At 57.8% G+C, this 230,686-nt stretch carries 194 protein-coding genes, 2 tRNA genes, 1 pseudogene and 2 riboswitches (1 of these 199 cut by a window edge); of the genes and pseudogenes, 82 read left to right on the top strand and 115 right to left on the bottom strand.

Translation table 11 applies throughout. The features are described 5' to 3' along the window. Together ACQZ51_RS06270 and ACQZ51_RS06265 are read left to right on the top strand one after the other, a co-directional pair. On the top strand, nucleotides 1–785 hold the 3' portion of the coding sequence (locus tag ACQZ51_RS06270; RefSeq protein WP_042617799.1) for a lytic murein transglycosylase. Its footprint begins 439 nt before the window's first position; only the last 785 of its 1,224 coding nucleotides appear in the window; its start codon lies off the left edge, out of view; the stop codon is at nucleotides 783–785. 73 nt (nucleotides 786–858) lie between these two features. Beyond that, nucleotides 859–2,100, top strand: a complete 1,242-nt coding sequence (locus ACQZ51_RS06265; RefSeq protein ID WP_448776054.1) for an SGNH/GDSL hydrolase family protein — start codon at nucleotides 859–861, stop codon at nucleotides 2,098–2,100. A gap of 108 nt (nucleotides 2,101–2,208) precedes the next feature. Here the strand turns inward: ACQZ51_RS06265 and ACQZ51_RS06260 are convergent, their stop codons facing one another. Beyond that, nucleotides 2,209–2,601, bottom strand: a complete 393-nt coding sequence (locus tag ACQZ51_RS06260) for a hypothetical protein (protein WP_448776053.1) — start codon at nucleotides 2,599–2,601, stop codon at nucleotides 2,209–2,211. A gap of 296 nt (nucleotides 2,602–2,897) precedes the next feature. On the opposite strand from ACQZ51_RS06260, the gene ACQZ51_RS06255 reads away from it, so the two are divergent. Continuing rightward, nucleotides 2,898–3,464, top strand: a complete 567-nt coding sequence (locus tag ACQZ51_RS06255; protein ID WP_448776051.1) for an AAA family ATPase — start codon at nucleotides 2,898–2,900, stop codon at nucleotides 3,462–3,464. An 89-nt stretch (nucleotides 3,465–3,553) separates the two neighbouring features. Here ACQZ51_RS06255 and ACQZ51_RS06250 read toward each other — a convergent pair whose 3' ends face one another. From ACQZ51_RS06250 to gltB, 4 genes are all read right to left on the bottom strand, one after another. After that, the gene (locus ACQZ51_RS06250; protein WP_448776049.1) at nucleotides 3,554–3,949 is read right to left on the bottom strand and encodes a hypothetical protein; all 396 of its coding nucleotides are present in this window, start codon (nucleotides 3,947–3,949) and stop codon (nucleotides 3,554–3,556) included. 185 nt (nucleotides 3,950–4,134) lie between these two features. Beyond that, nucleotides 4,135–5,592, bottom strand: coding sequence for a glutamate synthase subunit beta (locus tag ACQZ51_RS06245; protein ID WP_448776047.1), 1,458 nt, complete (start codon nucleotides 5,590–5,592; stop codon nucleotides 4,135–4,137). A gap of 47 nt (nucleotides 5,593–5,639) precedes the next feature. Further along, on the bottom strand, nucleotides 5,640–5,765 hold the full coding sequence (locus ACQZ51_RS06240; protein ID WP_269082234.1) for a hypothetical protein: 126 nt from the start codon (nucleotides 5,763–5,765) through the stop codon (nucleotides 5,640–5,642). Nucleotides 5,766–5,773: 8 nt separating this feature from the next. Further along, nucleotides 5,774–10,513, bottom strand: a complete 4,740-nt coding sequence (gltB, locus tag ACQZ51_RS06235) for a glutamate synthase large subunit (RefSeq protein ID WP_448776046.1) — start codon at nucleotides 10,511–10,513, stop codon at nucleotides 5,774–5,776. 363 nt (nucleotides 10,514–10,876) lie between these two features. On the opposite strand from gltB, the gene ACQZ51_RS06230 reads away from it, so the two are divergent. Beyond that, complete coding sequence (locus ACQZ51_RS06230; RefSeq protein WP_448776044.1) at nucleotides 10,877–11,932, top strand: threonine aldolase family protein; 1,056 nt, start codon at nucleotides 10,877–10,879, stop codon at nucleotides 11,930–11,932. Here the strand turns inward: ACQZ51_RS06230 and ACQZ51_RS06225 are convergent. After that, nucleotides 11,929–12,789: a LysR substrate-binding domain-containing protein gene (locus ACQZ51_RS06225; protein WP_448776042.1), complete on the bottom strand. Its 861-nt coding sequence runs from the start codon at nucleotides 12,787–12,789 to the stop codon at nucleotides 11,929–11,931. The genes ACQZ51_RS06230 and ACQZ51_RS06225 overlap by 4 nt on opposite strands. 106 nt (nucleotides 12,790–12,895) lie before the next feature. Here ACQZ51_RS06225 and ACQZ51_RS06220 point away from each other — a divergent pair, with 106 nt between their 5' ends. Further along, nucleotides 12,896–13,921: a bile acid:sodium symporter family protein gene (locus tag ACQZ51_RS06220; RefSeq protein WP_448776041.1), complete on the top strand. Its 1,026-nt coding sequence runs from the start codon at nucleotides 12,896–12,898 to the stop codon at nucleotides 13,919–13,921. 31 nt (nucleotides 13,922–13,952) lie between these two features. Here the strand turns inward: ACQZ51_RS06220 and ACQZ51_RS06215 are convergent, their stop codons facing one another. After that, nucleotides 13,953–14,435, bottom strand: coding sequence for an Hsp20 family protein (locus ACQZ51_RS06215; RefSeq protein ID WP_042617579.1), 483 nt, complete (start codon nucleotides 14,433–14,435; stop codon nucleotides 13,953–13,955). 405 nt (nucleotides 14,436–14,840) lie between these two features. Between ACQZ51_RS06215 and ACQZ51_RS06210 the strand changes: the two genes are divergently transcribed. Continuing rightward, complete coding sequence (locus tag ACQZ51_RS06210) at nucleotides 14,841–15,782, top strand: alpha/beta fold hydrolase (RefSeq protein ID WP_448776038.1); 942 nt, start codon at nucleotides 14,841–14,843, stop codon at nucleotides 15,780–15,782. A gap of 30 nt (nucleotides 15,783–15,812) precedes the next feature. Here ACQZ51_RS06210 and ACQZ51_RS06205 read toward each other — a convergent pair whose 3' ends face one another. The 5 genes from ACQZ51_RS06205 to ACQZ51_RS06185 all read right to left on the bottom strand — a co-directional run bounded on the left by ACQZ51_RS06205 (nucleotide 15,813) and on the right by ACQZ51_RS06185 (nucleotide 19,792). After that, nucleotides 15,813–17,711: a potassium transporter Kup gene (locus ACQZ51_RS06205; protein ID WP_448776036.1), complete on the bottom strand. Its 1,899-nt coding sequence runs from the start codon at nucleotides 17,709–17,711 to the stop codon at nucleotides 15,813–15,815. 264 nt (nucleotides 17,712–17,975) lie between these two features. Next, nucleotides 17,976–18,167 carry a CsbD family protein gene (locus tag ACQZ51_RS06200; RefSeq protein WP_448776035.1) on the bottom strand — a complete coding sequence of 64 codons (192 nt, stop codon included), beginning with the start codon at nucleotides 18,165–18,167 and terminating at the stop codon, nucleotides 17,976–17,978. 107 nt (nucleotides 18,168–18,274) lie between these two features. After that, on the bottom strand, nucleotides 18,275–18,529 hold the full coding sequence (locus ACQZ51_RS06195; RefSeq protein WP_042617583.1) for a DUF2312 domain-containing protein: 255 nt from the start codon (nucleotides 18,527–18,529) through the stop codon (nucleotides 18,275–18,277). 156 nt (nucleotides 18,530–18,685) lie between these two features. Next, the gene (locus tag ACQZ51_RS06190) at nucleotides 18,686–18,991 is read right to left on the bottom strand and encodes a DUF1244 domain-containing protein (RefSeq protein WP_448776033.1); all 306 of its coding nucleotides are present in this window, start codon (nucleotides 18,989–18,991) and stop codon (nucleotides 18,686–18,688) included. Between the two features lie 12 nt (nucleotides 18,992–19,003). Continuing rightward, on the bottom strand, nucleotides 19,004–19,792 hold the full coding sequence (locus tag ACQZ51_RS06185) for an N-formylglutamate amidohydrolase (RefSeq protein ID WP_448776602.1): 789 nt from the start codon (nucleotides 19,790–19,792) through the stop codon (nucleotides 19,004–19,006). Between the two features lie 194 nt (nucleotides 19,793–19,986). On the opposite strand from ACQZ51_RS06185, the gene ACQZ51_RS06180 reads away from it, so the two are divergent. After that, nucleotides 19,987–20,469 carry a DUF1036 domain-containing protein gene (locus tag ACQZ51_RS06180; protein WP_042617585.1) on the top strand — a complete coding sequence of 161 codons (483 nt, stop codon included), beginning with the start codon at nucleotides 19,987–19,989 and terminating at the stop codon, nucleotides 20,467–20,469. Further along, on the top strand, nucleotides 20,469–21,908 hold the full coding sequence (gene pyk / locus ACQZ51_RS06175) for a pyruvate kinase (RefSeq protein ID WP_042617586.1): 1,440 nt from the start codon (nucleotides 20,469–20,471) through the stop codon (nucleotides 21,906–21,908). Before ACQZ51_RS06180 ends, pyk begins: the two co-directional genes overlap by 1 nt. A 73-nt stretch (nucleotides 21,909–21,981) precedes the next feature. On the opposite strand, the gene ACQZ51_RS06170 is transcribed toward pyk, so the two are convergent. The 3 genes from ACQZ51_RS06170 to ACQZ51_RS06160 all read right to left on the bottom strand — a co-directional run bounded on the left by ACQZ51_RS06170 (nucleotide 21,982) and on the right by ACQZ51_RS06160 (nucleotide 28,464). Then, nucleotides 21,982–24,189, bottom strand: a complete 2,208-nt coding sequence (locus ACQZ51_RS06170) for an ice nucleation-like protein (protein WP_448776032.1) — start codon at nucleotides 24,187–24,189, stop codon at nucleotides 21,982–21,984. 609 nt (nucleotides 24,190–24,798) lie between these two features. Next, complete coding sequence (locus ACQZ51_RS06165) at nucleotides 24,799–26,589, bottom strand: DUF882 domain-containing protein (protein WP_448776600.1); 1,791 nt, start codon at nucleotides 26,587–26,589, stop codon at nucleotides 24,799–24,801. A 315-nt stretch (nucleotides 26,590–26,904) separates the two neighbouring features. After that, a complete protein-coding gene (locus ACQZ51_RS06160) occupies nucleotides 26,905–28,464 on the bottom strand; it encodes a sigma-54-dependent transcriptional regulator (protein ID WP_448776030.1) in 1,560 nt (519 codons plus the stop codon). A 168-nt stretch (nucleotides 28,465–28,632) separates the two neighbouring features. Here ACQZ51_RS06160 and ACQZ51_RS06155 point away from each other — a divergent pair, with 168 nt between their 5' ends. Both ACQZ51_RS06155 and ACQZ51_RS06150 read left to right on the top strand, forming a co-directional pair. After that, a complete protein-coding gene (locus ACQZ51_RS06155) occupies nucleotides 28,633–30,477 on the top strand; it encodes a M3 family oligoendopeptidase (RefSeq protein WP_448776028.1) in 1,845 nt (614 codons plus the stop codon). Between the two features lie 87 nt (nucleotides 30,478–30,564). Continuing rightward, nucleotides 30,565–31,200, top strand: coding sequence for an aminotransferase class IV family protein (locus tag ACQZ51_RS06150; RefSeq protein WP_448776026.1), 636 nt, complete (start codon nucleotides 30,565–30,567; stop codon nucleotides 31,198–31,200). On the opposite strand, the gene ACQZ51_RS06145 is transcribed toward ACQZ51_RS06150, so the two are convergent. Then, nucleotides 31,197–32,099 carry a diguanylate cyclase gene (locus ACQZ51_RS06145; RefSeq protein WP_448776598.1) on the bottom strand — a complete coding sequence of 301 codons (903 nt, stop codon included), beginning with the start codon at nucleotides 32,097–32,099 and terminating at the stop codon, nucleotides 31,197–31,199. The two genes, ACQZ51_RS06150 and ACQZ51_RS06145, sit on opposite strands and share 4 nt — an antisense overlap. A 256-nt stretch (nucleotides 32,100–32,355) precedes the next feature. Between ACQZ51_RS06145 and ACQZ51_RS06140 the strand changes: the two genes are divergently transcribed. The 6 genes from ACQZ51_RS06140 to ACQZ51_RS06115 all read left to right on the top strand — a co-directional run bounded on the left by ACQZ51_RS06140 (nucleotide 32,356) and on the right by ACQZ51_RS06115 (nucleotide 39,362). Continuing rightward, a complete protein-coding gene (locus ACQZ51_RS06140) occupies nucleotides 32,356–33,804 on the top strand; it encodes a homospermidine synthase (protein ID WP_448776024.1) in 1,449 nt (482 codons plus the stop codon). Between the two features lie 168 nt (nucleotides 33,805–33,972). Next, complete coding sequence (gene omp10 / locus ACQZ51_RS06135; protein ID WP_042617592.1) at nucleotides 33,973–34,344, top strand: outer membrane lipoprotein Omp10; 372 nt, start codon at nucleotides 33,973–33,975, stop codon at nucleotides 34,342–34,344. Between the two features lie 202 nt (nucleotides 34,345–34,546). Next, nucleotides 34,547–36,484, top strand: coding sequence for a 5'-nucleotidase C-terminal domain-containing protein (locus ACQZ51_RS06130; RefSeq protein ID WP_448776022.1), 1,938 nt, complete (start codon nucleotides 34,547–34,549; stop codon nucleotides 36,482–36,484). A 196-nt stretch (nucleotides 36,485–36,680) separates the two neighbouring features. Then, on the top strand, nucleotides 36,681–37,730 hold the full coding sequence (hemH, locus tag ACQZ51_RS06125; RefSeq protein ID WP_448776596.1) for a ferrochelatase: 1,050 nt from the start codon (nucleotides 36,681–36,683) through the stop codon (nucleotides 37,728–37,730). A 101-nt stretch (nucleotides 37,731–37,831) separates the two neighbouring features. Further along, nucleotides 37,832–38,896 carry an SPFH domain-containing protein gene (locus ACQZ51_RS06120; protein WP_448776020.1) on the top strand — a complete coding sequence of 355 codons (1,065 nt, stop codon included), beginning with the start codon at nucleotides 37,832–37,834 and terminating at the stop codon, nucleotides 38,894–38,896. A gap of 1 nt (nucleotide 38,897) precedes the next feature. After that, complete coding sequence (locus tag ACQZ51_RS06115) at nucleotides 38,898–39,362, top strand: NfeD family protein (RefSeq protein ID WP_448776018.1); 465 nt, start codon at nucleotides 38,898–38,900, stop codon at nucleotides 39,360–39,362. A 900-nt stretch (nucleotides 39,363–40,262) separates the two neighbouring features. Here the strand turns inward: ACQZ51_RS06115 and ACQZ51_RS06110 are convergent. The 3 genes from ACQZ51_RS06110 to cpdR all read right to left on the bottom strand — a co-directional run bounded on the left by ACQZ51_RS06110 (nucleotide 40,263) and on the right by cpdR (nucleotide 41,190). After that, nucleotides 40,263–40,502: a hypothetical protein gene (locus ACQZ51_RS06110; protein WP_042617596.1), complete on the bottom strand. Its 240-nt coding sequence runs from the start codon at nucleotides 40,500–40,502 to the stop codon at nucleotides 40,263–40,265. 169 nt (nucleotides 40,503–40,671) lie between these two features. Next, nucleotides 40,672–40,746: transfer RNA gene (locus ACQZ51_RS06105), tRNA-Val, on the bottom strand. Nucleotides 40,747–40,827: 81 nt separating this feature from the next. Next, nucleotides 40,828–41,190 (bottom strand): cell cycle two-component system response regulator CpdR, encoded by a 363-nt coding sequence (gene cpdR / locus ACQZ51_RS06100; protein ID WP_027675545.1) that lies wholly within the window; start codon nucleotides 41,188–41,190, stop codon nucleotides 40,828–40,830. A gap of 182 nt (nucleotides 41,191–41,372) precedes the next feature. On the opposite strand from cpdR, the gene ACQZ51_RS06095 reads away from it, so the two are divergent. From ACQZ51_RS06095 to ACQZ51_RS06080, 4 genes are all read left to right on the top strand, one after another. Further along, the gene (locus tag ACQZ51_RS06095; RefSeq protein WP_042617597.1) at nucleotides 41,373–42,257 is read left to right on the top strand and encodes an N-formylglutamate amidohydrolase; all 885 of its coding nucleotides are present in this window, start codon (nucleotides 41,373–41,375) and stop codon (nucleotides 42,255–42,257) included. Nucleotides 42,258–42,575: 318 nt separating this feature from the next. Continuing rightward, nucleotides 42,576–43,352, top strand: coding sequence for a histidinol-phosphatase (gene hisN / locus ACQZ51_RS06090; RefSeq protein WP_448776594.1), 777 nt, complete (start codon nucleotides 42,576–42,578; stop codon nucleotides 43,350–43,352). A gap of 212 nt (nucleotides 43,353–43,564) precedes the next feature. Further along, nucleotides 43,565–43,753 (top strand): hypothetical protein, encoded by a 189-nt coding sequence (locus ACQZ51_RS06085; protein ID WP_448776016.1) that lies wholly within the window; start codon nucleotides 43,565–43,567, stop codon nucleotides 43,751–43,753. A 205-nt stretch (nucleotides 43,754–43,958) separates the two neighbouring features. Next, on the top strand, nucleotides 43,959–45,953 hold the full coding sequence (locus ACQZ51_RS06080; RefSeq protein ID WP_448776015.1) for a PhoX family protein: 1,995 nt from the start codon (nucleotides 43,959–43,961) through the stop codon (nucleotides 45,951–45,953). A 116-nt stretch (nucleotides 45,954–46,069) separates the two neighbouring features. On the opposite strand, the gene ACQZ51_RS06075 is transcribed toward ACQZ51_RS06080, so the two are convergent. Then, nucleotides 46,070–47,830: an ABC transporter ATP-binding protein/permease gene (locus ACQZ51_RS06075; RefSeq protein WP_448776013.1), complete on the bottom strand. Its 1,761-nt coding sequence runs from the start codon at nucleotides 47,828–47,830 to the stop codon at nucleotides 46,070–46,072. A gap of 313 nt (nucleotides 47,831–48,143) precedes the next feature. On the opposite strand from ACQZ51_RS06075, the gene ACQZ51_RS06070 reads away from it, so the two are divergent. From ACQZ51_RS06070 to ACQZ51_RS06020, 11 genes are all read left to right on the top strand, one after another. Then, nucleotides 48,144–51,473: a transglutaminase family protein gene (locus tag ACQZ51_RS06070; RefSeq protein ID WP_448776011.1), complete on the top strand. Its 3,330-nt coding sequence runs from the start codon at nucleotides 48,144–48,146 to the stop codon at nucleotides 51,471–51,473. A 1-nt stretch (nucleotide 51,474) separates the two neighbouring features. Further along, nucleotides 51,475–53,883 carry a circularly permuted type 2 ATP-grasp protein gene (locus tag ACQZ51_RS06065; protein WP_448776010.1) on the top strand — a complete coding sequence of 803 codons (2,409 nt, stop codon included), beginning with the start codon at nucleotides 51,475–51,477 and terminating at the stop codon, nucleotides 53,881–53,883. A gap of 3 nt (nucleotides 53,884–53,886) precedes the next feature. Continuing rightward, a complete protein-coding gene (locus tag ACQZ51_RS06060; RefSeq protein ID WP_448776008.1) occupies nucleotides 53,887–54,768 on the top strand; it encodes a transglutaminase family protein in 882 nt (293 codons plus the stop codon). Nucleotides 54,769–54,950: 182 nt separating this feature from the next. Next, nucleotides 54,951–56,240, top strand: a complete 1,290-nt coding sequence (locus ACQZ51_RS06055) for a vWA domain-containing protein (RefSeq protein ID WP_448776006.1) — start codon at nucleotides 54,951–54,953, stop codon at nucleotides 56,238–56,240. Nucleotides 56,241–56,465: 225 nt separating this feature from the next. Next, nucleotides 56,466–58,928 carry a glycogen/starch/alpha-glucan phosphorylase gene (locus ACQZ51_RS06050; protein ID WP_448776004.1) on the top strand — a complete coding sequence of 821 codons (2,463 nt, stop codon included), beginning with the start codon at nucleotides 56,466–56,468 and terminating at the stop codon, nucleotides 58,926–58,928. Then, complete coding sequence (gene glgB, locus ACQZ51_RS06045) at nucleotides 58,928–61,135, top strand: 1,4-alpha-glucan branching protein GlgB (RefSeq protein WP_448776003.1); 2,208 nt, start codon at nucleotides 58,928–58,930, stop codon at nucleotides 61,133–61,135. Before ACQZ51_RS06050 ends, glgB begins: the two co-directional genes overlap by 1 nt. Nucleotides 61,136–61,204: 69 nt before the next feature. Beyond that, the gene (gene glgC / locus ACQZ51_RS06040) at nucleotides 61,205–62,467 is read left to right on the top strand and encodes a glucose-1-phosphate adenylyltransferase (protein WP_448776001.1); all 1,263 of its coding nucleotides are present in this window, start codon (nucleotides 61,205–61,207) and stop codon (nucleotides 62,465–62,467) included. A gap of 5 nt (nucleotides 62,468–62,472) precedes the next feature. Beyond that, nucleotides 62,473–63,912, top strand: a complete 1,440-nt coding sequence (gene glgA / locus ACQZ51_RS06035; protein ID WP_448775999.1) for a glycogen synthase GlgA — start codon at nucleotides 62,473–62,475, stop codon at nucleotides 63,910–63,912. Continuing rightward, the gene (locus ACQZ51_RS06030) at nucleotides 63,913–65,544 is read left to right on the top strand and encodes an alpha-D-glucose phosphate-specific phosphoglucomutase (RefSeq protein ID WP_243255089.1); all 1,632 of its coding nucleotides are present in this window, start codon (nucleotides 63,913–63,915) and stop codon (nucleotides 65,542–65,544) included. A gap of 243 nt (nucleotides 65,545–65,787) precedes the next feature. After that, nucleotides 65,788–67,737, top strand: coding sequence for a glycogen debranching protein GlgX (gene glgX / locus ACQZ51_RS06025; protein WP_448775998.1), 1,950 nt, complete (start codon nucleotides 65,788–65,790; stop codon nucleotides 67,735–67,737). 92 nt (nucleotides 67,738–67,829) lie between these two features. Further along, nucleotides 67,830–68,318 carry a MaoC family dehydratase gene (locus ACQZ51_RS06020; RefSeq protein ID WP_448775996.1) on the top strand — a complete coding sequence of 163 codons (489 nt, stop codon included), beginning with the start codon at nucleotides 67,830–67,832 and terminating at the stop codon, nucleotides 68,316–68,318. Nucleotides 68,319–68,327: 9 nt separating this feature from the next. On the opposite strand, the gene ACQZ51_RS06015 is transcribed toward ACQZ51_RS06020, so the two are convergent. Next, nucleotides 68,328–70,421: a methyl-accepting chemotaxis protein gene (locus ACQZ51_RS06015; RefSeq protein ID WP_448775994.1), complete on the bottom strand. Its 2,094-nt coding sequence runs from the start codon at nucleotides 70,419–70,421 to the stop codon at nucleotides 68,328–68,330. A 491-nt stretch (nucleotides 70,422–70,912) separates the two neighbouring features. Here ACQZ51_RS06015 and ACQZ51_RS06010 point away from each other — a divergent pair, with 491 nt between their 5' ends. Then, nucleotides 70,913–72,283 (top strand): APC family permease, encoded by a 1,371-nt coding sequence (locus tag ACQZ51_RS06010; protein WP_448775993.1) that lies wholly within the window; start codon nucleotides 70,913–70,915, stop codon nucleotides 72,281–72,283. A 117-nt stretch (nucleotides 72,284–72,400) separates the two neighbouring features. Here ACQZ51_RS06010 and ACQZ51_RS06005 read toward each other — a convergent pair whose 3' ends face one another. From ACQZ51_RS06005 to ACQZ51_RS05985, 5 genes are read right to left on the bottom strand one after another with little or no spacing between them, the layout of a single operon-like run. Further along, nucleotides 72,401–72,952, bottom strand: a complete 552-nt coding sequence (locus ACQZ51_RS06005; RefSeq protein ID WP_448775991.1) for a sarcosine oxidase subunit gamma — start codon at nucleotides 72,950–72,952, stop codon at nucleotides 72,401–72,403. Next, nucleotides 72,945–75,902 (bottom strand): sarcosine oxidase subunit alpha, encoded by a 2,958-nt coding sequence (locus ACQZ51_RS06000; protein ID WP_448775989.1) that lies wholly within the window; start codon nucleotides 75,900–75,902, stop codon nucleotides 72,945–72,947. Before ACQZ51_RS06000 ends, ACQZ51_RS06005 begins: the two co-directional genes overlap by 8 nt. After that, nucleotides 75,899–76,213, bottom strand: coding sequence for a sarcosine oxidase subunit delta (locus ACQZ51_RS05995; protein WP_448775988.1), 315 nt, complete (start codon nucleotides 76,211–76,213; stop codon nucleotides 75,899–75,901). Before ACQZ51_RS05995 ends, ACQZ51_RS06000 begins: the two co-directional genes overlap by 4 nt. Before the next feature lie 9 nt (nucleotides 76,214–76,222). Further along, nucleotides 76,223–76,627, bottom strand: a complete 405-nt coding sequence (locus tag ACQZ51_RS05990) for a hypothetical protein (protein ID WP_448775986.1) — start codon at nucleotides 76,625–76,627, stop codon at nucleotides 76,223–76,225. Further along, entirely contained in the window at nucleotides 76,627–77,880 is a 1,254-nt protein-coding gene (locus ACQZ51_RS05985) for a sarcosine oxidase subunit beta family protein (protein WP_448775984.1), read from the bottom strand. Before ACQZ51_RS05985 ends, ACQZ51_RS05990 begins: the two co-directional genes overlap by 1 nt. A gap of 304 nt (nucleotides 77,881–78,184) precedes the next feature. Between ACQZ51_RS05985 and rpsU the strand changes: the two genes are divergently transcribed. Together rpsU and ACQZ51_RS05975 are read left to right on the top strand one after the other, a co-directional pair. Then, the gene (gene rpsU / locus ACQZ51_RS05980) at nucleotides 78,185–78,421 is read left to right on the top strand and encodes a 30S ribosomal protein S21 (RefSeq protein WP_042617620.1); all 237 of its coding nucleotides are present in this window, start codon (nucleotides 78,185–78,187) and stop codon (nucleotides 78,419–78,421) included. Between the two features lie 109 nt (nucleotides 78,422–78,530). Beyond that, nucleotides 78,531–79,430, top strand: coding sequence for a tetratricopeptide repeat protein (locus tag ACQZ51_RS05975; RefSeq protein WP_448775983.1), 900 nt, complete (start codon nucleotides 78,531–78,533; stop codon nucleotides 79,428–79,430). Nucleotides 79,431–79,533: 103 nt separating this feature from the next. Here the strand turns inward: ACQZ51_RS05975 and ACQZ51_RS05970 are convergent, their stop codons facing one another. Both ACQZ51_RS05970 and ACQZ51_RS05965 read right to left on the bottom strand, forming a co-directional pair. After that, a complete protein-coding gene (locus ACQZ51_RS05970; RefSeq protein WP_448775981.1) occupies nucleotides 79,534–81,393 on the bottom strand; it encodes an ABC transporter ATP-binding protein in 1,860 nt (619 codons plus the stop codon). A 147-nt stretch (nucleotides 81,394–81,540) separates the two neighbouring features. Continuing rightward, nucleotides 81,541–82,296 (bottom strand): gamma-glutamyl-gamma-aminobutyrate hydrolase family protein, encoded by a 756-nt coding sequence (locus ACQZ51_RS05965; protein WP_448775979.1) that lies wholly within the window; start codon nucleotides 82,294–82,296, stop codon nucleotides 81,541–81,543. A gap of 288 nt (nucleotides 82,297–82,584) precedes the next feature. On the opposite strand from ACQZ51_RS05965, the gene ACQZ51_RS05960 reads away from it, so the two are divergent. After that, complete coding sequence (locus tag ACQZ51_RS05960; protein WP_192067095.1) at nucleotides 82,585–83,691, top strand: TRAP transporter substrate-binding protein; 1,107 nt, start codon at nucleotides 82,585–82,587, stop codon at nucleotides 83,689–83,691. 390 nt (nucleotides 83,692–84,081) lie between these two features. Here the strand turns inward: ACQZ51_RS05960 and ACQZ51_RS05955 are convergent, their stop codons facing one another. Together ACQZ51_RS05955 and ACQZ51_RS05950 are read right to left on the bottom strand one after the other, a co-directional pair. Further along, nucleotides 84,082–85,593: a TRAP transporter large permease gene (locus ACQZ51_RS05955; RefSeq protein WP_448775976.1), complete on the bottom strand. Its 1,512-nt coding sequence runs from the start codon at nucleotides 85,591–85,593 to the stop codon at nucleotides 84,082–84,084. Nucleotides 85,594–85,622: 29 nt separating this feature from the next. After that, a complete protein-coding gene (locus tag ACQZ51_RS05950) occupies nucleotides 85,623–86,162 on the bottom strand; it encodes a TRAP transporter small permease subunit (protein WP_448775975.1) in 540 nt (179 codons plus the stop codon). Nucleotides 86,163–86,580: 418 nt separating this feature from the next. Here ACQZ51_RS05950 and ACQZ51_RS05945 point away from each other — a divergent pair, with 418 nt between their 5' ends. After that, nucleotides 86,581–86,805, top strand: coding sequence for an aa3-type cytochrome c oxidase subunit IV (locus ACQZ51_RS05945; protein WP_448775973.1), 225 nt, complete (start codon nucleotides 86,581–86,583; stop codon nucleotides 86,803–86,805). A gap of 92 nt (nucleotides 86,806–86,897) precedes the next feature. Here the strand turns inward: ACQZ51_RS05945 and ACQZ51_RS05940 are convergent, their stop codons facing one another. From ACQZ51_RS05940 to ACQZ51_RS05930, 3 genes are all read right to left on the bottom strand, one after another. Continuing rightward, entirely contained in the window at nucleotides 86,898–87,854 is a 957-nt protein-coding gene (locus ACQZ51_RS05940) for a 2-hydroxyacid dehydrogenase (protein ID WP_448775971.1), read from the bottom strand. Nucleotides 87,855–87,926: 72 nt separating this feature from the next. Beyond that, nucleotides 87,927–88,949, bottom strand: coding sequence for a LacI family DNA-binding transcriptional regulator (locus tag ACQZ51_RS05935; RefSeq protein ID WP_042617630.1), 1,023 nt, complete (start codon nucleotides 88,947–88,949; stop codon nucleotides 87,927–87,929). A 123-nt stretch (nucleotides 88,950–89,072) separates the two neighbouring features. Next, nucleotides 89,073–89,582 (bottom strand): MarR family winged helix-turn-helix transcriptional regulator, encoded by a 510-nt coding sequence (locus ACQZ51_RS05930; protein ID WP_448775969.1) that lies wholly within the window; start codon nucleotides 89,580–89,582, stop codon nucleotides 89,073–89,075. Nucleotides 89,583–89,714: 132 nt separating this feature from the next. Here ACQZ51_RS05930 and ACQZ51_RS05925 point away from each other — a divergent pair, with 132 nt between their 5' ends. From ACQZ51_RS05925 to ACQZ51_RS05915, 3 genes are all read left to right on the top strand, one after another. Continuing rightward, a complete protein-coding gene (locus tag ACQZ51_RS05925) occupies nucleotides 89,715–90,485 on the top strand; it encodes a creatininase family protein (RefSeq protein WP_448776592.1) in 771 nt (256 codons plus the stop codon). Between the two features lie 78 nt (nucleotides 90,486–90,563). After that, nucleotides 90,564–91,679, top strand: coding sequence for a CobW family GTP-binding protein (locus ACQZ51_RS05920; RefSeq protein WP_448775968.1), 1,116 nt, complete (start codon nucleotides 90,564–90,566; stop codon nucleotides 91,677–91,679). A 111-nt stretch (nucleotides 91,680–91,790) separates the two neighbouring features. Continuing rightward, on the top strand, nucleotides 91,791–92,783 hold the full coding sequence (locus ACQZ51_RS05915) for a WD40 repeat domain-containing protein (RefSeq protein WP_448775967.1): 993 nt from the start codon (nucleotides 91,791–91,793) through the stop codon (nucleotides 92,781–92,783). A 71-nt stretch (nucleotides 92,784–92,854) separates the two neighbouring features. Here the strand turns inward: ACQZ51_RS05915 and ACQZ51_RS05910 are convergent, their stop codons facing one another. Continuing rightward, nucleotides 92,855–93,544 (bottom strand): OmpW/AlkL family protein, encoded by a 690-nt coding sequence (locus ACQZ51_RS05910; protein WP_448775965.1) that lies wholly within the window; start codon nucleotides 93,542–93,544, stop codon nucleotides 92,855–92,857. A 373-nt stretch (nucleotides 93,545–93,917) separates the two neighbouring features. On the opposite strand from ACQZ51_RS05910, the gene ACQZ51_RS05905 reads away from it, so the two are divergent. Next, nucleotides 93,918–95,729 (top strand): methyl-accepting chemotaxis protein, encoded by a 1,812-nt coding sequence (locus ACQZ51_RS05905; RefSeq protein WP_448775963.1) that lies wholly within the window; start codon nucleotides 93,918–93,920, stop codon nucleotides 95,727–95,729. Nucleotides 95,730–95,813: 84 nt separating this feature from the next. Here the strand turns inward: ACQZ51_RS05905 and ACQZ51_RS05900 are convergent, their stop codons facing one another. Together ACQZ51_RS05900 and odc2 are read right to left on the bottom strand one after the other, a co-directional pair. Continuing rightward, entirely contained in the window at nucleotides 95,814–96,380 is a 567-nt protein-coding gene (locus ACQZ51_RS05900) for a GNAT family N-acetyltransferase (RefSeq protein WP_448775961.1), read from the bottom strand. A gap of 196 nt (nucleotides 96,381–96,576) precedes the next feature. Beyond that, the gene (odc2, locus tag ACQZ51_RS05895) at nucleotides 96,577–97,710 is read right to left on the bottom strand and encodes an ornithine/lysine decarboxylase (RefSeq protein WP_448775960.1); all 1,134 of its coding nucleotides are present in this window, start codon (nucleotides 97,708–97,710) and stop codon (nucleotides 96,577–96,579) included. Nucleotides 97,711–98,250: 540 nt separating this feature from the next. Here odc2 and ACQZ51_RS05890 point away from each other — a divergent pair. From ACQZ51_RS05890 to ACQZ51_RS05880, 3 genes are all read left to right on the top strand, one after another. Further along, nucleotides 98,251–99,144, top strand: coding sequence for a LysR family transcriptional regulator (locus ACQZ51_RS05890; RefSeq protein WP_448775959.1), 894 nt, complete (start codon nucleotides 98,251–98,253; stop codon nucleotides 99,142–99,144). Between the two features lie 89 nt (nucleotides 99,145–99,233). Beyond that, nucleotides 99,234–99,881, top strand: a complete 648-nt coding sequence (locus ACQZ51_RS05885; protein ID WP_448775957.1) for a DUF1007 family protein — start codon at nucleotides 99,234–99,236, stop codon at nucleotides 99,879–99,881. Then, nucleotides 99,875–100,978: a nickel/cobalt transporter gene (locus tag ACQZ51_RS05880; RefSeq protein WP_448775956.1), complete on the top strand. Its 1,104-nt coding sequence runs from the start codon at nucleotides 99,875–99,877 to the stop codon at nucleotides 100,976–100,978. Before ACQZ51_RS05885 ends, ACQZ51_RS05880 begins: the two co-directional genes overlap by 7 nt. A gap of 489 nt (nucleotides 100,979–101,467) precedes the next feature. After that, nucleotides 101,468–101,545, top strand: a riboswitch (SAM riboswitch). An 81-nt stretch (nucleotides 101,546–101,626) separates the two neighbouring features. On the opposite strand, the gene ACQZ51_RS05875 is transcribed toward ACQZ51_RS05880, so the two are convergent. From ACQZ51_RS05875 to ACQZ51_RS05860, 4 genes are all read right to left on the bottom strand, one after another. After that, entirely contained in the window at nucleotides 101,627–101,833 is a 207-nt protein-coding gene (locus tag ACQZ51_RS05875; RefSeq protein WP_448775955.1) for a hypothetical protein, read from the bottom strand. After that, on the bottom strand, nucleotides 101,830–102,513 hold the full coding sequence (locus tag ACQZ51_RS05870; RefSeq protein WP_448775953.1) for a GNAT family N-acetyltransferase: 684 nt from the start codon (nucleotides 102,511–102,513) through the stop codon (nucleotides 101,830–101,832). Before ACQZ51_RS05870 ends, ACQZ51_RS05875 begins: the two co-directional genes overlap by 4 nt. Before the next feature lie 88 nt (nucleotides 102,514–102,601). Further along, nucleotides 102,602–103,303 carry a tellurite resistance TerB family protein gene (locus ACQZ51_RS05865; protein ID WP_448775951.1) on the bottom strand — a complete coding sequence of 234 codons (702 nt, stop codon included), beginning with the start codon at nucleotides 103,301–103,303 and terminating at the stop codon, nucleotides 102,602–102,604. 96 nt (nucleotides 103,304–103,399) lie between these two features. Beyond that, a complete protein-coding gene (locus ACQZ51_RS05860; protein ID WP_448775949.1) occupies nucleotides 103,400–104,038 on the bottom strand; it encodes a 2-dehydro-3-deoxy-phosphogluconate aldolase in 639 nt (212 codons plus the stop codon). Nucleotides 104,039–104,186: 148 nt separating this feature from the next. On the opposite strand from ACQZ51_RS05860, the gene ACQZ51_RS05855 reads away from it, so the two are divergent. The 3 genes from ACQZ51_RS05855 (at nucleotide 104,187) to trhO (ending at nucleotide 106,638) form a co-directional block, all read left to right on the top strand. After that, nucleotides 104,187–104,675, top strand: a complete 489-nt coding sequence (locus tag ACQZ51_RS05855; RefSeq protein ID WP_448775947.1) for a CYTH domain-containing protein — start codon at nucleotides 104,187–104,189, stop codon at nucleotides 104,673–104,675. After that, on the top strand, nucleotides 104,659–105,579 hold the full coding sequence (locus ACQZ51_RS05850) for a CHAD domain-containing protein (RefSeq protein WP_448775946.1): 921 nt from the start codon (nucleotides 104,659–104,661) through the stop codon (nucleotides 105,577–105,579). The genes ACQZ51_RS05855 and ACQZ51_RS05850 overlap by 17 nt, the downstream gene beginning before the upstream one ends. Nucleotides 105,580–105,681: 102 nt before the next feature. Further along, nucleotides 105,682–106,638: an oxygen-dependent tRNA uridine(34) hydroxylase TrhO gene (gene trhO / locus ACQZ51_RS05845; protein ID WP_448776590.1), complete on the top strand. Its 957-nt coding sequence runs from the start codon at nucleotides 105,682–105,684 to the stop codon at nucleotides 106,636–106,638. Between the two features lie 53 nt (nucleotides 106,639–106,691). Here the strand turns inward: trhO and ACQZ51_RS05840 are convergent, their stop codons facing one another. The 10 genes from ACQZ51_RS05840 to ACQZ51_RS05795 all read right to left on the bottom strand — a co-directional run bounded on the left by ACQZ51_RS05840 (nucleotide 106,692) and on the right by ACQZ51_RS05795 (nucleotide 119,881). Then, the gene (locus ACQZ51_RS05840) at nucleotides 106,692–108,884 is read right to left on the bottom strand and encodes a putative bifunctional diguanylate cyclase/phosphodiesterase (protein ID WP_448775945.1); all 2,193 of its coding nucleotides are present in this window, start codon (nucleotides 108,882–108,884) and stop codon (nucleotides 106,692–106,694) included. Nucleotides 108,885–109,071: 187 nt separating this feature from the next. Beyond that, nucleotides 109,072–109,848, bottom strand: a complete 777-nt coding sequence (locus tag ACQZ51_RS05835) for a MetQ/NlpA family ABC transporter substrate-binding protein (protein WP_042617649.1) — start codon at nucleotides 109,846–109,848, stop codon at nucleotides 109,072–109,074. 36 nt (nucleotides 109,849–109,884) lie between these two features. Beyond that, the gene (locus ACQZ51_RS05830; protein ID WP_448775944.1) at nucleotides 109,885–110,553 is read right to left on the bottom strand and encodes a methionine ABC transporter permease; all 669 of its coding nucleotides are present in this window, start codon (nucleotides 110,551–110,553) and stop codon (nucleotides 109,885–109,887) included. Next, nucleotides 110,543–111,583 (bottom strand): methionine ABC transporter ATP-binding protein, encoded by a 1,041-nt coding sequence (locus ACQZ51_RS05825; RefSeq protein WP_448776588.1) that lies wholly within the window; start codon nucleotides 111,581–111,583, stop codon nucleotides 110,543–110,545. The genes ACQZ51_RS05830 and ACQZ51_RS05825 overlap by 11 nt, the downstream gene beginning before the upstream one ends. Nucleotides 111,584–111,887: 304 nt before the next feature. Next, entirely contained in the window at nucleotides 111,888–112,520 is a 633-nt protein-coding gene (locus ACQZ51_RS05820; RefSeq protein WP_448775943.1) for an NAD(P)H-dependent oxidoreductase, read from the bottom strand. A gap of 533 nt (nucleotides 112,521–113,053) precedes the next feature. Continuing rightward, entirely contained in the window at nucleotides 113,054–114,364 is a 1,311-nt protein-coding gene (gene xylA, locus ACQZ51_RS05815) for a xylose isomerase (RefSeq protein ID WP_448775942.1), read from the bottom strand. Nucleotides 114,365–114,418: 54 nt separating this feature from the next. Continuing rightward, nucleotides 114,419–115,873: a xylulokinase gene (gene xylB, locus ACQZ51_RS05810; protein WP_448775940.1), complete on the bottom strand. Its 1,455-nt coding sequence runs from the start codon at nucleotides 115,871–115,873 to the stop codon at nucleotides 114,419–114,421. A 25-nt stretch (nucleotides 115,874–115,898) separates the two neighbouring features. After that, complete coding sequence (locus ACQZ51_RS05805) at nucleotides 115,899–116,924, bottom strand: LacI family DNA-binding transcriptional regulator (protein ID WP_448775939.1); 1,026 nt, start codon at nucleotides 116,922–116,924, stop codon at nucleotides 115,899–115,901. A 140-nt stretch (nucleotides 116,925–117,064) separates the two neighbouring features. Then, the gene (locus tag ACQZ51_RS05800) at nucleotides 117,065–118,648 is read right to left on the bottom strand and encodes a DHA2 family efflux MFS transporter permease subunit (RefSeq protein ID WP_448775937.1); all 1,584 of its coding nucleotides are present in this window, start codon (nucleotides 118,646–118,648) and stop codon (nucleotides 117,065–117,067) included. 21 nt (nucleotides 118,649–118,669) lie between these two features. After that, nucleotides 118,670–119,881 carry an HlyD family secretion protein gene (locus ACQZ51_RS05795; RefSeq protein WP_448775936.1) on the bottom strand — a complete coding sequence of 404 codons (1,212 nt, stop codon included), beginning with the start codon at nucleotides 119,879–119,881 and terminating at the stop codon, nucleotides 118,670–118,672. 151 nt (nucleotides 119,882–120,032) lie between these two features. On the opposite strand from ACQZ51_RS05795, the gene ACQZ51_RS05790 reads away from it, so the two are divergent. The 5 genes from ACQZ51_RS05790 to lysS all read left to right on the top strand — a co-directional run bounded on the left by ACQZ51_RS05790 (nucleotide 120,033) and on the right by lysS (nucleotide 126,734). Further along, a complete protein-coding gene (locus ACQZ51_RS05790; RefSeq protein WP_448775934.1) occupies nucleotides 120,033–120,704 on the top strand; it encodes a TetR/AcrR family transcriptional regulator in 672 nt (223 codons plus the stop codon). A gap of 153 nt (nucleotides 120,705–120,857) precedes the next feature. Beyond that, nucleotides 120,858–121,601 (top strand): TerC family protein, encoded by a 744-nt coding sequence (locus tag ACQZ51_RS05785; protein WP_042617655.1) that lies wholly within the window; start codon nucleotides 120,858–120,860, stop codon nucleotides 121,599–121,601. A gap of 185 nt (nucleotides 121,602–121,786) precedes the next feature. Beyond that, on the top strand, nucleotides 121,787–123,556 hold the full coding sequence (locus tag ACQZ51_RS05780; RefSeq protein ID WP_448775932.1) for an SLC13 family permease: 1,770 nt from the start codon (nucleotides 121,787–121,789) through the stop codon (nucleotides 123,554–123,556). A gap of 195 nt (nucleotides 123,557–123,751) precedes the next feature. Next, nucleotides 123,752–125,206: a glutamate--tRNA ligase gene (gene gltX, locus ACQZ51_RS05775; RefSeq protein WP_448775930.1), complete on the top strand. Its 1,455-nt coding sequence runs from the start codon at nucleotides 123,752–123,754 to the stop codon at nucleotides 125,204–125,206. A 16-nt stretch (nucleotides 125,207–125,222) separates the two neighbouring features. Next, entirely contained in the window at nucleotides 125,223–126,734 is a 1,512-nt protein-coding gene (gene lysS, locus ACQZ51_RS05770) for a lysine--tRNA ligase (RefSeq protein WP_448775928.1), read from the top strand. Nucleotides 126,735–126,912: 178 nt separating this feature from the next. Here the strand turns inward: lysS and ACQZ51_RS05765 are convergent, their stop codons facing one another. Continuing rightward, entirely contained in the window at nucleotides 126,913–127,911 is a 999-nt protein-coding gene (locus tag ACQZ51_RS05765) for a hypothetical protein (protein WP_448775926.1), read from the bottom strand. Nucleotides 127,912–128,233: 322 nt separating this feature from the next. Between ACQZ51_RS05765 and ACQZ51_RS05760 the strand changes: the two genes are divergently transcribed. The 5 genes from ACQZ51_RS05760 (at nucleotide 128,234) to ACQZ51_RS05740 (ending at nucleotide 131,995) form a co-directional block, all read left to right on the top strand. Then, complete coding sequence (locus ACQZ51_RS05760) at nucleotides 128,234–129,121, top strand: metal ABC transporter substrate-binding protein (protein WP_448776587.1); 888 nt, start codon at nucleotides 128,234–128,236, stop codon at nucleotides 129,119–129,121. Further along, entirely contained in the window at nucleotides 129,121–130,005 is an 885-nt protein-coding gene (locus tag ACQZ51_RS05755; RefSeq protein ID WP_448776585.1) for a manganese/iron ABC transporter ATP-binding protein, read from the top strand. Before ACQZ51_RS05760 ends, ACQZ51_RS05755 begins: the two co-directional genes overlap by 1 nt. Continuing rightward, a complete protein-coding gene (locus ACQZ51_RS05750; RefSeq protein WP_448775924.1) occupies nucleotides 129,998–130,858 on the top strand; it encodes a metal ABC transporter permease in 861 nt (286 codons plus the stop codon). The genes ACQZ51_RS05755 and ACQZ51_RS05750 overlap by 8 nt, the downstream gene beginning before the upstream one ends. Next, a complete protein-coding gene (locus ACQZ51_RS05745; RefSeq protein ID WP_448775922.1) occupies nucleotides 130,855–131,694 on the top strand; it encodes a metal ABC transporter permease in 840 nt (279 codons plus the stop codon). Before ACQZ51_RS05750 ends, ACQZ51_RS05745 begins: the two co-directional genes overlap by 4 nt. Before the next feature lie 127 nt (nucleotides 131,695–131,821). Beyond that, nucleotides 131,822–131,995 (top strand): DUF1328 domain-containing protein, encoded by a 174-nt coding sequence (locus ACQZ51_RS05740; RefSeq protein ID WP_042617663.1) that lies wholly within the window; start codon nucleotides 131,822–131,824, stop codon nucleotides 131,993–131,995. 72 nt (nucleotides 131,996–132,067) lie between these two features. Here ACQZ51_RS05740 and ACQZ51_RS05735 read toward each other — a convergent pair whose 3' ends face one another. Then, nucleotides 132,068–132,799 (bottom strand): SDR family oxidoreductase, encoded by a 732-nt coding sequence (locus ACQZ51_RS05735; RefSeq protein WP_448775919.1) that lies wholly within the window; start codon nucleotides 132,797–132,799, stop codon nucleotides 132,068–132,070. Nucleotides 132,800–132,942: 143 nt separating this feature from the next. Between ACQZ51_RS05735 and ACQZ51_RS05730 the strand changes: the two genes are divergently transcribed. After that, entirely contained in the window at nucleotides 132,943–133,710 is a 768-nt protein-coding gene (locus tag ACQZ51_RS05730; protein ID WP_448775917.1) for an IclR family transcriptional regulator, read from the top strand. Nucleotides 133,711–133,813: 103 nt separating this feature from the next. Here the strand turns inward: ACQZ51_RS05730 and tal are convergent, their stop codons facing one another. Further along, entirely contained in the window at nucleotides 133,814–134,770 is a 957-nt protein-coding gene (gene tal, locus ACQZ51_RS05725; protein ID WP_042617666.1) for a transaldolase, read from the bottom strand. 185 nt (nucleotides 134,771–134,955) lie between these two features. Here tal and ACQZ51_RS05720 point away from each other — a divergent pair, with 185 nt between their 5' ends. Further along, nucleotides 134,956–135,951, top strand: coding sequence for a sugar-binding transcriptional regulator (locus ACQZ51_RS05720; RefSeq protein ID WP_448775916.1), 996 nt, complete (start codon nucleotides 134,956–134,958; stop codon nucleotides 135,949–135,951). Nucleotides 135,952–135,973: 22 nt separating this feature from the next. On the opposite strand, the gene ACQZ51_RS05715 is transcribed toward ACQZ51_RS05720, so the two are convergent. Continuing rightward, nucleotides 135,974–136,846, bottom strand: coding sequence for a methylated-DNA--[protein]-cysteine S-methyltransferase (locus ACQZ51_RS05715; protein WP_448775915.1), 873 nt, complete (start codon nucleotides 136,844–136,846; stop codon nucleotides 135,974–135,976). A 69-nt stretch (nucleotides 136,847–136,915) separates the two neighbouring features. Then, nucleotides 136,916–137,437 carry a DUF2244 domain-containing protein gene (locus tag ACQZ51_RS05710; RefSeq protein ID WP_448776584.1) on the bottom strand — a complete coding sequence of 174 codons (522 nt, stop codon included), beginning with the start codon at nucleotides 137,435–137,437 and terminating at the stop codon, nucleotides 136,916–136,918. 16 nt (nucleotides 137,438–137,453) lie between these two features. Between ACQZ51_RS05710 and nth the strand changes: the two genes are divergently transcribed. Beyond that, nucleotides 137,454–138,224 carry an endonuclease III gene (gene nth, locus ACQZ51_RS05705; RefSeq protein ID WP_448775913.1) on the top strand — a complete coding sequence of 257 codons (771 nt, stop codon included), beginning with the start codon at nucleotides 137,454–137,456 and terminating at the stop codon, nucleotides 138,222–138,224. Here nth and ACQZ51_RS05700 read toward each other — a convergent pair. Then, nucleotides 138,198–138,923, bottom strand: a complete 726-nt coding sequence (locus ACQZ51_RS05700; RefSeq protein ID WP_448775911.1) for a sulfate transporter family protein — start codon at nucleotides 138,921–138,923, stop codon at nucleotides 138,198–138,200. The genes nth and ACQZ51_RS05700 overlap by 27 nt on opposite strands. A gap of 317 nt (nucleotides 138,924–139,240) precedes the next feature. Here ACQZ51_RS05700 and ACQZ51_RS05695 point away from each other — a divergent pair, with 317 nt between their 5' ends. Further along, a complete protein-coding gene (locus ACQZ51_RS05695) occupies nucleotides 139,241–140,062 on the top strand; it encodes a MurR/RpiR family transcriptional regulator (protein ID WP_448775909.1) in 822 nt (273 codons plus the stop codon). A 54-nt stretch (nucleotides 140,063–140,116) separates the two neighbouring features. Here ACQZ51_RS05695 and ACQZ51_RS05690 read toward each other — a convergent pair whose 3' ends face one another. The 20 genes from ACQZ51_RS05690 to ACQZ51_RS05595 form a co-directional block, all read right to left on the bottom strand. After that, complete coding sequence (locus ACQZ51_RS05690) at nucleotides 140,117–141,691, bottom strand: FGGY-family carbohydrate kinase (RefSeq protein WP_448775908.1); 1,575 nt, start codon at nucleotides 141,689–141,691, stop codon at nucleotides 140,117–140,119. A gap of 64 nt (nucleotides 141,692–141,755) precedes the next feature. Continuing rightward, nucleotides 141,756–142,439 carry an HAD family hydrolase gene (locus ACQZ51_RS05685; protein ID WP_448775907.1) on the bottom strand — a complete coding sequence of 228 codons (684 nt, stop codon included), beginning with the start codon at nucleotides 142,437–142,439 and terminating at the stop codon, nucleotides 141,756–141,758. Nucleotides 142,440–142,456: 17 nt separating this feature from the next. Beyond that, nucleotides 142,457–143,938, bottom strand: coding sequence for a mannitol dehydrogenase family protein (locus ACQZ51_RS05680; protein ID WP_448775906.1), 1,482 nt, complete (start codon nucleotides 143,936–143,938; stop codon nucleotides 142,457–142,459). Then, a complete protein-coding gene (locus tag ACQZ51_RS05675; protein WP_448775904.1) occupies nucleotides 143,935–144,933 on the bottom strand; it encodes an ABC transporter ATP-binding protein in 999 nt (332 codons plus the stop codon). Before ACQZ51_RS05675 ends, ACQZ51_RS05680 begins: the two co-directional genes overlap by 4 nt. An 11-nt stretch (nucleotides 144,934–144,944) precedes the next feature. Further along, on the bottom strand, nucleotides 144,945–145,769 hold the full coding sequence (locus tag ACQZ51_RS05670) for a carbohydrate ABC transporter permease (RefSeq protein WP_192068451.1): 825 nt from the start codon (nucleotides 145,767–145,769) through the stop codon (nucleotides 144,945–144,947). 11 nt (nucleotides 145,770–145,780) lie between these two features. Then, entirely contained in the window at nucleotides 145,781–146,653 is an 873-nt protein-coding gene (locus tag ACQZ51_RS05665; protein ID WP_448775903.1) for a carbohydrate ABC transporter permease, read from the bottom strand. A gap of 155 nt (nucleotides 146,654–146,808) precedes the next feature. After that, nucleotides 146,809–148,122 (bottom strand): ABC transporter substrate-binding protein, encoded by a 1,314-nt coding sequence (locus tag ACQZ51_RS05660; RefSeq protein ID WP_448775901.1) that lies wholly within the window; start codon nucleotides 148,120–148,122, stop codon nucleotides 146,809–146,811. A 143-nt stretch (nucleotides 148,123–148,265) separates the two neighbouring features. Further along, the gene (locus ACQZ51_RS05655) at nucleotides 148,266–149,219 is read right to left on the bottom strand and encodes a sugar-binding transcriptional regulator (protein WP_448775899.1); all 954 of its coding nucleotides are present in this window, start codon (nucleotides 149,217–149,219) and stop codon (nucleotides 148,266–148,268) included. 74 nt (nucleotides 149,220–149,293) lie between these two features. After that, the gene (locus ACQZ51_RS05650; protein WP_448775897.1) at nucleotides 149,294–149,977 is read right to left on the bottom strand and encodes an exopolysaccharide biosynthesis protein; all 684 of its coding nucleotides are present in this window, start codon (nucleotides 149,975–149,977) and stop codon (nucleotides 149,294–149,296) included. An 86-nt stretch (nucleotides 149,978–150,063) separates the two neighbouring features. After that, on the bottom strand, nucleotides 150,064–150,885 hold the full coding sequence (locus ACQZ51_RS05645; RefSeq protein WP_448775896.1) for an ABC transporter permease: 822 nt from the start codon (nucleotides 150,883–150,885) through the stop codon (nucleotides 150,064–150,066). Beyond that, nucleotides 150,882–151,832 carry an ABC transporter permease gene (locus ACQZ51_RS05640; protein ID WP_448775895.1) on the bottom strand — a complete coding sequence of 317 codons (951 nt, stop codon included), beginning with the start codon at nucleotides 151,830–151,832 and terminating at the stop codon, nucleotides 150,882–150,884. The genes ACQZ51_RS05645 and ACQZ51_RS05640 overlap by 4 nt, the downstream gene beginning before the upstream one ends. 40 nt (nucleotides 151,833–151,872) lie before the next feature. Beyond that, nucleotides 151,873–153,399: an ABC transporter substrate-binding protein gene (locus tag ACQZ51_RS05635; protein WP_448775893.1), complete on the bottom strand. Its 1,527-nt coding sequence runs from the start codon at nucleotides 153,397–153,399 to the stop codon at nucleotides 151,873–151,875. Nucleotides 153,400–153,483: 84 nt separating this feature from the next. Further along, complete coding sequence (locus ACQZ51_RS05630; protein ID WP_448775892.1) at nucleotides 153,484–154,383, bottom strand: LysR family transcriptional regulator; 900 nt, start codon at nucleotides 154,381–154,383, stop codon at nucleotides 153,484–153,486. A gap of 84 nt (nucleotides 154,384–154,467) precedes the next feature. Further along, nucleotides 154,468–155,217 (bottom strand): ABC transporter ATP-binding protein, encoded by a 750-nt coding sequence (locus ACQZ51_RS05625; RefSeq protein WP_448775890.1) that lies wholly within the window; start codon nucleotides 155,215–155,217, stop codon nucleotides 154,468–154,470. Continuing rightward, nucleotides 155,214–156,050, bottom strand: coding sequence for an ABC transporter ATP-binding protein (locus tag ACQZ51_RS05620; protein WP_448775888.1), 837 nt, complete (start codon nucleotides 156,048–156,050; stop codon nucleotides 155,214–155,216). The genes ACQZ51_RS05625 and ACQZ51_RS05620 overlap by 4 nt, the downstream gene beginning before the upstream one ends. Beyond that, nucleotides 156,047–156,979 carry an ABC transporter permease gene (locus ACQZ51_RS05615; protein WP_448775886.1) on the bottom strand — a complete coding sequence of 311 codons (933 nt, stop codon included), beginning with the start codon at nucleotides 156,977–156,979 and terminating at the stop codon, nucleotides 156,047–156,049. The genes ACQZ51_RS05620 and ACQZ51_RS05615 overlap by 4 nt, the downstream gene beginning before the upstream one ends. Beyond that, nucleotides 156,976–158,043 (bottom strand): ABC transporter permease, encoded by a 1,068-nt coding sequence (locus ACQZ51_RS05610; protein WP_243255030.1) that lies wholly within the window; start codon nucleotides 158,041–158,043, stop codon nucleotides 156,976–156,978. The genes ACQZ51_RS05615 and ACQZ51_RS05610 overlap by 4 nt, the downstream gene beginning before the upstream one ends. Before the next feature lie 18 nt (nucleotides 158,044–158,061). Next, a complete protein-coding gene (locus ACQZ51_RS05605) occupies nucleotides 158,062–159,702 on the bottom strand; it encodes an ABC transporter substrate-binding protein (RefSeq protein ID WP_448775884.1) in 1,641 nt (546 codons plus the stop codon). Nucleotides 159,703–159,739: 37 nt separating this feature from the next. Next, nucleotides 159,740–160,795: a dipeptidase gene (locus ACQZ51_RS05600; RefSeq protein ID WP_448775882.1), complete on the bottom strand. Its 1,056-nt coding sequence runs from the start codon at nucleotides 160,793–160,795 to the stop codon at nucleotides 159,740–159,742. Between the two features lie 151 nt (nucleotides 160,796–160,946). Continuing rightward, on the bottom strand, nucleotides 160,947–161,618 hold the full coding sequence (locus ACQZ51_RS05595) for a phosphoribosyltransferase (protein WP_448775880.1): 672 nt from the start codon (nucleotides 161,616–161,618) through the stop codon (nucleotides 160,947–160,949). Nucleotides 161,619–161,725: 107 nt separating this feature from the next. Here ACQZ51_RS05595 and ACQZ51_RS05590 point away from each other — a divergent pair, with 107 nt between their 5' ends. Further along, entirely contained in the window at nucleotides 161,726–162,898 is a 1,173-nt protein-coding gene (locus tag ACQZ51_RS05590; RefSeq protein WP_448775878.1) for a M20 aminoacylase family protein, read from the top strand. Nucleotides 162,899–162,913: 15 nt separating this feature from the next. Here ACQZ51_RS05590 and ACQZ51_RS05585 read toward each other — a convergent pair whose 3' ends face one another. From ACQZ51_RS05585 to ACQZ51_RS05550, 8 genes are all read right to left on the bottom strand, one after another. Continuing rightward, entirely contained in the window at nucleotides 162,914–164,707 is a 1,794-nt protein-coding gene (locus ACQZ51_RS05585; RefSeq protein ID WP_448775876.1) for an adenine deaminase, read from the bottom strand. Then, nucleotides 164,704–165,630, bottom strand: a complete 927-nt coding sequence (locus ACQZ51_RS05580) for a nucleoside hydrolase (RefSeq protein WP_448775874.1) — start codon at nucleotides 165,628–165,630, stop codon at nucleotides 164,704–164,706. The genes ACQZ51_RS05585 and ACQZ51_RS05580 overlap by 4 nt, the downstream gene beginning before the upstream one ends. 2 nt (nucleotides 165,631–165,632) lie before the next feature. Then, nucleotides 165,633–166,658, bottom strand: coding sequence for an ABC transporter ATP-binding protein (locus ACQZ51_RS05575; protein WP_448775872.1), 1,026 nt, complete (start codon nucleotides 166,656–166,658; stop codon nucleotides 165,633–165,635). Then, nucleotides 166,651–167,430 (bottom strand): ABC transporter permease, encoded by a 780-nt coding sequence (locus tag ACQZ51_RS05570; RefSeq protein ID WP_192068089.1) that lies wholly within the window; start codon nucleotides 167,428–167,430, stop codon nucleotides 166,651–166,653. Before ACQZ51_RS05570 ends, ACQZ51_RS05575 begins: the two co-directional genes overlap by 8 nt. Next, nucleotides 167,427–168,254 carry an ABC transporter permease gene (locus ACQZ51_RS05565; RefSeq protein WP_448775870.1) on the bottom strand — a complete coding sequence of 276 codons (828 nt, stop codon included), beginning with the start codon at nucleotides 168,252–168,254 and terminating at the stop codon, nucleotides 167,427–167,429. Before ACQZ51_RS05565 ends, ACQZ51_RS05570 begins: the two co-directional genes overlap by 4 nt. A gap of 82 nt (nucleotides 168,255–168,336) precedes the next feature. After that, entirely contained in the window at nucleotides 168,337–169,359 is a 1,023-nt protein-coding gene (locus tag ACQZ51_RS05560) for an ABC transporter substrate-binding protein (protein ID WP_448775868.1), read from the bottom strand. After that, complete coding sequence (locus ACQZ51_RS05555; protein ID WP_448775866.1) at nucleotides 169,356–170,414, bottom strand: LacI family DNA-binding transcriptional regulator; 1,059 nt, start codon at nucleotides 170,412–170,414, stop codon at nucleotides 169,356–169,358. The genes ACQZ51_RS05560 and ACQZ51_RS05555 overlap by 4 nt, the downstream gene beginning before the upstream one ends. A gap of 119 nt (nucleotides 170,415–170,533) precedes the next feature. Further along, nucleotides 170,534–171,448 carry a LysR family transcriptional regulator gene (locus tag ACQZ51_RS05550; protein WP_448775865.1) on the bottom strand — a complete coding sequence of 305 codons (915 nt, stop codon included), beginning with the start codon at nucleotides 171,446–171,448 and terminating at the stop codon, nucleotides 170,534–170,536. 96 nt (nucleotides 171,449–171,544) lie between these two features. Between ACQZ51_RS05550 and ACQZ51_RS05545 the strand changes: the two genes are divergently transcribed. Together ACQZ51_RS05545 and ACQZ51_RS05540 are read left to right on the top strand one after the other, a co-directional pair. Next, on the top strand, nucleotides 171,545–172,732 hold the full coding sequence (locus ACQZ51_RS05545; protein WP_448775863.1) for an acyl-CoA dehydrogenase: 1,188 nt from the start codon (nucleotides 171,545–171,547) through the stop codon (nucleotides 172,730–172,732). 284 nt (nucleotides 172,733–173,016) lie between these two features. Further along, nucleotides 173,017–174,453, top strand: coding sequence for an NAD-dependent succinate-semialdehyde dehydrogenase (locus ACQZ51_RS05540; RefSeq protein ID WP_448775862.1), 1,437 nt, complete (start codon nucleotides 173,017–173,019; stop codon nucleotides 174,451–174,453). A 69-nt stretch (nucleotides 174,454–174,522) separates the two neighbouring features. On the opposite strand, the gene ACQZ51_RS05535 is transcribed toward ACQZ51_RS05540, so the two are convergent. The 5 genes from ACQZ51_RS05535 to ACQZ51_RS05515 all read right to left on the bottom strand — a co-directional run bounded on the left by ACQZ51_RS05535 (nucleotide 174,523) and on the right by ACQZ51_RS05515 (nucleotide 179,526). Next, nucleotides 174,523–175,545, bottom strand: a complete 1,023-nt coding sequence (locus ACQZ51_RS05535) for a sulfate/molybdate ABC transporter ATP-binding protein (RefSeq protein WP_448775860.1) — start codon at nucleotides 175,543–175,545, stop codon at nucleotides 174,523–174,525. A gap of 2 nt (nucleotides 175,546–175,547) precedes the next feature. Next, a complete protein-coding gene (gene cysW / locus ACQZ51_RS05530; protein WP_448775859.1) occupies nucleotides 175,548–176,423 on the bottom strand; it encodes a sulfate ABC transporter permease subunit CysW in 876 nt (291 codons plus the stop codon). 4 nt (nucleotides 176,424–176,427) lie between these two features. Then, a complete protein-coding gene (cysT, locus tag ACQZ51_RS05525) occupies nucleotides 176,428–177,255 on the bottom strand; it encodes a sulfate ABC transporter permease subunit CysT (RefSeq protein WP_448775858.1) in 828 nt (275 codons plus the stop codon). Between the two features lie 67 nt (nucleotides 177,256–177,322). Next, nucleotides 177,323–178,309, bottom strand: coding sequence for a thiosulfate ABC transporter substrate-binding protein CysP (gene cysP / locus ACQZ51_RS05520; RefSeq protein ID WP_448775856.1), 987 nt, complete (start codon nucleotides 178,307–178,309; stop codon nucleotides 177,323–177,325). Between the two features lie 143 nt (nucleotides 178,310–178,452). Next, on the bottom strand, nucleotides 178,453–179,526 hold the full coding sequence (locus tag ACQZ51_RS05515) for an enoyl-CoA hydratase/isomerase family protein (protein ID WP_448775854.1): 1,074 nt from the start codon (nucleotides 179,524–179,526) through the stop codon (nucleotides 178,453–178,455). A 290-nt stretch (nucleotides 179,527–179,816) separates the two neighbouring features. Between ACQZ51_RS05515 and ACQZ51_RS05510 the strand changes: the two genes are divergently transcribed. After that, a complete protein-coding gene (locus ACQZ51_RS05510; protein WP_448775853.1) occupies nucleotides 179,817–180,071 on the top strand; it encodes a DUF2934 domain-containing protein in 255 nt (84 codons plus the stop codon). A gap of 121 nt (nucleotides 180,072–180,192) precedes the next feature. Here the strand turns inward: ACQZ51_RS05510 and ACQZ51_RS05505 are convergent, their stop codons facing one another. After that, nucleotides 180,193–181,431, bottom strand: a complete 1,239-nt coding sequence (locus ACQZ51_RS05505; RefSeq protein WP_448775852.1) for a saccharopine dehydrogenase family protein — start codon at nucleotides 181,429–181,431, stop codon at nucleotides 180,193–180,195. A gap of 45 nt (nucleotides 181,432–181,476) precedes the next feature. Further along, a complete protein-coding gene (gene nspC / locus ACQZ51_RS05500; RefSeq protein WP_448775850.1) occupies nucleotides 181,477–182,574 on the bottom strand; it encodes a carboxynorspermidine decarboxylase in 1,098 nt (365 codons plus the stop codon). A 226-nt stretch (nucleotides 182,575–182,800) separates the two neighbouring features. On the opposite strand from nspC, the gene ACQZ51_RS05495 reads away from it, so the two are divergent. The 3 genes from ACQZ51_RS05495 to galE all read left to right on the top strand — a co-directional run bounded on the left by ACQZ51_RS05495 (nucleotide 182,801) and on the right by galE (nucleotide 184,688). Further along, nucleotides 182,801–183,142, top strand: coding sequence for a DUF883 family protein (locus ACQZ51_RS05495; protein WP_042617707.1), 342 nt, complete (start codon nucleotides 182,801–182,803; stop codon nucleotides 183,140–183,142). A 9-nt stretch (nucleotides 183,143–183,151) separates the two neighbouring features. Next, complete coding sequence (locus ACQZ51_RS05490; protein ID WP_448775848.1) at nucleotides 183,152–183,571, top strand: hypothetical protein; 420 nt, start codon at nucleotides 183,152–183,154, stop codon at nucleotides 183,569–183,571. A 133-nt stretch (nucleotides 183,572–183,704) separates the two neighbouring features. Next, entirely contained in the window at nucleotides 183,705–184,688 is a 984-nt protein-coding gene (galE, locus tag ACQZ51_RS05485; protein ID WP_448775847.1) for a UDP-glucose 4-epimerase GalE, read from the top strand. A gap of 18 nt (nucleotides 184,689–184,706) precedes the next feature. Here galE and ACQZ51_RS05480 read toward each other — a convergent pair whose 3' ends face one another. From ACQZ51_RS05480 to ACQZ51_RS05455, 6 genes are read right to left on the bottom strand one after another with little or no spacing between them, the layout of a single operon-like run. Then, a complete protein-coding gene (locus ACQZ51_RS05480) occupies nucleotides 184,707–185,813 on the bottom strand; it encodes a glycoside hydrolase family 88/105 protein (RefSeq protein ID WP_448775846.1) in 1,107 nt (368 codons plus the stop codon). Continuing rightward, nucleotides 185,794–187,335 carry a polygalacturonase PglA gene (pglA, locus tag ACQZ51_RS05475; RefSeq protein WP_448775845.1) on the bottom strand — a complete coding sequence of 514 codons (1,542 nt, stop codon included), beginning with the start codon at nucleotides 187,333–187,335 and terminating at the stop codon, nucleotides 185,794–185,796. Before pglA ends, ACQZ51_RS05480 begins: the two co-directional genes overlap by 20 nt. A 12-nt stretch (nucleotides 187,336–187,347) precedes the next feature. Next, nucleotides 187,348–188,622, bottom strand: coding sequence for an ABC transporter substrate-binding protein (locus tag ACQZ51_RS05470; RefSeq protein ID WP_448775843.1), 1,275 nt, complete (start codon nucleotides 188,620–188,622; stop codon nucleotides 187,348–187,350). Between the two features lie 41 nt (nucleotides 188,623–188,663). Beyond that, nucleotides 188,664–189,773 (bottom strand): ABC transporter ATP-binding protein, encoded by a 1,110-nt coding sequence (locus tag ACQZ51_RS05465; protein WP_448775841.1) that lies wholly within the window; start codon nucleotides 189,771–189,773, stop codon nucleotides 188,664–188,666. Between the two features lie 5 nt (nucleotides 189,774–189,778). Beyond that, entirely contained in the window at nucleotides 189,779–190,687 is a 909-nt protein-coding gene (locus tag ACQZ51_RS05460) for a carbohydrate ABC transporter permease (RefSeq protein ID WP_448775839.1), read from the bottom strand. A 2-nt stretch (nucleotides 190,688–190,689) separates the two neighbouring features. Beyond that, the gene (locus ACQZ51_RS05455; protein ID WP_192068054.1) at nucleotides 190,690–191,574 is read right to left on the bottom strand and encodes a carbohydrate ABC transporter permease; all 885 of its coding nucleotides are present in this window, start codon (nucleotides 191,572–191,574) and stop codon (nucleotides 190,690–190,692) included. Nucleotides 191,575–191,857: 283 nt separating this feature from the next. Here ACQZ51_RS05455 and ACQZ51_RS05450 point away from each other — a divergent pair, with 283 nt between their 5' ends. After that, nucleotides 191,858–192,790, top strand: a complete 933-nt coding sequence (locus tag ACQZ51_RS05450) for an AraC family transcriptional regulator (RefSeq protein WP_448775836.1) — start codon at nucleotides 191,858–191,860, stop codon at nucleotides 192,788–192,790. A gap of 92 nt (nucleotides 192,791–192,882) precedes the next feature. Here ACQZ51_RS05450 and ACQZ51_RS05445 read toward each other — a convergent pair whose 3' ends face one another. Then, a complete protein-coding gene (locus ACQZ51_RS05445; RefSeq protein ID WP_448775834.1) occupies nucleotides 192,883–193,422 on the bottom strand; it encodes a PRC-barrel domain-containing protein in 540 nt (179 codons plus the stop codon). A gap of 154 nt (nucleotides 193,423–193,576) precedes the next feature. On the opposite strand from ACQZ51_RS05445, the gene ACQZ51_RS05440 reads away from it, so the two are divergent. After that, entirely contained in the window at nucleotides 193,577–193,798 is a 222-nt protein-coding gene (locus tag ACQZ51_RS05440) for a hypothetical protein (RefSeq protein ID WP_448775832.1), read from the top strand. Nucleotides 193,799–193,917: 119 nt separating this feature from the next. On the opposite strand, the gene ACQZ51_RS05435 is transcribed toward ACQZ51_RS05440, so the two are convergent. Next, the gene (locus ACQZ51_RS05435) at nucleotides 193,918–194,913 is read right to left on the bottom strand and encodes a sensor histidine kinase (RefSeq protein WP_448775830.1); all 996 of its coding nucleotides are present in this window, start codon (nucleotides 194,911–194,913) and stop codon (nucleotides 193,918–193,920) included. A 112-nt stretch (nucleotides 194,914–195,025) separates the two neighbouring features. Further along, nucleotides 195,026–195,820: a response regulator gene (locus tag ACQZ51_RS05430; protein ID WP_192068050.1), complete on the bottom strand. Its 795-nt coding sequence runs from the start codon at nucleotides 195,818–195,820 to the stop codon at nucleotides 195,026–195,028. A gap of 141 nt (nucleotides 195,821–195,961) precedes the next feature. Here ACQZ51_RS05430 and ACQZ51_RS05425 point away from each other — a divergent pair, with 141 nt between their 5' ends. Together ACQZ51_RS05425 and ACQZ51_RS05420 are read left to right on the top strand one after the other, a co-directional pair. Further along, nucleotides 195,962–196,162: a NepR family anti-sigma factor gene (locus ACQZ51_RS05425; protein ID WP_042617819.1), complete on the top strand. Its 201-nt coding sequence runs from the start codon at nucleotides 195,962–195,964 to the stop codon at nucleotides 196,160–196,162. Continuing rightward, nucleotides 196,162–196,728: a sigma-70 family RNA polymerase sigma factor gene (locus ACQZ51_RS05420; RefSeq protein WP_042617718.1), complete on the top strand. Its 567-nt coding sequence runs from the start codon at nucleotides 196,162–196,164 to the stop codon at nucleotides 196,726–196,728. The genes ACQZ51_RS05425 and ACQZ51_RS05420 overlap by 1 nt, the downstream gene beginning before the upstream one ends. A 50-nt stretch (nucleotides 196,729–196,778) precedes the next feature. On the opposite strand, the gene ACQZ51_RS05415 is transcribed toward ACQZ51_RS05420, so the two are convergent. Then, entirely contained in the window at nucleotides 196,779–197,249 is a 471-nt protein-coding gene (locus tag ACQZ51_RS05415) for an Lrp/AsnC family transcriptional regulator (protein ID WP_448775827.1), read from the bottom strand. Nucleotides 197,250–197,403: 154 nt separating this feature from the next. Here ACQZ51_RS05415 and putA point away from each other — a divergent pair, with 154 nt between their 5' ends. Beyond that, nucleotides 197,404–201,087, top strand: coding sequence for a trifunctional transcriptional regulator/proline dehydrogenase/L-glutamate gamma-semialdehyde dehydrogenase (gene putA / locus ACQZ51_RS05410; protein ID WP_448775826.1), 3,684 nt, complete (start codon nucleotides 197,404–197,406; stop codon nucleotides 201,085–201,087). An 88-nt stretch (nucleotides 201,088–201,175) separates the two neighbouring features. On the opposite strand, the gene amaB is transcribed toward putA, so the two are convergent. Next, entirely contained in the window at nucleotides 201,176–202,711 is a 1,536-nt protein-coding gene (gene amaB / locus ACQZ51_RS05405) for an L-piperidine-6-carboxylate dehydrogenase (protein WP_448775824.1), read from the bottom strand. Nucleotides 202,712–202,845: 134 nt separating this feature from the next. Here amaB and ACQZ51_RS05400 point away from each other — a divergent pair, with 134 nt between their 5' ends. Then, nucleotides 202,846–203,748 carry a LysR family transcriptional regulator gene (locus ACQZ51_RS05400; RefSeq protein WP_448775822.1) on the top strand — a complete coding sequence of 301 codons (903 nt, stop codon included), beginning with the start codon at nucleotides 202,846–202,848 and terminating at the stop codon, nucleotides 203,746–203,748. A gap of 5 nt (nucleotides 203,749–203,753) precedes the next feature. Here ACQZ51_RS05400 and ACQZ51_RS05395 read toward each other — a convergent pair whose 3' ends face one another. The 10 genes and pseudogenes from ACQZ51_RS05395 to ACQZ51_RS05350 all read right to left on the bottom strand — a co-directional run bounded on the left by ACQZ51_RS05395 (nucleotide 203,754) and on the right by ACQZ51_RS05350 (nucleotide 216,061). Next, complete coding sequence (locus ACQZ51_RS05395) at nucleotides 203,754–204,641, bottom strand: DMT family transporter (protein WP_042617722.1); 888 nt, start codon at nucleotides 204,639–204,641, stop codon at nucleotides 203,754–203,756. A 168-nt stretch (nucleotides 204,642–204,809) separates the two neighbouring features. Beyond that, complete coding sequence (locus ACQZ51_RS05390) at nucleotides 204,810–206,024, bottom strand: adenylate/guanylate cyclase domain-containing protein (protein ID WP_448775820.1); 1,215 nt, start codon at nucleotides 206,022–206,024, stop codon at nucleotides 204,810–204,812. Nucleotides 206,025–206,246: 222 nt separating this feature from the next. Further along, nucleotides 206,247–206,558 carry a hypothetical protein gene (locus ACQZ51_RS05385; RefSeq protein ID WP_448775819.1) on the bottom strand — a complete coding sequence of 104 codons (312 nt, stop codon included), beginning with the start codon at nucleotides 206,556–206,558 and terminating at the stop codon, nucleotides 206,247–206,249. Between the two features lie 192 nt (nucleotides 206,559–206,750). Continuing rightward, nucleotides 206,751–207,515 (bottom strand): ABC transporter ATP-binding protein, encoded by a 765-nt coding sequence (locus ACQZ51_RS05380; RefSeq protein WP_448775818.1) that lies wholly within the window; start codon nucleotides 207,513–207,515, stop codon nucleotides 206,751–206,753. Further along, the gene (locus tag ACQZ51_RS05375) at nucleotides 207,512–208,531 is read right to left on the bottom strand and encodes a FecCD family ABC transporter permease (protein WP_192068035.1); all 1,020 of its coding nucleotides are present in this window, start codon (nucleotides 208,529–208,531) and stop codon (nucleotides 207,512–207,514) included. The genes ACQZ51_RS05380 and ACQZ51_RS05375 overlap by 4 nt, the downstream gene beginning before the upstream one ends. A gap of 3 nt (nucleotides 208,532–208,534) precedes the next feature. After that, nucleotides 208,535–209,479 (bottom strand): annotated as a pseudogene (locus ACQZ51_RS05370) (ABC transporter substrate-binding protein); the annotation flags it as partial. A gap of 273 nt (nucleotides 209,480–209,752) precedes the next feature. Further along, nucleotides 209,753–209,976: riboswitch (cobalamin riboswitch) on the bottom strand. Nucleotides 209,977–210,130: 154 nt separating this feature from the next. Continuing rightward, on the bottom strand, nucleotides 210,131–212,470 hold the full coding sequence (locus ACQZ51_RS05365; RefSeq protein WP_448775815.1) for a glucose/quinate/shikimate family membrane-bound PQQ-dependent dehydrogenase: 2,340 nt from the start codon (nucleotides 212,468–212,470) through the stop codon (nucleotides 210,131–210,133). 66 nt (nucleotides 212,471–212,536) lie between these two features. Then, entirely contained in the window at nucleotides 212,537–213,478 is a 942-nt protein-coding gene (locus ACQZ51_RS05360) for an asparaginase (RefSeq protein WP_448776582.1), read from the bottom strand. A 10-nt stretch (nucleotides 213,479–213,488) separates the two neighbouring features. Further along, a complete protein-coding gene (locus tag ACQZ51_RS05355; protein WP_448775813.1) occupies nucleotides 213,489–214,967 on the bottom strand; it encodes an amino acid permease in 1,479 nt (492 codons plus the stop codon). A 380-nt stretch (nucleotides 214,968–215,347) separates the two neighbouring features. Beyond that, nucleotides 215,348–216,061 carry a FadR/GntR family transcriptional regulator gene (locus ACQZ51_RS05350; RefSeq protein ID WP_448775811.1) on the bottom strand — a complete coding sequence of 238 codons (714 nt, stop codon included), beginning with the start codon at nucleotides 216,059–216,061 and terminating at the stop codon, nucleotides 215,348–215,350. A 151-nt stretch (nucleotides 216,062–216,212) separates the two neighbouring features. Between ACQZ51_RS05350 and ACQZ51_RS05345 the strand changes: the two genes are divergently transcribed. From ACQZ51_RS05345 to recQ, 9 genes are all read left to right on the top strand, one after another. Then, the gene (locus tag ACQZ51_RS05345; protein WP_042617732.1) at nucleotides 216,213–216,800 is read left to right on the top strand and encodes an ANTAR domain-containing response regulator; all 588 of its coding nucleotides are present in this window, start codon (nucleotides 216,213–216,215) and stop codon (nucleotides 216,798–216,800) included. Between the two features lie 29 nt (nucleotides 216,801–216,829). Beyond that, nucleotides 216,830–218,095: a CmpA/NrtA family ABC transporter substrate-binding protein gene (locus ACQZ51_RS05340; RefSeq protein WP_448775809.1), complete on the top strand. Its 1,266-nt coding sequence runs from the start codon at nucleotides 216,830–216,832 to the stop codon at nucleotides 218,093–218,095. A 379-nt stretch (nucleotides 218,096–218,474) separates the two neighbouring features. Further along, nucleotides 218,475–219,773: a CmpA/NrtA family ABC transporter substrate-binding protein gene (locus ACQZ51_RS05335; protein WP_448775807.1), complete on the top strand. Its 1,299-nt coding sequence runs from the start codon at nucleotides 218,475–218,477 to the stop codon at nucleotides 219,771–219,773. Between the two features lie 48 nt (nucleotides 219,774–219,821). Continuing rightward, nucleotides 219,822–220,685 (top strand): nitrate ABC transporter permease, encoded by an 864-nt coding sequence (gene ntrB / locus ACQZ51_RS05330; protein ID WP_448776581.1) that lies wholly within the window; start codon nucleotides 219,822–219,824, stop codon nucleotides 220,683–220,685. Nucleotides 220,686–220,698: 13 nt separating this feature from the next. Beyond that, nucleotides 220,699–221,496, top strand: a complete 798-nt coding sequence (locus ACQZ51_RS05325; RefSeq protein ID WP_448775805.1) for an ABC transporter ATP-binding protein — start codon at nucleotides 220,699–220,701, stop codon at nucleotides 221,494–221,496. A 6-nt stretch (nucleotides 221,497–221,502) separates the two neighbouring features. Beyond that, nucleotides 221,503–223,953 carry a nitrite reductase large subunit NirB gene (nirB, locus tag ACQZ51_RS05320; RefSeq protein WP_448775803.1) on the top strand — a complete coding sequence of 817 codons (2,451 nt, stop codon included), beginning with the start codon at nucleotides 221,503–221,505 and terminating at the stop codon, nucleotides 223,951–223,953. Between the two features lie 102 nt (nucleotides 223,954–224,055). After that, entirely contained in the window at nucleotides 224,056–224,385 is a 330-nt protein-coding gene (gene nirD / locus ACQZ51_RS05315) for a nitrite reductase small subunit NirD (RefSeq protein WP_448776579.1), read from the top strand. A 2-nt stretch (nucleotides 224,386–224,387) separates the two neighbouring features. Further along, nucleotides 224,388–227,045, top strand: a complete 2,658-nt coding sequence (locus tag ACQZ51_RS05310; protein ID WP_448775801.1) for a nitrate reductase — start codon at nucleotides 224,388–224,390, stop codon at nucleotides 227,043–227,045. A 70-nt stretch (nucleotides 227,046–227,115) separates the two neighbouring features. Beyond that, nucleotides 227,116–228,924: a DNA helicase RecQ gene (recQ, locus tag ACQZ51_RS05305; protein ID WP_448775799.1), complete on the top strand. Its 1,809-nt coding sequence runs from the start codon at nucleotides 227,116–227,118 to the stop codon at nucleotides 228,922–228,924. Between the two features lie 92 nt (nucleotides 228,925–229,016). On the opposite strand, the gene ACQZ51_RS05300 is transcribed toward recQ, so the two are convergent. The 3 genes from ACQZ51_RS05300 to ACQZ51_RS05290 all read right to left on the bottom strand — a co-directional run bounded on the left by ACQZ51_RS05300 (nucleotide 229,017) and on the right by ACQZ51_RS05290 (nucleotide 230,665). Next, complete coding sequence (locus ACQZ51_RS05300) at nucleotides 229,017–229,388, bottom strand: hypothetical protein (RefSeq protein WP_042617739.1); 372 nt, start codon at nucleotides 229,386–229,388, stop codon at nucleotides 229,017–229,019. A gap of 640 nt (nucleotides 229,389–230,028) precedes the next feature. Next, nucleotides 230,029–230,352 carry a hypothetical protein gene (locus ACQZ51_RS05295; RefSeq protein ID WP_448775796.1) on the bottom strand — a complete coding sequence of 108 codons (324 nt, stop codon included), beginning with the start codon at nucleotides 230,350–230,352 and terminating at the stop codon, nucleotides 230,029–230,031. 236 nt (nucleotides 230,353–230,588) lie between these two features. Continuing rightward, nucleotides 230,589–230,665, bottom strand: a tRNA-Met gene (locus ACQZ51_RS05290). Between the last annotated feature and the right edge of the window lie 21 nt (nucleotides 230,666–230,686).

Here is a 230,686-nt window from a genome sequence, read left to right as displayed (position 1 = left end):
ACATTCCCCAGGCGCTCGCAACCCTTGCCTATTCCGACCCGAAACGCGGCAAATTTGCCCGTAACCAGCTGATTGCGGCGCTCAAAATCCTGCAAGCCGGTGATGTGACGCCGAAGCAACTGACCGGTTCATGGGCCGGTGCCATGGGCCACACGCAGTTCATTCCCACCAGCTACCTGCTTTACGCAGTGGACGCAGACGGCAATGGCAAGCGCGACATCTGGCACTCCATTCCCGATGCTCTGGCAACCGCTGCCAACCTTTTGGCCAAAAATGGCTGGGAGCCGGGCCGTACCTGGGGCTATGAGGCGGTCGTTCCCAATGGTGGCGGGCGTTATGAAGGTCAGACAAAGACCATGGGCGAGTGGCAGAAGCTGGGCTTTGCCCGCCCCAGCGGCAAGGGCTTCCCCCGCGCCTCAGACCGTGCCATGCTAAAGATGCAGGGTGGTTCCAACGGCCCCGGCTTCCTGATGACGAAAAACTTCTTCACCATCAAGCGATACAATTCGTCTGATAGCTATGCGCTGGCAGTTGGCCTTCTGGCCGATGAAATTGCCGGCACCGGTGGCATGCAGCAGCGCTGGCCGCGCCCTGATAATACGCTGGACGTGAAGGAAAAGTTCGAATTGCAGACCCGCATGAAAGAGCTTGGCTATTATGATGGCGAAGTGGACGGCAATTTCGGCTCCGGCTCCAAGGCCGCCATCAGCGCCATCCAGAAGCGTATGGGCATGGAAAATGACGGCGAGCCCTCACGCCTGTTGCTGCGCGCCCTGCGCAATTGACAGACCGTGCGGACGGCACCAGAATTAGAAAACCATAATACGTAAAAGTACCGTCCGGGAGTTCAAGACCGTGATGAGAGTAAACACAGGCGATTTTCAACGCATGACGCGGCGCATAGGTGCCGCGTTTCTGGCGTTTATCATCAGCCTGCCTGTGTCTGTTCCTTACGCGCAGGCACAGGAGCAGCGCGAACGCCGCACCCTGTTCGAGATGATGTTCGGCAGCCCCAACAGGCGCTATGAACGCACATACGAGCAGGAACGCAGACAGCCGCCGCCGGAAAGAACGCGACGCCCGCCGCCAGCCGCCCGCGATAACCGCGCCGTGACGCGCCCAGCCCCACCGCGCAAGACGCCATCCGTGGTGCAGATGCGCACCGCAAAGCCCGGCCCCGTGGCCAAGGCTGAAAATGCGCGGCGCGTTTTGGTCATCGGTGATTTTCTGGCTGGCAATATGGGCGAAGGCCTCGTTTCCAGCTTCCAGAGTTCGCCCGCCATTACCGTGGATGTCCGCTCCAACGGATCATCCGGCCTTGTGCGTACGGATTATTACGACTGGTTTGCCAATCTTCCGCAATTCATCAAGGAAACCAGCCCCGCCACCATCGTCATCATGCTCGGCTCCAACGACCGCCAGATGATGGTGATGGGCGACACCAAGGAAAAATACGGCACCGAGGCTTGGCTGAAAGAATATGAGCGCCGCATCGATGCGCTGATTGCCATTGCCAACCGCCAAAAGGTGCCCGTGCTGTGGGTGGGTCTTCCCGCCTTCCAATCGCCATCGCTGACCGCCGATTTTGTCAGCTTCAACCGCCTTTACCGCAGCCATATCGAAAAGGCTGGCGGCGAGTTCGTTGATGTATGGGATGGTTTCGTGGATGAAGCCGGTATGTTCGTGACCACAGGCTATGACGTCAACGGCCAGCAGGCGCGTTTGCGCGAAGCAGATGGCATCGGCATGACGCAGGCCGGAAAACAGAAGCTCGCCTTCTATGTCGAGAAATTCGTGCGCCGCCATCTTGATGGCGCAAGCCCTGACCTGACAACGCTCGATGGCAGCAACCTGCCCGCCCTCACCTCTCTGCCCGCCCTTGGCATAGACGCCCAACAGGTCCGCACCCAGCCCATCAGCCTGACCGACCCAGACCTCGATGGCGGCGACGTGCTCTTGGGCGACAAACCCGCCACCAAACTCTCCATCACCGAATCCCCGCGTGAAAAACTCACAAAACGCGGCCTAATGGACGCAGCACCGCTGGGCCGCGTGGATGATTACCGCATGCCCGCGCCAGCGGAGACGGCGGCGAAGTAGGCGGCGACGTTCATCGTTAAGGCCATAGTCAAAGCCGAATTAATGAGATTTTGCCGCGGCATTGTCAGGGTAACCAAACGGGTGATGTCTAGTGTTGCCCCTTAGCCGTCATTCAGGTGAGGGCCGAAGAGGATTATCTTTCCAACCGGTATGCTCCTCTACAATGTCCGGAAACTTGTAATATATGCAGGAGTTAAGAGGATAGAAGCCTACGTCGTCAGCTAGCTCTGCACGCCTAAGCTCCAGTTCAAACGTATCGACATCATCGCCAGCGCCATAGAACATCGCCATCAGGGCGAGTTCTCGATAAGGTCCTGGCGGGTACATGAAGCCAATGGCAACGGCTTCTTTTTCTGAGAACGTCCCCTTAATGACGCGCTTTATTTCGAGTTCGGCCCGAGCCATCCGGGTCGGGACTTTGCCGTTTGAAATGAACCCAGACTCGCCGATAAATAGCGACCTCAACCCGACTTCAACAATTGTCTGCGCATTCTGACGCATTTCCGCTCTTGGCGGACAAGGGTGCATGGCGTGAGATGGCTCGAAACCACCGAACAATACGGTTACAGATGCGGCTAGCCATAGGGTTGTGCAGTTATTTCTATTCACCTTATCGCCTCGTTCGTCGCAGACATGCCGCTATTTATAGCCCCAGTGTTGCCTGGGGCTTATCAATGGTGCTGCGCACTTTGTCCGCAAGTGGCGCCTTGCAGTCATTGCACAGCACTCGTCAACCGAGATATTCCGGGTCACATTTTCACGAGTGACGACAAACATATTCGGCGGGAGAGCGCTCCATGGAAAGGGTTTTCATCGTAGGTAATGGTGGAAGCGGCAAGTCGTGGCTGGCGAAAGAGTTGGCGGCCAAGTTCGGGTTTCCGGTCACACATCTGGATGATTTGCACTGGTTACCCGGTTTCTCAGGGGAGCGCCCACGCAATGAGCGTGATCAACTCGTCGCTGAAGCCGCAGGCAACGCCTCGTGGGTCATGGAAGGGATATACGGTTCAATTCTCAAGCAGGTCTTTCCCCGCGTAACAACATTGATCTGGCTCGATCTAGCCGACGACGAATGCATATCAAATTTGATGCGACGGGGGCAAACCGATGGAGGAACACCAGACCAATTCGAAGAATTGCTGGATTATACTCGTGGCTACCGTCTCCGAAAGAACCACCTAAACTCCTTTGAGGCGCACCACTGGTTCTACGAGCAACATCCCGAGCAAAAATATAGGCTGACCAGCCGATCAGAGGTCGCTGATTTTTTGTCGGCCGCTGATATGCACTTTGCATTCGCCGATAACGCTTGTGGCCGAAGCGGTCATGAGGTGAACAGACCGAGCAAAGGTGCTTTACCTTGAACATGCACCAGCCTGATCGCTGCCTCGGCCTGGTGTATATACGTTCTTTGAAAGTGGTTTTCACGCCGCCCGATTCGATTGTCATGATCTCAAGGCCGCCTAATCTCTTCCTTCGCCACGAACCAGAACAAGATAAACGACAGCAGAATGATCAAACAACCAGCCACAGCATCAAAGCGGATACTCGCAAAGTAGCCATCGTCTCGAAAAACCACCACCGGCGCCCACATTTTGACGAGTCCAAAAAGCGCGATCAACCATATGACCGCTCCGGACCGCATCAGGATGGCGATGGTTGCAAAAAGAAACGCCAGATATCCTGAGAAAAATTGGATCTGCACCATTCCACTTTCTGGCAGCAGATCGTCAATGTTTTTGAGGATCACAGGGAATTGAGTGAAATACCGCAAGATAAATGCACTTGTGGCGACCATTAAAGCAGAGGTGGCCCGGTATGCCCAGTTCGAAACTCTGGTTCTCGCCAAAATGCCTCTCCACATCAAAAGCTATCGAAAGTAGTCAGCTGAATTCTATGTCGAATATTTCAACTTTGAAATGAATTTATTGCGCACCTAGTTTCAAGACCCCTGCTGATATCCACTCACCCAAAGCAAAACGACCCTAATCCTGCGGACTAGGGTCGCTCTTTTTCAAAAAAATCGCGCCAGCCTCAGCTCGGCAACAACGTTTCGCCCATCAGGGCTTCGTCGATGGCGCGGGCGGCCTGGCGGCCTTCGCGGATGGCCCAGACGACGAGGGACTGGCCGCGGCGTACGTCGCCGGCTACCCAGAGCTTGTCGACCGAGGTCTTGTAATCGCGGTCATTGGCGACGACGTTGGTGGAGCCGCGGCGGTCGGTGTTGAGCGTCAGCTTGCCGTCCAGTTCCTTCAGAACGCTATCTGTGAACGGGCCGGAGAAACCGATGGCGATGAAGGCGAGATCGGCCTTGATGATGAATTCCGTGCCGGCAATCGGCTTGCGGCGGTCATCCACTTGGCAGCACTTGACGCCAGTCAGAACGCCATCTTCATCACCAACGAACTCAAGCGTTGCCACCTGAAATTCACGGGCCGCACCTTCCGCCTGCGAAGAAGACGTGCGCATCTTGGTTGCCCAATAGGGCCAGACGGCCAGCTTGTCCTCCTTTTCAGGAGGCATTGGGCGAATGTCGAGCTGAGTGACCTTGACCGCACCCTGGCGGAACGCCGTGCCGACGCAGTCCGACGCCGTATCGCCACCACCCACGACGACAACGTGCTTGCCGCCAGCCAGAATTGGATCAGAAGGCCAGCCGATGCTGTCGATGTTTTCACGACCGACGCGGCGGTTCTGCTGCACGAGATAGGGCATGGCATCATGCACGCCGTGAAACTCGGTGCCGCCAATACCGGCTGGGCGCGGGGTTTCCGAGCCGCCGCAATAGAGCACTGCATCATGCTCAGCCGTCAGCGTTTCAACGGTGACATCCACGCCGACATTGACGCCGTAATGGAAGGTGACGCCCTCGCCCTTGATCTGTTCGACGCGGCGATCGATGAAGTTCTTCTCCATCTTGAAATCGGGAATGCCATAGCGCAGCAGGCCGCCAGCCTTGGTTTCACGCTCATAGACATGGACTTCATGGCCAGCACGACCCAGCTGCTGGGCAGCCGCCAGACCCGACGGGCCGGAACCGATGATCGCGACCTTCTTGCCAGTGTGGACGGTGGCGGGCTTTGGCACGATGAAGCCAAGCTCATAGGCCTTGTCGGCAATGGCCTGTTCAACGGTCTTGATGGCAACCGGTGCATCTTCAAGGTTCAGCGTGCAGGCTTCTTCGCAGGGTGCGGGACAGACACGGCCGGTGAATTCCGGGAAGTTATTGGTGGAGTGAAGGTTGCGGATCGCCTCTTCCCAGTTGTTGTTATAGACCAGATCGTTCCAGTCGGGGATCTGGTTATGAACCGGGCAGCCGGTCGGGCCGTGGCAATAGGGAATGCCACAGTCCATGCAGCGCGCCGCCTGCTTCTGCACCTCTGGGTCCGACATGGGAATGGTGAATTCCCGGAAATGGCGAATACGGTCCGACGCTGGCTGATACTTGCCAACCTGACGGTCTATTTCCAGAAAACCTGTAACCTTGCCCATGTTATATCCTCACATCAAAGCAGGGCACCCGTCGGGCCCCAGTACAGTCAAGCGCCGCCCACGGCTGCTCCCAGTACGATGAACTCAAGTCTGATCTCGCCGCTCGTCCAGTAGGTCGCCGTGGGAACGGCGACCGCGATTAAGAGCGAGATCAGTCGGTGTAGTGACTTCACGCGTCGGATTACTCCGCAGCCACGCCCATTTTCATCCGCTCCATATCCTCAAGCGCACGGCGGTATTCGACCGGCATGACCTTGCGGAATTTCGGGCGGAACTCGCTCCAGCGATCAAGAATGTCCTTGGCGCGATTGGAGTTTGTGTAATGGAAGTGGTTGGAGATCATCTGGTAGAGGCGCTCCTCGTCGTGGCGGGTCATGTCTTCGGAAACGTCCACACGTCCCTTGTGCATGAGATCGCCACCGTGATGGTGCAGCTTTTCCAGCATGTCGTCTTCTTCCGGCACAGGCTCCAGCTCGACCATGGCCATGTTGCAGCGCTTGGCGAAATCACCCTGCTCATCCAGAACATAGGCCACGCCGCCGGACATGCCGGCTGCGAAGTTGCGTCCGGTTTCACCCAGAACAACGACAATGCCGCCCGTCATATATTCGCAGCCATGGTCACCCACGCCTTCGACAACGGCAAGCGCGCCGGAGTTGCGAACGGCAAAGCGTTCACCCGCCACGCCACGGAAATAGCACTCGCCGGTGATGGCACCATAGAGAACCGTGTTGCCGACGATGATCGAATTTTCGGCCACGATGCGGGCATTTTCCGGCGGACGCACGATGATGCGGCCACCCGAAAGACCCTTGCCAACATAGTCGTTACCGTCGCCCACCAGATCAAAAGTGATGCCGCGTGCCAGGAACGCGCCGAAGGACTGGCCAGCCGTGCCGCGCAGCAGCACGTGGATGGTATCGTCCTTCAGGCCCTTATGGCCCCAACGCTTGGCCAGCGCGCCCGAGAGCATGGCACCGGCGGAGCGGTCGACATTCTTGATCGGCACTTCGAAAACCACAGGCTCGCGGTTTTCAAGCGATGGCATGGACTTCTCGATCAGCTTGCGGTCGAGAACGTCGTCGATCGGGTGCTTCTGGCGTTCTGTCCAGTAGGTCGCTTCCTTCGGCGCATCAACCTTGTGGAAGATGCGGCTGAAATCGAGTCCCTTTGCCTTCCAGTGCGCCAGCATCTCATCCTTTTCGAGAAGTTCGGAAGCGCCGATGATCTCATCCAGCTTGGATACGCCAAGCGAAGCAAGAATTTCGCGCACTTCTTCGGCAACGAAGAAGAAGTAGTTGATGACGTGCTCAGGCGCACCCTTGAAGCGCTTGCGCAGAACCGGGTCCTGCGTGGCAACGCCAACAGGGCATGTGTTGAGATGGCACTTGCGCATCATGATGCAACCGGCAGCAATCAGCGGAGCCGTTGCGAAACCGAATTCATCCGCGCCTAAGAGAGCACCGATGATGACATCACGGCCCGTCTTCAGGCCGCCATCCACCTGCAGCGCGATGCGTGAACGCAAACCGTTCATGACCAGCGTCTGCTGTGTTTCGGCAAGACCGATTTCCCATGGGGAACCGGCATGCTTGAGCGATGTGAGCGGCGACGCGCCCGTGCCGCCATCAAAACCTGAGACGGTGATGTGGTCCGCACGTGCCTTGGCAACACCGGCAGCAACCGTGCCGACGCCGACTTCAGACACGAGCTTGACGGAAACATCCGCTTCCGGGTTGACGTTCTTCAGGTCGTAGATCAGCTGCGCCAGATCTTCGATGGAATAGATATCGTGGTGCGGCGGTGGCGAGATAAGGCCGACGCCCGGTGTGGAGTGGCGGGTCTTGGCAACCGTGGCATCCACCTTGTGGCCGGGCAGCTGGCCGCCTTCGCCGGGCTTGGCACCCTGCGCAACCTTGATCTGCAGCATATCGGCATTGACGAGATATTCCGTCGTCACACCGAAGCGGCCAGAGGCGATCTGCTTGATGGCAGAGCGTTCCGGGTTCGGCTGGCCGTTGAGCAGCGGCAGGTAACGGTCGGATTCTTCGCCGCCCTCACCCGTGTTGGACTTGCCTCCAATGCGGTTCATGGCAATGGCAAGCGTGGTGTGGGCTTCGCGGCTGATGGAGCCGAAGGACATGGCGCCGGTGGAGAAACGCTTGACGATGTCAACCGCTGGCTCGACCTCATCGATGGAGATCGGCTTGCGGCCCAAAGCTTCCGCACCCTTGACCTTGAACAGGCCGCGAATGGTGTTCATCCGCAGGTTCGTCTCGTTCACCATTTCAGCGAATTCGCGGTAACGCTCCTGGCTGTTGCCACGCACGGCGTGCTGCAAGGTGGCAACCGCATCCGGGCTCCAGGCATGGCTTTCGCCACGCATGCGGTAAGCATATTCGCCACCAATATCCAGCGTGCTGGCGAGGATCGGATCCTTGCCGAAAGCATCCTTGTGGCGCGATACGGTTTCCTCGGCAATCTCCGTCAGGCCGACGCCTTCAATTTGCGTGGCGGTGCCGAAGAAATACTGCTCGATGAACTCGGAAGACAGGCCAATTGCGTCGAAAATCTGCGCGCCGCAATAGGACTGGTAGGTGGAAATGCCCATCTTGGACATGACCTTGAGAATGCCCTTACCGACCGCCTTGATGTAGCGATAGACCACTTCGTCTTCGGACACTTCCTTCGGAAATGCATTGTGCTTGTGCATGTCCAGAAGCGTATCGAAAGCGAGATAGGGGTTGATGGCTTCCGCACCATAACCGGCCAGCAGGCAGAAATGGTGGATTTCGCGCGGCTCGCCGGTTTCGACCACGAGGCCAACCGAGGTGCGCAGACCCTTGCGGATCAGGTGGTGGTGAACGGCAGCGGTTGCCAGAAGGGCTGGAATGGCAATGCGATCCGGGCCGACCTGACGGTCTGACAGAACAATGATGTTGTAGCCACCACGAACGGCGGATTCCGCACGCTCGCACAGGCGGTCCAGCATCTCAGGCATGCCTTCGGCACCGCGCTCCACATCATAGGTGAAGTCGAGCGTCTTGGTGTCGAAACGGTCTTCCGTGTGGCCGATGGAGCGGATCTTTTCCAGATCGCCATTGGTCAGGATCGGCTGGCGCACTTCCAGACGCTTGGCGCGGGCTGCACCCTCATGGTCCAGAATGTTCGGACGCGGGCCGATGAAGGACACAAGGCTCATGACAAGCTCTTCGCGGATCGGATCGATCGGCGGGTTGGTGACCTGCGCGAAGTTCTGCTTGAAATAGGTGTAGAGCAGCTTGGACTTGGACGACATGGCCGAGATCGGTGTGTCCGTGCCCATGGAGCCGATGGCTTCCTGACCGGTTGTGGCCATCGGAGACATCAAAAGCTTGGTGTCTTCGCTGGTGTAACCAAAGGCCTGTTGACGGTCGAGCAGGGACACGTCGCGACGCAGAGCGCGGGGCTCGACGGGCTTCAGGTCTTCGAGGATCAGCTGGGTACGATCAAGCCATGTGCGGTAAGGGTGCTTGGTCGCCAGTTCGCGCTTCACATCCTCATCGGAAATGATCGCGCCCTTTTCCATGTCGATCAGCAGCATCTTACCGGGCTGCAAGCGCCACTTCTTGATGATGCGCTCTTCCGGCACCGGCAATGTGCCAGCCTCAGACGCCATGATGATGCGGTCGTCATCGGTGACGAGATAACGTGCAGGACGCAGACCGTTGCGGTCAAGCGTCGCGCCGATCTGCTTGCCATCGGTGAAGGCAACGGCAGCCGGGCCATCCCATGGCTCCATCAGAGCTGCGTGATATTCGTAGAATGCCTTGCGCTCAGGCGACATGGACTGGTTGCCAGCCCATGCTTCCGGGATCAGCATCATCACGGCATGCGCCATGGAGTAGCCACCCCGCACCAGGAATTCGAGCGCGTTGTCGAAGCAGGCCGTGTCCGACTGTCCTTCGTAGGAAATCGGCCAGAGCTTGGAAATATCCTCACCAAACAGCGGCGATGCAACGGAAGCCTGACGCGCCGCCATCCAGTTGACGTTGCCGCGCAGCGTGTTGATTTCGCCGTTATGGGCAACCATGCGGTACGGGTGCGCCAGCTTCCAGGATGGGAAGGTGTTGGTCGAGAAGCGCTGGTGAACAAGAGCCACGGCACTTTCGAACCGAGGATCAGCCAGATCCTTGTAATAGGCACCAACCTGATAGGCGAGGAACATGCCCTTATAGACGATGGTCGAGGACGACAGAGAAACCGGATAGAAATCCTGCGCTTCCTTGCCACCACCGGCATTGTAGATGGTGTTGGAAATTACCTTGCGGATCAGGAACAGCTGACGCTCGAAATCGGCATTGGTCGCGGCATTGCGACCGGCGCCGATGAAAACCTGCACGTGGTGCGGCTCGGTTGCAGCAATATCAGGCGCTTCCGAAAGCGAAGAGTTGTCGACAGGCACATCACGGAAGCCGATGAACTGCTGTCCAGCTTCAGCCACCACATCGATGATGACCTTCTTGTAGTGCTCGATCTGGGCCGCATCGCGCGACATGAAGATATGTCCGACAGCGTATTCGCCAGCCTTGGGCAGGGTGATGCCCTGAAGCGCCATTTCCTCACGGAAGAACTTGTCGGGGATCTGCACCAGAATGCCCGCGCCATCGCCCATCAGGGGATCGGCACCAACAGCACCGCGGTGGGTGAGGTTTTCAAGGATGAACAGGCCGTCCTTGACGATCTGGTGCGACTTCTGGCCCTTCATATGGGCAACGAAGCCCACGCCGCAGGCGTCATGCTCGTTGCGCGGGTCATAAAGACCCTGCTTTGGAGGAAGGCCACCAATGGTCGCGCGTGCCGCAGCCTTGGGCTCGGCACTCGTCGGACAGTCATTGGTTACGGCAGCAGTGGCGTTTTCGCCGTCCAGCTTGATCGTCATGTTTCATCCCTCCTGCAACACGTTGCATGGCTTCACGCAGAGAGGCGGATGGTCTGCCTCCCCCATTTCTGGATAGTGGCATCGCGTCCGCTTGTCAATTTAGGACAGCATTGCTGTCACAATTCCGAGTGAATTTTGACAGAAACATCCTTGCTCTGCAAGTCCACCCTAACAAATTATAAACCCGCAAAATGACGTTTCGTGTCTCGGGGGTCGAATTCGACGCAATTTTATTCCGGCGACAGGGCGAAATCGTTGCTTTCATTACCGGATTTGCCTTCCGCAAAATAAGCCCATAAAACGACTATCTCTTGGCCTACCAAGGCACCGCAGCCATCATCAACTCATCGAAAGTGCAGACCCATGTTTTTTGCTTCCGACAATTGGGCAGGCGCCCACCCCGCCATCAATGAGCGGCTGATGAAGGAATCCACGCGTTTTGCCGCCGCCTACGGCACCAGCGAGCTGGACCGGGCCATCGAGAAACGCTTCAACGAAATCTTCGAGCGCGAAGTGGCCGTGTTCTTCGTGGGCACGGGCACCGCTGCCAATTCTCTGGCCATGGCCAGTGTTGCGCGACCCGGCGGCATCGCCTTTTGCCACTCCGAAGCGCATGTGATCGAGGATGAATGCGGCGCTCCCGTCTATTTCTCCAATGCCTCGCGCCTGATGCCGGTTGCCGGACCGAACGGCAAGATGCTGCCGAAGAACCTTGAAGCCGCCATTGGCCGCTTCCCGCCCGGCTCCATCCACCAGGGCCAGCCCATGCTGGTAACGCTGACGCAGGCGACCGAACAGGGCACCATCTACGAGCTTGACGAAATCCAGGCGATCTCTGACATTGCAAAAAAGGCCGGTGTGCCGCTGCATATAGATGGCGCGCGCTTTGCCAATGCGCTGACGGCGCTGGACACCACACCTGCCGAAATGACATGGAAGCGCGGCGTCGACATTCTGTCCTTCGGGGCAACGAAAAACGGTTGCTGGTGCGCGGAAGCCATCGTCTATATGGATCCGAAAACGGCAGAAGACCTGCCCTTCATTCGCAAGCGTTCCGCCCAGCTTTTCTCCAAGACGCGCTTCATGGCGGCGCAATTCGATGCCTATTTTGCCAATGATCTCTGGCTCGAACTGGCCGCCCACGCCAACGCCATGGCAACCCGCCTGCGTGATGGCCTGTCAGCATCCAACAGCGCACGTCTCGCATGGCAGACCCAGTCTAACGAATTGTTCGTGGTGCTGAACAAGGACAAGGCAAAGGCGGCAAAGGATGCCGGCGCCAGCTTCTACGACTGGCCGGTGCCCCATGACATGCCAGAACCGGTGGGCGAGAACGAACAGCTCATCCGCCTCGTCACAAGCTTTGCGACGCTTGAGAACGACGTGGATGATTTCCTTGCGATCTGCGGGACTGCTTAAAGAGAGCTTCCCGGCACCATACCCTTGGCCATCACCAGCCGGGAGAGCGCCTCGACCAGCTCGGCATCGGCGCCCTTGCGCGGCTGGAGGACGAATTCCACGTCTTCCAGCGCAGGCAACGCGCCTTTGGGCAGCTCTCTGAGCCCCGATGGCGCCATGCTGCGCGGCTGAACGAGAACACCCATTCCCGCCCGCGCAGCCGCCGTCAGCCCGCTCAGGCTGCCGCAGGTGCAGACGATGCGCCATGCAACACCAGCGCGGTCCAGCGCCTCCTGCGCGGCTTTTCGCGTGATGCTGGGTGGCGGAAAGGCAATCAGCGGAAGAGCATTGTCTCGCGCCATAACAGCGTCAGGGTCCCTCGCCAGCCACACCAGCGGTTCGCGATAGAGGAAATGGCCGAGCTGGTCGCCCAGCCGCCGCTTGGCCAGCACCACATCCAACTCGCCATTATCCTGCATCTCATAGAGCACGCCGCTCAGTGCCACCGTCAGCTCCAGATCAACAAGCGGATAAAGCCGGGTGAATTCTTCGAGAATGACGGTGAGCCGACTGGCGACGAAATCTTCGGAAACACCAAGGCGAAGACGCCCCCGCAGCCTGCTTTCGCCGAACAAAGCCGCTACCTTGCTGTTGATATCCAGCATGTTGCGTGCATAACCCAAAAGCGCCTCACCCTCCGGCGTCAGCCGCACGCGGTGGGTATCGCGGGCGATCAGGCGCTGCCCGAGCGATGCTTCCAGCCGCTGAATATGCTGGCTGAGTGTGGACTGACCGATGCCCAGCCGTTCTGCGGCCTGGGTAAAATTCATCGTTTGCTCCAGCGCAACGAAGCTGGCCAGATGTTGCAGGTTGAGCATGGTTATCCTGAAATGTGATAACTGTTAGTCTTTGCATCTTAAATCATGATGAGCGATATTGGACCTCCTTTCAAGACAAACCCGGATAACGGAAAGATCTGCCTCCATGAGCCGCTTCCTGCCAGACCGCTTCACCATGATGCTGGTGGCCACAGTCATTCTTGCCTCCCTGCTACCGATCAGCGGCGAATGGGCCGATTACTTCGGCATCGCGACGAAGTGCGCAATCGCTCTGCTGTTTTTCCTGCATGGGGCCAGATTGTCCCGGGATGTGGTGATTGCGGGGGTGCTGCACTGGCGGCTGCATCTCGTCATCCTGCTCGTCACGTTCGGGCTGTTTCCCCTCCTCGGTGTCGCGCTGGGCTATATCCCGCGGGAGATCCTGCCGGCACCGCTCTATATGGGCGTGCTGTTCCTCTGCGTGCTGCCCTCCACTGTCCAATCCTCTATCGCCTTCACGTCCATGGCTGGCGGCAACGTACCTGCAGCCGTTTGCGCGGCATCGGCCTCCAATATTCTCGGGATGTTCCTTACTCCGGCGCTTGTCGGCTTTCTGTTTACCGTTGGCGGCCACGGCGGCGGCTTCTCGCTGGATGCCTTCCTCCAGATTTTCCTCCAGCTTCTGCTTCCCTTCATTCTTGGCCAGTGCCTGCAACCCTGGATCGGCGACTGGATCCGCGCCCGCAAGTCCCTTCTCGCTCCCGTCGATCGTGGCTCCATCCTGATGGTCGTCTATCTCGCCTTCAGCGACGCTGTCGTCGAAGGCATCTGGCAGCAGTTCACTCTTCGTGACATCGGCGTGGTCATTGCTGTCGATATTGTGCTTTTGACCGCCGTGTTGCTCATCACCATGTTTGGAAGCCGCCTCATGGGCTTCAAGAAGGAAGACGAGATAACGATCACCTTCTGCGGCTCGAAGAAAAGCCTCGCAAGCGGCGTACCCATGGCAGGCGCGATTTTCGCTGGCCAAAGCATCGGCGCAATCGTGCTGCCACTGATGCTGTTCCACCAGATCCAGCTGATGGCCTGCGCGGCGATTGCCCAACGCTATGCGCGCAAAACAAAGACCATTGAAAAGCCGACATCTACAAAAGCGGATGCCCTGCCCGCACAAACAAAAACGGCCCCATAAAAGGGGCCGTCCGTAACATTGGAATGTGGGATTAGTTGACCTGCGCTGGCGTAATCTGCGCCTCGATCTGCCGTGGCTCTTCCGAAACGTCTGAAACAATCGCGATACGGCGTGGCTTCATGGCTTCAGGAATGTTGCGGTAGAGATCGATGTGCAGCAGGCCGTTTTTCAGGGAAGCGTTCTGCACTTCCACGTGGTCCGCCATCTGGAAGCGACGCTCGAAAGCACGCTTGGCAATTCCACGATAGAGAAATTCGCCTTCGCTCTCCTTGGTCTCATCGGCCTTTTCAGCCTTGACCGTCAGAACATTGGCGCGGGATTCGATGCTGAGTTCGCTCTCATCGAAACCGGCCACCGCCATGGTGATGCGGTAGTTGTTCTCGCCGGTGCGCTCGATGTTGTAGGGCGGATAGGCCTGTGCCTGCTCCGGCTGGCCAAGACCATCGAGCATGGAGAAAAGACGGTCGAAACCGACTGTGGAGCGGTAAAGAGGGGAAAAATCAACGTGACGCATGGTGTCCTCCTAGGAAGCGACTGTTTGCGATAAGGCCTCATCCCATTCTGGCGATGAGTGACCCGGGTTACGGCCCCGTTCTGGCGACCGTAACCAAGAGATGGGAAGGGCTTGCGAGAAGTTCAAGAGCTTTTTTAGCGCCGCTTCACATGTGAACTTCATCTGAACGGGCAATTCTGAAAACGTTCATTTTACCTCCGCTAAACAAGCGACATCGGAGGCTTTCTCCGGCGGCAGGAGGATAACGTCCCTTCTTCTTCTGTCATATTGGCCGGAACCGCGACTGCTAAGCCCGACGGTTCCGGCAACTTTTCCTTTCACGCGCATGTTTTCCTTTGACGCAAATGGGCGCGCCACTTATCCCGTTCTGAAACACCTCTTCAGTGCCAAGTCGGAAACCACCCCATGACCGAAGCCACATTGCACGCGACCAAGGGCAACCCCGTGCCCGACAATCACATCGTGGGCACGTTTACCGGTCATAAGAACAAGAAGCTGCGCTACGCGATCTTTCGCTCCAGCCATTCCGTGGCGCGCGGCACCATCGTTCTCTTGCATGGCCGCAATGAGTGCATCGAAAAATACTTCGAAACCATCAATGACCTGACCGCCAAGGGCTTCTGGGTCGCCACCTTCGATACGCGCGGCCAGGGCGCCTCCGAGCGCTTGCTCAAGAAGGCGCATGCCGGATATGTGCGCCGTTTTTCCGATTATCAGAAGGATATTTCGCTGTTTCTGGAGCAGGTTGTGCTGCCCGATGCGCGCCTGCCCTTCTTCCTGCTGGCCCATTCCACCGGCGGGCTTGCAGCCCTTTCCATGGCACCTGCCCTATCCAACCGCATCGAGCGCATGGTGCTGAGCGCGCCCTTCATTGGCTTGAGCGGACAATCCATGCCGGGTTGGTTCATCAAGGCCGTCGTCACGACGCTGAGCCTCCTCGGCCTTGGCGGAATGCAGGTGGGCAAGGATCATCGCGCGCGGTCTTTCGAAGACAATCCGCTCACCTCAGATCCTGTGAGATTTGCCCGCAATGCGGCTATCGGCACCGAGCATCCAGAGCTTTTCATAGGCGCACCAACCGCACGCTGGCTGTATGAAGCGTTGAAAACGATGCCGCGTGTGACCCGGCAGGAGCATCTGACCAAGGTCACCGTACCGACGCTTCTGCTCGCACCCATTCGCGATGCCATCACGCCCTATGCGGCGCAGGAAGAGCTTTCCCGCAACTTCCGTGCCGCGCAATTGATACCGGTAACGGGCGCGCGCCACGAGCTGTTTCTGGAGCGCGATGTCTACCGCCGCCAGGCGCTGGCCGCGATCGACACGTTCTTCGCGCCCGTTGAATAAAGCGCGTAGCGTTCTGGCAAGATGAACCGCCTAGATCGCGATCTGCTCTCCCAGTTCAACCACACGGTTGGGGGGCAGATTGAAATAGGCTGATGGGTCAATTCCGAAATCGGACAGCGCGATATAGAGGTCTTCCTGCCAGCGCGGCAGACCCGTATTCGGCGTGGCAATGAGGTTTCGACGTCCCAGATAGAAGGACGTCTGCATGATCTCGAACTTGAACCCGGCCTTCTTGCACAGCGAAAGGGCCTTCGTGACATTGGGCTCGTCCATAAAGCCGAAGGTGATTTCAAGCTGCATGAAGCGCTTGGAAAGTCGTGTCATATGCACGCGTTCGCTCTCTGCAACATAGGGCTTGTCCTGCGTCCAGATCGTCAGAATCACGTTCTGCTCATGAAGAACGTGGTTGTGTTTGAGGTTGTGGAGCAACACGCCCGGCGTCATGTTGGGAACGCTTGTCAGGAACACAGCGGTTCCGGGAACAGTCACGGGTGCGCTGGGGGATTCGCGGTCAATCGAGCTTTCGATGGATTTGATGAAGTCACCCAGCGGAATATCGTTCTTCGCGATCTTGGTTCGCAGATAGCGTGATCCCTTTGTCCATGTCCACATGACCATGATGATCGCAGCTGCCAGAGCCAGAGGCACCCAACCGCCATCATGGACCTTCAGCATGTTGGCCATCAGGAACACCGTCTCGATCATCAGCAGCGGTGCCAGCAGCAGACCGGCAGTGATGGCCTTGAAGCCCCAGACCGAGCGCAGGAACTGGAACGCCATGAGCGTCGTGACCACCATCGCTCCCGTGACCGAGATACCGTAGGCGGTCGCCAGCGATTCCGAAGACCCGAACGTAAGGATCAGCACGATGACGCCAATGAGCAGGATCATGTTCACGGACGGCACGTAAATCTGCCCCGTGTTTGTTTCCGACGTAAACTTGATGGCAAGGCGCGGCAGGAAGCCAAGATGCACCGCCTGACGGGCCAGCGAGAACGCACCGGTGATGACCGCCTGGCTGGCGATGATGGTGGCCATCGTCGCCAGAATGACCATGGGCAGCAGCGCCCATTCCGGATAGAGCAGATAGAAGGGATTATCGATGGTTGCCGGATTGCTGAGCACTAGCGCGCCCTGACCGAGATAGTTGAGGCCGAGCGCCGGAAACACCAGAATAAACCATGCGACGCTGATCGGCTTGCGGCCGAAATGGCCGAGATCGGCATACAAGGCCTCAGCGCCTGTCACCGTCAGGAACACAGCGCCAAGAGCGACCAGCCCGGCCCAACCGGCATGGGTGACGAACCAGAGTGCGTTGACGGGATTGAGCGCCTGAAGAATCGTCAGATCATCCCCGACATGGATCAGCCCACCCCAGGCCATGGCAAGGAACCACACAACGGTGATGGGGCCGAAGAACTTGGCGACCGCCTCTGTACCCTTGGATTGCACCGCAAACAGGCCGAGCATGATGACGACGGAAAGAGGCAAAACGTAATCTGAGAAGGCAGGCGTGACGAGCTTCATGCCCTCAAGCGCAGACATGACGGAAAGCGCTGGCGTAATCATCGCATCACCGATGAACAGCGCCGCGCCGATCAGACCCGCGAAAAACAGCGCAGGCATGTAGCTTCCCGTCTTTTTCATGAGAAGCGCAAGCAAAGAAAGCGTTCCACCCTCACCATCATTATCTGCACGCAAAAGAAACAGGACATATTTGAATGTGACGATGATGGTCAGCGTCCAGATCATCAACGAGATGAGGCCGATCACCTCGATCTGCTGCACGCCGTCTGAAGAGAACGGACGAAGCGCCTCACGAAAAGCATAAAGCGGACTTGTTCCGATGTCGCCATACACGACCCCAACGGATCCCAGCAGGAGAACGAGGAACTTCCGCGTCTCTGACGCAGGCGCATTCGATGTCATTTCAGGCCTTTCAGGCGGTACGGCCGTCTGGCCTTTCGGCGTTTATGACGCAACTGTGAGCTTCCGGCAACGTCTTGTGAACAGGGAAAAATCATTCTGGCGAACGCCCGCCTGATTTTTCCATCCAGGCCGCCTTCGTACACAACCCACGCGCCCGCAGGCCGAGGCAAAAAATGACGCCAATAGCGGTTCTAGACCGAACCTCAGGCCATAAAAAAAGGCTCCGAACTGAGTTCGGAGCCCTTTATGTGCGGACGGCAACCGTTATGCGCGGTCGATCACGTCTTTCACTTTTTCCTTGGCTTCGCCCTTGGTCTGCTGTGCATGACCCTTGGCTTCCTGAGCTGCGCCCTTGGCTTCCATTTCGTGGTTGTCGGTCGCATCGCCTACTGCCTGACGAGCTTCGCCAGCAACTTCGTTTGCCTTGCCCTTAACCTTGTCCATTGTGCTTCCCATGATCGTTCTCCTTATTGTGAGCTGGATTGCTCGATTGGTGGAACAACGGGTTAGGAAGCAGTATGGTTCCCCGAAAATTTGGTCAGCAACTCAGGTCGGCCACTGCATTATTCCATTCCAAGCGCGGCCATATAGGTCTGCAGGATCGTTTCTTCCTCGATACGCTCGTTGGCGTCCTTCTTGCGCAGACGAATGATCGTGCGGATGGCCTTGGTGTCGTAACCACGACCCTTTGCCTCGCCCATGACATCCTTGATGTCGCCTGAGATCGCAGCCTTTTCTTCTTCAAGACGCTCGATGCGTTCGATGAACTGACGCAGTTCGGCGGCGGCTACGGTTTCGGTTGTGGCTGTTTCGTCCATTCTTCTATCCTTTGCGGGTGGGCTCTGTATGAAGAGCCGCTTCATTCAAACTGGTTGGAGGCACGAGCCTCCAGGCTGCGATGGCAGCTGAATTTTCAAGGTTGGTGAACTGCCCGTCCCGGGCCGCCGCGTCAAGCCGTTTCCGGTACTGGTGCTTTATTCGTGGGGCTTGTTTTGCTCGAATGCGACTTTCTGGGCATCACTGGCCTCGCCCTGATTGAGCGTTTTCCAGGTATCATAGGGCATGCCGTAAACCATCTCACGGGCCGTATCCTTACTGATCTCGTGGCCTGCATCGCGGGCTGCATCGGCATACCAGTTGGACAGGCAGTTGCGGCAAAAGCCGGCAAGGTTCATCAGATCGATATTCTGCACATCGTTGCGTTCGCGCAGGTGGTTGAGAAGCCTGCGGAATGCAGCCGCCTCAAGCTCTGTCTTCTGGCGCTCGTTAAGTTCGCTCATGCTGTTCTCCGCTCAATAGGGCCCTGTCCGCGATGCGAACTGCTTGTAGTCATGGAGGGTGGGATCAGCATTCATTGCGGCAAAAATGGGAGCAAGGCGCACAGCCCAGGCCTCAATCCCCGCCTCATCGCCAATCAAATCCTGCCGCACTTCCAGAAGTGCATGGGCCAGACCCTTGACCATGCAATGGCGGTACATGGTGTCACCCTTCAACGCACCATCATAGGGCTCGTTATCTCCCACAAGAATGTCACCTGCCGCCCGCAGGTGGGCAAGCAAAGGATGGACAGCGCGGCGGTCTGTGTCCCAGAGCACGGCGGCATGCCAGGGGCGGGCAACGGTCTTCCAGAACGGCGTGTAGGAGTGAAGCGAAAACACCAGCGGCGCCTTGCCGCTTGCATCTGCGACCCTGCCCAGCACGCCATCCACCGCTTTGTGATAGGGCCGATGAAATGCGTTGAGCCGCAGATCCCACTCATGCTTCGTGATCGGATGATTGCCAGGAATGATCGCGCCATCAGAAATCTTCATGATCAGCGTCGGATCGTCTTCGCCGCGATTGGGATCGATCAACAGGCGGGAAAATCGGCTCATGACGGCGGGAACGCCCAACCGTTCCGCAAGCTTTCGGGTCAGGCCTTCAATGCCGATATCAAACGCGATGTGGCGCTGAAAAGCCTGTGGCGGCAGGCCGAGATCACCATAGGCAGGCGGCAGAAGGTTGGTGGCGTGATCGGCAAGCAGGACCATGCCTTTGTCATAATCGCCTTCTATGATTTCGTATGGCTGGAAGTCTGGCATCTCTAGATTTCTGGCGATGATAAGGGAGAGACGCTTGATGCCACGGCTCAGCGCCACGCGCAAGTTGAGACCGCCTCGGGACCACCCCGACTGCCGCCAGATACAGCCCATATCGATACAATCGATTGAACTTGCGTTGACTTTCTTGGGCGTCCGCGCCAAGAAGTGTTCTCATTTATAACCATGGAATCCCGATGGAAGCCGTGACACAGACATTCTCCGCTAAGCTCCAAAAACACCAGCGCGCGATCCGCCTGTTGTGCACCGCAGCCCTCTTCACCACACCGCTTCTTCTTGCAGAGCCGGCACTGGCGGATTTCCGTGTCTGCAACAGCACGCAGAACCTCGTGGGCGTGGCGATCGGCTACCGTGCGCAGGAAGGCTGGATCAGCGAAGGCTGGTGGCAGGTTCCCGCATCCACATGCGCCACGCTGATCGAGGGTGAGCTGCAATCGCGCTATTATTACCTCTACGCCGAAGATGCTGCCCGTGGCGGCAGGTGGACAGGCGACGTCAACATGTGCGTCGCGGAAAACGAGTTCAAGATCACAGGCGTGGATGATTGCTATGCCCGTAGTTTCCAGAGAATGGGTTTCAAGGAATACGATACGGGCCGACAGGGAAGCTGGATGGTCCAGCTTTCAGACACGCCAGGTACACAGGAAAGTCAGAACTGATGAAGCGCAATCGCAAAGTCAAAATCCTTGCAACTCTCGGCCCTGCATCCTCCGATGAAGCGATGATCGAGAAGCTCCACCTGGCCGGCGCTGATCTTTTCCGCATCAACATGAGCCATGCCAGCCATGATGTGATGCGCACGCTCATCCAGCGCATTCGCTCGGTAGAAAGCCGCGTGGGCCGCCCCATCGGCATTCTGGCCGACCTTCAGGGCCCGAAGCTTCGCGTCGGCAAATTTGCCGACACCAAGGTCGATCTCGTTGCCGGTCAGAGCTTCACGCTCGACAACAATGAAGCCCCTGGCGACCAGAACCGCGTATTCCTGCCGCATCCAGAAATTCTCGAAGCCGTGAAGCCGGGCGACCGCCTGCTGATCGACGATGGCAAGCTGCACCTGCGCGCTGAAAAATGCGATGGTAAGAGCATTGTCACGACTGTGGTTTCAGGCACCAAGATCTCCGACCGCAAGGGCATCAGCCTGCCGGACACCCTGCTCGGCGTCGGCGTTCTGACAGACAAGGACCGCGTCGATCTGGATGCCGTTCTGGCAACCAACGATGTTGATTGGGTTGCGCTCTCCTTTGTGCAGCGCCCGGAAGATCTGGTCGAAGTGCGCAAGATTGCCGGCAACCGCGTTGGCCTGATGTCCAAGATCGAAAAGCCGCAGGCCGTCGAGCGCATCGAAGAAATCATCGAACTATCAGACGCACTGATGGTTGCCCGTGGTGACCTCGGCGTTGAAATGCCGCTCGAAGCCGTTCCGGGCATCCAGAAGCAGCTGACCCGCGCCTGCCGCAAGGCTGGAAAGCCCGTCGTCGTTGCAACCCAGATGCTGGAATCGATGATTTCGGCTGCCGTTCCAACACGCGCCGAAGTGTCCGACGTGGCAACGGCTGTGTTTGAAGGTGCAGACGCTATCATGCTGTCGGCCGAATCGGCATCCGGGGATTATCCGGTCGAGGCTGTTTCCACCATGGCATCCATTGCCAGCACCGTGGAGCAGGACCCTTACTACTCCAACATCATCTACGCACAGCGCCCGCAGCCGGAAGCAACCGGTGCCGACGCGATTTCGCTGGCCGCACGCCAGATTGCCGAAACGCTTGGCCTGACCGCAATCGTGACCTACACTTCGTCAGGCACGACAGGTCTGCGCGCAGCGCGTGAGCGTCCACAGGTGCCAATCATCGCCCTGTCGCCGATCGTTCAGACCGCGCGCCGCCTCTCCGTCGTCTGGGGACTGCACTGTGTTGTCACCGGCGACGCCAGCGACCAGGATGACATGGTCAACCGCGCCTGCCGCATCGTCGTCGACGAAGGCTTCGGCCAGCCCGGCAACCGCATCATCATCTCTGCCGGCGTTCCCTTGGGCACACCGGGTGCGACCAACATGGTCCGCATCGCCTATATCGGCTCTGACGGCCAGAGCGGCGTCTGAGCCATCTCAGAATCAATTGCATAAAAAAGGCGCCTCTCGGGGCGCCTTTTCTCTATCTGGTCCGGTTCCTAACTCAATTATCCTGATAGGCAGCGATGACCACAGCGACCTGTGCGGTACTCATGGCCTGAACCTGGCGCGTGGTAAACGCTATCAGATTTTCATCCGAAAGGCCGTCGAGTGCGGCGGTCGTGAGCCCCTTGATCGCTGTATATTTAATCGCCGCCATCTCGGCAGTGGAGAAGGAACTGAGCTCCGCCGCGTCCAATGTTGCAAGCTGCATTGAGGTGAGTGAACCAACCTGAGCGACCGTTAGTGCCTCAATATTGGCAGCGCTGAGAACGGCGAACTGCGCTGACGTCAATGCACCGAATTGCTTCGTGGTCATGGCGGCCAGCTTGTCACTATCGATGCTGGCGATTGCACTAGTCGAAAGGCCAGCAATCTGCTTGCTTCCAAGCGCCGCAAACTGCTGCGGCGTCAATGCCGAGAATTGGCTGGGCTGAATGGCCGCCATCTGGCTCGACGAAAGACCTGCGACTTGTGCAGTCGTCAGAGAAGCAACCAGCTCATCCGAAAGACCGGCGATAGTCGTCGTCGACAAGCTCGTCAGCGCATCCTTCTTGAGAGCCGATATCTCGTCCGTGGTGAACATGTTCAGTTCGGCCGCAGAAAGGGTCGCCGTCTGCTTGCCGGTTAGACCTGCAACCTGAGTTTTGCTCAAACCTTCGATATTGGCCGTGGAAAGCGCGTCAAACTGGGCTGTCGAAAGCGCCTTAAGTTGCTTGACCGTAAAGGCTGCCAACTCCTCCGCATCCAGAGTGGAGATGACGGCAGTGGAAAGACCCGCAATCTGGGTGGCAGTCATGGCTCCAAACTGGCTGGGCTCGAGAGCATCCATCTGTGCTGTGGTAAGGCCCTGCATCTGGGCCGCCGACAGCGCCGAAATCTGGATCGACGTCATCGCTGCGAACTTGTCTGTCGACAGACCCGCAAGAGCTGCGGTGCTCAAACCCGCTATAGCAGTCTTCTTGAGTGTCGCGATCTCTTCGGCGGTAAAGCTGTTCAGCTCGTCAGCCGAAAGCGTGGAAAGCTGCTTGGATGTCAACCCGGCAACCTGAAGCGTCGTCAGGCCTTCAAGCGCTGAAGAGGTCACAGCATCAAACTGTGTAGTTGTCAGTGCAGCAATCTGCCGCGTCATCATACCTTCAAGCTTGGAAGCATCAAGGCTCGCAATCACGGCCGTCGAAAGTCCGGCAATCTGCGCTGGCTTCAGGGCTGAGAATTGTTCGGCGCTCAACGCAGCAAATTGAGCAGAAGAAAGCGCATTGATCTGGTCCGCTGATAGTCCGGCCAACTGCGCGGTTGTCAATGCTGCGACCCGGTCAGTCGCGAGACCGGCAAGCGCCGAAGTCGTCAATCCAGCCAGCGCCGTCTTTTTCATGGCTGCGATTTCTTCTGCGGTAAAGGAATTAAGCTCGCCCGCCGTCAGAGTTGCGACCTGCTGAGATTTTAGGCCCGCGACCTGCACGGTTGTCAGTCCCTCCAAGCTGGTGGAGGTAAGCGCGTCAAACTGTGCCGTCGTCAGGGCGCCAACCTGCCGGGTCGTCATTGCCTCGAGTTTGGCAGGAGCAAGCGTCGCGATGACATCAGTGGAGAAGGCGCTGATCTGCTTCGACGTCAAGGCTGCAAACTGTGTGCCTGTGAGCGCAGCCAGCTGCGCCGTGGTCATGGCCTTCATCTGGTTGGTCGTCAGGGCGGAAATTTGTGAAGAGGTAAACACAGCAATTAGGTCTGTGGTCAGCCCTGCAATCGTGGCTGTGGCAATCCCTGCAATCGATGTTTTCTTTATGGCGGCAATTTCGTCACCGCTGAAGCTGTTGAGTTCGCTGGCTGAAAGTGTGGAGACCTGCGTGCTGGTGAGTGCGGAAACCTGCGCGACATCAAGTGCCTCTATTGCGATGGTCGAAAGTGCGTCGAACTGGCTCGTATAAAGCCCCTTGATCTGCGCGGCGCTCATACCAGACACCTGCGTCGCGCCAATCGCCTCGAGTTGGTCCAGCGATAATCCTTTGACGGATGCGGGCGCGAGAGAGCCGACAACGCGGGAGGTGAGCGCCGAGACGACTGATGTGCCCAGCACGCCAACCTGGGTGGACGTCAGAGCCTTCAACTGCGAAGAACTGAGCTCATCGAGATCACTCGCCGTCAAGGCAGCAACGGTTGCCGTCGAAAGCAGAGCAATCTGCCGGGCAGGAAGAGAAGCGATTTCAGAAGCCATAAGCGCGCGACACCATCAATTACTGATCAAGGCAGAGTATTACGCAGCGTATCTTGCCCCAAGCTCGAGAAACGGCATCGGCCGCTTCCAAAAAATGAACTTGTTGCGTTAAGAATTGACGAGAGCCAGAACAGCAAACACCAAACATACGCTACTAAAACAGCGAATTCTCAGAAACATGGCTTGTAAGAGCCGACGCATTGAAGTTGCTTCATGCAGCATGAGGTCCAGTGGACCGCCGCCTTTGCGCCAAAATATAGCAATGCATCGATAAGGGGTGAGTTTTTCCATGCAACAATCATGTTACACTACGATGTATTATATTGAGCCAGTTTAGCAGCCCCGATACTACACGTCAAGATCGCCTCTATTCATCGTTCAACCAAACGATGCAACCCATTTTGAGCGCTTGAACACTTTCGGCTTTGACGGGGACAAGGCCTGCGCTGTCTCCGTCGAACAGCACCCATCCTCAAGGTGATCCATCCTTGCTGAAAGGGCCACTTCGAAGCGGACCACCTGCCACCCCAAAACGCATAAAGCGGCACTTTGGAGTGCCGCTTTATCTAAATTCTCCAGAATGCTGCCACCACGCTGTGGCGGCATACATCATGGCATTTTAACTGGCGTGCTGAACCGGCTCGAGTCGATGGCCTTGGCACCCGGACGGAAGCTTGCCGTGGCAGCAGATGCCGACATATCGTGGCTCAGCATGCGGTTATTGACCACGCGCGGCGCTTTCACTGCACGGCCGGAAACACCCTTGTCCTGGCTCAAGGCCCAGTCGGAGATTGCTTCCTGCGTCAAGCGGCCACCGCTGACCATAGCTTTCTGAGAAACCACGGCATCCTGCTTGCTAGGGCGCGAGCCCTTGGTTGGCAAGCCAGCCGTCAAGCCGCTGTTCGTCGCCTGTGGCTTGACATCAAATGCGCCGCCGTAGCTCGCATCGTCACGCGGTGCTGATGTGGGCGTGGCCCTGGCTGTTTCCACTGCCTTTGCAGCAGGCTGCGTGGAGGCACTGCGATTGAGCGAAGCCGGGAACTGTGCAGCCGATGGCATGGCAGTCGCCGTGATGGATGAGCGAGCATCCTGTCCGCTCTGTTCCAGCGCCGCGACAACGACAGGTGACAGGCTCGCCTGCTCCTGCTCGGCGTCATCTTCCTGGCCATCCACATTGGAATTGGCATTGGCAAGCAGTGCTTCGGCAACGGCTGGACGGTTGGCAGGTACAGGAACATGTGCGGCCAAAGCATCGCCCGGCATATCTTCCGAACCCAGAGATGCGGTCACGATAGGACCTTCTGCGTCACCCTTCAAGCGGCGCGGACCAAGAAGGGTCGGCACGGGAATGGAGTATTGTGCCAGATCGGCGAACTGCTGCTCGGCAGGAGCGGCTGTCGGCGTTGGCGTGGTTGCAGCCTGAAGCGCATCCTGCGCGGCATTACGCGTTGGCGAATAGAGTGCCGTCGCAAGGCCAGTCTGGCCATCCTGATTGCGGAATGCAGGTCGGGCCGTTGGCAAAGGCGCGTCGGAAATGGCAGGAGCAGGCTGCGCGGAGGCAACGGCAACAGGTGCTTCTTCCGTCTCCTCAGCCACAGGGGCAGCAACTGGCGCCGAAGGACGCGATGGGGAGACTTCCGGCGTTGCAATGCCTTCGGCATCTTCATCCTCGTCGCCACCGCCAAACAGGGCCGCGAGCAGAGTTTTACGCTTGCCGCCCGATGGCGCAGACGCAGGGCCTTCGCCGGCAGTGCTTGCGACCTGAATCGAAGAGGAGCTGACGCGCTTTCTGTAATCGCTCATCGCCTGCTCATAGCCAGGCAATGGCTTGCCATCTGCTGGCAGGTGAATTGTGTTGCCCTTGGGGAAAATGCGAACGAGTTCCTGGCGGCTCATGCGTGGCCACGCACGCACATTGCCGACATCAAGATGCACGAAGGGAGAACCGGAGGTGGGGTAAAAGCCAACGCCGCCAATCTGCATCTGCATGGCGATTTCACGCAGGCGAGCGAGCTTCACGCCAGGAATGTAAAAATCCATGGCCTTGCCGAGCGTGTGCTGGCTGCTTTTTGCAACACCCTTGGTGCGCGACCGCAACATGCCGTTGGTTTCAGGCGAGCGGAAGGCAGAAACGACGTTGATATAATCACTACCACCGGAGCGGCGATAGACTTCCCACACCAGATCGAACAGGCGCGGGTCCATCTTGGTTGGCTGGTTGCGGCGCCAGTCACGCAGGAAACGGTTCAGCTCCTGCAGACCCTTCTGGTCATACTTGCCGTTGCGCTTGAAGGTGATGACGGCTTTTTCTTTGGTGTGGATATAATAAAGCTTGAGGCTGCGGGTTTCAGCAGCCGCTTCTGTGGCCGAAATCCCGACAAAGGGAACAGCTGCCATCATCAGGCACGCGCAAGTCACGACGCGTGCCGATAGCTTCTTGCATGTATCTTTAATCACGCTGCGCGCCTTCTTGCCCGAGAGCGCGAATTTCCGATGCAGATAAAGCAATTTGATCCCCGCCTGGCAGACAATTCGTCACATTGCCCCACATGAACCTCAATTACGGTCACACGATGGCAATTTTGCCACACATGAACACTCATCCTCTATATAGTGAATGGAATACTAACAAGAGGTTTATAGACCGTAAGTGAATATCCTTGCCCAGGAGTTAACAAATATCGGTTTTGCTAATTTAACAACCCGCCCGCTGCATCATGCGGCATCACGAAGCGGATCATCGGGATCAATGCCATAATCCTTCAACTTCCGGTAGAGTGTGGAGCGTCCAATGCCGAGTTTGCGAGCCACCTGGCTCATTTGGCCGCGATAGAACCGCAAAGCAAAACGGATCAATTCTTCCTCGATATCAGCGATCTTGCGCACGTCACCGCTGTCATCGGTCGATGCAATCAGGCTGCCTCCCGGAAACACAGCCCCTGAACGCTCCTCATCCGTGGCAATGGCTTCCATAACGGAAAGTATCTCAGCCGCACTTGTCCGGCTCTCAGGCGCGGGTGCGACGAGAAGCGAACGTTCCGACGGCCGGTGAGCCGACAGGTCATGTTCATCCACATCATCCCTGAATTCGGGAACCTGAAACGCGATCTGCGGGAAATCCGCTTCAGTCAGTTCATCGCCCTGCGCCAAGACCACCGCGCGGAAGACAGCATTTTCCAGCTGGCGAATATTGCCCGGCCAATCATAAGCGGTGAGCAACGCCAAGGCACCGGCGCTGACGCCCAGCGCATGTGGCAATTTCTGCTCGATGGAGAAACGCTCCGCAAACACGCGCGCCAGATAGGGAATATCCTCCTTGCGGCGGCGAAGGGCTGGAATGGTGATGGGGAAGACGTTGAGGCGGTAATAGAGGTCTTCGCGGAAGCGACCTTCCTTGACCTCTTCGATCAGGTTCTTGTTCGTGGCTGAGATCAGTCGCACATTGACCTTCTGAACCTTGGTGGAGCCAACGGTCTCGATTTCGCCCTGCTGAACGGCGCGCAAAAGCTTGACCTGAACCTCCAGCGGCAGATCACCGATCTCATCCAGAAACAGCGTTCCGCCATCGGCTTCCATGAACTTGCCCATGTGCTTTTCGGTGGCGCCGGTAAAGGCACCCTTCTCATGACCGAAAAGAATGCTCTCCACCAGATTGTGCGGAATGGCCCCACAATTGACCGTGATGAAGGGCTTGCCTGAGCGGTCGCTGCCAGACTGAACGGCGCGCGCAATCATTTCCTTGCCGACGCCGGACTCGCCTTCCAGCACGACCGGGATATTGGATTGAGCCGCACGCTGCGCCAACTCGATGACCCGCAGCATGGCAGGGCTTGCTGAAACGATATCGTTGAAATTGACGGCGTGGTTGCGGGAGCGTTTGCCGGTACGGGCCTTGGCCTCGCGCTGGTCGAGTTTCAACGCATTGGCAATGGCCGAGCCGATCCGCTCGGGCGATACGGGCTTGACCACGAAATCAAACGCACCGGCGCGCATGGCCTGAACCACGGTATCGATGCCCCCCTGGCCGGTCTGCACGATGACGGGCACATCCGTGCCCAGCTCTCCAACAGCCCTTAGAAAAGACAATCCGTCCATCTCGGGCATCATCAGATCAAGCACGATAACGCTGATATCGCCGCTGTGTTGCTTTAACAGCTCCAACCCGACCCTGCCGTTTTCAGCCAGGATTGGGTGATGTCCATAACGCTCCACCGCTTGTCTCAGCAAGCGGCGCTGAACTGGATCATCATCGATAACGAGTACTTGCGCTGTCATGTCAGGCTCCGGTTTCCGGTTTATGGACGTGCTTCATGCAGTCCTTTGGAGCGAATGTGACACGCAAGGCTTGAACATCCAGTTTTGAGATTTGCTTGCATTTTATGCATTGCCACGGGAAACAGAGCCCCCATATGCTTGGGGCAAAGATAAAGAGGAAAGCCTGACATGACCTTCAAGACACCGATCCCCCTGCCCGTTTTTTCTGGTGCGGAGGCCGCGAGTGCAGCCCTGGGTGACTTGCCCACATGGAAGCTTTCCGACCTCTTCAGCACGGCTGATGCCCCGGAATACAAGGCTGCGCTGGAAAAAGCCGCAGGCGATGCCAAGGCATTTGAAGCAAAATGGAAGGGAAAGCTTGAGGCTGCTGCCAAGCTCTCTGGCGATCACGGCCTCGGTGCCGCGCTTAAGGAATATGAAGCGCTGGATGACAGTTTGGGTCTTATTGGCTCCTTTGCCGGCCTCACCTATTTTTCCGATACGTCCAACCCGGCAAATGGCAAGATTTACGGCGATGCCCAGTCGAAACTGACGGATATGTCATCGCACCTGCTGTTCTTTGCGCTGGAACTGAACCGCATTGACGATGCAACGATCGATGCGGCCATCGCCAATGATCCGCTGACCGGCCACTATGCGCCGTGGATCGTGGATCTGCGCAAAGACAAGCCGCACCAGCTGGATGACAAGCTGGAACAGCTGTTCCTCGAAAAATCCATGACAAGTGCAGCCGCCTTCAACCGCCTGTTCGATGAAACCATGTCGGAGTTGCGCTTTGACGTAAACGGCAAGAGCATGGCGCTGGAAGAAACGCTCAATCTGCTTCAGGAGCCGGACCCGGAAACGCGTAAAGCAGCGGCGCAGGCATTGAGCACCACCTTCAAGAACAATCTGCGCGTCTTCACGCTGATTACCAACACGCTGGCCAAGGACAAGGAAATCTCCGACCGCTGGCGCAAATTCGAAGACATTGCCGATAGCCGCCATCTGGCCAACCGCGTTGAGCGCGAGGTTGTGGATGCGCTGGCCCAAGCGGTCACAGAGGCCTATCCGCGCCTGTCGCACCGCTATTACGCGATGAAGGCCAAATGGCTGGGCATGGAACAGATGGAATATTGGGACCGCAATGCGCCGCTGCCCGATACATCCAATGCCGTCATTCCATGGGAAGACGCCAAGGAGATGGTGCTCTCGGCCTATGGCGATTTTGCGCCTGAAATGGCCGACATTGCCCGCCGCTTCTTCGATGAGCAGTGGATCGATGCCCCTGCCCGCCCCGGCAAGGCACCCGGCGCATTCGCCCACCCCACCGTGCCATCAGCCCACCCTTACGTACTGGTGAATTACCTCGGCAAGCCGCGGGATGTCATGACGCTCGCCCACGAGCTGGGCCATGGCGTCCATCAGGTGCTGGCCGGTGGACAGGGCGCATTGATGTGCGCGACACCGCTAACGCTTGCGGAAACGGCATCGGTCTTCGGCGAAATGCTGACCTTCCGCAAGATGCTAGACAACACCACGGACCTGCGCGAGCGCAAGGCGCTTCTAGCCCGCAAGGTGGAAGACATGATCAACACGGTCGTGCGTCAGATTGCGTTTTATGAATTCGAGCGCAAGGTCCACACCGCCCGCAAGGATGGCGAGCTGACATCGGAGCAGATCGGTGAGCTGTGGCTGTCTGTGCAGCAGGAGAGCTTGGGACCGGCGATCAGGATTTCGGAAGGCTATGAAAGCTGGTGGACTTACGTTCCCCACTTCATCCACTCGCCCTTCTATGTCTATGCCTATGCCTTCGGTGATTGCCTCGTCAATTCGCTTTATGCGGTTTACCAGAACGCGGACACCGGCTTCCAGGACAAGTATTTCGAACTGCTCAAGGCTGGCGGCACCAAGCATCATTCCGAACTGCTGAAGCCTTTCGGTCTCGATGCTACCGACCCGTCCTTCTGGAACAAAGGTCTGTCGATGATCGAAGGATTGATCGACGAACTGGAAGCACTCGACAAAGAATGACGCAAAATCGGCGGGGCTCCCATCTTCGGGCAAGCTTCGCCGGTTCTTATGCCTCACCTTACGTGAACAGCTTGATGGACACTGATCATGAAACGCAAACCGGCTGACCTGACATTACGGGAAACGCTGCGCTGGGAACCTGCATCAGGCTTCAAACGGCTGGAGCAGCACCTGCGCCGCCTGCTGCGCTCTGCCGATGCACTGGGTTTCCGTGCACCGTCTGACGCGGCCAAGGCACTGAACGCGGCTGTCGGCGGCACCCAGCCGCTGACGGTGCGGGTGGTGATGAATTACAAGGGCGAGCTGGACGTAGCAGCGGAACCCTTCGTTCCGCTCTGCGACACCGCCGTCTGGCGGCTGAAGATCGCGGAAAAGACGCGTCTGGATTCAGCCGACACATTTTACCGGCACAAATCATCCCGCCGCGAGCCCTATGATGCCGCCCGCGCGGAATTTTCGACCGCAGAGGCCGATGAGGTACTGCTTTTGAACGAGCGCGGAGAAATCTGCGAGGGCTCGTCTACGAGCATCTTCGTGGAGTCAGCCGAAGGCGCGCTTCTGACGCCACCACTGGATAGCGGCATTCTGCCCGGTGTGCTCCGCGCCGACCTCATCCGCGAGCGCAGGGCACGGGGACAGTCCCTCAAGCCACAGGATCTTGCAGGTCGCAAGCTGTTTGTGGGCAATTCCCTGCACGGGCTGGTGGCTGCGGAATTGGTCTAAAGCCACTCCACCCGCGCACGTCCGTTCTGCTTTGCAGCATAAAGGGCACGGTCTGCCCGCTGGTAGAGGTCGGAAGCGGTTTCTCCGGGCTGATAAAGCGAAAGCCCGGCGGAGCAGCTGTAGGAAAAATCCGTTGCACCGGGAAACGGGCAGGATGCCCTGACTTTCTCCAGCAACCGTTCAACCATACCAGCGCATTCCGCCAAAGCCGTGCGCGGCATGATGAGCATGAACTCCTCGCCTCCCACGCGCCCGAAGCAATCGGCGCGGCGGATCGTTGAGTGAGCGATCTTCACGAAATCACGCAGAACCGTATCGCCTCCCTGATGGCCGAAGCGATCATTGATGACCTTGAAGAAATCGATGTCGATGACGCAGAGCCCAAAGGGTCCTTCTGCGCCCTTCTGGACTTTCTCCATCTGGGCATCGAGATTGGCAAAGACGAAGCGGCGGTTGGCGGTTCCGGTCAGTTCATCCGTTTGCGCAGCGCGCTGGGCAATGTCGCGGTCCTGGCGCAGGCTGCGCTGGTTTTGCCGAAGCGCCGTAATGTCGCTTCCTACACACAGCATCCAGCCATCATCCTGCACGGTCTCTGTCATCCAGATCCAGCGGCCGTCATGCATATCAAGTTCCAGCCCGCGAAAGGGCAGCTTGCCGCGCCGCGATTGCGCCGACAGAAACCACGCCTCGTAATCCGTCGTGGTGATGATAAGGCCCTTTTTATCATTGTAGTTCGACCGAAGAAGGTCGCCCCAGGCTGGAAAAGCATCACTGGCCAGATTGAAGGCTTCGCGGAAGGCACGGTTGGCATGGCGTAGCCTGTCATGAGTATCGAAAAGCGCGATAAACACAGGCGTCGCGTCCTGCAGGGCAATGACGCGTTCCATCAGACTATCCAGATTGGCAGTCTCTTGCCTCACGATTTTGCGTCCTCCCTCAAGCCGAACCATCCATTCGGCGTAGATGCATTATAACGTCTTGAATGAAAACGCGAAGTCTCAAGCCATACCTGTGATTTATGTCCGGAATGATGACGAACGCATGCGGTTCGGTTTACCCTTTCGTCAGCCTTCATACGCCCGTCATCCGGCTACCCTTTATTGTTACAAACTAATCATCTAGCTTAGGCCTTGTGTTCCAATAGGAAATTAAAGAATGACGGACGTTGAATACCCGATCCTTGGCGAAATTACCGGTCCCATTATCATGATCGGTTTCGGCTCTATCGGGCGCGGTACGCTTCCATTGATCGAGCGGCATTTCAAATTCGATCTCTCGCGCCTTGTCGTGATCGACCCCCGGGAAGACATTGCCGAATATCTGCAAAGCCGCAACATCCGCCATATCCGCGCACATCTGAGCCAAGACAATTACAAGGATGTGCTGAAACCTCTGATCAAGAATGTCGAGGGACAGGGTTTCTGCGTCAATCTGTCGGTCGATGCCTCCTCGGTGGATCTGATGAAGCTGTGCCGCAAATATGGCATGCTCTATATCGATACTGTCGTAGAACCCTGGCCGGGCTTCTACTTCGACACGGATGTGGATAATGCCGCCCGCACCAATTATGCGCTGCGCCAGACCATGCTGAGGGAAAAGGCGCGTCGCCCCGGCGGCACGACGGCTGTTTCCACCTGCGGTGCAAACCCGGGAATGGTCTCGTGGTTCGTCAAGCAGGCGCTGGTCAATCTGGCAAATGACACGGGCCTGGAATTCGACGAGCCTGAAGCCCACGACCGTGAAGGCTGGGCCAAGCTGATGCAGACGCTGGGCGTCAAGGGTGTGCACATTGCCGAGCGCGACACACAGCGCGCAAAGGATCCCAAGCCGTTCAACACCTTCTGGAACACATGGTCTGTCGAAGGCTTCATCGCCGAAGGCATGCAGCCTGCGGAACTGGGCTGGGGCAGCCACGAAAAATGGATGCCGAAAAACGCCAAGAAGCAGAAAAAGGGTAACAAGGCCGCCATCTTCCTCGATCAGCCCGGCGCTTCCACCCGCGTGCGCACATGGTGCCCGACGCTCGGGCCCCAATACGGCCTGCTGGTTACGCACAATGAGGCGATTTCCATCTCGGACTATTTCACGGTGCACGACAAGCGCGGCCATGTCGAGTTTCGCCCCACATGCCACTACGCCTACCATCCCTGCAATGATGCCGTGCTCTCGCTCTACGAAATGTTCGGCAATGGCGGCAACGCCCAGCCTGTGCAGCATGTGCTCACAGAAGCCGAACTGACCGATGGTTCTGACGAACTGGGTGTTCTCCTCTATGGTCACGAGAAGAACGCCTACTGGTATGGCTCGCGCCTGACGCTGGAAGAGGCGCGCAACCTTGCTCCCAACCAGAATGCTACCGGTCTTCAGGTATCCTCAGCCGTTCTCTCAGGCATGGTCTGGGCGCTGGAAAACCCTCAAGCGGGCATCGTTGAGGCCGATGAGGTAGACTATCGCCGTTGCCTCAATGTTCAGCGGCGCTATCTGGGGGCTGTGGAAGGTCACTACACGGACTGGACGCCCCTTGATGGCAGGCCGGGTCTTTTCCCTGACGATATCGACACGAACGACCCATGGCAGTTCCGCAATATTCTGGTGCGCGACTAGAAACCCCGCCCCACCTCAAGGTGCGGACTGGTGCTGGTTTGCAACGCTTGTCCTTTTGTGGAAGGCGTTGGGAACCAGCGCATGGAGGTGGCCGTTCGCTTGCAATATACTCAACTTCCATACATGGTCTGATTGATAGATCGGGAAGAATCGCAGGAGACTTAAGACATGAATTTCAAGACAGGCGCAGCCTTGGTTCTGGCCGCAATGGCAGCCGCTTCATGTTCTCCGACAGGTCCATCGCCTCGCCCCATGCCACCCGTCGCGGCGCAGGGTCCGGCCGTCGATGGTCGCTGGGTCGATAAGAACGGCATCGTTTCCACGTTCCAGGCGGGCGCGTTCTCCACTCGCTCCACAGACACCAACACGCTGCTGGCGTCGGGAACCTATGTCACCCTGTCGCCAACGCTTTATGAGATCAACATGACCTCGCTGGTGCGCAACACCCAGTCGCGCGTCAATTGCGCGCTCATCTCTCCGTCGCAGCTCAACTGCACGACGGATAGCAACAGCCAGTTTACGCTGACCCGCCAGGGCTGATCCGTTTCCAATATTTCTCTTCGGCGTTGATAGAACGCGCGCTTTAAGCGCGCGTTTTTATTTGCGCACACCTGTCACAATTCTGCTTGCAGCAGATGGCGCGAGATGAAAACATCATCGTTGAAAGACTGACACACTTTCACAATAGCTATGATGGCAGGGACGAGCCCTTCAGCATTTCGCTTTCAACAGGAGAGATACGATGAACAGGATTTTGAGATTCAGCCTGATGACCGCATCGGTCGTCGCGCTTTCGGCGGGGGCAGCGCTGGCTGACTATCAGCTCAATATTCTCCACATCAACGATCTGCATTCACGGATCGAGGCGATCAACAAGTCGGATTCGACCTGCTCCGCTGCGGAAGCTGGCAAGAACGAGTGCTTCGGCGGCATCGCCCGCGTCAAGAGCGCCATCGATGCCCGCCGCACCGAACTCGGCACCAATGCCAATGTGCTGGTGCTGGATGCTGGCGACCAGTTCCAGGGCTCGCTGTTCTACACCCGTTACAAGAGCGCGCCCATTGCCGAATTCATGAACGGCATCGGCTTCGATGCCATGGCTATCGGCAACCACGAATTCGATGACGGCCCGGCTGAGCTTCTGAAATTCATCAATGCGCTAAAGTTTCCCATCATCTCCGGCAACACGAAAATCGCCGATGGCTCCGAGCTGAAGGACAAGTTCAAGGGATACGTCATCAAGGAGATGGGTGGCCAGAAGGTCGCAATTGTTTCCGTTCTGGCAACCGACACGAACGAAACCTCATCACCCGGCGATAAGGTCACCTTTGACGACGAGATCAGCTATCTCAAGGGTGCCGTCAAGGAAATCCAGGATCAGGGTGTCAACAAGATCGTCCTTCTGTCCCATGTCGGCTACGTCAAGGATCAGGAAATCGCCCGTTCTGTTGATGGTATCGACGTGATCGTCGGCGGCCACAGCCACACATTGCTGTCCAGCACGGACCCGAAGGCGGCTGGCCCCTACCCGACGCTGGTCAAGGACCCAGCGGGCGTAGATGTTCCCATCGTCACGGCCTACGCCTATTCGAAGTTCCTCGGCGACCTCACCGTTACCTTTGATGACAATGGCGTGGTAAAGTCCACCGCTGGCGCACCAAAGCTGCTCGACGCATCGGTCACGCCGGATGAAGGCTTTACCAAGCGCGTGGCGGAACTCGCCGCTCCGCTGGAAGAGATGAAGCAGAAAGAGATCGGCGTTGCCGAAGCTGCCATCGACGGTTCCCGCGAAGTATGCCGCGCCAAGGAATGCAGCATGGGCAACTTGGTGTCCGACGCCCTGCTCGACCGCGTCAAGGATCAGGGTATCACGATTGCCATCCAGAACGGCGGCGGTCTGCGCGCCTCTATTGATGCCGGTCCAATCACCATGGGCGAAGTTCTAACGGTTCTGCCATTCCAGAACTCCGTTGCCACCTTCCAGATCAAGGGTGTCGATCTTGTGGCCGCTCTTGAAAATGGCGCAGGCCAGATCGAGGAAGGCGCCGGCCGCTTCGTGCAGACCGCTGGCCTGAAATATTCCTTCGATCGCTCCAAGCCCGCTGGCAGCCGCATCGTCTCCGTCGAGGTCAAGGAAGGCGACGCCTTCGTCAAGCTCGACCCTGAAAAGACCTATGGCGTGGTGACCAATAACTATACCCGCACCGGCGGCGATGGCTTCAAGACCTTCGCAACCAAGGCCATCAACCCTTACGACTTCGGACCAAGCCTTGAAGATGCCGTCGCCGCCTATATCGGCGCGCACAGCCCCTACAAGCCTTACACCGATGGCCGCGTGATGGATGTCACCCCTGCCGACTATGTGGCTCCACCAAAGGAAGCCAAGCCTGCAGCAGCCCCTGCCACAACGGCGCAGGCACCAGCAGCCACAACGCCTGCACCTGCCACCGCAACACCGCCAGCTGCAACCACTCCGGCACCAGCAGCAACCACAGCCGCTCCTGCCCCTATGGCACCTGCGACTGGAAAATATGTCGTGACCCGTGGTGATTCTCTCTGGAAGATCGCTGCCGAGAAATACGGCAATGGCACAGAGTGGAAGAAGATTGCTGACGCCAATGCGCTGAAGCGTCCGAACCACATCGAAATCGGCGAAGAACTGACCGTTCCGGCCAACTGATCCGACAATACCAAAATTGAAGCCGGTCCGCGCTGCGGGCCGGCTTTTCTATGTGCGTGAGAAGATCACGCGTTGAAATGTCACGTGCTGAACTCAAGATTTCAATTCAGATTGTGACATCGATGCTTTACAAGATGATCCAACACCATGGTCCTGCCGTATGGCTGATCAAACAATGCAGGTTCAGGACGATTTCATGATCGCAGATAACTCCACGGCTCAGACAGCACATTTCCCCGCAGACCATCCGAAGGTCGCCTTCGGCAAGGTTGGCGTGCTCCTCGTCAATCTCGGCACGCCAGATGGCACCGACTACAAATCCATGCGCCGTTATCTGGCGGAATTTTTGAGCGACAAGCGCGTGATCGAGTGGTCGCGCCTCTTCTGGTATCCCATTCTCTACGGCATCGTGCTGAACAAGCGTCCGCAGAAGGTGGGCAAGGCCTATGAGGAAATCTGGAACCACGAACTGAACGAGAGCTATCTGCGCACCTATACCCGCAACCAGGGTGAGGCACTGGCGAAGATGCTGACCGATCTGCCCAATGTGGTCGTCGATTGGGGCATGCGCTACGGCAAGCCGAGTATTGCCGAACGCATGGACGCGCTGAAGGCGCAAGGGTGTGAAAAAATCCTGCTGTTTCCGCTCTATCCGCAATTTGCGGCAGCAACGACTGCCACCGTCAACGACAAGGCTTTCGAATATCTGATGAAGCAGCGCTGGCAGCCAGCGCTCCGCACCGTGCCGCCCTATCACGACGACGATACCTATATCGATGCGCTGGCCAACTCCGTCAAATCCCATCTGGCGACGCTGGATTGGGAGCCGGAAAAGATCATCGCCTCCTTCCACGGCATTCCGCAGTCCTACTTCAAGAAAGGCGATCCCTATCATTGCCAATGCATGAAGACGGGTCGCCTACTGCGTGAAAAGCTGGGTCTGGATAAGGAGCGCTTCATGATCACCTTCCAGTCCCGTTTCGGGCCTGAAGAGTGGCTGCAGCCCTATACCGACAAGACGGTGGAGCGGCTGGCAAAAGAAGGCGTCAAGCGCATTGCCGTGATGAATCCGGGCTTCGTTTCCGACTGTCTGGAAACGCTGGAAGAAATTGCAGGCGAAGCGGGCGAGATTTTCCACCACAATGGCGGCGAGAAGTTTTCCCACATTCCGTGCCTGAATGACAGTTCTGAGGGTATGCGGGTTCTCGAGAAAGTTGTACGCAGGGAGTTGCAGGGCTGGGTGTGACCCCAGCCTCCGGTCTTTTGTTAACGCAACTCCGGACGCAAAACCGCGTTACACTTTTGCTGGAATTGCTCTGATACCAGCTAGCATATGAGGAAATGGCGATGTTTGATCTGGGTGGTTTCGATATTGTCGTGATCGTCGTTGTGGGGCTCGTCATTCTCACGCTGTTTGCAGGCATCAAGACGGTGCCGCAGGGCTATCGCTACACGGTGGAGCGCTTCGGTCGCTACACCCGCACCATGGAACCCGGCCTCAACATCCTCACGCCTTATATCGAGCGCGTCGGCGCGAAGTTGAACGTGATGGAGCAGGTGCTGGATATTCCCACGCAGGAAGTCATCACCAAGGATAATGCCAGCGTCTCGGCAGATGCCGTCGCCTTCTATCAGGTGCTGAACGCCGCCCAGGCGGCTTACCAGATCACGGATCTGCAATCTGCCATCCAGAACCTCACCATGACCAACATCCGCTCTGTCATGGGCTCGATGGATCTGGATGAGCTTCTGTCGAACCGCGATGCCATCAATGACCGCCTGTTGCGCGTGGTGGATGAAGCCGTGGGCCCATGGGGTATCAAGGTCACCCGCATCGAAATCAAGGATATCGCGCCGCCGAAGGATCTGGTGGATTCCATGGCCCGGCAGATGAAGGCCGAGCGTGAGAAGCGCGCGCAGGTGCTGGAAGCCGAGGGCTCGCGCGCTGCGCAAATTCTTCGCGCCGAAGGCGCCAAGCAATCCGCCATTCTCGAGGCCGAGGGCCAGCGCGAAGCAGCCTTCCGCGATGCCGAAGCGCGTGAGCGTCTGGCAGAAGCAGAAGCCAACGCCACCCGCATGGTCTCGGAAGCCATCGCTGCTGGTGATATCCACGCCATCAACTACTTCATCGCCCAGAAATACACCGAAGCGATGACCGCCATTGGCACAGCCAAGAACTCCAAGATCGTGCTGATGCCGATGGAGGCCTCCGCGCTGATCGGCTCTCTCGGCGGCATCGGTGCCATTGCCAAAGAGGTTTTCGGACGCGACAGCGATGCACAGTCCACGTCCGATACAGCCGCCTCGCCCAAACAGCGCAGCTCCGTTCCATCAACGTCCAGCCGACCGCCGGCCCAGACCATCAACGTGACCATCCCCAACAACCCATTCGGCCCTTCCACGGAGCGTTGAGATGATAGCCAGGCTCGTCACCGATCTCGGCCCATGGAGTTGGTGGATACTCGCCGCCCTCCTGCTGGCCGCAGAACTCGTCGCCCCCGGCGTGTTCCTCATCTGGATCGGTGCGGCAGCCCTCGTCATCGGCGTGGTGTCACTTGCGCTCTGGGATACGGCTCTCTGGAGCTGGCATGTGCAACTGCTCCTGTTTGCCCTGCTCTCCATCGCCTTCGCGCTCCTTGGCCGCCGCTATTACGGCCGCAACCACGCCAAAACCGATGAGCCCTTCCTCAACCAACGCGAAGCCAGCCTCATCGGCCGTACCGCCACCCTGCAAGAACCCATCGCAGAAAGCCGAGGCCGCATCCGGCTTGATGACACCTGGTGGCCCGTCCAAGGCACCGACCTCCCCGCTGGCACCCGCGTGCGCATAGCGTCCGCCCACGGGCGGACATTGGTGGTGGAGAAAATTGAGGGTTGAGGGACCAAGGTAATTACAACATTAGCAACTTCTGCTTCGTCCAATACCGCATGCCCAATGACTTCGAAGTTCCAGTCACGTATTGCGATCAACAAATCACTAATTACAAATCACAGTATTTCCGACACTGTTGCAGATTGCCCCACTCTCCCGACGCGCTTGCATTCTGTTTCGGACTGATACTTCTCGAAGCGCTTCCTGCTGTGTGCACTGTTCCATTTCCGCAGTCTGGAGCTTCACACCTTGATCCATACAGCGTTTTACCAACTGTCCTGCGAGGTCACGACGCTCTGTGTAACTCATCTCCTGTACGGGTTTTCCGACGCAGGCTGCCAACACCGACAACGAACAAACAAGCAGAATTTTGATCATGTAGTCCTCATGAGCTGGTCGGCAAAGAAAATTTGACGGCGGATGGATTCAACTTCGCAAACGAACCGTGCCCCCAATTTGGCGCGCTAGAATCATAGTACTTTAATGCGACTGTTTATATCTGGCAGTATATAGACGACATAGCTCTGTCGCCGCGAGTATAGCCCCGGCGGGCGCTTCGGACTCTTCGTCAGTCGCACGTGCCGACGACACGTCTTCGAGCTTGAACAGCCGCCAACCTTGGGGATCATCACTATTGCTGCCCCCACTCACTTGCCAGACGCGCATGATGCTACCCCCGTCTTTCGTGACGCCGACAGCGTGGACCTCCACCACGCGGACATATCCGTCATATCGAAGTTCTAGTCGCTTTTTCGAGGCCAAGGCCCCGCATGCGATATTATGTATCATCTCGTCCCCCAATGAGTACGGACGATCAAGCAATTCATTCAGGAAGTCTACATTAGATTTTTACATTGAAGCATTACTCACGTGACACGACAGCTTCGCAAAACCTAATAGAACCAACTACCCGATATCGGGAATTTCGCCGTGCTGGTAGATAATCACCGGAGGGCCGTATTCGCCCATGTCGGGGTCTGCATCGCGCGCCCAGGCCAGGACACCGTCATACTGGCTCGCCAGGGCCTTCCCCTCACGCACGGCTCGCTCTTCGGTCGGCATTTGCCTTGGCTCGAATGCCTCGACCATGTTGCCCTCGTCGTCGGCCTTGTAGGCGGCGAGAACGATCAGTTTGATTTTAGCCATGGCGCTGTTCCTTGTGCGGATAGAGGCCACCTATACCACAGGTAAAAAGCAAGGGTGATGATTGTGTCAGGCCTGAAGGTTTAATGCTGGTGAAAACGCCCGAACTCGTATCAACGCGCCCAAAACCAAAAAAGGCTTCCGGTTTCCCGAAAGCCTTTTTGAAACTGGATGGTGGGCGTGACAGGGATTGAACCTGTGACCCCTACGATGTCAACGTAGTGCTCTCCCGCTGAGCTACACGCCCTCCGTTGCGGCGCATAAATCACGAAACTGGATGAAGCGTCAACTGCTTTTTTTCAGTTTTGTGAAAGGTTTATGCGAAGCCTTATGCCACAAGGAGTTTGTTCACTTCGTCGACCAGGTCGCGAAGGTGAAATGGCTTGGAAAGGACCTTTGCGTCCTTGGGTGCTTTCGAATCAGCGTTGAGCGCAACGGCTGCAAAACCGGTGATGAACATGACCTTGAGGTCAGGGTCGAGTTCGGTTGCGCGGCGGGCAAGCTCGATCCCGTCCATTTCCGGCATCACGATGTCGGTCAGGAGAAGCGAGAAAGGCTCCTCACGAAGCCGGTCATAGGCGCTTGCGCCGTTATCGAAGGAGGAAACCTTGTAGCCGGCTTTCTCAAGCGCCTTCACGAGAAAGCGGCGCATATCATTGTCATCTTCTGCGAGAAGAATTTTCTGTACCATTTAAATGACCGTAGCTTCTGGATTTCTGGGAATACCTTACCCTGATCATACCGCATGTTCAGTAAATATGATGTGAACGGCAGAATCGTGGCTTGGACGACTGATGCACAGTATGGACTTGCTCTGCCTTAACTGGCAACATGAAGCTTCTGGCAGAATTATGACATGGTAAACGGGGCGGAATGGACTGGGTAACGGGCGAGTACGAACTCTTCGAAGTGCACGAACCGGCCGTTCACAGCATTCCGTTTGTATTCAACTCTCCCCATAGCGGCCGCTGCTACCCCATTTCCTTCCTCGAATCATCCCGCCTCGATGCTTATGAGATCCGCCGCTCGGAAGATCATTTCGTCGATGAGCTGTTTTCAGGCGCGGTCGATCTCGGCGCGCCCATGCTCAAGGCCAATTTTCCCCGCGCCTTTCTGGACGTGAACCGCGAGCCCTACGAGCTTGATCCGCGCATGTTCGATGGCCCACTGCCCTCCTATGCCAATATCGGCTCCATGCGCGTCGCAGGCGGACTTGGCACGGTGCCACGCATCGTGGCCGAGAATATGGATATCTATGCGCGCCGCCTCACCGTCGATGAGGGAATCGAGCGCATCGAGAGCATCTACAAGCCCTATCACGCCTGCCTGCGGAAGCTGGTGTCACGCACCCACGCCAATTTTGGCATGGCGGTGCTGATCGATTGCCACTCCATGCCGGGCAATATCCGGCTTGCCAATTCCAATGTCCGCCCTGACATCATCATCGGCGACCGCTTCGGCACCAGCGCGTCTGCCGAAATTTCCCGCGCCGCTCTCTATGTTCTGGAAGAGCTGGGCTTCACCGCCGTGTGCAACAAGCCCTATGCTGGCGGCTTCATCACCGAACATTACGGACGCCCCGTTCGCTCACTGCATGCCTTGCAGATCGAGGTTAGCCGGTCGCTTTATGTGGACGAGAAGACGCTCGTGAAAACACCGGACTTTTTCGCGGTGCAGGCGGCGCTCGACAGCTTCATGCGCCAGATGGCGATGTTCGTGTCCGAATACGCCATCGACATGGCATTCGCCGCCGAATAGGCCGCAGCCCGACCCTCCAACGATGACAACCGCCGTGACACGGCCAAAAAAAACCGCGCCTCGGCGCGGTCAAGTCTAGGGAGGAAACACCCAAGGAGGGTATTTACAGTCAAAGACTGTGAGGAGACATTAGCAAGAAATGCACAATTGTCAAGCATATTTTAATTTGCTCATATTTTGTGCTTATTTATGCGGCTTTGCCATTATTTTAGGCCTCAACGCACAAGGCGCGTGCACAGCGTGGTTTCAACCTCTGTGGACGAAGCGGGCCTGCCGGGTTATGCAATGGGCCAATTGCTTTCATTACCGAGGAAAATGATGCTGCCAGATCGCGAATTCTTCTTTCGTCTTGCCGATGCCGCCAAGGCAGAGACCCTGCCCCGGTTTCGCACCGGCATCGCCGTCGCCAACAAGCAGGATGGCGGCTATGACCCGGTGACAGAGGGCGATCAGGCAGCCGAAACAGCGATCCGCAGCCTAATCACAGAGCGCTTTCCGGACCACGGCATTCTGGGCGAAGAGCATGGCAGCGTCGGCACGGACCGGGAGCATGTCTGGGTCATCGACCCGATCGATGGCACCCGCGCCTTCATTTCCGGCCTGCCCGTCTGGGGAACATTGATCGGCTTTCAGTCTTCCGGTCGCGCCGTCATGGGCGTCATGGATCAACCCTTCACCGGCGAGCGGTATTTTGCCGATGGCGAGAACGCATGGTACTTCGGCCCCGGCGGCGACAGGCAGATCAAGACACGCGCCTGCGAGACCCTTTCGGACGCCATCCTCTTCACCACATCGCCGCATATTTTCACACCGGATGAAGCGAAGCGTTATGGCGCGGTTGAAGAACAAGTCCGCCTGTTCCGCTATGGCGTGGATTGCTATGCCTACGCCCTGCTCGCCGGTGGTCATGTCGATCTCGTCATTGAATCGGGCCTGAAACCCTACGATGTCGGCGCGCTCATTCCCATCATCGAACAGGCAGGCGGCATCATCACCAATTGGGATGGCGGAAGGCCGGAAGGCGCAGGCCGCATCATCGCCGCCGGAAACAGGGCTGTGCATGAACAGGCACTGGCACTGCTGGCCGGAGCCTGAGTCCCAGACAACACCCTTCATCCGCAATTGATGCGATGCGCGCAAGAGTTGCCTTTTGCGCATCGTTTCCAATCATCTGCATGTTGCTATCGCAAATCAGCACTACAGTATAGAAGGGAATTGACAGAGCCGTTAACCTTTGATTAACCATACTGCGGCACTCTAGCGTTGTACTCTTTCATCATAATGTACTTAACAAAGCGAGGATCGCTATGGCATATGACTGGAGTGGGAATACCGTTAAAGAAAAACGCGAAAACTGGCTGGTCGTCGCTGTCGTCACCGTCCTTGCGCTTTTACTCATCACCGCCATGGCACCACTGGGCACCACAAATGTGGCCGCACCGAAACTGGTCGATTCCACAGCCAAAGCCGTCAAATCGACGCCGCTGAAACTCTAGCTCGTTTCTATCACTGCACATATCGGCAGTTTGCCACCTGCGGCATGGCGCTCTCGGTAATGATGCGAAGCCTTGATAGCCGTTCAAAGACAGGCCCGGCCAGATATCCACTGCAATAGCCTGCAATGTCGCAAACCTGTAATGTTGTAACTCTAGGTTAGAATGGCTCCAGACTAGGGGCGCGTTTTAACAAAGAGGCTAACCGATGAACGAGCACTGTCCCCAGAAGATATTCCCGACTACCCAGCTAGAAGACGCAGATGGTGACGGCCACAACGCAAGTGCCAACCCCACAATGGGCGAAATCATCAGCCAGCGCTTCTCACGTCGCAATTTTCTGCAGGGCTCGCTTGCCGTATCGGCAATTGCCGCGACCATCAGCCCTGTTGCCCTGATGACCGCCGATGAAGCCCGCGCCCAGAGCAAGGGCGGCTCCGCCTTCAATTTCACCGAGGTGGAAGCTGGCGTCGATGCCACCCACCACGTGGCAGAAGGCTATGACGCCGATATCCTGCTGCGCTGGGGCGATGCGGTGCTGCCAGGCGCGCCCGAATTCGATCCGACCAAACAGACCGCTGAGGCCCAGAGCAAGCAGTTTGGCTACAATAACGACTATGTCGGCTTCATTCCGCTCGACGGGTCGAGCGAGCACGGCCTGCTCGTCGTCAATCACGAATACACCAACCCTCATTTGATGTTCCCGGGCCTCGTCAAGGTCGTGGATGGCAAGATCAAGCAGGGCGCGCTCAGCAAGGAGCAGGTGGATGTCGAAATGGCAGCCCATGGCGGCACCATTGTTGAAATCCGCAAGGTCGATGGCAAGTGGAAGGTCGTGACTGACGGTAAGTACAACCGCCGCATCACCACCAACACGCCTATGGAAATCACCGGCCCCGCAGCAGGTCATGATCGCCTGAAAACATCGGCAGACGCCACAGGCACCCGCGCCATTGGCACCCTGAACAACTGTGCCGGCGGCGTAACGCCCTGGGGCACATACATCATGGCGGAAGAAAACTTCCACGGCTACTTCTCCGGCAAACTGCCTGAAGGCCACAAGGAAGCCGCCAACTACAAGCGTTATGGCGTGCCGGAAGGCGGCTATGAGTGGGGCAATTTCTACGACCGCTTCGATCTTTCGAAAGAGCCGAACGAGCCGAACCGCTTCGGCTGGATTGTCGAAGTCGATGCCATGGACCCAACGTCTACGCCGAAAAAGCGCACCTCACTCGGTCGCACAAAGCATGAGGGTGCCGAATCGATCGTTGCCAAGAACGGCAAGGTCGTCTTCTATCTCGGTGATGACGAACGCTTCGACTATGTCTACAAGTTCGTGACCGAAGGTACGTTCAACCCGAACGACCGTGCGGCCAACATGAACCTGCTGGACAAGGGAACGCTTCACGTTGCCAAGTTCAACGAAGACGGCACCATGCAGTGGCTGCCTTTGATCCATGGTCAGGGCCCCCTCACCGCTGAAAACGGCTTCGCCAGCCAGGCCGATGTTCTGATCGAATGCCGCCGTGCAGGCGACGTGCTGGGCGCCACCAAGATGGACCGCCCCGAAGACGTTCAGCCGAACGGCGTCAACGGCAAGGTCTACGTCATGCTGACCAACAACACCAAGCGCAAGGCAGATCAGGTCAATGCGGCCAACCCGCGCGCAGAAAACGCCTTTGGCCACATCATCGAGATTGCCGAAAACGACGGCGATTTCACTGCCACCTCTGGCAAGTGGGAAGTGCTTCTGAAGTGCGGCGATCCTTCCGTTGCAGCTGTTGGCGCGACCTTCTCCACCGAGACGACCAAGAATGGCTGGTTCGGCATGCCAGACAATTGTGCAGTCGATGCTGCCGGTCGTCTCTGGGTCTCGACAGACGGCAACAACAACAAGCAGACCGGCCGCACCGACGGTCTCTGGGCCGTCGATACGGAAGGCGAAGCCCGCGCCACCTCGAAGCTGTTCTTCCGCGTCCCCGTTGGCGCTGAAATGTGCGGCCCGCTCTTTACGCCTGATGACGAAACCGCCTTCGTGGCTGTTCAGCATCCGGGTGATGGCGGCGAAGACTGGTCCGGCCATGGCCGCCCGTCCTATTACGAAGATCTTTCCACGCGCTGGCCGGATTTCAAGGACAACATGCCGGTTCGCCCGGCCGTCGTTGCAATCACCAAGGCCGGCGGCGGCAAGATCGCCGTCTGATGACATTGGCAGCGGAGTGAAAGCTCAATTGCGAAACAATAAAGGCCGGGGCGATACCATCGCCCCGGCCTCTTCAATTGCGTAAAAGGGAAAGGCGACCTGCCGCCCGGCACTCTCTAGGTTTTGATCAGGTCCAGATGCACGACACGCGGTTCCAGCACCTGCATGATGGCGTCGGAGCGGCCAATGTACACAATGGCCGTGTCCGTCATTCCGGCCAGCACCGCTGTCAGCCGGTCCACGGTTTCGGTCTCCAGACCTTCGAGAAGATCATCGATAAACAGCCAGCGCGGCTTCAGCATCAGCGCATTGGCAACCCGCACACAGGCCTGCTCATCTGAATCGAATGTCTTGTCCCAGCGAACATGATCTCCCATACGCGGAATGATGTGGCTGAGGCCGCATTTTTCCATGGCATCCAGAAACTCCTGTTCCCGAAATTTCTGCGGGCTGCGCGGATAGCAGAGTATCTCGCGCAAGGGGGCGGCGGGCAAATAGCCGTGCTGGGCAATGAAAAGCGATTCCTCACGCGGCGGCATGGTGATGGTGCCGCGCCCCCATGGCCACAGACCGGCAAGGGCAGCGAAGAACAGGCGCCGGTTCACGCCCTGATCGCCGTTGACCATCAACCGGTCTCCGACATTGATTTCAACAGGCGCTTCGCGCAGGCGGAAAATGCGCGACAGATCCAACCCACCGGCCTCCGGCGAGATTTCGACCGATTTCAACAGAACGGGACCCGTTGTGGTCCTCTCGATTTCGATGGCATTGCCGTGGCGCTCCACACTGTCCATCTGGATCAATGCGTTGCGAAACACCGACACGCGCTGCAAATTGGCCTTCCAGGAAGCGATGGGGCCGAAATTGTCGATGTACCAGCGCAGGGCCACATTGACCTGGTTGAAGGCGCCAACCGCCATCATCAAGCCGCCGAAGCTCAGGTTTCCGGAAAAATAGACCGGTGCCGCAATGAGGATCGGCGCAACGATGGCAAGCCAGCCATATCCTGAGGAAACCCATGTGAGATGGGTCAGCGCCATGGCGAGGCCACGGATAACACCCAGCACGGCATTGATGTCTTCGCCGATGCGGTGACGTTCGTTCTTTTCGCCGCGCGCAAGCGTGATAGCAGTCACGTTTTCGCTGGCCCGCATCAGGGAGAAGCGCAATTCCGCTTCCTTGGAGTAGCGTTCCGCATTCAGCGGCACCAGCCGGTAGCCCACAAGGTTGCTGAGAAACGATGCAGAGCCCGCGTAGATCAGCGCTGCCCACACCATGTAGCCCGGAATTTCCACCATCTTGCCGCCGATTTCGATGGCAAAGCCAGCCGACAGCCCCCAGAGCACGCCAATGAAACTGACGAGAATAATGGTGGCATTGACCAGCCCGATGGCAAGGGCGGTGCTGCTTTCGGCCAGATTGCGCACATCGTCATGCAGGCGCTGATCCGGGTTCACAGCAATCGCACCGAAGCCGGCAAGGCGCGCTGCGCGGCCGGGCTTGAACCATTGGTCAACCATGTCCTTGGCCAGACCCTCGCGCATGTTCAGCGCCGTCATCTGGTTCAGCCACGTCTGGAACACGTTGAGCAGCAGCAGAGTGCCCGCAATGACGACAAAGACTTTCAGCTCATCGAGAAAGGCGGCGAGATCGCGTCGCTCCAGCGCGTTGTAAAACGGCGCATTCCATTGGTTCAGCCTCACCTGGCCATAGGCCGTGACAAGAATGATCGTTAGCAAGGCCGCCATGAGAAGAAGAAGCCTGCCGCGCACCGGCGATGTCCAAAAAGCACTGCCCATCATCTTCAATTGCGATTTGAAATCCAGATCGAACGAGGGTGGGACCACGGTTTCGGTGGACGGATTACCTTGCGCCATCAGTACCTTGCCATTTCCATGATTTTGTAAATTGTGGAACTTTTGTTAAGCCGTCGAATATCATTGCATGTCGTCACAGCAATAGCATGACGGCAAAGCTTGTCCACTTCCCAACAAACACCGGAAAAGCGCTGAGGCGGCGCAATGCGTGACGGCGGGCAAAACGTCCTTGCTTTATTTGCGTGCATTGCACAAAGTCGCAGCAATAAGAGTTCATTGGGAAACCCGGCTGCGCTGTCGGGGATATCAAAATGGACAATCAAAGAGGGGCGGCACCATCCGCGCAAACCGGAAAAACCGGGCAAGGGCCAGTATGTCGATCAAAGCAAGCATCTATCATCTGACGCATTACAAATATGACAGTCCAATCCGCCTTGGACCGCAGATCATCAGATTAAAGCCTGCGCCGCATTCTCGCACCAAGGTCATCAGCCACTCGTTGAAGGTCACGCCAGCCAATCACTTCGTGAACCTGCAACAGGACCCCTACGGCAACTTCCTCGCCCGTTTCGTCTTCCCTGATCCGGTGACCGAATTCAGGATCGAGGTCGATCTCGTCGCGGACATGACGGTCTATAATCCATTCGATTTCTTCGTCGAGGAAAGCGCTACCTACTGGCCTTTCGAATATCCCGAAACATTGAAGGCCGATCTTTCGATCTACCAGACGCCGGAACCGACAGGCCCGCTTCTGGCAGACTATCTGAAAACCCTCGACTGGACCGAGGGACAGCCGACGGTCGATATGGTCGTGGGTCTGAACGCCCGCCTGCAACGCGATATCGGCTATGTCATTCGCATGGAAACCGGTGTGCAGACACCGGAAGAAACGCTTGGAACAGCCAAGGGCTCATGCCGCGACACAAGCTGGCTTCTGGTGCAGATCCTGCGCCATCTGGGCTTCGCGGCGCGTTTCGTCTCAGGCTACCTCATCCAGTTGACGCCGGACCTCAAAGCACTCGATGGCCCATCGGGAACGGAAGTGGATTTCACAGATCTTCACGCCTGGGCGGAAGTCTATCTTCCGGGTGCTGGCTGGGTGGGTCTTGACCCAACGTCTGGCCTTCTGACCGGCGAAAGCCATGTGCCGCTGGCCGCAACGCCGCATTTCAGCAATGCCGCCCCCATTTCCGGCGGTTACTACGGCGAAGCCAACACGGAATTCGCCTTCGACATGAAGGTCACACGCGTGGCCGAGCATCCGCGCATCACCAAGCCCTTTTCCGACGAAAGCTGGGATCGCCTCAATGCGCTGGGCGAACAGGTGGACAAGGTTCTGGCTGAACAGGACGTGCGCCTCACCATGGGCGGCGAACCGACCTTCGTCTCCATCGATGATTTCGAATCCGGCGAATGGAACACCGACGCCGTCGGCCCCACCAAGCGCGAAAAGGCCGACGTGCTGATCCGCAAGCTGCGGGAACGCTTCGCGCCCAACGGCTTCCTGCATTACGGTCAGGGCAAGTGGTATCCCGGCGAAAGCCTGCCGCGCTGGACCTTTTCGCTCTATTGGCGCAAGGACGGCAAGCCCGTCTGGCACAATCCCGATCTGGTCGCGCGCGAAGGTGCCGATACCGGCGTGACATCGGAAGATGCTGAAAAGCTGCTGACCACCATCGCCTCAAACATCGGCATCGCACCTGAACTGGTGCTGCCCGCTTACGAAGATCCGGCGGAATGGCTGGTCAAGGAAGGCAATCTTCCTGACAATGTCGATCCATCCAATTCCAAGCTTGAAGACCCGGAAGAGCGCAACCGTATCGCCCGCGTGTTCGAGCGTGGCCTGACGACGCCCACGGGCTATGTTCTGCCGGTGCAGGCCTGGAACGCCAAGGCGACATCGGAAAAACGATGGATGAGCGAGAAATGGAAGACAAGGCGCGGCCGCATCTTCCTTGTGCCGGGTGATAGCCCGGTCGGGTATCGCATTCCGCTTGGCACCCTGCCCCATGTGCCGCCGTCGAAATATCCCTATATCCACCCGGCTGACCCTTCGGTGCCGCGCGGACCCTTGCCGGACACAGTCGCGCCCTCTGCACGGGCTTTGCCGGAAGCGTCATTCCAGGCCTCTGACAGCGCAACGCAGGAGCGCATCGAGCAATCCATCAGCGATATCAACGGTGAAGTCCGCACCGCCATGTCCGTGGAAGCGCGGGACGGACGCCTCTGCGTCTTCATGCCACCGGTGGAACGCATCGAGGACTATCTCGATCTGGTGGCCGCAGCCGAGGCAGCCGCGACCGATCTTGGCCTGCCCGTGCATATCGAAGGCTATACGCCACCCCATGACGAGCGGATGAATGTCATCCGCGTCGCGCCCGATCCCGGTGTCATCGAGGTCAATATTCACCCAGCGGAAAGCTGGAAGGATTGCGTCGATATCACCTCGGCCGTCTATGAGGACGCACGCCAGACACGGTTGGGTGCAGACAAGTTCATGATCGACGGTCGCCACACCGGCACCGGCGGCGGCAACCATGTGGTGGTGGGCGGGGCAAATCCTGAAAACAGCCCGTTCCTTCGCCGTCCGGACCTGTTGAAAAGCCTTGTGCTGCATTGGCAGCGCCATCCTTCGCTGTCCTACCTGTTCTCAGGCCTCTTCATCGGCCCGACAAGCCAGGCGCCGCGTATCGATGAAGCCCGTCATGACAGCATGTACGAGCTTGAAATCGCCATGGCGCAGGTGCCGATGCCGGGTGAAGGCGCGCCGCCTCTGCCCTGGCTGGTGGACCGCCTGTTCCGCAACCTGCTGACTGATGTCACCGGCAACACGCACCGCTCCGAAATCTGCATCGACAAGCTGTTTTCACCGGATGGCCCGACAGGCCGCCTCGGCCTTGTCGAATTCCGCGGCTTTGAAATGCCGCCGAATGCCCGCATGTCGCTGGCCCAGCAATTGCTGGTGCGCGCCCTCATCGCACGCTTCTGGAAAAACCCGTCGAGCGGACGTTTCGTGCGCTGGGGCACGGCGCTAGCGGACCGCTTCATGCTGCCCCATTACATCTGGGCAGATTTCCTCGATGTTCTGGCGGACCTCAAGGAAAACGGCTTTGATGTGAAGCCGGAATGGTTCACGGCACAGCTGGAATTCCGCTTCCCCTTCTTTGGTGAAGTTGAATATGAAGGCTCCAAGCTCGAGCTCCGTCAGGCGCTGGAACCTTGGCATGTGATGGGCGAACAGGGTGCCATTGGCGGCACGGTTCGCTATGTCGATTCCTCGGTGGAGCGTTTGCAGGTCCGGCTGGAAACCTCCAATCCATCCCGCTACACGGTGGCGTGCAACGGCCGTGCCGTGCCGATGAAGCAGACAGATGTTTCCGGCGTGTCTGTCGCGGGCGTTCGCTTCAAGGCGTGGCAGCCCGCTCAGGGGCTACATCCCGCTCTGCCAGTCAACACTCCGTTGACCTTCGACATATATGATACATGGTCGAACCGATCGATCGGTGGCTGCATCTATCATGTTGCCCATCCCGGTGGGCGCACCTATGAGACGTTCCCCATCAACGGCAATGAGGCAGAAGCCAGACGGCTTGCCCGTTTCGAACCGTGGGGACATACGGCCGGGCACTATCCTTTGTGGCCGGAAGCGGCGTCGCCGGAATTTCCGTTGACGCTTGATTTGAGACGCCCGCAGGGAGTGTGAGTTGGCAAAGACACCGGCAAGACAACGGATAGAGGCAAAACCCGGCATGGAAACCATGCTGGGCTACGAGTCCTTGCCCGGCATTGCTGATGAAATGCTCGATATCCACGGTCGCATTCGCCCGGTCTGGCAGACATTCGTCAATGCGCTGTCGCATATGAGCGAACGCGAGCTGCATGAGCGTTTTGCCCGCACAGACCGTTACCTGCGCGATGCCGGTGTGTTTTACCGTGATTACAGCGCTCAAGGAAACAGCGAACGCAACTGGCCCATCTCCCATATTCCCGTCCTCATCGATGAGAAGGAATGGGAGGCTGTCACGCGCGGCATCGTCCAACGCGCCAATCTGCTGGAAAACGTGGTTGCGGATTTCTACGGTGAGAACCGGCTTGTGCAGCAGGGCTATGTGCCGCCTGCGCTCATCGCCTCCAACCCGGAATATCTGCGGGCCATGGCGGGCGTCAAACCGGCAAACGGCCACTATCTGCATTTCTGCTCGTTCGAAATCGGCCGTGGACCGGATGGCAACTGGTGGGTGCTGGCAGATCGCACGCAGGCCCCTTCAGGCGCTGGCTTTGCGCTGGAAAACCGCGTCGCCACCACCCGCGCCTTTTCCGATATCTATGCCGAATCCCACGTCCACCGCCTAGCATCCTTCTTCGGCGGGTTTCGCGATACGCTGCAATCCCATCGCCAGCACCCGGATGAGCGCATTGCGGTCTTAACGCCCGGACCTGCCAGCGAAACCTATTTCGAACACGCCTATATCGCGCGCTATCTCGGCTTCATGCTGCTGGAAGGCGAAGACCTGACTGTTGTCAACAACCGCGTCATGGTGCGCACGGTGGCGGGTCTCAAACCCATCGGCGTGTTGTGGCGGCGGCTTGATGCCTCCTATACAGACCCGCTGGAGCTGGACCAGAACTCCCATATCGGCACGCCCGGCATGGTGCAGGCGCTGCGGTCCGGCTCTCTCAGCATCGTCAATGCGCTGGGCTCCGGCATTCTGGAAACCCGCGCGCTGCTCGCCTTTCTGCCCGCCATCTGCCGAAACATGCTGGGCGAAGACCTCGCCATGCCGTCGATTGCGACATGGTGGTGCGGCCAGCCTTCCGAGCGGGAGCATGTGGCACGCAATATAGAGCGCATGGTTATCGGCCCGGCCTATTCGCGCCTGCCCTTCTTCGATGATAACGGCCAGTCGGTTCTCGGCTCGTCGCTGCGCGAAACGGCCAAGGATTCGATCGGTGACTGGCTGGCCAGCGACGGCAACAAGCTGGTTGGCCAGGAGGCGGTCACGCTCTCCACCACACCGGCCTATGTCGATGGCAAGCTGGTGCCGCGCCCCATGAGCCTGCGCGTTTTTGCAGCCCGCACGCAGGATGGCTGGCAGGTCATGCCGGGCGGTTTCGCCCGCATCGGTCGCAGCAATGATACGGCGGCCATTGCCATGCAGGCTGGCGGCAGCGCTGCCGATGTGTGGATCGTCTCGAACAAACCGGTGGAACGAACAACGCTTCTGCCCGCCGAAGAAGACTTCATCCGCAACATGCCGGGCAGCCTGCCCAGCCGTGCGGCAGACAATCTCTTCTGGCTTGGCCGCTATATCGAGCGGGCCGAAGGGGCGCTTCGCATTCTTCGTGCATGGCACGCCCGCTTTGCCGAGTCGGCAGACCCGAAGCAGCCGCTGCTCGCCCACGTCACAGAATATCTCGAAACTATAGATATCGATGTCGAAGTCGCCGTTCCGGCAAGCCTCATCGCCAATCTCAACAGCGCGATCTATTCCGCCAGCAATATCCGCGACCGCTTCTCCCCGGATGGCTGGCTGGCATTGAACGATCTCGCCAAAACCGCGCGCCGCTTCCAGAGCAAGGTCGCAGCCGGTGATGACGCCACCCACGCCATGACGGTGCTTTTGCGCAAGCTGGCGGGCTTTGCCGGTCTGGTGCATGAAAACATGTATCGTTTTACCGGCTGGCGGTTCCTCTCCATTGGCCGTTATCTTGAGCGCGGGCTACATCTCACACGGCTTCTCGGCCATATGAGCGGGCCGGATGCGCCTGACGGGTCCTATGACATGCTGCTGGAAATCGGCGATAGCGTCATGACCCATCGCCGCCGCTACAATGTGAACACCGCCGCGCTGACAGTGATGGACCTGCTCGGCCTTGATCCGCTCAATCCGCGCTCCATCCTGTTCCAGCTCAACGAGATCCGCACCGAGGTCGAGCAACTACCCAATGCCTTCGTCAATGGCCAGATGTCGCCCTTCTACCGCGAAGTCATGCGCATCCATTCTGGCCTTGCCGTGCTGACGCCGGAAAACCTGTCGCCCGCTGTCTTCCGGCAGCTGGAGCAGGATCTCGAACATCTTTCGGACCTTCTGGCCCAGACATATCTCGGATAATCCATGCTTTACGATCTCAACCTGCACATGGGCTATCTCTACGATACGCTGGCATCCGGTGCGCGCCACATCATTCGCGTCATGCCGCTCTCCATCCCCGGACGACAAAGGCTGATCGCGGGTTCACTCAGTGTCTCTCCCACGCCTGAAGAACGCACCGCGTTCAACGATTTCTTCCAGCAAAGCGCGACCTCGGTCTTTCTGCGCGCACCGCACGACAAGCTCGATATTCGCATGCAGGCCCGCGTTTCGGTCGATAGCGCGTCACTACCGGCGGATTTCTCGCCGACGCTGTCAAGGTTGCCGCGTGAACTGGCAACCGTCTGGTCGCTTGATGCGGAGTCCCCGCACCATCTCGCAGGCTTCAGCCCACGCATCGGCGAGAACGCCGCGATTGCAGCCTATGCCCGCGAGACCATCACGCCTGACATGACGATCCGCGATATTGCGCTGGCGCTCTGCAAACGCATCTACAAGGATTTCAAATATGACGGCGAAGCAACCACCGTCGACACCACCCCCGCGCAAGCCTTCAAACTGAAACGCGGCGTCTGTCAGGATTTCTCGCATATCATGATTTCGGCACTCCGCAGCCTCGGCATTCCCGCAGGCTATGTCAGCGGCTTTCTGCGCACCACCCCACCGCCGGGCAAGGAACGGCTGGAGGGCGCAGACGCCATGCATGCCTGGGTACGGGTGTGGTGCGGCGAAACGACAGGCTATATCGAGCTGGACCCGACCAATGACATCGTTGCCGGCAATGACCACATCGTAGTGGGTTACGGCCGTGACTACGCCGATGTCGCCCCGGTCATCGGTGTCTTGAAAAGCTACGGAAATCAGCAGGCAACCCAGGCCGTCGACGTCATCCCCGTCAAAGATTAGACAAGAAGCACAGACCTGCCCCGAATCGGTACAGCCTGCTGCGCCACGATGGCGCATCTGCCTGTTTTCAACGGAAATATGTTCCGCTTTGATCATTCGCTAAAATTGCTGACGTAACGTTAGGAAAATCTACATTACCCGCCTGTAGACCTCTCACCAGGGTTACAATTGAACAGGTGGACATGATGTTCAACAGGGCTGGAATGAAGACACGTCTGGGCGCTCTGGTGAGCGACCGGCAGGGTAATTTTGCAATCATGACCGCCTTGACGCTGCCTTTGCTGATGGGCGTGGCGGGGGCTGGGCTTGAGCTCACCAGAGCCCTTCAGGTCAAATCCGATATCCAGAATGCCGCCGACGCCGCAACACTTGCCGCTGCCACGAAATTCCGCGAGACCGCCGGCGAAATGAGCGATGAAGAGCTCAAGACCGAAGTGACCAGGTTTCTCAGCGCCTCTGAATTTGCACAGGAATTAAGTGACGATGACAAAAAAATCCTCGACCCGACCCTCGCAGCAAATGCTCTGAGCGACGTGGAAAAGAAGGCGGCTGGCGTAGCAATCGGAACCGCCACATCCCGGTTCAAGACGGATAAGGGCACCGGCTTCAAGGTTTCCACCACCATCAATTACCAGATGCCGCTCAATCCGATGCTGGAGTTCATCGGCGCTAAGTCGATCACGCTCAGCGCCACCAGCACATCGCAAAGCAGCTTCAACAATGGCGCGCCGCTGTCCATGTATCTTGTCCTGGATCGCTCGGGATCCATGGCGTTCAAAACCGACACCGTCGACAAGAGCAAATACAGTTGCTCCAACTATGATGCGGTCAACTGGCCAAACCCGATGCGCAGCACCCGCCCCTGCTACGTTGACAAGATCACCTCGCTCAAGACGGCTGTCAGCTTTCTCGTCGAGACTCTCAACACATCCGACCCCACCTATAAATCCAATGGCAATCCGGCGTCCCAATTGGTCAGAACAAGCGCCATCGCTTACAATGACAAGGCATCGCCAACGCAGGGTCTGGACTGGGGCACCAAGAGATCTGGCAGCTATGTCAATGCGCTCTCGGCAACGGGCGGCACCGACGCAAGCGGGGCGCTCAGCGCCGCCTTTGAAGCACTAAAATCGTCCAATCCGGCAGAAGCCAACGCCCACAAGGAATCCGGAAACGAGTCGTTCCAGCGGATCATCGTGCTGATGACGGACGGTGAAATGACCGGCAACAGCGCAAACTGGTCTTCTTTCGTAGACAATGCTGTCCGAACCACCTGCGCCCGAGCCAAGGCAGACGACATCAAGATTTACACGGTTGCATTCATGGCGCCGGACAAGGGCAAGTCTCTGCTTCAAGCCTGCGCCACGAGCCTCGATAATTACTACGCGCCCGAGAATATGGAAGAGATTGTCGCGGCCTTTGGCGATATCGCCAAGAAAGCCGCAGGAAACGTCAGCCGCCTTACAAACTAAAGTTTTAACTGTCGCCTGATACACCACGCAAACCACGCCGGTTTGCGTGGTTTTTTATTGTTTTCGCACGGCGTTTATAAGCATGTCTTAACTCTCTAAGTCATTCACGTTTCCGACAAAACGGCTGTTGCCACGACCGCGTATCGGTGCATAAATTGCAACCACGACAGCCGCGCCGATCGACAGAATCAGACACTATCCTCCCAACAAGGTGCTGACCGACCAATGATCAATAAACTCGAAACAAACGATCTTCCCCGCCCCGCCCCGCGCAGCTCCGAACCGGAGGTTCTGGCTTCCGAAATCATCGAAAGACTGACCTACCGCATCGGCAAGGACGTCAAGGTCGCAAAGCCGCATGACTGGCTAACAGCCACCATTCTCGTCATCCGCGACCGCGTCATCGACAAATGGATGGAATCGACCCGCAAGGCTTACCAGCATGATTCCAAGCGCGTTTATTATCTGTCGCTAGAGTTTTTGATCGGTCGCCTGATGCGCGATGCCATCTCCAATCTCGGATTGATGGGCCAGATCAAGGAAGCGCTGACCTCGCTCGGCGTCGAGTATGATGTCATTGCCGGGCTGGAACCGGATGCGGCGCTGGGCAATGGCGGTCTTGGCCGCCTCGCCGCCTGCTTCATGGAGTCCATGGCAACCGTGGATATTCCGGCTTACGGCTACGGTATTCGCTACGTGCACGGCCTTTTCCGCCAGCAGATGGCCGATGGCTGGCAGGTGGAATTGCCTGAGACATGGCTTGCTCACGGCAACCCATGGGAATTCGAGCGCCGTGAAAGCTCCTATGAAATCGGTTTTGGCGGTGGCGTCGAAACCGTCGGTGGATATGAAGACCCTGAGCGGTTCGTCTGGAAGCCATCCGAGCGCATGATCGCAACCGCCTTCGACACACCTGTCGTCGGCTGGCGCGGAACCCGCGTCAACACGCTGCGGCTCTGGTCGGCCCAGCCAATCGACCCCATCCTGCTTGCCGCCTTCAATGCCGGTGATCACATCGGCGCGCTGCGAGAAAGCAACAAGGCCGAGTCGCTGACCCGCGTTCTCTACCCTGCCGATGCCAACCCGGCGGGCCAGGAACTGCGCCTGCGGCAGGAATATTTCTTCTCGTCGGCTTCCCTGCAGGACATTCTGCGCCGCCACTTGCAGCAATATCCAGATTTCACCAACCTGCCGGACAAGGTCTCCATCCAGCTCAACGATACGCATCCGGCCATTTCCATCGCCGAAATGATGCGCCTTCTGTGCGACGTGCATGGGCTCGATTTCGACGAAGCCTGGAAGCTGACGCAGGGCACATTCTCCTATACCAACCACACGCTGTTGCCCGAGGCGCTGGAAAGCTGGCCGGTGCCATTGCTGGAGCGCCTGTTGCCGCGCCACATGCAGATCATCTACGCGATCAATGCCCAGACGCTGGTCTTTGCCCGCAAGGAAAAGAAGCTGGTCGATCAGCAGATCCGCTCCATCTCGCTCATCGAGGAAGGTGGAGAGCGCCGCGTGCGCATGGGCAATCTGGCCTTCATCGGCTCGCATTCCATCAACGGCGTGTCGGCACTTCATACTGAACTGATGAAGGAAACGGTGTTTTCCGACCTTCACATGCTTTACCCAAACCGCATCAACAACAAGACCAACGGCATTACCCCACGCCGCTGGCTGATGCAGTGCAACCCCGGCCTGACAGACCTGATCCGGCAGTCAATCGGTGATGATTTCCTAGACGATGCGGAAAAGCTCGTAGCCCTTGATCCCTTTGCTGATGACGCGGGCTTCCGCGAGAAGTTTGCGCAGATCAAGCGTCAGAACAAGGTGCGCCTGGCTAATCTGGTCGCGCAGCGCATGGGCATACGCCTTGATCCATCGGCCATGTTCGACATCCAGATCAAGCGCATCCACGAATATAAGCGTCAGCTTCTAAACCTTGTGGAAGCCGTCGCCCTTTACGATCAAATTCGCTCGCGCCCGGAACTGGATTGGGTGCCGCGCGTTAAGTTCTTTGCTGGTAAAGCCGCGCCAAGTTATCACAATGCAAAGCTTATCATTAAGCTAGCCAATGATATCGCGCGCGTCATCAACAACGATCCGGCGGTTCGCGGTCTTCTGAAGGTGGTTTTCATTCCAAACTATAACGTGTCTCTTGCGGAAATCATGGTTCCGGCGGCTGATCTGTCCGAGCAGATCTCCACGGCTGGCATGGAAGCATCCGGCACCGGCAACATGAAATTTGGTCTGAATGGCGCGCTCACCATCGGCACGCTGGATGGTGCCAACGTCGAAATGCTTGAGCATGTCGGCGCTGACAACATCATGATCTTCGGCAAGACTGCGGAAGAGGTCTCCAAAGCCCGCGCAGATGGACACAATCCACGAGCGATCATCGAAAATTCCGCCGAACTGTCACAAGCCCTGTCCTCCATCGCATCGGGCGTCTTCTCGCCGGATGACCCTTCGCGCTTCGCAGGGCTGATGGACGGCATCTACAACAATGACTGGTTCATGGTCGCCGCAGATTTCGACGCTTACGCCCAGGCACAGCGTGACGTCGATACGATCTGGAGCGATCCTAAGAGCTGGTACGAAAAAACCGTGCACAATACGGCGCGTATGGGCTGGTTCTCGTCCGACAGGACGATCCGCCAATATGCGTCCGAAATCTGGAGAGCCTGATGAAAAAACCGCTCAATGCTGCCGAAGAGAAAAAGACTGGCACTATCGCTAAGGCTGAGATCGAGGCAATCAAGAGCGGTTTGCATTCCAACCCCTTTGCCGTCCTGGGTGTCCACCAGGCACCGGACGGCTTTGTGGCACGCTGTTTCATCCCCGGCGCAGAAGAAATCACCGTGATGACACTGGACGGCACCGTTGCGGGCACGCTTGTCCGCACTGATGCCGACGGTTTCTTCGAAGGCCCCATCACGCTTTCGAAACGCCAGCCCATCCGTTATCGCGCACTGCGCGACGACGCCGAATGGGCGGTGACCGACCCCTACAGCTTCGGCCCGGTTCTGGGACCAATGGATGATTACCTCGTGCGCGAAGGGTCGCATCTGCGCCTGTTCGACAAGATGGGCGCGCATCCCCTCAAGCTTGAAGGCGTCGAAGGCTTTCATTTTGCCGTCTGGGCACCTAATGCCCGGCGCGTTTCGGTGGTGGGCGACTTCAACAATTGGGATGGCCGCCGCCACGTCATGCGCTTTCGCAAGGACACCGGCATCTGGGAAATCTTTGCGCCTGACGTTTACGCCGGTTGCAGCTACAAGTTTGAAATCATCGGCCCGCATGGCGATCTGCTGCCGCTCAAAGCTGACCCCTATGCCCGCCGCGCCGAGCTTCGCCCAAAGAACGCATCCGTCACCACACCGGAACTCGTTCAGGAATGGTCCGATGATGCGCACCGCAAGCATTGGGCCAGCGTCGATCAACGCCGCCAGCCCATAAGCATTTACGAGGTCCACGCCTCATCCTGGCAGCTTGGTGAAAACGGCGAGTTTCTGACATGGGATGAGCTGGCCGCACGGCTGATCCCCTACTGTGCCGACATGGGCTTTACCCATATCGAATTCATGCCGATTTCAGAACATCCCTATGATCCGTCCTGGGGTTATCAGACCACCGGCCTCTATGCGCCGACAGCGCGTTTCGGTGAGCCGGAAGGCTTTGCCCGTTTCGTCAACGGCGCGCACAAGGTCGGCATCGGCGTTCTCTTGGATTGGGTTCCTGCGCATTTCCCTGTCGATGAGCACGGCCTGAAATGGTTCGATGGCACTGCGCTCTATGAGCATGCCGATCCGCGTCAGGGCTTTCACCCGGACTGGAACACCGCGATCTACAATTTCGGTCGCCTTGAGGTCATGTCCTACCTCGTGAATAACGCGCTCTATTGGGCCGAAAAATTCCACCTTGATGGCCTGCGCGTCGATGCCGTCGCCTCGATGCTTTATCTCGATTATTCCCGCAAGGAAGGCGAGTGGGTTCCCAATGAATATGGCGGGCGCGAGAACCTCGAATCCGTACGTTTTCTTCAGCAGATGAACACGCTGATCTACGGTCATCATCCCGGCGTCATGACCATTGCCGAGGAATCCACCTCCTGGCCGAAGGTCTCGCAGCCCGTGCACGAAGGCGGGCTTGGCTTCGGATTCAAGTGGAACATGGGCTTCATGCACGACACGCTGAGCTACTTCCAGCGCGAGCCTGTCCACCGCAAGTTCCACCATCAGGAACTCAGTTTCGGCCTTCTCTATGCCTTCACAGAGAATTTCGTGCTGCCGATTTCGCATGACGAAGTGGTGCACGGCAAGGGTTCGATGATTGCCAAGATGCCGGGCGATGACTGGCAAAAATTCGCCAATCTTCGCGCCTATTACGCCTTCATGTGGGGTTATCCCGGCAAGAAACTGCTGTTCATGGGTCAGGAATTTGCGCAATGGAGCGAGTGGAGCGAGAAGTCCTCGCTCGACTGGAACCTGCTGCAATATCATATGCATGAGGGCATGCGCCGCCTCGTGCGCGACCTGAACTTCATGTACCGCTCCAAGGGTGCGCTGCATGCGCGCGATTGCGAGCCGGAAGGCTTCCAGTGGTTGATTGCCGATGACCACGAAAATTCGGTTCTGGCATGGCTGCGTCTGGCACCCGGTGAAAAGCCGGTCGCCGTCATCTCCAACCTGACGCCTGTTTACCGGGAGAATTTCTACGTGCCGTTGCCGACAGCAGGTCGCTGGCGCGAAGTGCTAAACACCGATGCCGAGATTTATGGCGGCACCGGCAAGGGCAATGGTGGGCGCGTTCAGGCTGTGGATGCAGGTGGCACTATCGGTGCGACACTGACATTGCCGCCGCTGGCCGTCATCATGCTGGAGCTCGAAAACTAAAAAGGCATCGAACACAAAATCGACGCCCTTATATCGTGGGAACATACGGAATTTTATGGGAGGATTGCTATGAGTGAGAAAAGAATTCAGCCGCTGGCGCGCGATGCGATGGCTTACGTGCTTGCCGGTGGCCGTGGCAGCCGCCTGAAAGAACTGACGGATCGCCGCGCCAAGCCTGCCGTCTATTTCGGCGGCAAGGCGCGCATTATCGATTTCGCGCTGTCGAATGCGCTCAATTCCGGCATCCGCCGCATTGGTGTCGCTACGCAGTACAAGGCGCACTCCCTCATTCGCCACCTTCAGCGCGGCTGGGACTTCTTCCGCCCCGAACGCAATGAAAGCTTCGATATTCTGCCGGCCTCCCAGCGCGTGTCCGAAACGCAATGGTACGAAGGCACCGCCGACGCGGTCTTCCAGAATATCGACATCATCGAGTCCCATGGCCCGGAATATATGGTCATTCTGGCGGGCGACCATATTTACAAGATGGACTATGAATACATGCTGCAGCAGCATGTGGATTCAGGCGCAGATGTCACCATCGGTTGCCTTGAAGTTCCGCGCATGGAAGCCACAGGCTTCGGCGTCATGCATGTGAATGAAAAAGACGAAATCATCGCCTTCATCGAAAAGCCTGCGGATCCACCGGGCATTCCCGGCAATGAGGACATGGCGCTTGCCTCAATGGGCATTTACGTGTTCCACACGAAGTTCCTGATGGATTGTCTGCGCCGCGATGCCGCCGATCCCAATTCCAGCCGCGATTTCGGCAAGGATATTATTCCGCATATCGTCGAGCACGGCAAAGCCGTCGCGCACCGCTTCGCCGCCTCCTGCGTGCGCTCGGATTTCGAGCATGAACCCTATTGGCGCGATGTCGGCACCATCGATGCCTATTGGCAGGCCAATATCGACCTAACCGACATCGTCCCGGATCTGGATATTTATGACAAGTCCTGGCCGATCTGGACCTATGCGGAAATCCTGCCGCCCGCCAAATTCGTGCATGACGATGACAAGCGCCGTGGTTCGGCCACCTCGTCAGTTGTGGCGGGTGACTGCATCATCTCAGGCTCGTCTCTCAACCGAAGCCTCCTGTTCACAGGTGTCAGGGCCAATTCATATTCACGCCTTGAGAATGCCGTAGTACTGCCGAGTGTAAAGATCGGTCGTCACGCGCAGCTCAGCAATGTGGTGATCGACCATGGCGTGGTCATTCCGGAAGGTCTGATCGTTGGCGAGGACCCGGAACTGGATGCAAAGCGCTTCCGCCGCACAGATAGCGGCATTTGCCTGATAACCCAATCGATGCTCGACAAGCTGGATCTGTAGACCTCATGAAAGTTCTTTCGGTTGCGTCCGAAGTTTATCCACTCATCAAGACAGGGGGGCTCGCCGATGTTGCCGGCGCGCTTCCCATCACCCTGAATAAATTCGGTGTCACCACGCGCACCCTCATCCCCGGTTATCCGGCGGTGAAGGCAGCTGTGGCCGATGCCGTCAAGATCGCCGAGATGGATCTACTCGGCGAACATGCCGATATTCTGGAAGCCCATCACGAAGGTCTCGACCTTCTGATCCTCGATGCGCCCGCCTATTATGATCGCCCCGCCGGTCCCTACCTCGATTCTACCGGCAAGGATTTTGCCGATAACTGGAAGCGTTTTGCGTCACTGTCTCTAGCGGCAGCCGAGATCGCCGCTGGCAAGCTGCCGGGCTGGACGCCGGACCTTCTGCACGCCCATGACTGGCAGGCCGCCATGGCGCCGGTCTATATGCGCTATGCTGAGACGCCGGAAATTCCGAGCATCCTCACCATCCACAACATCGCCTTTCAGGGCCAGTTCGGCGCCAATATCTTCAGCCAGCTCGGTCTTCCCGCGCATGCCTTCAGCACCGAGAGCATCGAATATTACAACGATGTCAGCTTCCTCAAGGGCGGCGTGCAGACGGCAACGGCCATCACTACCGTCAGCCCCTCCTATGCCGAAGAGATCCTCACGCCGGAATTCGGTATGGGGTTGGAGGGCGTTATCAGAAGCCGCGCCCATGTCATGCATGGCATCGTCAACGGCATCGATGCCGAGGTCTGGGACCCGGCAAGCGACCACCTGATCAACCACAATTATTCCTCCGCCAATCCCAAGCTGCGAACGCTGAACAAGGCGGCGGTGGCAAATCATTTCCGCATCGATCAGGATAGCGGACCCCTGTTCTGCGTCATTTCGCGCCTCACATGGCAAAAAGGCATCGATCTGGTCAGCGAAGTCGTTGACGATATCGTCGCCATGGGTGGCCGTCTGGTCGTGCTGGGCGCTGGCGAAATTTCGCTGGAAGGCGCGCTTCTGGCCGCAGCCTCCCGCCATCCCGGCCGCGTCGGCGTCGCCATCGGTTACAATGAACCGCTATCGCACCTCATGCAGGCGGGCTGTGATGCCATCATCATTCCCTCGCGCTTTGAGCCCTGCGGTCTCACTCAGCTTTATGCCCTGCGCTACGGCTGCATTCCGGTCGTGGCCCGCAATGGCGGGCTGAACGACACCGTTATCGATGCCAACCATGCCGCCATCGCTGCAAAAGTCGCAACCGGCGTGCAGTTTTCATCCATCACCGCCGACGGTTTGCGGCATGCCATTCGCCGCACCGTGCGCTTCTATCGCGAACCAAAATTGTGGACGCAGATGCAGAAGCAGGGCATGAAATCGGACGTTTCCTGGGAAAAAAGTGCCGGCCTTTATGCCGACCTTTATGCCCAGCTCATTTCGAAAGGCCAATAAATGACGATCACCACTGTTCAGACAAAACCATTTCAGGACCAGAAGCCTGGCACGTCGGGCCTTCGCAAGAAAGTGCCTGTGTTTGCTCAGGAAAACTATGCGGAAAACTTCATCCAGTCGATCTTCGACAGCCTGGAAGGCTTTGCCGGACAGGCGCTGGTGATTGGTGGCGATGGCCGTTATTACAACCGCGAAGTCACCCAGAAGGTCATCAAGATGGCCGCTGCGGCCGGTTTCGGCAAAATTCTGGTCGGTCAGGGCGGCATTCTCTCCACCCCTGCGGCATCGCACATCATCCGCAAATACAAGGCCTTCGGTGGCATCGTTCTCTCAGCCAGCCACAATCCCGGCGGCCCGAACGAAGATTTTGGCATCAAGTACAATATCGGCAATGGCGGCCCGGCACCGGAAAAGATCACCGATGCCATTTTCGCACGCACCAAGGCCATCGAAACCTACCGCATCGCCCAGGCAGCCGATGTGGATCTGGATACGATCGGCACCTATGATGTTGCGGGCATGGCCGTAGAGGTCATCGATCCCGTGGCCGATTACGCAGCCCTCATGGAAGAGCTGTTCGATTTCGCAGCCATCCGCGAACTCATCGCCGGTGGCTTCAAGGTCGTGGTCGATAGCATGAGCGCCGTCACCGGCCCTTACGCGGTTGAAATCATCGAAAAGCGCCTCGGTGCGCCTGCCGGTTCCGTGCGCAACTCCATTCCCCTGCCCGATTTTGGTGGCCACCACCCGGACCCGAACCTCGTTCATGCCAAGGAAATGTATGACGACGTGATGAGCGCCGATGGCCCTGATTTCGGCGCTGCCTCCGATGGCGATGGCGACCGCAACATGGTGGTCGGCAAGGGCATGTTCGTGACCCCGTCTGACAGCCTTGCCATCATTGCCGCCAACGCGACGCTGGCACCCGGCTATGCCGCTGGCATCTCCGGCATTGCCCGCTCCATGCCCACAAGTGCAGCCGCAGACCGCGTGGCTGAAAAGCTTGGCATCGGCATGTACGAAACGCCGACCGGCTGGAAATTCTTCGGCAATCTTCTGGATGCTGGCAAGGTCACCGTCTGCGGTGAAGAAAGCTTCGGCACCGGCTCCAACCACGTGCGCGAAAAGGATGGCCTCTGGGCCGTGCTGTTCTGGCTGAACATCGTCGCCGCCCGCAAGGAAAGCGTCAAGGATATCGTGACGCAGCATTGGGCCGAATATGGTCGCAACTATTATTCGCGCCACGACTATGAAGAGGTTGATAGTGACGCCGCCAACACGCTGGTCGCCATCCTGCGCGAAAAGCTGGCGACCCTGCCCGGCACCACCTATGGCGCGTTGAAGGTCAAGGCTGCCGATGACTTCGCTTACAATGATCCGGTCGATCAGTCCGTCAGCAAGAACCAGGGCATCCGCATCCTCTTCGAAGGCGGCTCCCGCATCGTCATCCGCCTCTCCGGCACCGGCACATCCGGCGCGACGCTCCGCCTTTATGTCGAACGCTACGAGGCAGACGCATCCCGCCACAACATCGAAACGCAGGAAGCACTCGCCGACCTGATCTCTGTGGCCGACACGATTGCTGGCATCAAGACGCATACGGGCCGCGATGCACCGACTGTGATTACGTGATCTGAGACGGCGCGGCCGGGTTACCTCTCCCCTTGTGGGAGAGGAAGAAAAATCATGATCTTAGCGAAGCTAAGTCATAGATTTTTCAGGTGAGGGGTCCGCCGAGGGTGAGGCAAACCCCTCACTTGCGATTTCTAGCACTTAAGCTTCGCTTAAAATGCTGAAATCGCTTTCTCTCCCACAAGGGGAGAGATACCCAGCCGCACCGTTACATTCTATCTTCGTCAACGAAAGCTCACGAATATGCCCCCCACCGTTTCCCCAACAGGCGCAACCCTCACGGCAAACGGCACGGCATTCTCCGTCTATTCCCGCCACGCCTCCCAGATCGACCTCTGCCTTTTCGACGCCACCGGCAACACGCAGACCGCCCGCCTGCCAATGCAGCGCGATGAAAACGACATCCACACTATCACCACAGATGCCCCCATCGGCACCCGCTACGGCTTTCGCGCCGATGGCGTCTATGCGCCCGACCACGGCCTGTGGTTCGATCCGTCCAAACTCCTGCTCGACCCCTGTGCCACCGAGATCGACCGCCCTTTCGCCCATGATGCTACGCTTTTCACCTTTGGTGCCGATACCGCTCACGTCATGCCGAAAGCCATCGTGTCCCAGCACAAGCCCGTAGAGCGGCAAGCGCCGCTGTTTTCACCCGGTGGCCTGATCTATGAGGTGGCCGTCAAGCCGCTCACCATGCTGCACCCGGATGTGCCCGAGCCTATCAGGGGAACAGTCGCAGCCCTCGCCCACCCCGCCATCATCGCACACCTGAAGACCATCGGTGTCGATGCCATCGAACTGATGCCCATTACCGCCTGGATTGATGAGCGTCACCTGCCCCCGCTCGGCCTCACTAATGGCTGGGGCTATAACCCCGTCGGCTTCATGGCGCTCGATCCGCGCCTGTGCCCCGGTGGCATGAATGAATTGCGCGATACGGTTGCCGCGCTGCATGAAGAGGGTATCGGCGTCATTCTCGATCTCGTCTTCAACCACACGGGCGAAAGCGACCGCTTCGGCTCCACCCTATCGCTGCGCGGGCTGGATAACCTCACCTATTATCGAAACTTGCCTGATGATCCCGGCACGCTGGTCAACGATACCGGCACCGGCAACACACTGGCCTGCGACCATCCGCAGGTTAGCCAGCTTATCGTTGAAACACTCAGGCACTTCGTAGCCCATGCAGGCATAGACGGTTTCCGCTTCGATCTCGCCCCCATTCTCGCCCGCACCGCCACAGGCTTCGATGCAGACAGCGAAACTCTGAAATCCATCCACGCCGATCCGTTGCTGCATGACCGTGTGATGATTGCCGAGCCGTGGGATGTCGGCCCCGGCGGCTATCAGCTCGGCAATTTCCCGGAACAGTTTCTCGAATGGAACGACCGCGCCCGTGATGATCTGCGCCGTTACTGGCGCGGCGATGCGGGCACGACCGGCGCGCTGGCCGACGCGCTGGCGGGTTCATCCGCCATCTTTTCGCGCCACAACCGCACGCAAACCCGCAGCATCAACTTCCTCGCCGCCCATGATGGTTTCACGCTTTACGATCTCGTCTCCCACAGCCACAAGCACAACGAAGCAAATGGCGAGGACAACCGTGATGGCCACAATGAGAATTTCTCGTGGAACAACGGCGTCGAGGGCCTGACCGACGATCCTGCCATCCAGTCAGCCCGCAATGCCGATATCAAATCCATGCTCTCCACCCTGTTCGTCACCCGTGGCACCATCATGCTGACAGCGGGCGATGAAGGCGGACGCAGCCAGCAGGGCAACAACAATGCCTATTGCCAGGACAATGCCATCACATGGGTGGATTGGTCTTCCCTTTCGCCGGAACTGATCGAGCACACCGCCTTTCTCGCCGCACTGCGCAAGCGCTTCGATGTCTTCAGCGAGGCCGGTTTCTTCTCCAGCCTAAGCGACGATGTCGAGTGGCTCTCACCATCCGGCGAGCCGATGACGGTGGCCGATTGGGAAAGACCTGATGGCACGCCGCTTGCCATGCTGCTCAAAACGCATGATGCGCAAACGGATCAAGCCACACGCCTTGCCGTCCTTTTCAACCGCAGCCACGACATCGTGCCCTTCACGCTGCCGGGACAATGGCAGCCCATGGGCACGGATTTTGGCAACCCGGCCTATCTCCCGGCACGCTCGGTGGTGTTCTACCGGCAGGGCTGATTGCTGCATTGCAAAAAGCCTGTTGTTCGTTAGAGTCAGTCCTACTGAATGTGCTGGCACTACCCCTGAGATAACAAACATCGAGAGCAACCATGCCCAAGGAAATCTCTCTGTCCGAGGTCAAAAACCTTGTCGATACCGAAGTCGGCGTTTCCGACTGGATCTCCGTCGATCAAGCCATGATCGATGCCTTTGCCAAGGCAACGCAGGATGACCAGTTCATCCACACAGATCCTGAGCGGGCGAAAGCCGAGAGCCCCTTTGGCGGCACAATCGCCCACGGCTTTCTCACCCTGTCGCTCCTGTCTGCCATGAATTACAGCGCCTTGCCCAAGATCCGCGAACAGACCATGGGCATCAATTACGGCTTCGACAAACTCCACTTCGTCGCCCCGGTCAAAAGCGGTGCCCGCATTCGCGGCCATTTCACCCTGGCAGAAGCCCGTTTCCGCGGCGCAGCCATGCTCATGACCACCTATGACGTGACCGTGGAAATCGAGGACGAGAAAAAACCCGCCCTCACCGCCCGCTGGACCACCATCAGCCAGTTCAACCCGGAAGACAGGCCAGAAGACGATTGAGCGCGCGCCCTATGCCGCTTTGCGCACTTGGCCGTGCCGCTTATCAGCCAAAGCAAAGCGGCTGATCATCTCGCGCAGACGCTTGCTTTCCTGCGCCAGCATGTTGCTGGCGGCTGTCGCCTCCTCCACCATGGCGGCGTTGCGCTGGGTAACCTGGTCCATTTGGTTGACTGCAGCATTAACCTCAGCGAGGCCGGTCGATTGCTCCTTGGCCGCAATGCCGATGGAGGCCATGTGCTCGTTGATGGTCTGAATATGCACCTGCACCTCACCAAGCGCCTGCGTCGTGTCCGTCACCAGTTCCACACCGCCACGCACGTGAGAGCCCGATTGCCCGATCAGCAGGCGAATTTCCCTGGCCGCCTTGGACGAGCGCTGTGCCAGCTCGCGCACTTCCTGCGCAACGACGGCAAAGCCACGGCCCGCCTCCCCTGCACGCGCCGCTTCCACACCGGCATTCAAAGCGAGAAGATTGGTCTGGAAAGCAATCTCATCGATAACAGTGATGATGCTGGTAATCTGCTGCGATGAGCTTTCAATCAGCGACATGGCTTCGGTCATGCGGGCCAGAACCTTGGCGGAATCTGCCACGCTTTGCTGCGCCTGCCCGGCCACGTGCTGCGCATCCTGCACGCGCTCGGTGGAACCCTGAACGTTGGTCGTAATCTGATCAAGCGCCGCCGCCGTCTGCTCAAGCGAGGCAGCCTGTTGTTCCGTTCGGCTGGAAAGATCGGCAGCACTGCCGCTGATTTCGCCCGCACCTCCATCGATGGAATGGGCAGCCTCCACAACGGTGGAAAGCGTATTGGCCAGCTCTGCCACGGAGCGGTTGAAATCCTGCCGCAAACACTCGAATTCCGGCGCCAGCGGCGTTTCGATTGAGAAAGCCAGATTGCCATTGGCCAGTTCCTGCAAACCCTGCCCCAAAAGGGCCGTTGCGTGGTCGAGTTGGGCAACCCGCTGCTGCGCCTGCCGTTCGTTGGCGTGGCGTTCCCGCTCGGCCGCCTCGCGCTGTGCAATCGTCTCTGCCTCCAGGCTTTCCTTCAGCAGGGAATTGGAGCGGAAAATCTCCATGGCTTCCGCCATGCTTCCCAGTTCGTGACCCGTTCCCTTGCCGGGAATATCGACATCCAGCTGCCCGGCGGACAGGTGGGTCATGGCCTGAGTCAGTCCACGCAAAGGGCGAACGATGGAGCGACCGACAACAACCGCCAGAGCCAGCTGCACCGCAGCGGCAACCACAAGCGTGCCCATCAGAATGAGCATCCGGCGGGCATTATCGGCAGTGGCTGCAGCCTCGGTTGCCGCCTGCGTTGAAGCAAGGGACTGCCTCAGCGCTTCGAATTGTGGATCAAGTTGCAGCTCCATCTGCCGCAGCTCTTCCGTCATCATGCGCTGGGAAACCGACCGCTCTGCAAAATCATGAAACGCCTTGCGATATTTTTCCAACAGGCCCGAAATCTCTGCGCTCTGGCCCGCCGCATAGGTGGAAGCGGGAAGCGCCTCCATCGCATCGACACTCTTGTCGAGCTGCTGGATATATTTCGGATCGCCGCGCAGCATGAAATCCTTCTCATAGCGGCGGGCTTTTAGCAGCAGGACTTCCACAGTTGGATTGTTACTGCCGGTCAGTATCTTTTCCACAGCATGGATGGCGCCGCGCAACTGGCCCTGCAAACCATCATCCGCCGTAAAGCCCAGCTCCCGCGTGGTTCCAGCCAGCCGTTTAAACGCTGCGCCATAGACATCCACTTGCTGGCGCAAAAGCACCAATTGCTTTGCCTCGGAAGTATCAGGCGCAAGCGCGGCCAACGGGGTATCCACCGCAGAAACAAGCTTGGCATGCCTTGCATCAACCTGCTTTTCAAGCTCTTGCGTCGGCGATTGTAAAAACCGCCCTGCACTCAAACGAAGATTTTGAAAGAGATATCCAGCTTCCGTAACCTGATCGGATATCTTCTTTGAAAAACTGAGTTGTTCTTCCGTGTGTTCTTCAAACTCCTGAGCATCCCAGAAGAGAAATCCGACACTCAACATTCCAAGCAGAGAAAAAAACGCCAGCATCCATGTGCGGGCAGCAATTGAAAACCTCGAAAGATACATTGGCATTTCCTCGCTTACGGTGGATTGTGAAAGTTTTATGACAGTTTTGTGACAATTTACTCCACTCGATAAACAAACAATTAAACTACAGATTGAATTCGCGAAATATCCTTGGAATTGCTGCAAAACTGCAGAAAGGTCCGAAAAACCCATCGACTTCCAAGTCTTATACGTCTCCGATATTGCAATTCATCAATTGTTTTCGAAAGTTCACCAATACAACGTCTTCGAAGTACTTTCAGAAATAGCGATCGCAATATGAAGCAGATGAATCACTGTCTCCATATGGTTGCAATCCGTGCCCGCGGCGAAACATCGGAATTCCGACCCCCATTTCAAAAAGAAATTCAATGCCGGATGTCTCCAACCGCGTGCTGTTCTTGTGCACCATTCGAGCAAACATGCATTGTGCGCAACTTTTCTCGTCCCAAGCCCGGAACCCGTCTGCGCACTCTGCGTTGAAGAAAACATGCTTTGAGGGGGAAAAATTCATGGCAACACCGGTCACGCAGATCGACGATACGTCCGAGCCGAAAACGGAGCTCAAGCGGGTCATCGGCCCCGGCCTTCTGCTCCTTTTCATCGTTGGTGATATTTTGGGCACCGGCATTTACGCTTTGACGGGCCAGGTTGCCGCAGAAGTGGGCGGCGTTGTCTGGCTTCCCTTCCTCATCGCGTTTGGCGTGGCGCTGCTTACCGCCTGCTCCTATCTGGAACTGGTCACGAAGTATCCCAAGGCCGCCGGTGCAGCACTTTATACGCACAAGGCCTTTGGCGTGCATTTCATAACGTTTCTCGTCGCTTTCACCGTCATGTCGTCGGGCGTCACCTCTGCCGCCACGGCGTCGCGCGCCTTTGCCGCCAATTTCACCACTGTCACGGGGTTTGATTTCGGTGCCTTTGGTGTGACCGGTGTCGCCATCGCCTTCATCGCCGCCATCGCGCTCATCAATTTTCGCGGCGTGGGCGAAAGCGTCAAAATGAATGTGGTGCTGACGGTGGTCGAGTTGACCGGCCTTCTCATTATCATCGGCATTGGCTTCTGGGCCATTGGGAACGGTCAGGGCGATGTCTCACGCGTGTGGACCTTTGAACCTGCGGGCGATAGCGGCGTCATGTGGTCAGTCGTTGCAGCCACCACGCTTGCCTTCTTCGCCATGGTCGGCTTTGAGGATTCGGTCAATATGGCAGAGGAGTGCAAGCAGCCCTCGCGCATCTTCCCCAAGGTGCTCCTGGGTGGCCTCGCGATAACAGGCGTCATTTACATTCTCGTTGCCATCTCGGCCATCACGCTGGTGCCAGCAGCGGATCTGGGTGAAGGCGAAACGCCTTTGCTGAAAGTCGTCGCAGCCGGTGCACCAAACTTCCCCATCGGCATTTTCGGCGTCATCACCATGTTTGCCGTCGCCAATTCCGCGCTCATCAACATGATGATGGCAAGCCGGCTGATCTATGGCATGAGCCGCGAGAACGTGCTGCCGCCAGCACTCGGCAAGGTCCACAAGGCCCGCCAGACCCCTTATATTGCCATTGTCTTCACCTCGATCATCGCCATAGGCCTCATCGCTTTCGCAGGCGGCGTGCCCGCGCTGGGTGGCACGACGGCGCTGCTGCTGCTGGGCGTCTTCACCATCGTCAACATCGCGGTTCTGGTGCTGCGCAAGGACAAGGTAGAGCACAAACATTTCCGAACCCCGACCATCGTGCCGATCATCGGTGCTGCCAGCTGCTTCTTCCTCGTCGGCCCATGGACAGGCCGCGACCCGGTACAATATTCCATCGCCGGTGTGCTGCTCTTCATCGGCGTGCTGCTATGGCTGGCCACAATCAGCTACATGAAGATGCAGCGTAGGTCCGCGTAATCTTACCGGAAGCGCTAGAGCGTCTTCGGTGAACACGGGTTCACCGGAGACGCTCTATCTATTAGTTTTTAGGCAATTGCCGACGCAAAACAGGTTCCCACTTTTGCGGAAATCGCTCTAGCCCGCGTCCTGTGCGCCCTCTTCCAGCAGACCAAACACATAGTCCGCAAATGAGCGCCAGCACTCCACCCGGAACGTGTCTTCCGTGACCCGCAAAAGCACGACTTCCGCCTTGCCGAACAGCGTGCGTGAGCATGCGCCGACGGGGAAGGCATCAAGCGAGAGATTTTGCGGGCATCCGGCGTTCAGCGTCGCTTCCGCACCTTCGCCGGACACTGTCATGGCGACATTGCGGTGGGAAACGTCGGTGGCGGAATGGGCAGCGGTAACGCTGGCGCAGGCTTCCATCAGGTTGCTTTCGCCCTGGTCGATGACAAGCCACTCATCCGGCCCGAGCCAGAGTGCAGCACGCAGCGCTGAGGTGGTAGACGTCTTGGGCGTCTGCGGCAGACTGATATCCAGCGCCTGCGAAAGCTCTGTCACCGCATCGGCCTTGGCGCGCAGCGAAAGCCTGTAGGCGGGCGCTGCAACCTTGATCGAGACATTTGCAGACCCGGCGCGAGCGCCTTCCAGAACCGATGTGCGGTTTGCCACTATAATATCAGCCATTGATGCGGCCCCCTTCCTTATCGAAGAACACCATGTCCGTCACCTCAACAGCAATCGTCTTGTCGGCGAGCGGAATATACAGTGTTTCGCCCATCCGCGCCCGGCCACCCGCCACCAGCCCGAAGGCGATGGAACGGCCAAGATTTTCAGACCAATAGGATGATGTCACGTGGCCCAGCATCGTCATCGGCTTAGGCTGGTCCGGATCAGCCACGATCTGCCCACCCTCTTCCGGCACGTCATGCGGGTTTTTCGGCAGAAGGCCGACAAGTTGCTTGCGCCCTTCCCGTGTCAGATCAGAACGTTGCAAGCCGCGAATACCGACGAAATCCGTCTTCTTCTTGGAAACCGCCCAGCCAAGCCCCGCATCATCAGGCGTCACCGTGCCGTCGGTATCCTGACCCACGATGATATAGCCCTTTTCGGCACGCAGAATATGCATGGTCTCCGTGCCATAGAGGCAACCGCCCACGGCTTCAGCCCGCTGCGCAATCTCTTTCCACACGGCAGGGCCGAAATCGGCGGGAACGTTGATTTCGAAACCGAGTTCGCCGGTGAAAGAAACGCGGAACAGCCGTGTCGGCACGCCGCAAATCGTACCCTCGGCAATGGCCATATGCGGGAAGGCTTCGGGCGAAAGATCGATGCCCTCGACCAGCGGCGTGATCACCTCACGCGCCTTCGGCCCCTGCACGGCAATCACAGCCCATTGCTCGGTGGCCGATGTCAGCCACACATTGAGCTCAGGGAATTCGGTCTGAAGGTAGTCTTCCATGTGCTGCAGCACGCGCGGCGCACCGCCGGTTGTCGTCGTCACATGGAAACGGTCTTCAGCCAGACGCCCGACAACGCCGTCATCATAAACGAAGCCATCTTCACGGGTCATGATGCCATAGCGGCAGCGGCCAGGTTTCAGCGTGTCCCAGGCATTGGTGTAGAGCAGGTTGAGAAACTTCGCCGCATCCGGCCCGACAACCTCGATCTTGCCCAGTGTTGACGCATCGAACACGCCCACCGTTTCGCGCACCGTCTTGCATTCGCGGTTCACGGCCTGGTGCATGTCCTCGCCAGCACGCGGGTAGAACCACGCACGCTTCCAGTTGCCCACGTCCTCGAAAGCGGCTCCGGCTGCCTCTTCCAGCGCATGCATCGGCGTCTTGCGGGCCGGGTCAAACAGGTGGCCTCTGGAATGGCCAACCAGCGTGCCGAAGGTGACAGGCGTATAGGGTGCGCGGAAGGTCGTCAGACCCACTTTGGGCAGATCGCGGCCCAAGGCTTCGGATGCGATTGCCAGGCCGTGCATGTTGGACATCTTGCCCTGATCGGACGCCATGCCATTGGTGGTAAAGCGCTTGATGTGCTCGATGGAATGCATGCCTTCGCGCACCGCCAGACGAATATCCTTGGCGCAGACATCGTGTTGGAAATCGATGAAGGCTTTGACATTCTCGCCTTCGCCCGCCCCTTCGGCGGCACCGATCATGCCGCCAGTCCACGAATGGGCATTATGGCCGGAATACTCCACAGCACCGCCGCCGGCAGCAGCGGATTCGGCAATCAGGGCACCAAGATCATCCGTACCATTGCAGGCGCCGATGGAAACGCATTCCTGAACATGCACATCTGGCAGAAAACGCTGGTTCGCCGTGTCATATTTCAGCTTGCCGCGAGATTGCGAGAAGAGATGCACGGATGGCGTCCAGCCTGCGGAAATCACCAGCGCATCGATCTTGATCTTGCGCTTGGATGAGCCGCCATTGCGACCCACCGTCATGGAGGAAACCCGCAGACGCCCCGCCGTATCATAAACGCTGTGGCCTGCCAGCACCTCGATGCCCAGCGTGCGCGCCTCATCCAGAAGCTTCGCATCCGGGTTTGCGCGGCAATCCACGATGGCGGCAATGGCGACACCAGCCCGCTTCAGGTCAAACGCCGTCTCATAGGCCGAGTCATGCGCGGTGTAGACACCGACATTATGGCCAACCGCCACGCCGTAATGGTTGAGATAGGTCCGCGCCGCAGACGCCAGCATGATGCCCGGGCGGTCATTATTGGCAAAAACCATGTGCCGCTCGATAGCACCTGTCGCCATGACCACCTTACCCGCACGCACCTGCCACAGGCGTTCGCGCGGCTGATGTCCCGGTGTTGCAAGGTGGTCGGTCACGCGCTCGGCCAGCGCTATGAAATTGTGGTTGTAGTAGCCAAACACAGTCGTGCGCTGCAGAACCTGCACATTCGGCATGGCTTTCAGCTCGGCCAAGGTTCTCTGCGCCCAGTCATAGCCGTTCAAACCATCGATGGTCGTGCCGGTATCGAAGCGAAGCGCGCCGCCAACCTCCGGGTTCTCATCGACCAGCATGACCTTCGCGCCGGTCTTTGCCGCAGTCAGTGCTGCCGTCAAGCCGGCCACGCCACCACCGGCCACCAGCACGTCGCAATGGGCGAAACGGCTGGCATAATGGTCGTTGTCACCTTCCTTCGGCGCGCTGCCAAGGCCCGCAGCGCGGCGGATGATGGGCTCATAGAGCTTGTCCCAGGCAGCCTTCGGCCACATGAAGGTCTTGTAGTAGAAGCCCGCCACGAACATGGGCGAGAAAAAATCGTTGATGGCACCCACGTCGAAGGACAGCGACGGAAAGCGGTTCTGCGATGAGACAATCGCCCCATCGAACACTTCCTGCACCGTCGCACGCACATTGGGCTGCTTGCGGCTGCTGTCTCTGGACACATCGATCAGCGCGTTCGGCTCTTCCGGCCCGGCAGATAAAAACCCGCGTGGACGGTGATATTTGAACGAGCGGCCAATCAGGTGCACGCCGTCTGCCAGAAGGGCAGAGGCAACCGTGTCGCCCTGCAACGCCGTGTGGCTCTTGCCATCGAAAGTAAACCGCGCTGTGCGGGCGGGTGTCAGGCGGCCAGCGCCCTTGATGCGATAAGCGCCACTCATCGGGCTGCTCCTTCACTTGCAGCCATGATCGTCGCCTCATCGGGCTTCGGCTCACCCGCCTTGTAGGTCAGATGGAACTTGTCGGTGACGGAATGACGGGCCGCATTGAAGAAGCGTCCGCAGCCGTGAATATGCCGCCAGCGCTCGAACACCATGCCCTTGTCATTGTCGCGCAGGAAGAAATATTCGGAAAATTCCTCGTCGGAAATGGCCGAGATGTTTTGCGGCCGCGCAATATGCGCCTCGCCCGCCCAGCGGAACTCCAGCTCGGAACGCTCATCTTCACAATAGGGACAACGGATCAACAGCATGTTCTTGCCTCAAAGAGAGCTTTCCGGAACGACCGTTCCGGCGGGTTGGTCACACAGGCGCTTTCCCATGGTAATATAGGGGTAGAGCCTGTTCATCAGTTCATCGACACTGCTAAAGGCGCGGAAAACCTTGGTCTTGCCCAGATTGACGACAGCCATCGTCATCGGGTTGATGTTGAGAACGACAGGCGCTTCCTGCCCGCCATCCTCTTTTTCCGCCACGAAATACACCGCCTTGTCGCCAATCACGGGCGCGCAGAGAAGCATTCCCTTATCCGCCACAAACGGCCAGTCCGCCTCCCCTTGCGCCTTGGCTATTGCCTGAACCCGGAAGTCGTCCACATCAGGCACAAGCGTGCTGACCGGCAAAGGAGCGGTCGCAACGGCTGCGGCAAGAAGGGCTTCAGGCACCATCAATGCGCCACCGCCGCAGCTGCCGCCTCATCGATCAGCCGTCCGGTGCGGAAGCGGTCAAGGTTAAGGCCTTCTGCCAATTTATGCGGCTCGCCACGCGCAATCAGATGCGCAAACAGATGAGCAGATCCCGGCGTCGCCTTGAAGCCGCCGGTACCCCAGCCACAATTGACGAAAAGGTTCGGCACGGGCGTCACGCTCTGAATGGCGGAGCGATCTGGCGTGTTGTCGGTAATGCCGCCCCATTGGCGCATCATCTTCACCCGACGGAACATCGGAAATAGCTCGCAGATTGCATCCAGCGTGTGGGTAATAATCTGCAAACCGCCGGTCTGGGAATAGGAATTATACTGGTCCGTGCCAGCACCAATCACCAACTCACCCTTGTCGGATTGCGAAATATAGGCATGCACCGTGTTGGACATGACAACGCAGGGGAAAATCGGCTTGAGCGGCTCCGATACCAGTGCCTGCAACGGGTTGGAGGCAAGCGGCACCCGCACATCGGCCATTTTCATGACGACAGAGGAATGCCCTGCGGCAGAAACGCCGATTTTCTTGGCACCGATGAAACCGCGATTGGTTTCGACACCTGTCACCGCACCGTCAGGCCCGCGCCGGATGGCCGTCACTTCGCAGTTCTGGATCACATGCACACCACGGTCGGATGCCGCACGGGCATAACCCCAGGCGACCGCATCATGCCGCGCCGTGCCGCCACGACGCTGAAGGGCAGCACCATTGATGGCGTAACGCGCATTCGCGGAAATATCGAGCGGCGAACAGTAGGCCTTGGCCTGTTCCGGTGTCAGCCATTCATTATCGATACCGTAGAGCCTGTTGGCATTGATGTGGCGCTTGAAGCTCTGCTGGTCATGCACATTGTGCGACAGCATCATCACGCCACGAGCGGAATACATCACATTGTAGTTGAGATCCTGGCTCAAGCCTTCCCAAAGCTTGAGGGAATGCTCGTAAATATCCATGCTCTCTTCATAGAGATAATTGGAGCGGATGATGGTCGTATTGCGCCCGGTGTTTCCGCCACCGATCCAGCCCTTTTCCAGCACCGCGATGTTGGTAATGCCGTGTTCCTTGGCCAGATAATAGGCCGCACCCAGCCCATGCCCGCCACCGCCGATAATAATGACATCGTAGGACTTGCGTGGTTCGGGGGAAGCCCATTGCGCATCCCAACCCTTATGTCCACGCAGGGCCTCACGAGCGACGGCGAAAACCGAATATTTGCGCATTGGGCGAACCACTCCTTGAAACCGGGCTGGATACTCTTCCGGCAGAACCATACACATGGCAAATGAATTAGAGCGGGAATGTTCATTTTGCGACGCGCCACTACAAAGTATCGACATGGGCCTGCGGAATGGCTCAAACCGTGCATTTTAGGGCTCAAACACAGTTAATCACTGGACTTTGGAGAAGCAATCTGGTATCGCACACCACCAATCGCGCGGCGTAACGGCCAAACGAACGATTTTTTGTTTGCTTGCGAATGCCAATTCACACGGCAAAATAACCAACCAAAGGAACGGGATTCACGTGCAGGTACTAGTCCGCGACAACAATGTTGATCAGGCGCTTCGCGCTCTCAAGAAGAAGATGCAGCGTGAAGGCATTTTCCGCGAGATGAAATTGCGTGATCACTTTGAGAAGCCGTCTGTAAAGCGTGCTCGCGAAAAGGCCGAAGGTGTTAGCCGTGTTCGTAAGTTGGCCCGCAAGCGCATGCAGCGCGAAGGTCTGATTGCAGGCCCACGTGCACCAGCGGCTCGCGCATAAGGTCGTTTTTTCGACGTTTTTGAATGTTTATGGGGCGGGGGCGATTTTTCGCCGCCGCTCTTTGAGTTTATGACCGTGGACCGGGCTTGGTAGAGGGAACCCAAATCGCATGAACGCTGTTGATACAAGTGCTTCCCGAAATCCGTTTGTTGCAAGCGGCGTATCCCAGAGAAAAAACATGCGGCTTTTGCCTTCTCTCGTTATTTGCGGTGTTCTTGCAACCCTGTCGGGCTGCGCCACCTCCTCCCCGCAGACCAATGACGTATTCCAGTTGGACCGTGCACAGGGCTCGGAAGGAAACATCGCGTCGCTGACCTCGGTCATCAACGCCAATCCGCAGGATCCTGAAGGCTATAATGTTCGCGGCTCCGCCTATGGCCGCGCGGGCGATTCCAAGCGCGCCATCGCAGATTTCGAGCGCGCCTTGCAGCTCAATCCGCGTTTTTACCAGGCCTATGCCAACCGCGCCCTCGTCTATCGCAACATGAACCAGCAGCAGCTGGCTTTGCAGGATTACAACAGCGCGCTTCAGATCAATCCGAGCTATGACGTGGCGTTAATCGGTCGTGGCAACCTCTATCGCCAGACAGGCCGCGTCAATGAAGCCTTCAACGATTTCTCCTCCGCCATCAATCTGGATACGACCGATGGTCGCGCCTGGCACAATCGCGGCCTGATCTATCAGGTCCGCAACCAGCACACCCAGGCCATCGAGGACTTCTCCAAGGCCATCTCGCTTTCACCAAATTCGCCAGAGCCATATAATGGCCGTGGCATCTCCTATGTCGCCATGAATGACGATGAGAACGCCTTTGCAGACTTCAACCACGCCATCGCTCTCGATGGTGATCTGGCTGAATCCTGGGCAAACCAGGCGTTGGTCTATGAGCGCCGTGGTGAACGCGACAAGGCTGCCAAATCCTACGGCCACGCCGCCCGCCTCGACCCGAAATACAAGCCAGCTGTAGATGGCCTCGCCCGCACCCGTGGCGGCGCCCGCGCCTCATAATCGAACACTCGACATCATCAAAACAAAAAGCCGGATGCCTCGCCTCCGGCTTTTTTCGTTTGAGTGGCTGGAATAAGCCAGGATTGGTGCCATCGCACCACGCTTACGGCCTGTCATCCTCATCGGCGATGTAGCCGCTGGTCTGCCTCTGCCAAAGCCTCGCATAAAGACCACCTTGCTCAATAAGGGCTGCGGGCGTTCCTTCTTCCACGATCCGGCCCCGATCCAGCACGATGATGCGGTCCATGCGGGAAATCGTAGACAGGCGATGGGCAATCGCAATCACCGTCTTGTGCGCCATCAATAGATCGAGCTTCTCCTGGATTGCGGCCTCGGACTCGCTGTCCAGCGCAGATGTCGCCTCGTCCAGAATAAGGATAGGCGCGTCCTTCAACAGCACCCGCGCAATGGCCACCCTCTGGCGCTGGCCACCGGAAAGCTTGACGCCCCTGTCTCCGACAAAGGCTTCATAGCCACGACGGCCCTCGCCATCGGTCAGATCGCCAATAAACTCATGGGCCTGCGCTGCCCGCGCCGCAGCATCGATTTCCTCAGCCGATGCATCCGGCTTGCCATATCGGATATTATCGCCGACGGACCGGTGCAACAGCGAAACATCCTGAGAAATCACGCCGATATTCTCGCGCAGGCTGGCCTGCGTCACGGCTTTGACGCTCTGCCCATCAATGCTGATATCGCCCTTCTCCAGCTCGTAAAAGCGCAGCAGAAGATTGATGAGTGTGGTTTTCCCAGCGCCCGATAGCCCAACCAGCCCGACCTTCTCACCCGCCCGCACACGCAGGGACAGGTCGTTGATCACATCAGCGCCTTCCCGATATCCGAAGTGCACGCCCTCAAAACGGATGTCGCCCCGCTTCACAGCAAGCGTTGCAGCATCAGGCGCATCGACAATGGTCGGAGGTGTCGTCATCACCGGCATCGCATCACGAATGGTGCCAATCGCCTGAAAGATCTGCTGGCCCATATCGAGAAAGGCGCGGCCATTGCCTGAAAGCCGCTGCGTGAGATAAATCACGCCCGCAAACTGGCCGGTGGTCACAAAACCATCCAGCATGCCCCAGAAGCCGATACCCAACATGGCAAGCCACAGAAGAACGCTGAGAAGGAGAATGGCGATGCTGGTCGTCAAATAGACCCGCCGCTCGCTATGCTGCGTTGATATGACCTCTGCAAAAACTTTGCGCAGGCTTCCCGCCTCGCTGTCTTCGGCGGCAAATTGCTTGACCATCTGGATGTTGCTGTAGAGATCGGTCATCGATCCCACCAGCAGGCTGCGTTTTTTGGCCGAGTGGCGAGCGGCTTCAGCAAATTTCGGCACCGCCTTCACGGCAATCACCACGCTCAGAATAATCCAGACCAGCACCGGCAGGGCAAGCGGCCACGCAACCGTACTCAACAGCACGAGCGAGCCGACAAACTGGATCAGAAAATAGGGTATCGAATAAAACGCGACAATGACCTGGGTCTGAACGGCAGAGGCGGCCTGCGAAAGCCGGGAGGCGATCTGCCCGGAAAACAGGTCATGAAAGAACCGCAGGTCCTGCCGCTCAACCGCCTTATGGCCCTGCCACTGAATGGCCGCCGGCATTCCCACCGCAACCGTCTGCGATGACAGGGTGTTGGCCAGGAATGTGAGAATGGGCTGCACGGGAAACAGCAGAAACGCCATGACAGCCAGAAGAGGCCAGTCCTCGACCAGAAAGGCCTCGGCCCCCTTGGCGGTTACCCCATCGACAATCGATGAGAAGCTCCAGATCAGAAAGAGATTGCTGGCTTCCATCAACATCGCAGAGACAGAGATCGCGATGAGCACACCCCGAAACATCCGCACGAAATGCAAAAGCACATGAAACGGGCCCTTATCAGGGATCGGCCGGTAGGCAATATCGAGCGGCCGGATCAGCCTTTCAAACGGACGATACACAAAGTCTGAAAAAGCCATGGCGGTCCTGCGGAAGCAATTGGAATGACGTTAGCGACACTAAGAATCGCCATAATTAAACCATGGATTGCAATTTTTCAGAACCCTGTTCCTGAACTTCGCCGAACCGGATCAGCTTGACGGCGCCAATATCCTGCCGGGCTGCCTTCAGGCCTTTCCTGCCTGGTATTGCCGCACGGCCTTCCCGAAGGCTTCAAACAGCGCCCGCGAGGGTGCGTCGGTTTGCGCCCAATATTCCGGGTGCCACTGCACACCCACGGCAAAGCCCTTGGCATCGATCACGGAAACCGCCTCGATTGTTCCATCCTGCGCCGTCGCCTCCACCTGAAGGCGCGGCGCGGTTTTGGCAATGGCCTGGCGGTGCAGCGAGTTGATCTGCACCTCACCGCTCGTGCCCAGATGCGTGGCGATGCAGGAGCCCTCACGAATATGCACCGGCTGGCGAATGGCATAGGCCGCGTCGCGGTTCGCATCATCGGGCTTGCGGTGGTCCCACACGCCCGGCTGCTCCTGAATTTCACTGGCCAGCGTGCCACCCAGCGCCACATTCAGCTCCTGAATGCCACGGCAGATGGCCAGCATCGGAATGCCGCGATCAATGGCCCGGCGGATGAGCGCAAGGCTCGTCGCATCACGGGCGGGATCGAAGGGTCCGTCACTGTCTTTCGCCTCGACACCGTAAAGCGAGGGGTGAACATTGGTGGCGGAACCCGACACCAGCAGCCCATCCACACGGTCGAGAATGGCATCGACATCATTGCCCTCTTCAAAGGCGGGCACGATGAACGACATGACGTCGGCAACATCAAGCGCTGCGGAAAGATACTGTGTCTGCGCGGCGTGCCAGTCGGCACCATCAAGATGTCTGATATCGGCGGGAATGGCGATGATGGGTCTGGACATGGAGGCTCCGGCTTGCATGGGTCACCTGTTTTGAAACCGGAAACTCCGTTCGTCAAGCGCCTGCGCTGTCGGAGTGAAGCCCTATCTTCACCTAAAGTCTGATGTCTCTTCTTCAGATTTCAGTTGACTGCTTCAATTGACGTAATTGCCGTAACAACAAAGCATTTACAGCGTTTTATTCTTGGCGGAGATGCTTGTCAGCCGTGCGGGGGCGTGCTTTTCTCTGGCCATGCCAGATAGCGGAGGGGAATTCGGCTATCGGTCAGATCAATATCTGGGAGGATATTTATGGATCGTCGTTCGTTCATCAAAAAAGGTGCTGTCTCCGGCGCAGGCGTTGCCGCTGCAACGGTTCTTGCCGCACCGGCCATCGCGCAACAAAATGCCAAGATCACATGGCGCCTCACCTCTTCGTTTCCAAAATCGCTGGATACGATTTTCGGCGGCGCGCAGGATGTCGCCGACCGCGTGAAGGCCGCAACAGACGGCAATTTCAATATTCAGGTTTTTGCAGGCGGCGAAATCGTGCCAGGCCTGCAGGCAGCCGATGCCGTCTCATCCGGCACGGTGGAAATGTGCCATACCTGCTCATATTATTATGTTGGCAAGGACCCAACCTTCGCCATCGGCACGGCCATTCCATTCGGTCTCAATGCGCGCCTCACGAACTCCTGGTTCTATGAGGGCAATGGCAACAAGCTGCTCAACGAGTTCTATGCCAAGCATAATCTCTACGGCATGATCTCAGGCAATACCGGCGTGCAGATGGGCGGCTGGTTTCGCAAGGAAATCAACACGGTCGAAGACTTCAAGGGCGTGAAGATGCGCATTGCCGGTCTGGCTGGCAAGGTGGTCGAGAAGCTCGGCGTCGTGCCGCAGCAGATCGCCGGTGGCGATATTTATCCGGCGCTGGAGAAAGGCACCATCGATGCGGCTGAGTGGGTCGGCCCCTATGACGACCACAAGCTCGGCTTCCAGAAAGTGGCGAAATACTACTACTACCCGGCTTTCTGGGAAGGCGGCCCAGTCATCCACTCCTTCGTCAATCTGGACAAGTGGAACGCCCTGCCTAAGAACTATCAGGCCATCCTCCAGGATGCCTGCTCCTTCGCTAACACCAACATGATGGCGAAATACGACGCCAAAAACCCCATCGCGATCAAACAGATCGTGTCCGAAGGTGCAACGCTGCGCCCCTTCAGCCAGGATATTCTGGATGCCTGCTACAAGGCAGCACTGGAAGTCTACGCCGAAATTTCAGCCGTCAATCCGGACTTCAAGAAGATCTACGAAGATCAGGTCGCCTTCAAGCGCGAGGGCTATTTGTGGATGCAGCTCGCTGAATACACCTTCGATACATTCATGATGATCCAGCAGCGCAACGGCAAGCTCTAACCGACATCAATATCAGGTGAGACACATAAACCCGGATCGAAAGGTCCGGGTTTTATTTTGCCCGAAAGGGTTGCGGCCTCTCGACAAATATACCGACAACCATATGATCGCGAAAGTTGAACGCTCTAGCAGCACACTCCGTTACCAGCCGGAGTATCGGCGATGATGGGCCTCGACGACCTTGGCAACGGCCTTGCTGTTCAACTGTGGAGGTGATGCGATGCGAAAGCCGCTGAGCATTACGCTATTGTTTAGAAAAAGCCGGACAGGCTGGTCAATAGCTGTCCGGCTAACATTTCTGAGCAAGTAGTAAAACGGAAGGTAGGGCGCCAACCCTGCCTTCCACTTCACCAATATAATCCGTTATTCCACACGTAACAAGTATTTCCCTCACGGACCGATCTTCGGCGGCTCGTTCAGGTTCGGCATTCCGGGCAGTCCATTTCCGCCCGGCTGTGCTGGCGCGCCATCCATCGGTGGCAGGCCGAAATTCGGCCCCAAAGTCGGCATCGTATTGCCACCTGAGTTGCCGAAGGGCACATCGATCTTGATCGTATTGAGATCCACAGCAGGTGCCTTGTCCAGCCAGTAGGTCACGGATTCGGGCCAGAAGATCACGATGGCAACGAGAATGAGCTGCATTCCCAGCCACGGTATCGCGCCCATATAGATGTCGGATGTCTTCACGCTTCGGGGTGCGATGGACCGCAAATAGAACAGCGCAAATCCGAAGGGCGGATGCATGAAGCTGGTTTGCATGTTGATGCAGATCAGCACACCGAACCAGATGAGGTCGATACCGAGAGACTCGGCGATCGGCGCCAACATCGGAATGACGATGAAGGCGATTTCGAAGAAATCGAGGAAAAACGCCAGGAAGAAGATGAAGATGTTGACGAAGATCAGGAAGCCGATTGGCCCGCCCGGAATGCCCGACAGCATGTGCTCGATCCACAGCGAACCGTCCATGCCCTGAAACACGAGGCTGAAGCAGGTAGCGCCGACCAGAATGAACACCACCATGGAGGTGATGTGCATGGTGGAGTGCATGCCCTGCTTGACCAGATCCCAGGTCAGGCGACGATGCGCAGCAGCCAGCGCCATGGCACCGACAACACCCAGCGCGCCCGCTTCCGTCGGCGTTGCCAGACCCATGAAGATGGTGCCCAGCACGAGGAAGATCAGCACGATGGAAGGCACCATGCCCGCCAGCACCTTGAACACCAGCGCACGGTTCAGTTCGCCACGCGCTTCCGGCGGCAAGGCTGGCAAGTCTTTCGGGCGCAGCTTCGACATGACGAAGATGAACAGCATGAAGATGACGACTTGCAGGATCGACGGGCCGATGGCACCGAGATACATGTCACCGACGGACTTGCCGAGCTGATCGGCCAGAACGATCAGAACCAGAGATGGCGGAATGACCTGTGTAATCGTGCCGGATGCCGCGATGACGCCCGTCGCAAGGCGCGGATTGTAGCCATATTTGAGCATGATCGGCAGCGAGATGACGCCCATGGTAATGACCGATGCTGCAACCGTGCCGGTAATGGCACCGAGGATCGCGCCGACCAGAATGACGGCATAGGCAAGTCCACCGGGAATGGCGCCGAACAGCTTGCCCGTGCCCTCCAGCAAATCCTCCGCCAGCCCGCATCGTTCCAGAATAGCGCCCATGAAGGTGAAGAAGGGGATGGCCAGCAACAGATCATTGGAAATGATGCCGAAAATGCGAAGCGGCAGCGCCTGCAGGAAGGCAGGCGAGAAATGCTCCGTGAAAATGCCGATGACGCCGAACAAAAGCCCGACAGAAGCCAGAGAGAACGCCACGGGAAACCCGTAAAGCATGAAAATAATCATGCTCAGGAACATCAGCGGCGGCAAAATACCGTATTCGAACATGGAAATATCCTTAGCGGTCAGCGCCTGATTTACTGGAGCGGTTTTTCGTATTTGGTGTCGAGCTGATAGAGCCCGTTCAGCGCGCCGATGCGCTTCACCAGTTCGGATATTCCCTGAAGGAAGAGCAAGGCAAAGCCCGCAAAGATAATGAATTTGACCGGCCAGCGGATCAGGCCGCCCGCATTGGAAGACACTTCGTTCTGTGCAAGTGACAGGGTAAACATCGGCCAGCTCAGCCACGCCAGATAAAAACAGGCCGGCAGCAGAAACACGACTAGGCCGATCATATCGACCCAAAGGCGGGCGCGGGCGGAAACGGCGCCGTAGATAATGTCCACGCGCACATGTTCGTTCATCCGCAATGTGTAGGACGCACCCACCAGCACGATGAAGGCGAACATGTACCACTGGATTTCCAGCCAGCCGTTCGAGCTATAATTGAAAATATAGCGAACAATGGCGTTGCCCGCACTCACGAGGCAGCAGATCAGGACAAGGTATCCTGCAAACTTGCCCATCGCCTCACTGAACCCGTCAATAAGAGCGCTTGTCTTCAGAAGAGCCTTCATTCCTTCCCCTCCACCATCCCTTTGCGGGTTCTATGCGAGAGGTTCATCCGTGACCGTCACCCTCTGACGATACTTGCATCGACTATGCGGTAACTTCGGACGTCCTCCACACCATTTCGTGTAGGAGGTGGCTTGCCAAAATGCAACGGCATTGGCACCTCTGCCCTTGCAAACAGGCGGTTTACGAGGAATTGAGCAACCTGCTGTGGCATCACTGCACGCTTTTTCCACAGGCCCCGCAAAATTGCGGCATGTCCCACACAGGCCAACCACGACTGGCCTGTGTCCGTTGCGTTTTTCAACACTTCCATGTAGGTCTTGTTTCGGAGCGTTTTGCAACGGTCTGCCATGTGAGGAAAGCCGCCAGCGGGCGTGTGGAGTAACGGGCGGAAGCGTTGATCATTGAAGGGGAATTGGCATGAGTGAACACCATACGGGCCCGATCGAACTCGGCGCGAAGATGAACTTTTCCGAGCATGAAAAGACCTATGACGGCTTTCTGGCAGCCGCCAAATACGGCACCATGCTCGTCACGGTATTGATGATCGCCATGGCCGTTGGATTTTTCACAACAGGCGGCTTTTTCGGTGGCCTGCTTGTTTTCGTCATTCTCTCTGTCGCAGGCTTCGTACTGCTGCGCTAAGACTTTGGCCTGATGGCAAGTCTCGTCATCGAATGATCTTGAACTGGTAACATGGGGAGAGTTCAACTCCCCCCATGGCGTTTTGTCTTAGCTCAGACAGGCGTTTCTGGCACAGGTGTCACCACCTTGCGCTCACCAAGCCAGCCCAGCACATTGTCTGCCACCAGATCGGCCATCGCATTGCGTGTCGGCACGGATGCAGAGGCAACGTGCGGAAGCAGCGTCACATTGGGAAGAGCCAAGAACCCTTCCGGCACTTTCGGCTCCGCGTAAAACACATCAAGACCCGCCGCACCCAGCGTACCGTCCTGCAGCGCCGCAAGCAGCGCATCTTCATCGACGCTTGAGCCTCTGCCGACATTGATGAACACGCCATTGGAACCCAGCGCCGCGAAAATATCGGCATTGATGGCCTTATGGGTTTCCGCAGTCCCCGGCACGATGCAGATCAGCACGTCCACCGTCTGCGCCATTTCCTTCAGCGAGCCATAGTAGTTATAGGAAAGCTCGGCGCGTCTGGAGCGGGTGTGATAGCCGATCTCCACCTTGAACGGCTCCAGCCGCTTGGCAATTTCCTGGCCGATGCGGCCCATGCCGAACAGGCCCACTTTGCGCCCCCGCAGCGAAAATGGCGAAAGCGCAAACGGTCCTTCCGCCACCCATTTGCCCTCGCGAAGATGCTTTTCCGCATCGTAGAGGCGCCGCACAGTGCTGATCAAAAGCGCAATCGTCGTGTCGGCCACTTCGTCGTTCAGAACGTCAGGCGTGTTGGTCACGATAATATTGCGCGAAGCCGCATGTTTCACATCCACACCGTCATAGCCCACGCCAAAATTGGCGATGACTTCAAGATTGGGCAGCGCGTCCATCCACTTGGCGTTAAAGCCACCGGAAACGGCAACAGCGGTAATGCGCTCGGCAACACCTTCTGGCAGCGTCGGCTCTGGCCCCGATGGCGCTGTGATGACCTCAACCTTGCCCTCGAAACGCTCGAGAACGCGTGGATGGATCTTTCCCGGAACGAGAACGGTGGCTTTAGTATCTGACATGCTTGGACAACCCCTTGCTGCAATGCGTCGGGGGCAAGCTAGACGATCAATACGAAAAGCGAAACCCGCAAACTACTTTCGCGGAACACAAGGGCTGGTGGATTGGCGAATGCGCATTTCGGGCTTGATGAGGTGAATACCGTCAGGCTCATGGCTGCCCGCCAGCCTGTCCAGCAGCGCACGCGCCGCCAGTCGGCCAACCTCTGCCTGACCGTTGGAAACGGTGGTCAGCGCCGGCGTCGCAATCGCCGCCTCTTCCAGATCGTCATAGCCCGTGACCGAAATATCCTTGCCCGGCACAAAGCCCGCCCGTGAAATGCCGTTCATCAGGCCAATGGCAACAAGATCGTTCCAGCACACGGCAGCCGTCGGCTTTTGCGGCAGCGACAGAAAGTTCACAGCCGCCTCAAACCCGCCCTGCTTGGAGCGTGCACCGGGAATGCGCAGATTGGGATCCACCTCGATGCCCGCCTTGCGCAGCGCATTGACATAGCCCTGATACCGGTCGCGTCCTGTCGAGGTCTGGTCCGTGCCGCCCACCATGGCAATGGTACGGTGGCCAAGGCTGATCAGGTGGTTGGTGGCGAGCGATATGCCATAGCTGTCATCGCCGCGAAATGTCGGCATATCGACACCGTCCATGGAGCGCGCCACGAGAATGGCGGGCATGCCGTTTTCCTCGGCCAGCGTCATGTCTTCCAAAGGCGTACCGATGGCGGGGGACATGATGATGCCGTCACTGCCCAGTTGCAGCAGCGTTTCGATGAAGGTGCGTTGCTTTTCGACGGAATCGTAATGGTTGGAAAGAATGAAGGTTTGGCGGCTGCGGTCCAGCTCGCTCTCGATGGCTTTGAGAATTTCACCGTAAAACGGGTTCATCACATCGTGAAACACAACGCCGATAATGCCGGAGCGCGAGGTGCGCAGGCTGGCGGCGCGGCGGTTGTAGATATAGCCCAGCGCGCGCGCCTGCAGCTTGATCTTTTCGCGCGTATCGGCGGCCACCAGCGGACTATCCCGCAATGCCAGCGAAATGGTCGCGGTTGAAAGCCCCAGACTTTCAGCAATGGTCGATAATTTGATCTTCTGCGCCACAGTTGCCTCCCACGGTCACGCATTCCGCCATCACGCGGCGTTTAAATTGTGACTAAACAATTTAAACAAAATCTGCAACCGTTTTAAGGATTTCAACACAAGGCAATATCTGTAATACAAATTTTAATCGATTGATTCAAAAGCCTGCAAATTGGCATCGATCGCCCGCAGCAATTTGACAACCGTTTTCACATCCTTGGCGGACAGACCATCCACAGCGCGGCTGTTGCAATCGGCCAGCGAAGTATTGATGTGCTCGACGCTTTTCAGGCCAGTCTCCGTCAGCTTGACCATGGTCAGCCGTCCGTCGCCATCACCTGCACTGCGCTCCACAAAGCCCTGCGCCTCCATGCGGCCAATCGTGCGCGTCATGGTCGGCGCCTTCACGCCCAGCTTCTGGGCAATCTGCCCCGGCGTCATGCTGCCTTCCTGCGCAAGTGCGAGAATAACGCCATCTTGACCAGCATAGAGACCACTGGCTGCAAGATTGTGGCTCAGCGCCGTGCGCATGGAGCGGGCCGCCTGCGTAATGGTCTGGGCAAGCTCTTCCGAATGAACCGCCAGATCCTTCTTTTTGCCGGACTTGGCCTTCTTCTCGGATTTGTTCTTTTTGGCCAGCTTATCCTTGCTCATCAGCAAATGCCTTTCCTGAAGTCCCGGACGACGATATGTTCTTGGTAACACTTAACGAATGCAGGCGCGGATCGCCAGATGCCAGACACATATACGCATATTCACGACAATAACGTAACAGGCCCGTCAACCATGCGAAACGAGACGATTTCTGTGCTGCCGCTGGGCGCGCATGAGCAGCATGGACCCCACCTTCCCTTCGAGACGGACACGCTCATCGTAGAAGGCATTGTCGCACGATTGAAACAGGCGCTTGCATCCAATGCGCCCATCCATTTTCTGCCCGCAGAGCCTGTCGGCTATTCCGTCGAGCATATGGATGTGGCAGGCACGAAGACGCTGTCCTTTGATGAGGCAGTGCATCGCTGGCTTTCTATTGCCGAGAACGAATACCGCAAGGGCATCCGCAAATTCATGATGCTGAACGCCCATGGCGGCAATTCACCGCTGATGACCATCGTCGCCACCGAGGCCCGTATCCGTTTCGATATGCTGGCGGTCGCCACCAGCTGGACCCGTTTCGGCATGCCACCCGGCATCATCACCCCGCAGGAAAAGTCCATCGATATCCATGGTGGCGATATCGAAACGTCGGTCATGCTGGCGCTGCAGCCGCACCGTGTGAAGATGGACAGGGCTGAAAACTTCCCATCCGCACAAACGGAATTTTCCAACCGCTTCAAGCATTTGCGCGCCTATGGCCCGCATGCCTTCGGCTGGCGCATGTCGGACCTCAACAGACAAGGCGTGGCGGGCAATGCCGCTATTGCCACCGCCGCAAAGGGCGAGGCGATGATCGCGCATGCGGTATCGGGGCTGGTGGAGCTGCTAGCGGACATTTCCGCCTTCGACGTGAATTTGCTTGAAAGCTCGGCTCAAAAATCTTCGGCAGATTCTCTTTGAACTCACTTCCCCACACGCCTATATGAACAGCAACGCTTTCAAAGCCATCATCCGGCTCTTTTATATCAGAGGTTCATCATGACCGAAGCAGCACCGACAACAAAGCCCATTCCCGTAACCGTATTGACGGGCTATCTGGGCGCGGGCAAAACCACGCTCCTCAACCGCATCCTGTCGGACAATCACGGCAAGAAATATGCCGTCATCGTCAATGAATTCGGCGAAATCGGCATCGATAACGACCTGATCGTGGAATCGGACGAAGAAATCTACGAAATGAACAATGGCTGCGTCTGCTGCACCGTGCGCGGAGATCTCATCCGCGTGGTGGAAGGCCTGATGCGCCGTCCCGGCCGTTTCGATGGCATCATCGTGGAAACGACAGGCCTTGCCGACCCGGTTCCTGTCGCACAGACATTCTTCATGGATGACGATGTGCGCGCCAAAACCGAACTGGACGCCGTTATTGCGCTGGTGGATGCAAAGCACCTGCCGCTGCGCCTGAAGGACAGCCGCGAAGCCGAAGACCAGATCGCCTTTGCCGATGTCGTTGTCATCAACAAGACCGATCTCGTCACGCCGCAGGAACTGGCTGTCATCGAAGATGTCGTTCGCGCCATCAACCCGTCTGCCCGCATTCACAAGACAACCCGCTCCGGCGTTGATCTGGCTCATGTTCTCAATCAGGGCGCGTTCAATCTGGAACGGGCGCTGGAAAACGATCCTGATTTCCTGGCGCAAGAGCACGACGACCACGTTTGCGGTCCCGATTGTGGACATGACCACAGCCACGACCACCATCATCACGACCATGGGCATGACCATCATAACCATGCCCACCATGATCACGGGCACGACCATGGCCACACCCACGCCGCCTCGCCCATCCATGACGTCACGGTTCAGTCCGTATCGCTGCGCGGTGGCGAAATGAATGCCGAGCGTTTCTTCCCGTGGATCCAGAAGGTCACGCAGACCGACGGCCCGAAGATCCTGCGCCTCAAGGGCATCATTGCCTTCAAGGATGACGCGGAACGTTATGTCGTTCAGGGTGTTCACATGATCATCGAAGGTGATCACCAGCGCGCATGGAAAGAAGGCGAAAAGCGTGAAAGCCGCCTCGTCTTCATCGGCCGCGATCTCGACCGCGAGAAGCTGGAAAACAGCTTCAACGCCTGCATGGCCGCTGCCTGATATTAAAAAGTGCCATTGCGGCACGCCATGACATGACGACCACAAGGAGTGCACCGTGATGGTGCACTTTTTCACGACTGACGACAACAACCACGGAAAGACTAGAGACCCATGCCCACCGTTGCTCCTCTTGACCTTGAAGGCCACGTCGTCGCGGCGCATTTTCTGGGCGAAGTTCCGTTGTTTGCCACAGCTGCAGGCACCATCCACCGGCTGGATGGCGGCGAGAAGGTTGTCGAGGCGCATCAGGGCCTTTTGACCTGCATCCGCGATCCGCACAGCGCCACGCTTCTCACCGGCGGTGAAGATGGCAAGGTGCTGCGCATCGGCCATGATGGCTCCGTTATCGAGCTTGCCCATGTGCCGCGCAAGTGGATCAGCGTTGTCGCAGGCGGCCCGCAGAACGCCATTGCATACGGCGTCGGCAAGTCCAGCTTCGTGCGGCTGGGTGATGGCACGGTCAAGGAATTCAAGGAAGACCGCACCGTCGAGGGCATCGCCTTTGCGCCCAAGGGCTTGCGCATTGCCGCTGCCCGTTACAATGGCGTCACGCTGCATTGGGTGGCCAGCGCTGGCGATCCTGTCGATCTCGATTGGAAAGGCGCCCATAATGCCGTCACCTTCTCGGCAGATGGCAAATTCCTCGTCACCACCATGCAGGAAAATGCGCTGCATGGCTGGAAGATGGAAGCCACCAAGGGTGGCATGGAAGCGCGCCACATGCGCATGACCGGTTATCCCGCCAAGGTCAAATCCATCTCATGGTCGCACAAAGGCAAGTGGCTGGCCTCATCTGGCGCACCGGCGGCCATCGTCTGGCCCTTCGCGGGCAAGGATGGCCCAATGGGCAAGGCTCCGCTGGAGCTTGGCACCCGCGCAAACATTATGGTCACGAATGTTTGCTTCCACCCGGCAGATGAAGTGCTGGCCATCGGCTTTGCGGATGGCATGATCCTGGGCGTGCGTCTCGCCGACCAGAAGGAAGCTCTGCTTCGTCGTCCCGGCAAGGGCGCCATTACGTCCATGGACTGGAGCAACAATGGCAATCTGCTGGCCTTCGCATCGGAAGCTGGCGATTGCGGCATCATCGACATCAAGACCTGAGCAATCCTCAACTTAGAGGGAGGCACTGCCGCATGTCGCGGCAGTGCCTTTTTTGACCGCCTCAGCGGAAGTTAGAAACGGTAGGTCACACCGGCACCGATCAACCACGGATCGAGCTTGGCCTTGCCGCTGATATCACCCAAAACATCATGCGTGGCGCTCCACTTCGTTTCGAGGAAGATCTTCTTCACGTCGAAGTTCACGCCCCAGTTCTTCGTCAGCATGTAGTCGAAACCGACCTGCACCGCCGCGCCAAAGTCGTTCTTGACGTCGAGATTGTGGAAACCTGCCTTTTCAGACTGGTTGTAGAACAGCGAATAGTTCAGGCCCGCGCCCACATAAGGCTTGAAGGCCCCGAAATCGGTGAAGTGGTATTGCAGGGTCAGTGTAGGTGGCAGAAGCCATGTCTTGCCGACATCGATCTCGCCCAGCGCGCCTGTCGTGTTGATCTTGGAGAAGGTCGTGCCAAGAATAAGTTCGGCAGCAATATTATCGGTGAAGAAATAGGTTACGTCGAATTCCGGAATAACTGTGTCGGAATATTCAAGCCCTGCACCGGGCACACCATTGATCGAACCGCTGTCATGGGTCATCACACCAAGGCCACGAACACGGATCATCCACGGGCTTGCCGCAGCAATAGCCTCTTCGGCTGTGGGCGCTGGCGCTATCGGCGCCATGTCGGCAGCGTGGGAAAACGCTGGCAGCGCAACAGCGAAAGCGGATGCCAAAAAGATGGCTTTGCGGAATTTGGCGAACATTTTTCTCTCCTTGATCTATCGAAGAGGTGCTTTGCAACATCGGCTCCGTTGCCCCTCGACCCTGGAAACCCATAGCCATTGCTGCAAGCCACACCCTGCCCGCACGTAACACGCAGGTGAAAATCATCATTTGAGGGAGATCAAAACTCGGAAAGGAAAATGGGGGCGGTCGCGCACATATGCGCGTATTCGTATTTCATTTTCTTCAAATATATCAATGCGAAAAGCTATTATTGCAGTTAATCAATTATAGATATTTTTATTCAATAGTTACTTTAATCGAAGACTGCATCTGCACTTGAAATACTTATCCCCATTTAGAATTTCGAAAAGTGGCACGCCGCTTCCCAGCATCTCCGTGGATTTTTTCTTTATGAAACTTTCAATTTCAACGATCATCACAGCCAGTGGCATCGCCTTGGCAACCGGCATCACAATAACGCTTCTCGTGGGTGCTTTCGCGCTTGATAGGCTGAAGGTCAACGGACCGATCTATCAGGAAATCATCGACAGCAAAGACCTGATTGCCGATATCCTGCCACCTCCGCTCTATCTCATCGAGACCTATGCGCTGACCAATGAAGGTGCCCTGCACCCGGACCGGCTGTCGCAAAACATAGAGCGCATCAAGGTTCTGAAAGGTCAGTACCAGGAGCGCCGTGAATACTGGAAAACGACGACGCTGCCGGATGCCTTGAAACAGGCCTTGCAGAACGATGTTCTCATCAAGGGCGATGCCTTTTGGGCAACACTTGATACCGACACGCTCCCAACGCTTGCATCCGGCCAATCGGCAAAAATTCCGACATCACTGAATATGTTGAGCAACACATTCCACGCCCATGAAACGGCGGTCAATCAGCTTGTCGAAATGGGCACCATCTATGGCAAGCAGAAGGAAGCAGAAGCGGCTGCACAGACCTCCTTCCTGCAAAACACGAACTATACGTTGGGTGGGCTTCTCATCCTCCTGTCCATTGCCTCAACAATTTATCTGCGCCGCCGCGCCATGAAGCCGATCCTGCGGATCACGCAGACCATGACGCGCATGGCCTCGGGCGACCTGAAAGAAGCCCCGCCGCATATTCACCGGCATGATGAAATTGGCGCCATGGCAAGGGCACTCGCCGTGTTCAGAGATGCCGGACTGGCCAAGCGTCAGCTGGAGAGCGAAGCAGAAGCGGCGCGGCGTGCTGCGAGCGCCGAACGCGAGACCCGGGAAAGAGAACGCATTGCCGAGGCAGATGCGCTGCGCTTCGCGATCCAGCATTTGGGACATGGCCTCAAAAATCTGGCCAATTGTGATCTAAGCTCGACGCTCGACCACAACTTCGACGCAAAGTTTGAAACCCTGCGCACCGATTTCAACGCCTCGGTTCGCACCTTACAAACCACGATGGGACAGATTCTGACAGAGGCAAATCACCTGCGGGCCCAAGGCAGCGAGATGCACGGTTCGGCCAATGATCTATCACGCCGCACGGAACAGCAAGCTTCGGCACTGGAGCAGACAGCTGCCGCCCTGGAAGAAGCCGCTTCAACCGTCAAGACCTCCACGGCCCGTGTCGATGACACCCGCAATCTGGTCAAAGAAGCGCGCCAGTCCACCTCCCATTCAGCAGACGTGGTCACCGAAGCAATATCCGCCATGCATCGCATCGAAACGGCCTCTGGCGAAATTGAATCCATCGTCGGCGTCATTGACGAGATCGCCTTCCAGACCAATCTTCTCGCGCTCAATGCCGGTGTTGAAGCAGCCCGTGCGGGCGAGGCTGGAAAGGGCTTTGCGGTCGTTGCCCAGGAAGTGCGCGAACTCGCCCAGCGTTCGGCAAAGGCCTCAAAGGAAATCAGGGTTCTCATCGGCAAATCGGGCGATGAAGTCGCAAGCGGCGTAACCCTCGTGCAATCCACCGTAGAGGTGCTGACGCGGATCGAGGATTTCGTTTCTCGCATCGATACCAATATCGACAGCATAGCCACCGCTGCCCGCGAACAATCCGTTGGCCTTCAGGAAATCAGCGCCAGCGTCAATTCGCTGGACCAGATGACCCAGCAAAACGCCGCCATGGTGGAAGAGACCAACGCGGTCAGCCATTCCATCGCAGAATCAACCAAGGCGCTATCGGACATGGTCCGTCGTTTCAGCATAGAGCCCGCAACCGTGGCGTCCAGACGCGCGGCATAAACCACGCGGACCCATCATTGCCGATAAAAAAAGAGGGCGCGTAGCCCTCTTTTCCATGTCTGACCTATCAAACCACCTGCGATATCAGGAAAACTTGCGCCCGCTTGCCACCAGCATCCCAGCCGCACCGTCCAACCAGCCGCTTTTCAGCTCCAGCGCCAGAAAGCGCGAACGCTCAAACGGGCCGGGCATGACAAGATGCTGGGTTTGACCTGCGAAAAAGCCGAAGCGCTCATAGTATGAAGCATCACCCACCAAGAGAATGGCACAATGGTTGCGCTTGGCAGCTTCACCGATGGCGGCGCGCATCAGGGCAGATCCGATGCCCTTGCCCTCATGGGCGCAATCCACAGCAAGCGGCCCGAGCAGAAGGGCCGAAACCGGACGTCCCTCGCGTGTCACGCCAGCTTCGACATTCCACAGCCTGACAGTGCCGATCACGTGACCGTCCTCATCGCGTGCCACCAGCGCCAGCCCTTCGGCAGGAACGCGCCCGGCGCGCAGCTTCTCGGATGATTTGCGGCGACGACCCGGGCCCATCACACGGTCCAGCAGGTTTTCGCGGGCAACCACGTCACCAGGATTTTCAGCTTCGATATGAAATGTCTGCGGCGTGAAAAATGCACGTACAGATTTGAGAACAGCGGCCATCCCGGCCTCCCGTCACCAAGCCGCCCACGAAAGCGGCACCCAAAAAATGTTGAAACCGTTCCGGCCCGCTGAACCACGCCCGACCTCGGCTGGAAAGAGGTGCGGCAAGCAGGGTTTGCGCCAGGCATGGAAGACGTAAGCCGGAACGGGAGACGTCTGATGATGCCGCCAGCCCTTAAAGACCGGCGGCACTCATTCAGATCACGTAGGACTTCAGCGGCTCGAAGCCGTTGAATGCGACCGCCGAATAGGTGGTCGTGTAGGCGCCCGTGCCTTCGATCAGAACGTCATCGCCAATGGTCAGAGAAACCGGCAGCGGATACATGTTCTTCTCATACATCACATCGGCGCTGTCGCAGGTCGGGCCTGCCAGAACGCAAAGCTCCATCGCATCTTCGTCCCGCTCGGTGCGGATCGGGTAGCGAATGGCCTCATCCATGGTTTCGGCCAGACCGCCGAACTTGCCGATGTCGAGGAACACCCAGCGGTGGTTGTCATTGTCGGACTTGCGCGAAACCAGCACAACTTCCGCCTTGATGACACCGGCATTGCCGACCATGCCGCGACCCGGCTCAATGATGGTGCGTGGAATCTGGTTGCCGAAGTGCTTGCGCAGCGCCGTGTCGATGGCATGGCCATATTCTTCCGCAGCAGGCACATCACGCAGATACTTCGTCGGGAAGCCACCGCCCATGTTGACCATCTGCAGGTGGATACCCTGCTTGGCAAGAGAAGCGAACACGCGCTTTGCATCGCCAAGGGCAGCATCCCATGCGTCGAGATTCATCATCTGCGAACCGACATGGAAAGAAACGCCGTAGGATTCCAGACCCATCTGGTGGGCATAGACCAGAACATCGACAGCCATCTGCGGCACGCAACCGAACTTGCGCGAAAGCGGCCATTCGGCGCCTTCGCCATCGGTCAGCACACGGCAGAACACGCGAGCGCCTGGGGCTGCACGGGCAACCTTCTCAACTTCCTCATGGCTGTCCACGGCGAAGAGATCGATGCCCAGCGCAAATGCGCGTGCAACATCGCGTTCCTTCTTGATGGTGTTGCCGTAGGAGATACGGTCGGAAGTTGCACCGGCATCGAGCGCCATCTGGATTTCAGCCACGGAGGCGCAATCGAAGCTGGAGCCCAGGCCGGCCAGCAGCTTGAGAATTTCAGGGGCCGGATTGGCCTTCACGGCATAATAGATCGCACTGTTTGGCAGAGCGTGCCGGAACGCATGGAAATTATCGCGCACAACGTCAAGGTCGACGACGAGGCAAGGGCCTTCTGGGCGGCGGGTCTTGATGAAGTCAATGATGCGTGCAGTCGTCATCGTTGTAATCCCTAAAATGTTCCGGCTCTGGAAAAATTCCAGAGGACAAAGGGCGCTCAAGATATGCAGAATGTTCCAGCCGGTGGAGACGCTGAATCAATAGCATACGCTCAAGGCGCAATTGTGAACAACGCCCTGCCAGGAGCATCATTCGGCTTTGTCTGCCATGGGATTGGAGGGAATCATACCCAACCGCACTTACGGCAATGATGGTGTGCCTCTTTAGTACCCCGGCTGATGGAAAGCCGGCAGAGAACCAGAAAGGCCCGCACCGTCGTTGCTTCATATGTCCTCGCATTTCCCGGTTGGCCGGAATAGCGACTGGAGGGGTTAATTCCAGGTACCTTACCGAACTCCTCACCACATCGAGGGTCGGCGGACACACATGGGCACGTGCGACTTTGGGCAACCGGGAGATAAGAATATTCGCTGTAACAATCAAGGGAATTTTTCATCAGATGCAGATTTTTTTGGCAGAATACTCTATTGTTGAACGCTAGGGCTTGACCGTTCACTATTGTGACCGAATTGGAGACTTTAATGGACACTCTCACCCGTATCCGGGCCTTTATCGACGTTGTCGAAGCGGAGGGTTTTTCGGCGGCCGCCCGCAAAACCGGGCGTTCCAAAGCGTTGTTGTCCAAATATGTGCGCGAGCTGGAAGACGATCTCGGCGCGCTGCTTCTTAACCGTACCACACGGCAGTTTTCGCTGACCGAAGCAGGCCACACCTATTATCGCACCGCCGCCGATATCCTCAAGGAAATCGACAACCTGGCCGATCTAGTACGAGAGAAAAACGCCGACCTGAAGGGCAAGTTGCGCATCTCCGTGCCGCGCACTTTCATCGATGCGGAAATCGGCCAGAGCCTCATCGATTTCGCCAAGGAAAATCCCGATCTCGTGCTGGAAATCGTGGCCGAGGACCGATTCGTCGATCTCATCGAGGAGAGCTTCGATCTGGCCGTGCGAATCACCAAGCTGGAAGATTCGGGCATGATCGCCAAGAAGCTGGCCGATTTCCGCGTCTATGCGGTCGCAACACCTGCCTTCATGGAACGCTATGGCCCGCTCGAGACCCCGCAGGATCTGGGCCGGGTTCCCTGCATCGTGGATACGAATTCGCGCTTCCACAATCACATTCGCTATTTCGAACCGGGCGGCGGCACCAATTCGGTGGCCATCAACGGCCCGATTGAGGTCAACAGCCCGCAAGCCACACTGCGTGCGGCCCGCACCAGCCTTGGCGTCGCCATCGTTCCCGATTTCATAGCCAAGCCCTATATTCTTTCAGGCGAACTTGTGACCCTGTTTGACGATTACATCTCCCGGGATCGCGGCATTTACGCTGTCTATCCGCACCGCCGTTATCTGCCCGCCAAGGTCAGAAGCTTTGTGGACTATCTGACCAACTGGTTTAAAACGCACGGCTGATTTCGGATCCAATGCGGCAAGGCCGAAATTCGGTCCCAATTTCCGCTAGAATCACACAAACACCCCAGACAAGAGACAGACAGGCATCCATGAAAAAAGCGATCATATCACTGGCTGCATGCCTGCCCGTCTGTCTTGCGCCCTTGAGCGCCATGGCGCACCCGCATATCTTTGCCGAAGCCCGGATGGAAATCATCGAAGGTGCCGATGGCAATATTGCCGAGGTGCGCAATGTCTGGCGTTTCGATGAGATGTTTTCCGCAAGCGTCGTGATGGATTACGACAAGAACAGCGACGCAAAGCTCGACAAGGAAGAGTTAGGCGAAATCGGTGCGACCGTTCACGAGTCCCTAGCCGAATTTTCCTACTACACCTTCATCACATCAAACGGAAAACCGGTTGATTTCGGCAAGCCCGATACTATCCACGTGGATTACCAGAACAATCAGGTCCTGATGTTCTTCTCGGTCAAGCCGAAAGCACCCCTTCCGGTGAAGGGCGTTTTGACCTTCGGCGCATGGGACCCGACGCTCTACACGGCCATCGATTTCGCCAAGGATAGTGACATCGTCGTGAAAGGCACGCATCTTGCCGCCTGCAAGCACAAGGTCGTGCGGCCGGACCCGGATGAAATCATCTCCCAGAACCAGAACAATCTGACCGACGCCTTCTTCAATGATCCCACAGGCACCGACATGACCAAGCTGTTTGCAACGCGACTGGAGCTGACATGCTGAGGAAGTGCGCCGGTTTCCTGATGGCCTCAGTGCTTGTGGCTGCCGCCGTCAGCATGGCCCATGCGCAATCCCCGCTCGGCATCGGCTCGGCTGAGCCCTCCATCTCCATCGGCGGGCCGCTCGCGCCTCTCTTCCAGTGGATCAACGTTCACCAGCAGATGTTCTACCGCGCCCTCACAGGCGCGCTGCGCGCCATGCGGGAAGACCCATGGGCGCTAACATCTCTGATCGGCCTCTCCTTCGCCTATGGCGTGTTCCATGCCGCAGGCCCCGGCCACGGCAAGGCGGTCATCTCATCCTATATGATTGCCAATGAGACGCAGCTGAAACGCGGCATCCTCATTTCCTTCGTGTCGGCCTTGTTGCAAGGCGGCGTCGCCATCGGCCTCGTTGGCGGAGCCTATATGGTGCTGCGCGGCACCTCCATCACTATGACCAAGGCTACGCAGGCCATGGAAATCGCCAGCTTCGCCATGGTCGCCCTGTTTGGCGCATGGCTGTTGTTCCGAAAGCTGCACAGCCTGATGGCAGGCCGGACAGCGACCCCAGCCCTTGCCATGGAAACTGCAGGCCCGGCACCGACTATCGCGCTCGAAACCAGCAACTTCTCCGCAAGCCCTGCCACGACAGGCGCAGCCAGAAAAGGCATGGGCTCCGGCCTGCGCTTTCAGGGCCAGCCGGTCTTTGCAGATCATGCCCAGAGCGGCACTGGCGAAATCTGCACCACCTGCGGCAATGCCCACGCGCCGGACCCGTCCATGCTCAGGTCCAAAGACTTCAGCCTGCAAGAAGCATGGTCAGCCATCATCGCAGTCGGCCTTCGCCCATGCTCCGGCGCCATCATTGTCATGAGCTTTTCAATTCTGAACGGCCTGCTGCTGGGCGGCGTCCTGTCGGTCATCGCCATGTCACTTGGCACCGCCATCACCGTGTCCCTGCTGGCCTGCCTTGCCGTCAAGGCCAAGGACATCGCGGTCCGCTTTGCCGGAACCGGCAGCCGCAAAGCGGCAGGCATCACCCACGCCATCGAAATCGCAGGCGCCGTCTTCGTACTGTTGATGGGACTCGGCTTGCTGGGGGCAGCGCTGCAGGCGTGAGGCTATGACTTTACGCTACCATTTTGCCTATTGCGCGTTAGATTGCGCTCCGCCGATGAATCGAAAACGGGTTTCTGTGGTCAATCACATCCGCAACGATTGCCTTTGTTCAGCCTTCATCCTCGCAATCATGCTTATTAGATTGCGCAACACGCTACGACACTGATTACAGCTGATCAGAAAATCACATACGCCACTGAGGACATTAATATTGGACAATGTCGAATAGGACGTACTACCGGATTGCAAACGTAAACGAAGCAAGGCAGGTTATGCAAATTCCTGCTAACAGGAACTGGGACGCAGAGGGAGGGAAAAGGTTTTGGAAGCCATTTTCCTTCCTACTCCGCTACTAGGACAGCGGCAATGTATCAGCCGGTTTGGAACCCGACTAACCAGCGGGTTTGGAAGCCGCCGTATCCGCAAATCAAAGCCTGACCAGAAAACCATGCGCGTCTGATTGACGCAAGCCGTTAACGGGGTTGTGGCAACTTATCCCGTGGTGATTTGGCCGGTCGGCTTGCAGCCACGTTAAACAAGTGGCTAACGGATCTGTTTTCCCAGCGCGTTGTTCTCTCTCAGCTTCATTGAATAGCATGAGCAGAGTAAATAGTTCTGTCGTTATTCCGGCAATATTATAGCCTATCTTTAGCGCCCACACCGCTGATACCGCGCCCGCAGCCAGAAGATCAGAAAAAACGCCAGAACCGCAACCGTATCAAACGCGGCGGCGACCCAGACGGAATAATGTTCCGCCAGCCACAGCGTCACGGTCGGCATGATGTAGAACAGAAAGCCGAAGCCAAGGACGATGGCGACAGCGGCGAGTGCTGCGGATGTGCTTTTGCCGTTCATGCGGATAGCCCTGCCCTGATATCTTCCAGCTTGCGGATTTGCAGACCGTCAGGTCCAAAATTGTCAGGCGAAAGCCACGTCTCGAAGGCCTCGCGCAGAACAGGCCATTCAGCATCGATCATCGAGAACCAGGCCGTATCGCGGTTGGCCCCTTTGGAAACCATATGCTGGCGGAAGATGCCTTCGAACTGGAAGCCGTAACGCGCAGCCGTTGCCTTGGAGGCTTCGTTCTCATTGTGGCACTTCCACTCGTAGCGGCGGTAGCCGAGATCATCGAACACATGGCGGGCCATGAGGTAATGCGCTTCGGTGGCAAGCGGCGAGCGCTTCATTGCCGCACCATGGGCAACGGAGCCGACTTCCACCACGCCATATTTCGGCTCGGGACGCATATAGCTCGCCATGCCGACAACCTTGCCGGTGGCGTTTTCGATAAAGGTGAAGGTCACCCAGCCTGAACCGGCCTGTGCAGCATCCAGCCAGTCGCCAAAGGCGGCGGCATCTGCAAAGCTGTCCTGCGGGAAATATTTCAGGAGATCATTGACGCCCTCGCCGCCCAGCGCATCCCAAAGCCTGTCCAGATGCTGCGCACGGTCAAACGGTGCGGCTGTCACGAAGCGGCCCTTGAGCAGCATCGGCTGCGGTGGCGGACATCCTTTGAACTGGGCTAGATCGCGCATTCTGCTCCCCCGTAACATGACGGGAGAGACTTATGGCAGGCCGCGGGCAAAGACAACAGGCGATTGGCGTGCCTGCCCGCACACCGCATCACACCTTGGCGGCAGAAACCGTCGCTTCGATATGCTCCACCAGCGCATCCGGCAGACCGAGACGGCCCGCGAGAAGATCGAGATAACCGCGCTCTGCCCGGCTGTCCGGCTCGATGGTCAGGCGCGACGCAGTATAGATCTCGACCTTCTGCTCTTCGGTCTGGGCTGCTGCCACCAGCGCATCGATATCGAGCGGATCGGAGAGTTCCTTTTCAATGAAGGCTTCCGCCTCACGATCCAGCTCGGAAACCTGAAGCTTTTCCATAATGCGGGCACGTTCCGCCGCATCGATATGGCCGTCCGCCTTAGCGGCAGCAATCATGGCCTGCACCAGTGTCAGCGCGAAATTGTTGGAAAGCGTCGGTGATTGCGGGTGAAACGGCGAATCGACCGGTGGCGGCAAAAGCTCCTGGGTCGGCTGCGGCTGTGGCACAGACTTTGGCGCCTGGCCGGACTGGTAATTCTTGTAGGCGAGATAACCAAGGCCTGCGATGGCGGCGATGCCACCAACGGCTGCGGCATTGCCAGCCAGCTTGCGGCCAGTCTTGGTACCGAAAAGCGCGGCGGCAATCGCGCCTGCTTTCATCGGGTTGTTCTTCGCGATTTGCGTGGCCTGTCCGGCCCGGTCCCGCACACTTCCCGACAGGCCCGGTACGTTGGAGCCCAAAAACTGGTCTAGAAGCTTCTTCGCGTCGAACATTCAAATCTCCTGCTGGGTTCAATATCAACAGGAGATAGGAAGTGCGAAGCGGAATACAAATGGTCGCGCCGTTCACGCCGTCGTGAACGAAATGCCTCAGCCCCGAAGGGCGAAGGCTTCTGCCGCCAGCTTGGTGATGCCATCCCAGTCACCCGCCGCAATCATTTCCTTCGGCGCGACCCAGGAACCGCCAACGCAGATGACGTTTGGCAGAGCCAGATAATCCTTGGCGTTTTTCAGCGAGATGCTGCCCGTGGGGCAAAACTTGATATCGGCCAGCGGAGAAGACAGCGCCTTGAGGTAAGGCGCGCCACCGGCCTGTTCGGCAGGGAAGAATTTCAGAACCTTATAGCCCTTGTCACGCAGATGCATGACTTCGCTGGCCGTTGCAGCACCTGGCAGAAGGGGAACCTTGGAACCCTTGGCAGCTTCCAGAACGCTCTTGTTGATGCCGGGGCTGACGATGAAGGTCGAGCCAGCCTTAACGGCAGCGTCGAAATCCTTGGAATTGAGAATGGTGCCTGCGCCCACATTGGCGCCTTCAACTTCATCGGCAACGGCGCGGATCGCGTCCAGCGCTGCCGGTGTGCGCATGGTGATTTCGATGGCGCGCAGGCCACCCGCCACCAATGCGCGGGCCAGCGGCACGGCAGAGGCTGCGTCTTCCACGATGAGAACAGGCACGACCGGCTGAAGTTGCAGGATGGAAATCAGCTTTTCAGAATCCTGGGCCATGGCAATGTCTCCTCATTGAATCGATTGAATTGGGTCTAATTACCGCGCCGAACTGCAGGTGTCGAGGCAAAACGAAATATTTCGATTTGATTACTGTTTCATGACGCAAGCTTGCGCTACGGTGCCGGAAAAATGGACAGGTTGTTGAATGGCCAAAGAAATCGAACGCAAGTATCTGGTAACGGATGAGAGCTGGCGAGAGGAAATCGCATCACGCACGCGGTTTCGACAAGGCTATATCGCCTCTCTAGAGGACCGCTCGGTGCGCGTGCGCATCATGGGCGATGAAGCGGCAAAGCTCACCATCAAGGTCGGCACAGACGTTCTCATGCGCGACGAGTATGAATATGACATCCCCGTCGCCGATGCCGAGGAGCTGTTGAAGTCGGTCCCCGGCTTCATCCTCGAGAAAATCCGCTACACGGTGGAGCATGAAGGCTTCACATGGGAAATCGATGTGTTCGATGGTCTTTATCGCGGCCTCATCGTGGCTGAGGTGGAGTTGCGCTCCGAAGCCGATCAGCCCGCTCTGCCCGCATGGGTCGGCCCTGAAGTCACCGGCGACCGACGCTTTTCCAACCAGCATCTGGCCACGGATGATCTCAGCACGGAGTTGAGCGATGTCATCAAGGATTGATCCGGCAAAACCGCTGAACGATGAAATCCAGCGCATCGGCACCCGGCTGATCGATGAGGCCATGGAAGCGCTCTCGCAGCAGCCAGATGGGCCTCATGCCGCCGTGCATGCCGCGCGCAAGAAATTCAAACGCCTTCGCGGCCTCTATCGCTTCGTGCAAAGCGCCGAGCCGAAATTTCGCAGCGAGGAAAACCGACGCTTCGGCGATATTGCCCGCACCCTCTCAAAGGCCCGCGACGCCGCCGCATCGGTGGAAACCGTCGAATATCTGCAAGGTTTCAGCCAGTCGGAGGGTGAAAGCCAGGCGCTCACGTCAGCCCATGACGCCCTGACCAAGCGGCGCGATGCCATGACCAACGACGAAGGCGCCCTTACGGCCCGCATCGAAGCCGCCATGACCGAGTGCGAAAAGGGCAAGCACGCGTTGGCCCAGCTTTCCCTACCGGGCAGCACGAAGACGACAGCGAAGCTCATCAGAAAAACATGGAGCAAACAACGCAAGCGGGCGCTGGATGCGCTTGCCCGCTGCCACGGCAGGCACGACCACGACATCCACGACGAGGACTTCCACGATCTGCGCAAAAGCGGCCAGGTCTACTGGATTCATCTGGCCCTGTTACGAAAGCTCTGGCCATCGGCCATGCGCGCAAAGAAGATCGAGGCCAAAAATCTGGTCGATCTCTTGGGCCACGAGCATGACCTCTCGGTGCTAAAAGCCTTTGCCGAGCACGAAACGGAGCAATTCGAAAGCGAAAGCACACGCGCCGCGCTGCTTGAAACCGTCACCCACCGCCAGCAGACCTTGCGCGCCGAGTGCCTTGATCTCGCCGACCACGTCTTTGCCGAATCCGCCAAATCCGAAAGCCGCATCATCGGCCTGTTGTGGGAAGAGGCGGCGCGGTAACGCTTCCAGCTACGTTTTGACAAAATTCAAAACTTTGCCGCAAGGCAGGCCATACGCGAAATATGATTGCGCAAAGCCGCATCTGGCTGTATTTCAGCCGCCATGACCGACACTTCGACCCTACCCAGCCCGCAAGCCGCGCAGCCAGCAGCGGCTGATTTTCTCGTGGCAGCGCTCTATCATTTTGCCCGCTTTCCGCGGTTTGAAAGCGTGCGCGAGCCGCTGTTTACGCTGTGCCAGGAAAATGGCGTCAAAGGCACGCTGCTTCTGGCCGCCGAAGGCATCAATGGTACCATTGCCGGAACGGATGCGGGCATCGCCACTGTCCTTGGCTTCCTGCGCGCCCAGCCGGAATTTGCGGCCCTTGAGCACAAGGAAAGCCGTGCCTCCAAAATGCCTTTCGTGCGCATGAAGGTGAAGCTGAAGCAGGAAATCGTCACCATGGGCGTGCCGGATATCGATCCGAACCACATCGTTGGGACCTATGTCGATCCGAAGGACTGGAACGCGCTGATATCAGACCCGGATACGATCCTCATCGATACCCGCAATGATTATGAAACCGCCATCGGCATCTTCAAGGGCGCGGTCGATCCGCAGACCAAGACATTCCGCGAGTTTCCTGGCTGGGTGAAGGACAATCCCGGCCTGCACAACAAGCCGAAGATCGCCATGTATTGCACCGGCGGCATTCGCTGCGAAAAGGCCACGGCCTTCATGAAGGATCAGGGCTTTGACGAGGTCTATCACCTCAAGGGCGGCATCCTGAAATATCTTGAGGAAGTGCCGCAGGAAGAAAGCCTGTGGGAAGGCGCCTGTTTCGTGTTTGATGAGCGCGTTTCGGTGGTTCACGGTCTGGCCGAAGGCGACCACAAGCTGTGCCACGCCTGCCGCAACCCCATCACGCCGGAAGTTCGCCTGTCGCCGAAATTCGAGGAAGGCGTTTCCTGCCCAAGCTGCTACGACGATCGCTCGGAAGAAGACCGCGAACGCTTCCGCAACCGCCAGCGCCAGATCGATCTGGCAAAACAGCGTGGCGAGAAGCATATCGGCCGGTAAAAATGGGCATTGGCGATATGGTGCCGAGCCTATAGGCGCGCTGCCCCAAAACCTCACGAAACCTTGCGTTGCCGCACGGGTGCATCCTGCTCGGCCAGCAGGGTCAGAATCTGTTCCGGCTGCACGGGCTTTGAAAACAGATAGCCCTGCAACTCATCACAGCCGCACAATTGCAGGATCGATGCCTGGTCTTCCGTTTCAATGCCCTCAGCCGTCACGGGAATGCCGAGTGAACGGGCAAGGGCAACGGTGGCGGTCAGCATCTCAAGCGAACGCCCGCCCTCATCAAGCGCATCGACCAGCGACTTGTCGATCTTCATGCGGTTGAAACCGAACTGGCGCAGATAGCCGATGCTGGCAAAGCCGGAGCCGAAATCATCAAGGGCGATGCTGACGCCGATCTGCTTCAGCTTGTCGATGGCCATACTTGCCCGCTCGGGATGACGGATAAAGTAGCCCTCCGTCATTTCCAGCATGACCCGCGATGGGGAAATGCCGTTCTCCGCCAAAATCGACTGGACCTGGCTGGCGAACATCGGATTTCTGAATTGGATCGGGGAAACGTTGACGGCAAGCTTGACCTGCGGCCATGCAACCGCCTCCTTGCAGGCCTTGCGCAGAACGGAGAGGCCGAGCTGGTCGATCATGCCGCTGCTTTCCGCAGCTGCAATGAAGATATCGGGCGACACCGGACCGTAGCCGGCGCGGTTCCACCGGGCCAGGGCTTCCACGCCGGTAATGCGGCGGGTCAGCGTGTTGACAACCGGCTGGAACACAACCTTGATCTCGTCATGGTCGATGGCATATTTCAGATCGGCCTCGAGCTGGTTTTTCTCCTCGCGTCGCGTGTCCATATTGGTCTCATAGGCCACATAGCGCCCTCGTCCGCTTTCCTTGGCCTCGTACATTGCCATATCGGCCCGGCGCAGAAGCTCCTCACCGTCAATATCCCCTCCCCGCGCCACGGCCATGCCGATGCTGCAACCGATGGCCGCGACCTTGTCACCGATCATGAAGGGCTCGGAAAACAGCGTCAAAAGATCATCACACAGATGGCGCGCCAGCACGCGGGCATCAGGGCCCTGCAAGGCGATAGCGAATTCATCTCCGCCCAGCCGCGCCAGCAGTGCGCGCTCCGATACCAGAACCTGCAACGCCGCCGAGACCCCCTTGATGAGAAGGTCGCCCGCGCCATGCCCGAAGGAATCGTTGATTTCTTTAAAACCATCGAGATCGAGATAGATCAGCTTGACGTAGGAATTGTCTTGCTCCGACCGCTCAAGCAGCCGCTTCAAACCGAAGAAAAAGCCAAGGCGGTTCTTCAGGCCGGTCAGTCTGTCTCGCAGCAGCTCCTGCCGCGCAGCCGTTTCATCGCTCTTCAGCTTTTTCAGAGCGGCGTAGCCAATGCCCAGCAGCGCCAGAAAAAACAGGCCGGTAATGGCAACGGCAGTCAGCACACGGGGCCGCACCTCATAGAAACTGAGATTTCCCGGCATCCGCGACTGCCATGTCAGAACACCCAGAACATTGCCGAAGGGATCGGGCACCGGAACCTGGTATTCCATGTTCGCATCACCCGGTTGGAGTGACAGGCCTTCAACGACATAGGTCTCGGCAAGCTTCTCCACTTTGGCAGGGGTCAGATGGCGGGCAAAGATGAGATAGCTGTGCCTGGCAACCGGCGCATCGACGACACCGGCCTTGGTCCGCACCAGCGCCACGCCCACGGCTGCAATGCCATCTCTGGTTTGCAGGAATGCCGTGGTTTCCGGTATGTCTCCTGGGGGAACGGCACGCACCATATCGATCATGCTGGCCAGGTTGGAGCCAAAATAACCCGGAATGGACCAGTAAGCGGGATCACCATTGCTATAGGCCATCAGGATTTGCTGATCATTATCGACCAACACCGCCGTATCGAACAAATCGCTGTTGCGGGTCATATCTCCGTAATTGGCGATGATCCAGTTGGCGCCATCGGCAGAATAGACCGCCCGGGCGGCGTCGTCCCAGGCCGCGTAATCGTTGAGCGTCGCGCCCAGTTGCTGGCGGAAAGTGGTGAGCGCGCCGGTTATCGTTTCCAGAGACCGCTGCTCGTCAAGCACGTTCGTGTTGCGCGTGACGTTATCAAGCGCCGAAAGAATAAGTGCCGTAACGACGATGACGACAAGCGCAAATGCAGAAAGAACTCCAGCAACTGCCGTTCTTCGACCGACCGACAATGCTTTGGAACTCTCATGCGACATGCAGCAGTATCTTTTCCCACGGAATACTGCATCCTCCGCGTGAAATCTTCAGAACCCATTAAGATTATCGGGACGATCGCCATCTATTTTCACCCAACGGCAACGACGGTAACTTTAGGGCTAACAAGACGTAAAAAAGCCTCCCCCAAGCTAATGGGAGAGGCAGTAAATCTTGACGAAAATCAATTCACCAGGCGGGAACGACCGCGCCCTTGAAGGTCTCCAGAACGAAGGCCTTCACTTCCGGATTGTGGTAGGATTCCAGCAGCGTCTTCACCCATGGCGCATCCTTGTCGGCTGCACGAACGGCGATGACGTTGATGTAGGGAGCCTTCTCGCCTTCTTTGGCAATCGGATCCTTGGATGGGTCAAGACCGGCTTCCAACGCGTAGTTGGTGTTGATGACGGCGGCATCGACATCGTCAAGCGAGCGCGGCAGCTGGGCGGCATCCAGTTCGGCAAAGGTGAAGTTCTTCGGGTTTTCCGTCACATCGGCAGGACCGATCTTCAGGCCCTTGGCTGCATCAACCTTGATCAGGCCCTTGTCTGCGAGGATCAGCAGAGCGCGGCCGCCATTGGTCGGATCGTTCGGAATGGCGATGCTTGCGCCTTCCTTCAACTCCTCAAGAGCCTTCACCTTCTTGGAATAAATCCCCATCGGGAAGTTGACCGACTGGCCGACGCTGACCAGATCGAACTTGCGGTCAGCGACCTGATTGTCGAGATAAGGCTGGTGCTGGAAGGAATTAGCCTGCAATTCGCCGTCATTCAGCGCCTGGTTGGGAACGACATAATCGGAGAATTCCAGAACCTCGATATCCAGACCCTTCTTGGCGGCGATGTCCTTCACCTTTTCGAAGATCTGCGCGTGCGGTCCGGGGGTAACGCCGACCTTGATGCTTTCGGCAAGCGCGCTGCCTGCAAAAAGTGCTGCCAGCGATGCGGCGATGATGAGTTTTTTCACGGTGGGATACTCCTTGAGGTTAAATCTTGTCTGTAATCAGTTTTTGCGGTTGCGCTTGTCGAAGCTGCGGGCCAGCGCATCACCGGCGCTTTGCACGATCTGGACAAGCACGATGAGGACGACGACCACCGCCAGCATCACATCCGGCATGAAGCGCTGGTAACCGTAGCGAATGCCGAGATCTCCTAGCCCGCCACCGCCGACAGCACCAACCATGGCCGAGTAGCCGATGAGGCTGACCAGCGTCAGTGTGAGCGCCAGCGTGATGCCGGGCTTGGCTTCTGCCAGCAGAACCTTGCTCACGATCTGCAACGGTGTCGCGCCCATGGCACGCGCCGCTTCGATCAGACCCTTGTCCACCTCACGAATGGCTGCCTCCACAAGGCGAGCTACGAAAGGAATGGTTGCAACTGTGAGTGGAACAATGGCCGCAGAGGTGCCGATAGACGTTCCGGCTACAAACCGTGTGAACGGGATGATGGCCACAACCAGAATGATAAAGGGCGTGGAGCGGGCAGCATTGACGATGAGCCCGATGACGCGGTTGAACATGGGCGCTTCGAACAGCTCGCCCTTTCCGCTGGTGGCCAGAAATATGCCGATGGGCACGCCAAACAGCGACCCGACCAGACCGGAGACGGCCACCATGTGCAGGGTCTGGAGCAGACCTTTCAGCAGAACAGTAAACAGCATATCAGGCGACATAGCCGAGCACCTCCGTTGTCAGGCCGGTATCGGCATAGAAATGTTGGGCACGGGCCGTGACCTCTGGCGTTGCCGGATAGGAGACGACCAGCGAACCGAAGGGCTGGCCGGAAATTTCCTCGATGGTGCCTGCCAGAATGTTAACGTCTGGACCGATCTCGGCCACCAGACGCGCCGTGAGCGGCTTGAACGCCGTAGCCCCGAAGAACACAAGCCGCACCAGCACACGGTCACCGGGGGCCGCTTGCGGCTTCAGCCCAGATGTCACCCAATGCGGCAGCTTGACGCCCACGGCAGATGACAGAAGGCTGCGGGTCGTTTCATGGCGAGGTGCCGTGAAGATGTCGAATGTGGTGCCCTGCTCGACAATCAGGCCCTTGTCTATGACGGCCACCTGAGACGCGATGGTTTTGACCACCTCCATCTCATGGGTGATGAGAAGAACGGTCAGGCCAAGCTCGGCATTGATCTTTTTCAGAAGTTCCAGAATGGATTGCGTCGTTTCCGGGTCGAGCGCCGATGTGGCCTCATCAGACAGAAGAAGCTTCGGCTCCGTCGCCAGCGCGCGGGCAATGCCGACGCGCTGCTTTTGCCCACCGGATAGTTCTGCCGGATAGCGGTTCGACTTGTCACCCAAACCAACCAGATCGAGAAGCGGCGCGACCTTTTTGCGGATATCGGACTTGGACATGCCCGCAATTTCCAGCGGCAGGGCCACATTGTCATAAGCGGTGCGCGAGGAAAGCAGATTGAAGTGCTGGAAGATCATGCCGACCGAGCGGCGAAGGGTGCGAAGACCCGCCTCATCCAGCCCGCCAACATCGATACCATCGACGGCAACGGTGCCAGAACTGGGAAGCTCCAGCCCGTTGACGAGGCGGATGAGTGTTGACTTTCCGGCACCGGAACGGCCGATAATGCCGGAGATCGAGCCCTTCGGCACGACATAATCCACGCCTGCAAGCGCTGTAAAAGACGTGTTGCTCTGAGGGTCGCCGAAGGTCTTGGTGACGCGCTCGAACACGACCATTGGACGATCAGTCGCTCGATCGGCGGAAGCGGGGCTGGCCGCGGAATTGTCTCGTGTCATAAAATGCTCTTGCAATGGAAACCGTCATGTTGAACCCGGCGGCCTTGGAAAACCGCTTCTCATGCTGCTTAGCAGCACATTCGACCAGGTAAAACGTTCCTGAGCATTAAATTAGCTTTCCTTGAGAGAAGCCGGGACCGGCTTTGTGTATCGCAAACATGCCTGTCTGCGATACGATTTTATAGGTATGATTTTTCAATTATTGCGATGCATTGGAAAAATCAACCAATTGCCTCGACGTCGATTACTTGACCTCGGTAACGAATTCTTCGAGCGGGCGGCGAACCTTCTTGAGATTGACCAGCCAGTCGCCCTCTTCCTTGCGATAGCCGAGCGGCAGGATGACCGCAGAGCGCAGGCCCTTTTCGCGAAGGCCGAGGATTTCGTCCAGCTTGGCCGGATCGAAGCCTTCCATCGGGGTAGAGTCCACGCCTTCGAAAGCAGCCTGGGCGACAGCCATGCCGAACGCAATATAAGCCTGACGGGCAGCATGTTCGAAATTCACTTCGGCATCACGCTGCGGGTAGGACGACAGCAGGGACTGGCGGTATTTTTCCCATCCTTCATTCTTGAAACCGCGCTCGTCATTGGTCAAATCGAACATGTGGTTGATGCGGTCTGCCGTGTAATTATCCCAAGCAGCAAAAACCAGAAGGTGCGAGCCTTCGGTGACCTGCGCCTGGTTCCAGGAAATTGCCTGGATCTTGGCGCGCGTTTCAGGATTGGTAACAACGATGATTTCGAAAGGCTGGAGGCCGCTCGATGTCGGCGCAAGGCGTGCCGCTTCGATGATACGGTCGACCTTGTCTTGCGAGACGGACTTGGAAGGATCCATTTTCTTCGTGGCATAACGCCAGTTCAATTTCTCAATCAGCATAATATTCTCCTTGGGGGCGCCACCGGGCGTGTTGCGCACAAGCGCAAGACCGCGGCACTTTCAAAACATCTCTGAGATAAGGCATATTGCAGCGCACACAAGACGCCGCCAGAAACTAAACGTGCAAAATCCGCTCCGGCCCGCTTCATGAAAAAAGCGGACCGGAGGGATCAGGTTTGCCCGGCAAATGCTGATAGCATTGCAGGTATGGTCTAGGTCTTGGCATTTGCCGGACCCGTTACATCAGTATTTCGCAATATCTATCGGAACGCCCGGTCTCTTGCCTGGCCAGTGGCAAAAGGTGGGTTCCAGAAACGGCCCTCTTTGCAAGAGCTGCCGCTTGTCGATACCGGCATCTGAACCGCAGGAACGCCGCGCGTTGCGCCCCTTTGCTTCGAATGCATGGGGATTATGCGGGCGTGAAAATGGCCATTGAGAAAAAAATGGAGAATTATTTTATTTTTTAAAAGCGCCCGAGGTCTGTCCGTCAGGGCGAAATGGAGGCCTCGGAAAGAGGCCTCCACTTATTGGCATCAAACGTAGCGATTGACGACGTTTTCGAGATATTCCTGACGACCGGACTTTGGCTCAGGGTTGATGTTGTCGCGCTCGACCATGGCGGCGATCTCGTCCAGTTTCAGTTCGCCGCGCAGCAGCTTCTGGGCGTCGGCTGAATCCCACTTGGCGTAGCGATCTGCCAGCGGCTGCGACAGAGCCTTGTCTTCGATCATCTTGGCAGCAGCCTTCAGACCACGGGCGCAGCAATCCATGCCGCCGATGTGACCGATCAGCAGATCGGCTGGGTCGAGCGACTGACGGCGCAGCTTCGAATCGAAGTTGGTGCCGCCATTCTTGAAGCCGCCGCCATCCAGCACGTGGTAATAGGCCAGCGCCATTTCCGGTACGTTGTTGGGGAACTGGTCGGTATCCCAGCCGGACTGGTAATCGTTGCGGTTCATATCGATAGAGCCGAAAATGCCGAAAGCATTGGCCATCGCCAGCTCATGCTCGAAGGAGTGACCGGCCAGAATGGCGTGGCCCTGCTCGATATTGACCTTCACTTCCTTGTCCAGCCCGTGCTTCTGCAGGAAGGCATAGACGGTGGCGACGTCGTAATCATACTGGTGCTTGGTGGGTTCCTGCGGCTTTGGCTCGATCAGGATCGTGCCTTCAAAACCGATCTTGTACTTGTATTCCACCACCAGATTGAGGAAGCGGCCAAGCTGGTCCAGCTCACGCTTCACATCTGTGTTGAGCAGGGTTTCATAGCCTTCACGACCGCCCCACAGAACATAGTTCGCGCCGCCGAGCTTCTTGGTCGCATCCATGCAGGTTTTGACCGTTGCTGCCGAATAGGCAAAGACGTCAGGATCCGGATTGGTGGCCGCACCCGACATGAAGCGGCGGTTGGAGAAGAGGTTGGCGGTGCCCCACAGAAGCTTGACACCGGTTTCGTCCTGCTTCTGGCCGAAGTAATCGACGATCTCGTTGAGGTTCTTCGTGTTTTCCGCAAAGGTCTTGCCTTCAGGGCGCACATCGGCGTCGTGGAAGCAATAGAATGGCGAACCGAGCAGCGAAAAGAATTCGAAAGCAACGTCGGCCTTCAGCTTGGCAGACTGCATCGTCTCGTCAAACCATGGACGCTCGAATGTCTGGCCACCGAAGGGATCGCCGCCCGGCCATGTGAACGTGTGCCAATAGGCAACCGCAAAGCGCAGGTGCTCTTCCATGCGCTTGCCGCCGACGATCTCATCGGGGTTGTAATGACGGAAGGCCAGCGGATTGGTGCTGTCAGGGCCTTCATATTTGATTTTCTGGATGTCTCCGAAAAAGCCGGTTTTCATCTGCGTTTCTCTCCCTTGGTATGGATGGTAGTGTTGGTTGCCGGTGGACGGCTATTAATGTGACAAGCCTTTGATGGCTGGATAAAGCGCCCGGTAACGCCCGTAAGCGTCCTCATAGGCCTCACCCAGCGCCGCGACGGGCTCAATGGTTTCTTCCGTGTCCGGCTGCGTGCAAACCGCGACAGGATCGGCTCCAGTCGCTGCGATCAACCCGAGGCGGGCCGCACCGAAGGCTGCGCCGAAATCGCCTTCCGCTGGAATATCCACGGAGACGCCAAGCGACGTGGCGATGGAGGCCAGCCAGAAGCGTGAGCGCGAGCCGCCGCCGATGGCGGTGACGCGCGAGATGGAAGTACCTGCCGATTTCAGAGCCTCAAGATTGTCCCGGATGGCGAAGGTCACACCTTCCAGCACGGCTTGCGTCAGCGCCTTGCGGTCGCTTTCATGGGACAGGCCGATGAATGAACCGCGAATGGCGGCATCATTGTGAGGTGTGCGCTCGCCGGAGAGGTAGGGCGCGAAGGTGACGCCGGTTGGCGCTTTGAGTTGATCACCCAGCTCCTGCGTGAGATCGGCTGGCGACTTGCCCGCAATGCCGGAATACCAATTCAACGCGTCGGTGGCAGACAGGATGACGCCCATCTGGTGCCAGGTATCGGGCAGCGCGTGGCAGAAGGCGTGAACCGCGCTTTCCGGCTTTGGCAGATAGGAGGCATTGGCCGCAAACAAAACGCCCGATGTGCCGAGAGAAACGAAAGCATGGCCTTCAGAGACCGTGCCCATGCCGCAGGCGGATGCTGCATTATCACCGGCCCCACCGGCTACGACGATGCGGCCCGACATGCCCCAGGCGGAGGCAAGCGTGTCGCGCAGCGTTCCGGCCTCATCCGTGCCTTCCACCAGCGATGGCATGTGGTCTTCAGTCAGGCCGGTGGCTTCGAGCAATTCGCTCGACCACTTGCGCGCGCCAGTATCCAGCCACGAGGTGCCAGCCGAGTCAGACATTTCGGAGATATATTCACCCGTCAGCCACAGGCGCAGATAATCCTTCGGCAGCAGAACCTTGGCGACCTTGGCAAAGATTTCAGGCTCGTTATTGGCGACCCAGGCGAGCTTTGGCGCGGTGAAGCCGGGGAACACGATATTGCCGGTGATCTGGCGGAAACGCGGATCTGCATCCAGCTTTGCGGCCTCGGCATGGGAACGGGTGTCGTTCCACAGGATGCAGGGGCGAAGCACATCACCAGCCGCATCCACCAGCGTCGCGCCGTGCATATGACCTGATAGCCCGATGCCTTTGACCGCCGACAACTCCCTGGGGAATTTGGCTTTCAGCCCGGAAATGGCCGTTTCCGTTGCCTTGATCCAATGGGCCGGGTCCTGTTCCGACCAGCCATGGTGCAGGCGAGACACGTCAAGCGCGCCATTGGCCGAACCGATGACGTTCTGATCACCGTCGATCAGCAGCGCCTTGACGCCTGATGTTCCCAAATCGAGACCGAGATACATGTTTCCTCCAGTGCTTAAGTCAGTGTCAGGGGAGATTATCCCGCAAGAATATGTCGATACGAATGCGTTCCTGCGCGTCGATGACCGCAAGACCATCGGCCCGCGCTTTCAGCACGCGGATCGCGCTGCGCACCTCATGGCCCGCATCCTGGTTCAGCACCGCATCCAGCACGCCCTCTGCCAGCGCGTTGGAGGTGTTTTCGGTCAGCTCATGGGCGATGACGCAAGGAGACGTTTGCTGGCGCGATGATTTGAGGGCCTTGATGAGCCCGCGATTACCCGCTCCAAGGCTGTAAAGCCCGAGAAGATCAGGATTTTCCTCAAGGCATTGCGCGACCAGACGCTCCACCGTTTCAGGATCGTCGCGACCTTCCAGAACCGGCAGAAGCCGCAAGGCCGGAAACTCGTCTGCCATGACCGACTGAAACCCGGCCAGCCGCTCGCGGTGGTCTTTGACCAGCATGGAGCCTGCTAGAACCGCGACATCGCCGCCCTTTTCCGGCAGGAAACGGCCCATGAGGCTGGCCGCTGTGCGCCCTGCGGCGACATTGTCCACACCGGCAAAATGATCGCGGCGCGAACCTGTGATATCGGAAACCAGCGTCACGGCGGCAATGCCGCTCTCGGTCAGCCGGTCCACCGCTTCCACCACATCCTCAGCATCAATGGCGACGAAGGCGACGCCGGACGGTTTTTCCAGCCGCGCCACATCCAGCGCCTGCGCCAAAGCTGCGGCATCGAAGGGCGGCACCTCGATGATGCGGATGGAGGTGCGCTCGGTGTAGGACCGGGACGCCGCGACCCGGACTTCGGCGCGCAGGCCCGCCATGAAGGAATTGTCGTTGTTGGGCAGGATGAAGACCAGCGCGTAAGAGCGACCCTTGGCCAGATTGGCGGCGGCCATATCGCGCACATAGCCCAGCTCCACAATGGCCGCCTCGACCTTGGCACGGGTGACAGCATGCACGCCCGGACGCAGGTTGATGACCCGGTCAACGGTTGCTAGGCTGACGCCCGCTTTCGACGCGATATCGTGAACTGTCGGCTTCATGTTTTCTCCCGCCGGCATGCTTAAAGGAGTTTTTGAGGTACGTAAATCAGAAAATGATGTACGTACCTCAGATTCATCCATCAAAACAAAAGGGCCGCCATTTCTGGCGACCCTTTTGCGCTGCGGTGGATCGGTAAAAATCAGTGGGCGGCGTCTGGCGGGGGCGCGGCCTTTGGCTTCCTGATGAGAAGCGTCAGGAAGATCAGCGTGCTGAACAGCACGGTGAGCGCCAGAAACACATCGGCGAAAGCCTGAAGCCATGCCTGTTGCGACACCACGCCGACGAGTTTCTTGATGGCGACCGAGGAACCATCAAGGCCGAAGGAATTGTAATTGGCGCCGACATTATCAAGCCATTCAAGCGCTGCCGGATTGCCGAAATTCACATGTTCGGCGATGCGGAAATAGTGATCGTCGGTGCGCTGGCTGAGCAGCGTGTTGATGATGGCAAGGCCAACGGCGCCGCCGAGGTTACGCGTGAGGTTGAAGAGGCCGGATGCGTTCTTCATGCGCGCAGGCGGCAGGGTGCCAAGCGCAATGTTGTTGATCGGCACCATGCACATCATCAGCCCGAAGCCGCGCAGGATCTGCGGGACGAGCAGTTCGTAGAAATCCCAGTCTGCCGTCACGGATGTCATGATCCACGTGCCGAGCGCGAAGCTTGAGAAACCGACAGCCATCATGAAACGCGGATCGAGCTTGACGGACAGCTTGCCGGCAATCGGCGCGGTGATGAACATGGCAAGGCCCGAGACGAACATCGTCTCGCCGATCATCAACGCATCATAGCCGCGGACACGCCCCAGATAGAGCGGATACATATAGGTCAGCCCGTAAAGACCGATGCCCATGACGAAGGAAAACAGCGAGCCGATGGAGAAGTTTCGGTCCCCGAAGGCTTTGAGGTCCACCACCGGAAAATCGACATTGAACGCACGCCAGAAGAACACGACGCCGCCAATGGTCATGGCGAGCGCGCCGATGACGATGTGGCTATCGTTGAACCAGTCGTTATTGTTGCCCTCTTCCAGCACATATTCCATGGAGCCAAGGAACACGCCCATGGACAGAAGGCCCCACCAGTCGAACTTCTTCCACAGGGAGCGTTCGGGCTTGTCGAAATCGATGAAGTTCCAGGTGACCAGCGTGACGATGATGCCGGGAATGATGTTGACGAGGAACAGCCAGTGCCAGGAAAAGGCATTGGACAGATAGCCGCCGACCGTGGGGCCGATGGTGGGCGCAAGCGTTGCCACAAGGCCGATAATGGGCGACACGACCGACCGCTTGGAGGGCGGGAAGATGGTGAAGGCGGCGGCAAAAACGGATGGGATCATGCCGCCGCCTATGAAGCCCTGTATGGCGCGATAGACGATCATCTGGTCGATGTTCGTTGCGGTCGCACACAGGGCGCTGGAAATGGTGAAGCCGGCCGCGCAGGTGGCAAACAGCACCCGGGTCGACAGGATACGCGCAAGCGTTCCAGACAGCGGAATCATGATGACTTCCGCAATCAGATAGGCGGTCTGCACCCAGGCGATTTCATCGGAACCAGCACCGAGACCCGCCTGAATTTCAGCCAGCGATGCCGAGACGATCTGAATATCGAGGATCGACATGAACATGCCGAAGACCATCGCGAAAAAGGCGATGAGGCGTCTGCGATCCATCGGCGGATCGATTGCAGGTGCATTTGCGCCCGCCATACCAGCTGTAGCCGCCATGATCCTGATCCTTATCGAAGATTACTTCGACTGAGCTGTTTGCGTGGCCTCTGGGGCCGTGCGGGTATCGACATCGACCACCACGCTCAAACCGGCGCGCAATTTATGCTTGGCAAGATCTTCCTTCGAGAAGACGATGCGAACCGGCACGCGCTGGATGACCTTGGTGAAATTGCCTGTCGCGTTTTCCGGCGGCAGCATGGAAAAGACCGAGCCGGATGCGGGCGAGATGGACTGCACCGTGGCTTCAATATCATGCTCGCCGAAAGCATCCACATGCACGCGCACCTTGGAACCGGGCTCGATCTTGGCGAGCTGCGTTTCCTTGAAATTGGCGTCGATATAGAGATCATCCATGGGAACCAGCGAAGCCAGGCGCTTGCCAACCGACAGAAGATCACCCGTCTGGACCGAGAGATTGCCGATCACGCCATCATAGGGCGCGCGCAGAACTGTGAAGGACAGATCGCGCTCGGCCTTGTCGCGGGCAAGTTCCAGCGACTTGACGGAACCTTCGGCTTCCTTGCGCTGGGCTCTCAACAGATCGATATTGGCGCGGGCAGACACAACGCTTGCTTCACCCGCCACGACATTGGCCTTGGCCTGTTCCATCGCGACCTGGGCATTATCGGTGGAGGCGACCGTACCGACATCTTTGGACTGAAGCTCGGTGGCACGTTTCAGGTTGATCTCGGCACCGCGAAGTGCGGCATCCAGAGAGCCCTTTTGCGCGACAGCCTGCTGCAAGGAAGCATCGGCACCCGCGATCTGCGCATCGATGCGGTTGAGTGAAAGCTTCTGGGTCTGCAATTGCGCCTGCGCCTGTTCCAGCGCATTGCTGTAATCACCATCATCCAGCGTCACAAGCGTATCGCCTGCCTTCACCGTCTGGTTTTCCACGACCTCGACCTTCTCGACATAGCCGGAAACCTTGGGCGCAATGACGGCGATATCGCCCTGCACATAGGCATCATCGGTGGAGATGAGGAAGCGGCCATCTGTCCAGTATTGATAACCGTACCAGCCGCCCGCTGCCAAAATTGCGACGGCGACGACCGGCAGAACGAAGGAACGCTTCTTCTTTTCCGGGGCTGCAGGGGTGGCTGGCGCAGGTGCTGCAGACTGCTGGGCGTCCGCAGGATTTGCATCGCCCGCCTTGCCCTGCGCAGGATTGGCCTCAGCCTCATCCGCCGAGTTGACTACACGAACTGCACCGTTTTTTGGGCCCAACATGGTCATACCGCTCATTGTAAACATGAAAAAGGAATTCGAACTGAACCGTTCGGTTCGATTGATTTATTCTGTTTAGTGACACATATCAAGTGGCATCGAACCGATTGGTTCGATATAGTGAATTCCTCTGTAACTTTTGGCGGACTGCATAGTGACCAACGAGACACCTTCGGAGAGCATCTCCACCGCAACGCCTGCGGGCCGGTTTGCGGCGGGCGAAGACCCGGCAAAGCGCGAGCAGATTCTCGACGGTGCCTGGCGCGTGTTCAAGCAAAAGGGTTTCGACGCCGCCAGCATGAACGACATTACCCGTGAAGCTGCTGTTTCCAAAGGCACAATCTACGTTTACTTTGAAAACAAGGATGAGCTGTTTGCAGCGCTCATAGACCGGCACCGGGCGCAATTTGCCCTCTCCATGCGCGATATTCTGGCGGGAACGGAGGAAGTGCGCGATGGGCTATGGCAGTTCGGCCATACCTTCATTCAAAAGGTGACATGCACTGACATGATACCTGCCATGCGCTCAGCGCTTGCCGTGATTGACCGCATGCCCAAGCTTTCGCAGCGGTTTTTCGTGGCAGCACCAAACAATGTGCGCGTCGTTCTGCGCGATTTCCTCCAGAACCATGTGGACCAGGGAACGCTTCGTACCGATGATGTGGATCTGGCTGCGCGCCAGTTCATCGAGCTTGCGACCGGCACCTTCTTCAAGATGCGGCTGTTTGGAGAATTGTCGGGAGACACGCCGCCCGACGACGCAGATAGTGTTCTTTCCAGCGCTATCGAGGTTTTTATGGCGGCCTATGGAACCAAGAAGGGCTAGGCCCATTCAGCATCCGGGTTTCTCGCATTGCGCGCAATATCGCTAAAATTTGGCGTAACACAGCTGTCACACGCTTGTTTCTCGCGCAATCGAATATAAAACTGAGCGCTTCGAATTGTCGAAGACGGATAGCTGAAAAGGAAAACAGGCCCGATGGACTCCATTGTCCCTCTATTGTCAGACCCCGCCGCATGGGTGGCGCTCGTCACTCTTATCGTCATGGAGGTCGTGCTTGGCATCGACAACCTGATTTTCATTTCCATCCTGACGAACAAGCTGCCTGAGCATCAGCGTGAAAAGGCCCGCAAGATCGGTATCGGTCTGGCGCTGATCATGCGTCTCGGCCTGCTGGGCACCGTTGCCTGGATCGTGCAGCTGACGGAACCTGTCTTCGAACTCTTCGGTCACGGCTTCTCGTGGAAGGACATGATCCTCATCGGCGGTGGTCTGTTCCTGGTGTGGAAAGCGACCAAGGAAATCCACCACAATGTGGACCCTGAAGATCACAAGGAAGACATGGTCGGCACAGCCGTTGCCAGCTTCTCCTCAGCCATCGCCCAGATCCTTCTGCTCGACCTGGTCTTTTCGCTCGACAGCATCATCACCGCCGTTGGCATGACGCCGCACGTTCCGATCATGGTCGTTGCCGTTGTCTTCGCCGTCACCGTGATGCTCTTGGCCGCCAATCCGCTGGCCAACTTCATCGAAAAGAACCCGACCATCGTAATGCTGGCGCTGGCCTTCCTGTTGATGATCGGCACGACGCTGATCGCCGAAGGCATGGGCTTCCATGTTCCAAAGGGCTACGTCTACGCAGCCATGGCCTTCTCCGCTTTGGTCGAAGTGCTCAACATGATCTCGCGAAATGCACGCAAGAAAAAGAAGGCGATGCACTAGCGTTTTCTGACGTAAATTTCTGCCAGAGGCCCGCCCCGTGCGGGCCTTTCGGTTTATTAGAAGGGCAAGACATGTTCTTTGTTGGCACGCAGGAACTGACAGAACGGACTTGCGTTGTTGCTCACACATCATGCAAGGAAAATCAGCCGCTTTGATTTTTCCGATTCTGAAAGAAAACCAATCCCATGACCATCGAGCAGATCCTTGCCTTCACTGTGATCGGCGGCATGATGGTCGCCTTCATCATCGACAAGTTCCGGTATGACATCGTGGCGTGCAGTGCGCTTCTGGTTGCGGTACTGCTTGGCGTCGTACCGTTCGACAAGGCCTTCTCAGGCTTCTCCGACGATATCGTCATCATCGTGGCCAGTGCGCTGATCGTCAGCACATCTGTGGCGCGGTCGGGCATCGTTGATACGATGATCAAGAAATACTTCCCGGAGATGCGCTCGAAACATTTGCAGCTGGCGTTTCTGATGATCGTTGTGGCCGTGATGTCGGCCTTCATCAAGAACATTGGCGCGCTGGCGATCATGATCCCCGTTGCGTTTCAGTTTGCCCGCAAGTCCGGCAGCCCGGTCTCCTATTACCTGATGCCCATGGCCTTTGCCGCCCTTCTGGGCGGGTTGATGACGCAGATCGGCACCTCGCCCAATATCGTGGTTTCGCGTCTTCGGCAGGAATTGACCGGCGAGAGCTTCTCGATGTTCGATTTCACGCCTGTTGGCGCCACGCTTGCCGTTGTCGGCATCGTGTTCCTGACCTTCGGCTACAAGCTGCTTCCGGCCCGTGCCAAGGATGGCACCTCTGTGGAGGACATTCTGGAAGGAGCAAGCTACGCGGCAGAGGCGACGCTTCCCGCCGACAGCCTGATGATCGGCAAGCCGCTGGGCGACGTGTTGAAACAGGCCGATGGCGATGTGATTGCCAACACCATCATTCGCGGCCACCGCCGTGTTTCGCCATTTCCCGATGTGATCCTGAAAGCGGGCGACACCATTCTTCTGGAAGGCACATCCGAGGGGCTCGACCGTATCGTTTCCAATGCCAAGCTGACGCTTTCCGGCAAGCCAATTACCGAAAACGGCCAGAAGACGGTCGATCTCATTGCCATGGAAGCCGTGATCAGCAATGAATCGCTGCTGAGCGGCCTTTCTGCCCGAGACCTCGCGCTTTCCTACACACGCGGTGTCAACCTGATTGCGGTTAGCCGCCGTGGCCACCGGGTGAATGAACGGCTTGCCGATCTGACGCTGAAGGCTGGCGACGTGATCGTGCTACAGGGATCGCGCAAGAACCTTCCCGGCGTGCTGCGGGAGTTTTCACTGCTTCCGCTGGCGCAACGCGAAATTCTTCTCGGTACGCAGCGACGTGCATTCATCACTGTGCTTATTTTGGCAGCAGCCATGCTTGCGGCCGCCACAGGAGTTGCGCCTGTTGCCGTTGCCTTCTTTGCCGCAGCCTTTGCGATGATCCTTGTTGGCGCGATACCGCTGACCGAGGTTTACAAATCCATCGACGGGCCGATCCTCGTGATGCTGGCGGCGCTTATTCCCGTCAGTGATTCCTTGCGTTCCACCGGTGCCAGCGACCTGATTGCCGGATGGCTGGGAACGGCAGCGCAGGGGCTTCCGCCCTTTGCGGCGCTGGGCATGATCCTGTTGACGGCCATGGCCGTGACGCCCTTCCTCAACAATGCCGCGACGGTGCTGGTGATGGGGCCGATTGCCGCTGGATTTGCGACGACGCTCGGCTTTCGCCCCGAAGCCTTCCTGATGGCGGTGGCGATTGGTGCCGGTTGCGACTTCCTCACCCCTATCGGCCACCAGTGCAACACGCTGGTCATGGGACCCGGCGGCTACAAGTTCAGCGACTATCCGCGCCTCGGGGCTCCGCTTTCCATCATGATCGTCATCGTCTCCATTCCCATGCTGCTCTATGTCTGGCCAGTCTAATGACCGCTCTAGCAGAGGCTGAAATAACCTAATTTTCTTGACGCATGCGGCTGAATGTGGCCTAAGCCATCCCAACAGGAAACTGTGGGATGGCAGCGCATAGTGCGCTATTTCCGCTTTTTCTTCGGCATTCAACAACACATCCGTGACACGTGGCTCGCCCCGTATCACCTTGCGTCAGCACGAGTGAAATCCATGACCACTTCCGGCGTCCGCGTCCGCATTGCACCTTCCCCCACCGGCGAGCCGCATGTCGGCACAGCCTATATCGCGCTTTTCAACTACCTCTTTGCAAAAAAGCACGGCGGCGAGTTCATCCTGCGCATCGAAGATACCGATGCTAACCGCTCTACGCGCGAATATGAAGAAAAGGTGCTTGAGGCGCTGAAATGGACCGGCCTGACATGGTCTGAAGGTCCAGACGTTGGTGGCCCATACGGCCCTTACCGCCAGTCCGACCGCAAGGACATGTACCAGCCTTTCGCCGATGAACTGCTGGAAAAAGGCCATGCCTTCCGCTGCTTCTGTACGCCGGAGCGGCTGACCGAAATGCGCGAAGGGCAGCGCGCCGCTGGCAAGCCGCCGAAATATGACGGACTCTGCCTCCATCTGAAGGCTGAGGAAGTGACTGCGAAGATGGAAGCGGGCGAAGCTTCTGTCGTGCGGATGAAAATCCCCACCGAAGGCTCGTGCGATTTCACCGATGGCGTTTACGGCGATGTGTCGATCCCCTGGGACAGCGTCGACATGCAGGTTCTGATGAAGGCCGATGGCATGCCGACCTACCACATGGCCAATGTCATCGACGACCATCTGATGAAGATCACGCATGTGGCGCGTGGCGAAGAATGGCTGGCATCGGTGCCAAAGCACATTCTGCTCTACCGTTATTTCGGTTGGGAACAGCCGACCTTCATGCATCTTTCGCTGATGCGCAATGCCGACAAATCCAAGCTGTCGAAGCGCAAGAACCCAACCTCGATTTCCTATTATTCCGCGCTCGGCTATCTGCCGGAAGCGCTGATGAACTTCCTTGGCCTGTTCTTCATTCAGATTGGCGAAGGCGAAGAGCTTTTGACCATGGACGAGCTGGCAGCCAAGTTCGACCCGGAAGCGCTGTCCAAGGCCGGTGCCATCTTCGATATTCAGAAGCTGGACTGGCTGAATGGCCGCTGGCTGCGTGAAAAGCTGACCCCGGAAGAATTCATTGCCCGGACGCTGGAATGGGCGATGGAAAATGCGCGTCTGACCGAAGGTTTGAAGCTTTCGCAGAGCCGCATTTCCAAGCTCGGCGATCTGCCGAACCTCGCGGGCTTCCTGCTATCAAGCGATGTTGGCCTGACGCCCGCCTCCTTCGCTGGACTGAAGAGCAAGCCGGAAGAGATCCACGAAATCCTGACCACGGTTGCTGCCGATCTGGAAAAGATGCCGGATTGGACGCTGGAATCCATCGAACAGGAACTACGCGATGTGGCCGAACGCACCGGCAAGAAGCTGCGCGTGGTGACACCGCCGCTCTTCGTTGCCATGTCCGGCTCGTCCCGTTCGCTGCCACTGTTCGATAGCATGGCGGTGCTGGGACGCTCGGTCGTGCGCCAGCGTTTGAAGGTGGCGATTGCGGTTGCGGCGTCCATGGTTGGCACAGCCTGATTTTTTAGGAACGAAAATGTCTGAAACAGAAAACAACTCCGCAACGGCAACGACCGCCCTCTCCTCCGACGTGACCGAAGTGCGCCGCCAGAAGCTGGCGATGCTGCGCGAGAAGGTTGGCGATGTTTACCCCGCCCATTTTCACCGCACGCTGACCAATGCGGAGCTGGCCGAGAAATATGCCGAGATTGAGCCTGACGTCGAAACCGGCGATACGGTGACGGTTGCCGGTCGCGTTTATTCCTCGCGCAATTCCGGCATGTTCATGGATATTCATGATGCTTCCGGCAAGGTGCAGATTTTCTCTCACAAGGATACGACGCCGCAAGAGGCGCGTGACCTGCTGCCGATGATCGATATTGGCGACATCATCGGCGTGACCGGCAAGGTGCGCCGCACCAAGCGCGGCGAGCTGACGATCAACGCCGAAGAAATCACCATGCTGACCAAGTCTCTGCTGCCGATGCCAGAGAAGTGGAGCGGTATTTCCGACATCGAGATCCGTTATCGCAAGCGTCATCTGGATATTCTCTCCAACGAGGAATCCAAGCTGCGCTTCCAGCAGCGGTCCAAGATCATTTCCGGCATTCGTCGCTTCATGGAAGAGGAAGCTTTCCTCGAAGTGGAAACGCCGATGCTGCAGACCGTCTATGGCGGCGCGACGGCTGATCCGTTCAAGACATTCCACAACACGCTGAAGCAGGACATGTATCTGCGCATTGCGCCGGAACTGTTTTTGAAGCGCACGCTGGTGTCTGGCCTGTCCGACAAGGTGTTCGAAATCAACCGCAACTTCCGCAATGAAGGTGTTTCCACCCGGCACAATCCGGAATTCACCATGCTGGAATGCTACTGGGCATATGCCGACTACGAAGACATTATGGGTCTGGTCGAGCGCATGTTCGAGACGCTGGCCATTGCCATCCATGGCACGACGGAACTGGAATTCCAGGGCAAGACGATTTCCTTCAAGGGTCCGTTCAAGCGCGTTCCCATGCCGGATGCGGTGAAGGAAGCGACGGGCATCGACTTCCTAAGCATCAAGACCGACGAAGAAGCCCGCGCTGCCGCCAAGGCCGCCGGTTTCGAGGTCGAGAAGGACTGGACATGGGGCGAATGCCTGGCCTTCATCTTTGAAGAAAAGGTCGAGGCAACACTGATCCAGCCGAGCCACGTCACGCATTTCCCGAAGGACATCTCGCCCTTCGCCAAGGAAGTGCCGGGCGAGCCACGTCTGGTGGAACGCTTCGAGAGCTATTGCAACGCCTGGGAAGTGGGCAACGCGTTTTCCGAGTTGAACGACCCGGAAGAACAGCGCCGCCGCATGGTGGAACAGCTGGAACAGGCCCATGCCCGTGGCGAAAAGGACAAGCAGCTGGACGACGAGTTCCTCGACGCCATCGACCAGGGCATGCCGCCCGCCGGTGGCCTCGGCATCGGTGTCGACCGTCTGGTGATGCTGCTGACCAACGCACCATCCATCCGCGACGTCATCCTGTTCCCGGCCCGCCGCCAGAAGGCGGATTGAGCGGCCTGAAAACAATCACGGAGAGGGCGGAAAAGCCGCCCTCCTCCGCTCGGCCCCCGATGACACTTCGCGCAATAAGCGGGGTTAGGGCGGCACGGCTCGTTGCGCAGCCTAATTCTGGCGCATCTCATCTCAGATTGTGATCGATATCAGGCAGCGCGTCGCAGAAGGCGAGGCTTCAATGCTCTGGCTTGGCCGGTTCTTCCGGTTTGGCAGAGGCAGGCGCGTCATGCGAGGCAGGCTCATGCGCGCCAGATTCATGCGCATTGGGTTCATCCGGCACCGGCTGCTCGCCATGTCCGGATTCAGCGGCAACGGCTTCAACCGGGCCTTTGCCGAAAATCAGCGATTTTACATAGGCAAGGCTGAACATGCTGACGGGTTCTGGCTCCGGCGTGGAGGTGAGCAATGCCGGATCATCAGAGCCGTGGCCATCCTTGGCGGTCGGCTCTCCCTCATGCCCCCCACCATGGGCGCCTTCCGGTTCCTTGGCGCCATGGCCGTCATCGGCAGGTGCGGCCTCTCCATGCCCGCCACCTTTAGCATCGCCTGATTTTTCGTGGCCCTTTGCCGCAGCACCATGCGCATCAGCGGGTGCGTGTTCGGCGGCGGGGTCGCTGCACGGGGTAAATTCATTGAGGCTTGCAGCCAGACGTTCGGTATCTTCCAGCGGAAGGTCGATCTTCAGGCCGTAGAAAACGCCCTCATCATTTGGTGCGCCATCATAATAAAAAGCGGAATAGGGCTTGGCCTGCGCGTCCGATGGAAGCTTGGTGACATCGGGAATGTAGACGACCTGGGCTGCCACGGCCCTGCCCCGCATATCCGAGCGCATGGTTGGACCCTTCTGATCCAGAACGGAAACCTGGACCAGATCAGGCTTTGTCTCGTCATAGGCGGACTTGGCAACACGCAATGCCGTCTTGATCCGATCCGTACCATCGCCGCCTTCGGTTCGGATGAATTTGCGGATCCACACAGCGCCGTTTTTCTTGATGTTGACGGTCTGGACCATGCTGCATTCCAGCCCGTTGACCGAGACTTGCGCGGTGCCGAACAGAGCTTCCTTGCCAACAAAAATAGCAGCAACGCCGGATGCTCCCCCCAAAAGGAGGACACCGCCACTGATCAATACGAACTTGCGAGAAAACCGTATTCTCTTGAACACTGATTTCACGTCGAACGTTCCGACATCCATTACCCCGTTCACTACCGCCGTTTCGGTGCGTCATGGATGACGGATTGCGAAACGGACCCAGCGCAGCAACCAAGAGTGTTGCCTTGCACGGGTCAATTCTGACGCCTTCTTGTTGAAGAAGATTTAACCGACGCAACAATCCACACCTGTAAATGAACCATTTTTGGACTCCACGTAGAATTGCGCAGATAAGCCGCAACGCGCTTTATTGCGAATGATTTGCAATATCATTGACAAACATCATGTGAGACCCCAGATTGAGATTGCGAATTATTCGCATTAGGGGTTTTATAGGTTCATGATGTCATCCGCGCTCCGTATTCTCTTCTGTGCCGCCTCGCTTCTTCTGCCTCTTTCAGCCGCAGCAAGTGAAAAACCGAAGGTCGTTACCACCTTCACCATCATTGCCGACATGGCGCGCAATGTGGCGGGTGACGCAGCGGATGTGGAAAGCATCATCAAGCCGGGCGCGGAAATTCACAACTACCAGCCAACCCCGCGTGACATTCTCAAAGCCCGCAACGCCGATCTGGTTTTGTGGAATGGCTTGAACCTTGAAATGTGGTTCCAGAAGTTTCTGGCAAACCTCGCGGGTGTGCCAAATGTGACGGTCAGCGATGGCATCACGCCGATGTCGATCAATGGCGGCGCCTATCAGGGCAAGCCCAACCCGCATGCATGGATGTCGCCGGACAACGCGCTCATCTATGTCGAAAACATTCGCAAGGCGCTGGCGCAGATCGATCCCGCCCATGCCGATCTCTACGCCGCCAATGCCAAGGCCTATTCCGACCGCATCCGACAGGAAATCCAGCCCATGCGCGATGCTATCGCCGGTCTGCCAGAGCAAAAACGCTGGCTGGTGACGAGCGAGGGCGCGTTTTCCTATCTCGCACGCGATTTTGGGCTGAAGGAACTCTATCTATGGCCCGTCAATGCCGACAGCCAGGGCACCCCGCAGCAGGTGCGCGGCGTGATCGATGCCATGCGTGAGCACAATATCAAGGTCATTTTCAGCGAAAGCACCGTTTCTCCCGACCCGGCAAAGCAGGTGGCCAAGGAAACCGGCGCGGCCTATGGCGGCATTCTCTATGTGGACTCATTGAGCGAGGCAGACGGCCCTGTGCCGACCTATCTGGACCTGTTGCGCGTGACCACGCAAACCGTTGTGAAAGGCCTGACCCAATGATGATGGGCAAGCGCAAAGCGGCGCAGACGGGATTGACGGTCGATGATGTGACCGTAACCTACCGCAACGGCCACACGGCGCTGAAAAACGCGAGCTTCTCCATTCCACGCGGCACGATCACGGCGCTTGTCGGCGTCAATGGCGCGGGAAAGTCCACCATCTTCAAGGCCATTATGGGCTTTGTGCCGCTGGCTGCTGGCTCGGTCTCCATCTTCGACCTTCCCGCCCGCGATGCGCTGAAACGCAACCTCGTGGCCTATGTGCCCCAGGCGGAAGAGGTGGACTGGAGTTTTCCGGTTCTGGTGGAGGACGTGGTCATGATGGGCCGCTACGGCCACATGAATTTCTTCCGCATTCCCTCAAAACGCGACCATCAAATGGTGGACGAGGCGCTGGCCCGCGTTGGCATGGTGGACTATCGCAAGCGCCAGATCGGCGAGCTTTCCGGCGGGCAGAAGAAGCGCGTGTTTCTGGCCCGCGCACTGGCACAGGAAGGCCAGGTCATTCTTCTGGATGAGCCTTTCACCGGTGTTGATGTGAACACCGAAGAGCAGATCGTGACGCTTTTGAAGGCGCTGCGCGACGAAGGCCGCATCATGCTGGTTTCCACCCACAATCTGGGTAGCGTGCCGGATTTTTGCGACCGCGCCGTGTTCGTCAAGGGTACCGTCATTGCATCCGGCACCACCGAAGACACGTTCAACGAAGAAAACCTGCAAAAAGCCTTTGGCGGCAGCCTGCGGCATTTCATTCTGGGCGGCACCGATCTGCACGACGATGCCGATCCGCGCCATCTGAAGGTCATCACCGATGATGAGCGGCCCTTCGTGATTTACGGCAAGAACGGAACGGCGACGACCACGGAAGTCAAACCCCATGATTGACACGCTTCTTGAGCCATTCACCTATTCCTACATGCTGAACGCCATCTGGGTCAGCGCGCTGGTGGGTGGCGTCTGCGGGTTTCTATCATCCTATCTGATGCTGAAGGGCTGGTCGCTCATCGGCGATGCGCTGTCTCATGCCATCGTTCCCGGCGTGGCTGGCGCCTACATGCTGGGGCTTCCCTTTTCGCTCGGCGCTTTCTTCTCCGGCGGACTTGCCGCTGCGGCCATGCTGTTTCTGAACCAAAAGACGCGGCTGAAAGAAGATGCGATCATCGGGCTGATCTTCACCTCCTTCTTTGGCCTTGGCCTGTTCATGGTGTCGCTCTCGCCCACCTCCATCAACATCCAGACCATCGTGCTTGGCAATATCCTCGCGATCACCCCTGAGGACACGCTCCAGCTGGCGCTGATCGGCGGCATCAGCCTTCTGGTGCTGACCTTGAAGTGGCGCGATTTCATGGTGGTTTTTTTCGATGAGAACCATGCCCGCACAGTGGGTCTCAACCCCGAAGTTCTGAAAATCATCTTTTTCACGCTGCTGGCCGCCTCGACGGTCGCTGCCTTGCAGACGGTTGGCGCGTTTCTGGTGGTGGCCATGGTGGTCACGCCAGGTGCCACCGCCTATCTGCTGACCGACCGGTTCGAACGGCTGATCGGCATGAGCTTCGGCATTGGCGCTGCAACCAGTTTCACCGGCGCGTATCTGAGCTATTTTCTCGATGGCGCAACGGGCGGCATCATCGTGGTGCTGCAAACGCTGATCTTCCTGACCGCTTTCGTGTTTGCGCCCAAACATGGCTATCTCGCCTCGCGTGCCAAGGCGAAAGCTGCGCTGGAGACAGCGCCATGAGCGAAAACATGCAACTGGCAATTCTGCCCTTCCAGCTTCCCTTCATGCAATCTGCCTTCATCATCACGCTGATGATTGCCGTGCCCATGGCGATGCTGTCCTGTCTGCTGGTGCTGAAGGGCTGGTCGCTGATGGGAGACGCGGTGTCCCATGCCGTGCTGCCGGGCGTCGTCATCGCCTATATCATCGGCATTCCCTTCTCCATCGGGGCCTTCATCGCGGGTATGATCTGCGCGCTCGGCACCGGATTTGTGAAGGAAAACAGCCGCATCAAGGAAGATACGGTCCTTGGCATCGTTTTTTCAGGCATGTTCGGGCTGGGCCTTGTTCTCTACGTGAAAGTGCAGAGCGACGTGCATCTGGACCATATATTGTTCGGAGACATGCTGGGCGTGGCGATGGGCGACATCATCGAGACAGGCCTGATTGCCGCAGCCGCCACACTGTTTCTGGTGCTGCTGCGCAAGGATCTGCTCGTTCATGCTTTTGACGCCCAACACGCCAAGGCCATTGGACTGCCAGTACGCCTGCTGCATTACGGACTGCTGGCCGTTCTTTCGCTGACGGTGGTGGGCGCGTTGCAGGCCATCGGCATCATTCTATCCGTCGCCATGCTGGTGGCCCCCGGCGCCATCGCCTTCCTGCTGGCGCGACGGTTTTCCAGCATGATTTTGGTCGCCATATCGGTTGCGATCACCGCCTCCATCATCGGCATATGGGCAAGCTTCCTGATCGACAGTGCGCCTGCACCGACCATCGTCCTCATCATGAGTGCAATGTTCATTCTGGCCTTCCTGCGCACGACATTAAAGGCCGGCACGGAACAGGTCATTTGAGGCCCGCCCTTTCGCACTGAAGAGAATATTTCAGACCGGCTGGAACTTCTCGCCATGGTTCGGCGTCATAGCTGAAGGTTGGAGCCTTTAGGCCTCGACCGCATCATTTGACGCGAAGGGAACGACCATGTTGAAGTGGGCACTGATATTTTTTGTTATTTCGCTGATCGCCGGTGTTTTCGGCTTTACCGGAATTTCCGCAGCGACAGCGGGCATCGCGCGCATTCTGTTCTTCATCGCCGTGGTCGTGTTCCTGATCTTCGTTGTTCTGGCGCTGATGGCAGGTCAGGCCATTCTCTAAGACCCGATTTTAACGAAAAACGGCGGACCGCAAGGCCCGCCGTTTTTTGTTGCGTCATACCAACATTCGCGGTCAGCCCGTCCAGCCACCATCGATCACATGGATCTGCCCAGTGGTGAAACCGGCCTCATCAGATGCGAGATAGGTGACGAGGGCTGCGATTTCTTCTGGCGTGGCGATGCGGCCCATGGGCTGGCGGGCAATAAAGTCAGCCAGTGCCTGCTCATAATTTCCCGTGGCGCGCAGCCGCTCATGCAGCGAGGGGCTATCCACCGTACCGGGGCAGATGGCGTTGCAGCGAACGCCCTTGGTGACGAAATCCGAAGCGATGGATTTTGTAAGGCCGATGACGGCGGCCTTCGACGCCGTATAGGCGAAGCGGTTGGGCACACCTTTCACGCTGGATGCGACCGACGACATGTTGACGATGGCGCCCTTACCGTTTTCCAGCATCGCGGGAAGAAATGCTCTGATGGTGCGGTACATGGCTTTCGCATTCAGATCGAATGAGAAATCCCAGTCCTTTTCATCACAATCGAGAATGGTGCCGGAATGGACGAAGCCAGCGCAATTGAACAGCACATCGGCACGACCGATCTCGGCTGCCAAGGCCTTGACCGCCTCTGCATCCAACACGTTCAGGACGCGCGTTTCAGCGCCCTCAAGCGTTGCCAATGCGGCCTCGTTGATATCTGTGGCGATGACGCGGGCGCCAAGTTGGATGAACCGTTCCGCTGTCGCGCGGCCAATGCCCTGCCCTGCGGCGGTAATGACGACCGTCTGGCCGCTGAAATTCTGCGCCATGCGCTTTCTCCTCCCGCGCCTAAGCGCCTGATGCAATCGAATATGGATCGACAATTCATAAGTAAACAGTGTATTCATGACACGTCAAGTGAACCGGGCCAGCGATGATGCATGGTGCTGTCATCTTGTGACGCAGGGCCACGATGATTGAAGACGAGAATGAGAAATACCGCGCACCGGCGCTCGACAAGGGGCTCGACATTCTCGAGCTTTTGGCCAGCACAGATGGTGGTTTGACACAGGTGGAAATTGCCAAGGCGATTGGCAAAAGTCCCAATGAATTTTACCGGATGCTCGACCGGCTGGTGCGTCGCGGCTATGTGCAGCGCCAGGATGGAGACCGGTTTTTCCTGACGCTGAAACTCTTTGGCCTTGCCCATTTTCACGCGCCGTTGAGACGGCTGGTTTCCTTCGCTGCCCCCGTTATGCGGGATTTTTCCAACAAGGCGGGACAGGCCTGCCATCTGGCCGTCTATGATCGCGGCTCCGTCGTGGTCATCGCCCAGCAGGAACCCTCCACCTATTGGGCGCTGTCCATTCGGGTTGGTGCGCAGATGAGCCTGTTCAACACCGGCTCCGGCCATGTGCTCCTGGCATTCCAGAACGATGCCCAGCGAGACAGGATGATTGCCGAGCAACTACGCGGCGGTGAGGAAAAGGCCGTGCCGGATGGATTGCTGGAGAGGCTGGCGCAGGTGAGAGAAAATGGCTTTGAAAACATGCCGAGCCTGCAAACCGCCGGGGTGCGCAACATCTCCGCACCGGTTTTGACGCTGGATGGCACCGCGCTGGCGGTTATCACCTGCCCCTTCATCGCATCGCTGAACGATGGCGCACCCGGCGCCGATGATTGCCTTGCGCTTATCGGTCAGGCAGCACGAACGATTTCGCAAGTCGCGGCCGGACAATAAAAAACGCGACCGGCAGGGGACCGATCGCGTTTTCTTTGACTGGAGGTATTATACCTTAATAACGGCAGACCTCAGCAAAGGTTCCGCAAAAAATGCGGGGAGCTTAAGCCGCCAGTTCCTTGCGAACGATTTCGCGCAGGGAAACGAGGTCCTTGGCGAACTGACGAATACCTTCCGACAGCTTTTCCGTTGCCATGGCATCTTCGTTCAGCTGCCAGCGGAATGTCTTCTCGTCCATGGACTGCAATGGGCTGGCCGTTGCATTGTCTGGCGAAAGCTTTCGCTCCAGCGTGCCGGTGTCCTTGTCCAGCTCTTCCAGAAGTGCCGGGCTGATGGTCAGGCGGTCGCAACCAGCCAGGGCTTCGATCTCGCCGACATTGCGGAAGGATGCGCCCATGACAACGGTTTCGATGCCATTGGCCTTGTAATAATTGTAGATTTCGCGAACCGAGACGACACCGGGATCGGTCTCGGATGTGTAGTTCTCACCCGTGGACTTCTTGTACCAATCCAGAATACGGCCGACGAAAGGCGAAATCAGAAACGCCTTGGCTTCTGCGCAGGCAATCGCCTGAGCCTGCGAGAACAGCAGTGTCAGGTTGCAATCGATGCCTTCAGCCTGAAGCACTTCGGCAGCCTTGATGCCTTCCCATGTGGAAGCCAGCTTGATGAGGATTCGGTCCCGCTCGATGCCGCGTTCCTTGTAACCGGCAATGATCTGGTGTGCCTTGGCAATGGACGCCTTGGTATCGAAGGACAGGTCGGCATCGACTTCGGTCGATACGCGGCCGGGAACCAGATCAACCAGTGCAGCGCCAACCGAAATTGCCAGACGGTCTGCCACGGAGCCAACAACGGCGTCGGAATTTCCGCCCTGCTTCTTGCCCCAGGATACGGCTTCCTTCACGGCATCGGCAAACATCGGCGTGCCAAGCGCCTTGAGCACGATGGATGGGTTGGTGGTGCAATCCACCGGCTTCAGGCGCGCGACCGCCTCGATATCGCCGGTATCGGCCACAACCGTTGTGATTTCGCGAAGTTGGTCAAGTTTGGACTTCATGCCGTTTGATCCTCGTGATCTTAATGAAACTGCTTCAAGCCAGTTTTGCCCACGCGTCAAATTGCGGCGCCGGAACCGGTTTTTTCAAGCTGCGAGTATCGCGGTCAAAATGGCAAAGTCAAGACATTTGCGCATTCCATTTGACATAAGTTTCATACCGGCGATACTTGCTCGATAACAAAACCATGGCGAAGACAGTGGCAAAACTGAGAAGAGAGACCCATACGGCCTATTCCGAAGCCGCTTCCCTGCGGCTGCGGGCGGCGTGGCTGTATTACAATCAGGGCATGACGCAGAAAGACGTGGCGGAGAAGCTTGGCATCAGCCGCTCCACCGTCATCCGGCTTCTGGACGAGGCGATGAAACGATCCGAGGTGCAGATCTGGATCAATGAGGGCATTGAGGATTACGTTGAACTCGCCATAAAACTGGAAGCGGCCTACGGGCTGGATGAAGCCATCATCATTCCCTCGGCCTCTGCCAAAGCAGAGGATATTGCCAAGGCGGTGGGCCTTGCCCTTGGCCAGTTCCTCTCCGAAGCCGTGCCTGACAATGCCACCATCGGCGTCGGCTGGGGCCGCACCATGACGGCATCGCTTTCCAGCTTCCGCCCGCCACGCCGGGAAAACTGCAAGGTCGTTTCACTTTTAGGCGGTATCGTTGCCGTCCATCAGACCAACCCGCTGGATTACACTTGGCGGCTGGCGAGCGCGCTGGGTGCGGAATGCTACATGTTCCTTGCGCCGCTTCTGGTGGATTCGGAAGAAACGCGGCGCGCGCTGATCGAAAAATGCGGGCTGAACACGCTGTTCGAGCTTGCCGAAAATCTCGACCTTGCCATTGTCAGCTGCGGTGACATCGGGCCACATTCCACCTCGCTCTCGGAAGGCTTCATTTCCAGAGAGACCCATGAGGAACTGGTGGCGGCAGGATGCGTCTGCGACACCATGTTCAACTTCATCGATGCTGAAGGGCGTTCCGTCGATCACCCCATCAACCAGCGCGCCATGGCCATTGGCCTCGACACGCTGAAAAAAGCAAAACACATCGTGCTCGCCTCCGGCGGCGCCCACCGCGCCACTGCCATCCGCGCCACCATCAAACGCATCGGCTGCAACACGCTGATAACGGATGAGGCAGCCGCACGGGCGTTGCTGGAGCTGGGGGAATGTGGGAACTGAGGAAACAAGGTCCCGCCTCAAATCAAACCTTGCCGGTTTCCCATCCCAGCATGGCGCGTTTGCGGGTGAGGCCCCAATGGTAGCCCGTTAGCGCGCCGCTTTTGCCGACGGCGCGGTGGCAGGGGACGACGAAGGAGATGGGGTTGGCGCCGATGGCGGCGCCGACGGCGCGGGATGCTTTGGGCTGGCCGATATCATGGGCGACGTGGGAATAGGTGACGGCCTTGCCAAGCGGAATCTTGAGCAGGCTTTTCCAGACACGCACCTGAAAATCCGTACCCAGTAGAACGACGCGCAGGGGCTGTTCGCTGCTCCAGCGTTGTGGGTCGAAAATGCGGGTGGCGTAGGGTGCGGTGGCCATGGTGTCTTCCAGATAATCCGCGTTGGGCCAGCGGCGGGACATGTCTTCGAAACAAGCCTGCTCCTCACCCGCATCGGCAAAGGCGCAGCCAGCCAGCCCGCGATCTGTGATCATGATGAGCGCAAGACCGAAGGGCGACGGGTGGAAGCCGTAGCGGATCTGAAGGCCAGCGCCTTTGGCTTTCCATTCGCCGGGAGACATGGCCTCGTGGGTGACGAAGAGATCATGCAGGCGACCGGGCCCCGACATGCCGACTTCCAATGCCGTTTCCAGAAGCGGAAGGCTTTCCTCGCGGAGCAGCCGCTTGGCGTGATCAATAGTCACGGCCTGAAGGAAAGCTTTAGGCGACAGGCCAGCCCAGCGCGTAAAGGTCTTCTGTAACTGTGTGGGGGATTGGTCGAGTTTGGCGGCGATGGTTTCGAGAGAGGGCTGATCGCGATAGTCCAGCGTCAGGACCTCGATGACCCGCCGCACGGTCTCGTAGTCCGATCCAACAGGCGTGATATCCTCGCTGAGGGTGATGCTGGCATTCATGGCGTCTCTCCTTGAACATCAACCAACCACGCAGAGCCGCTTTTCTCCACCCGTTTCTTGCCACGAGGCCTAGATTCGCAGCCGCACCGTGGCAAGCGCCCCGCGAAAGGCCTTCGCAAAGCTTTCCCGGTCATCCGGATTGAGGAACGAGCCGATGTCGGTCACCCGTCCCTCGCCCGACACATGCATGGACAGGATGCCGATTTCATCATGGCGTTTAACCCGAAAGCGCGCCCAGAACGGGTTGAATTGATGCTCCACCACGCGGCCCGCCGGAGAGATTTTACGGATGGACAGGTTGGTGCGCGACACGGTGACTTCCTCACGCGCTTTGGCCGACCGATAATTGGCGCGGAACGCAATGTAGAGAAGAAGAAAATCAACGCCTAGAAACAGGCCGATGGGCCATGCCCCGGTGACCATGAAGAAAGCGCCATAGACGAGACACACGGTTCCCGTGAGCCCTAAAAGCACGTAAAATCCCTTGCGCCCGAGGGAGCGATAGGGAACAAGTTCCGCTGCAAAAACCGGCTTTTCGTTCACGCTGTCCACGTTGCGGTCCTCGTCCAATGCTTCGCAGGAAGCTGACATCAGATAAAAGTTAAACATGACAATTGCCAAGAAGAGATCCAGCGCCCAAACGGTGAAAAAGTCAAACGTGACAACACGTCGCAAGCCGGTTCGCGTCAAGACCCTCTACTCGACAGAAGAAGTGTCCGAGATTTTCCGCCGCCTCTCGATCCAGCGGCCGGAGCCGAAGGGAGAGCTGGAACATTCCAACCCTTTCACGCTGGTCGTGGCTGTCGCACTTTCCGCGCAGGCCACCGATGCGGGTGTCAACAAGGCGACACGCGGGCTGTTTGCCGTGGCAGACACACCGGAAAAGATGCTGGCGCTGGGTGAAGAACGCCTGATCGGCTACATCAAGACCATCGGCCTTTTCCGCAACAAGGCCAAGAACGTCATCGCGCTCAGCCAGATGCTGGTTGACAGGTTTGGCGGTGAGGTTCCCCGCACGCTGGAAGAGTTGATCCTGCTGCCCGGCGTGGGTCGCAAGACAGCCAATGTGGTGATGTCCATGGCCTTCGGCGTTCCGACGCTGGCTGTCGATACCCATGTGTTCCGCATCGCCAACCGGCTCTGTCTGGCACCGGGCAAGACCCCGGATGAGGTGGAAGAGCGGCTCGTAAAGATCATTCCCGACACTTATCTCTTCCACGCGCACCACTGGCTGATCCTGCACGGGCGCTATTGCTGCAAGGCGCGCAAGCCGGAATGCGAGCGCTGCGTGATTGCCGATATCTGCAAGTCGCCGGAAAAGACCTGCGATATTCCAGCGCCGCTGATGGAGCTACCGGCTCAACTGATTGGAGAATGACGGGTCGCGCTTGCTGATGGACTTGTGCAGGTGCACCATCATCGATGCGGCAAACAGCGGCGTCAGCAGGTTGAGGAAGGGAATGGCGAGGAAGGCCGCGATAACAAGACCGGCCATGAACACCTTGGTCTGATGCTTTGACCGGAAAGCGCGGGCATCGGCAGGGCTGCGAAAGCGCATGGCGGCAAACTCGAAAAATTCCCGCCCCAGCAGATAGCCATTAACCAGAAAAAACGCGATGAGATTGACGCCGGGGACGAACAGCAGCAACAGCGCAATGATGTTGCCGAGAATGACCACCCCGAAGAATTTCAGCGATGAGGGTATGGCCTCGCTTAACGGCATGGCGGTGCCCGGCGGATCGGCAGGATAATCCTTCTTCTCGATGACCTCGGCGACATCATCCAGAAACAGACTGGCGATGATGGCGGTGACCGGTGAAATCAGAAGCGCCAGCGCTAGTGCGAGGCCGATGCCCGCGAGAATGGCCAGAATGAAACTCATCCAACCCGCCCATTCGGGAATGCCCGGAACCAGCTGATCGAGCCACGGCAGGGCCAGCCAGATGAAAATGCCGCGAATGGCAAACCACAGGCCCACAAGTACAAGAAGCGTCAAACCTAAGGATTTCCAGAAGGCAGATCGGGTCTCGGCGGCAAAAAGGTTGCCAAAAGCAAGCCGCGCTGCGTCGAAAATCATTCAATTGCCTCCATTCAGGCGGATGATTCGGCTGTGAAATCCACGCGCCGATATGTGCCAGATAGGGCGCTCAGCCACCCTTCGCAAGAAATGCACGGCGCTTCCTCCAAGAAAAAACACAACTCGACATTTTGCACTTGAAGAAAAGGAGGCGCTAAACTATAAAAACAAACAGGCAAAAAATCGTATATTCTTGCGACCGGGGGCGGGCAGGATGACGATGTGCCATTTTTGTACAACCTAGTCGACGCAATGAACAGCAAGATTTGCTTGTGAGACCATCATTGCGCACTAAAGACAAGACAAACGAGGCCTCGTTGGAAAAGTTGCTGATTGATCTGACCCGGACCCTGAAAACGGGAACGCCCTCTGAACGGCGGATTGCAAAATATATCATCGAGCACCTCGCGGAGTTGCCATTCGAGACGGCTGCGACGCTTGCTGAGAAACTCAACCTCAGCCCTATGACGGTCGGTCGGTTCCTACGCTCGCTGGGCTATCGCCAGCTGAGCGACATTCGTGAACACCTTCGTGAAGAGCCGCGCGTGGTGGAAGCCGCGCCTGTATCCAAACAGGAAACGCCACAGACACCACTGTCGTCTCTCATGCTGCAACAGATCCAGGCCGTTCAGGCCGTGTATGATCTGGCGGGGCAGCCCGTGTGGAAGACGGCGCTTGCCAATATTGCTGAGAGCAAACAGGTCTTCGTCGCCTCCTCTGCGGAAAGCTTCGGCATCTGCCGCTACTTCTACACCAAGCTGCTGGAATGTCGTGAGCGGGTTCACTACCTGCCCCGCGACAGCGCATCCTACATCTCGCTGATGGACGAGCCTGCCGATGGCACGCTGCTGATCCTGATGGACTGCGGTGGCGAGCTGGCCGAATTGCAACGGCTTGCGAAAATGGCCATGAAGGCTGGCTACGCGACAGTGCTGATCACAACCCGCTTTTATGAGTGGGGCCCTGACAGCGCCGACATCTGCCTGACCATTCCGCTCAGCCAGAATGGCGGCCACAGCATGTTGCAACTGGTGGCCATTACCGAGTTCGTGCTGCATTCACTGCCGCAGAAAACCGATACAGGCCGCAAGGACCGCTACCGCCGCATCGGCGATATGCAGAAGGTCATGAAGGGCTAATCTGCTGCTTTGCTAGACGCTGTGCACGCCCGCATGAGCTGCGGGCTGCACGCCTTACATTCGCTCCAGTTCCTCGCGGTGGCGATACATGGCCAGAAAGCGCCGATAATCGCGCTCATATCGGTCATCGAACTGCCCGCTCGCCCGACGTTGCTCGCCGCCGGGATACATGGCTGCACCCGCCGCAACCAATCCCTGATGAACACCGCCCGCCGAGGCAGCCGTCATGGCCGTGCCAAGGAGTACGGCATCTGCTGTGGCAGGAACCACGATGCGCTTTCCGGTCACGTCGGCATAGAGTTCCATCAGAAGTGGATTGTGCACATGGCCGCCGGTCACGTGAAGTGTTTCCACGGCATAGCCAAAACCCTCCATGGCATCCAGCACATGCCTTGCCCCTAAAGCGATTGCCACGGCGGTACGCCAGTAAAGGCGGCAAAGGCTGTCAAAGGACGTGTCCAGCGTCAGCCCGCTGACAACGCCACGCGCATGCGGATCAGCCAAAGGCGAGCGATTACCGTGAAAATCCGGCAGGACGTGCAGGTGTTCGGCAAAGCTTTTGCCTTCCGTGCCGCGCAGCTCCAAGACCCGCCGAACGATGCGAGCATGAAGTTCGGGCGTCGGCTCGCCACCGGCGGCGTGCATGCGCACCACATGATCCAGCAACGCACCAGTGGCCGATTGACCGCCCTCGACCAGCCAGTGGCCGGGAAGAACCGCCTGCCAGTATGGACCCCAAAGACTGTGGCCGGGCATACGCTTCGGCGTGAGTGTGACAAGGCAGCTGGAGGTGCCGGCAATCAGCGCGACATTGCTGCCGACATCGGATTGCAGGCTGCCGCCAAGTGCGCCCAGCGCACCGGCATAGGCATCGATCATGCCAGCGGCGACCTCGCAGCCCGTATCAAGGCCCAGCTCATCGGCGGCCTGCTGGCAAAGCTTGCCGACACTCTGGCCGGGTGCAACCGTTTCTTCAGGGAGGTTCCCGCGCTGAAGAAGGTCACTGACACCGGCGATATCAAGATAATCCCGGCTCCAACCTTTGCTCTCATGGGCCAGAAAATTCCATTTGGCGGTCAGGGTGCAATTGGAGCGCCGGGAATTGCCGCTTGCCTTCCATGTCAGGAAATCGGCCAGATCGAAGAAATAGCCTGCTTTTGACCAGCTTTCCGGCAGGTGCTTTTTCAGCCACATCAGCTTGGGCATCTGCATCTCGGGCGAAATCGAGCCGCCTGCGAAATCCAACACCGGATGGGCAGATGCCGTCAGCAGATCGGCTTCAGCGATGGCGCGGTGATCAAGCCAGACGACGGTGTCGAAACGCGCCTCGCCTGTGGTGGAAACCGTAACCGGCTCTCCCTCACGCCCGCGCACGACCAGCGAACAGGTTGCATCGAAACCGATTGCCGCAACGCGTGATGCCGGGATATCCGCATCCGCCATGGCCTTGCGCACGGCTACGCAGACAGCGTTCCAGATATCGGTCGAATCATGCTCGGCGTGGTTCTCTTTCGGGCGCTGCATGAGGATGGGATGGGTGGAGCGCGCCATCAACCTGCCGCCTGCATCGAACACACCAGCGCGGGCGCTGCCCGTGCCGACATCGACAGCAACAAGATATTGACGCATCACGCTAAATTCCCATCCCTCGGTCGCAGCCAATCAGCAAAGGTGCAGGCAGCACCGGCAGCCACTAATTTAGCGCAGATTGATCGGTCACAAGTTGGACCAAATCCGGCATGGCGTCAAACACCAGATCGGGATTGAGGCTGGCAATATGCTCCCGGAAGGCAGGAAAACGGGCGTGAGAGCCACCGGTAAATGCAAAGACCCGCATGCCGGCCGCCTTCGCAGCGACAATTCCGGCAGGACTGTCTTCGATGACAATGCAATTGGCGGGCGCCACCTGCATCTGATCTGCCGCATGAAGGAAAAGGTCTGGCGCAGGCTTGCCGTTCTTGACCATGGTGGCGCTGAAAATATGGGGTTCCAGCTTGCCCAGCAGACCTGTCAGTTCCAGCGAGTAGCGAATGCGTTCTGGCTGGCTGGATGAAGCAACACAGCGCGGCATGTCCAGCCGGTCCAGCGTCTCGCCCATAGCGTCAATGGCTTTAAGTTCCTTGCGGAAGCGGGCAAACAGCGCGCTGCGCATATGTTCGAGAAAGTCTATATCGGTCTCGATGCCGTATTCATCCCAGAGCGTTGCCGTCATGCTGGCGACGCTGCGGCCCAGAAACCGTTGATAGGCTTCCTCTGGCGTGATCTGGACGCCCTGATGGGCGACCATATCGATCAGCACGGCAATCGACAGCGGTTCGCTATCGACGAGAACGCCATCGCAATCAAAGATCAGCAGTGGCGTGTTCCCGGTTTGCATGGCCCATCTCTTTGTCGTCAGCTGACGAGTTTGTTTTGCAGGTAAAGCTCAAGCGTTTCAGCCGTACCCTTCTCCCACAATGTCTTCAAGGCATGGGCGAAGCGTTTCTGGAACAGGTCAGATTTTGCGACATCTCCGAAGATATCATCGAGCGCAAGAAACGCCATCGGGTCATCCTTGGCCTTGATGGCGGCTGCCTGCAGGCGCTCAGTGCTCGCATCATTGAAGACGATCTGCGCGCCGCTATCGGATGTGCCGTGGAAGTAACGACACCAGAGCGCCGAAACGAGCGAAAGCCCGACGATATCATCGCCCTTTTCCAGACGATCCGCTGTCGATGGCAGGATGAATTTCGGCTGGCGGTTGGAGCCATCCTGCGCCAGACGCGGAATGGTATCGCCGATCTTGGGGTTGAGGAAACGCCGCTCGATCAGGTCGAAATACTCGTTGAGATCGGTATTGGGCACCGGCGGAATGATCGGGATGATCTCCTCCTTTTCCAGCTTGGCGAGGAAAGCGCGGATCAGCGGATGCTCCATCGCCTCATGCACGAAGTGGATATCGAGAAGAGCTGCGGGATAGGCAATCGCCGCATGGCCGCCATTGAGGATGCGGATCTTCATATGCTCATAGGGGGCGACTTCAGGCACGAATTGCACGCCGACCTTTTCCAGCGCCGGACGGCCCGCCGGGAAATTATCCTCCATGACCCACTGCTTGAACTCTTCGCAGAAAACCGGCCAGTTATCATCGATGCCGAAATCATCGCGGGCGATATCGCGTTCGCGCTGACCGGTGGCAGGCGTGATGCGGTCCACCATGGAATTGGGGAAGGCCACCGTTTCGCTGATCCATGTGGCAAAGGCCGGATCAGACAGCGCCGCCACGCCGACAACGGCGTTCTTGGTGACCTTGCCATTGTGGGGAATATTATCGCAGGACATGACGGTGAAGGGCTGGATGCCCTGGTCCTTGCGGGCTTTGAGCCCAGCAACGATGAGCCCGAAAACGGTCTTCGGCGCGGTCGGGTTGCGGCCATCCTCGGCAATGGCCGGATGCTGCGGATTGAACGCGCCTGACGCATCAATGAAATAGCCGCCTTCGGTGATCGTCATCGAGACGATGCGGATTTTCGGGTCGGCAAGGGTTTCGACGATGGCGTTGGTATCGCCAATCGGCAGGATATCGACCATCGGGCCGGTCACGCGCGCGCCGGTGCGGTTGTTATCCTGCTCCACCACGGTGGTCAGGAAATCCTGGGCCGCAAGCTTTTCGCGCATGACCGCATCGGACGGCAGGACGCCCGCGCCGATGATGGCCCACTCATGGTCAGCGCCTGTGTTGAACAGGTCATCCAGATAGATGGCCTGATGGGCGCGGTGGAAATTGCCGACGCCGAAATGCACGATGCCAGCGGACAGATCGCTGCGGGAATAGGCCGGGACGGCAGCCGTCGCCTTTGCCTGTTCAAGCGTTGCGAGCGAGAGTTTGCATGTCATATGGCCAGGCCCTTGCTATCGAATTTGTGGATCTTGGTCTCATCAGGCGTCAGGAAAACCGTGTCGCCATGCTGGCAGGCAAACTCGCCGCCTGCACGCGCGGTGATCATGCCGATCTCATCGACCTTGATGTGGATGAAGGTGTCGGAGCCAAGATGTTCGGCAACCGTGACGGTACCCTTCCACAAGCCGCTTTCCTTGGACAGCAGCAGGTGTTCGGGGCGAACGCCGACCGTATCGGCACCCTTGGCTTGCGCGTAAGTACCTGTGACGAAGTTCATACGCGGCGAGCCGATGAAGCCTGCGACGAAGAGGTTGCGCGGTGTCTTGTAAAGCTCCATGGGAGAGCCGACCTGCTCGATATTGCCGCGATTGAGCACGACGATCTTGTCGGCCATGGTCATGGCTTCCACCTGATCGTGGGTCACGTAGATCATCGTCGTCTTCAGCGTGTTGTGCAGCTCAGAGATTTCCAGCCGCATCGTGCCGCGAAGCGAAGCATCGAGGTTGGATAGCGGCTCATCGAAAAGAAACGCCGATGGCTCACGCACGATGGCACGACCGATGGCCACACGTTGGCGCTGGCCGCCTGACAGTTGCGACGGGCGACGGTCCAGATAATCGGTGAGGTTCAGAACGGCGGCTGCATCATTGACCTTCTTGTCGATGACGGCCTTGTCGAGCTTGGCCATTTTGAGCGGAAAGCCGATATTGTTGCGCACGCTCATATGCGGATAAAGCGCATAGGACTGGAACACCATGGCAAGGCCGCGTTCTGCCGGTGCCTTCTCGCTCACATCCTTGCCATCGATAATGATCTGGCCGCCGGTGACATCTTCAAGCCCCGCGATCAGGCGCAGCAGCGTGGACTTGCCGCAGCCGGATGGGCCGACGAAAACCACGAACTCGCCATCCTTGATATCGAGATCGATTGACGGAATGACCTTAGCTTCACCAAAGACCTTGGAGACGTTTTTAAGGGAAATGCTGCCCATTTTCTTATTCCTTATTTCACCGCGCCAAAGGTGAGGCCGCGAACGAGTTGTTTCTGGGAGAACCAGCCAAGCACGAGGATTGGCGCAATTGCCATCATCGAAGCCGCAGACAGCTTGGCCCAGAACAGGCCCTGCGGGCTGGAGAAGGAGGCGATGAAGGCTGTGAGCGGTGCCGCATTGGTGGTGGTGAGGCGAATGGTCCAGAAGGATTCGTTCCACGCCAGAATGATGTTGAGAAGAAGCGTCGAGGCAATGCCGGGGATCGCCATGGGAGTCAGCACATAGACGATCTCGTTCCACAAGGATGCACCATCCATGCGGGATGCTTCGAGGATCTCACCCGGAATTTCCCGGAAATATGTGTAGAGCATCCACACCACAATCGGCAGGTTGATGAAGGTGAGCATGATGGTGAGACCAATGCGCGTATCCAGGAGCCCTGCATTGCGGAACAGAAGATAGATCGGCACCAGCACGGCAACGGCCGGCATCATCTTGGTGGAAAGCATCCACATCAAGATATCCTTGGTGCGCTTCGTCGGCGAAAAGGCCATGGCCCAGGCAGCCGGAATAGCAATGATGAGGGCGACGATGGTGGAGCCGACCGACAGGATGACCGAGTTCATGAAGGGCTTGAAGTAATCACGCTGCGTGTTGACCGTGATGTAGTTTTCAAACGTTCCCGATGGCCAGAGGCTAAAGCCCGCAATGGCTTCCGGCTCCGTCTTCAAGGACGTGAGAAACGCATAGAGGATCGGGAAGAACAACAGAAGCGCGATAGCCCAGGCGACAATGGTGAAGCCGATTTTGGAGCGCGTCGAGACATTACGAGCCATGATCCGTACTCCTATCGATCGAGGTTTTTGCCGACGGCGCGCATCAGGAAGATGGCGACGATATTGGCAAGGATAACGGCGATGATACCGCCTGCGGATGCTCCACCCACATCATAGCCAAGCAGCGCCGTGCGGTAGATGAGGAAGGCGAGATTGGTCGAGGCGTAACCCGGTCCACCATTGGTGGTGACGAGGATTTCCGCATAAACACCAAGCAGGAAGATCGTCTGGATGAGAATGACCACGGTGATGGCGCGGGCCAGATGCGGCAGCGTCAGATAAATGAAGCGGCTGAAGAAGCTTGCGCCATCCATTTCGGCTGCTTCCTTCTGCTCTCCGTCAAGCGATTGAAGCGCGGTGAGCAAAATCAGCGTTGCGAAGGGCAGCCATTGCCATGCCACGATGATGACGATGGACAGAAGCGGAAACTGCGAGAACCAATCGATCGGCTGCGCCCCGAAGAACCGTGATAGGTCTGCCAGCACGCCGTAACCGGGATGCATGATCATGTTCTTCCACACGAGTGCGGCAACCGGTGGCATGACGAAGAAGGGCGAGATGACCAGAATGCGCACGATGCCCTGCCCGAAAATGGGCTGGTCCAGCAACAGCGCAAGGCCGATGCCGCCGATGATCGTGATCAACAGCACGCCGCCGACGATGACGAGCGTGTTCCAGATGGACTGGAAGAAGGCCGGGTCGGTGTAGAAATACTGGTAATTGAACAGGCCAGCAAAGCTGACATTGGTCGGGTTCAGCAGATTGTAGTTCTGGAAAGAGAACCACAGCGTCATGGACAGTGGCACGATCATCCACACCAGAAGCATGACAACCGACGGCGCCATCATCAGCCGCGCCAGATTTTTAGTGTTTTGCGTCGCCATGCGGCTCCCTCCCAATTCCGAACCGCGCGGTCAAACGCGCGGAAACGCTTGGCATTTTCTTGTTATGAACGGGTAGCAAGACTCGAACGTGAAAAAAGATTGTCCAGCAACAGAGCCGCCCGGCCATCACGACCGGGCGGCTGTTTTCGGGAGGATTACTTGATGTATCCCGAGCGTGTCATTTCACGCGTGGCTGTGGACTGGGCGCTGGCAAGCGCATCATCAACGCTGGACTGACCGGCAACAACCGCCGAGAACAGCTGACCAACCGTGGTGCCGAGCGACTGGAACTCAGGGATCGCTACGAACTGACCACCTGTGTAAGGCACAGGCTTGACCGTTGGCTTGGTGATATCGGCAGCATTCATGGCAGCCAGTGTCGGTGCTGCAAAGCCTGCGGCCTTCTGGTAATCCGCGTTCTTGTAGAGCGAGGTGCGTGTGCCAGGAGGCACGTTGGCCCAGCCATCCTTGGAAGCGACGAGCTGCGTGTATTCCTTGCTGGTTGCCCAGGCAATGAACTTCTCGGCGGCTTCAGCCTTCTGCGAGCTCTTTGGAATGGCAAGGTTCCAGGACCAGAGCCAATTGCCATGGTTCTTCATTTCGCCCTGCGTCGGGAAGAGCGCATAGCCAACCTTGTCGGCAACCTTGCTATCCTTCGGGTTCGATACGAAGGATGCTGCAACCGTGGCATCGATCCACATGCCGCATTTGCCCTGCTGGAACAGCGTCAGGTTTTCGTTGAAGCCGTTGGAAGAGGCACCAGATGGACCGGCATCCTTCATCAGGTCAACGTAGAACTGAAGCGCGTTCTTCCATTCAGGTTGATCGAACTGTGGCTTCCAGTTCTCATCGAACCAGCGACCGCCAAAGGAGTTGGTGAGCGCGGTGATAAAGGCCATGTTCTCGCCCCAGCCGGCCTTGCCACGAAGGCACATGCCGTTCACATCGGCCTTGCGGTCGGTGATCTTGCGGGCAGCATCGCCAATGAATTCCCAGGTCGGGTTTTCTGGCATCTTCAGGCCTGCTTTTTCAAACAGATCCTTGCGATACATGATCATGGCGGATTCACCGTAGAACGGGGCCGCATAGAGCTTGCTATCGACAGTCAGGCCACCCTTGATGGATGGCAGCATGTCGGCAACATCATAGCCTTCGCCCAGCTTTTCGAGTGGCAAAAGCCAGCCCTGCTTGGCCCAGATCGGAACTTCGTAGTTGCCGATGGTCATGATGTCGTATTGGCCGCCACTTGTGGCGATGTCAGTCGTGACGCGTTCACGCAGGACGTTTTCTTCCAGCGTGACCCATTCAACCTTGATATCGGGGTTTTTGGCGGTGAATTCGGATGTCAGTCCCTGCATGCGGATCATGTCACCGTTGTTGACGGTGGCGATGGTCAGCGTTTCTGCGGAAGCGAGGCCCGAAAAGGCGAGAGCCGAGCACGCGCCCAGCAGAAGTGTCTTCAATGTCATGATCTTCCTCCCAGAAGAAAGTTGTGAGCATTCGCTTTGCTCTAGGGCAAATACTCACTTTTGGGAGAAGAAAGTCAAGCGGCTACCTGCGCTGCATTGCACAAGGATTAACTAACATACTGGTTTTGCAACAATATTTCTGCTCAGTCCCTGAGCAAATATTCAGCGGATGCCTCGTCGGTGATGACACCGTTCAGAAGGCCACCGCGCAGAGCCGCGAGAATGGCAGGGGATTTTTGCTTGCCCTGCGCAATTCCGATGACCGTGCTGGTCTCGCGTGGCGGCAGGGGAACGGAGGCCACGCGATCATTGATGGGAGTATCGAGAATCCTGCCATCCCGATCAAAGGACCAGCCGCAAATCTCGCCCGCACCACCCTTGGCAATGAGGTCGCGCATTTCCTGAACCTCAAGGAAGCCATCGACGCAGAGCGGTGCATCCTCTGCCAGCTGACCGACGCCGACAAAGGTGACATCGGCAGCAGCGCCCAGCGCCAGCGTGGAGCGCACCATGGATTGGTCGTGCAGCAGTTCCCGTTCCTCCGAAGACGAACAGAGAACCGGCAGGGGCATGGGAAAATGCCGCGCCTTGATGGCATCAGCCATGCTGAAAATGACGTTGTAATAGGCCGCAGAACCATCCGGCCCGATATTGCCGGTGAGCGAGACGATGCGGTGCTGCGGACATTCCATCGGCGGCAACTGATCGACGGCCGCTTTCAGCGTTCGGCCCGTGCCGATGGCCAGAACAATGGGGTCCGTCTTGCGAAGCCAGCGTTCGATTTCGGCAGCCCCGGCCTCTGCAATGCCAACCGTGGAGGACACGCCAGCCGGGTCGCTCGGCACCACTTCCACATATTTCAGCGAAAACCGGTCGCGCAGAGCCTCGCTTTTTTCAAGGCAGGCGGCAATGGGGTGGTCGAGCCGAACCTTGATGAGACGTTCAGCCACAGCAAGGGAAACAAGCCGCTGCGCCGACTGGCGGGAAATGCCCATGGCAGCCGCGATCTCATCCTGCGTGCGGCCCGCAACATAATAGAGCCAGCCGGCTCGCGCCGCATCGTCTAGCCGTCCACCAGTTTCGGATCGTTTGGCCATTTGCCCGCCCTTAACGCCTCTTGTGCATGTGCTGACATTTTTTTAAGGCCCGTGTCAAACCATGCCAAGGGTGGCTAGCCGAAGAATGGACCCACGACGAAATAAAGCACGGCTTTGGCGATTCCGTAAATCACACCGCTGACAACGGCCACCGAGATGACCGAGAGCACGCCGCCGATAAGGGCAAAGAGCCCATCCCGTTCTAAAAGAGCGAAGGAAAAACAACCGATTGCGATGGCGGGAAGAATATTGCCAAGCGGTATGGGCAACGCCAGAATGATGGCCAGCAGCAGACAGACAAGGCCGATCACCCGTTCGGCCACAGGCGAAAGCAGACCTTGCATGCGAGGCCGCAGCAGTTTTTGCACGCGCAGCAGCACGGGCACGATTTTTTGTACGACCCGGGAAAAATCCTCGCGCGCCAGAGACCGCTGCGAGATCACACGCGGAAGCCACGGGCGTTTACCAGCACAAAGCTGGGCGGCCAGAAAGACGAGCGGCGTGCCTGTGATGGCGGATGTACCGGGTGGCGTCGGCACGATATTGGGCAGGGCAAAAACCAGCATCAACGCGCCGAAGGCACGATCTCCCATCGCAGACAGAAGATCGCCAACGGCAATGCGCTCCCGGCTTTCATCGCTGGCCAGAGCCTGCAGAATGTCGACAAGGCCGACTTCAGGCGCATCGGGCTCCGTCATCACGGGCTCGGCACCTTCGCCCGGGCCGGAAATGGCAGGATCATCCGATAAACGCAGCATAGGGTTCAACTCCAGAATTGCGTTTCGCTGTAACAGAAGAATGGCGGCAGCAATACGACGGTTCGCTCACTTTATGGTTGTTAGTACTAGCGCCGCAGTCTGGGATCGAAACGATCGCGCAAACCATCACCCAGCAGGTTGAAGCCGAGCACGGCAAGCGCGATGGCAAGACCGGGCAGAATCGCAAGCCAAGGCGCTTGGGACAGATAGGTCTGCGATTCCCAAAGCATACGCCCCCAGGTGGGTGCTGGCGGGGCCATGCCGAGGCCTAAGAAACTCAAACCCGCCTCAGTCAGAATGGCAAGCCCCAGCTGGATGCTGACCTGCACGATGATGAGATTGGCAAGGTTTGGCAGGATATGGGTGATGGTGATTCCACCTCGGCTGCGCCCAAGGCTTTCCGCCGCCACGACGAAATCCCGCACCCACAATTGCAGCGCGGCTGCACAGGTCAGCCGGGCAAAGACCGGCACCATGAAGGTGGCAATCGCGATGATGGCGGTGAAGCGGCCCGAGCCAATGAAAGCGCCCAGCATCATGGCCGAAAGAATGGGCGGCAGCGCAAAGACGATGTCGCAGATGCGCATCAGCACGGCCTCGACCACGCCACGTTGCGCCGCCGCGATAATGCCCACCAGCGTGCCGATGGCGGCACCAATGGCGACGGCGACGACGGCAGTGGAAAGTGAATTCCACGCGCCGACCATCAGCATGGAGGTGAGATCACGCCCGAAATGATCCGTGCCCAGCAACCCCTGCGCAAACGGTGGTTTGAGCTTGGCGATGATCTGCATTTTTGTCGGCACCTGAGGTGTCCAGACCAGCGATAGGAGTGCCACGGCAAGCAACGCGCCTGAAATGATGGCGCCAGGCAAAAGCGTGGTGGGGCGGCGATGGGTGTTTCTCATGCGGCACGCGCCCGCAAGCGCGGATCAATCAGCAGATAGGCCATATCGACCACGAAATTCATTGATATGACCAGCGCGCAAAAAAACAACACGACCGATTGCATGACGATGATATCACGCTGCGTCAGCGCCTGAAAAGCGAGCCGCCCCAGCCCCGGCAGATTGAAGACGTTCTCCACCAGCACCGTGCCCGCAATCAGAAAGGTGAATTGCAGGCCAACCATGGTGACGACGGGGATGAGCGCGTTGGGCAGGACATGTTTCCAGAGCGTCGCCGCCTCGCCAATGCCCTTGGCTCTGACGGTGCGCACGAAATCCTCGTTCATGACCTCCAGCATGGTGGAGCGGCAGACACGTGCGAGGACACCTGCTTGCGACGCCGCAAGCGCCACAGCCGGAAGCACCAGCGCGTTAAGCCCCGCCCCTGAACCCGCCTGCCAACCCGGAAAGCCGCCCGCCGGCATCCAGCCCAGTGTGGTGGAAAACAACAGGATCAAGAGAAGGCCGACCCAGAAGCCCGGAACGGAAATTCCAAGATGGGAAAACAGACCGCAGACAACATCTATGACACCGCCGCGATACCGTGCTGCCAGCACTCCAAGCGGCAAGGCGATAGCAATGGAAAGGCCGATCGCCATGAAAGCCAGCGGCAGCGTGACGGCCAGCCGCTCGAAGATCAGCCCGGCCACCGGCACGCCATAGGTATAGGATTGCCCCAGATCTCCCCCAAGCATGGCCGCCAGCCAATAGAAATATCTGAGCGCCAGAGGCTGATCGAGGCCCATCTGCTTTTGCAACGCTGCCAGCGTATCGGGGCTGGCGGATGTGCCCAGCATGATGGCGGCAGGATCTCCCGGCAACAGGCCCATGACCATGTAGATTAGGAACGAGACGGCAAGGAGCGTCACGAAAAGGCCGAGGATGCGCCTGAGGATAAGGGCGATCATGCTGCTACACCGCCCATGGAGACGCGCATTGGTTTAAACCTCACTCTTCCCAATGCACATCCGTCAGCACGTTGGAGGGGATGGGTTCGTTTTCCCACAGGCCCTGCAGCTTCTTGTCCCAGACGCCAAGCTTGGGCATGACGAAGAGGAACAGCGCCGGGACATCCTGCGCCAGAATTTTCTGGGCGTCCTGATAAAGCTCTTCCTGCTCCTCGGCATCGGCCGTCAGTTCGATATTCTTGATGATCTCGTTGAACGTGGGATTCTTGTAGTTGAAGTAATAGGGATCACGCGAAAAGATATCGATGTCCATGGGTTCGGCATGGGCAACGATGGTCATCTCGTAATTGGCGCCTTTCAAAACATCCGAAACCCATTTCGCCGGAAATTCCGTGGTTTCGATGGTCATGGTCACGCCGATTTCCGCAAACATGGCCTGAAGCACTTGCGAGGTACGCTGGGCGTAAGGCATTTGCGGTGCCTTGATGGTGAAGGAAAGCCCGTTCGGATAACCCGCTTCCGCAAGCAAGGCCTTCGCCTTTTCAGCATCATAGGGCAGGACGCCTGATGTATCCACATAACCGCGATCATTGGGCGTATAGTGGCTGCCAATCGCCGTGCCAAAGCCCGACCATGCGCCCTCGATGACGGTTGCGCGATCCACCGCCATCATCAGGGCTTGGCGAACGCGCTTATCGTTGAACGGCTTGACGGCATTGTTCATGCCAGCCACCACCTTCAATTCGGTGTTGCCGATGAAGGTACCGAGCCGCGCATGACCCTCGAATGAGCTCATAAGTTCCGGCGCACCAAACTCGGGAAAGGCATCGACATCGCCGGCTTGAAGGGCTGCGGCCTGCGCCTGCGGATCGGGAATGAAACGGAAGGTCGCCTTTTCGAGCGCAACACTCACGTCCTTGTTCCAGTAATCCGCATTGCGGGCGAGTTCCACCCTGTCGCCCTTGGCCCAGTTGACGAACTTGAACGGGCCGGTGCCGACAGGCGTGGTCTTGTTGTCATCGGCCGAGCGCGTGCCGACAATGGCCGAGGCAGGCCAGCCAAGCCAGTACAGCAGGCTGCCGGAGGGCTGCTTCAGCTTGAGGACCAGCGTCGTCGCATCAGGCGTTTCAATCGTCTGGATGGCTGCAAAGAACCGTTTCTGCGGATTGACGGAGCTCTCGCCACGCGCGCGTTCCAGCGATGCCTTGGCGACCGAGGAATCGAAAACTTCGCCATCGTGAAACGTCACGCCCTCATGCAGCGTGAAGGTATAGGTCTTGCCGTCTTCCGAAATGTCCCAGCTTTTCGCCAGTTGCGGCTGGATCTTGCCGTCCTTGTCGATAGTGACGAGACCTTCGAAAATATTCTGCCATGTCACCTGGCCGATGAAGACAGGGGCTGCGACTGTCGGATCAAGCCCCGAAGGCTCACCGCCCATGCCGATGGTGACCGAATTTTTCGGCGCGGCCCACACGGTAGAGGCAGGCAAGGATGCAGCCAGAACAAGGCCGACTGCGAAAAGCCGCGTCAGCGCTAGTGGCCGCGAGAAATTGATGCGCATCTGCATGGTCTCCTGTCGAGAGGCGCAAACATTTTGTGTTCAGCGCGTTGCGAAAATCGCTACACGAAATCGGCGCTAAAAATCAACTGCCTATTTTGGCAAATCGCCCATGAAGTCCACAATGAAACTGGAAAGCGTTGCAGCCGCGAAGGAAAGCTCGCGATCTGGCGCAACGCAAAGCTCGATGGTGGTGTGGACGCCCTCAGTGCCAACCAGAGGAACTGCCACCATCTTGCCCGCCTTGATGTCGCGGGCGACGGACAGTTCCGGCAGCAGGGTGACGGCGGCGCGGTCCAGCACCAGTTCCTTTAAAACATCCAGCGAACTGGCCGTGAAAACCGGGTCGAGTTCGATCCCGGCATTTTCAAACAGGGCATCGAAGGCCTGCCTTGCCGCAAAGGTCTTTTCCGGCATGGCAAGCGGCATCTGCGAAAGTTGCGCAAGCGTAATGCCGCTTTTGCCAGCAAGCGCGTGGTCGGCGGGCAGGATGACATCATAGCCGATATCCCGCACTGCCAGGATTTTTACCTCAGACGTCTCGGGCGCAAACAGGGTGATGGCGATATCGGCCTGCGCCGTTACCAGCGCGTCAATGGCCTGACGGGCGCTGGTGATGTAAATGTCAAAACGCAGCTTTGGATAGGTCGCGCTGAACTGGGCAAGCACCGGCGCCAGAAGGCTGGCGACAATGGCGCCATTGGCAAAGATGGTCGCCCTCCCCCGCTCCAGCCCCTTGAGATCATCGATCAGCTGCTGAACATTGCCGAGTTCGCGCAGGGTCTTACCCGCCCGTTCGGCCAGAAGCTCTCCCGCCGCTGTCAGCGTGACCCCACGGCTTGAGCGCTCCACCAATGGCGCGCCGAAAAACTCCTCCAGATTGTCGATCTGGCGGCTGACGGCAGTGGGCGCGACATTGAGATTGTCAGCCGCAGCGCGCATCGAGCGCGTGCGCACAAGCTCATCGAAATACATCAATGCGCGTAGGTTCATGGTGAAATTGTCCTGTCCACAGATATGCCGTCACAATCCAGTAAGACGCTATTCGTCTTGTAGACGCAAGCATCCCGGCACCGCTCAATCGCGACGGAAACCCTCGCTCGCCACCAGCAATTGCCGTGTGTAATCGGCCTTAAAATCCCGGCTTTCCAGCGCCGGAACATCCATCATTTCCACCACCTTGCCGCTTTTCATCACAGCGAGACGGTCACACATGTGGCTGATGACGCCGAGATCGTGGCTGACCATGAGGAAGGTGAGGTTGCGGGCTTTGCGGACATCTTCGAGCAGGTTGAGGATTTCAGCCTGAATGGAGGCATCCAGCGCCGAGGTGGGCTCATCCAGCAACAGGATTTTCGGCTCCAGAATGAGCGCGCGGGCAATGGCGATGCGCTGGCGCTGGCCACCGGAAAGCTGGTGCGAATAGCGAAAACGGAAACCGGTTCCCAGACCCACCTCATCCAGCGCGCGGGTAATGCGGCCTTCCTTATCATCCAGCCCGTGGATAACAAGCGGTTCCAAAAGCAGCGCGTCAACCGTCTGGCGCGGATGGAGCGAACCATAGGGGTCCTGAAACACCATCTGCACATCACGGTAAAAGCTCTTTTCGCGGAACTTGCTTTTATAGGTCCGCCCCTCAACCATGAGGCTGCCCTCATCGAAGTGGTTGAGACCGGCAATGGCGCGCAAAAGCGTGGATTTGCCCGAACCGGATTCGCCCACGAGGCCGAAGGACTGACCACGCGGCACATCGATGCTGACACCATCCAGCGCGACATGGCCATCAAAATCCACCAGCATATTGGTGACGGAAAGAACTGTGGTCATAAGCGCCACTCCGCTTTGCGATCCAGAACCGGCAATGGATGCCTGTTATCGCCGATTTTCGGCAGGCAGTTCAACAGACCCCGTGTGTAGGGATGCTGGGCGTTATCGAGATTGGCCGCCTGAAGCTCCTCCACCACGCGGCCCGCATACATGACGATGACGCGATCACAGAAGGATGAGACCAACCGCAGATCATGCGAGATGAAGATGAGGCCCATGCCCCGATCCCGCACCAGCTTGTCGAGAATGCCGAGCACTTCGAGCTGCACCGTCACATCAAGCGCCGATGTCGGCTCGTCGGCAATCAAGAGTTCCGGGCCGCAAACCAGCATCATGGCAATCATGACGCGCTGGCCCATGCCGCCGGAAACCTCGTGCGGATAAAGACCAAAGACGCGCTCCGGATCGCGGATCTGCACCGCCTCCAGCATGTCGAGCGCCCGCTTCTTTGCCTCAGACGAGCCGATGCGCTCATGCGTCTTCAGGGTTTCCACGATCTGCCTGCCAATGGTCATGACCGGGTTGAGGGAGTATTTCGGGTCCTGAAGGATCATGGCCATGCGCTTGCCGCGAATGCTGCGGCGCTGCTTGGCCGAAGCCTCCAGCAGGTTGATATCGCCAAAGCGCAACGTGTCCGCCTCGATCCGGGCCGCAGATGGCGTCAGCCCCATGATGGCGCGGCCTGTCTGCGATTTGCCGGAACCGGATTCACCAACGACACCAAGGCGTTCCCGCCCCAGCGTGAAGGAAACGCCGCGCACGGCTTCCACCAGCCCGGTGCGGGTGGGAAAGCTGACGCGCAGATTTTCGACGGTGAGAAGAGGCGCACTCATTGGCCAGCCTCCTTTGGGTCCAGCGCATCGCGAAGGCCGTCTCCAAGTAAGTTGAAGCCGAGGCTGACGATGAGAATGGCGATGCCAGGCATGGCCGCAACCCACCATTGATCCAGAATGAAGCGGCGACCAGATGCAATCATCGCGCCCCATTCCGGCAGCGGCGGCTGGGCGCCGAGGCCCAGAAAGCCAAGACCGGCGGCAGTGAGAATGATGCCCGCCATATCCAGCGTGACACGCACGATGAGCGAGGACATGCAGAGCGGCATGACGTGTTTGAGTACGATGCGCCACGGCGAAGCGCCCATTAGCTGCACCGCAGCGATAAAATCCGAATGGCGAAACGTCATGGTTTCGGCACGCGCAATGCGCGCATAGGGCGGCCATGAGGTGATGGCGATGGCAAGAACCGCATTCTCGATGCCCGGCCCCAGAGCCGCAACCAGCGCAAGCGCCAGAACGAGTTTCGGGAAAGCCAGAAAGATATCCGTGATGCGCATCAAAACCGCATCCACCCAGCCACCGGCGTAACCGGCGACAGTGCCGACGATGAGGCCGACGGGTGCGGCGATGATGGCAACGAGGAGCACCACAAACAGTGTGAGGCGAGAACCGTGGATGAGGCGCGAGAGAATATCGCGGCCCTGATCATCCGTGCCGAGCAGATAGCCTTCACTTCCGGGGGCCAGCAGGCGGGCGTTACGCAAATCTCCCTGCACGGCGGAATGCGGGGCCAGCACATCGGCAAAGATGGCGACCAGAATAAGCGCCATAATGATGCCGAGCCCGGCCAGCGCCAGCCGGTTTTCCGAAAAGCGCCGCCAGATGACATAGGCACGGCCAAGCCGGGCCTGTTTGCGCGATGTCGGGCGCTCCGACAGCAGCCATTCACGGCTATAGGGTTTCAATGGGGCCAAAGCTGTCGTCATCGGCTGCGCGTCCTTGGATCGAGCGTCCGGTAGAGCAGATCGGACAGAAGATTGATGCTGATGAAGACAGCGCCAATCACGATGGTACCGCCGAGAACGGCGTTCATATCCGCATTCTGCAGGGAATTGGTAATGTAAAGCCCAAGCCCCGGCCAGGAGAAGATGGTTTCCGTGAGAACGGAGCCTTCCAGCAGCCCGGCATAGGAAAGCACGATAACGGTGAGCAACGGCACGGCGGCGTTGCGCAGGGCGTGGAACCAGATGATGCGGGTTTCCGAGAGACCCTTGGCGCGGGCCGCGACGATATACTCTTGGGCGAGTTCGTTGAGCATGAAGGAGCGCGTCATGCGGCTGATATAGGCCAGCGAGAAATAGCCGAGCAGACCGGCGGGCAGAATGATGTGGCGGAAGAGATCCCACAGCACATCCCATTGCCCCTGCATAAAGGCATCCAGCAGATAAAAGCCTGTGACGGGCGTGAAGGTGAACTCGTAGACGATGTCCATGCGACCGGGATAGGCGACCCAGTTCAGCTTGGCGTAGAACACCAGAAGTGCCAGAAGGCCGAGCCAGAAGATCGGCACGGAATAACCGACAAGACCGATGATGCGCACGATCTGGTCTATGATGCTGCCACGCTTGACGGCGGCGAGAACGCCAAGCGGAATGCCGAAGACCGCGCCAATCAGCGTGCCTATGGTGGCAAGCTCGATGGTGGCCGGAAAAACCCTGATGATATCGGTCATCACAGGGTTGGTGGTCAGCACCGATGTGCCGAAATCACCCGACAATGCCTGCTTGATGTAGAGGAAAAACTGTTGCCAGAGCGGCAGGTTGAGGCCGAGTTCCTCGCGCACCCGCTCCACCACATGGGCAGGCGCACGGTCACCCACGATGGCCAGAGCCGGATCGATGGGAATGACGCGACCAATGAAGAATGTGACCGCCAAAAGCCCTAGAAAGGTGGTGATGACGGTTACGAGGAAGCCGAGGACGGCTGTCAGGCGCTTGTTGGCGCGGCTTTTGCCGCGCCTTGGCCTTGGCACTGTTTCAATGATGCTCACTGGATCAATCCCGCCGGATCATTCCTTGGAGATCGGATAGACATAGTTGGTGTCGAAGCTCGGTCCAAGCTTCAGGCCCTTGAGCTTGTTGGAATATCCGGCCACTTCGGTCTTCTGGTGGAGAACGACGAAGGGGCCGGTTTCCAGAACCTTCTTCTGCAAATCCTGATACATAGCGGCGCGCTTGGCGTTGTCTTTTTCCAGAAGCGCTGCCTGCGTTTCCTTCGTCAGTTCAGGAACGTCCCAGGCATTGCGCCATGCCAGTGTCTTGTTCTTGCCAGCATCGGAATTGTCATAGTTGATGGTGAAGGTTTCAGCGTTGGAGTTCGGGTCGAAATAGTCGGAACCCCAGTCCCCGATATAGATATCATGCTGGCGAGCGCGGTATTTCGTCAGCGTCTGCTTGCCGTCACCGGGAATGATTTCCAGCTTGATGCCGGCCTGCGCCAGCGTCTGCTGCATGTTTTCGGCAATGCCGGTGACCGGCTGCGTGTTGCGCGCATCAATGGTAACGGTGAAGCCATCCTTCAGGCCTGCCTTGGCAAGCAATTCCTTGGCCTTTGCAACATCGAGCTTGAATGGATTTTCATCCAGTGCGCCCAGTTGCCCCTTAGGCAGGAAGGTCTGGTGGACCTCGCCAATGCCCTTGATGAGGGTCGCACCGATGCCTTCGTAATCGATGAGATATTTGAAGGCTTCAACGACTTCAGGCTTCTTCAGATTCTCATTCTTCTGGTTCAGGCCCAGATAATAGACGGTGCCCTTTGGCGCAGAGATGACGGTGAAGCCTTCCTTCTTGGAAACGGCGTCCATATCACCGGGCTCAAGGTTGCGGGCCACGTCAATGTCGCCATTTTCGAGCGCAAGGCGCTGGCCGGAGCTTTCCTTCATGTGGCGATAGACGACGCGCTTCAACTTTGGCGCTTCCCCGTAATAATTCGGGTTGGCTTCCAGAATAACCGCCTCATTGGCCTTCCAGCCAAGGATCTTGTAAGGGCCGGAACCGGCATAACCGGTTTTCAGGAAGGCGTTTCCGAAATCGCTCTCGTATTTATAGTCAGCGCTTGGCGTAACAGCTTTCGCCTTTTCCATCACCAGCGTCTTGTCCACAACGGAGGCAACCGTTGCCGTCAGAACGTTTAGAACGAAGCTTGGCGCATAGGGCTTGTCGATCGTCAGTACGAAGGTGTTTGCGTCAGTAGCCTTCGCCTTTTCGGCCACATTATCGCCGGTGAGTCCGAACTGCGTCAGAAGAAATGCTGGCGACTTGTCCAGCTTGACCGCGCGTTCCATGGAAAATGCCACATCTTCTGCCGTCACGGGGTTACCGGAGGCGAATTTAAGGCCGGGCTTGAGCTTGAAAGTGTAGGTCAGACCATCTTCGGATGTCGTCCAGCTTTCGGCCAGATCGCCCTTAACCTTGGATGTGTCGTTGATATCGATGGTGACGAGCTTGCTGTAGGTGTTGCCGGTGACTTCCGCAGTCGTAATCTCGAACGCTTCGCCCGGATCAAGAGAGATGATGTCATCGATGGCGAAGCCTTCCACCAGCGTATCGGCAGGGGTTGCGGCAAAGGCCTGTGGCGCGGCAAGAGAGAGCATCGATAGTGTCACGCTGGTGGCGAGGATGCGGGCGGCTTTGTTGAGCGATTTGTTCATCGTCTTCCCCTGTTGTTTTTTCTTTGGTTCACTTGTCTCAGGCGTGCTTGTGCCATGCCTGAGCCAAAACACGCAGCCAGTTTTCCCGGCAAATCTTAGCAAGGTCTTCATTAGCGTAGCCCGCAGATTTGAGTGCGGCAACAAGATTATTGTTGCCGCTCGCATCACGAATTTCTGCGGGAACGGTTGCGCCATCGAAGTCGGAACCGAGCGCCACGCAATCAATGCCCATGCGCTCCACCATGTAATCGATATGCTGGACCATCAGGGACAGCGGAGTCTCGGCGTCATCCCGCGCATCCGCACGCAACATGGTGACGGCATAGTTGAGGCCAACAAGACCCTTACTTTCCTTGATCGCATCCATCTGCCTGTCGGTCAGATTGCGCGCCACGGGCGTCAACGCATGGACGTTGGAGTGGCTGGCGACCAGCGGTTGATCCGTGGTTTTAGCCACGTCCCAGAAGCCCTTTTCGGTGATATGGGCGAGATCGATGAGGATTCCGAGCGCGTTGCAGCGCTTGACCAGCTCAAAACCCGCATCTGTCAGGCCCGGCGCGGTATCCGGCGACATGGGGTAGGCAAAGGGAACGCCATGGCCGAAAATATTGTGGCGGCTCCAGACGGGCCCGAGCGAACGCAAGCCCGCCGCATAAAACACATCCAGCGCGTCCAGATCAGCAGCAATCGGCTCGCAGCCTTCCATGTGCAGCACGGCGGCGAAGACACCGTCTGTCATCGCCTTGCGAATATCTGCCGTCGAGCGGCAGAGTTTCCAGCCGCCCGCCTGCTCCAGCCGAAGCGCGATGGCGGCCTTTTCCAGCGCGATATCGAGCGATGGCTCTCGCTCCAGCGGGGCTGCAAGCGGCGTCACATAATGACCGTTGGCATCCGGCTCCTTGAGGACCAGATCACCTGATGGAATGTAGATCGCGCAGATGCCGCCTGCCAGACCGCCAGCCTTGGCGCGCGGCGCATCGATGTGGCCTTCATGCGTGCCTTCCATGAATTCTTTGACCGGATCACCCCCGGATTTGGCAGTGCGCCAGAGCCGCAGGAGCACATCATTATGACCGTCAAAAACTGGTTGCATTCAAGAATTCCCGAGCGGAAAAGTAGCGTTTTTTCTGTTTAAATCCATGGGCTTGGCAAAGCAACGATCCGCAGCCCATCGCGGCGGTATCGATCCTAGGCCTATCGATCACAGCTCCGCAAGTCAGAAATTGTGCAGGATGAAAAATTAATCACGAAAGCCAGTTATCACCTGCCTTCGTCAGGAGCGGCGTCCTGAAAACACCCTGCACCCTATCAGGCCATTCAGCCCCAAAACCACCAAGTGTTTCGCGCCAGCGCTCCGATTGCAGCATGGCGGCACCGATGACGACAGGCTTTATGTTAGAGCCTGCGAGAAGCGAGAGGCCCGCCACAATGGAGGTGCCGCTGGAAATGACATCATCCACCAATGCAACGCGTTTGCCTTCCAGCAGAGGCAGCATACGTGGGTCGATATAGAGGCGTTTCTGCTGCTGAGTCGTGATCGAGGACATTGGCACGGAGAGTTCATCCAGATACCAGAATTTTCGCGACGTTCCGAGCGGCACATAGCGGCTGTGACCGAGATGGCGCGCCACTGCCGCGGCCAGAGTGAGACCCAGCGTGGGCAGGCCGACGACGATGTCGATACCGAAAGGCGTGAGCTTGCCCGCCAAATCCTGCGCCAAGGCTTCCAGCACCGGGAAGGACGCCTGATTGACGATCAGCGATGCAAGCGCATGTTCTCCATCAGACAGCGGGCGGATCGGCAGCTGCAATTGCCTGCCATCATTAATCGTGGCGGGAAAGAAACCGGAATGCGGACCATCGGTCTTGAAACTGCCGGGCGTGTGGAGGTCCTGCCAGAATTCGTGCGGTTTCATGACAATGTCCTTCAGTATTTTGGGTCGATCCAAAAGTTTCTATTAATTTTCAGGGGCTTCTGCACTAGAAAAGATCTCTGTTTCGACATTGCAAGGATAGAGCGCCCATGAAAACGCATGAACAGATTGTGCAAGACCTGCCATTTCTGACCGCGTTCCGGCAGGACCTGCACGCTCACCCGGAACTGGGCTTTGAGGAGGTGCGCACCAGCGCGTTGGTGGCCGCACAGCTGGAAGAGGCAGGCATTGCGGTGCATCGCGGCCTGGGCGTGACCGGTGTCGTTGGCACGCTTCAGCTTGGCAATGGCACCCGCACCATCGGCCTTCGCGCCGATATGGACGCGTTGGCCATGCCTGAAATCGCTGAGCGACCTTATAAATCGACCACAGCAGGCAAAATGCACGCCTGCGGCCATGACGGCCATACAACCATGCTGCTGGGGGCGGCGCGCCATCTGGCGGCAACGCGCAATTTTTCCGGCACCGTGCATTTCATCTTCCAGCCTGCCGAAGAGGGACGCGGCGGCGCACGGAAGATGATGGAGGACGGGCTGTTTGACCTCTTCCCCTGCGATGCCGTCTATGGATTGCACAATATGCCGGGGCTTGACGTGGACGAGATGGCCGTAGTCGAAGGACCGCAACTGGCGTCTTCCGATAGCTGGCGGGTGACCTTCAAGGGGGTGGGAACGCACGGCGCCAAGCCGCATCTGGGCCGCGACCCGATCACGGCGGCGGGCAGTTTTCTGGCAGCGCTGCAAAGCATCGTCGGGCGGGTTATTGATCCCCTGCAACCGGCTGTTGTCAGCGCCTGTTCGGTGCAGGCGGGTGACCCGAAAGCGCTCAACGTCATTCCTGATATCGTGGAAATCGGCGGCACGGCGCGGGCCTATTCGGCGCATGTTCGGGACCAGTTGGAAGAGGAAATCGGACGGCTGGCAAAGGGAACGGCTGCAATGTTCGGCATCGAGGCGGCCTACGATTTCATCCGCCGCATTCCGCCTGTCATCAACGATGCGGATGCCACGCAGCGCGCCTTGAAGGCTGCCCGTAGCGTTTTCGGCGACAAGGCACGAACCGCCTTCCCGCCCTCGACTGCCGGGGACGATTTTTCGTTCTTCGCGGCAGAGGCACCCGGCTGCTATGTGTGGCTCGGCAACGGCCCTGCTGTGGATGGCGCGCTGCACCACAACACGTCCTATGATTTCAACGATGATGCGATCGCGTCAGGTGTTGCCTTCTGGACGACGCTGGTGGAGCAGGAACTGGCTGGGGCGTGAGCGCACCCTACACTCTCAGCCGATAATCTCCAGCACCGGCGTCTCCATAACACTGCCCGCGACCACATCGGCAATGCCCATATCAGTCTGGTGCGGGCCGATGTTGCAGGCAAGCGTGGCGCCGAAACAGGCTTTGAACACGAGATAGGGTGGCTGCCACTCCACGATATCGCCCACCGCATCCCGCACGGCCTCGAAACCGGCGGCGATATCGGCCAGCGGCGCATCCGAGACCAGGCCTGAGAGCGGCAGCGGCAACAGGGCCGTGACCTTACCATCAGATGCGACCGCCATGCCGCCACCTGCCTTGATGACGGCATTGGCGGCAAGGGTCATATCCTCTGCATTGCCGCCGAAGACCGTGAGATTGTGGCTGTCATGGGCGACGGTGGTTGCAAACGCGCCCTGCCATTGGCCCCAGCCTGTGAGGAAACCGGTTTTCGTGACGGGATCGGCTTTACCGTGGCGGTGGGTAACGGAGATCATCGTCGTGCCCTCAGGCGGCACCACGAAACCGTTCTCCACATCAGCATCTACCCTGCCCCATTGCGTGAAGCGCGGCTTGTCGATGGTCGCCAGCCGAACTCTCTGGCCCTGTGACGGAACCTTGAAATCGCTGGCAGAGCGGCGCGGCAGCTTCATCGATTCCTGCAAGGGAGCAGCGTCCATCTCAGGCATTTCAACCAGCATCTTGCCAGCTTCCGCAACCGGCGTTCCACTGGCCAGCACATGGCGGGCTTTGAAGTCCGTCAGATCGTCAAACACCACGATATCGGCACGGCGACCGGCAGCGATGAGGCCGAGATCAATGCGATGCAGACGCATGGCGGCATTCAGCGTGGCAGCACGCAGCGCCCATTCCGGCTTCAGTCCGTATCTAACCAGACGACGCACAACATCATCCAGTCCGCCGTGTTTCACGAGATCATCAGGAAACACATCGTCGGTGCAGAGTGTCAGGGTCTGAGGCAGATGGCCGAGCGTATTTAGGGCTTCCACGAATTCCGGCAGGAGATGATCGTGGGAACCGCGCAGCTCGATAGTCAGACCGGCGCGCAGCTTGGCGATCAGATCGGCAGCCGAGGTCAGCTCGTGATCTGATGTAATGCCCGCCGCCATGAAGGCGTTGAGATCAGCACCTTCAAGACCACGGGCGTGGCCGCAGATCATCTTATCGGCAAACAGGCCTTCCTGAACAATGGCGCTCATGCGCGGGTCACGCTCGATGATGCCGCGCATATTCATGACTTCGGCAACGCCGCCCACCTCTGGCCAGAACAGCATTTCCGCCATGGCAGAGGCGTCGAAATCGCCATTCGCGCGCTCCAGCCCCGGCGCTGAAGGCACGCAGGATGGAGCCAGAATGATGGCACGAAGGGGCAGGCCCTTCATGGCGCGGCTTGCCCAGCACACACCATCGATGCCGTGGACATTGCCAAATTCATGCGGGTCCCAGACGATGGTCGTCACGCCCCGTGCCACAACGGCCTGCGCATAGGCGGCAGGCGTGACCATAGAGCTTTCGACGTGCATATGCGTATCGATCAAACCCGGTGAGACGAAACCACCTGTAGCATCGAGAACATGTCCCGCATCGCTGCGTGTTCCAGCCTCATGAACACTTGATATCAGCGGGCCCACAAGGCCGATATCGGCCGGACGCAGTTCACCCGTGACCACATCCACAAGCGTACCGCCGCTGATCAGGATATCGAAAGGCTGGTCGCCTCTGGCAGCTGCAACGGCGCGGCTGCGCAGGGCATTGTCAATCATCCCATCGCGATCGACAATAATGGTCTTGTCTCTCATCGGCTGGCCTCCAGATGCAGGGCATCGAGAATAATGGTTTTGGCACTGAAAGCATCGACCTTTGCGGCAAAGTGCGCGTTGAAGCTCTTTGAATGAGCGGCGCGCATTTCCACCACAGTCCGCCCCCGGGTCAACCCGCCGTTCAGCTCGACGTCGATGCGGGCCGGTTTCCAGCCGATGCTGTCTTCAGCGACCATGGCAACCGCCGCACAAGGGTCGTAAAGCGCCATTTCCGTCCGTCCACGATCAATGGCAATGGCGATGAAGCCTGCCAGCATATCGGCAATCAGCCCGGCATTCTTTCCACCGGCGGCACGAAGGGGGGCGACATCGGAGATGCGGGCGGTGACCTTGCGGCAAAGATCCAGATCCACCATGCGCAATGGCAGACCGTGAGCAAGGACGACGGCAAGTGCTTCGGGATCGGCAAAAGCGTTGAACTCGGCAGAGGCGGTGTGGTTTCCCGATGTGACACCACCACCCATCCAGGTCAGCTCGGTGATGCGGGCGGCAAGATCAGGCCTTGCGAGGCAGAGGGCGGCAAGATTGGTGAGTGGCCCCAAAGCAAGAATGTGCTTGTCGCCTTCACCATCGGACAACCAGTTGCACAGCGCCGCAAACGCATCGCTGTGCGGCAGAGCATCCGCCTTGGGCAAGCTTGCGCCGACCGTTGGAATGCCGGTTTCGCCAAGAACGGACTGGGCCGTTTCCAGCTTTCCCAGCACCGGCTTTTCGCGGCCTGTATGAATGGGAAAATCCCAGCCGAAGGCGCGGGCGGCACCGGCGGCATTGCGACGAACCTGCGCAAGCGGCGCATTGCCGAACACCAGCGAGAGGCCATCAATCTCAAGACCGTTCGATCTCGCCACGAGGATGGCGGCGATATCGTCAAAGCCCAGATCGCTATCAATCCAGATACCCATGGTTAGCTAACCACCTTGAGGCTTGCCGCCTTCTCAACCGGCAGATCGAAGGCAAGCGGTGAGCCGATATCGAGCACCGGCAAGGCCGCATCGACTTCAGCCTTGATGGGCCCAAGCGGCGTATCCAGCAGATATTCGCGGCTGTTGCCCGCAAAGGAGGTGCCGCGCACGGTTGCCTCGAAAGGTCCTGAACCAAGGGTCACCATGCGCGGCCTCCAGGCAAGTCCCGCCGTACTCGGGACCTGACCGGAAAGGGTGATGCTTCCGTTATCAGTCTTGAGCAAACCACCCTCTAGACGAAAGATGTTTTCGAAGCCGACGAAGTCAGCCACGAAGGATGAGACCGGTGCGTTGTAGATGTCTTCCGGCGTGCCGATCTGCTCGATGGCGCCGCTCTTCATCACCACGATGCGGTCTGCCAGCGCCAGCGCCTCGACCTGATCATGCGTCACGAAAATCATGGTGACACCGGTGGCCTTCTGCACCCGCTGAAGCTCGGTGCGCATTTCCAGCCGCAGTCTTGCATCGAGGTTCGACAGCGGCTCGTCCAGCAACAGCACCTTCGGGTCCATGACCATGGAGCGGGCCAGCGCCACGCGCTGCTGCTGACCACCCGAGAGTTCTGCCGGTTTGCGGGAGGCGAAGGCGGAGAGGCCGACGGATTTGAGGCCGGATGCAACTTTCTCATCCAGAGCCGAGCCCTTCATGCCCTTCAGTTTGAGGCCGAAGGCGACATTCTCATAGACGGTGAGATGCGGAAACAGCGCATAGGACTGGAACACCAGCCCAACCGCCCGCTTGTTGGCAGATACGCGGGTAATATCGGCACCATCAAGATCGATGCGCCCGCCCGCCACCGGCATCAGCCCGGCAATGGCGCGCATGGTCGTGGTCTTGCCGCAGCCGGAAGGGCCCAGCAGCGCCAGAAGTTCACCCTTGCGGATATCGAGGTTGAGATCCTTGACGGCAATGGAGTTGCCATAGGCCAGCGACAGGTTCTGCAGCGAGAGGTATTTTGCATCAGACATAACGGGAGAACCCCAGAAAACGTTCGGCCATGAAAACAATGCCGATGGACAGAAAGGCGAGCAGCGAAGAGAGCGCCGCAACGGATGGGTCGAACACGATTTCCATATAGCCCAGCATATCGATGGGCAGCGTGCGCACGCCGGGACCGGAGAGGAACAGCGAGACCGGCACCTGATTGAAGCTGGTGACGAAACCCAGAATGAAGGCCGAGAGAATGCCGCCCCGGATATTGGGCAGCACCACACGGAAAAAAGCCCCTATGCGGGACGAGCCAAGCAGCACGGCTGCCTCCTCGATATCCGAGCGCAGATTGGTGAGGCTGGCCGACACCACCCGCACCGCATAGGGCAGGATCAGCGCCGTGTGGGCCAGAAACAGCGCAAGCGTGATACCGATGCCGAAGGGTACGACGAAGTAGCGCAGCAGCGCCAGGCCGACGATGATGCCGGGAACGATGATGGGAGCAGACACGATGGTGCGAATGGTTTCCGAAAACGGCAGCTTGTAGCGCGACATGGCATAGGCAGCGGGAATGCCAAGGATAAGGGCAGCAAATGTGCCGCCCAGCGCCAGAAACATCGACATGGCAAAGCTGTCGCGAAAGCTTTCGACCGTGAAGACTTTGGCGATCCATTTCAACGAAAAGCCCTGCGGCGGAAAGGCCAGCGTATCACCTGCCGAAAACGAGGCGGCGACGATGATGAGGAATGGGCCAATCAGAAAGCCGATGACCAGAGCCAGCGTGAGCGGAATGAAGAGGTTCCGGGTCATGTCTTGTTCCTTGCCGTGGCGATGCGCTTGAGCAGGATGTTGGCGGCAAAGCTCATGATGATCAGGATGAAGGCGATGACACTGGCCGCGACGAAATTGTTGGAAACCGTGACCTGCTGGTAAAGCAGGGTTTCGAGCATCAGCACCTTGGAGCCGCCCAGAATGGCAGGCGTGATATAGGCCGTCAGCGAGCCGGTAAAGACCAGCGTTCCACCCACGACAAGACCTTCCTTGGTCAGCGGCAGGATGACCTTCCAGAACACCTGCAACCAGTTGGCACCCAGTACCCGCGATGCGGCAATGACGTCCTTCGGCATGTTTTCCAACGCGCTGATGAGAGAAATGATCATGAGCGGTAGGAACAGTTGCAGAAGGCCGATGAAGACAGCCGTTTCGGAAAACAGGATGCGGATGGGCGCATCGGTCAAGCCCACCAGCTTCAAAAGCTCATTGACCATGCCGGTGCGACCGAGGATCACGATCCACGCATAGGTGCGGGCGACAGGCGAGATCATCAACGGCAGAATGACCAGATTGATCATGTGGCCTTTGGAACTGGCCGGCAGGTTGACGATGGCAAAGGCCGCCGCATAACCGATGATGGCCGAGACAACGGTGACGATGGCACCGAGCTTCAGCGTGCGCAGGAACACGGCGCGGTTCAGCGGATCGGCAAAGAAATCCACATAGGCCTGAAACGTCCAGCCACCTGGCGTGCGAAACCCTTCCGACAGAAGAATGAACACAGGCACCAGAAACACCGCCGCCGCAAAGATTGCGGCGGGCAAAGCCAGCGCCAGGGCTTCAGCCCGGTTTTGAAACATCCACTTTATCCTTTGACCGGAAAATCAGTCGTCCGATAGTCGCCATCCTCGGGGCAAGCCCGAGGATGACGGAGCGAGAGCTTTACTGACCCACCTTCGCGTTCCACCCGGACAACCACTTGTCGCGGTTATCCAGCGTGGTGGCAGACGGGATCAATTGCAGGCTCTTGGCCGTCTCTTCGCCATAGGTGATGTTGTTGGCAATCTCGTCAGAGACCTTCACCTCCTTGTTGGTCGGGCTATCGACCAGCTTTTCGGCCAGCGCCTTCTGCACATCTGTGGAGAGCCAGAAATCCATGAACTGAAGCGCCAGATCTTCGTTTTTGCCGTTCTTGGGCACAACGAGAACATTCATGCCGCCCGTCTGACCTTCCTTTGGCGTTGCCCATGCCAGCGGCAGGTCAAGCTTTGTGAAGGGTGCCCAGGAGAAACGACCGATGGGTGCCGCCCAGATTTCTTCCTGCTGCATGAGCTGCACCAGCTGCGAAGACTTGACGTAGAAGGTGACGATCTCGTCCTTCTTTTCGCCCAGCGCCTCGATGGCACCGGAGAGGTCGGGCGTATCCTTGCCGATGGCCTTGCCCAGCATGTAAAGCGCGGGCGGGCCCTGATTGGTGGTGACATTCGGGAAGGCGACGTGATCGACCACACCGTCCTTCAACAGATCGGCCCAGCTTTCCACCTTCATTTTGTCGGTGCGGTAGACAATGGAAGTGGCGTAGAAGTTGACGCCAACGCTCATGCCATCACCATTCGGGTCCTTGGCAATGTCGTAGAGCTTTTCGACATTCGGCACTTTGGACGTGTCGATTTTCTGGATCAGGTCCTTGCGCGTGGCGGACAGCGCATCGGCCATGGAAACAATGGCGAGATCGATGACCGGGCTTGCCTTGTTGGCTTCCATCTTGGCCAGACGCTCGACGCTGTTGCCGGTTTCAACCACCAGCTTGCAGCCGCATTTGGCTTCAAACGGCGCATAGACCAGTTCCTTGAATTCGTCCTGCGCGAAGGCATAGACGGAAATGGTCAGCGTCTTGTCCTGCGCCTGCGCCGCGCCCATGGACAGCATCAGGGCTGTGCCGGATGCCAGAATGATCTTCTTCATGATGTGAGTTCTCCTGCTGTCGAGGTTTTGTTTTCTGCCTGCTTCTTATGATTGGGTCCGCTGGAGCCGCGTAAGATGAGCTCCATGGCCACTTTCGATGGTTCGGCGACGACGCCTCCCGAAACCGGACGGTCCTCGGCCTCGATGCTGCGCACCAGCGCCGTAATCGCAATATCCGCCACCCGCGCCATGTCCATACGAACCGTTGTTAGAGCAGGCGTGACGACCGGCGCCCAGATAAGGTCATCGAAACCGGTGACACTGGCCTGTTCCGGCACCGTCACACCATTGCGCTGCAATTCGGTGAGAACACGCAGCGCATGAAGATCGGAAACGGCGGCAAAGGCGGTGAAGCCCTGCGCGACCTTTTCCGCAACACCCAGCGCGCACCCTGCCCCAGCATGTTTTTCCAGAGATGCGATCCACATTGTCTCGGTCACCGCAGCGCTACCCAGGCCGGAGCGGATGCCGCCAATACGGTCATTTTGAACGTTGGAATCAGGGCTATTGCCGATGAGGACCACACGGTCATGGCCGAGGGCGGCAAGGTGGCGGCCAACCTGAAAACCGCCGTCCCAATGATCTGCCGACACCGTATTGCCGGGGGTGGAGGGAGAATCGATGACGGCCACGGGGCAATCGACATTGCCGATGCGCGTTCCGCGACGCGGCACGACAACCATGCCTTCCACGCCGCGCTCGATCAGCCGATTGATCGCCTCCGTCTGCTTGGCCACATCACCATGGGAATCCGCAATCAGCACGCCATAACCGGCATCATCGGCTGCTTTTTCGATGGCCTGGGCAATCTGCGGGAAAAGCGGATTGGCGATGTCAGGCAAGACAAGACCCAGCACGCCACTTCTTCCCGTGCGAAGCGCCCGTCCGGCAATACCAGGCACATAACCCAGCTCATGGGCCTTGGCGCGGATTTTTTCGGAAAGTTCTGCGGAGACACGCCCCTTGCCGGAGAGCGCATTGGACACCGTCGCTGCCGACACGCCCAGTGCCGAAGCGATAGCCGCCAGATTTGCGCCTGCACGACCAGAGGTCATGGCGTGTCCATTCGAGTGATTAAACGTTTAATCAGGGTAAGACGGATGCAGCGTTTTGTCGAGTCGTCGTCAGGTGCTTTTTTGTGCGAAAGCTCTAAGTGCCGAAAACAAGGGCGAAATTATCGTCTGGCTTCATCGCGGAAGGTCTCGACCTGCGCCAGCAACCACTGCCTAAACAGCACGACAGGCACATTGTTGATGCGCGACAGCGGCGCGACCGCGTAATAGGAGCTGGGGCTTTTGACCTGATGATCGAAGGCCGGAACGAGCTGCCCTGCCTTCAGCTCAAGATCGATGAGAAACAGCGGCATGAGCGCTACGCCAAGCCCCGCAATGCAGGCCTGCGCCACGCTGGAAAACTGTTCGAAGCGCATGGCCGGGGCATTTTGCGCGCCAAGTCCCAGGCTTTGGAACCAATGGTCCCACGCGCCGGGCCGGGATGCCATATGCAGCAATGGCAAAGTGGAAATATCCTGCGCGCTCAAGATGGGGTGCTGCGCCAGAAAGGCCGGGCTGCACACCGGCGCCACCATCTCATCCATCAGAAACGTGCTTTCAGCCGCGGGCCAATCCGGCTGGCCGATATGGATGGCCATATCGAGGCTTTCCTTCTCGAAATCGAACTGGCCGATGCGGGTGGCGAAATTCAGTGTGATTTCCGGATGCGCCGCCACGAAATCTGGAATGCGCGGCAAAAGCCAGCGCGTGCCGAAGGTAGGCAGCATGGCAAGGTTGAGCGTATTGCCATGCGTTTTCGTCATAACCTGCAGAGACGCGGAGCGAATATCGCTGAGCGCCGTGCCGATGGCCTTGGCATAGGTCTGACCTTCTGCAGTCAGCGAAACGCCGCGCGCACCACGCTCGAAAAGCCGCACACCCAGCTGCTCTTCCAGCGACATAACCTGCCTGCTGATGGCCCCTTGCGTCAGCGAAAGCTCGTCTGCGGCCAGCGAAAAACTGCCGAGCCTTGCGACAGAATCAAAGGCGGCAAGCGCACTGGTGGACGGCAGAAGTTTGCGGCTGAGCGAGGTCATGGCGCATTCCTAACTGTAATAGCAAAATGAGTAAACATGGCTTGCCGCAATGGCCGCAAATGCCAATAATTACCCCAGCAATTGTGGAGATTTATCGTGAGCGAACGCGCATCATTCAATTGGCAGGACCCATTTCTGCTGGAAGACCAACTCACCGACGACGAGCGGATGATCCGCGATACGGCAGCCGCCTTTGCAAAGTCGGAGCTTCTGCCCCGCATCAACGAGGCCTATCTGTCCGAAACATCAGAGCCCGAGCTTTTCCGCCTGATGGGACAGACTGGTCTTCTGGGCGTGACGCTTCCTGAAAAATATGGCGCTGCCGAAGCAAGCTACGTGGCCTACGGCCTTGTTGCCCGCGAAGTCGAGCGCATCGACAGCGGCTACCGCTCGATGATGAGCGTGCAGTCCTCGCTGGTCATCTACCCGATCTTTGCCTATGGCTCGGAAGAGCAGAAGGACAAGTATCTGCCGGGTCTCGTCTCCGGCGAACTGATCGGCTGCTTCGGCCTGACGGAACCGGATGCCGGTTCTGACCCGAACGGCATGAAAACCCGCGCCGAAAAGATTGCCGGTGGATACCGCCTGCGTGGCTCGAAGATGTGGATTTCCAACTCGCCTATCGCAGACGTTTTCGTCGTCTGGGCGAAATCCGAAGCGCACGATAACGAGATCCGTGGCTTCGTGCTGGAAAAGGGCATGAAGGGCCTGTCTGCCCCCAAGATCGGCGGCAAGCTGTCGCTGCGCGCATCCATAACAGGCGAAATCGTTATGGACGGCGTGGAAGTGGGCGAAGACGCACTGCTGCCTGGCGTTTCCGGCCTCAGGGGCCCGTTCGGTTGTCTCAACCGTGCGCGCTACGGCATTTCCTGGGGTGTGCTGGGTGCTGCCGAAGATTGCTGGTTCCGCGCCCACCAATATGGCATGGACCGCAAGCAGTTCGGCAAGCCGCTGGCTGGCATGCAGCTTTACCAGAAGAAGCTGGCCGACATGCAGACGGAAATCACGCTTGGCCTTCAGGCCTCCCTGCGCGTCGGTCGTCTGTTCGATGACCACAAAATGGCACCGGAGATGATTTCCATCGTCAAGCGCAACAATTGCGGAAAGGCGCTGGATATTGCCCGCCAGGCCCGCGACATGCATGGCGGCAACGGAATCCAGATCGAATACCATGTCATGCGCCACGCGCAGAACCTGGAAACGGTCAACACCTATGAAGGCACACATGACGTGCACGCACTGATCCTGGGTCGCGCCCAGACCGGCATTCAGGCGTTCTTTTGATATCACTGAGTTGAGCAACCGGCGGCACGCTGCCGCCGGTTTTTGCTGCAATGCGAAATAAATAATACTTTTTAATCCGGCTGACGGTTGAAACCGCCGCTATACGAATTAATATAGAGACGTCATCATCGTCTCTGGCAATCCATTTGCCATATCCGGTTTCGCTGCCTTCGATTGTTCCACCATGGAATACATGTCATGCAGCGCCGGTAAACTCCGAGACCGCATACTAAACGAAGGCACCGGCACACCTGCCGGCCGGTCAAGTTACGAAGGTATTTCGAATGCATAGCTATCCCGACGTCAAGCTCCTCATCAACGGCGAATGGCGCGATGCCCTTTCGGGCAAGACAATCGCCGTTTCCGATCCTGCGACGGACGAAATCATCGGCGCTATCGCCCATGCTGAAAAGGCCGATCTCGATCTGGCGCTCGACGCTGCCGACAAGGGTTTCAAGGTCTGGCGCGAAACTTCTGCCTATGACCGCTCCAAGATCATGCGCAAGGCAGCAGACCTGCTGCGTGAGCGCAAGGACACGATTGCCTGGCTGATGACCCGCGAGCAGGGCAAGCCTATCGCGCAGTCCGGCATGGAAGTCATGGGCGCTGCCGACACGATCGACTGGTTTGCCGAAGAAGCTCGCCGTACCTACGGTCAGGTCATCCCTGCCCGCGCAACTGGCGTTTCGCAGCTTGCCATCAAGGTACCCGTCGGCCCAGTGGCCGCCTTTACACCATGGAACTTCCCGATCAACCAGATCGTGCGCAAGCTTTCCGCAGCACTCGCCGCTGGCTGCTCCATCATCGTCAAGGCACCGGAAGAAACGCCTGCCTCTCCGGCAGAACTCATCCGCGCCTTTGTGGATGCAGGCGTTCCAGCCGGCGCCATCAACCTTGTCTACGGCGTACCAGCGGAAATTTCCGAATACCTGATCCCGCATCCGGTCATCCGCAAGATTTCCTTCACCGGCTCGACACCCATCGGCAAGCACCTTGCAGCACTGGCTGGCAAGCACATGAAACGCGCCACGATGGAACTGGGCGGCCACGCACCTGTGATGATTTTCGATGATGCCAACATCGAAAAGGCCGTCGAAATCATGGCCATGTCGAAGTTCCGCAATGCCGGTCAGGTCTGCGTTGCACCGACACGCTTCCTCGTACAGGAAGGCGTTGCAAGCCAGTTCATGGACGGCTTCGTAAAAGCTGCTGAGGCCATCAAGGTCGGCAACGGTCTGGAAGATGGCGTGACCATGGGCCCGCTGGCCAATGAGCGTCGCATTCCAGCCATGGAAGCCCTCATTCAGGATGCCATCACCCATGGTGCGGAACTGAAGACCGGCGGCAAGCGCATTGGCAACAAGGGTAACTTCTTCGAGCCAACCGTGCTGGCCAACGTGCCGACATCTGCCAAGATCATGAATGACGAGCCCTTCGGCCCCGTTGCCATCGTCAACACCTTCAAGTCCTTCGACGACGCGATCTCGGAAGCGAACCGCCTGCCATTCGGTCTGGCCTCCTTCGCCTTCACCGGCTCGGTCAAGACAGCTCACGAGCTTGGCCGTCAGGTCGAAGCTGGCATGTTGACGATCAACCACAACGGCCTTGCCCTGCCAGAAGTACCATTCGGCGGCATCAAGGATTCGGGCTACGGCACGGAAGGCGGCTCGGAAGCCGTCGGTGCGTATCTCGAAACGCGCTTCGTCAGCCAGATGAACTGATCGTCAAAAGAAAAGCCCGGTGGAAACACCGGGCTTTTTGCATATCAGGAGCCGTTGTTTACACAGGCGTCATGCCGGGAAAATCTTGGCGCGACGGATGACGATGTGGCCGTGGTCGCCCGCTTCGACATTCGTCTCGGGCGGAACGTCGAATTCCAGCAGATCACCTTCCATGGTGGACGCGATCACGCGACGGTCGCCTGCACGGTCTAGTACGCGGGTGACTTGCGCCGGAATGCCGCCATGCAGATCTTCCCATTCGAGATCATTCGGGCGGGCAAAAATCTCCACCGGGCCATCGGCCTGTCCATAGGCGAAGGGCACTTCGGCTGAACCGACGAAAACCTTGCCCGAACGCGCCGTGCCTTGAATGCGGTTTGCATCTCCCAGAAACCGCATGACGAAGGACGAGTTCGGCTGTCGGCAGACATCCTTCGGCGTCCCCTGCTGCACGATTTGCCCCTGATTGAGAATGACAACGCGATCGGCAAGATCGAGCGCTTCTTCCTGATCATGCGTCACGAAAATGGTGGTGATGCCGAGTTCGGTGTGAATTTCTCGCAACCAGCGGCGCAGATCGCGGCGTACATTGGCGTCCAGCGCGCCGAAGGGTTCATCCAGCAGCAGCACCTTGGGGTCAACGGACAAGGCGCGGGCAAGCGCCACGCGCTGTCGCTGACCACCGGAAATCTGCGCCGGGAACCGTTCGCCCAGTCCATCGAGCTTGACCAGCGCAAGCAACTCACCAACCCGCTTGTCTATAGCCGCCTTGTCGCGCTTGACCTTGGACACTTTCATGCCGAAGGCGATGTTTTCATGCAGCGTCATATGCGGGAAAAGCGCGTAATGCTGGAACACGAAGCCGACGCCACGGTCCCGCACCGGAATATTGGTGGCGTCCTCGTCACCGAAATAGATCTGGCCACCATCGGTATATTCCAGCCCCGCCACCATGCGCAGGATCGTGGTCTTGCCGGAGCCGGAAGGGCCCAGAAGCGCCAGAAGTTCGCCGCTTTCAATATCGAGCGACACATCCCGCACGGCCTTAAATGTATCGAAGGTTTTCACCACGTTTTCGAGGCGGATTTTCATGGTCATGTCTCCGTAACGGCGGCGGATTTCTTGGCGCCACGCCCTGCCCCGCGCTTTTCCAGCGCGACCTTGGCAATGATGGTGACGACAGCCAAGGCTGCGAGAATGGATGCCGAGGCGAACGCACCTGCGGCCTGATAATCGTGGTAGAGCAGTTCGATATGCAGCGGCAGCGTGTTGGTCTGGCCGCGAATATTGCCCGAAACGACCGACACGGCACCGAATTCACCCATGACACGCGCATTGCAAAGCACGACGCCATACAGCAGCGCCCATTTGATATTCGGCAACGTCACCGACCAGAAGGTGCGCCAGCCGGACGCGCCAAGCGAGGTGGCAGCCTCTTCCAGATCTCGCCCCTGCGCCTGCATCAGCGGGATCAATTCGCGCGCCACGAAGGGCGCGGTGACGAACATGGAGGCGATGACGATGCCCGGCAGCGCAAACAGGATCTTCATGTCATAGGCGGCAAGCAGCGGCCCGAGCAGGCCTTGCAGGCCATAAACAAAGAGATAGGCCACGCCCGCCACGATGGGCGAGACCGAAAACGGGATTTCGATGAGAACCAGCAGCAGACGCCGCCCCCTGAAATCGAACTTGGTGATAGACCATGCGGCGGCCACGCCAAAGGCGGTGTTGATCGGCACCGCAATCAGCGCGGTGATGACCGTCAGCATGATGGCATGGCGCGTATCGGGATGGCTGATGGTTGCCGAATATGTCTTCCACCCTTGGGAAAAGGCCTCGACGCCGATGATGACCAACGGCGCGACGACGAGGAAGGCTCCGGTGATGAGGACGAAGGCAATCAGGCCAAGGCGCACCCAGGGGGCATCACCCACACGCGGCGGCTTGCGATGGTTGGAATGGGCGCTCATCTCCTCAACTCCTCACCGTGTAACGCAAGACGCGCGTCTGAAGATAATTGGTGACGGCGAGCATGACGAAGGCCGTGATCAGCAGCACGGAAGCAATGGCGGCAGCGGCCTGATAATCATATTCTTCCAGCCGGATGAAAACGAGAAGGGCTGTAATTTCCGTCGAGAATGGTTGGTTTCCGGCGATGAAGATGATCGCCCCGAACTCCCCTAGGCTGCGGGCAAAGGAGAGCGACAGCCCTGCCAGAATGGCAGGCGTCAGCAAGGGCAGAATGACCTTTCGGAAAATCGTGAAATCCGAGCCGCCGAGCGACTGGGCCGCTTCTTCCAGCGCCGGATCCAGATCCTCCAGCACCGGCTGCACGGTGCGCACGATGAAAGGCAGGCTGGTAAACGCCATGGCGATGATGATGCCAAGCGGCGTATAGGCAACCTTGATGCCCAGATGGGCAAGGGCGGAGCCAAACCAACCATTGCCAGCAAAAAGCGCTGTGAGCGCAATGCCCGCCACCGCCGTTGGAAGGGCAAAGGGAAGATCAACGATCGCATCGACCAGGCGCCAGCCGGGAAAACGATAGCGCGTCAGAACCCAGGCCAGTGCGAGGCCGAACACCGTGGTGAACAGCGTGGCCGCAAGCGCACAGAGAACCGTGACGCGGTAACTGGCAACGGCGCGGGGAGACGAGATGATGGCCCAGTACTCAGAGGGCCCAAGGCTTGCAGCCTTGAACACGAGCGCGGCCAGCGGCAGCACCACGATGATGCCGACATAAAGCAGGGTGACGCCAAGGGATAATCGAAGCCCCGGCAGTACATTGCGTCTCAAACCCATCCCCTATCATGGAAAATCGACCCGGGCGGAGGTCCGCCGGGTCGATGGTATCTCAATCCGAAATTGCTTAGCGGCTACCGAAAAGCCCATCAAGGACGCCGCCGGATGCGAAGTGCTCTTTCTGGATCTTGTCCCAGCCACCAAAGACATCATTGACGTTGACGAGGCGGATTTCGGGGAACTCGCTTTTGAATTCACCAGCGACTTTTTCATTGTGGACGCGGTGGCCGAACTGGGCCGCAACGCGCTGGCCTTCCTCGGTGTAGAGGAAATCCAGATAGGTCTTTGCCAGTTCACGCGAGCCGCGCTTGTCGACAACCTTGTCCACCACTGCGACCGGGAATTCAGAGAGAAGGCTGACGGATGGCACAACGCTTTCAACCTTGTCCTTGCCATATTGCTTGGCAATGCCACGGGTCTCGGCTTCGAAGGTAATCAGCACATCGCCCACTTCGCGCTCAACAAATGTGGTGGTCGCTGCGCGGCCACCGGTATCGAAGACCGGCGTGTTGGCGAAAATCTTCTTGATGAAGTCCTGCACCTGGGCATCATCACCCTTGAACTTTTCCTTCGCGAAAGCCGTCGCTGCCAGATAGGTATAGCGGGCATTACCTGATGTTTTCGGGTTCGGGAAAACCAGCTTCACATCATCACGAACCAGATCATCCCAATCCTTGATGTTCTTGGGGTTTCCGGCGCGAACGAGGAAAGACGGGAAGGAATAGAACGGGGACGCATCATTGGGGAAGCTCTTGGCCCAATCGGCAGAGACAAAGCCCTGCTTGACCAGAAAATCAATGTCGGTCACCTGATTGAAGGTCACGACATCCGCCTCAAGGCCTTCAACGATGGCACGGGCCTGCTTGGACGTACCCGCATGGGACTGGTCGATAGTAACGCCGGGATGCGCCTTCACGAAGGCTTCATTTTCCGCCGCAAAAACCTCGCGGGCAACATCATAGGATGCGTTGAGAAGCGTCTTCGGCTCTTGCGCTGTCGCAGATGTCGATAGAAGCGCGGCAACAGCAGCACCGATAAGCATGATCCGTTTCATGAAATTCCCCAGAGCACCAATTTGGAGAACAGGATACGGAAGCAGCCCGAATGGTGCGAGGAACCAGCCACCCGATCGTCAGGTCATCCTAGAAAGTTTTACTTCCTGATCATCAATATCCGAACGGATATTGCGCTGCCATGTCAGAGACGGTGGTCGGTGAAGAGCGGTGGCTGGCTTGCGACGAAATATCGATCCAACTCGTCCTCGCTGATCTCGCCCAACGCGGCAGGACGCCACAGCGGTTTGCGGTCCTTGTCGATGAGTGCTGCGCGCACGCCTTCGTAGAAATCATGGTTGCGCAACACCTCGCAGCCAGCCACGAATTCGCGCTCCAGACATTCGACAAGGCCGAAGCTTTCCCTTCCCTGCCGCAAAAGGCGCAAGGTGAGCTTGAGACTGGTTGGCGACCGTGCCTTGAGGGTGGCGAGCGTCTCTCTCGCAAAGTCATCATCGATAGATGCCAGGGCTTCAAATATCTCTTCAACGGTATTAAAGCCGAAGGCGGCATCGATATGATCCCGGTGGCGGGCGACGATTCCATCGATCTTGGGTGCGCTGGCGAAACGCTCGATCACATCACCGACATCTGCCGCAGCAACGACATCGCCCAGTGCTTGAACAAGGCCTTCAAGATGTTCGGCGGCAACATGATAATCTGCAAGTCCCATATGGATGGCATCCGCCGCGCCGATCTCCCGCCCTGTCAGGCCGAGCCATGTTCCAGCCTCACCCGACGCTTGGGGAAGCAGCCATGTCGCCCCCACATCGGGGAAATAGCCAATGGCCGTTTCCGGCATGGCAAGCCGGGTCCGCTCTGTCACGATGCGATATTGTCCATGGGCCGAAATACCCACGCCACCGCCCATGACGATACCATCCATCAGCGCCACATAGGGCTTGGGATATCGGGAAATGGTGTGGTTCAGCGGAAACTCTTCACGCCAGAACCGTGCGCGATCGGCCTCGCTCTTAGTCCTCGTCGCATGGATCTCGCGAACATCGCCGCCCGCGCACAGGCCGCGCTCTCCCTCACCGGACAGGATGACACAGATAACCTCGGGATCGCCTAGGAAATCGGCAAGTGCTGCCTTCAAGCCAGAGACCATCGCTTGATTGAGGCTGTTGATCGCAGCGGGCCTGTTAAGCTGGATTAGACCCGCCGAGCCCTGCCTTGCGATAATGATGTCATCCGCCAATGATGCTGGATGCGGCATGTCGCCTCCTCAAAACAATGTGATGGGCAGCAGTTTGGATGCCGGGGGAACCTTAAGCAAGAATATTTGTTCCGTATCTGAGGATAGGGCCCGATGCGATCATTGAATATGCTCGTAAAACGGGAATTGCAGCCTTTTGCAGTGCACCAAATTCACTTGACGCACCTGCGAATCATGGCATGTAATGGTCAGGTAAAATACCGGCGCGCTTTCCCTGTCCAGCGTTGCGGCCGGCGCATGCAGGCAGCCACATACTGGCTGCTGACAGGACATTCTAACGGGAGATAAAGATGCCAGTTTCAGAAAGTGATTGGATCAGCAAGCGCGCCTATACGTTGTGGGAACAGGAAGGGCGGCCACACGGCCGAGATTCCGACCATTGGGAACAGGCCAAGAGTGAATATGGCCTTCTTCAGAAGTCGAAGGCGACAAAGCCAACGCACCGCAAGAAGGCAGACGTGAAACTCGCACTTGCCGCACAGGCGGCAGCAGAGGCCATTGCCGAAAAGCCCAAAGCCAAATCCCGCAAATCCGCAGCCAAGTAGCGCCCTCCCAAGCCATTCACAATCAATCTCAAGACAAAAAAAGCCCCGCTGTGAATGATCCCGGCCATTTGAAAGGTCCGGGATCAGCTCGCAAAGCGGGGCTTTTTGTATTCTCGAAGGATCAGAATGTCAGGGCGCGATCGCCATTTTCATCCTTGATCCGGCTTGGAAGGCCGATTTTGTTCAGAATGTTTAGGAATGGCTGCGGTGGCAGCTCTTCCACATTGGCCATCTGCTTCACATCCCATTCGCCCGATGCAATCAGCATCGCGGCAGCGACGGGCGGAACGCCAGCCGTGTAGGAAATGCCCTGGCTACCGACTTCATTATAGGCATCCTTGTGGTCTGCCACATTGTAGATGAAGACCTCGGTTTCCTTGCCGTCCTTGATACCCTTCACGATATCGCCGATGCAGGTCTTGCCCACATAATCAGGCGCCAGCGACGATGGATCCGGCAGCACAGCCTTGACCACCTTGAGTGGAACGACTTCAAGACCTTCGGCTGTCTTGACCGGCTTTTCAGACAGAAGGCCGAGGTTCTTCAGAACGTTGAAGACGTTGATATAGTGATCGCCAAAGCCCATCCAGAAGCGCACATCGGCACCATCCATGTTCTTGGACAGTGAATGCACTTCGTCATGGCCCGTCATATAGGCCTTCTGCTTGCCGACAACCGGCAGGTCGAATTCCTGGCCAACCTCGAACATCTGGTTGGTCTGCCACTGTTGGTTCTGCCAGGAGTAGACGACGCCCGTGAATTCGCGGAAATTGATTTCAGGATCGAAGTTGGTGGAGAACCAGCGACCATGGCTACCGGCATTGATATCGACGATATCAACCGAGGTGACCTTGTCGAAATACTCATCCTTGGCCAGACGCGCATAGGCGTTGACAACGCCCGGATCAAAGCCGACGCCCAGAATGGCGGTAATGCCCTTTTCCTTGCATTCGGCAGCGCGCTGCCATTCGTAATTTCCGTACCATGGCGGATTTTCGCAAATCTTGGTCGGATCCTCATGGATGGCCGTATCCATGTAGGCAACACCTGTGTCCATGCAGGCACGAAGAACGGACATGTTGACGAAAGCTGAACCGACATTGATGACGATCTGAACACCAGTCTTCACAATCAAGGCTTTCGTGGCCTCGATATCCATAGCGTCAAGCGCATGGGCCTCAATCTTTACATCGGTTTCGAGGCTCTTCTTTTCGCGTACGGATTCGACAATCTTGCGGCACTTATCAACTGTGCGTGACGCAATATGAATGTCTCCCAATACATCGCTGTTCTGGGCGCACTTATGCGCCACGACCTGTGCTACGCCACCGGCGCCGATGATGAGAACGTTCTTCTTCATTTCAGGTGATGCCCCCTTTTCCCCGCAGGGATTGTGTTGGAGTGATTAAGACAGGCTTTGCTCGAAATCGGCAAAGTCGAATTCACGGACGGTCGTGATGGTGCCGTCCAGTTCCTTGATGGCAATCGTCGGCATTTTCACGCCGTTGAACCAGTTTTTCTTGACCATGGTGTAACCGGCGGTGTCCTGGAAAGAGACGCGGTCGCCAACCTTCAGCTCTTGTTCGAAGCGAAACTCGCCGAACACATCGCCCGCAAGGCAGGACTTGCCGCACACCATGACAGAGTGATCGCCTTCATTGGGCAAAACCTTGGCGTTTTCGCGGTAGATCAGCAAATCCAGCAAATGGGCTTCAATCGAGCTATCGACGATGGCGAGGTTCTTGCCGTTGTACAATGTATCGAGAACCGTGACTTCCAGCGTCGTGCTCTTGGTGATGGAAGCTTCGCCGGGCTCCAGAAACACCTGGACGCCGAATTTTTCCGAGAATTCCTTCAAGCGATCGCAGAAGCGGTCGATGGGGTAGTTTTCGCCGGTGAAGTGGATGCCACCGCCAAGGCTGACCCATTCGACACGCGCCAGAAGCGAGCCGAATTTTTCCTCGATCTGCCCCAGCATCTGGTCAAACAGGTCGAAGTCACCGTTTTCGCAATTGTTGTGGATCATGAAGCCGGAAATGCGGTCCATAACCTTTTCGACCTTCGCCACGTCCCATTCGCCCAGACGGCTGAACGGACGGGCCGGATCGGCGATATCGAATGTGGACGAGGATACCTGTGGGTTCAGGCGCAGGCCGCGTGTGATGCCGGATGCCTTCTCGGCAAAACGCTCCAGCTGGCTGATGGAGTTGAAGATGATCTTGTCGGCATTGGCGACGACTTCATCGATCTCGTAATCGGCATAAGCCACGCTATAGGCGTGGGTTTCGCCACCGAATTTCTCACGGCCCAGACGCACCTCATAGAGAGATGACGACGTTGTGCCATCCATATATTGCGACATGAAATCGAATACCGACCACGTCGCGAAGCACTTCAGCGCCAACAAAGCCTTCGCGCCGGATTTCTCGCGCACATAAGCAATCTTCTCCATGTTCTTGAGGAGCTTTGCCTTGTCGATCAGGTAATAGGGTGTTTGCAGCATTTATCGGTCACATCACTGTCGTGGATAGGAAATCATATCGTCTTGTGAGGGGCCTTATATGATGCTTGTGACAGGAAAACAAACCCGCGCAGAAGATTCTGCAATCACGGCGTTTTTTAAACGCACTTGCCCGATGGCGGAACAAAAACCGCTCCACTACGTTTGAAGACCAAGTGTGAGCCGTAAGCACGGCGTTTTTTGACTTAATCTCAGCAAAGGAAACATCATGGCGACGGTTCGCGACGTAGAAGACAACATCAACGAAGCCCGTGTAGATGCAGATGCCGCAGAAGTTTCTGCGCAGCTTGCACAGCTTCGTGAAGATCTGGCCAATCTGGCTGGCAGCGTAAAGGCACTGGGCGCAGGCGTATCGCATGAGGTCAAGGCTCGCGCCTCGCGTGCTGCAGATGACGCAATGGCTGCGGGCGAAGAAACTGTCGCGACGGTTCGCAACGAAATTCAGTCCATCAATGACAACCTGACTTATCAGGTTCAGAAGAACCCGCTTCAGTCGCTGGGTATTGCGGTTGCGGCAGGCTTCCTGATCGCCCTCGTTACCCGTCGTTAAGGCGAGCAGATGCTTCAATCGCTTCTGCTTTATCTTGGCGACACGCAGCGGGAAGGCCAGCTGGTAACACGCCGCATCAAATCCACAATCCTGTTGTGGACATTGGCGAGCGTTTTCTTCCTGATTGCCTTCGTCGCGGCCTTCATTGGCGGTGCGATCTACCTCGCTGATGAAATAGGTGCTGGCCCTGCCGCACTGGTGATTGCAGGTGGTGCATTTCTCCTCGGCGTCTTCATGCTGGTTGCTCTTGCCATCAAGCGCAGACCTCGCGTCTACGCCACCGCGCCTGTGATGCCGCTTGCGGCTGCACCGCTGGCGGCGCAATCACTGGCAGGCAGTGCGCTGGCGGCAAGACCCTTCGTCACGCTGCTGACTGCAATTGCGGTTGGTTACGTGGCTACGCGGACAACTATCCTGAAGAAAAAATAAGACCATTCAATCCCAAAGCCGCCTTCCACACCGGAAGGCGGCTTTATTTTTGCACCTGCGAAAAATTCCGCTGCCCTTCTGACGACAAAATGTTAGGCAGTTTGCCAACGGTTCGTAATGGAGAAAACGCTGGATGCGGAAAAAAGTCCTTGTTGTTGGCGGTGCCGGATATATCGGTTCCCACACGTGCATGCTGCTCGCCGAACGCGGCTATGAGCCTGTCGTTTTCGACAACCTTTCCAACGGTCACGAAGAATTTGTGCGCTGGGGACCTTTCGAGCAGGGTGATATCAGGGACAAGGCGCGCCTCGACGAGGTTTTTGCGAAGTATAAGCCCGATGCGGTTCTGCATTTCGCAGCCCTGATCGAAGTGGGCGAATCCGTTAAAAGCCCGGTCGCCTTTTACGACAACAACGTCATCGGCGCGCTGACGCTTCTGTCTGCTACCATGGATGCGGGCGTCAAAGCCTTCGTGTTCTCCTCCACCTGCGCCACCTACGGCCTGCCTGAGCGGGTGCCTTTGGATGAAACGCATCCGCAGGCGCCGATCAACCCATACGGCCGCACGAAATGGGTGGTTGAGCAGGCGTTGAAGGATTACAGCACCTATAAAGACCTGAAATCCGTCATGCTGCGCTATTTCAATGCGGCAGGCGCAGACTTTGAAGGACGCATCGGCGAATGGCACAAGCCTGAAACCCATGCCATTCCGCTCGCCATCGAAGCGGCTCTCGGACGCCGTGAAGGCTTCAAGGTGTTCGGCACCGATTATGACACCCGCGACGGCACCTGTGTGCGTGACTACATTCACATTCTGGATCTGGCCGACGCCCATATTCGCGCTGTCGAATATCTGTGGAATGGCGGCGAGACCGTCGAGCTCAATCTTGGAACAGGCACAGGAACGACCGTCAAGGAATTGCTCGATACGATCTCGAAAGTCTCAGGCCGCCCCTTCCCGGTGGAATATGCCGAGCGTCGCGCAGGTGATTCCACAACACTCGTTGCCAACAATGACAAGGCACGCGAAGTGCTTGGCTGGGAGCCGCAATATTCGCTGGAAGACATTATCAGCTCGGCATGGCGCTGGCACTCTTCCCGCAACGAAAGCATCTAGGCCCAGCGCCAGCGAGACCTATCCTGCCTCGACAACGCGGGCAGGATAGCCGGCTCTCAGAGTTTCCGCATGAGCCATCATCAAGGGGGCGACCCCCTTGATGTCATCGGCACGAATGACCTCAGACAGGTAATATTCGACCGTACCGTCGCGGTAGACCCCTTCAAAACCGCCAAGCCCCGCCACACAGCAGATCTGTTCAAGCCGCAGACGCTGATCGGCATCCGGCTTTATGGCATGGGCAGTCAGCCCGGCGAGCGCCCTTTGCCCTGTTTCAGCGTCGAAGCCAGCGACCTTCAGGCGAGCGCCTTTCAGATAGAAAGTGGCAAACATGGCTGTTGCGGAGCTTTCCGCATAGTTGCCATCAATCTCTGACGCATCCACCACCTGCAGCCAGCGCCCGTCTTCCAGTTGCAACGACTGCACACGCTGCGCCAAAAGGCTTGCGCGGCGTTCGATTTCATCACGGGCACTGCCAACGGGCAGGTTCTCGATCATATCCACGAAAGCCATGGCAAGCCAGCCGATGGCGCGACCCCAGTGGGCTGGCGAGAGGCCCGTGGTCTTGTCGGCCCAGCCTTGCAGGCGCGACTCGTCAAAGCCGTGACGATAAAGGCCTGACGTTTCATGATAGGTCAGATCAAGGGCGGTAAGGAACTGGCTGACGGCATCATCGCGCATATGCGGCAGCTTCGCAGCTCTTGCATATTCCAGCTTGAAGGGCAGCGCCATATAGAGACCGTCGAGCCAGACCTGGTGCGGGTATCGGAGCTTATGCCAGTAAGGACCCGCCTGGGTGCGCGGATGAAACTGCAACTGATCTGCCAGTGGCTTAGCGGCCTCAAGCCATTTGCTCTCGCTGGTCAGACCATAAAGATAGGTCAGCGCCCGTCCCGCCAGCACGTTGTCGATATTGAACTCATCGATGCGATATCCGGCCAGCCGGTTTGCCGCATCCAGTTGGCCGTTGACCAGACGAAGAAGATGGTCGAGCCAGCGCTGCTCGCCGGTTGCCTCATGAAGCGCAATCAGGCCGCGGTAGAGACACCCGTCCTCGTAACACCACGAACCGCCCTTATAATAAGCATAGTCGCGGGCGTATTCATCAAAGTAGCTGTTCAGCATGAGCTCTGTCATTCTCGGTTGGATAGATGGACTGAGGGGCGAGCCCCGACAGTGTTTTGAAGAGGATGTTTTCCGCAATGATGCCCGCATGTCTGAGCGCCGGAAGTTCGCTCGCCATTTCAGCGATCTGCGGCTCGGCATGCGGATCGAACGTGACCTGATAATTCTCGATCACCACATCGCGGATCGGCGCTTCCGGCAGGCCGTAAAAGACGGCAGCGGCCGTATGTGCGGCCGTCACCTCGATATTGCGGAGCGTCAGACCCGACAGGCTTGGTGTCTCAGGCGTGACGGGCAGAGGCAGACGCGATTGGACATAATCCGAAAGGCCATCCGCATCGCAGAAATAGAAGGCATTGACCGCAACCGGGGTCACCACCTGATCCATTCGGCAATCCGTGAGACTGATATTGGCAACGGCACCACCGCGCCCGCGCCGCGTCTTGATGCGCAACCCGCGATCCGTGCCGATGAAATGACAACGGCTGATCGAGACATCACTGACACCTGCGCTCATTTCGCTGCCCATGACGACGGCGCCATGGCCGCGCTGCATGAGGCAATTGCTGATAGCAATCCGCACTGTCGGCCTGTCCGGCCCGCCGAGCGGGTGGCGCTTTCCGGCCTTGATGGCGATGCAGTCATCACCCACGGAGATGAACAGGCCGACCAGCCGGACATCCTGACAGCATTCGGGATTGAAGCCATCTGTATTGGGCGAGCCGGGATCATTCTCGATACGAAGATCCGCTGCCAGCACCCGGTTACACAAGACGGGATGAACGGTCCAGGATGGCGAATTGCGCACGGTGAACCCGGTCAATGTCAGGTCACGGCAACCGGAGAGAAACAGCGTGCGCGGACGGCGTGCGCCGCGTCTCGTCTCCTTCGGCCATGTCCACCAATCCCCACGATCGCCGCCACCATCCACCACGCCCAGGCCGGTTATGGTCAGGTCTTCACAGTCGATCGCATTGATGATGCTGGCGAAACTGGGTTCGGCAACACCCTCCCAGGTGCCGAGTACCCGTCCATCGGCATGGCGGGCTGGAAAGATGTCCAGATCGCTCCAGTCGGAGAGCGCCGATAGTTCGGCACCCTCTTCCAGAAGCAAGGTCATCCGGCTCTTGAGGTAAAGCGGCCCCGTTTTCCACAGGCCACGCGGAATCTTCAGCGTCCCGCTTTCGGGAACCGCTGATATGGCGCGTGCGATAGAACCGGCATTATCGTTGTTGCCGGGTGACGCACCATAATCCCTGATATCGATGATGCCAGTTTCTGCCTTCGTGGAGAAGGGCAGCACGGCATCACCGATTTCGAGATCATAGGAGCGACCGGGCTCAAGCTGCGCCACGGTGAAAACGACGGTTGATGTCTGACCCTCCACGACCACATCACCATCCGTATTCGTCACGCGCCAGCCAAGCCGCGCATCCAGTGCATGCAGATGCGTTTCAGCATCCACACTGAATGTTGCGGTTCGCGACGACGTGGTAAGAAGCTGGACAGCGGTCTTGGTCATGAGCGGGCGTCCTCAGAGACCGGACAGCGCTTCATCCACACCCGCGATGATTTCGGCGGCTGTGTCTTCGGCGGATTGCTGGCCATAGGCGAAGGCTTCAAGATTGGTGTCGAAAGCCTCGGTGATGCGCGGATGCTCGATCAGCGGCGAGACCTTCGGGCCTTCGGACTCGACCACAACCTTGTAGGATTGCGCCTGCACGGGCTTGATCTTGCCCGCATCCGTCAGCGTCTTGATGGCGATCTTGCTGGAGGGAATACCGCGTGTGGCCCCCAGAATGGCCACGGCTTCAGGGTCGTTCAGCAGGCAGTTGATGATCTGCGCTGCCGCCTTCGGCTCCTTGCTGTTCTTGGAGATGGAAAACAGCATGGATGGCTTGCGATAAATGCCCTCGGACTTGCCGCCTTCAGATTTCGGCGAATGGGCGGGCACGAGTTCCAGACCCTTTTCGAGCGGTGCGGCGATCTTGCCGTAGGTGCTGTCCCACTGATAGGTGCCCGCGTAACGGCCATTGGCCCATTTCGGATTTTCAAACAAAGGGCGATTGCCGCCGCCGGAAGAGCTCTTCCAGGATTCGATGACGTGCTTGTCCACCATCGACTGGTAGAAGTTCAGGGCTTCGGCGAGCTCTGCCTCTGTCCACGCAATCTTGTTGGTTTCGGGATCGATGAATGTCTTGCCGGTCATCTGCGTGGCACGCAGGATAACCACGATACGGGCATTGAGGCCGTTGCCCTCCGAAGGTGCCGCTTCAAACGGGTAGTAACCGTCTCCGAGCTTTTCCTTGAGAACCGGCGCGGCGGCAAAGACCTCATCCCAGGTCGTCGGGATGGTGATGCCAGCCTTTTCGTAGATCGTTTTGTTGAACATGAAAATGCGGCCTGTGGTGGAAACCGCAACGCCGTTCAGCTTGCCCTTGACGGTCGTGCTGTCGAGATCGGCCTGCGTCCATTGGCTGAGATCAATCACGTCCTTGAACTGGTTGAGATCGGCAAAGCCATCGCCATTTTTCGAAAACAGCGGCAGCCACGGCCAGTTGACCTGCATGATATCAGGTTCGGTGCGGCCAGCGAGCTGCGTGGCGATCTTTTCCTGATGGCCCTGCCAGCCGGTAAACTCAGGCGCAATCGTGTGGCCGAATTTTGCGCCACACACCTTCAGGGCTTCCTGCGTGGCCAGATGCCGGTCATCGCTTCCCCACCAAGACATGCGCAGGTTTGCAGCCGACGCCGTATTGGCAAGGCTTGTGGCGGCAAAAAGCACAGACAGTATCAATGCACGTTTCATTGTAGATCCTCCCGATCATTCAACGTTGAATTCAGATGCCTCTAGGCAAGGCTGATGTTTTCGCCCGATTGACGGGAAAACACATGGGCCGAGCGGGCATCCGCCGTCAGCCACACCTGCTCGTCCCTCAAGGCCTTGCGCTCATAGGACTGCGCCTGCACCACAGCGATGACACGGTTCTCTCCCGCCTGGATGTGCAGATAGACCTCATGCCCCATGAACTCGACATGGCTGATACGGCCCGAAAGGGCATTGGGCGTGTCTGGCGTCGCAAGGCTGAAATGCTGCGGGCGAACCCCTAAAATGACCTCTTTCGGAGCATCTGCGCGCAGGCGGCTGGTCAGCTCAGGCCCAAGCTGGACACTTTGGCCGGCGATATTGATCGCGCCATCGCTTTCCAGGGTTCCATTGATGAGGTTCATCTCCGGGCTGCCGATGAAGCCGGCGACAAAGGCGTTGGCGGGCCTGTTATAGAGTGTCACCGGGTCAGCCACCTGCATGATGTGGCCTTCCTTCATCACGCAGATGCGGTCGCCCATGGTCATGGCTTCCGTCTGGTCGTGGGTAACATAGACCACAGTCGCCTGCTGCCCATCGGCTTTGAGACGCTTGTGAAGATCGGTGATGCGCACGCGCATCGAGGCACGCAGTTTCGCATCGAGATTGGACAGCGGCTCATCGAAGAGAAAGACCTGCGGCTTCTTGATGAGCGCCCGGCCCACCGCCACGCGCTGCGCCTGCCCGCCGGAAAGCTGCTTGGGCAAACGGTCGAGAAGCGCCTGGATTTCAAGCGTCTCGGACACGTTCTGCGTTGCAGCTTCAATATCGGCCTTGGAGCGGCGCTTCAGGCGCATGCTGAAGGAGAGGTTCTTGTGCACCTTCATATGCGGGTAGAGCGCGTAGTTCTGAAACACCATGGAGATGCCGCGCTCGCCCGGCGGCTTGTCGTTGACGAGTTCGCCACCAATGCGGATTTCTCCGCCGGTGATGCGCTCCAGACCCGCGATCATGCGAAGCGTCGTGGACTTGGCACAGCCTGATGGCCCGACCAGCACCATGAACTCACCATCTTCGATATCGAGATTGATGCCATGCACGGCACGGAAGGACGCATAGTCTTTTTCAAGGTTCCTGAGTTGAAGGCTAGCCATTTCGATTATCCTTTGATGCCGCCAGCGGAGATGCCGTCGATGAAGTATTTCTGCGCCACGAAGAACACGACGAGAGCAGGCGTGATGGCGAGGACCGACATGGCGAGAATGCGGTTCCAGTCGAAGGCTTCGGTGGTGTCGATGGACAGTTTCAAAGCCAGCGACACGGGGTATTTTTCGATTGATGAGAGGTAGATCAACGGCCCGAGGAAGTCGTTCATGGTCCACATGAACTGAAACAGGCAGACTGAGATCAATGCGGGTGTAAGCAGGGGAACGACGATGAAGAGCAATGTCTGCATGGTGGATGCGCCATCCACCCGCGCCGCCTCTTCCATGTCGCGCGGGATAGCGCGCAGGAACTGCACAAGCATGAAGACGAAGAAGGCATCGCCCGCAAAGGCCGAGGGCACCCAGAGCGGCAGATAGGTATCCAGCCAGCCGAGATCGCGAAACAGCAGATATTGCGGAATGCGGGTGACGACATTCGGCAGGAGAAGCGTCGCAATCAGCGATGCAAACAGGATTTTCTTGCCCGGAAACTCAAACCTTGCAAAGCCATAGGCCACCGCCGTGCAGGAAATGGCCGTGCCGATCATCTTTGGAAGCACGATCCAGAGCGTGTTGAGGAAGAATGTTGCGAATGTATAGGGCGTCGACGTCTTCCAGCCCTGGATATAACCGTCCAGCGTCGGATTTTCAGGCCAGAAGCCGGGATTGTTGAAGATTTCGGCATTGGTCTTGAAGGATGCGCCAATCAGCCAGATTAGCGGGTAGAGCATCAACAGACCGACCGCGGTCAGCATGAAATAGCGGATGGTAGTGCTGATACGGGTGCGGAGGCGCTCCCGGCTGCGGGCGCGTTCGGCATCCATGGCAGCAGCGTCGAAGGTGGAAACAGCGTGATCGACCATGGTCAGCTCCTTTTATCGCCGGCGTAGTAGACCCAATGGCGAGACGACCAGAAGGCAATGACGGTCAGCACCATGATGATGACGAACAGGACCCATGCGATGGCCGAGGCGTATCCCATGTCGAACCGCTTGAACGCTTCGTCATAAATATAGAGGGGCAGCAGGTAGGTGGATTTCAGCGGCCCGCCCTGCGTGATGATGTAGGGGCCGTTAAACTCCTGAAACGCCTGCACCATCTGCATGATGAGATTGAAGAAGATGACCGGCGTGATCAGCGGAAGCGTGATGTGGACGAAGGTCTTCCATTTGCCAGCGCCATCGATGGACGCGGCCTCGTAGAGCGAATTATCGACGCTCTGCAACGCGGCCAGGAAAATGACCATGGCCGAACCGAACTGCCAGATGCGCAACAGCGTAATCGTAAACAGCGCGTTGGTCGGATCTCCGAACCAGTTGACCCCTTCAAAGCCGAGCAGGTTGAGGCCCATATTGACGAGACCCGTATCGGCAAAGATGTAGCGCCACAAAACCGCGATCGCGATCGAGCCGCCCAGAATGGATGGCACATAATAGGCCGTGCGGAAGAAATTGATGGCCTTGAGCTTATAGTTCAGGATGACCGCAATGAAGAGCGCGAAGACCAGCTTCAGCGGCACCGTGGTGAACACATAGATCAGCGTCACCCACAGCGATTTGCGGAATGTGCGATCATTGGTGAACAGCTTGATGTAATTGGCAAGGCCGGTGAATGTGGGCTGATCCAGCAGATTGTAATTGGTGAAGCTGAGATAGAGCGACGCCATGAATGGCAGCGTCGTGAAGATCAGCAGCCCGATGATATAGGGCGACAGATAAAACAGCCCAAGGAAGCGATTGTCTCCACTCATGCGCGTGACCTTCCATGCCATGCCGTGCTGGTCAGCGAATGATTGCGCCTCCAAAGCGCGAGCGAAACTGCCGTGGCAGGAGACCTGTCACGCTGATAGTGATGTTCTTTATTCTGCATCTTCGCTAAATTGAGATTTCCTGGCAGTTCACCCTGTTTTCAGAGTTGGACCTCAAAAACCTCAAATCCTCCCATTTCCTCACCAGCCTGTTTCTTTTTCAGGCTCAAGAGATAATATGACTTCCAAAGTGGCATGATGGAAATCGACATTTTCGGGAAAAGAGATGGACAAAATCGAAGGTAATGTTTTTGCCGAAATACCGCCGAATGCTCTGGCTCTGACGCTGACACGCTCCACCATCAAGATGCTGCACTCCCCCACATGGAGCATCGACAAGACCAACAGCGTGCATGATTTTCTGGTCTGCCTGACAGGCAAGGCGACCTATGAGATTGATGGCCAGACGATCACCATGGAGCCTGGTACGGCCATGCTGATACCGGCAAACACGCGCTTTGTCGGTCGCTCCGGCTCCAGAGACCTCTATACCGGCATCGCCCAGCATTTCACGCTCGACCTTTTCGGAAGGCTCGATTTTGTCTCTCAGATAAGGCTGAAGACATGCCTTACCCTTTCGCACTGGACTATTCTGGAGCCAATTGTCAGGCGCTTCCATGACATTGCGCCGCCATCATCCACAACGCTTATGCAGCATCACCTGCTCATGGTGTTGCTGATGGAGTTCATCAACGAAGCCTTCATCGAATGGCGCGAACAGGCGGTGGGCAATGTCGGCAATCCCGATGCGCTATCGCTGGCCATCATGGTTGCGGCAAACCAGATTGCCATGGACCCCGTGAAAGAAACGCTGGCCGAGACTGTTGTGGAGTCGGCACCCTATAATCCCGACTATTTCAAGCGAGAGTTCAAGCGCCAGATTGGCTGGACGCCCGTCAAATTTCAGGAATTCAAACGCATGGAGCGCGCCATGGGACTGTTGGCGAGCGGTTGTCACGTCAAGCAGGCGGCGGAGCAATCAGGCTATACCGACGCCTATTACTTTTCACGCATGTTTAAGCGCTACATCGGCATTAGCCCGGCAGGATATAAGGAGGCTGAGCGACGGCACCGGGAAGGCGCGTTTCCCCGTGGGGAAGAGGATGGCAAAGTTGTCTATCCACTATCGCGCACGGTTCCGCCCAGTGCAAATGTATAGGCGGCATGTGAAGACCACAAAAAAACACCGGCCCAAAGGACCGGTGTTTCCGCTACGTCATCATGTCGTAGCGCCTCTCTCCCAGGAAGAGATTATGGTGCAGGTGCGGTGGTCGTCGTACCGCCAGCGGCTGGCGCAGGTGTCGTGCCGTCGGCCTTGTCTGCCATCGTTACGAATTCAGGCGCAGCCTTCAGGGTCTCAGCGGTCTCAGTCGTCGTCAGACGGATCGTGCCGTTTGCTGTATCGCGTGTGACTGTGAGCTTGCTCATCGGTACAGCTACATCCTTGGTGCCAAGGCCGAGGAACCCGCCGACACCAACAACGGCTGCGACGATGCCGCCATTTTCTTCGAGAATGAGGTTGGTAACGCTACCGATGCTTTCATCTGTAGCCGTGTAAACGTCACTGCCGATGTAATTATTGGCACTGATCTGTGTCGGACCCTGCTCGGTCAAATATGCACCGGAGGCAGCGGTTGTCGATGGCATGGCAGCATCAGGCGCGGTTGTTGTCGCCGGTGCCGTTGCGCTTGGCGCGGCAGGCGCTGTTGTGCCCTGAGCCATTGCCATAGGTGCGAACGTTGTGGAACCCAAGAGAGCGGCTGTAGCGATCATGGTGAGTGTCTTTTTCATTTCGTACCTTCCTTATAGTTTCAAACTAACCTGCTCGCGGCGATTACACGCTTTCGGTGCGAGCCAGTTGTCTAGAAAACGGCAAAGGATCAAATTTGGTTCCGCCATTTTTTTAAGCAGTCAGCACCAGTTTGTGAGGAAGACGTGATCGAAAATGCAGCAGCACCTCTCCGCAATAGACGCACAGCAACAATTCAGGACGACGCTGAACTGCGTCGAAATGGCGTGCTCAAAAAAAGATTTACGCCCTCGAAGAAAAATTGAAAATCGTTGGAACCAAAGAATCACGTCGGCGTTTTTAAAGGCAAGCCAAGCCACTCCCCGTCCCCGCCTGAGGCTTGGCGCAGCAGGTTTTGCCCCTGAAAACCTGCACTGAATAGCACGGCTCTACGGAGCCGTGCTTTTTTCGTTTTGGGCATTTTTATTAGAAAGTGACGTCGCTAGCTTGCCAGAACGCTCGAAGGTTAAAGCGATGCGAGTGGCCAAACTCAACACTTAGGTTGGAATAGGTGCGGGAAATCTCAGGAAATAATCAATATTGTCGGCACTTACCTGGTAGCGCGCTTCGCCACCCAGTGCTGCGGGAACAACCTTTTCCAGCACAACGCTGCCAAAATTGCTTCTCTTGTCGCCATCGCCAGAGGACATGACGGCACCGCTGCCACCCAGAGGCTCTGTCCAGCGGACCTCGAAAAAATCTCCATCCTTGCGACAATCCAACGTCAGCGGAAGATGCCGGGACAGGTTTCCGCCATGGCTGACGGTGTTGACGACGAGTTCGTGGAAAGCGAGCCCCACATAAAGCGCACCATTGGGATTAAGAAGAAGGTTTTCGCCCCTCATCTGTATCAGGTGCGGATATTCCGGCAGATAAAGATCGGCCTGCTGTTTGAGCAGGTCGAAAATTTCCGCGCCGCGCCAGTCGGAATCCGTGATCAAATCCTGTGACTGAGCAAGCGCATGCAGCCTGCCGCGGAATTTGCGCAGAAAATCTTCTTTGGTGAAGCTGAACCGAGCCGTCTGTGCAGCAAGGCTCTGGATGATGGCGAGAAGATTTTTGGACCTGTGACTGACTTCGCGCAGCAGAGAGCGCAGCAATTGCTCGCGCCTTCGCTCGGCGGTGATCTCTCGGATCGTCGTTTTGAGAACGCGCTGCCCGGACATGTTGACGGTGGAATAGACGTGAAACTGGAAGACGCGGTCCTTACCGGCATTCACTTCCAGCATGCCCCTGCTGCCGGCAGAGGTCAGGTCTTTCTTGAGATCGGCCAAGCGGGCGGCGAGATCTTCGCCGAACATGGTGATGTCAGTCGGGTCCTGCGCGGTTTCCTGCGGGAGGTTCCACACATCGGGCAGGTTCGCGATGAAGATATACTCTTTGTCACGGTCCTGCAGCATGACCGTTTCGTCGGAATCGAGAAGAGCCAACACGAGTGAATCGTGAAGGTCGCCCTCATCCCGCCCCGCATTATGCCACGCCAGCCGATGCAATATGGTCTCCTAACGGGGAACGGCGATCAAGGTCGCTTTGTTTTGAACAAACACGCAGACCTCAACGCCGAGTAACAACCCGAGTTCCAAAATCTTCTAAGTAGAGAGCTATTTAAGCAGCGACACGTGAACTTTCATTGAAGAACAACGCCTGGCTGATCAGCGCCTTCACCATATCAGGATTGAACGGCTTGGTCACAAGGAATGTCGGCTCAGGACGCTCGCCTGTGAGAAGACGCTCAGGGAAGGCAGTGATGAAGATGACGGGAAGCGTTGTCATCTGAAGGATTTCCTTCATGGCTTCCAGACCCGAGCTTCCGTCTGCCAGCTGAATATCCGCAAGGATCATCTTAGGCTGGGTGCGGTGGAACAGTTCAAGCGCTTCCTTGTGGGTACGCGCAATGCCGGTCACGTTATGGCCCAGATCCGTTACCATCTGTTCGATGTCCATCGCGATCAATGGCTCGTCTTCGATGATCATGATGTCGGTGGCGACCTGACGGGCAATTTCGGATGCTGCTTCGTCGATCAGCTTGCCGACATGCGCTTCAGGCACGCGAAGGATCTCGGCGACTTCAGCCATGGAGAATTCCTCGACTGTAGTCAGGAGGAACGCCTGGCGTGGAACCGCTGGCACAGCGGAAAGGTTCGCAGAAGCGCGCTTTTCCCAGCCCGTGAGGTTTTCATCGGTCTTGATGTTGATCGTTACGGAACTAAAAATCGATACGAACAATTGATAGAGCGAGACCCGGTCACTGCTGGTCTGCGGAAAAATGCTGACATCGGCAATCAATGCTTCCAGGCTGGCGGCAACGTAAGCGTCGCCAGTGGATTGTGAACCGCAAACAGCACGCGCGAACCTGCGAAGATAGGGCAGGTGTGGTGCAATGCGTGTAGAAACTGACATAAAATTCTCCCCTGGAATCGTTCGGCTTGCATCGCAAACCTAAACAAAAAAACGTGGCATCTAAAAAAAAGTTCCGGTCGGCTGGAACATTTTTTTTAGATAGGCATTATGAGTCATGACACATTAGGAATACCGGAAATCATGAGCATGTTTCAATCAGATCAGGAACCGTCTGATAAGGGGAAGTCACCGACAGTCCCGGATTCGGGGCGAACGGTGATATCTCGCAAATTACGCGAACTTTACGACACAGTTCAAGACGAGGGCATTCCAGACAAGTTCCTCGATTTGCTTGAAAAACTCGACGAAGCTGAAAACAAAGCGAAAGCGTCGGGTCTGTGATGGTAGAAGAGCCAAACAAGAACGAATACAATTTCAAGCGTGAGATGCTGGCTGCTTTGCCAAATCTGCGCGCCTTTGCCATTTCGCTCATCAGATCCCGTGACCGCGCCGACGATTTGGTGCAGGACACCATTATGAAGGCGTGGGCAAAGCAGGAAAGCTATCAGCCCGGCACCAATATGCGTGCATGGCTGGTGACAATCCTTCGCAACGAATTCTACAGCCAGATCAGAAAATCCGGCCGTGAAGTTCAGGATACCGATGGTGCTTACACATCGCGTCTGTCGGTTCCACCGGAACAGCATGGTTCTGTCGATCTGGCGGATTTCAAGACGGCGCTTGCCAAGTTGCCTGAAGACCAGCGTGAAGCCATTCTGCTGATCGGCGCATCTGGTTTTGCATATGAGGAAGCTGCGGAAATCTGCGGTTGCCCTGTCGGCACCATCAAAAGCCGCGTCAGCCGCGCTCGTCTGCGCCTTCAGGAACTGCTCGGCATTCAGGATGAAAACGAGTTTGGTCCCGATGCCCAGATGACAGCCGTTACGGCGGCATCAGCGGTACGCTAAGCCAAACTACAAGACACTTCAAAAAGGCGCGGCCTCACGGCTGCGCCTTTTTATATTCCGCCTTCCTTCACAGATTGCATCACCACAAAGGTCGATGTGTTGGCGACACAGGGCAGGCTCGAAATTTTCTCGCCCAGCACGCGCCTGTATTTGCGGATATCGGTGGTGCGCACCTTCAAGAGATAGTCGAAGGCACCCGCGATCATGTGGCACTCTTCCACTTCCTTGATCTTGCGAACGGCGGTGTTGAAATCCTCCAGCGCCTTTTCGCGCGTATCCGACAGTTTGACCTCAGTGAAGGCGATATGCTCCAGCCCCAGCTTGGCCGGGTTGAGCATGGCGCGGAAGCCCAGAATATAGCCTTGATCGACCAGATGCTTCAGCCGTGTCTGGCACGGCGTTTTCGACAGGCCAACCTGCCGCGACAATTCCAGAATGGACATGCGCCCATCCTCGCTCAAAGCGCCCAATATCTTCAGATCGAAGTGATCAAGATCGCCTGTTTCAGATGGTTTTGGCATCCATATTGCCTTCAAAAGCCAATATTATAAGTTATTTTGTCCCAATATATCGCTGAAATAGGACCATAGCAACTTCACCGGCAATGGTAAGATTGTGTCAGAACAAGAGCGTCGAGATCACACGCGCTCATCACCGATATCAGGGACCGGACCCATGGCCGAACACAACGCCGCGCTTGCCACACCACAGACCGATGCAGCAGACGGTGTCTTTGCCCGTTTTGCGCCACCGACAAGCCCGCAGACGCCGCTTCGCCGCGCCATCACCGAGGCGACGCGCCGGTCAGAACCCGAATGCTTGGCACCCTTGCTTGAGGCCGCAGCTGTCTCGCCCGAACAGGCGGCGACGATCCGCAACATTGGGCGCAAGCTTGTCACCGCCCTTCGCGCTAAGGCAAAGGGCACCGGTGTTGAAGGTCTGGTGCAGGAATATTCGCTTTCCAGCCAGGAAGGCGTGGCGCTGATGTGCCTTGCCGAAGCGCTGTTGCGCATTCCCGATGCTGCCACCCGTGACGCGCTGATCCGTGACAAGATCGCCACCGGCGACTGGCGCTCGCATCTGGGCGGCGGTCGTTCGCTCTTCGTCAACGCCGCCACCTGGGGTCTCGTCATCACCGGCAAGCTGACCTCCACCGTCAACGACAAGGGTCTTTCAGCAGCACTGACAAAACTGATCTCCCGCGCAGGAGAACCGGTCATCCGCCGGGGCGTGGATATGGCCATGCGGATGATGGGCGAACAGTTCGTGACAGGCCAGACAATCGCTGAAGCCATCAACCGCTCCAAACCGCTTGAAGCGCAGGGCTTTCAATATTCCTACGACATGCTGGGTGAAGCAGCGACCACGGCCAAGGATGCCGAGCGCTACTACCGCGATTACGAGCAGGCCATTCATGCCATCGGCAAGGCGTCCGCCGGTCGCGGCGTCTATGGCGGCCCCGGCATTTCCATCAAGCTTTCTGCGCTGCACCCGCGCTATGTGAGAGCGCAGGCGCAGCGTGTTATGGATGAGCTTCTGCCGCGCGTCAAATCCCTGATGCTTCTGGCCAAGGGTTACAACATCGGCCTCAACATCGATGCCGAGGAGGCTGACCGGCTGGAGCTTTCGCTCGACCTTCTCGAAACCCTTGCGCTGGATACAGAGCTTGGCAACTGGCACGGTCTTGGCTTTGTCGTGCAGGCCTATAGCCGCCGCTGCCCCTTCGTGCTGGATTATATCATTGATCTTGCGCGCCGGTCCAACCGCCGCATCATGGTGCGCCTCGTCAAGGGTGCCTATTGGGATGCCGAAATCAAGCGGGCACAGCTGGATGGCCTCACCGACTTCCCCGTCTTTACCCGCAAGGTTCACACGGATGTTTCCTACATTGCCTGCGCCACCAAGCTGCTGGCAGCCCGCGATGTGGTCTTCCCGCAATTTGCCACCCACAATGCGCAATCGCTGGCAACGATCTACCATCTGGCCGGTCCCGAATTCAAAATCGGAGACTATGAGTTTCAGTGCCTGCACGGCATGGGCGAGCCGCTCTACAGCGAGGTCGTCGGCAAAACCAATCTCGACCGCCCTTGCCGCTTCTATGCGCCGGTTGGAACCCATGAAACGCTTCTGGCCTATCTCGTGCGCCGGTTGCTGGAAAACGGTGCGAACTCGTCCTTCGTCAACCGCATCGCAGACCCCAATGTCGCCATCGACCAGCTTCTGGACGATCCGGTTGCCGTGGTGAAAGCCATGCCTGCTCCCGGTGCGCAGCACGAGAAAATCGCAAAGCCTGCCAATCTCTTCGGCACCCGCACCAATTCGGCAGGGCTCGATCTTGCCAATGACATGGTTCTGGCATCACTCAGCGAAGCCTTGTCCGCAAGCGTCGCCATGGAATGGAAAGCAGCCTCGCCTCTTTCGTCAGGTACAACGCGTTCTGTTCTCAACCCCGGCGACCACACGGATGTGGTCGGCACCGTGACCGAGCCGAGCGAAGAAGACGTTGCCAAGGCGCTGGAAGCCGCAGCCTCGTCCAATTGGTCGCAGATATCAGTTAAAGAGCGCGCCGCCTGCCTCGAAAAAGCAGCTGACGTCATGCAGGAGCGATTGCCGACCCTGCTTGGCCTCATCATGCGCGAGGCTGGAAAATCGGCACCCAACGCCATTGCCGAAGTGCGCGAAGCCATCGATTTCCTGCGCTACTATGCCCATGAAGCCCGCGCCACATTCGGTGTCCAGCAGCAGGCGCTTGGCCCCATCGTCTGCATCAGCCCGTGGAATTTTCCGCTGGCCATTTTCATCGGGCAGGTTGCAGCAGCATTGGTTGCTGGAAACCCGGTACTGGCAAAGCCCGCCGAAGAAACGCCGCTGATTGCCGCAGAAGCCATTCGCATGCTGCATGAGGCGGGCGTTCCCGATGATGCTGTCCAGCTTCTTCCCGGCGATGGCAAAACCGGTGCCCAGCTTGTGGGTGCCCGCCAGACCGCAGGCGTGATGTTTACCGGCTCCACCGAAGTTGCGCGTCTGATCCAGAAGCAACTGACTGACCGTGTATCGAGCGACGGTCGCCCTATTCCGCTCATCGCAGAAACCGGTGGCCAGAACGCCATGATCGTGGACTCCTCGGCCCTTGCAGAGCAGGTCGTGGCCGATGTCATTGCATCCGCCTTTGACAGCGCCGGTCAGCGTTGCTCGGCGCTGCGCGTGCTTTGCCTTCAGGACGATGTTGCTGACCGGACGCTGACCATGCTGAAGGGCGCTCTACACGAATTGCGCATCGGCAGAACCGACCAGCTATCGGTGGATGTAGGCCCCGTGATTACGCTGGAGGCCAAGGACAATATCGAAAAACACATCAAAGCCATGCGCGCCCTTGGCAACTCCATCGAGCAGATCACCCCGAGCGGTGAAACGGACAAGGGCACCTTCGTGCCGCCCACCATCGTCGAGCTGAAATCGCTGTCCGATCTCAAGCGCGAAGTCTTTGGCCCGGTTCTGCACGTCATCCGCTTCAAACGCGAAAAGTTGGATCGGTTGATAGACGACATCAACGCCACCGGCTACGGCCTGACCTTCGGCCTGCACACGCGCCTCGACACGACAATCGCGCATGTGCTTTCGCGGGTGAAGGCTGGCAATCTCTATGTCAACCGCAACATTATCGGTGCGGTCGTGGGTGTGCAGCCCTTCGGTGGTCGTGGCCTGTCCGGCACCGGCCCCAAGGCTGGCGGCCCGCTTTATCTGGGACGGCTCACCAAAAACCCGCCTCTGGTTGAGCGCAAGGGCCAGCAGCCCGACACGGCAATTGCCGATCTCGCCAACCGGCTGGACACGAAAGGCGACAAGGCCGCAGCGCAAGTGGTGCGGGCTTCTGGCGATCTTTCAGGCCTCGGCTTTGAGACAGAACTTGCAGGCCCTGTCGGTGAGCGCAATCTTTATGCGCTGCATCCGCGTGGTCAGGTGCTGCTTGCGCCGCAGACGAAAGGCGGGCTTTTCCGCCAGCTGGCAGCCGCCCTTGCAGCTGGAAATACTGTCGTGATCGACCGGGAAACGAAGCTGGACGCGGAGCTTGATGGCCTGCCATCCAGCGTCGCTGCCCGCATCACATGGTCAAGCGATTGGGAAGCGGCGGGACCGTTTGCCGGTGCGCTGATCGAGGGGCACGCAGAGCGGGTGCAGCAGCTCAACACCCGCATCGCTGGCCTTCCGGGGCCTCTGGTTTTGGTTCAATCCGCCACGACAGAGCAATTGCAAGGCGCTGAGCAGCCCTACAATCTGAACTGGTTGCTGGAAGAAGTCTCCGTCAGCGTCAACACGACGGCAGCAGGCGGAAATGCCAGCCTGATGTCGATAGGATAGAAGAAAAACCGCTGGCGAGAACCCAATCTCGCCAGCGGTCATTTTTAAAAGCTTGTTCGATGTCGCCAGATTATTCGATGTCGCCAAACTATTCGATGTCGAATGTCACGCCCTGCGCCAGTGGCAGCGCCTTGGAATAGTTCACGGTGTTGGTCGCACGGCGCATATAAGCCTTCCATGCGTCGGAGCCGGATTCGCGACCGCCGCCTGTTTCCTTTTCACCACCGAAGGCACCGCCGATTTCAGCACCTGACGTGCCGATATTGACATTGGCAATGCCGCAATCGGACCCGTCAGCCGCCATGAAGCGCTCGGCTTCCTGAAGATCGCGGGTGAAGATGGACGAGGACAGACCAGCGGCAACGGCATTGTGGTCCGCAACGGCCTGATCGAAATCGCTGTATTTCATCACATAGAGGATCGGCGCGAAGGTTTCTTCCAGAACAGGGCCAACCTGCTTCGGCATTTCGACCAGCGCGGGCTTGACGTAATAGGCGGTGTCCTTAGCAGCATCAGCAACACGCTCACCACCGGTGATGACGCCGCCATGCGCCTTCGCCGCTTCCAGCGCCTTCTGCATGCCATCAAAGGCCGCTTTGTCGATCAGCGGACCGACCAGCGCGGATGTTTCCAGCGGGTTGCCGATGGAGACCGAACCGTAAGCCTTTTTCAGACGTGGAACGAGCTGGTCATAGACGCTGTCATGCACGAAGAGACGGCGAAGCGTGGTGCAACGCTGACCGGCTGTTCCCATGGCCCCGAAGGCAATGGCGCGCAGCGCCATGTCGAGATCGGCAGAGGGGCAGACGATACCGGCATTATTGCCGCCGAGTTCCAGAATGGCGCGGGCAAAACGCTTGGCCAGACGTGGGGCCACATCGCGGCCCATGCGGGTGGAACCGGTGGCCGAAACCAGCGGCACTTTCGGATGATCGACCAGCGTTTCGCCAACCGTGCGATCACCAATGATGACCTGGCTCAAACCGTCAGGCGCATCACCGAAACGGGCAATAGCGCGCTCGAAAATGCCCTGAACGGCAAGGGCCGTCAGCGGTGTCTTTTCCGATGGCTTCCAGACGACGGCATTACCGCAGACGATGGCGAGCGCCGCATTCCACGCCCAGACGGCAACGGGAAAGTTGAAGGCGGAGATGACGCCGACGACACCCAGGGGATGCCAGGTTTCCATCATGCGGTGGCCGGGACGCTCGGTCGCAATCGTCAGGCCGTAGAGCTGGCGCGAAAGACCGACTGCGAAATCGCAAATATCGATCATTTCCTGCACTTCGCCGAGACCTTCAGAGGTAATCTTGCCGGCTTCGAGCGACACGAGACGGCCAAGATCATCCTTCGCTGCACGCAGTTCTTCACCCAAGAGCCGCACCAACTCGCCGCGCTTGGGCGCTGGCACCAGACGCCATGTGCGGAAGGCTCCATCAGCCTTTTCGACCATGGCTGAGACGTCGCTTGCGGAAACCGTTTTCAGCCGGGCGATTTCCTCGCCGCTGACAGGGCTGAAAGACGCCATATCGCCACCCTGATAAAGTGCCGGCGTAACGCCCATCTTTTCCAGAAGTGCTCCGGCTTCCTTGACGACATCGACCTTGCTTGCGGATTGGCTCATGACAAAAGCTCCTTGGTTCCAGATAACGGGACATTGACGCGCGGCCAGACCCGTTTCATTCTCTTTCCAGATCATATACGGGTTCAAGTGCCGTTTTCAAATGAGGAAACCGGTTCTGTTGATGCGAGACTGGAATGGACACACGCAGACGGCTGGTTCCTGATATCGTCACCTTGCAGGCGTTCGAATGCGCGGCAAGGCACGGAAATTTCACGCGCGCGGCAGAAGAGCTGAACCTGACACAAAGCGCCGTCAGCCGCCAGATCAGCGATCTGGAAGCACAAACGGGCATGCTGCTGTTCGAGCGTATTCGCAGGCGCGTAGTGCTATCAGATGCCGGACGTAAATTCCTGCCGGACGTGCAAAGATTGCTGCATCAATCCGAGCAGTTGATGGTGCGCGCCGTCACATCAGGTGCGTCCAACGCGTCGCTGTCCATCGCGACGCTTCCGACATTCGGCAGCCGCTGGCTGACCCCTCGCCTCCACAAATTCTTAAGCACCCAGCCGGATACGGTGCTGACGGTCGCATCCCGCTCCCAACCTTTCGATTTCGATGAGGAAGGTTTCGATATTGCCATTCATTACGGCCAGCCGGTCTGGGCGCATGGAACCTGCAGCTTTCTGTGCAACGAAGTCATCGTTCCCGTCGCAAGCCCTGCTCTCCTCGCCTCCCGCCCGGTGGAACGCCGGGCTGACATGCTGGATGGCCCGCTTCTGCACGTTTCCACGCGCCCGAAACTATGGACCGAATGGTTCGAGATGGATGGATTGGCCACCGACAGCGCCTATCGCGGCAGCCGCTTCGATCAGTTTTCGATGCTCATCGAGGCCGCCATCAGCGGGTTGGGTTTTGCACTTCTGCCCCGATATCTGATCGAGGCAGAACTGAATTCCGGCCTTCTGCAGGTGGTGTTTGATGTGCCGCTGCAAACGGAAAACAGTTACTACATTGCCCTGCCCGAAGGACGGCAGGACAATGTGCTGGCGCGTGCATTTCAGAACTGGCTGCTGGAGCAGGTGGGGCAACCGCTGTAAACAGTTCAGAGCCGGTTTCGGAAAAACGGGTTCCAGCGCACCACACCGAGCCGGATTTTCTCGCGCATCATCGTCAGCAATCCGGCAGCGGCGATCACGACCAGACCTGAAATGGCAAGCGTATCCGGATATTCCGCAAAGAAGAACGCGCCAATGGCAACCGCCCATAAGATCTGCGAGTAATGCGACGGCGCGATCTGGCTAGCGGGCGCGATCTTGGTTGCCGTGAGCAGCGTCAGTTGCCCAACGGCGGTGCAGACGCCAATGATGATGAAGGCACCGATCTGATGCCATGTCGGCACCTGAAAATCCTGATACATCAAGACGCCGTTGAAGATCAGGCCATAGAGAACAAGCACGCCCATGATGGAGGTCCGCTTTTCCCGCCCTGCCAGTGAGCGCAGCAGAACAATGGTGAGGCCCGCCAGAAAGGCAACGCAAATGGCCGCGAAGTGCCCAAGTTCCAGGGTCTTGAAGCCGGGGCGAACGACCAGAATGACGCCGACAATGCCAGCCATGACCGCCGACCAGCGCCACAGCCCGATATCTTCCTTCAGCACCAGCGCCGACAGGATGGTGACAAAAAGCGGGGACAGAAAGATCAGCGCATAGGCTTCCGCCAGCGGCACGCTGGTGAAGGCATAAATGCCGAGAATGCCAGCAAACAGCCCCGAGATGGCGCGGGCATGGACTGCCCACGGTCTGCTCATGCGCCAAAAATGACGCCAATGCTCGTCTCTGGGCTTGAAAAAGAAGATGATGGATGCGGACGAGAGAATGCTGAAAAAGCCGATTTCGAAGACGCTGACCTCTGAGCCCAGCGACTTGATAGTGGCGTCTCCCCAGGAAAAGCTGGCGTAAGCGAGCAACCCCAGTAGAAAACCTTTTTGCATGGCAACCCATCCCGGATGGAGATCAGGGCGACGGGCCGTTCGACATTGTCCGAATCACAATGCACGGCAAATGCCGATCTCCGCAATTTCGCTACGCCTGCCCTCCCCACAGCACAAGGTGCAAAACAGGCGAAACCGTCCTGTTGCTAATATAAGGCGCGCGCGTCGTCAGCTCATTTCCGGGTCGATGGTGAAAAGCTCGTGCGCGCGGGCAAAGCCCCGCAGAGCATAGCGCCCGATGGAGACCATAAGGTCGCGCATATCATCAGGACACATCAACATGAACTCGCGGGACATGACCGTGTCGCGACCCACCGAGCTGCACAAGCCACTGATACGGCTGACGACATTGACGGCAGGGCCGACGACGGTAAAATCCAACCGGTTCCGGCTGCCGATATTGCCGTAAAAGACTTCACCCACATGCAGGCCCAGATAGACATCCGTTATGGGCAGGCCCTCCTGTTTGCGCCGATGGTTCAGCACCGTCAGGTTGGTTCGCAGGGTGATCTCGGCAGCCAGCGCGGCGGCGCATCCCGAGCGTTGATCGGCATCGCGGAAAATGGCCAGAATGCCGTCCCCGATCAATTTCAGAACGCTGCCGCCATGGGCATGGATGGCATCGATGACCACGCCCGCATAGTCATTGAGAAACGGAATGATCTGGTCCGGTTCGGCACGATCGGAAATGCCAGTGAAATCCCGCAAATCAGAAAACCACAGGACTGCATCGATCTTTTCCACCTCGCCGCGCGTGATGGTTCCGCTGATGACCTTGCGGCCTGCATCCCGTCCCAGATAGACATCGCTGATGGTGCTGATGATCCGCATGCAGCATGCCGTCTTGAAGGCAAGGGCAAGCGTGGGCAACAGCATGCGCAAGGCCGCCAGCTCATCATCGTGAAAGCCTTCCGCATGGCGTGTCAGCCAGTGCGAATAAAAGGCATTCATCTCGCCCACGCTGCCACGACGGGTAAAGCGGTGAATGGTCGCCAGATAATCGGTGTGTCCGGCTTCCATCATGTCGTTCAGCTTGCGAAAGGTCGAGCGCCCGCCTTCGAAGAACCGATGCCGGGCTTCGTTCGAGTTTTCCTTGATGAGATGGAAGAAGACGGAGCTTTCCCAGTCCTCGCGGGCTTTGCCATCATCGGTAAAATCATAGACGCTGGATGACGCAGCCACATCGCCGCTATCCCAGCGAAAGGCATGCCCCTCGAAATCCGGGTGAAGCGTATCCATCAGCACCAGCGCAGACGAGATCGAAATGCCGACCTCATTGCAGCGGGTGCAAAAGCCCGACAGCAACTTTTCCTCTTCAATGCCCTCGTAGCCTTGCTGCGATAGCCACAATAAAATCTCTGAAAGACTGGACTGCTGGATCATGGAGGGCGATTGTCCCGATTGAGCACGCGTGAAAACATTTACCATGCATTGAACCAGCAGCGTGGCCTGCTTTGGTTCTGTTTACAACATTTTCACGAAATCATCTGACGAAAAGCGGCTGCACGCGTGGCCAGAAGGCCATTCGCAACATGCTGCCCATGCAGCAGGGCGATGTGCCACGCACCTTTGTCTCACCCGATCAAGCATTGAAAAACTAGCAGTTCAGCTATTGGCTTCTTCACCCTCGCTGGATTGGAGCAGCCGCGTCAACTCGGCGCAGTTCGGATCATCAGCATCCAGCAACTGCACGGGTGACGTCCAGCCAAAGCTGTAGCCCGCAATTGTGGCAATGGCCCATGATGGATCTTCGCCTGCGCGCTGAAGAAGCTTGGGCCCCTGCGCGGCCACGCATTGCTGCGACTGCTGAAGGGATTGGGCCGAGGCATTTGCGCCCTGAAGGCGGTCCTGCACCTCTGCCTGAATGGGGTTCAGGACAAAAAGCGTAATGAGCCATGCGGCAATATCGGAAATCATGCGTAACCTCTGCACACTCGGCGATGATGTCGGAAAAGGTCCGACATCGTGAAAGCGCCGAGACTTTCACCAGAGGGGCCCGGACCAGCGGGTTGGTTGAGATGTGGGAGACCGTCGGTGCAATTCAAGAGGCGCGGCAGCGGGAATTGGACGAGAAAGGCAACAGGCCTTTTCGAAGATGCCGCGCCACCCTTACTTTGGAGCCCGATAGCGAATGTGGCACATGTCGCCATCACCCGCTTCCACATCGACTTCGACACCAAACACATCCGCGATCAGGCTAGCCGTGAAGACCGTCGATGGCTTGCCAAGCGCCACAAGCTCACCCGCCTTCATCACCGCCACCCGGTCACAAAACATGGCCGCGTGGTTGAGATCATGCAGCGCTGCGGCGACCGTCAGCCGCTGCTGGCGCACAAGGTGCAGCAGCGCAATCTGATGACCGATATCGAGATGGTTGGTCGGCTCATCCAGAAGCAGAATATCCGGCTTTTGCGCCAAGGCGCGGGCGATGTGCAGCCGCTGCCGCTCGCCCCCGGACAGTGTATGCCACATGCGCTTTGAAAGATGCTTTGCATCGACATCCTGCAATGCCTGATCCACAATCGCATCATCCTGCGCCGACCATGGCGACAGGGCACCCTTATGCGGCGTGCGGCCAAGTTCCACGGCCTGACGGGCGTTGATCCGCTCCTGCGTTTCGGCTTGCTGTTCAACAAGCGCAATAGAGCGTGCGATCGTTTGCCGGTTCAGGCTCTCCATGGGCTTGCCGTCCAGCGTGACGTCGCCGTATCTAGCCTTTCGAAGGCCGCAGAGAAGCGACATGAGGCTTGTCTTGCCGGAACCATTGGGCCCGACAATGCCCAGAAATTCGCCCGGCCGGATTTCGAGACTGACATTTCTGACGATATCGACGCCACCGGCAGACCAGCATAGATCGTGCGCGCAAAGGGTCATACCGATCTCCGTCGCTGGCTGAGAATGAGCGCGAAGGCAGGGGCTCCGAAGAGCGCCGTGATGACGCCAATCGGCAGGACCTGCCCGGCGATGATGGTGCGCGAAACGATGTCTGCCGCAATCATGAACACGGCACCGGTCAAGGCCGCAGCGGGCAACAGTCGTCCATGGCGGACGCCGACGATCATGCGGGCGGCATGGGGAATGACAAGACCGATAAAGCCGATGGAGCCGACAATGCTGACCATGATGGCCGTCATCAGCGCGCAGATGCCGGTGAGCACGATGTAGACGCGCCGAACCGGTATGCCGAGCGAGGCAGCGGAGCCGGAGCCGAAGGTAAAGGCATCCAGCGCGCGCGCATGCCACAGGCAGACCAGAAGGCCGATAAGCGTGACCGGCAAGGCCAGCCACACATCTGGCCAGCGCACACCAGAGAGATTGCCGAGCAGCCAGAACATGATGCCCCGCGCCTGTTCGGCATTGGCTGCCTTTGTCACGATAAAAGAAGTGATGGCATTGAAAAGCTGCGAACCCGCCACACCCGCCAGAATGATGGCGCTGTTTCCGCTGCCAGCCCTCAACGCCAGCAGGCTGACGAGGGCAAAGGCTGTGAGCGCACCGAGGAACGCGCCGAGCGGCATGGTGAGCATGCCAGCGCCGAAGCCTAGAATGGCAACGCCCACCGCGCCCGTCGATGCACCGGCTGAAATGCCGAGAATGTAAGGGTCGGCCAGCGGATTCCGCAACAGCGCCTGAAGCACGACGCCCGACAACGCAAGGGCTGCTCCGCAGCAGGCCGCAACCACCGCCCGACTGAGGCGGTAGTTCCAGATGATGCCTTCATCGATCGCATCCAGCGGATAGCCGGCATCGAACACGCGGTTTGCCACCGTCTTGGCAACGACATCCATCGAAATGGATGTTTCGCCAATGGCCGCGCCGAGCCAGAGCGCCAAGCCCAGGAGCCCGGCCGCCAGCAAGACGGCACGGGTTATGGTGAAACAGGCACCCATGGCCTAGTTGGAAAGCCCAAGCTGGACGATAGCATCGGCCAGAACTTCGATACCATCGATGGTGCGGATCGTCGGGTTCATGGCCTGTGCATCCATGGTTACGATATGGCCCTCTTTGACAGCTGGCATGAGGCTGGTAACCGGATCTTCCTTCAAGAACTTCTGCTTGAGTACAACATCATCTGCCGGAAAGCGCCTACGATCCATCTTGCCCGCGACGACGATTGTGGGGTTGGCCTTGGCGATGGTTTCCCAACCAACCGTCGGCCACTCTTCATTGCTTTCGATAACATTTTTGATGCCGAGTGCCGACATGATATAGCCGGGTGCACCGTTCTCGCCTGCAACGTAAGGGTCGATTGCAAGCTCTGCGCTGGAGAACCAGAAGACTGCGGAAAGCTCGCCCTTGGCGGAAACGATCTTCTTGCGTGCAGCCTCTTCGCGGGCCTTCAGTTCGGCCACCAGCTTTTCGCCCTTGTCCTGAACATTGAAGATTTGCGCAAGATCAGTCACCTCCTGATAGATCAGGTCCATGGTGAACACGGAATGGCGCACGCCATCCCCACCGCCGGAATTGTCCTTGCCGGTGCAATCGGCGGGCGATGTGTAGACGGGGATTTTCAGCTCTTCAAACTGCTCCGGCTTGGCAACCACACCTTCCGGGCCGACATGCCATTGATACTGCACCGTGACCAGATCCGGCTTCTTGGCCAGAACGCTCTCGAAACTCGGGTCATTATCCGCAAGCCGGTCGATCTTGGCATTGGCTTCTTCATACCCCTTGATCACAGGGCCAATCCACACGGCGGTGCCGACAACCTTATCTGAAAGGCCCAGCAGATAGAGAATTTCCGTGGTGCTCTGTCCAACTGAGACGGTGCGCTCAGGTGCATGCGTGAAGGTGACATCCCGACCGCAATTCTTGAGTGTCAAAGGATAGGACGTCTGGGCCGCATGGGCAGAAGGCAGCGATGCAAACGAGCCTGCAACCGCGAAAATGGCAGCGCCGATGGCGTGCCTGAAGTGTAATGTCATTTCGATAGTCCCCGATCGTCATGAGTTGCGCGAGGCGCAACTGGGTATGAACATGTTTAGACAGTCAGCCCGCAAAGACGGGACGTCGGGACGATCTGAAACCGGGACATGGCAGATGAATAAGGCGCAGGCTAGCGCTCGATGCAATCACGACGTCTCCTGTTCCGGGCATCCCCGCCCGCGAATTGGATTGAACATATGACGGCAGGTCTCCTGGCTCACGGATTTGCGCCTTCGCCCAACCTTCCCGCAAATCGCTTTGCAGTGGCATGACGCCTTTAAAAGCGTCATAGGGCTCGACAATCCGCTCACAGTTGCGGGGGCAGCCACGGCATCGGATGTAAGTCCTCACCGTATTCCCTATTATTCCTTACGATTGCTCGCTTGGAACCGTCGCAACCAGTTAGACGCAATCGCGACATACCGTCAAGTCGAATAATTGTTATGTTATTACATATCGACTTGCAAGCGTTGATTTGCGATGTTTCACGGCTCATCCTATCGCACGAAAAAGCCGGGAATCTCTTCCCGGCTTCAATCTCGAACTATCGATAATATGGCTGTTTATGGCAGCGTGTAGGCGATGACATAGTCACCGGGCTTTGTGCCGACAGAGCCATGGCCGCCTGCAACCATCACCACATACTGCTTTCCATCATCCATGGCATAGGTCATCGGCGTAGCCTGTCCACCGGCTGGAAGACGACCTTCCCAAAGCTGCTTGCCCGTGGTGAGATCATAGGCGCGCAGATAATTGTCCACCGCCGCACCGAGGAAGGCAACGCCGCCCTTGGTAATCATGGGGCCGCCGATGCCGGGAACGCCGACCTTGAAAGGCAGGGGAAGCGGCGTCATGTCATAAACCGTGCCGTTCTTGTGCTTGTAAGCCACGTCACCCGTGCGCAGATCAGCACCTGCAACATATCCCCATGGTGGAGCCTGGCATGGAATGCCGAGCGGTCCGAGGAAGGGTCCCATCAACACCCCATAGGGCGCGCCATCATTTCTGTTCAGACCCTGTTCGCTGCCTTTTTCGTCCTGACCCTTTGGCGGGATCTGGTCGCGTGGCACGAGCTGCGATGTAAAGGCAAGGTATGTCGGCATGCCGAACATCACCTGCCGCTCCGGATCGACAGCAACAGAACCCCAATTGAACGTACCAAAATTGCCGGGATAAATAAGTGAGCCATTGAGCGATGGCGGCGTATAACGGCCCTCATAGTTCAGCTGATGAAACTTGATCCGGCAAGCCAGCTGGTCGAACATGGAAACACCCCACATGTTCGATTCAACCAGTGGCTCCGGCTTGAACGACAAGGCGGATGTTGGTTGCGTAGGCGAAGTGAAATCCTCGGGGATAGCGCCGCCCGGTGCCTTTTCTTCCGTAATGCCCAGCAGTGGCTCGCCATTGCGTCGATCCAGCACATAGATATCGCCCTGTTTTGTGGGTCCGACCAGAGCCGGAACGGCCTGGCCGTCCTGTCTGGTAATGTCGAGCAACACGGGCTGCGCGGGAACATCCATGTCCCAGAGGTCATGGTGCACAGTCTGGCGCACCCAGCGATCCTGTCCCGTGTTGATATCGAGCGCGACAATGGAAGACGAGTATTTCTCGACGCTTTCGCTGCGGCCCATGCCAAGCTGGTCCGGAACCTGATTGCCAAGCGGAATGTAGACGAGACCCAGCGCTTCATCGACGCTGAAAATAGACCAGCTGTTCGGCGAGTTCGTTGTGTAAGTCTGGCCGGGCTGGAGAGGTTCTGTCTGTGTCGGGTTGCCCGAATCCCAGTTCCAGAGCAAAGCGCCGGAGTTGACATCGAACGCCCTGATGACGCCGGATTGCGACTGCGTTGAATAATTGTCGTTGACCGCACCGCCGATGATGATCTTGTTGCCGACGACGACAGGCGGGGATGTTGAGTAATAGTAACCCGCCGGATTGTACTTCATGCCGTTGGCGAGCTGCAACGTGCCCTTGTCAGCAAATCCCTCACAGACCAGCCCAGTCAAAGTATCGAGCGCAATCAGGCGGGCATCTGATGTCGGCAGATAGACGCGCTGTGCGCAAGCAGTGCCGGCCTGTGCAGCCGGATCCGCGTAATATGTCACACCACGGCATGTCTGGTGCTGGCGATCCGGGTTCAGGCCAGCATTCGGATCGTACTTCCACTTTTCCTTGCCGGTGGCCGCATCAATGGCGATAGCCCAATTATGCGGCGTGCAGAGGTACAGCGAGTTGCCGACTTTTAAGGGAGTCACCTGATAGGTTGTCTCACCCACATCATCAGGCAATTTGACGTCGCCCGTCTGGTAGCGCCAGGCTTCCTTCAGATCGCCGACATTCTGCGTGTTGATCTGCGCCAGCGGCGAATAGCGTTGGCCATACGAGGTTCGGCCGTATTGATGCCATTCATTATCGGGAACCGGATTTCCGAACTCAGGCGATGCGGTCACCACGTCGGTGGGCAGCGCGCCTTCCATATCGTGCGGGTCCTGCGTCATGGCAAATGCCGCTGCACCCACGGAAACCAGAACCGCAGTTAAAAGTGGAACCGCGTTTGCGCCGTAGGAGATGCCCGTGGGGCTGGTAAAGCCCAGAGGCTTTCTGATCCATGGCATGAGAAGCCACATGCCCACCACGATGATGAAGCCGCCGCGCGGGCCCAGTTGCCACCAGTCAAAGCCGACTTCCCACAACGCCCATAAGAGCGTGGCAATGACGAAGACCGCGTAGAAGTGAAGCGCAAGCTTGTTTCTTTTGAACAGCAGAGCGCCGGTCACAATGAATGCGATGCCAGCCAATGCGTAATAGAGACTGCCGCCCAGCATAGCGAGCTGCGAGCCAAAGCCAAAAATTGCTAAACCAATCAGAGTCAGGATGACTGCAGTTGATGTAATTGCCATAAAATGCCCCCGGCGTGGTCTCCCGCGCCGAAAACACAATCCACTACCGAAAGGTTCCCAAAAAAATCACGATTTGGCCACTTTTCCGAAATCGCTGAATGCATTGAGCATTTCGGCAGCCTTCTTTTCCGAGGCAATCATCGCTGCCAGCAGTATCCTTGACTGACCGGCTCTCAATGTCTGCGAATGGATGGCGCCTGCCGCTCCCAGATCGTGACCGCCGCCGCCGCCACCATAACCGGCAACGAGAATGCCCGTCGGCACCCGGCTGGAAACGATGACGGGAACCTTAGTCTCCCGGCACCGGCCAACGGCTTCAACAATACGCACATTGGCATTGCCGGAGCCCAGCGCAGCCAGAACGATACCGTCAGCGCCTGCATTCAGGCTGGCATCGATATGGGTTGCATCACAGCCCGGATAGATGGCGACGATATCCACTCTGACATCTTTGACGCTTGCGGACAGGCCGGGGCTTTGCGGACAGAGAACATGGCCCGCCAGATCAAAGGCATTGCTCTCATCCGATGAGCGCTTGTAGAGGCCCCATGCCGGAAACAGCGGTCCGCCGAAGCAGACAAGGACGCCCCTCTCAATATTGGATGGATCGACGCTCGCTTCGATGGCGGCCGAAAGATTGCCCGGCCCATCTGAGCGCGGATGATCTGCGGTGAACTGGGCACCGGTAAAGATGACGGGTTTGGTCAGATAGTGTTGGAGATGGACGAGAAGAGCGCTCTCCTCCATGGAATCGGTGCCATGCAGAATGACGATCCCATCCACGGAGGGATCGGCAAGCTCCTTGCCGACCGCCTCGCTGATATCCTGCATATCGGACAGCGTCAGGCTGGAGGAATCCTTCGCCATCAACTCCACGGGCTTGACCAGCACATCGGCAGACGACAGGCCAGACACAAGCGCCTCACCCGACAGCGCGGGCCTTGCCGCGCCGTCATCACCGCGTTTGCTGGCAATGGTGCCGCCGGTGGCGATGACGGCCACCCGCATTTTCGACAGATCAGTGCCCACGATCTGCCCCGGAGCCAGAGCGTCTGTCTGCATCGGCTTTCGCCAGTTCATGGATGCGATTTCGCAACATATACCAACCCGCAACAAGAGCTGGCGCAATGATGACGAGCGAACCGACCGTCAATGTGCCAGCAGGATAATCCAGCGCCATCAGCACCAGCACGCTGAAAAGAAAGACAAGCGTCATTATGCCGGTATAGGGCGCGCCGAACATTCTGAAATCAGGACGATTCATTTTCCCCAGCCGCGACAGATGCCACAGCTTGAGTTGGCATAACACGATGACTCCCCACGCGCAAATAATGCCCAGCGCAGAAAGATTGAGGGCAATTTCAAAGGCTTCAGCGGGCACGAAGGCATTCATGATGACACCGATGACGGTGACGACTGCCGTCACTGCAATGCCGCCATAGGGCACGCCAGCCTTGTTCATTTTAGCCAGTGCCGCCGGCGCTGAACCGGAAACCGCCATGGAATGAAGGATGCGGCCTGTGGAATAAAGCCCTGCATTCAGCGACGAAAGAACCGCCGTGAGCACCACAAGGTTCATAATGATATCTGCACCTTCGATGCCGATGGAGCCGAAGAAGGTCACGAACGGGCTCTCACCTGCCTTGTAGGCGGTGTAGGGCAAAAGAAGCGACAAAAGCAGAACCGAGCCGACATAAAACACCAGCAACCGGAACACCACCGTGCGGATTGCGCCGGGAATAACCTTGCGCGGGTCTTCGGTTTCGCCCGCCGTAGTGCCGATCAGCTCAATGGACGCATAGGCAAACAGGACCCCCTGGATAATGATGAAGGCTGGCAAAATGCCATTGGGGAAGAAACCGCCATTATCACTGATGAGGCTGAACCCCGTCACATGGCCTTCAATGGGCGTGCCAAAAATGACGAAATACACACCAACAACCAGAAAGGTAGCAAGAGCGATGACCTTGATCAGGCTGAACCAGAACTCAAGCTCACCGAAAACCTTCACCGACAGCATGTTCATGCCCAGCACGATAACCAGCGCGCCAAGCGCAAAGACCCATTGGTCGATGCCCTGCATCCACGGCACATATTGCTTGAAGAAATTCATGTAGATCGCCACCGCCGTGACATCGGCAACTGACGTCATGGCCCAGTTCATCCAGTACATCCAGCCAACGGCAAAGGCCATTTTCTCGCCGTAGAACTCACGGGCATAGGACACGAAGGAGCCGGATGAGGGGCGGTGCATGATCAGCTCTCCCAGTGCCCGCAGCACCAGAAAAGCGAAGAAGCCGCAGATGGCGTAGACGAACACCAATGCGGGACCGGCTGCGGCAAGACGGCCGCCTGCCCCGAGGAAGAGCCCCGTTCCGATGGCGCCACCAATGGCAATCATCTGGATCTGGCGCGGCTTGAGAGCCTTGTGAAATCCAACGTCCTCTTTGAGTTGGATGTCCCGTTCGTGATATTGCTGATTTGACTTTACTGACAATCGCCCCTCCCTCAGAGCTTAAGTCATCCGCAAATCCGTCTCATGACGGTCTGGCATCTTGGGCCAGACGCAACGGCTTGGCGGCTTGGCGTTAAAAATTTCAAAGCGAAATATAAGTCTGCTATGCTGCAAGACAGATTTTGCAATCTCAAATACGTGCCAAATTTTCTGACGTCAAGCATCATTCCAGACGGCCTGACACGCGTGAACGACCAGAAAGCCCCGGAGTGAGGCCGCAAACTGGATGAAAACAACTGAAGATATGAGGTTGGCGTAAAAACGTTCTGGCGCGGGTGAGCGCCATTCGAGTTGCACGCTGGCGGGCTGTCAATCGTCGGGAACCATGCGTCGCTAAAGGTTGCGACGCCGACAAGGCCACCTTATCCGAGCGGCCTGCGATCGGTCATGATGGACGTAATGATCTGCTTGACGCGACCGAGATGGGCTTCCATGGCGCTTCTGGCCGCTTCATCCGATCCCGCCGCGATGGCTTCCGCAATCAGACGATGCTCGATATTCGAGGCAGCGCGCCGGTCAGCCATGACGTTCAGCAGTCCCGATTGCTGGCTTAGCGAATCGCGCGCATCAGAAAGGACCTTGGCGAAAACCGAATTGCCGGACGCTTCGGCAATGGCGCCGTGAAACTCAGAGTCCAGCTTGACCCATTTGAGCGGGTCTTCCTGCGCATCCATCGCATCACACAGCTTCAGAATACCGGTGAGTTGCTCGCCCGTGCGCCGAACGGCGGCCCATCCGGCAGCGGGAACTTCGATATAGGGCCGGGCCTCGATGAGATCGCGCGCCGAATAACCACCATAGCTCAGCTCAGGGCTTGGCCTGTCGGTCAGAACAAATGTGCCGCTGCCTGTCCGGGTCTGGGTCATGCCAAGCGTCTGCAAGGAGCGCAGCGCCTCACGCACAATGGGTCGACTGACGCCGTATTTGCCAGCCAGATGCGTCTCGGCAGGCAAGCGCGTGCCAATGCTCAACCGCCCCGAGACGATTGCCAGACGCAAATCCTCAAAGACCGATTCCGCCGCGCTTTTACGGCTGATCGGACTTGTTTCTGATAAAAATTCCACCCCTGCACTCATGCCGCTAACCTTTTATAAACAGGCGATCATTGTCAAGGCATCCGAAGTAGACCTCAGCCGGTTTTGACGAAACAATAAAAGCGAATACGCCTAATTTTTAAGCGCGCCGAAAAAGATTGCAAATCAATAGGCGCTGCGTCATCTATGCCCCATGACGCTGCGCGACCTGACCATATTGGTGATCGACGAAAACGCCATCCGCGCCTCCATTATCGAGGAGGGATTGCGGGAAGCGGGGCATGACCGTGTGACGGTCATTCATGAAGTGCACGGCGTTGCGCGCATCATCGAAACACTGTGTCCAGACGTGATCGTCATCGATATCGAAAATCCCAATCGCGACATGATGGAGCATCTGTTCCAACTGACACGCACTGTCGGGCGGCCCATCGCCATGTTTGTGGATCGATCGGACACCGCATCCATCGAGGCAGCCGTGGAGGCGGGCGTTTCGGCCTACATTGTGGACGGCCTGAAGAAAGAGCGCGTCAAACCCATTCTCGATATGGCCGTCAGCCGCTTCAATGCCTTCAGCCGCCTGAAACGGGAGCTAGCCGATGCCAAATCCGCACTTGAGGACCGCAAGATCGTTGAGCGCGCGAAGGGCATTCTCATGAAGATGCGCGGGCTTTCAGAGGAGGAAGCCTTCGCGCTTTTGCGCCAGACGGCCATGAACGAAAAGAAAAAACTCTCCGATATCGCGCAGAGCGTGGTGACGGCAGCCGGTCTGTTGATGTGAACGGCTGACGGAGCGAAAGGAAGCAGACCATGACCAGCAACGGTCGCGTAGACAAAGCCCCGGCCCTGATCGGCAATGACAGCCAGCGCACCCTGCGCGCAGGCTTCATTCCGCTTGTCGATGCCTCGGTGCTGATCGCGGCTGCCGAATTCGGCTTTGCGGAGCGTGAAGGCCTGACGCTGGATCTGGTGAAGGACGTTTCCTGGGCCAATGTGCGTGACCGGCTGGCGTTCCGGCAGTTTGATATCGCACATATGCTGTCGCCCATGCCCGTCGCGTCCATGCTGGATCTCGGCTCCAACCCCTCCCCCACCATTACGCCCTTCTCGCTCGGGCGGGGTGGCAATGCGATTACCCTGTCGACACGGCTGTTTTCACGCATGCGCGAGCTTACCGGGCTTTCCGAGACAGCAAGCGCACTGGAAAACGCAAATGCGCTGAGAGCCCTTTTGCAAGACATGCGCTTGCGCGGCGAAACCGTGCCCACCTTTGGCGTGACCTACCCCTTCTCATCCCACAATTACGAATTCCGCTATTGGCTGGCCGCTGGCGGCATTGACCCTGATCGCGATGTCAAACTCGTGGTCGTCCCGCCGCCGCTCACATCGGATGCGCTGGCCGCAGGCGCCATCGAAGGCTTCTGCGTCGGCGCGCCATGGAACATGATTGCCAGCGCGCGCGGCATCGGCCGCATTGTTGCTGCGAAACAAGATATCTGGCCATCCGCCCCGGAAAAGGTGGTGGGTATGCGACCCGATTGGGCCGAGACACAGCCGGAGGCGGTTTCACGCCTGCTGGTGGCGCTGGATGCGGCGGCACGCTGGTGTGACGACATCGACAATCACGCCACCCTTTCAGAAACGCTTAGCTCTGCGAAATACATCGGAGCACCCATGGAGATCCTGCGGCAGGTGCTGGCCGGGCGCTTCAGCGTGGATGCGCTGGGGAACCAGCGGGTTATTGAACGCTACTTTACCTTCCACGACACATTCGCCAATTACCCCCGCAAAAGTCAGGCGCTGTGGATCTACAGCCAGATGATCCGCTGGGGGCAGACGCGCTTTTCAAGGCAAGCCGCTGAAGCAGCCGCATCAGCCTACCGGACCGATCTTTATCGCCATGCGCTGGGATCTAGCAACGCCCCCGTCGAGCCGGATATCCGCGTTGAAGGCGATGTGGATGGCGACCGCTTCATGGACGGCCATGTGTTCGATCCTTCGGACATAGAGGCCTATGTCCGGGTCTTTCCAGTGCGCGCAGGAGACGGCAATACGTCTGGAAATGAGGAGGCCTGAATTCGGCCTCCTGCACAAATGCTGCGCAAAAATGGATCACGTGCACTCAGCTGCGCAATTTCTAGGCCGTCACTTTTCCTCATAAAACACCCATCCACGCCTCTTCCTTCCCAGATTTAGCCTTTCCTAACAATTGCATAGCCTGACGCCACCAAAACTGGCACGGCGTTTGCTTTGTATAAAACATCCGGTCAACGGCGATCGGAGATAAAAGCGCGTAACCGCTGCTTACCAACGACACAGACGTCGCAAGGTTTTTGCTGCCAGGGGTATCCCCCGGCAAATGCAATCTCCGAGCGGCGTTTTTTTGTTTTTGCACTTTCGCTTTTGCACTTGGGAAACAGGCGCCCTGACGGCGGCTTAAAAATGGGGAACATGAATGAAACCGACATTCACAGGCAATATAAGCCGCCGCGGCATGCTGAAGACGACGGCAACCGCCGCCCTGATCACCGCAATCCGCTCAGCCTTCCCATCCGGCGCATTCGCCGCAGCGGCAGCGCCTGAGGTAACCGGCGCAAAGCTCGGCTATATCGCGCTGACGGATGCAGCGCCTCTCGTCGTTGCCGCCGAAAAAGGCCTCTTCGCCAAATATGGCATGCCCGATGTCGAGGTGGCCAAGCAGGCGTCGTGGGGTGCCACGCGCGATAATCTGGTGCTGGGCGGCGCATCGAACGGCATTGATGGCGCGCATATTCTAACACCCATGCCCTACCTCATGCACACCGGCAAGGTCACGCAAAACAACGTGCCCGTGCCGATGGCCATTCTCGCCCGCCTCAATCTCGACAGCCAGGGCATCTCGGTCGCCAAGGAATATGCCGATACCGGTGTAGAACTCGATGCTTCCAAACTAAAGGCTGCTTTCGAGAAGAAGAAGGCAGAGGGCAAGGAAATCAAGGCCGCCATGACCTTCCCCGGCGGCACGCATGATCTGTGGATCCGCTATTGGCTGGCCGCAGGCGGCATCGATCCTGACAAGGATGTCTCCACCATCGTCGTTCCGCCACCGCAGATGGTTGCGAATATGAAGGTCGGCAACATGGATGTGTTCTGTGTGGGCGAACCCTGGAACGAGCAGCTCGTCAATCAGGGCATCGGCTTTACCGCCTGCACGACAGGCGAGCTCTGGAAAGGCCATCCGGAAAAGGCGCTCGGCATGCGCGCCGACTGGGTGGAGAAGAACCCAAACGCCGCAAAGGCCATCTTGATGGCCATGATGGAAGCCCAACAATGGTGCGACAGCATGGACAATAAGGAAGAGATGTCGGCCATTCTGGGCAAGCGCCAATGGTTCAACGTACCGCCAAAGGACGTTCTGGGCCGCCTGAAGGGTGACATCAACTACGGCAACGGCCGCGTGGTGGAGGGAACCGATCTCCAGATGAAGTTCTGGAAAGATGGCGCATCCTACCCCTTCCAAAGCCACGACAGCTGGTTCCTGGCTGAAAACATTCGCTGGGGCAAGTTCGCACCCGACACCGACATCAAGGCGCTGGTCTCTGCTGTTAACCGCGAAGACCTCTGGCGCGAAGCCGCCAAGGATCTGGGTGTGGCAGCAAGCGATATCCCGGCATCCAAGTCTCGCGGCAAGGAAACCTTCTTCGACGGCAAGGTCTTCGATCCGGAAAACCCATCCGCCTATCTCGACAGCCTTTCGATCAAGGCCGCCTCGTAATCACGACAGGATAAAACCATGACCGCAACTGCCCGCAAGACAGACAGCATGGCAACGGCCACCCCAATCCCGAAAAGCGGCACCGTGATTGCTATTGCCCGCCGCCCCGCGAGGGGTTTCAACCCGCGAAAGATTGCCGTGGCCATCGCCCGCAACGTACTTCCTCCGCTCGTCGTGCTGGTTCTGCTCCTCGGCATCTGGCAGGCGCTCTGTTCCGCTCCCGGCGCAACCTTGCCGCCGCCAAGCCAGGTGTTTCAGGAAAGCTACGACCTGATAGCCTATCCCTTCTTCGTCTATGGCTCGCAGGATATCGGCCTTGGCTGGCGGGTGCTGATTTCGCTGGAGCGGGTCGCTTATGGCTTCGGTCTTGCCGCCATTGCCGGAGTCATCCTCGGTGCCGTCGTCGGGCAATCCATCTGGGCCATGCGCGGCCTCGACCCCATCTTTCAGGTGCTGCGCACCGTGCCGCCGCTGGCATGGCTACCACTGTCATTGGCTGCCTTTCAGGACAGCAATCCATCGGCCATCTTCGTGATCTTCATCACTTCCATCTGGCCCGTCATCATCAACACCGCCGTTGGCGTGCGCAACATTCCGCAGGATTACCGCAACGTGGCGCAGGTGCTGCGGCTGAACCAGCTGGAATTTTTCTACAAGATCATGCTGCCATCCGCCGCTCCCTACATCTTCACGGGCTTACGCATCGGTGTTGGCCTCTCGTGGCTTGCCATCGTTGCCGCTGAAATGCTGACGGGTGGGGTCGGCATCGGCTTCTTCATCTGGGATGCGTGGAATTCCTCCCGCCTGCCCGACATCATCGTTGCACTCGCTTACATCGGCGTCGTCGGCTTTGTCCTCGATAAGCTGGTGGCGGCACTTGGCAACGTCGTCACCCGTGGCGCGGCCAACTGAGAAGGAAAACACAATGAACGCCTATCTCAAGCTTGATCACATCGACAAATATTTCGACAAGGGCGGTGTCCGCGCCGAGGTACTGAAGGGCATCAACCTCACCATCGACAAGGGAGAGTTCGTTTCCGTCATCGGCCATTCCGGCTGCGGCAAGTCCACCATGCTCAATCTCATTGCGGGCCTGACCAAGGTCTCCTCCGGCGTCGTGCTTCTGGAAAATCGAGAGGTGAACGAACCCGGCCCGGAACGCGCCGTGGTGTTTCAAAACCACAGCCTGCTGCCGTGGCTGACGGTCTATGAAAACGTCAATCTCGGCGTCGAAAAGGTCTTTCGCGACTCGAAGACCAAGGCCGAGCGCCACGACTGGGTCATGCGCAATCTCGACCTCGTGCAGATGGCCCATGCGAAAGACAAGAAACCATCGGAGATTTCCGGCGGCATGAAACAGCGCGTCGGCATCGCCCGGGCGCTGGCCATGGAGCCGAAAATCCTGCTGCTGGATGAGCCCTTCGGCGCGCTCGATGCCCTGACCCGCGCCCATTTGCAGGATGCGGTGATGGAGATCCATTCCCGTCTTGGCAACACCATGGTCATGATCACCCATGATGTCGACGAGGCCGTTCTTCTGTCCGACCGCATCGTGATGATGACCAACGGACCTGCCGCCCATATCGGTGAAATTCTCGATGTGCCGCTGCCAAGGCCGCGCCATCGCATCGAGCTTGCCTCTGACCGAACCTACCTCAAATGCCGCGAAGCCGTGCTGAAGTTCCTCTACGAACGTCATCGCTTCGTTGAAGCTGCGGAGTAAACACCCATGACAGAAAGACTTGTCATCATCGGAAACGGCATGGCCCCCGGGCGCATGCTGGAAGAACTGTTCGAGAAAGCCCCGGGTCACTATCAGGTCACGATTTTCAACGCGGAACCCCGCGTCAACTATGACCGCATCATGCTCTCGCCGGTGCTTTCGGGCGAGAAGACCTATGAGGACATCATCATCCATGGCGATGGATGGTACATCCAGCACGGCATTACGCTCTATAAGGGCCACCGCATCGTCAATATTGACCGTGCCGCCAAGACAGTGACTTCGGATCAGGGCGTGACCGAACCCTACGACAGACTGGTCATCGCCACCGGCTCGGTTCCCTTCATCATTCCGGTTCCGGGCAAGGATTTGCCCGGCGTCATCACCTATCGTGATCTTGACGATGTCGATGCCATGCTGCTGGCGGCCCAATCCCGCGCAAAAGCTGTTGTCATCGGCGGCGGTTTGCTGGGGCTGGAAGCGGCAGCCGGTCTTTCCATGCGCGGAATGGACGTGACCGTGCTGCATGTGATGCCGACGCTGATGGAGCGCCAGCTTGACCCGGCGGCGGGCTATCTCCTGCAAAAGGCCATGGAAGACCGTGGCATCAAGGTTATCACCAAGGCCAACACCAAGCAGATTACCGGGACCGATAAGGTCGAAGGCATCGAACTCGACAATGGCACCATCATTCCAGCCACGCTTGTGGTGATGGCAGTCGGCATTCGTCCCAATATTGGCCTTGCGAAGGATGCGGGCCTTGCCGTCAATCGCGGTATTGTCGTGGATGCGGGCATGCGCACATCGGATGGAGATATTCTCTCCGTTGGAGAATGCGCCGAAGTGGACGGCATGGTCTATGGCCTCGTCGCCCCACTTTACGAAATGGCGCGGGTGGCGGCGGCCCATCTGGCGGGCGATACGATGCCAGCCTTCGTCCATGCGGATACGCCGACCAAACTGAAGGTCACGGGCATCAACCTGTTTTCCATCGGTGATTTCGCCGATGGTGATGACCGTGAGGAAATCGTGCTGCGCGATGCCACCGCCGGTGTCTACAAGCGCGTCATTTTGAAAGACAACCGTATTATCGGAACCGTTCTTTACGGTGAAACCTCCGATGGAGCGTGGTTCAACGACCTGAAGAAAAAGGGCGTCGATATCTCCGCCATGCGCGATACTCTCATTTTCGGCCAGTCCTATCAGGGAGGGTCCCCACTGGACCCTATGGCGGCCGTTGCAGCCTTGCCGGATGATGCGGAAATCTGTGGTTGTAACGGCGTTTGCAAGAGCAAGATCACCTCGACCATCACCTCAAAAGGCCTGACATCGCTGGATGATGTGCGCGCTCACACCAAGGCATCGGCCTCCTGCGGGTCCTGCACCGGCCTTGTCGAGCAATTGATGACGCTGACGCTGGGCGACAGCTACAATCCCGCCGCCGTTCAGCCGATGTGCACTTGCACCGAGCTTGGCCATGACGATGTGCGCCGCCTGATCAAGGCCAAGACCTTAAAAACCATTCCTGCCGTGATGCAGGAACTGGAATGGAAGACCTCCTGCGGCTGCGCAAAATGTCGGCCCGCGCTCAACTATTACCTCGTATCCGACTGGCCGGATGAATATGCCGACGACTATCAGTCGCGCTACATCAACGAGCGTGTTCACGCCAATATCCAGAAGGACGGCACCTATTCCGTCGTGCCGCGCATGTGGGGCGGGGTGACCAATGCCAATGAATTGCGCGCCATTGCCGATGTAGTCGACAAATTCGAGATACCCATGGTGAAAGTGACAGGCGGCCAGCGCATCGATCTCTTAGGGATCGAAAAGGAAGACCTGCCCGCCGTCTGGGCCGATCTCGGCAAGGCCGGATTCATCTCAGGCCAGGCCTATGCCAAGGGCTTGCGCACCGTCAAAACCTGCGTCGGTTCGGACTGGTGCCGCTTCGGCACGCAGGATTCGACCGGCTTTGGCATTCGCGTGGAGAAATTCATGTGGGGCTCATGGACGCCCGCCAAGCTGAAGCTCGCCGTTTCCGGCTGCCCGCGCAACTGCGCGGAAGCCACCTGCAAGGATATCGGCGTCATCTGTGTCGATAGTGGTTATGAAATCCACTTCGCCGGTGCAGCAGGCCTCGACATCAAGGGCACGGAAATCCTCGGCCTTGTCAAAACCGAGGATGAGGCGCTGGAGCACATTGTGGCGCTGACGCAGATGTACCGCGAACAAGGCCGTTACCTCGAGCGCATCTACAAATGGGCCAAGCGCATCGGCTACGACGAAGTTCGCCGCCAGATCATGGGCGATGCCGAAAAGCGCAAGGCCTATTTCGAGCGCTTCGTCTTCAGCCAGAAGTTCGCGCAGGTGGACCCATGGTCTGAGCGGGTGTCGGGCGAACACAAGCACGAGTTCAAACCCATGGCGACCATCGGCTTTAATCAAGCCGCAGAGTAGCCGCCTGCCCATGAAGAAGACCGGACATATGGGCAATCGGGTGGGGCGAAAGAGGAGTTTCGCCCCACCTGAAATTCTCACGGCAAACACGGGACGAAAATGATGAACTGGGTCGATATTGGCGATATCTCGGACATTCCCTTGCGCGGCGCGCGCTGCGTCAAGACACCATCGGGCAAAATCGCTGTTTTCCGCACGGCGGAAAACGACGTTTACGCCATCGAGGACCATTGCCCCCATAAGGGTGGGCCGCTCAGCCAGGGCATCGTGCATGGCGCATCGGTCACCTGCCCGCTGCACAATTGGGTGATTTCGCTGGAAACCGGCAAGGCGCTGGGCGCGGATGAGGGTACGGTGCGCACCATTCCCGTTCGCAATGTGGATGGAAGGCTATCGATTGCGCTTGAAAGCCTCATGATTGCAGCGGAGTGACCATGGCTAACGAGGTCAAGACCACCTGCCCCTATTGCGGCGTCGGCTGCGGCGTCATCGCGAAAGTCGCCGATGATGGCGCTGTGACCGTCAAAGGTGATCCCGACCATCCGGCCAATCTCGGGCGGCTCTGTTCCAAGGGCTCGGCATTGGCCGAAACCATCGATCTCGACGGACGTCTTCTGCATCCGCAGGTCAGTGGCGAGCGGGTGACCTGGGACAGCGCGCTTGATCTCGTTGCCTCGAAATTTTCTGAAGCCATTGCCGAACACGGGCCTGATGCCGTCGCCTTCTATGTATCGGGCCAATTGCTGACGGAAGATTATTACGTTGCCAACAAGCTGATGAAAGGCTTCATCGGCTCAGCCAATATCGACACGAACTCCCGGCTCTGCATGTCGTCTTCAGTCGCAGGCCACCGCCGTGCTTTCGGTTCGGACACTGTGCCCGGCATTTACGAAGACATATTCGAGGCTGATCTGGTCATCCTCACCGGCTCCAATCTGGCCTGGTGCCACCCCGTTATTTACCAGCGTCTGGCTGCGGCCAAAGATGAGCGACCACAGATGCGGATCGTCGTCATCGATCCACGCCGCACCATGACCTGCGATATAGCCGACATGCATCTCGCCATTCGCCCGGATGGCGATGTGGCATTGTTTACCGGTCTTCTCGCCCATCTGGCCAAGTGCCGCGCCATCGATCAGACCTATGTGGAAAGCTTCACCAGCGGTTTCGACGCCGCCGTCCTGTCCGCGGGGGAATACAGCCTCCCCGAGATCGCAGAGGCCACGGGGCTGACCATTGCCGAACTCACCGAGTTCTATGATCTGTTCGAGCGCACGGAAAAGACCGTCACCTGCTACAGCCAGGGCGTCAACCAATCGGCGAGCGGTACGGACAAGGTCAATGCCATCATCAATTGCCATCTGGCGACCGGCCGCATTGGCAGGCCGGGAATGGGGCCATTTTCACTCACCGGCCAGCCAAACGCCATGGGCGGGCGCGAAGTCGGCGGCCTTGCCAATATGCTGGCAGCCCATATGCATATCGAAAGTGCCGACGATCGCAGCCGCGTCCAGCGCTTCTGGAATTCACCCGTCATTGCCGACAAGCCGGGCTTGAAAGCCGTGGACATGTTCAAAGCCGTGGCCGATGGCCGCATCAAGGCTTTGTGGATCATGGCAACCAACCCTGTGGTTTCCATGCCGGATGCGAGCGCGATGGAAGCTGCCTTGCAAACATGTCCCTTCGTCGTTGTGTCCGATATCATGCGGACCACCGATACGACACGCTATGCAGACGTGCTTCTTCCATCCTTAGGCTGGGGAGAAAAGGATGGCACAGTGACCAACTCGGAGCGTTGTATATCGCGCCAGCGCAGCTTTCTGCCCTCGCCCGATGAGGCCTTGCCAGACTGGCGACAGTTGACCGAGGTTGCCAGACGCATGGGTTTCGGCGAGGCTTTTGACTACGAGACGCCAGCCGACATCTTTGCCGAACACGCAGGCCTATCGGCCTTTGAAAATCATGGTGCCCGTGATTTCGATATTGGCGCATGCAGCGATATCGCCGCCGAGGAGTATGAAAGAATGCTGCCTTTCACCTGGCCAAGAAGCGCCGGGCAAGAGCCACAGATCAGACGCTTTTTTGCCGACGGAAGTTTCTTCCATCCAGATCGCAAAGCCCGCTTCATAACCACCGTCCTGCCGCAGACATCGCGCGTCAATGCAGAGTTTCCGCTCACGCTGAATACTGGCCGCATTCGCGACCAGTGGCACACCATGACGCGGACCGGAAAAAGCGCCCGCCTTTCCGCACATATGGCCGAGCCCTTTGTGGAAATTCATCCCCGTGACGCGATGGAAGCGGGCATAGAGACAGCCGACCTTGTGAAAGTCGAAAGCCCGCTCGGCGAAATCATCTTGCGTGCCCTCGTCACGGAACGACAAAGAGTGGGCAACATCTTCGTGCCCATGCACTGGAACGACCAGTTTGCGGCAAATGCGAGAGTGGACAAACTAGTGCCGCCGCTGACCGATGCTTTCTCTGGGCAGCCGGCATCGAAAAACATTGCCGTAAAAATGCAGCGCTTTGACGTGAAATCCTATGGCTTTGCTGTATCAAGCCAAATGCCGGACAAACTCGATTGCGCCTATTGGGCTGTGGCCAAGGCGCAAGGCGGCTACCGCCTCGAACTGGGCTTTGATGAGACACCTGGTGACTGGGCAGAATGGGTACGCAAGGTGTTCGGTATCGCGCCCCATATCGAACCGGTGGGATATGCCGACAGAAAGGGCGCGCAGGTCCGCCTTGCCTTTTTTGACGGAGACAAGCTGCTAGCGGCAATCTTCATTGCTGATACGCCCGTTTCCGTCGCCCGAAGCTGGGCCGTCTCTCAACTTTCAGCAAGCCATGATGATATCCGCGCCCGCTTTGGGCTTGTTGCCGGCAGGCCGGGCGCACACAGCGCAGATCCGGGGGCAACCGTCTGCTCCTGTTTCGGTGTCGGCATCAACCAGATCACGGCTGCCATCCGTGATGGCTGCCGATCCGTTGAAAGTGTGGGCGCATGCACGAGTGCCGGAACGAATTGCGGCTCGTGTCGCGCTGAAATCCTTGGATTGATCGATGTTTGTCTGAAAACCGCCGCGCAGTGACTGGAAAGGGTTGCGATTGGCGGCGATATGGACTGTGGTGCCGCAGAACCGAATCTCAAAGAAGACATGCGTGCACACTGATCCCTTCCATATTCTGAAAACTGTCTATGGTTACGACACGTTCCGTGGCCAGCAGGCCGACATCGTCCAACACGTGATTGCCGGTAACAATGCTTTCGTGCTGATGCCAACGGGTGGCGGCAAATCCCTGTGCTACCAGATCCCGGCACTGTGCCGCCCCGGAATGGGGCTTGTGGTTTCTCCGTTGATTGCGCTGATGGTCGATCAGGTTGCAGCTCTGCGCCAGGCAGGTGTCAGAGCCGAAGCGCTGAACTCCAATCTTTTGCCAGATGAGCGCCGCGCGCTCTGGGCCGATATCCGCGCCGGCAAGGTCAGCATTCTGTACGCCGCGCCCGAAACATTGCTGAAAGCGGACGTTCTCGATGCGCTTGAGAGCGTATCCCTGTCGCTCATCGCCATCGACGAAGCCCACTGCCTATCTCAATGGGGTCATGATTTTCGCCCGCCATACCGGCAACTGGATTTGCTGACAGAGCGGTTCCCGAACACGCCACGTATGGCGCTGACAGCCACGGCAGACGAGCCGACCCGCGCCGAAATTCTCGAACATATGCGGATCGACGCCAAGGATGCGTTTATTGCCGGGTTTGACCGGCCGAATATCCGCTATGCCATTATGGAAAAGGACAATCCAAGGGCGCAGGTCAAACGCTTCCTGAGAGATCATCAGGATCAAAGCGGCATCATCTATTGCCTGTCGAAACGCAAGACGGAAGAGACAGCCGAGTGGTTGCGCAGCGAAGGCTATGACGCCCTCTCCTATCACGCTGGCATGTCCCGCGAAGATCGTGAGGCAAACCAGACCCGCTTTCAGCACGGCGAGGCTATCATCATGGTGGCAACAATCGCTTTCGGAATGGGCATTGATAAGCCGGATGTCCGCTTTGTCGTCCACATCGATTTGCCAAGCAGCATCGAGGCCTATTATCAGGAAACAGGACGCGCCGGTCGCGATGGTTTAGCGTCCGATGTACTCATGCTGTACGGGTCAGACGACATCGCGCTGCGCAATCGCTTTATCGAAGAGTCTGATGCGCCCGACCAGCGCAAACATATGGAACGACAAAAGCTGGATGCCCTGCTGGGCCTGGCCGAAACGGCGGGATGCCGAAGACAGGCACTGCTTTCCTATTTCGGTGACAGCTGCGAACCCTGCGGCAATTGTGATACCTGCGCCGAACCACCAGAACTGTTCGATGGCGCCATTGCGGCTCAGAAAATCCTGTCCTGTGTCTACAGAACCGGAGAACGCTTTGGACAGGCCTACATCATCAGCGTCCTGCTCGGTGCTGAAGATGAGCGCATAACACGCTTCGGCCACGACCAAATTTCCACCTATGGCATCGGCAAAGAGCACGATAACCGCACATGGCGCGCAATCCTGCGCCAACTCATCGCGGCGCGCCTGATCGAGGTCGATCTTGCCGGGCATGGTGGGCTATCGATATCCGACACGGGACGGGATTTTTTGCGCGAAAAACCGACCTTGATGCTGCGCAAACCGCAAGCCCCCCGCAAAACCAGCCGTGACCGGCAATCAAGCGGTGCTAAAACTATCGATCTGCCAGCTGAAGATGCCGCTCTTTTTCAAGCGCTGCGGGAGCGGCGGATGGAAATCGCACGCACGCAGAACCTGCCGCCCTATGTCATTTTTCACGATAAGACCCTCATCGAGCTCGCGGGCGCCAGACCCACATCCCGCAGTGAAATGGCAGAAGTGCCAGGCGTCGGTGAGGCAAAACTGGTCCGATACGGCCCCGCTTTTCTGGAGGTCATCGCGGAGTTCCAGTCCCGATGATCAATCATGAGACGGTGGAGGTCACCGCCTCATGAGGAATTTCAGACAGGCTCGAAACGAGTGATACCTTGCGGATCAGAGAGATCCCTCTCTTAGGCAGCAACAGGCTCACTGACATCATCGAGCAAGAAGTGCACGATCACGTAAGGTATCTGGAACGGCTTGCCGCTGTCCGACATCTCTTCCTCAGAACCACCATCGACGGGATGCCATTTCTGATAGTGAGGATTGTTGGCTATCAGCGTGATAGCCTTACCGGACATTGGTCCTTCGAGACGGTAACGCGCCTCCGCAAGCGGCCAGATACGCTCATAATCGCTCTGCGTCATACGCACTTTCAATGCCTGCCGCCGGGTCGCTTGCCCATTGGGTTGCCCAGCTGGCGCCGACGCAGGCACATCCAGCGTCACCTCCTGCGCATCTTTCAAAATAGAATTGAATTCGTCCGGCCAAGTCCGTCTCATGAAATGCTCCTCCCAGGCTTTTCTTCGTCAGCACAGGAAATATAGCGCGTCTATGACAGCAAGCAATCCTGTTTCGTCTGGCGACCGGTTGGAAACGAAAATGTGCATCTGCCTGAAATCAGATTGGCCCTTAACAACCCGAAGCGCTAGCTCATCAGAATCGATTCTCGAACCAATACCGCGAGGCTGTCGATGCCGAGGGAAGTCGATAGACTCCCGTTCCATTCTCATGGTCGCACTCAACGCTCAGGACGCGGGGTGATATCGACCGCGGCCATCACGGCAAGCAAGCCACACCTGCAGTGCAGGAGTATCATCTATCATTTTTTTGCATCAGAGCAGTGCGCCCGGAAGCAAATTTCGCACTCACAGTGCATCACTCAAGTCGAGTTAGCCTTTACTTATGCGCTTACGCTAATGGCTGACGTTCAAGCGAGTTCCAGATGGACACCACTGCTGCGTAAGTTCGCTAGTGGGTGAGAAGCTGGTGAGCGAACTCTCTGCGGCAGATGAGCAATTTGATAGCCCAGTTCCGTCTAGTCAATTCAGCACAGGCAAGGAATGTCATGCCCCAGTATCTCTCTTGGGTAGTTGAACGACGCGGAGCCAACTAGCCATGAGCACCGCGGGATCGGCTGGCTCAGCCGTGGATCTCTGGCGTGTTGACAGCTTTTGAGCGGCGGATGAAGTACACCATGGTCGCCGCTGCGAGGGTGCCGAGTATCACGACCGGCCATAGAATGGCGAACTTGATTTCGCCGCCGCTATATTCATAGGGCACACCCTCGATGACCTGACAGGCGCTCAATTTATGAGCAAGAACTGCAAATGAGAGTTCCACTGCGAACCAAGCTTGCCAGAGCATCAGGGGCAACGCAGGCAAGCAAACAATCATCGTACCCTTTGGGTGGTTGGTACGCGACAAACAAAGCAATGCGAGGACAAAGAAGGGTACGGAAACCACGATTCAATGCAGACGATCAGCGTCACCCTGGGTACATGTCCCCGCAAAGCGGGCGAGGAAACTGTTCAGAACCCCGAGATAGAGCGCGAGAACTGATATTATAGCTGAAATCATATTGCTTACCTTGCAAATGATCAGAAAACATTACGGCACGCCTTTGTGGTAAATGCCGATCGAGCAATATGGTGACGAGCTTAAAAGCAAATATTCTGATTGGAAGTTGTTACAATTTTGATTGGTTGCGGGGGCAGGATTTGAACCTGCGGCCTTCAGGTTATGAGCCTGACGAGCTACCGGGCTGCTCCACCCCGCGTTACCAGGTTTTTGCGTTTGC

This window comes from Agrobacterium sp. CG674 (assembly GCF_053521645.1).
The sequence above is the reverse complement of the archived record's forward strand: the minus strand, read 5'-3'. Positions and strand labels throughout refer to the sequence as shown.

Coding starts and splice junctions, on each gene's coding strand:
- ACQZ51_RS06265 (WP_448776054.1), top strand. CDS start 859: ATGAGAGTAAACACAGGCGATTTTCAACGCATGACGCGGCGCATAGGT.
- ACQZ51_RS06260 (WP_448776053.1), bottom strand. CDS start 2,601: ATGCGTCAGAATGCGCAGACAATTGTTGAAGTCGGGTTGAGGTCGCTA.
- ACQZ51_RS06255 (WP_448776051.1), top strand. CDS start 2,898: ATGGAAAGGGTTTTCATCGTAGGTAATGGTGGAAGCGGCAAGTCGTGG.
- ACQZ51_RS06245 (WP_448776047.1), bottom strand. CDS start 5,592: ATGGGCAAGGTTACAGGTTTTCTGGAAATAGACCGTCAGGTTGGCAAG.
- gltB (WP_448776046.1), bottom strand. CDS start 10,513: ATGACGATCAAGCTGGACGGCGAAAACGCCACTGCTGCCGTAACCAAT.
- ACQZ51_RS06230 (WP_448776044.1), top strand. CDS start 10,877: ATGTTTTTTGCTTCCGACAATTGGGCAGGCGCCCACCCCGCCATCAAT.
- ACQZ51_RS06225 (WP_448776042.1), bottom strand. CDS start 12,789: ATGCTCAACCTGCAACATCTGGCCAGCTTCGTTGCGCTGGAGCAAACG.
- ACQZ51_RS06220 (WP_448776041.1), top strand. CDS start 12,896: ATGAGCCGCTTCCTGCCAGACCGCTTCACCATGATGCTGGTGGCCACA.
- ACQZ51_RS06215 (WP_042617579.1), bottom strand. CDS start 14,435: ATGCGTCACGTTGATTTTTCCCCTCTTTACCGCTCCACAGTCGGTTTC.
- ACQZ51_RS06210 (WP_448776038.1), top strand. CDS start 14,841: ATGACCGAAGCCACATTGCACGCGACCAAGGGCAACCCCGTGCCCGAC.
- ACQZ51_RS06205 (WP_448776036.1), bottom strand. CDS start 17,711: ATGACATCGAATGCGCCTGCGTCAGAGACGCGGAAGTTCCTCGTTCTC.
- ACQZ51_RS06200 (WP_448776035.1), bottom strand. CDS start 18,167: ATGGGAAGCACAATGGACAAGGTTAAGGGCAAGGCAAACGAAGTTGCT.
- ACQZ51_RS06195 (WP_042617583.1), bottom strand. CDS start 18,529: ATGGACGAAACAGCCACAACCGAAACCGTAGCCGCCGCCGAACTGCGT.
- ACQZ51_RS06190 (WP_448776033.1), bottom strand. CDS start 18,991: ATGAGCGAACTTAACGAGCGCCAGAAGACAGAGCTTGAGGCGGCTGCA.
- ACQZ51_RS06185 (WP_448776602.1), bottom strand. CDS start 19,792: ATGCCAGACTTCCAGCCATACGAAATCATAGAAGGCGATTATGACAAA.
- ACQZ51_RS06180 (WP_042617585.1), top strand. CDS start 19,987: ATGGAAGCCGTGACACAGACATTCTCCGCTAAGCTCCAAAAACACCAG.
- pyk (WP_042617586.1), top strand. CDS start 20,469: ATGAAGCGCAATCGCAAAGTCAAAATCCTTGCAACTCTCGGCCCTGCA.
- ACQZ51_RS06170 (WP_448776032.1), bottom strand. CDS start 24,189: ATGGCTTCTGAAATCGCTTCTCTTCCTGCCCGGCAGATTGCTCTGCTT.
- ACQZ51_RS06165 (WP_448776600.1), bottom strand. CDS start 26,589: ATGATGGCAGCTGTTCCCTTTGTCGGGATTTCGGCCACAGAAGCGGCT.
- ACQZ51_RS06160 (WP_448776030.1), bottom strand. CDS start 28,464: ATGACAGCGCAAGTACTCGTTATCGATGATGATCCAGTTCAGCGCCGC.
- ACQZ51_RS06155 (WP_448776028.1), top strand. CDS start 28,633: ATGACCTTCAAGACACCGATCCCCCTGCCCGTTTTTTCTGGTGCGGAG.
- ACQZ51_RS06150 (WP_448776026.1), top strand. CDS start 30,565: ATGAAACGCAAACCGGCTGACCTGACATTACGGGAAACGCTGCGCTGG.
- ACQZ51_RS06140 (WP_448776024.1), top strand. CDS start 32,356: ATGACGGACGTTGAATACCCGATCCTTGGCGAAATTACCGGTCCCATT.
- omp10 (WP_042617592.1), top strand. CDS start 33,973: ATGAATTTCAAGACAGGCGCAGCCTTGGTTCTGGCCGCAATGGCAGCC.
- ACQZ51_RS06130 (WP_448776022.1), top strand. CDS start 34,547: ATGAACAGGATTTTGAGATTCAGCCTGATGACCGCATCGGTCGTCGCG.
- hemH (WP_448776596.1), top strand. CDS start 36,681: ATGATCGCAGATAACTCCACGGCTCAGACAGCACATTTCCCCGCAGAC.
- ACQZ51_RS06120 (WP_448776020.1), top strand. CDS start 37,832: ATGTTTGATCTGGGTGGTTTCGATATTGTCGTGATCGTCGTTGTGGGG.
- ACQZ51_RS06115 (WP_448776018.1), top strand. CDS start 38,898: ATGATAGCCAGGCTCGTCACCGATCTCGGCCCATGGAGTTGGTGGATA.
- ACQZ51_RS06110 (WP_042617596.1), bottom strand. CDS start 40,502: ATGGCTAAAATCAAACTGATCGTTCTCGCCGCCTACAAGGCCGACGAC.
- cpdR (WP_027675545.1), bottom strand. CDS start 41,190: ATGGTACAGAAAATTCTTCTCGCAGAAGATGACAATGATATGCGCCGC.
- ACQZ51_RS06095 (WP_042617597.1), top strand. CDS start 41,373: ATGGACTGGGTAACGGGCGAGTACGAACTCTTCGAAGTGCACGAACCG.
- hisN (WP_448776594.1), top strand. CDS start 42,576: ATGCTGCCAGATCGCGAATTCTTCTTTCGTCTTGCCGATGCCGCCAAG.
- ACQZ51_RS06085 (WP_448776016.1), top strand. CDS start 43,565: ATGGCATATGACTGGAGTGGGAATACCGTTAAAGAAAAACGCGAAAAC.
- ACQZ51_RS06080 (WP_448776015.1), top strand. CDS start 43,959: ATGAACGAGCACTGTCCCCAGAAGATATTCCCGACTACCCAGCTAGAA.
- ACQZ51_RS06075 (WP_448776013.1), bottom strand. CDS start 47,830: ATGGCGCAAGGTAATCCGTCCACCGAAACCGTGGTCCCACCCTCGTTC.
- ACQZ51_RS06070 (WP_448776011.1), top strand. CDS start 48,144: ATGTCGATCAAAGCAAGCATCTATCATCTGACGCATTACAAATATGAC.
- ACQZ51_RS06060 (WP_448776008.1), top strand. CDS start 53,887: ATGCTTTACGATCTCAACCTGCACATGGGCTATCTCTACGATACGCTG.
- ACQZ51_RS06055 (WP_448776006.1), top strand. CDS start 54,951: ATGATGTTCAACAGGGCTGGAATGAAGACACGTCTGGGCGCTCTGGTG.
- ACQZ51_RS06050 (WP_448776004.1), top strand. CDS start 56,466: ATGATCAATAAACTCGAAACAAACGATCTTCCCCGCCCCGCCCCGCGC.
- glgB (WP_448776003.1), top strand. CDS start 58,928: ATGAAAAAACCGCTCAATGCTGCCGAAGAGAAAAAGACTGGCACTATC.
- glgC (WP_448776001.1), top strand. CDS start 61,205: ATGAGTGAGAAAAGAATTCAGCCGCTGGCGCGCGATGCGATGGCTTAC.
- glgA (WP_448775999.1), top strand. CDS start 62,473: ATGAAAGTTCTTTCGGTTGCGTCCGAAGTTTATCCACTCATCAAGACA.
- ACQZ51_RS06030 (WP_243255089.1), top strand. CDS start 63,913: ATGACGATCACCACTGTTCAGACAAAACCATTTCAGGACCAGAAGCCT.
- glgX (WP_448775998.1), top strand. CDS start 65,788: ATGCCCCCCACCGTTTCCCCAACAGGCGCAACCCTCACGGCAAACGGC.
- ACQZ51_RS06020 (WP_448775996.1), top strand. CDS start 67,830: ATGCCCAAGGAAATCTCTCTGTCCGAGGTCAAAAACCTTGTCGATACC.
- ACQZ51_RS06015 (WP_448775994.1), bottom strand. CDS start 70,421: ATGTATCTTTCGAGGTTTTCAATTGCTGCCCGCACATGGATGCTGGCG.
- ACQZ51_RS06010 (WP_448775993.1), top strand. CDS start 70,913: ATGGCAACACCGGTCACGCAGATCGACGATACGTCCGAGCCGAAAACG.
- ACQZ51_RS06005 (WP_448775991.1), bottom strand. CDS start 72,952: ATGGCTGATATTATAGTGGCAAACCGCACATCGGTTCTGGAAGGCGCT.
- ACQZ51_RS06000 (WP_448775989.1), bottom strand. CDS start 75,902: ATGAGTGGCGCTTATCGCATCAAGGGCGCTGGCCGCCTGACACCCGCC.
- ACQZ51_RS05995 (WP_448775988.1), bottom strand. CDS start 76,213: ATGCTGTTGATCCGTTGTCCCTATTGTGAAGATGAGCGTTCCGAGCTG.
- ACQZ51_RS05990 (WP_448775986.1), bottom strand. CDS start 76,627: ATGGTGCCTGAAGCCCTTCTTGCCGCAGCCGTTGCGACCGCTCCTTTG.
- ACQZ51_RS05985 (WP_448775984.1), bottom strand. CDS start 77,880: ATGCGCAAATATTCGGTTTTCGCCGTCGCTCGTGAGGCCCTGCGTGGA.
- ACQZ51_RS05975 (WP_448775983.1), top strand. CDS start 78,531: ATGAACGCTGTTGATACAAGTGCTTCCCGAAATCCGTTTGTTGCAAGC.
- ACQZ51_RS05970 (WP_448775981.1), bottom strand. CDS start 81,393: ATGGCTTTTTCAGACTTTGTGTATCGTCCGTTTGAAAGGCTGATCCGG.
- ACQZ51_RS05965 (WP_448775979.1), bottom strand. CDS start 82,296: ATGTCCAGACCCATCATCGCCATTCCCGCCGATATCAGACATCTTGAT.
- ACQZ51_RS05960 (WP_192067095.1), top strand. CDS start 82,585: ATGGATCGTCGTTCGTTCATCAAAAAAGGTGCTGTCTCCGGCGCAGGC.
- ACQZ51_RS05955 (WP_448775976.1), bottom strand. CDS start 85,593: ATGTTCGAATACGGTATTTTGCCGCCGCTGATGTTCCTGAGCATGATT.
- ACQZ51_RS05950 (WP_448775975.1), bottom strand. CDS start 86,162: ATGAAGGCTCTTCTGAAGACAAGCGCTCTTATTGACGGGTTCAGTGAG.
- ACQZ51_RS05945 (WP_448775973.1), top strand. CDS start 86,581: ATGAGTGAACACCATACGGGCCCGATCGAACTCGGCGCGAAGATGAAC.
- ACQZ51_RS05940 (WP_448775971.1), bottom strand. CDS start 87,854: ATGTCAGATACTAAAGCCACCGTTCTCGTTCCGGGAAAGATCCATCCA.
- ACQZ51_RS05930 (WP_448775969.1), bottom strand. CDS start 89,582: ATGAGCAAGGATAAGCTGGCCAAAAAGAACAAATCCGAGAAGAAGGCC.
- ACQZ51_RS05925 (WP_448776592.1), top strand. CDS start 89,715: ATGCGAAACGAGACGATTTCTGTGCTGCCGCTGGGCGCGCATGAGCAG.
- ACQZ51_RS05920 (WP_448775968.1), top strand. CDS start 90,564: ATGACCGAAGCAGCACCGACAACAAAGCCCATTCCCGTAACCGTATTG.
- ACQZ51_RS05915 (WP_448775967.1), top strand. CDS start 91,791: ATGCCCACCGTTGCTCCTCTTGACCTTGAAGGCCACGTCGTCGCGGCG.
- ACQZ51_RS05910 (WP_448775965.1), bottom strand. CDS start 93,544: ATGTTCGCCAAATTCCGCAAAGCCATCTTTTTGGCATCCGCTTTCGCT.
- ACQZ51_RS05905 (WP_448775963.1), top strand. CDS start 93,918: ATGAAACTTTCAATTTCAACGATCATCACAGCCAGTGGCATCGCCTTG.
- ACQZ51_RS05900 (WP_448775961.1), bottom strand. CDS start 96,380: ATGGCCGCTGTTCTCAAATCTGTACGTGCATTTTTCACGCCGCAGACA.
- odc2 (WP_448775960.1), bottom strand. CDS start 97,710: ATGACGACTGCACGCATCATTGACTTCATCAAGACCCGCCGCCCAGAA.
- ACQZ51_RS05890 (WP_448775959.1), top strand. CDS start 98,251: ATGGACACTCTCACCCGTATCCGGGCCTTTATCGACGTTGTCGAAGCG.
- ACQZ51_RS05885 (WP_448775957.1), top strand. CDS start 99,234: ATGAAAAAAGCGATCATATCACTGGCTGCATGCCTGCCCGTCTGTCTT.
- ACQZ51_RS05880 (WP_448775956.1), top strand. CDS start 99,875: ATGCTGAGGAAGTGCGCCGGTTTCCTGATGGCCTCAGTGCTTGTGGCT.
- ACQZ51_RS05875 (WP_448775955.1), bottom strand. CDS start 101,833: ATGAACGGCAAAAGCACATCCGCAGCACTCGCCGCTGTCGCCATCGTC.
- ACQZ51_RS05870 (WP_448775953.1), bottom strand. CDS start 102,513: ATGCGCGATCTAGCCCAGTTCAAAGGATGTCCGCCACCGCAGCCGATG.
- ACQZ51_RS05865 (WP_448775951.1), bottom strand. CDS start 103,303: ATGTTCGACGCGAAGAAGCTTCTAGACCAGTTTTTGGGCTCCAACGTA.
- ACQZ51_RS05860 (WP_448775949.1), bottom strand. CDS start 104,038: ATGGCCCAGGATTCTGAAAAGCTGATTTCCATCCTGCAACTTCAGCCG.
- ACQZ51_RS05855 (WP_448775947.1), top strand. CDS start 104,187: ATGGCCAAAGAAATCGAACGCAAGTATCTGGTAACGGATGAGAGCTGG.
- ACQZ51_RS05850 (WP_448775946.1), top strand. CDS start 104,659: ATGTCATCAAGGATTGATCCGGCAAAACCGCTGAACGATGAAATCCAG.
- trhO (WP_448776590.1), top strand. CDS start 105,682: ATGACCGACACTTCGACCCTACCCAGCCCGCAAGCCGCGCAGCCAGCA.
- ACQZ51_RS05840 (WP_448775945.1), bottom strand. CDS start 108,884: ATGTCGCATGAGAGTTCCAAAGCATTGTCGGTCGGTCGAAGAACGGCA.
- ACQZ51_RS05830 (WP_448775944.1), bottom strand. CDS start 110,553: ATGTCGCCTGATATGCTGTTTACTGTTCTGCTGAAAGGTCTGCTCCAG.
- ACQZ51_RS05825 (WP_448776588.1), bottom strand. CDS start 111,583: ATGGTCGTGTTCGAGCGCGTCACCAAGACCTTCGGCGACCCTCAGAGC.
- ACQZ51_RS05820 (WP_448775943.1), bottom strand. CDS start 112,520: ATGCTGATTGAGAAATTGAACTGGCGTTATGCCACGAAGAAAATGGAT.
- xylA (WP_448775942.1), bottom strand. CDS start 114,364: ATGAAAACCGGCTTTTTCGGAGACATCCAGAAAATCAAATATGAAGGC.
- xylB (WP_448775940.1), bottom strand. CDS start 115,873: ATGTATCTCGGTCTCGATTTGGGAACATCAGGCGTCAAGGCGCTGCTG.
- ACQZ51_RS05805 (WP_448775939.1), bottom strand. CDS start 116,924: ATGAAGCCGACAGTTCACGATATCGCGTCGAAAGCGGGCGTCAGCCTA.
- ACQZ51_RS05800 (WP_448775937.1), bottom strand. CDS start 118,648: ATGGCGGCTACAGCTGGTATGGCGGGCGCAAATGCACCTGCAATCGAT.
- ACQZ51_RS05795 (WP_448775936.1), bottom strand. CDS start 119,881: ATGTTGGGCCCAAAAAACGGTGCAGTTCGTGTAGTCAACTCGGCGGAT.
- ACQZ51_RS05785 (WP_042617655.1), top strand. CDS start 120,858: ATGGACTCCATTGTCCCTCTATTGTCAGACCCCGCCGCATGGGTGGCG.
- ACQZ51_RS05780 (WP_448775932.1), top strand. CDS start 121,787: ATGACCATCGAGCAGATCCTTGCCTTCACTGTGATCGGCGGCATGATG.
- gltX (WP_448775930.1), top strand. CDS start 123,752: ATGACCACTTCCGGCGTCCGCGTCCGCATTGCACCTTCCCCCACCGGC.
- lysS (WP_448775928.1), top strand. CDS start 125,223: ATGTCTGAAACAGAAAACAACTCCGCAACGGCAACGACCGCCCTCTCC.
- ACQZ51_RS05760 (WP_448776587.1), top strand. CDS start 128,234: ATGTCATCCGCGCTCCGTATTCTCTTCTGTGCCGCCTCGCTTCTTCTG.
- ACQZ51_RS05755 (WP_448776585.1), top strand. CDS start 129,121: ATGATGGGCAAGCGCAAAGCGGCGCAGACGGGATTGACGGTCGATGAT.
- ACQZ51_RS05750 (WP_448775924.1), top strand. CDS start 129,998: ATGATTGACACGCTTCTTGAGCCATTCACCTATTCCTACATGCTGAAC.
- ACQZ51_RS05745 (WP_448775922.1), top strand. CDS start 130,855: ATGAGCGAAAACATGCAACTGGCAATTCTGCCCTTCCAGCTTCCCTTC.
- ACQZ51_RS05740 (WP_042617663.1), top strand. CDS start 131,822: ATGTTGAAGTGGGCACTGATATTTTTTGTTATTTCGCTGATCGCCGGT.
- ACQZ51_RS05735 (WP_448775919.1), bottom strand. CDS start 132,799: ATGGCGCAGAATTTCAGCGGCCAGACGGTCGTCATTACCGCCGCAGGG.
- ACQZ51_RS05730 (WP_448775917.1), top strand. CDS start 132,943: ATGATTGAAGACGAGAATGAGAAATACCGCGCACCGGCGCTCGACAAG.
- tal (WP_042617666.1), bottom strand. CDS start 134,770: ATGAAGTCCAAACTTGACCAACTTCGCGAAATCACAACGGTTGTGGCC.
- ACQZ51_RS05720 (WP_448775916.1), top strand. CDS start 134,956: ATGGCGAAGACAGTGGCAAAACTGAGAAGAGAGACCCATACGGCCTAT.
- ACQZ51_RS05715 (WP_448775915.1), bottom strand. CDS start 136,846: ATGAATGCCAGCATCACCCTCAGCGAGGATATCACGCCTGTTGGATCG.
- ACQZ51_RS05710 (WP_448776584.1), bottom strand. CDS start 137,437: ATGTCAGCTTCCTGCGAAGCATTGGACGAGGACCGCAACGTGGACAGC.
- nth (WP_448775913.1), top strand. CDS start 137,454: ATGACAATTGCCAAGAAGAGATCCAGCGCCCAAACGGTGAAAAAGTCA.
- ACQZ51_RS05700 (WP_448775911.1), bottom strand. CDS start 138,923: ATGATTTTCGACGCAGCGCGGCTTGCTTTTGGCAACCTTTTTGCCGCC.
- ACQZ51_RS05690 (WP_448775908.1), bottom strand. CDS start 141,691: ATGCGTCAATATCTTGTTGCTGTCGATGTCGGCACGGGCAGCGCCCGC.
- ACQZ51_RS05685 (WP_448775907.1), bottom strand. CDS start 142,439: ATGCAAACCGGGAACACGCCACTGCTGATCTTTGATTGCGATGGCGTT.
- ACQZ51_RS05680 (WP_448775906.1), bottom strand. CDS start 143,938: ATGACATGCAAACTCTCGCTCGCAACGCTTGAACAGGCAAAGGCGACG.
- ACQZ51_RS05675 (WP_448775904.1), bottom strand. CDS start 144,933: ATGGGCAGCATTTCCCTTAAAAACGTCTCCAAGGTCTTTGGTGAAGCT.
- ACQZ51_RS05670 (WP_192068451.1), bottom strand. CDS start 145,769: ATGGCTCGTAATGTCTCGACGCGCTCCAAAATCGGCTTCACCATTGTC.
- ACQZ51_RS05665 (WP_448775903.1), bottom strand. CDS start 146,653: ATGGCGACGCAAAACACTAAAAATCTGGCGCGGCTGATGATGGCGCCG.
- ACQZ51_RS05660 (WP_448775901.1), bottom strand. CDS start 148,122: ATGACATTGAAGACACTTCTGCTGGGCGCGTGCTCGGCTCTCGCCTTT.
- ACQZ51_RS05655 (WP_448775899.1), bottom strand. CDS start 149,219: ATGGCCAAACGATCCGAAACTGGTGGACGGCTAGACGATGCGGCGCGA.
- ACQZ51_RS05650 (WP_448775897.1), bottom strand. CDS start 149,977: ATGCTGCGTTTATCGGATGATCCTGCCATTTCCGGCCCGGGCGAAGGT.
- ACQZ51_RS05645 (WP_448775896.1), bottom strand. CDS start 150,885: ATGAGAAACACCCATCGCCGCCCCACCACGCTTTTGCCTGGCGCCATC.
- ACQZ51_RS05640 (WP_448775895.1), bottom strand. CDS start 151,832: ATGATCGCCCTTATCCTCAGGCGCATCCTCGGCCTTTTCGTGACGCTC.
- ACQZ51_RS05635 (WP_448775893.1), bottom strand. CDS start 153,399: ATGCAGATGCGCATCAATTTCTCGCGGCCACTAGCGCTGACGCGGCTT.
- ACQZ51_RS05630 (WP_448775892.1), bottom strand. CDS start 154,383: ATGAACCTACGCGCATTGATGTATTTCGATGAGCTTGTGCGCACGCGC.
- ACQZ51_RS05625 (WP_448775890.1), bottom strand. CDS start 155,217: ATGACCACAGTTCTTTCCGTCACCAATATGCTGGTGGATTTTGATGGC.
- ACQZ51_RS05620 (WP_448775888.1), bottom strand. CDS start 156,050: ATGAGTGCGCCTCTTCTCACCGTCGAAAATCTGCGCGTCAGCTTTCCC.
- ACQZ51_RS05615 (WP_448775886.1), bottom strand. CDS start 156,979: ATGACGACAGCTTTGGCCCCATTGAAACCCTATAGCCGTGAATGGCTG.
- ACQZ51_RS05605 (WP_448775884.1), bottom strand. CDS start 159,702: ATGAACAAATCGCTCAACAAAGCCGCCCGCATCCTCGCCACCAGCGTG.
- ACQZ51_RS05600 (WP_448775882.1), bottom strand. CDS start 160,795: ATGCAACCAGTTTTTGACGGTCATAATGATGTGCTCCTGCGGCTCTGG.
- ACQZ51_RS05595 (WP_448775880.1), bottom strand. CDS start 161,618: ATGAAACCGCACGAATTCTGGCAGGACCTCCACACGCCCGGCAGTTTC.
- ACQZ51_RS05590 (WP_448775878.1), top strand. CDS start 161,726: ATGAAAACGCATGAACAGATTGTGCAAGACCTGCCATTTCTGACCGCG.
- ACQZ51_RS05585 (WP_448775876.1), bottom strand. CDS start 164,707: ATGAGAGACAAGACCATTATTGTCGATCGCGATGGGATGATTGACAAT.
- ACQZ51_RS05580 (WP_448775874.1), bottom strand. CDS start 165,630: ATGGGTATCTGGATTGATAGCGATCTGGGCTTTGACGATATCGCCGCC.
- ACQZ51_RS05575 (WP_448775872.1), bottom strand. CDS start 166,658: ATGTCTGATGCAAAATACCTCTCGCTGCAGAACCTGTCGCTGGCCTAT.
- ACQZ51_RS05570 (WP_192068089.1), bottom strand. CDS start 167,430: ATGACCCGGAACCTCTTCATTCCGCTCACGCTGGCTCTGGTCATCGGC.
- ACQZ51_RS05565 (WP_448775870.1), bottom strand. CDS start 168,254: ATGTTTCAAAACCGGGCTGAAGCCCTGGCGCTGGCTTTGCCCGCCGCA.
- ACQZ51_RS05560 (WP_448775868.1), bottom strand. CDS start 169,359: ATGAAGAAGATCATTCTGGCATCCGGCACAGCCCTGATGCTGTCCATG.
- ACQZ51_RS05555 (WP_448775866.1), bottom strand. CDS start 170,414: ATGACCTCTGGTCGTGCAGGCGCAAATCTGGCGGCTATCGCTTCGGCA.
- ACQZ51_RS05550 (WP_448775865.1), bottom strand. CDS start 171,448: ATGACCTCGCTCAGCCGCAAACTTCTGCCGTCCACCAGTGCGCTTGCC.
- ACQZ51_RS05540 (WP_448775862.1), top strand. CDS start 173,017: ATGCATAGCTATCCCGACGTCAAGCTCCTCATCAACGGCGAATGGCGC.
- ACQZ51_RS05535 (WP_448775860.1), bottom strand. CDS start 175,545: ATGAAAATCCGCCTCGAAAACGTGGTGAAAACCTTCGATACATTTAAG.
- cysW (WP_448775859.1), bottom strand. CDS start 176,423: ATGAGCGCCCATTCCAACCATCGCAAGCCGCCGCGTGTGGGTGATGCC.
- cysT (WP_448775858.1), bottom strand. CDS start 177,255: ATGGGTTTGAGACGCAATGTACTGCCGGGGCTTCGATTATCCCTTGGC.
- cysP (WP_448775856.1), bottom strand. CDS start 178,309: ATGAAACGGATCATGCTTATCGGTGCTGCTGTTGCCGCGCTTCTATCG.
- ACQZ51_RS05515 (WP_448775854.1), bottom strand. CDS start 179,526: ATGCCGCATCCAGCATCATTGGCGGATGACATCATTATCGCAAGGCAG.
- ACQZ51_RS05510 (WP_448775853.1), top strand. CDS start 179,817: ATGCCAGTTTCAGAAAGTGATTGGATCAGCAAGCGCGCCTATACGTTG.
- ACQZ51_RS05505 (WP_448775852.1), bottom strand. CDS start 181,431: ATGAAGAAGAACGTTCTCATCATCGGCGCCGGTGGCGTAGCACAGGTC.
- nspC (WP_448775850.1), bottom strand. CDS start 182,574: ATGCTGCAAACACCCTATTACCTGATCGACAAGGCAAAGCTCCTCAAG.
- ACQZ51_RS05495 (WP_042617707.1), top strand. CDS start 182,801: ATGGCGACGGTTCGCGACGTAGAAGACAACATCAACGAAGCCCGTGTA.
- ACQZ51_RS05490 (WP_448775848.1), top strand. CDS start 183,152: ATGCTTCAATCGCTTCTGCTTTATCTTGGCGACACGCAGCGGGAAGGC.
- galE (WP_448775847.1), top strand. CDS start 183,705: ATGCGGAAAAAAGTCCTTGTTGTTGGCGGTGCCGGATATATCGGTTCC.
- ACQZ51_RS05480 (WP_448775846.1), bottom strand. CDS start 185,813: ATGCTGAACAGCTACTTTGATGAATACGCCCGCGACTATGCTTATTAT.
- pglA (WP_448775845.1), bottom strand. CDS start 187,335: ATGACCAAGACCGCTGTCCAGCTTCTTACCACGTCGTCGCGAACCGCA.
- ACQZ51_RS05470 (WP_448775843.1), bottom strand. CDS start 188,622: ATGAAACGTGCATTGATACTGTCTGTGCTTTTTGCCGCCACAAGCCTT.
- ACQZ51_RS05465 (WP_448775841.1), bottom strand. CDS start 189,773: ATGGCTAGCCTTCAACTCAGGAACCTTGAAAAAGACTATGCGTCCTTC.
- ACQZ51_RS05460 (WP_448775839.1), bottom strand. CDS start 190,687: ATGGTCGATCACGCTGTTTCCACCTTCGACGCTGCTGCCATGGATGCC.
- ACQZ51_RS05455 (WP_192068054.1), bottom strand. CDS start 191,574: ATGAGTGGAGACAATCGCTTCCTTGGGCTGTTTTATCTGTCGCCCTAT.
- ACQZ51_RS05450 (WP_448775836.1), top strand. CDS start 191,858: ATGGACAAAATCGAAGGTAATGTTTTTGCCGAAATACCGCCGAATGCT.
- ACQZ51_RS05445 (WP_448775834.1), bottom strand. CDS start 193,422: ATGAAAAAGACACTCACCATGATCGCTACAGCCGCTCTCTTGGGTTCC.
- ACQZ51_RS05440 (WP_448775832.1), top strand. CDS start 193,577: ATGCAGCAGCACCTCTCCGCAATAGACGCACAGCAACAATTCAGGACG.
- ACQZ51_RS05430 (WP_192068050.1), bottom strand. CDS start 195,820: ATGTCAGTTTCTACACGCATTGCACCACACCTGCCCTATCTTCGCAGG.
- ACQZ51_RS05425 (WP_042617819.1), top strand. CDS start 195,962: ATGAGCATGTTTCAATCAGATCAGGAACCGTCTGATAAGGGGAAGTCA.
- ACQZ51_RS05420 (WP_042617718.1), top strand. CDS start 196,162: ATGGTAGAAGAGCCAAACAAGAACGAATACAATTTCAAGCGTGAGATG.
- ACQZ51_RS05415 (WP_448775827.1), bottom strand. CDS start 197,249: ATGCCAAAACCATCTGAAACAGGCGATCTTGATCACTTCGATCTGAAG.
- putA (WP_448775826.1), top strand. CDS start 197,404: ATGGCCGAACACAACGCCGCGCTTGCCACACCACAGACCGATGCAGCA.
- amaB (WP_448775824.1), bottom strand. CDS start 202,711: ATGAGCCAATCCGCAAGCAAGGTCGATGTCGTCAAGGAAGCCGGAGCA.
- ACQZ51_RS05400 (WP_448775822.1), top strand. CDS start 202,846: ATGGACACACGCAGACGGCTGGTTCCTGATATCGTCACCTTGCAGGCG.
- ACQZ51_RS05395 (WP_042617722.1), bottom strand. CDS start 204,641: ATGCAAAAAGGTTTTCTACTGGGGTTGCTCGCTTACGCCAGCTTTTCC.
- ACQZ51_RS05390 (WP_448775820.1), bottom strand. CDS start 206,024: ATGATCCAGCAGTCCAGTCTTTCAGAGATTTTATTGTGGCTATCGCAG.
- ACQZ51_RS05385 (WP_448775819.1), bottom strand. CDS start 206,558: ATGATTTCCGATATTGCCGCATGGCTCATTACGCTTTTTGTCCTGAAC.
- ACQZ51_RS05380 (WP_448775818.1), bottom strand. CDS start 207,515: ATGACCCTTTGCGCGCACGATCTATGCTGGTCTGCCGGTGGCGTCGAT.
- ACQZ51_RS05375 (WP_192068035.1), bottom strand. CDS start 208,531: ATGGGTGCCTGTTTCACCATAACCCGTGCCGTCTTGCTGGCGGCCGGG.
- ACQZ51_RS05365 (WP_448775815.1), bottom strand. CDS start 212,470: ATGGCAATTACATCAACTGCAGTCATCCTGACTCTGATTGGTTTAGCA.
- ACQZ51_RS05360 (WP_448776582.1), bottom strand. CDS start 213,478: ATGCGGGTGGCCGTCATCGCCACCGGCGGCACCATTGCCAGCAAACGC.
- ACQZ51_RS05350 (WP_448775811.1), bottom strand. CDS start 216,061: ATGAGTGCAGGGGTGGAATTTTTATCAGAAACAAGTCCGATCAGCCGT.
- ACQZ51_RS05345 (WP_042617732.1), top strand. CDS start 216,213: ATGACGCTGCGCGACCTGACCATATTGGTGATCGACGAAAACGCCATC.
- ACQZ51_RS05340 (WP_448775809.1), top strand. CDS start 216,830: ATGACCAGCAACGGTCGCGTAGACAAAGCCCCGGCCCTGATCGGCAAT.
- ACQZ51_RS05335 (WP_448775807.1), top strand. CDS start 218,475: ATGAAACCGACATTCACAGGCAATATAAGCCGCCGCGGCATGCTGAAG.
- ntrB (WP_448776581.1), top strand. CDS start 219,822: ATGGCAACGGCCACCCCAATCCCGAAAAGCGGCACCGTGATTGCTATT.
- ACQZ51_RS05325 (WP_448775805.1), top strand. CDS start 220,699: ATGAACGCCTATCTCAAGCTTGATCACATCGACAAATATTTCGACAAG.
- nirB (WP_448775803.1), top strand. CDS start 221,503: ATGACAGAAAGACTTGTCATCATCGGAAACGGCATGGCCCCCGGGCGC.
- nirD (WP_448776579.1), top strand. CDS start 224,056: ATGAACTGGGTCGATATTGGCGATATCTCGGACATTCCCTTGCGCGGC.
- ACQZ51_RS05310 (WP_448775801.1), top strand. CDS start 224,388: ATGGCTAACGAGGTCAAGACCACCTGCCCCTATTGCGGCGTCGGCTGC.
- ACQZ51_RS05300 (WP_042617739.1), bottom strand. CDS start 229,388: ATGAGACGGACTTGGCCGGACGAATTCAATTCTATTTTGAAAGATGCG.